At 63.9% G+C, this 212,156-nt stretch carries 170 protein-coding genes, 1 tRNA gene, 8 pseudogenes and 1 other annotated feature (1 of these 180 running past the window's edge); of the genes and pseudogenes, 105 read left to right on the forward strand and 74 right to left on the reverse strand.

All coding sequences use genetic code 11. From position 1 onward, the window contains the following. Together ACLIVD_RS42005 and ACLIVD_RS42010 are read right to left on the reverse strand one after the other, a co-directional pair. Positions 1–67, reverse strand: partial view of an NAD(P)/FAD-dependent oxidoreductase gene (locus ACLIVD_RS42005; RefSeq protein ID WP_491933678.1) — the 5' portion only. The gene continues 1,367 nt to the left of window position 1, outside the view; the window shows 67 of its 1,434 coding nt (coding positions 1–67); its start codon is at positions 65–67; the stop codon falls past the left edge of the window. Positions 68–102: 35 nt separating this feature from the next. Further along, the gene (locus ACLIVD_RS42010; protein WP_491933679.1) at positions 103–936 is read right to left on the reverse strand and encodes a mycofactocin-coupled SDR family oxidoreductase; all 834 of its coding nucleotides are present in this window, start codon (positions 934–936) and stop codon (positions 103–105) included. Between the two features lie 2,020 nt (positions 937–2,956). On the opposite strand from ACLIVD_RS42010, the gene ACLIVD_RS42015 reads away from it, so the two are divergent. From ACLIVD_RS42015 to ACLIVD_RS42030, 4 genes are all read left to right on the forward strand, one after another. Continuing rightward, the gene (locus ACLIVD_RS42015) at positions 2,957–4,270 is read left to right on the forward strand and encodes an MFS transporter (protein ID WP_491933680.1); all 1,314 of its coding nucleotides are present in this window, start codon (positions 2,957–2,959) and stop codon (positions 4,268–4,270) included. A 780-nt stretch (positions 4,271–5,050) separates the two neighbouring features. Beyond that, positions 5,051–6,868, forward strand: a complete 1,818-nt coding sequence (locus ACLIVD_RS42020; RefSeq protein WP_491933683.1) for a flavin-containing monooxygenase — start codon at positions 5,051–5,053, stop codon at positions 6,866–6,868. A gap of 726 nt (positions 6,869–7,594) precedes the next feature. Then, positions 7,595–8,593 carry an enoyl-CoA hydratase/isomerase family protein gene (locus ACLIVD_RS42025; protein WP_491933839.1) on the forward strand — a complete coding sequence of 333 codons (999 nt, stop codon included), beginning with the start codon at positions 7,595–7,597 and terminating at the stop codon, positions 8,591–8,593. Between the two features lie 359 nt (positions 8,594–8,952). Next, on the forward strand, positions 8,953–9,921 hold the full coding sequence (locus ACLIVD_RS42030; RefSeq protein WP_491933684.1) for an NADP-dependent oxidoreductase: 969 nt from the start codon (positions 8,953–8,955) through the stop codon (positions 9,919–9,921). 773 nt (positions 9,922–10,694) lie between these two features. Here ACLIVD_RS42030 and ACLIVD_RS42035 read toward each other — a convergent pair. The 4 genes from ACLIVD_RS42035 to ACLIVD_RS42050 are packed head-to-tail and all read right to left on the reverse strand — an operon-like array spanning position 10,695 to position 13,693. After that, positions 10,695–11,228, reverse strand: coding sequence for a DoxX family protein (locus ACLIVD_RS42035; RefSeq protein WP_491933685.1), 534 nt, complete (start codon positions 11,226–11,228; stop codon positions 10,695–10,697). Further along, on the reverse strand, positions 11,225–12,043 hold the full coding sequence (locus tag ACLIVD_RS42040) for a mycofactocin-coupled SDR family oxidoreductase (RefSeq protein ID WP_491933686.1): 819 nt from the start codon (positions 12,041–12,043) through the stop codon (positions 11,225–11,227). Before ACLIVD_RS42040 ends, ACLIVD_RS42035 begins: the two co-directional genes overlap by 4 nt. Continuing rightward, positions 12,030–12,491, reverse strand: a complete 462-nt coding sequence (locus ACLIVD_RS42045) for a Zn-ribbon domain-containing OB-fold protein (protein WP_491933840.1) — start codon at positions 12,489–12,491, stop codon at positions 12,030–12,032. The genes ACLIVD_RS42040 and ACLIVD_RS42045 overlap by 14 nt, the downstream gene beginning before the upstream one ends. Beyond that, a complete protein-coding gene (locus ACLIVD_RS42050) occupies positions 12,491–13,693 on the reverse strand; it encodes a thiolase C-terminal domain-containing protein (RefSeq protein WP_491933687.1) in 1,203 nt (400 codons plus the stop codon). The genes ACLIVD_RS42045 and ACLIVD_RS42050 overlap by 1 nt, the downstream gene beginning before the upstream one ends. Positions 13,694–14,035: 342 nt before the next feature. Here ACLIVD_RS42050 and ACLIVD_RS42055 point away from each other — a divergent pair, with 342 nt between their 5' ends. From ACLIVD_RS42055 to ACLIVD_RS42065, 3 genes are all read left to right on the forward strand, one after another. Further along, on the forward strand, positions 14,036–15,211 hold the full coding sequence (locus ACLIVD_RS42055; RefSeq protein WP_491933688.1) for an amidohydrolase family protein: 1,176 nt from the start codon (positions 14,036–14,038) through the stop codon (positions 15,209–15,211). Positions 15,212–15,336: 125 nt separating this feature from the next. Continuing rightward, entirely contained in the window at positions 15,337–15,507 is a 171-nt protein-coding gene (locus ACLIVD_RS42060; protein WP_491933689.1) for a hypothetical protein, read from the forward strand. Positions 15,508–15,835: 328 nt separating this feature from the next. Beyond that, positions 15,836–17,224: an MFS transporter gene (locus ACLIVD_RS42065; protein WP_491933841.1), complete on the forward strand. Its 1,389-nt coding sequence runs from the start codon at positions 15,836–15,838 to the stop codon at positions 17,222–17,224. 846 nt (positions 17,225–18,070) lie between these two features. Here ACLIVD_RS42065 and ACLIVD_RS42070 read toward each other — a convergent pair. Next, positions 18,071–18,422, reverse strand: a pseudogene (locus ACLIVD_RS42070) (thioesterase family protein); the annotation flags it as partial. 134 nt (positions 18,423–18,556) lie between these two features. Here ACLIVD_RS42070 and ACLIVD_RS42075 point away from each other — a divergent pair. Then, positions 18,557–19,351, forward strand: a complete 795-nt coding sequence (locus ACLIVD_RS42075) for an enoyl-CoA hydratase/isomerase family protein (RefSeq protein ID WP_491933690.1) — start codon at positions 18,557–18,559, stop codon at positions 19,349–19,351. A 159-nt stretch (positions 19,352–19,510) separates the two neighbouring features. Here ACLIVD_RS42075 and ACLIVD_RS42080 read toward each other — a convergent pair whose 3' ends face one another. Next, a complete protein-coding gene (locus ACLIVD_RS42080) occupies positions 19,511–19,720 on the reverse strand; it encodes a hypothetical protein (protein ID WP_491933691.1) in 210 nt (69 codons plus the stop codon). 472 nt (positions 19,721–20,192) lie between these two features. Between ACLIVD_RS42080 and ACLIVD_RS42085 the strand changes: the two genes are divergently transcribed. Continuing rightward, complete coding sequence (locus ACLIVD_RS42085) at positions 20,193–23,504, forward strand: protein kinase domain-containing protein (protein ID WP_491933692.1); 3,312 nt, start codon at positions 20,193–20,195, stop codon at positions 23,502–23,504. Positions 23,505–24,533: 1,029 nt separating this feature from the next. On the opposite strand, the gene ACLIVD_RS42090 is transcribed toward ACLIVD_RS42085, so the two are convergent. The 4 genes from ACLIVD_RS42090 to ACLIVD_RS42105 all read right to left on the reverse strand — a co-directional run bounded on the left by ACLIVD_RS42090 (position 24,534) and on the right by ACLIVD_RS42105 (position 29,118). After that, on the reverse strand, positions 24,534–25,502 hold the full coding sequence (locus ACLIVD_RS42090; RefSeq protein WP_491933693.1) for a zinc-binding dehydrogenase: 969 nt from the start codon (positions 25,500–25,502) through the stop codon (positions 24,534–24,536). A gap of 316 nt (positions 25,503–25,818) precedes the next feature. Further along, positions 25,819–27,330: a class I adenylate-forming enzyme family protein gene (locus ACLIVD_RS42095; RefSeq protein ID WP_491933694.1), complete on the reverse strand. Its 1,512-nt coding sequence runs from the start codon at positions 27,328–27,330 to the stop codon at positions 25,819–25,821. A gap of 52 nt (positions 27,331–27,382) precedes the next feature. Further along, positions 27,383–27,691 carry a hypothetical protein gene (locus ACLIVD_RS42100; RefSeq protein WP_491933695.1) on the reverse strand — a complete coding sequence of 103 codons (309 nt, stop codon included), beginning with the start codon at positions 27,689–27,691 and terminating at the stop codon, positions 27,383–27,385. Positions 27,692–28,128: 437 nt separating this feature from the next. Next, positions 28,129–29,118, reverse strand: a complete 990-nt coding sequence (locus tag ACLIVD_RS42105) for a cyclase family protein (RefSeq protein WP_491933696.1) — start codon at positions 29,116–29,118, stop codon at positions 28,129–28,131. Between the two features lie 611 nt (positions 29,119–29,729). Between ACLIVD_RS42105 and ACLIVD_RS42110 the strand changes: the two genes are divergently transcribed. Beyond that, positions 29,730–30,404 (forward strand): GntR family transcriptional regulator, encoded by a 675-nt coding sequence (locus tag ACLIVD_RS42110; protein WP_491933697.1) that lies wholly within the window; start codon positions 29,730–29,732, stop codon positions 30,402–30,404. 619 nt (positions 30,405–31,023) lie between these two features. Beyond that, on the forward strand, positions 31,024–31,272 hold the full coding sequence (locus ACLIVD_RS42115) for a hypothetical protein (protein ID WP_491933698.1): 249 nt from the start codon (positions 31,024–31,026) through the stop codon (positions 31,270–31,272). 21 nt (positions 31,273–31,293) lie between these two features. Here the strand turns inward: ACLIVD_RS42115 and ACLIVD_RS42120 are convergent, their stop codons facing one another. Continuing rightward, positions 31,294–32,007 (reverse strand): GntR family transcriptional regulator, encoded by a 714-nt coding sequence (locus tag ACLIVD_RS42120; RefSeq protein WP_491933699.1) that lies wholly within the window; start codon positions 32,005–32,007, stop codon positions 31,294–31,296. 592 nt (positions 32,008–32,599) lie between these two features. Continuing rightward, positions 32,600–32,707 (forward strand) — a sequence feature (AL1L pseudoknot). Between the two features lie 245 nt (positions 32,708–32,952). On the opposite strand from ACLIVD_RS42120, the gene ACLIVD_RS42125 reads away from it, so the two are divergent. From ACLIVD_RS42125 to ACLIVD_RS42135, 3 genes are all read left to right on the forward strand, one after another. Then, positions 32,953–33,174 carry a hypothetical protein gene (locus ACLIVD_RS42125; RefSeq protein WP_491933700.1) on the forward strand — a complete coding sequence of 74 codons (222 nt, stop codon included), beginning with the start codon at positions 32,953–32,955 and terminating at the stop codon, positions 33,172–33,174. A 285-nt stretch (positions 33,175–33,459) separates the two neighbouring features. Next, positions 33,460–34,734, forward strand: coding sequence for an MFS transporter (locus ACLIVD_RS42130; RefSeq protein WP_491933701.1), 1,275 nt, complete (start codon positions 33,460–33,462; stop codon positions 34,732–34,734). Between the two features lie 266 nt (positions 34,735–35,000). Next, positions 35,001–35,873, forward strand: coding sequence for an SMP-30/gluconolactonase/LRE family protein (locus tag ACLIVD_RS42135; RefSeq protein WP_491933702.1), 873 nt, complete (start codon positions 35,001–35,003; stop codon positions 35,871–35,873). A 657-nt stretch (positions 35,874–36,530) separates the two neighbouring features. Here the strand turns inward: ACLIVD_RS42135 and ACLIVD_RS42140 are convergent. From ACLIVD_RS42140 to ACLIVD_RS42225, 18 genes and pseudogenes are all read right to left on the reverse strand, one after another. Next, positions 36,531–36,635, reverse strand: a pseudogene (locus ACLIVD_RS42140) (universal stress protein); the annotation flags it as partial. Between the two features lie 814 nt (positions 36,636–37,449). Next, entirely contained in the window at positions 37,450–37,785 is a 336-nt protein-coding gene (locus ACLIVD_RS42145) for a hypothetical protein (protein WP_491933703.1), read from the reverse strand. Positions 37,786–37,911: 126 nt separating this feature from the next. After that, positions 37,912–38,205: a hypothetical protein gene (locus ACLIVD_RS42150; protein ID WP_491933704.1), complete on the reverse strand. Its 294-nt coding sequence runs from the start codon at positions 38,203–38,205 to the stop codon at positions 37,912–37,914. Between the two features lie 146 nt (positions 38,206–38,351). Further along, the gene (locus tag ACLIVD_RS42155) at positions 38,352–39,458 is read right to left on the reverse strand and encodes an NDMA-dependent alcohol dehydrogenase (protein ID WP_491933705.1); all 1,107 of its coding nucleotides are present in this window, start codon (positions 39,456–39,458) and stop codon (positions 38,352–38,354) included. A gap of 488 nt (positions 39,459–39,946) precedes the next feature. Beyond that, on the reverse strand, positions 39,947–41,086 hold the full coding sequence (locus ACLIVD_RS42160) for an NADH:flavin oxidoreductase (RefSeq protein WP_491933706.1): 1,140 nt from the start codon (positions 41,084–41,086) through the stop codon (positions 39,947–39,949). Between the two features lie 115 nt (positions 41,087–41,201). Then, a complete protein-coding gene (locus ACLIVD_RS42165) occupies positions 41,202–42,089 on the reverse strand; it encodes an oxidoreductase (protein ID WP_491933708.1) in 888 nt (295 codons plus the stop codon). Positions 42,090–42,097: 8 nt separating this feature from the next. Beyond that, on the reverse strand, positions 42,098–43,549 hold the full coding sequence (locus ACLIVD_RS42170; RefSeq protein ID WP_491933709.1) for an aldehyde dehydrogenase family protein: 1,452 nt from the start codon (positions 43,547–43,549) through the stop codon (positions 42,098–42,100). 1,526 nt (positions 43,550–45,075) lie between these two features. Continuing rightward, entirely contained in the window at positions 45,076–45,615 is a 540-nt protein-coding gene (locus ACLIVD_RS42175; RefSeq protein ID WP_491933710.1) for a zinc ribbon domain-containing protein, read from the reverse strand. A 279-nt stretch (positions 45,616–45,894) separates the two neighbouring features. Beyond that, complete coding sequence (locus ACLIVD_RS42180; RefSeq protein ID WP_491933711.1) at positions 45,895–47,007, reverse strand: acyl-CoA dehydrogenase family protein; 1,113 nt, start codon at positions 47,005–47,007, stop codon at positions 45,895–45,897. 15 nt (positions 47,008–47,022) lie between these two features. Next, positions 47,023–48,234, reverse strand: a complete 1,212-nt coding sequence (locus ACLIVD_RS42185) for an acyl-CoA dehydrogenase family protein (RefSeq protein ID WP_491933712.1) — start codon at positions 48,232–48,234, stop codon at positions 47,023–47,025. After that, positions 48,231–49,424: an FAS1-like dehydratase domain-containing protein gene (locus ACLIVD_RS42190; RefSeq protein WP_491933714.1), complete on the reverse strand. Its 1,194-nt coding sequence runs from the start codon at positions 49,422–49,424 to the stop codon at positions 48,231–48,233. The genes ACLIVD_RS42185 and ACLIVD_RS42190 overlap by 4 nt, the downstream gene beginning before the upstream one ends. 52 nt (positions 49,425–49,476) lie before the next feature. Then, positions 49,477–50,349: a MaoC/PaaZ C-terminal domain-containing protein gene (locus ACLIVD_RS42195; RefSeq protein ID WP_491933715.1), complete on the reverse strand. Its 873-nt coding sequence runs from the start codon at positions 50,347–50,349 to the stop codon at positions 49,477–49,479. Positions 50,350–50,663: 314 nt separating this feature from the next. Continuing rightward, on the reverse strand, positions 50,664–51,869 hold the full coding sequence (locus tag ACLIVD_RS42200; RefSeq protein ID WP_491933716.1) for a thiolase C-terminal domain-containing protein: 1,206 nt from the start codon (positions 51,867–51,869) through the stop codon (positions 50,664–50,666). Continuing rightward, positions 51,866–52,288, reverse strand: coding sequence for a Zn-ribbon domain-containing OB-fold protein (locus ACLIVD_RS42205; protein ID WP_491933717.1), 423 nt, complete (start codon positions 52,286–52,288; stop codon positions 51,866–51,868). The genes ACLIVD_RS42200 and ACLIVD_RS42205 overlap by 4 nt, the downstream gene beginning before the upstream one ends. 11 nt (positions 52,289–52,299) lie before the next feature. After that, the gene (locus ACLIVD_RS42210; RefSeq protein ID WP_491933718.1) at positions 52,300–53,061 is read right to left on the reverse strand and encodes an SDR family oxidoreductase; all 762 of its coding nucleotides are present in this window, start codon (positions 53,059–53,061) and stop codon (positions 52,300–52,302) included. Between the two features lie 49 nt (positions 53,062–53,110). Beyond that, entirely contained in the window at positions 53,111–54,259 is a 1,149-nt protein-coding gene (locus ACLIVD_RS42215) for a thiolase family protein (RefSeq protein WP_491933719.1), read from the reverse strand. A 30-nt stretch (positions 54,260–54,289) separates the two neighbouring features. Further along, the gene (locus ACLIVD_RS42220; protein WP_491933720.1) at positions 54,290–55,402 is read right to left on the reverse strand and encodes an acyl-CoA dehydrogenase family protein; all 1,113 of its coding nucleotides are present in this window, start codon (positions 55,400–55,402) and stop codon (positions 54,290–54,292) included. Continuing rightward, positions 55,399–56,592, reverse strand: coding sequence for an acyl-CoA dehydrogenase family protein (locus ACLIVD_RS42225; RefSeq protein ID WP_491933721.1), 1,194 nt, complete (start codon positions 56,590–56,592; stop codon positions 55,399–55,401). Before ACLIVD_RS42225 ends, ACLIVD_RS42220 begins: the two co-directional genes overlap by 4 nt. A gap of 127 nt (positions 56,593–56,719) precedes the next feature. On the opposite strand from ACLIVD_RS42225, the gene ACLIVD_RS42230 reads away from it, so the two are divergent. Beyond that, positions 56,720–57,781 carry an LLM class flavin-dependent oxidoreductase gene (locus ACLIVD_RS42230; protein WP_491933722.1) on the forward strand — a complete coding sequence of 354 codons (1,062 nt, stop codon included), beginning with the start codon at positions 56,720–56,722 and terminating at the stop codon, positions 57,779–57,781. Positions 57,782–57,922: 141 nt separating this feature from the next. After that, positions 57,923–58,390, forward strand: a complete 468-nt coding sequence (locus ACLIVD_RS42235) for a MarR family winged helix-turn-helix transcriptional regulator (RefSeq protein ID WP_491933723.1) — start codon at positions 57,923–57,925, stop codon at positions 58,388–58,390. A gap of 716 nt (positions 58,391–59,106) precedes the next feature. Here the strand turns inward: ACLIVD_RS42235 and ACLIVD_RS42240 are convergent. The 3 genes from ACLIVD_RS42240 to ACLIVD_RS42250 are packed head-to-tail and all read right to left on the reverse strand — an operon-like array spanning position 59,107 to position 62,346. Further along, complete coding sequence (locus ACLIVD_RS42240; protein ID WP_491933724.1) at positions 59,107–60,345, reverse strand: CaiB/BaiF CoA transferase family protein; 1,239 nt, start codon at positions 60,343–60,345, stop codon at positions 59,107–59,109. A 17-nt stretch (positions 60,346–60,362) separates the two neighbouring features. Then, positions 60,363–61,154 carry an enoyl-CoA hydratase/isomerase family protein gene (locus ACLIVD_RS42245; protein WP_491933725.1) on the reverse strand — a complete coding sequence of 264 codons (792 nt, stop codon included), beginning with the start codon at positions 61,152–61,154 and terminating at the stop codon, positions 60,363–60,365. After that, positions 61,141–62,346 carry a CaiB/BaiF CoA transferase family protein gene (locus ACLIVD_RS42250; protein ID WP_491933726.1) on the reverse strand — a complete coding sequence of 402 codons (1,206 nt, stop codon included), beginning with the start codon at positions 62,344–62,346 and terminating at the stop codon, positions 61,141–61,143. The genes ACLIVD_RS42245 and ACLIVD_RS42250 overlap by 14 nt, the downstream gene beginning before the upstream one ends. 120 nt (positions 62,347–62,466) lie before the next feature. Between ACLIVD_RS42250 and ACLIVD_RS42255 the strand changes: the two genes are divergently transcribed. From ACLIVD_RS42255 to ACLIVD_RS42330, 16 genes are all read left to right on the forward strand, one after another. Then, entirely contained in the window at positions 62,467–63,561 is a 1,095-nt protein-coding gene (locus ACLIVD_RS42255; RefSeq protein ID WP_491933727.1) for a CaiB/BaiF CoA transferase family protein, read from the forward strand. Further along, entirely contained in the window at positions 63,558–64,421 is an 864-nt protein-coding gene (locus ACLIVD_RS42260; protein ID WP_491933728.1) for an enoyl-CoA hydratase-related protein, read from the forward strand. Before ACLIVD_RS42255 ends, ACLIVD_RS42260 begins: the two co-directional genes overlap by 4 nt. Next, positions 64,421–65,482, forward strand: coding sequence for an LLM class flavin-dependent oxidoreductase (locus ACLIVD_RS42265; protein ID WP_491933729.1), 1,062 nt, complete (start codon positions 64,421–64,423; stop codon positions 65,480–65,482). Before ACLIVD_RS42260 ends, ACLIVD_RS42265 begins: the two co-directional genes overlap by 1 nt. 62 nt (positions 65,483–65,544) lie before the next feature. After that, positions 65,545–66,318: an enoyl-CoA hydratase/isomerase family protein gene (locus ACLIVD_RS42270; protein ID WP_491933730.1), complete on the forward strand. Its 774-nt coding sequence runs from the start codon at positions 65,545–65,547 to the stop codon at positions 66,316–66,318. Continuing rightward, entirely contained in the window at positions 66,315–66,728 is a 414-nt protein-coding gene (locus ACLIVD_RS42275) for a Zn-ribbon domain-containing OB-fold protein (protein WP_491933731.1), read from the forward strand. The genes ACLIVD_RS42270 and ACLIVD_RS42275 overlap by 4 nt, the downstream gene beginning before the upstream one ends. Beyond that, positions 66,721–67,851, forward strand: coding sequence for a thiolase family protein (locus tag ACLIVD_RS42280; protein WP_491933732.1), 1,131 nt, complete (start codon positions 66,721–66,723; stop codon positions 67,849–67,851). Before ACLIVD_RS42275 ends, ACLIVD_RS42280 begins: the two co-directional genes overlap by 8 nt. A gap of 18 nt (positions 67,852–67,869) precedes the next feature. Continuing rightward, positions 67,870–69,024 (forward strand): acyl-CoA dehydrogenase family protein, encoded by a 1,155-nt coding sequence (locus tag ACLIVD_RS42285; RefSeq protein ID WP_491933733.1) that lies wholly within the window; start codon positions 67,870–67,872, stop codon positions 69,022–69,024. A gap of 32 nt (positions 69,025–69,056) precedes the next feature. Beyond that, positions 69,057–70,691 carry an AMP-binding protein gene (locus ACLIVD_RS42290; protein ID WP_491933734.1) on the forward strand — a complete coding sequence of 545 codons (1,635 nt, stop codon included), beginning with the start codon at positions 69,057–69,059 and terminating at the stop codon, positions 70,689–70,691. Beyond that, positions 70,688–71,449, forward strand: a complete 762-nt coding sequence (locus ACLIVD_RS42295; RefSeq protein ID WP_491933735.1) for an SDR family NAD(P)-dependent oxidoreductase — start codon at positions 70,688–70,690, stop codon at positions 71,447–71,449. The genes ACLIVD_RS42290 and ACLIVD_RS42295 overlap by 4 nt, the downstream gene beginning before the upstream one ends. A gap of 10 nt (positions 71,450–71,459) precedes the next feature. After that, positions 71,460–72,707 carry a CaiB/BaiF CoA transferase family protein gene (locus ACLIVD_RS42300; RefSeq protein ID WP_491933737.1) on the forward strand — a complete coding sequence of 416 codons (1,248 nt, stop codon included), beginning with the start codon at positions 71,460–71,462 and terminating at the stop codon, positions 72,705–72,707. Then, complete coding sequence (locus tag ACLIVD_RS42305; protein ID WP_491933738.1) at positions 72,704–73,777, forward strand: MBL fold metallo-hydrolase; 1,074 nt, start codon at positions 72,704–72,706, stop codon at positions 73,775–73,777. The genes ACLIVD_RS42300 and ACLIVD_RS42305 overlap by 4 nt, the downstream gene beginning before the upstream one ends. Positions 73,778–74,000: 223 nt before the next feature. Next, positions 74,001–74,999, forward strand: a complete 999-nt coding sequence (locus ACLIVD_RS42310) for an NAD(P)H-dependent flavin oxidoreductase (RefSeq protein ID WP_491933739.1) — start codon at positions 74,001–74,003, stop codon at positions 74,997–74,999. A gap of 758 nt (positions 75,000–75,757) precedes the next feature. Then, a complete protein-coding gene (locus ACLIVD_RS42315; protein WP_491933740.1) occupies positions 75,758–77,473 on the forward strand; it encodes an ABC transporter permease in 1,716 nt (571 codons plus the stop codon). Positions 77,474–77,508: 35 nt separating this feature from the next. After that, the gene (locus ACLIVD_RS42320) at positions 77,509–78,639 is read left to right on the forward strand and encodes an ABC transporter ATP-binding protein (RefSeq protein ID WP_491933741.1); all 1,131 of its coding nucleotides are present in this window, start codon (positions 77,509–77,511) and stop codon (positions 78,637–78,639) included. A gap of 173 nt (positions 78,640–78,812) precedes the next feature. Beyond that, positions 78,813–79,835 (forward strand): ABC transporter substrate-binding protein, encoded by a 1,023-nt coding sequence (locus ACLIVD_RS42325; protein ID WP_491933742.1) that lies wholly within the window; start codon positions 78,813–78,815, stop codon positions 79,833–79,835. A gap of 1,231 nt (positions 79,836–81,066) precedes the next feature. Then, the gene (locus ACLIVD_RS42330) at positions 81,067–81,762 is read left to right on the forward strand and encodes a DUF8020 domain-containing protein (RefSeq protein WP_491933743.1); all 696 of its coding nucleotides are present in this window, start codon (positions 81,067–81,069) and stop codon (positions 81,760–81,762) included. Between the two features lie 537 nt (positions 81,763–82,299). Here the strand turns inward: ACLIVD_RS42330 and fgd (ACLIVD_RS42335) are convergent. Genes fgd (ACLIVD_RS42335) through tal form a run of 4 tightly spaced genes read right to left on the reverse strand, consistent with a single transcriptional unit; the run spans position 82,300 to position 87,098 of the window. Next, positions 82,300–83,307, reverse strand: a complete 1,008-nt coding sequence (gene fgd, locus ACLIVD_RS42335) for a glucose-6-phosphate dehydrogenase (coenzyme-F420) (RefSeq protein ID WP_491933744.1) — start codon at positions 83,305–83,307, stop codon at positions 82,300–82,302. Then, on the reverse strand, positions 83,304–84,941 hold the full coding sequence (pgi, locus tag ACLIVD_RS42340) for a glucose-6-phosphate isomerase (RefSeq protein ID WP_491933745.1): 1,638 nt from the start codon (positions 84,939–84,941) through the stop codon (positions 83,304–83,306). The genes fgd (ACLIVD_RS42335) and pgi (ACLIVD_RS42340) overlap by 4 nt, the downstream gene beginning before the upstream one ends. Next, positions 84,938–85,957 (reverse strand): phosphogluconate dehydrogenase (NAD(+)-dependent, decarboxylating), encoded by a 1,020-nt coding sequence (gene gnd, locus ACLIVD_RS42345; protein WP_491933746.1) that lies wholly within the window; start codon positions 85,955–85,957, stop codon positions 84,938–84,940. The genes pgi (ACLIVD_RS42340) and gnd (ACLIVD_RS42345) overlap by 4 nt, the downstream gene beginning before the upstream one ends. Before the next feature lies 1 nt (position 85,958). Beyond that, positions 85,959–87,098, reverse strand: coding sequence for a transaldolase (gene tal, locus ACLIVD_RS42350; protein WP_491933748.1), 1,140 nt, complete (start codon positions 87,096–87,098; stop codon positions 85,959–85,961). Between the two features lie 2,361 nt (positions 87,099–89,459). Here tal and ACLIVD_RS42355 point away from each other — a divergent pair. Beyond that, positions 89,460–92,789 carry a protein kinase domain-containing protein gene (locus ACLIVD_RS42355; protein ID WP_491933749.1) on the forward strand — a complete coding sequence of 1,110 codons (3,330 nt, stop codon included), beginning with the start codon at positions 89,460–89,462 and terminating at the stop codon, positions 92,787–92,789. Between the two features lie 792 nt (positions 92,790–93,581). On the opposite strand, the gene ACLIVD_RS42360 is transcribed toward ACLIVD_RS42355, so the two are convergent. Next, positions 93,582–94,028, reverse strand: a complete 447-nt coding sequence (locus tag ACLIVD_RS42360) for a universal stress protein (protein ID WP_491933750.1) — start codon at positions 94,026–94,028, stop codon at positions 93,582–93,584. Between the two features lie 1,021 nt (positions 94,029–95,049). Here ACLIVD_RS42360 and ACLIVD_RS42365 point away from each other — a divergent pair. After that, positions 95,050–96,260 (forward strand): annotated as a pseudogene (locus ACLIVD_RS42365) (CoA transferase). Continuing rightward, positions 96,257–97,660 carry an amidohydrolase family protein gene (locus ACLIVD_RS42370; protein WP_491933751.1) on the forward strand — a complete coding sequence of 468 codons (1,404 nt, stop codon included), beginning with the start codon at positions 96,257–96,259 and terminating at the stop codon, positions 97,658–97,660. Before ACLIVD_RS42365 ends, ACLIVD_RS42370 begins: the two are co-directional and overlap by 4 nt. Positions 97,661–97,787: 127 nt before the next feature. On the opposite strand, the pseudogene ACLIVD_RS42375 reads toward ACLIVD_RS42370, so the two are convergent. From ACLIVD_RS42375 to ACLIVD_RS42385, 3 genes and pseudogenes are all read right to left on the reverse strand, one after another. Next, a pseudogene (locus ACLIVD_RS42375) lies at positions 97,788–97,868 on the reverse strand (IS6 family transposase); the annotation flags it as partial. Further along, positions 97,832–98,421, reverse strand: a pseudogene (locus ACLIVD_RS42380) (acyl-CoA dehydrogenase family protein); the annotation flags it as partial. The pseudogenes ACLIVD_RS42380 and ACLIVD_RS42375, both read right to left, overlap by 37 nt. Positions 98,422–100,012: 1,591 nt before the next feature. Continuing rightward, complete coding sequence (locus ACLIVD_RS42385; protein WP_491933753.1) at positions 100,013–100,237, reverse strand: hypothetical protein; 225 nt, start codon at positions 100,235–100,237, stop codon at positions 100,013–100,015. A 313-nt stretch (positions 100,238–100,550) separates the two neighbouring features. Between ACLIVD_RS42385 and ACLIVD_RS42390 the strand changes: the two genes are divergently transcribed. Further along, positions 100,551–100,871 (forward strand): hypothetical protein, encoded by a 321-nt coding sequence (locus ACLIVD_RS42390; protein ID WP_491933755.1) that lies wholly within the window; start codon positions 100,551–100,553, stop codon positions 100,869–100,871. A 358-nt stretch (positions 100,872–101,229) separates the two neighbouring features. On the opposite strand, the pseudogene ACLIVD_RS42395 reads toward ACLIVD_RS42390, so the two are convergent. Together ACLIVD_RS42395 and ACLIVD_RS42400 are read right to left on the reverse strand one after the other, a co-directional pair. Then, positions 101,230–102,425, reverse strand: a pseudogene (locus tag ACLIVD_RS42395) (IS110 family RNA-guided transposase). A 1,684-nt stretch (positions 102,426–104,109) separates the two neighbouring features. Next, positions 104,110–104,892: a DeoR/GlpR family DNA-binding transcription regulator gene (locus tag ACLIVD_RS42400; protein ID WP_491933843.1), complete on the reverse strand. Its 783-nt coding sequence runs from the start codon at positions 104,890–104,892 to the stop codon at positions 104,110–104,112. A 191-nt stretch (positions 104,893–105,083) separates the two neighbouring features. Between ACLIVD_RS42400 and gnd (ACLIVD_RS42405) the strand changes: the two genes are divergently transcribed. The 7 genes and pseudogenes from gnd (ACLIVD_RS42405) (at position 105,084) to ACLIVD_RS42435 (ending at position 111,064) form a co-directional block, all read left to right on the forward strand. Next, complete coding sequence (gene gnd / locus ACLIVD_RS42405; RefSeq protein ID WP_491933756.1) at positions 105,084–105,980, forward strand: phosphogluconate dehydrogenase (NAD(+)-dependent, decarboxylating); 897 nt, start codon at positions 105,084–105,086, stop codon at positions 105,978–105,980. Then, a complete protein-coding gene (gene fgd / locus ACLIVD_RS42410) occupies positions 105,977–106,978 on the forward strand; it encodes a glucose-6-phosphate dehydrogenase (coenzyme-F420) (RefSeq protein WP_491933757.1) in 1,002 nt (333 codons plus the stop codon). Before gnd (ACLIVD_RS42405) ends, fgd (ACLIVD_RS42410) begins: the two co-directional genes overlap by 4 nt. Then, positions 106,978–108,639: a glucose-6-phosphate isomerase gene (gene pgi / locus ACLIVD_RS42415; protein WP_491933758.1), complete on the forward strand. Its 1,662-nt coding sequence runs from the start codon at positions 106,978–106,980 to the stop codon at positions 108,637–108,639. The genes fgd (ACLIVD_RS42410) and pgi (ACLIVD_RS42415) overlap by 1 nt, the downstream gene beginning before the upstream one ends. Continuing rightward, positions 108,639–109,121: a WhiB family transcriptional regulator gene (locus ACLIVD_RS42420; protein WP_491933844.1), complete on the forward strand. Its 483-nt coding sequence runs from the start codon at positions 108,639–108,641 to the stop codon at positions 109,119–109,121. The genes pgi (ACLIVD_RS42415) and ACLIVD_RS42420 overlap by 1 nt, the downstream gene beginning before the upstream one ends. Further along, positions 109,060–110,480 (forward strand): IS3 family transposase gene (locus ACLIVD_RS42425; protein ID WP_491933846.1). Its coding sequence is split into 2 segments (ribosomal slippage): positions 109,060–109,407 and positions 109,410–110,480, totalling 1,419 coding nucleotides; the frame shifts between segments, so codons are not numbered across the junction. The genes ACLIVD_RS42420 and ACLIVD_RS42425 overlap by 62 nt, the downstream gene beginning before the upstream one ends. 249 nt (positions 110,481–110,729) lie before the next feature. Beyond that, a pseudogene (locus ACLIVD_RS42430) lies at positions 110,730–110,849 on the forward strand (transposase); the annotation flags it as partial. Positions 110,850–110,878: 29 nt separating this feature from the next. Beyond that, the gene (locus tag ACLIVD_RS42435) at positions 110,879–111,064 is read left to right on the forward strand and encodes a hypothetical protein (RefSeq protein ID WP_491933759.1); all 186 of its coding nucleotides are present in this window, start codon (positions 110,879–110,881) and stop codon (positions 111,062–111,064) included. Positions 111,065–111,108: 44 nt separating this feature from the next. Here the strand turns inward: ACLIVD_RS42435 and ACLIVD_RS42440 are convergent, their stop codons facing one another. Beyond that, the gene (locus ACLIVD_RS42440) at positions 111,109–112,506 is read right to left on the reverse strand and encodes an amidohydrolase family protein (RefSeq protein ID WP_491933760.1); all 1,398 of its coding nucleotides are present in this window, start codon (positions 112,504–112,506) and stop codon (positions 111,109–111,111) included. Beyond that, entirely contained in the window at positions 112,503–113,759 is a 1,257-nt protein-coding gene (locus ACLIVD_RS42445; protein ID WP_491933761.1) for a CoA transferase, read from the reverse strand. Before ACLIVD_RS42445 ends, ACLIVD_RS42440 begins: the two co-directional genes overlap by 4 nt. 31 nt (positions 113,760–113,790) lie before the next feature. Between ACLIVD_RS42445 and ACLIVD_RS42450 the strand changes: the two genes are divergently transcribed. From ACLIVD_RS42450 to ACLIVD_RS42560, 23 genes and pseudogenes are all read left to right on the forward strand, one after another. Continuing rightward, a complete protein-coding gene (locus tag ACLIVD_RS42450) occupies positions 113,791–114,861 on the forward strand; it encodes an enoyl-CoA hydratase/isomerase family protein (RefSeq protein WP_491933763.1) in 1,071 nt (356 codons plus the stop codon). Positions 114,862–115,025: 164 nt separating this feature from the next. Continuing rightward, on the forward strand, positions 115,026–115,847 hold the full coding sequence (locus ACLIVD_RS42455) for a FadR/GntR family transcriptional regulator (protein ID WP_167119990.1): 822 nt from the start codon (positions 115,026–115,028) through the stop codon (positions 115,845–115,847). 562 nt (positions 115,848–116,409) lie between these two features. Further along, entirely contained in the window at positions 116,410–117,243 is an 834-nt protein-coding gene (locus ACLIVD_RS42460) for a mycofactocin-coupled SDR family oxidoreductase (RefSeq protein ID WP_491933764.1), read from the forward strand. Between the two features lie 31 nt (positions 117,244–117,274). Continuing rightward, a complete protein-coding gene (locus ACLIVD_RS42465; protein WP_491933765.1) occupies positions 117,275–117,466 on the forward strand; it encodes a ferredoxin in 192 nt (63 codons plus the stop codon). A 16-nt stretch (positions 117,467–117,482) separates the two neighbouring features. Continuing rightward, on the forward strand, positions 117,483–118,712 hold the full coding sequence (locus ACLIVD_RS42470) for a cytochrome P450 (protein ID WP_491933766.1): 1,230 nt from the start codon (positions 117,483–117,485) through the stop codon (positions 118,710–118,712). Positions 118,713–118,762: 50 nt separating this feature from the next. Next, positions 118,763–119,149, forward strand: a complete 387-nt coding sequence (locus ACLIVD_RS42475; protein ID WP_009476052.1) for an ester cyclase — start codon at positions 118,763–118,765, stop codon at positions 119,147–119,149. A 78-nt stretch (positions 119,150–119,227) separates the two neighbouring features. Continuing rightward, positions 119,228–120,169, forward strand: a complete 942-nt coding sequence (locus ACLIVD_RS42480; protein ID WP_491933767.1) for a PDR/VanB family oxidoreductase — start codon at positions 119,228–119,230, stop codon at positions 120,167–120,169. 79 nt (positions 120,170–120,248) lie between these two features. Next, positions 120,249–121,037, forward strand: a complete 789-nt coding sequence (locus ACLIVD_RS42485; RefSeq protein WP_491933768.1) for an SDR family NAD(P)-dependent oxidoreductase — start codon at positions 120,249–120,251, stop codon at positions 121,035–121,037. Positions 121,038–121,095: 58 nt separating this feature from the next. Next, entirely contained in the window at positions 121,096–122,331 is a 1,236-nt protein-coding gene (locus ACLIVD_RS42490; protein ID WP_491933769.1) for an acyl-CoA dehydrogenase family protein, read from the forward strand. Between the two features lie 15 nt (positions 122,332–122,346). Next, a complete protein-coding gene (locus ACLIVD_RS42495) occupies positions 122,347–123,111 on the forward strand; it encodes an SDR family NAD(P)-dependent oxidoreductase (RefSeq protein WP_491933770.1) in 765 nt (254 codons plus the stop codon). 260 nt (positions 123,112–123,371) lie between these two features. Continuing rightward, the gene (locus tag ACLIVD_RS42500; RefSeq protein ID WP_491933771.1) at positions 123,372–124,697 is read left to right on the forward strand and encodes a CaiB/BaiF CoA transferase family protein; all 1,326 of its coding nucleotides are present in this window, start codon (positions 123,372–123,374) and stop codon (positions 124,695–124,697) included. Further along, on the forward strand, positions 124,697–125,872 hold the full coding sequence (locus ACLIVD_RS42505; protein WP_491933772.1) for a CaiB/BaiF CoA transferase family protein: 1,176 nt from the start codon (positions 124,697–124,699) through the stop codon (positions 125,870–125,872). Before ACLIVD_RS42500 ends, ACLIVD_RS42505 begins: the two co-directional genes overlap by 1 nt. Then, positions 125,865–127,046, forward strand: coding sequence for a thiolase C-terminal domain-containing protein (locus ACLIVD_RS42510; RefSeq protein WP_491933773.1), 1,182 nt, complete (start codon positions 125,865–125,867; stop codon positions 127,044–127,046). Before ACLIVD_RS42505 ends, ACLIVD_RS42510 begins: the two co-directional genes overlap by 8 nt. Beyond that, positions 127,043–127,486: a Zn-ribbon domain-containing OB-fold protein gene (locus ACLIVD_RS42515; RefSeq protein ID WP_095870554.1), complete on the forward strand. Its 444-nt coding sequence runs from the start codon at positions 127,043–127,045 to the stop codon at positions 127,484–127,486. Before ACLIVD_RS42510 ends, ACLIVD_RS42515 begins: the two co-directional genes overlap by 4 nt. 1,213 nt (positions 127,487–128,699) lie before the next feature. After that, a pseudogene (locus ACLIVD_RS42520) lies at positions 128,700–128,849 on the forward strand (zinc ribbon domain-containing protein); the annotation flags it as partial. A gap of 9 nt (positions 128,850–128,858) precedes the next feature. Further along, complete coding sequence (locus ACLIVD_RS42525; protein ID WP_491933847.1) at positions 128,859–129,146, forward strand: Zn-ribbon domain-containing OB-fold protein; 288 nt, start codon at positions 128,859–128,861, stop codon at positions 129,144–129,146. Further along, positions 129,143–130,285, forward strand: a complete 1,143-nt coding sequence (locus tag ACLIVD_RS42530; RefSeq protein ID WP_491933774.1) for a thiolase family protein — start codon at positions 129,143–129,145, stop codon at positions 130,283–130,285. Before ACLIVD_RS42525 ends, ACLIVD_RS42530 begins: the two co-directional genes overlap by 4 nt. Before the next feature lie 43 nt (positions 130,286–130,328). Further along, complete coding sequence (locus tag ACLIVD_RS42535) at positions 130,329–131,621, forward strand: acyl-CoA dehydrogenase family protein (protein WP_491933849.1); 1,293 nt, start codon at positions 130,329–130,331, stop codon at positions 131,619–131,621. Continuing rightward, the gene (locus ACLIVD_RS42540) at positions 131,618–132,706 is read left to right on the forward strand and encodes a phosphotransferase family protein (RefSeq protein ID WP_491933775.1); all 1,089 of its coding nucleotides are present in this window, start codon (positions 131,618–131,620) and stop codon (positions 132,704–132,706) included. The genes ACLIVD_RS42535 and ACLIVD_RS42540 overlap by 4 nt, the downstream gene beginning before the upstream one ends. Before the next feature lie 37 nt (positions 132,707–132,743). Further along, entirely contained in the window at positions 132,744–133,046 is a 303-nt protein-coding gene (locus tag ACLIVD_RS42545) for a hypothetical protein (RefSeq protein ID WP_491933776.1), read from the forward strand. Positions 133,047–133,057: 11 nt separating this feature from the next. Further along, on the forward strand, positions 133,058–134,566 hold the full coding sequence (locus ACLIVD_RS42550) for a class I adenylate-forming enzyme family protein (protein ID WP_491933777.1): 1,509 nt from the start codon (positions 133,058–133,060) through the stop codon (positions 134,564–134,566). Next, positions 134,563–135,696 (forward strand): acyl-CoA dehydrogenase family protein, encoded by a 1,134-nt coding sequence (locus ACLIVD_RS42555; protein WP_491933778.1) that lies wholly within the window; start codon positions 134,563–134,565, stop codon positions 135,694–135,696. The genes ACLIVD_RS42550 and ACLIVD_RS42555 overlap by 4 nt, the downstream gene beginning before the upstream one ends. A 67-nt stretch (positions 135,697–135,763) precedes the next feature. Continuing rightward, complete coding sequence (locus ACLIVD_RS42560; protein WP_491933779.1) at positions 135,764–136,645, forward strand: TIGR03619 family F420-dependent LLM class oxidoreductase; 882 nt, start codon at positions 135,764–135,766, stop codon at positions 136,643–136,645. Between the two features lie 461 nt (positions 136,646–137,106). Here the strand turns inward: ACLIVD_RS42560 and ACLIVD_RS42565 are convergent, their stop codons facing one another. Continuing rightward, entirely contained in the window at positions 137,107–137,433 is a 327-nt protein-coding gene (locus tag ACLIVD_RS42565; protein WP_491933780.1) for a hypothetical protein, read from the reverse strand. A 548-nt stretch (positions 137,434–137,981) separates the two neighbouring features. Between ACLIVD_RS42565 and ACLIVD_RS42570 the strand changes: the two genes are divergently transcribed. Then, entirely contained in the window at positions 137,982–138,578 is a 597-nt protein-coding gene (locus ACLIVD_RS42570; RefSeq protein WP_491933781.1) for a hypothetical protein, read from the forward strand. 6 nt (positions 138,579–138,584) lie between these two features. Next, positions 138,585–139,208 (forward strand): RES family NAD+ phosphorylase, encoded by a 624-nt coding sequence (locus ACLIVD_RS42575; protein WP_491933782.1) that lies wholly within the window; start codon positions 138,585–138,587, stop codon positions 139,206–139,208. Positions 139,209–139,417: 209 nt separating this feature from the next. On the opposite strand, the gene ACLIVD_RS42580 is transcribed toward ACLIVD_RS42575, so the two are convergent. After that, the gene (locus tag ACLIVD_RS42580) at positions 139,418–139,603 is read right to left on the reverse strand and encodes a hypothetical protein (RefSeq protein WP_491933783.1); all 186 of its coding nucleotides are present in this window, start codon (positions 139,601–139,603) and stop codon (positions 139,418–139,420) included. Positions 139,604–140,773: 1,170 nt separating this feature from the next. Here ACLIVD_RS42580 and ACLIVD_RS42585 point away from each other — a divergent pair. The 7 genes from ACLIVD_RS42585 to ACLIVD_RS42615 all read left to right on the forward strand — a co-directional run bounded on the left by ACLIVD_RS42585 (position 140,774) and on the right by ACLIVD_RS42615 (position 145,202). Continuing rightward, a complete protein-coding gene (locus ACLIVD_RS42585; protein ID WP_491933784.1) occupies positions 140,774–140,914 on the forward strand; it encodes a hypothetical protein in 141 nt (46 codons plus the stop codon). Between the two features lie 161 nt (positions 140,915–141,075). Next, on the forward strand, positions 141,076–141,357 hold the full coding sequence (locus ACLIVD_RS42590; protein WP_491933785.1) for a hypothetical protein: 282 nt from the start codon (positions 141,076–141,078) through the stop codon (positions 141,355–141,357). Positions 141,358–142,140: 783 nt separating this feature from the next. Beyond that, positions 142,141–142,332 carry a hypothetical protein gene (locus ACLIVD_RS42595; protein ID WP_491933786.1) on the forward strand — a complete coding sequence of 64 codons (192 nt, stop codon included), beginning with the start codon at positions 142,141–142,143 and terminating at the stop codon, positions 142,330–142,332. A 224-nt stretch (positions 142,333–142,556) separates the two neighbouring features. Beyond that, positions 142,557–143,222 carry a ScbR family autoregulator-binding transcription factor gene (locus tag ACLIVD_RS42600; protein ID WP_491933787.1) on the forward strand — a complete coding sequence of 222 codons (666 nt, stop codon included), beginning with the start codon at positions 142,557–142,559 and terminating at the stop codon, positions 143,220–143,222. 99 nt (positions 143,223–143,321) lie between these two features. Further along, positions 143,322–143,777, forward strand: a complete 456-nt coding sequence (locus ACLIVD_RS42605; protein ID WP_491933788.1) for a ribbon-helix-helix domain-containing protein — start codon at positions 143,322–143,324, stop codon at positions 143,775–143,777. Beyond that, the gene (locus ACLIVD_RS42610) at positions 143,765–143,917 is read left to right on the forward strand and encodes a helix-turn-helix domain-containing protein (protein ID WP_241031775.1); all 153 of its coding nucleotides are present in this window, start codon (positions 143,765–143,767) and stop codon (positions 143,915–143,917) included. The genes ACLIVD_RS42605 and ACLIVD_RS42610 overlap by 13 nt, the downstream gene beginning before the upstream one ends. A gap of 502 nt (positions 143,918–144,419) precedes the next feature. Beyond that, positions 144,420–145,202 (forward strand): TetR/AcrR family transcriptional regulator, encoded by a 783-nt coding sequence (locus ACLIVD_RS42615; RefSeq protein WP_206016501.1) that lies wholly within the window; start codon positions 144,420–144,422, stop codon positions 145,200–145,202. 431 nt (positions 145,203–145,633) lie between these two features. Here the strand turns inward: ACLIVD_RS42615 and ACLIVD_RS42620 are convergent, their stop codons facing one another. Together ACLIVD_RS42620 and ACLIVD_RS42625 are read right to left on the reverse strand one after the other, a co-directional pair. Beyond that, positions 145,634–145,912 carry a DUF3263 domain-containing protein gene (locus tag ACLIVD_RS42620; protein WP_206016500.1) on the reverse strand — a complete coding sequence of 93 codons (279 nt, stop codon included), beginning with the start codon at positions 145,910–145,912 and terminating at the stop codon, positions 145,634–145,636. A 404-nt stretch (positions 145,913–146,316) separates the two neighbouring features. Beyond that, entirely contained in the window at positions 146,317–147,441 is a 1,125-nt protein-coding gene (locus ACLIVD_RS42625) for an NDMA-dependent alcohol dehydrogenase (protein WP_491933789.1), read from the reverse strand. Between the two features lie 395 nt (positions 147,442–147,836). Here ACLIVD_RS42625 and ACLIVD_RS42630 point away from each other — a divergent pair, with 395 nt between their 5' ends. Further along, entirely contained in the window at positions 147,837–148,730 is an 894-nt protein-coding gene (locus ACLIVD_RS42630) for an HpcH/HpaI aldolase/citrate lyase family protein (protein WP_491933790.1), read from the forward strand. Positions 148,731–149,499: 769 nt separating this feature from the next. Here the strand turns inward: ACLIVD_RS42630 and ACLIVD_RS42635 are convergent. The 6 genes from ACLIVD_RS42635 to ACLIVD_RS42660 all read right to left on the reverse strand — a co-directional run bounded on the left by ACLIVD_RS42635 (position 149,500) and on the right by ACLIVD_RS42660 (position 155,802). Beyond that, positions 149,500–150,855, reverse strand: coding sequence for an MFS transporter (locus ACLIVD_RS42635; protein ID WP_491933791.1), 1,356 nt, complete (start codon positions 150,853–150,855; stop codon positions 149,500–149,502). A 432-nt stretch (positions 150,856–151,287) separates the two neighbouring features. Further along, positions 151,288–152,631 carry an MmgE/PrpD family protein gene (locus ACLIVD_RS42640; protein ID WP_491933793.1) on the reverse strand — a complete coding sequence of 448 codons (1,344 nt, stop codon included), beginning with the start codon at positions 152,629–152,631 and terminating at the stop codon, positions 151,288–151,290. After that, on the reverse strand, positions 152,628–153,131 hold the full coding sequence (locus ACLIVD_RS42645; RefSeq protein WP_491933794.1) for a MaoC family dehydratase: 504 nt from the start codon (positions 153,129–153,131) through the stop codon (positions 152,628–152,630). Before ACLIVD_RS42645 ends, ACLIVD_RS42640 begins: the two co-directional genes overlap by 4 nt. Then, complete coding sequence (locus ACLIVD_RS42650) at positions 153,124–154,359, reverse strand: CaiB/BaiF CoA transferase family protein (protein WP_491933796.1); 1,236 nt, start codon at positions 154,357–154,359, stop codon at positions 153,124–153,126. The genes ACLIVD_RS42645 and ACLIVD_RS42650 overlap by 8 nt, the downstream gene beginning before the upstream one ends. Then, entirely contained in the window at positions 154,356–155,279 is a 924-nt protein-coding gene (locus ACLIVD_RS42655) for an HpcH/HpaI aldolase/citrate lyase family protein (RefSeq protein WP_283334479.1), read from the reverse strand. The genes ACLIVD_RS42650 and ACLIVD_RS42655 overlap by 4 nt, the downstream gene beginning before the upstream one ends. Then, positions 155,269–155,802 (reverse strand): MaoC family dehydratase, encoded by a 534-nt coding sequence (locus ACLIVD_RS42660; protein WP_491933797.1) that lies wholly within the window; start codon positions 155,800–155,802, stop codon positions 155,269–155,271. The genes ACLIVD_RS42655 and ACLIVD_RS42660 overlap by 11 nt, the downstream gene beginning before the upstream one ends. 319 nt (positions 155,803–156,121) lie before the next feature. Between ACLIVD_RS42660 and ACLIVD_RS42665 the strand changes: the two genes are divergently transcribed. The 5 genes from ACLIVD_RS42665 to ACLIVD_RS42685 all read left to right on the forward strand — a co-directional run bounded on the left by ACLIVD_RS42665 (position 156,122) and on the right by ACLIVD_RS42685 (position 162,921). Then, on the forward strand, positions 156,122–157,318 hold the full coding sequence (locus ACLIVD_RS42665; protein ID WP_477922303.1) for a thiolase C-terminal domain-containing protein: 1,197 nt from the start codon (positions 156,122–156,124) through the stop codon (positions 157,316–157,318). 1 nt (position 157,319) lies between these two features. Continuing rightward, entirely contained in the window at positions 157,320–157,820 is a 501-nt protein-coding gene (locus tag ACLIVD_RS42670; RefSeq protein ID WP_491933799.1) for a Zn-ribbon domain-containing OB-fold protein, read from the forward strand. Further along, positions 157,821–158,564, forward strand: coding sequence for an SDR family NAD(P)-dependent oxidoreductase (locus tag ACLIVD_RS42675; RefSeq protein WP_283334475.1), 744 nt, complete (start codon positions 157,821–157,823; stop codon positions 158,562–158,564). A gap of 195 nt (positions 158,565–158,759) precedes the next feature. Further along, positions 158,760–160,847 carry a hydantoinase/oxoprolinase family protein gene (locus ACLIVD_RS42680; protein ID WP_491933800.1) on the forward strand — a complete coding sequence of 696 codons (2,088 nt, stop codon included), beginning with the start codon at positions 158,760–158,762 and terminating at the stop codon, positions 160,845–160,847. Then, entirely contained in the window at positions 160,837–162,921 is a 2,085-nt protein-coding gene (locus ACLIVD_RS42685) for a hydantoinase B/oxoprolinase family protein (RefSeq protein ID WP_491933801.1), read from the forward strand. The genes ACLIVD_RS42680 and ACLIVD_RS42685 overlap by 11 nt, the downstream gene beginning before the upstream one ends. Positions 162,922–163,058: 137 nt before the next feature. On the opposite strand, the gene ACLIVD_RS42690 is transcribed toward ACLIVD_RS42685, so the two are convergent. Both ACLIVD_RS42690 and ACLIVD_RS42695 read right to left on the reverse strand, forming a co-directional pair. Further along, positions 163,059–164,072 (reverse strand): acyl-CoA dehydrogenase family protein, encoded by a 1,014-nt coding sequence (locus ACLIVD_RS42690; RefSeq protein ID WP_283334473.1) that lies wholly within the window; start codon positions 164,070–164,072, stop codon positions 163,059–163,061. A gap of 7 nt (positions 164,073–164,079) precedes the next feature. Next, positions 164,080–165,291, reverse strand: coding sequence for an acyl-CoA dehydrogenase family protein (locus tag ACLIVD_RS42695; RefSeq protein WP_206016485.1), 1,212 nt, complete (start codon positions 165,289–165,291; stop codon positions 164,080–164,082). Positions 165,292–165,476: 185 nt separating this feature from the next. On the opposite strand from ACLIVD_RS42695, the gene ACLIVD_RS42700 reads away from it, so the two are divergent. The 11 genes from ACLIVD_RS42700 (at position 165,477) to ACLIVD_RS42750 (ending at position 176,429) form a co-directional block, all read left to right on the forward strand. Beyond that, positions 165,477–166,925: an aldehyde dehydrogenase family protein gene (locus ACLIVD_RS42700; protein ID WP_491933803.1), complete on the forward strand. Its 1,449-nt coding sequence runs from the start codon at positions 165,477–165,479 to the stop codon at positions 166,923–166,925. After that, the gene (locus ACLIVD_RS42705) at positions 166,922–168,076 is read left to right on the forward strand and encodes an acyl-CoA dehydrogenase family protein (protein WP_491933804.1); all 1,155 of its coding nucleotides are present in this window, start codon (positions 166,922–166,924) and stop codon (positions 168,074–168,076) included. Before ACLIVD_RS42700 ends, ACLIVD_RS42705 begins: the two co-directional genes overlap by 4 nt. Then, positions 168,073–168,876 carry an amidohydrolase family protein gene (locus tag ACLIVD_RS42710; protein ID WP_283334469.1) on the forward strand — a complete coding sequence of 268 codons (804 nt, stop codon included), beginning with the start codon at positions 168,073–168,075 and terminating at the stop codon, positions 168,874–168,876. Before ACLIVD_RS42705 ends, ACLIVD_RS42710 begins: the two co-directional genes overlap by 4 nt. A 113-nt stretch (positions 168,877–168,989) precedes the next feature. Next, on the forward strand, positions 168,990–169,775 hold the full coding sequence (locus ACLIVD_RS42715) for a crotonase/enoyl-CoA hydratase family protein (protein WP_477922314.1): 786 nt from the start codon (positions 168,990–168,992) through the stop codon (positions 169,773–169,775). Between the two features lie 37 nt (positions 169,776–169,812). Continuing rightward, entirely contained in the window at positions 169,813–170,568 is a 756-nt protein-coding gene (locus ACLIVD_RS42720) for an SDR family NAD(P)-dependent oxidoreductase (RefSeq protein ID WP_206016944.1), read from the forward strand. A 93-nt stretch (positions 170,569–170,661) separates the two neighbouring features. Continuing rightward, positions 170,662–171,792: a thiolase family protein gene (locus ACLIVD_RS42725; protein ID WP_491933805.1), complete on the forward strand. Its 1,131-nt coding sequence runs from the start codon at positions 170,662–170,664 to the stop codon at positions 171,790–171,792. 60 nt (positions 171,793–171,852) lie between these two features. Further along, entirely contained in the window at positions 171,853–172,617 is a 765-nt protein-coding gene (locus ACLIVD_RS42730) for an SDR family NAD(P)-dependent oxidoreductase (RefSeq protein WP_283334465.1), read from the forward strand. Between the two features lie 9 nt (positions 172,618–172,626). Beyond that, on the forward strand, positions 172,627–173,409 hold the full coding sequence (locus ACLIVD_RS42735; RefSeq protein WP_491933806.1) for an enoyl-CoA hydratase/isomerase family protein: 783 nt from the start codon (positions 172,627–172,629) through the stop codon (positions 173,407–173,409). A gap of 5 nt (positions 173,410–173,414) precedes the next feature. Beyond that, the gene (locus ACLIVD_RS42740; RefSeq protein ID WP_283334463.1) at positions 173,415–174,206 is read left to right on the forward strand and encodes an enoyl-CoA hydratase/isomerase family protein; all 792 of its coding nucleotides are present in this window, start codon (positions 173,415–173,417) and stop codon (positions 174,204–174,206) included. 31 nt (positions 174,207–174,237) lie between these two features. Further along, on the forward strand, positions 174,238–175,389 hold the full coding sequence (locus tag ACLIVD_RS42745; protein WP_206016477.1) for an acyl-CoA dehydrogenase family protein: 1,152 nt from the start codon (positions 174,238–174,240) through the stop codon (positions 175,387–175,389). Continuing rightward, positions 175,386–176,429, forward strand: a complete 1,044-nt coding sequence (locus ACLIVD_RS42750) for an acyl-CoA dehydrogenase family protein (RefSeq protein ID WP_206016476.1) — start codon at positions 175,386–175,388, stop codon at positions 176,427–176,429. The genes ACLIVD_RS42745 and ACLIVD_RS42750 overlap by 4 nt, the downstream gene beginning before the upstream one ends. Positions 176,430–176,522: 93 nt before the next feature. Here ACLIVD_RS42750 and ACLIVD_RS42755 read toward each other — a convergent pair whose 3' ends face one another. The 3 genes from ACLIVD_RS42755 to ACLIVD_RS42765 all read right to left on the reverse strand — a co-directional run bounded on the left by ACLIVD_RS42755 (position 176,523) and on the right by ACLIVD_RS42765 (position 179,685). Beyond that, complete coding sequence (locus ACLIVD_RS42755; protein ID WP_206016475.1) at positions 176,523–177,629, reverse strand: CaiB/BaiF CoA transferase family protein; 1,107 nt, start codon at positions 177,627–177,629, stop codon at positions 176,523–176,525. 94 nt (positions 177,630–177,723) lie between these two features. Continuing rightward, a complete protein-coding gene (locus ACLIVD_RS42760) occupies positions 177,724–178,380 on the reverse strand; it encodes a TetR/AcrR family transcriptional regulator (RefSeq protein WP_283334459.1) in 657 nt (218 codons plus the stop codon). A gap of 93 nt (positions 178,381–178,473) precedes the next feature. Further along, positions 178,474–179,685, reverse strand: a complete 1,212-nt coding sequence (locus ACLIVD_RS42765; protein ID WP_491933808.1) for an acyl-CoA dehydrogenase family protein — start codon at positions 179,683–179,685, stop codon at positions 178,474–178,476. Positions 179,686–179,820: 135 nt separating this feature from the next. Here ACLIVD_RS42765 and ACLIVD_RS42770 point away from each other — a divergent pair, with 135 nt between their 5' ends. After that, positions 179,821–180,897, forward strand: a complete 1,077-nt coding sequence (locus tag ACLIVD_RS42770) for an LLM class flavin-dependent oxidoreductase (protein WP_206016472.1) — start codon at positions 179,821–179,823, stop codon at positions 180,895–180,897. 95 nt (positions 180,898–180,992) lie between these two features. Here the strand turns inward: ACLIVD_RS42770 and ACLIVD_RS42775 are convergent, their stop codons facing one another. Next, on the reverse strand, positions 180,993–181,550 hold the full coding sequence (locus ACLIVD_RS42775) for a nuclear transport factor 2 family protein (RefSeq protein ID WP_477922328.1): 558 nt from the start codon (positions 181,548–181,550) through the stop codon (positions 180,993–180,995). A gap of 517 nt (positions 181,551–182,067) precedes the next feature. Here ACLIVD_RS42775 and ACLIVD_RS42780 point away from each other — a divergent pair. The 3 genes from ACLIVD_RS42780 (at position 182,068) to ACLIVD_RS42790 (ending at position 186,234) form a co-directional block, all read left to right on the forward strand. Next, a complete protein-coding gene (locus ACLIVD_RS42780; protein WP_491933810.1) occupies positions 182,068–183,459 on the forward strand; it encodes an MFS transporter in 1,392 nt (463 codons plus the stop codon). Between the two features lie 33 nt (positions 183,460–183,492). Further along, a complete protein-coding gene (locus tag ACLIVD_RS42785; protein WP_491933812.1) occupies positions 183,493–184,929 on the forward strand; it encodes an MFS transporter in 1,437 nt (478 codons plus the stop codon). Between the two features lie 243 nt (positions 184,930–185,172). After that, positions 185,173–186,234, forward strand: coding sequence for a zinc-binding dehydrogenase (locus tag ACLIVD_RS42790; RefSeq protein WP_491933813.1), 1,062 nt, complete (start codon positions 185,173–185,175; stop codon positions 186,232–186,234). A gap of 176 nt (positions 186,235–186,410) precedes the next feature. Here ACLIVD_RS42790 and ACLIVD_RS42795 read toward each other — a convergent pair whose 3' ends face one another. The 6 genes from ACLIVD_RS42795 to ACLIVD_RS42820 all read right to left on the reverse strand — a co-directional run bounded on the left by ACLIVD_RS42795 (position 186,411) and on the right by ACLIVD_RS42820 (position 194,880). After that, positions 186,411–187,538, reverse strand: coding sequence for an oxidoreductase (locus tag ACLIVD_RS42795; protein WP_491933814.1), 1,128 nt, complete (start codon positions 187,536–187,538; stop codon positions 186,411–186,413). 145 nt (positions 187,539–187,683) lie between these two features. Further along, the gene (locus ACLIVD_RS42800; RefSeq protein ID WP_491933815.1) at positions 187,684–188,712 is read right to left on the reverse strand and encodes an NADPH-dependent F420 reductase; all 1,029 of its coding nucleotides are present in this window, start codon (positions 188,710–188,712) and stop codon (positions 187,684–187,686) included. A 120-nt stretch (positions 188,713–188,832) separates the two neighbouring features. Next, positions 188,833–190,299: an aldehyde dehydrogenase family protein gene (locus tag ACLIVD_RS42805; protein ID WP_477926150.1), complete on the reverse strand. Its 1,467-nt coding sequence runs from the start codon at positions 190,297–190,299 to the stop codon at positions 188,833–188,835. Between the two features lie 719 nt (positions 190,300–191,018). Beyond that, positions 191,019–191,765, reverse strand: coding sequence for an NADPH-dependent F420 reductase (locus tag ACLIVD_RS42810; protein ID WP_283334450.1), 747 nt, complete (start codon positions 191,763–191,765; stop codon positions 191,019–191,021). 280 nt (positions 191,766–192,045) lie between these two features. Further along, on the reverse strand, positions 192,046–193,506 hold the full coding sequence (locus ACLIVD_RS42815; RefSeq protein ID WP_491933816.1) for a DHA2 family efflux MFS transporter permease subunit: 1,461 nt from the start codon (positions 193,504–193,506) through the stop codon (positions 192,046–192,048). A 42-nt stretch (positions 193,507–193,548) separates the two neighbouring features. Then, the gene (locus ACLIVD_RS42820; protein WP_491933817.1) at positions 193,549–194,880 is read right to left on the reverse strand and encodes an NtaA/DmoA family FMN-dependent monooxygenase; all 1,332 of its coding nucleotides are present in this window, start codon (positions 194,878–194,880) and stop codon (positions 193,549–193,551) included. Positions 194,881–195,179: 299 nt separating this feature from the next. Here ACLIVD_RS42820 and ACLIVD_RS42825 point away from each other — a divergent pair, with 299 nt between their 5' ends. Next, complete coding sequence (locus tag ACLIVD_RS42825; RefSeq protein WP_283334447.1) at positions 195,180–195,770, forward strand: TetR/AcrR family transcriptional regulator; 591 nt, start codon at positions 195,180–195,182, stop codon at positions 195,768–195,770. Positions 195,771–195,868: 98 nt separating this feature from the next. Next, complete coding sequence (locus ACLIVD_RS42830; RefSeq protein WP_491933818.1) at positions 195,869–199,150, forward strand: protein kinase domain-containing protein; 3,282 nt, start codon at positions 195,869–195,871, stop codon at positions 199,148–199,150. Between the two features lie 568 nt (positions 199,151–199,718). Here the strand turns inward: ACLIVD_RS42830 and ACLIVD_RS42835 are convergent. Continuing rightward, entirely contained in the window at positions 199,719–200,045 is a 327-nt protein-coding gene (locus tag ACLIVD_RS42835) for a hypothetical protein (RefSeq protein WP_477924212.1), read from the reverse strand. Positions 200,046–200,354: 309 nt separating this feature from the next. Continuing rightward, on the reverse strand, positions 200,355–200,969 hold the full coding sequence (locus tag ACLIVD_RS42840) for an Rv1733c family protein (protein ID WP_477924226.1): 615 nt from the start codon (positions 200,967–200,969) through the stop codon (positions 200,355–200,357). Between the two features lie 701 nt (positions 200,970–201,670). Here ACLIVD_RS42840 and ACLIVD_RS42845 point away from each other — a divergent pair. The 3 genes from ACLIVD_RS42845 (at position 201,671) to ACLIVD_RS42855 (ending at position 202,740) form a co-directional block, all read left to right on the forward strand. Further along, entirely contained in the window at positions 201,671–201,988 is a 318-nt protein-coding gene (locus tag ACLIVD_RS42845) for a hypothetical protein (protein ID WP_491933819.1), read from the forward strand. 252 nt (positions 201,989–202,240) lie between these two features. Continuing rightward, positions 202,241–202,588: a hypothetical protein gene (locus ACLIVD_RS42850; RefSeq protein WP_491933820.1), complete on the forward strand. Its 348-nt coding sequence runs from the start codon at positions 202,241–202,243 to the stop codon at positions 202,586–202,588. Positions 202,589–202,666: 78 nt separating this feature from the next. Further along, positions 202,667–202,740 (forward strand) — tRNA-Ile (locus ACLIVD_RS42855). Between the two features lie 139 nt (positions 202,741–202,879). Here the strand turns inward: ACLIVD_RS42855 and ACLIVD_RS42860 are convergent. Further along, positions 202,880–203,173, reverse strand: coding sequence for a DUF4193 domain-containing protein (locus tag ACLIVD_RS42860; protein ID WP_491933821.1), 294 nt, complete (start codon positions 203,171–203,173; stop codon positions 202,880–202,882). A 789-nt stretch (positions 203,174–203,962) separates the two neighbouring features. On the opposite strand from ACLIVD_RS42860, the gene ACLIVD_RS42865 reads away from it, so the two are divergent. The 3 genes from ACLIVD_RS42865 (at position 203,963) to ACLIVD_RS42875 (ending at position 205,880) form a co-directional block, all read left to right on the forward strand. Next, positions 203,963–204,724 (forward strand): DUF2510 domain-containing protein, encoded by a 762-nt coding sequence (locus ACLIVD_RS42865; RefSeq protein ID WP_491933822.1) that lies wholly within the window; start codon positions 203,963–203,965, stop codon positions 204,722–204,724. Positions 204,725–204,878: 154 nt separating this feature from the next. Then, positions 204,879–205,322 carry an antitoxin Xre/MbcA/ParS toxin-binding domain-containing protein gene (locus ACLIVD_RS42870; RefSeq protein WP_491933823.1) on the forward strand — a complete coding sequence of 148 codons (444 nt, stop codon included), beginning with the start codon at positions 204,879–204,881 and terminating at the stop codon, positions 205,320–205,322. Next, positions 205,323–205,880: an RES domain-containing protein gene (locus ACLIVD_RS42875; RefSeq protein ID WP_491933824.1), complete on the forward strand. Its 558-nt coding sequence runs from the start codon at positions 205,323–205,325 to the stop codon at positions 205,878–205,880. A 299-nt stretch (positions 205,881–206,179) separates the two neighbouring features. Here the strand turns inward: ACLIVD_RS42875 and ACLIVD_RS42880 are convergent, their stop codons facing one another. Together ACLIVD_RS42880 and ACLIVD_RS42885 are read right to left on the reverse strand one after the other, a co-directional pair. Next, complete coding sequence (locus ACLIVD_RS42880) at positions 206,180–208,684, reverse strand: DEAD/DEAH box helicase (protein WP_491933825.1); 2,505 nt, start codon at positions 208,682–208,684, stop codon at positions 206,180–206,182. Between the two features lie 161 nt (positions 208,685–208,845). Next, a complete protein-coding gene (locus tag ACLIVD_RS42885; protein ID WP_491933827.1) occupies positions 208,846–209,712 on the reverse strand; it encodes a hypothetical protein in 867 nt (288 codons plus the stop codon). Positions 209,713–210,098: 386 nt separating this feature from the next. On the opposite strand from ACLIVD_RS42885, the gene ACLIVD_RS42890 reads away from it, so the two are divergent. After that, complete coding sequence (locus ACLIVD_RS42890; RefSeq protein ID WP_491933850.1) at positions 210,099–210,488, forward strand: DUF6308 family protein; 390 nt, start codon at positions 210,099–210,101, stop codon at positions 210,486–210,488. Between the two features lie 374 nt (positions 210,489–210,862). Here the strand turns inward: ACLIVD_RS42890 and ACLIVD_RS42895 are convergent, their stop codons facing one another. Beyond that, positions 210,863–211,450, reverse strand: a complete 588-nt coding sequence (locus tag ACLIVD_RS42895; RefSeq protein WP_491933829.1) for a Clp protease N-terminal domain-containing protein — start codon at positions 211,448–211,450, stop codon at positions 210,863–210,865. Positions 211,451–212,156: the final 706 nt, after the last annotated feature.

Genomic DNA, 212,156 nt, shown 5'->3' on the forward strand with positions numbered 1-212,156 from the left:
CGACGGCACGACGCCGCGGACCGGTAGCCGTGCGGTTGGATTGTGGAGACGATGCTTGTTCAGGCATGAGTCCGCCCTTCTGAGTCTGACGAGGAGTTCCGATTACTTGACACTGGCTCCGAGATCGACGGGCAGACTTATTCCTGTGACGTACCGGGCCTCGTCCGAGGCAAGCCAGAGCACGGCATTGGAAATATCGATTGGCTCCACCCAAGGCATTGGCCAGATATTCATGGAACTGTAGCCATCTTTGGCGTCCTCGAATGTCGGGTTCTCCAAATCAGGCCGGAATATCCGATACATGCCCTCGTTGTCGAGCATTGGAGTATGCACGTTTGTTGGATGTACCGTGTTGGCCCTAATCTTGTGTGGTGCCAATTCATGCGCAAGCACCTGTGCGATGCCGACGACGCCGAACTTGGCCGCAGAGTAGCTCACACAATTGGGAAATCCTTTAAGCCCGACGAGGGAGCTGGTAATCACGATAGATCCACCGTTACCGGCCTCAATCATGGCGGGAATGGCCGCCTTGGCGGTGTGCCACACGCCCTTGAGATTGACATCGATCATGGTGTCCCATTGCAACTCGGTCTGTTCTACGACGGAGCCGTGGGTGGCGATGCCGGCATTGGCGATGACGATGTCGAGTCGGCCGAGCTCGGCGACTCCGCTGCGGACCGCAGTCTGAAGGGCGTCGATGTCACGCACATCGGCCTGGGTGGCAATGATGCGGCGGCCGAGCTTCTCGACGAGCTTTACAGTATCGGCGAGGTCGTCGAGCGTCGGCGCGGGATAGTCCACCGTCTCGATCGGGGCGCAAGCATCGATAGCGATAATGTCTGCGCCTTCCTCGGCGAGGCGGACCGCATGCGAACGACCTTGGCCGCGTGCTGCGCCAGTGATCAGGGCTACTTTGCCCTCCACGCGTCCTGACATTATTTCTCCCTTTCCAAAAGGTGGATCACAGGATTACGCACTTCGACTTCAGTCTTATTTTGCGCAATACCGGAATTCGGTTGAATTTGTAGGTCATTCGGACGTTTCACCATGTGACCGAAATCTATCGGGGGTGCACGAATTGCGGATGCGTCTCGACTCATGACAATTCCGACCAAGGTGTGCTCGCACTTGTGGACGCGGTCATCTGTCGAGGTCGAAATCATCGACGCCATTACATGCGCGGCCCTGGAGTTGAGGATGGGTGATTTGGAGCTGCGACCTCGTCTGGTCATATGGTCACCTTGTTGGTGAGACCTCCTCTACGGCCATGCGTGGGTCGATGTTGGCTCCACCCGATTGGATCGCACGGCCGCACCGCGGCGAGGCCGCTCCAGGGGTCGACGTGAGCTCTTCAGAACCCCACCTCCTTTGGCCGAGCTGAGCTCTCTCGAGGCTAGGACAAGTTGCATATAAGTGTCAACTAGCCTATGTGTGCCATTTTTTGGTGGCAGTGCCACGGGAATCGCCTGGTTGTGCAGGCGGGCGCCGCCGTCAGGTTGCACAGGCGGGGCGCCGGTGCTGGTGTGGTGACCGATTCTGATGCGATGTCCACAGTCTGATCTCGCCCCATTGCGTGTGGGCTGGCCGTGTATGCGGTGAGTCATCGCGGAAGGTTGTTCGCCTCGAGCGATACAGATGCACCCATTGGTGCTGTTGTGTCACAAACGGACTCGGGGTTGATCATGGCGAGTATCCGCGAAGGATGCGGGTAATTCTCGGGAGTCCTGATGCCTCACGGGGTGCAAGGGGGCGGTAGGTAGACGGTGGGGCGGATGCGTGGAGGAGCTCTCATGCGAGAGCCGCGCATTTTGCGGGGCATTCGTCATGCCCGGGGCGGCGCCAGGCGGTGGAACCGAGCATATGCGGCGCGGGAGTGGACCCGCCGGATCGTCTTCTTTGTTGAAATATACAGTGCAGCAACTATGTTTAGTCCTTGTGCTGTGTATTGAATGCGTCCAGCCCCCTTCCGGTGGTACCAAGCGTTGCCGGCATCGCTTGGTCGAGTCGGGGAGTGGGTGAGCGTGAGCGCCGTGGCCGACTCGATGTGTCAGGCGCGACTTGCGGACGAGAACGGGGCGGTACGGAGGGTTAGTCAAGCAGAGCGAGCGGCGCCGAGTTTGAAGGATCGGCCCACGTCTTGCTGCTACGTGAATTCACGGCTACTGGGGGAGTTGTAAACAGGGTGGTGGTGCCCCAACTTCCCGCCGAAGAGGACAAAACCGGCTGATGGCGATAGTGCGTCGGCGTCTGCTCGCTGCGGAAGTGGACGCGATCAAATCGCCCCAGCCACCGTCTTGCAGGTCGCGGCCGCAGGCCGTGACCTGCTATGCGGAATTCCACGCCGGAAGAAAAGTGGCATCTATAGGCTACTTGACGCGCATGTGCACCTGGCCTAACCTCCAGGGAGCTTACTCGAGAGGGTGGTGTAGTGGGGCTGTTTCAGTTCTGTGCCTGCTCCGCTCCACAAGTATTCGGGTCAGCTCGGAATGTGGCGTGGCGAAGTTTCGGATTGCGGGTCGATAGTGCAGGCGGTGTCATTTTGTTGATCGGCAGGGCGGCCGCCGCAGCACCTCGGTGCCGACGTCGCGAACCATCATGACGTCTACTCCGAATGTTCTGTACAACAGCGAACCCCGGAACGTGCGAGAGGTGAGCAGCAGTGTTCGTTCTCGAAAGAAGGCATCTACTTGACACGTCCGGCTGATATGGGAAACGGGCGAAACACAACGTTCCCATTCCAGCTGGACGGCGCACCGGTGGCAGCCTGCACCTGTGAAGGTCGCTTTGAGAACGCCAGGGTTCTTTCCTACGCGTCCGCGGGACCCACCACGCCTAGGTCGTGCTACCCGAAAACGACGGGCCAACTCAGACATCCAACTCACGGCTTTACTGCACGCTGGGTCCGAACGCCCGCGACACGGGCTTGAGTGCCCCGCATTAAGGAATCCGAGGCGCCATGATGCAACCACACGCAACCACTATCCCGGAGCTGGCGCCACGCCGCTGGTACGTGATCATTCCACTGCTTGGTATGGGGATGTTCATGCTGAACCTGGACCGGACGAACATCTCGCTGCTGCTTCGCCCGATCTCGAAGGACCTCGGCCTCACCCTCTCCGATGCGGGCCTGATTAGTAGCATCATCTTTATCGGTGCTGTCGTCTTCCAGATCCCGCTCGTCATTCTTGTCTCTCGGTTCGGGGGGCGATGGGTCCTGGCCACATGCCTTCTTGTCTGGGGCGCGGCTTCGTCCCTGGGCGGCTTCGCGACCAGTGAGGGACAGTTGCTCATAGCGAGGTTCATAGTTGGTATGGGGGAGTCCGCATTCCATCCGCTCATGTACGTGCTGATCGCCCGCTGGTTCCTCGAGCGTGAGCGTGGTCGGGCGAATACGCGCTTCTTCGTTTTCAGCTTCGCCGCGAGCGTTCTAACCGCACCCATAACCGGGCTGATGCTCCAATTTATGTCGTGGCGAACAGTGCTGCTAATTCAGGGCTTGCCAGCCGTGGTCCTGGGAGTGCTCTGGCTGCTGTTCTACAACGACCGACCCAGTAAGGTCTTTTGGCTGCCCACACGGCAGGGCAATGAATTCGAGAAGGCGCTCACCGCGGAACGGAACCGCAACCCTGTTGACGAACCAGTGAGCTTCATGCGGGCCTTGTTCAACCGCCGGATCCTGTTGCTGATGCTTATCTATGGTCTGGTTGGTGGTGGAACCAGCGCGATCCCGCTCTGGCTCCCGACCGTCGTTCAGAGCTTCGATGCTCGGAACGGCCCTCTAGTGGTGGGCCTACTGTCCAGCATCCCCTTCGTCGTCGGCGGGATTGCCGGGGTGATTCTGGGGGGTCTCGCCGATCGCACTGGTAGATTTCGCACGCTCTTGGTCATACTACTGGCCGTCGCGGCTCTCGCACTCTTGGTCGGCCCGGTCGCTACTGGACGACCCGCTGCCCAGTTGATCCTGCTCTGTATCGTTGTCGCCGGCGCGCAGAGTGCCGTCCCGCTCTTCTACGCGTTCCCAAGCTGGATGGTCGCGGCGTCCGTGCTGACGGTTGGCATCGGGTTCATCAATATGACCGGCGCACTGTCCGGGTTCTTCGCGACCTATGTGGTCGGCTGGATCAGCGACCTCACAAGCCCGGAGATCGGATTCTCCTGCCTAGGCCTCATGCTTGGTGTAGCCGCGGTTATAGCGGCTGTCGTGCTCCAGGATCCCCCTGCCAAGGTGAGCTCGTCGAAAGTTGATTCACGGCAACTTGATTCGGCATGACCCTGTGGCGCGTCTCTTGTAGCGACCGGCCCAGCATTGGGTTGGGTGTATCCGCAGCGATCCTCTGAATCCCCTCCCGCGGCCCTCTGCATGGATCGGCCGCTCGGTGGTTCAACTCTGCGTGCATTTTCGGGAACCGGAGACGCCGTAGTTCTCGGCGTGCACGCGTTGAATCTCGTGATGCGGTTTCCGTCTCGCGGACCCGCCTCCGGGAGGTTGGGGTTGGGAGTTGGCGGGGTAGTAGGTCGACGGGGCGATCTACACCTCGGCCCGAACGGGACCAGGAGACCGGGTCCCGTAATCGAGGTCGTGTTCGTCGATGCGGACGACTTCACCGCAGTTTGCACTCGAGCTCTGCTGCTTCGTAGATCGTCTACGCCGTCTTCAGGGCTCGATTTGACTGCTTGGGGTCGGTGCGTCGGTGTCATTTCTGAGACGACGCGTGGATCCGATTTCCTCGAAATGCCTTTGCGGACCCCTCATCTTGAGTGCCCGCGGAGGTTGACTCTTGCGGGTCGGCATCCTGGATGCAAGAATCATGGAGACGCCCGTCACATCGCGTGCGAAGCCGTTCAAGGGTCTCAGCAGGCGGCGCGCCACCGGTCGTGGAGGGCTGCGGTCGATTCGCGGATCAACCTGATCGTCCCGGCGTAGCAGGGCTCCATGCCAACTACACGCCCCGGCCGGCGGTTCGGTGTCGTCCGCGTAAAGCGAGTTGCCTCAAAGACGTCGCCAACTCGGAGCAGTCTGCCATTCGTAGTTGAAAGAAAGGGCATATGGATGACCAACAAAGAGGAAATCGCTCAGAAGTACGCCGAGGAGCGTGCCAAGCGGATCCGTGCGGAGGGCATGGCCCAGTATCTTCGAGTCGAGATCGGGTCAGACCTTGAGGCGGACCCATTCGTCCACGAGGTAACACCGCGCGACCCGATCACGACGGAGACCGAGGTCGCCATTATTGGTGCGGGGTGGTCGGGGCAACTAACGGCCGTTCGCCTGCGTCAGGAGGGCGTCGACGATTTCGCGATTATCGACAAGGCCTCGGACTTCGGGGGCACGTGGTACTGGAACCGTTATCCCGGGGTCGCCTGCGACACCGAGTCCTATGTGTACATGCCTCTCCTGGAAGAGACGGGCTACATGCCGTCGATTCGGTACGCGCCGGGTGAGGAAATCCTCGACTACGCCCGATCGATCGGCAAGCGCTGGAATCTCTACGAGAAAGCCATCTTCCAGACCATCGTCAAGGACGTGACCTGGAATGAGGAGGAACTGCGCTGGATCGTCACGACCAACCGCGGTGACGAGATCCGTGCTCGCTTCGTCGTCCTCGGGGCCGGTGGAGTTCTACACCGACCCAAGCTGCCGGGCATTCCAGGGATCGAGAAGTTCGAAGGTCACTGGTTCCACTCGAGCCGCTGGGACTACGACTACACGGGCGGCGACTCCAAGGGTAATCTCGCCAATCTCAACGACAAGCGCGTTGCGCTCATCGGAACTGGACCGACGGCTTTGCAGGCCTTCCCGCACCTGGCTGAGAGTTCCGCTGAGACCTTTCTTTTCCAACGCACTCCAACGATCGTCGGGCCGCGTGGCAACGGGCCGACGGACGAGGAGTGGTATACCCGCCAGGAACCAGGTTGGCAGCAGCGCCGCGCTGACAACTTTGAAGCCCAGTTGATGGGCCTCCCGGTCGAGAAGATCGTCAAGGACGCCTGGACCGAGGTCTGGAGTATCCCGCCGTTGGAGAAGCCCGACGACGGATCCACCCCCGACATGGCCGCCTATAGGGCTAAGGTCGAGGACAACGACATCGTGCAAATGGAGCGCATCCGGGCTCGCGTCGACGAGCTGGTGGAGGACAGCGAGCTGGCAGATGCGCTGAAGCCGTGGTACGCCACGCACTGTAAGCGTCCAGGTTTCCACGATGCATATCTGCAGTCGTTCAACAAGCCGAATGTGCATCTGGTCGACACGCAGGGCCGCGGAGTGGACGAGGTGACCGCCAACGGCCTGGTCTTCGACGGCAAGGAATATGAAGTCGACCTGATCATCTACGCGACCGGCTTCGAGACAGGTGTCTCGCCCGGCCAGTCGGGCGGCTTCGACGTAACCGGTGTTGGCGGTGTGACCCTGGCCGAGGCATGGGCTGGGCGAGTCCGCACCGTGCACGGTATGCAGGCCCACGGCTTCCCGAACATGTATGTCGTCGGGGCGCTGCGGCAATCCGCAATTTCGGTTAACCTGCTCAACGTCTACGGCGACCAGGCCAAGCACGCCGCCAAAAACATCAAGCAATTGCTCGATGACGATGTCATCAAACTCGATATCACTGAGGCCGCGGTGCAGGAGTGGTGCGACGAGATGGATGCCACCAACGACCTCGTATACAACGTCGAGGCGGTCAACGCCTGCACGCCTGGCTATTTCAATAACGAAGGCGACATCGACACCGAAGGCAAGTATGAGAACGGCCGGCCAATCTGGGCCGACGCGTATGGCCGCGGGCCGTTCGAGTACCGGCAGTTGCTCGAGAAGTGGCGTGAGTCCAAGGAATACGAGAATAAGGCAATCATCGTGCGGGGTGGAAACCAGTAAGGCGAGACGGCAGCTGCGGGGCCGTCGCTGGTCCGTAGGAAACCGGCCCAGTGCTGCCGCGCTTTGGGCTCGGGGCTGTTCCGCGACCGGACCGTGACTCCACCGCAGTAGAGCGTGATTGTGGTGGAACCGGCTCAGGGGCCGGCAAGCTCGGAGAGATATGGGAGATGCGGTGATCAGCCGTTACGACAGCCATTGGGACGCGTGCGCGACTACCCGGATCGGCGTTGCCGCGGTCTCCCAAAAGACCAGGCACAGTATCCCTCCGCCGGTCGAGGAGGCCAGCGACTCCGATATCGCCGACGTCGGCCTCGCGCACCCGACAACCGACTCGGTGAGACGGGTGGACCACGACACGGTGCAGCATGTCGACGTCCGACCTTGGCAAGGCTCGACCGGTTCGAAGTCCTGCGACATGAATCTGACCGCGGGCTCAGTGCTCGTCGGGCCAAATCGAGCAGGTGGAGGCGGCCATCATGTCCGGTCGAACGACGTTCTCGTCGAGCATGCACTGAACGGCCGGCCCGGGCTGCGCGTCGGCCAGGAGATGGCGATCCATCGCGCGGCCGGCGCGCGGCTTCGGAGGGAACGACACGCATGTCGAGGTCGTCTTTCCACACGGCGTGATGGCGCCGGCACCCGGCCAGCTCCACCCGACGAGCGCCTGTCCACACGCGATCGACTACGGCATCGCGTCGGACCATCAGGGTGTCTGTCGTGAAAAATATGGTTACTCAACGTATATGGTTGCCATCGCTGGACGCCGGCGGCAGGATAGCCGAGCCGGTCGAAGTCGTCGAACTCGACCGTGCGAGTTCTGTCCTTCCGCCGGCCGACCGGGTGCGGATTGGCGTCGCCACCCGGCCGCTCGGTGTGACTGCACGTGAACTCTCCGCAGTCCTGGACATCACGTTCGTCCCTCTGGACGCCGCCGGCGACCGATGGCTCGCGGGTTCTGCGGATCCGATGGCCGACTCGGGGCAGCTGTGCGCGGCCACGCAGGCCAATCCGCAAGCGGCGCTGGTGCTAGCACAGCTACTGCGCATTCCGGCCATGGACGTTGCACCTGCTCTCGACGTCGAGTCGTTCGCCTACTCATCACTGTTGGGCGGAGCAGAATTCGCACGCTGGCTAGACATGCGCGGCCCACGCGCGCTGCCACCGCCGCCGCCGGAGCCGCCGGTGCTCGTGGAACGTACAGGGGACGAGCTGCTGCTGACGCTGAACCGGCCGGAGCGGCGCAACGCCTACGGCCGTGAGGTGCGCGACGAGCTGGTGGAGGCGCTTCGGATCGCCGCCGCCGATGAGACGATCGCGCGCGTGGTGCTGTCCGGGGCGGGACCCTCGTTCTGCGCCGGCGGAGATCTCGCTGAATTCGGCACGGCATCGGACCTCACGACCGCACACTTCGTCCGCACGTTGGCGGGCGCCGGACGGCTGCTGCACCAGCTCGAATCCCGAGTGGTCGTCCGCGCGCACGGCGCGTGTATCGGCGCGGGTATCGAACTGTCCGCCTTCGCGGGGACGGTGATCGCCGCACCAGGCACGGTGTTCCGGCTCCCCGAGGTGCGGATGGGGTTGATTCCAGGCGCGGGCGGCACGGTCAGCATCCGGCGCCGCATCGGCCGTTGGCGGACATTCCTGCTCGCACTATCGGGCAAGGCGCTAGACGCGCCGACCGCACTCGAGTGGGGGCTTCTCGACGCAATCGGGCCGGACGTATGAACGTGGCTTGCCGACCATACCGGTGTCGGTCCACCTCGGTGGCCGCATGATGTGGCAGGACCCACCTGTGTTGGTGGCGATGGTCAACCGCATCGCCAACCAGTCTTGCCATTACGGCACCACATTCGAGACGGCGCAAGCGCTGGACGTGGCATCGCATGCGGTCGATGAGTGCGTAGATCTGCTGAACGACACATCCGCGCGCGAGCGCGGGGGCATCAGGAAGGCTGGTCGCGGTGCGTCCCCGCAGACGCTTCCGCACGGTTCAGCTACCCGCTCTGATCAACAACGTGGATCTAGCGAATTCCCTACCTCACCAGCAAATCGCTCGTAGACACGACTAAGGGAGCAAGTGAATCATGAAGGCTATCGGAGTAATTGAGTTTGGTGGACCCGAGGTGCTGGAGGTTCTGGATCTCCCGGAACCGCAGGCCGGCCCCGGTGAGGTAAGGATCCGGGTGCATGCGGCAGCCGTAAATCCGAGCGATACGCTGCTCCGTTCCGGCAGGAGACAGACTGGGAGCCGCCGGCCCCCGTACGTGCCGGGAATGGACGCCGCGGGAGTGATCGACGCACTCGGCCCTGACGTTGACGACCGGCTCCACATCGGTCAACGCGTCGTAGCCCTGGTGGTGCCGGAATGGATCGTTCCGAACGGGTCGCACGGCGCCTACGCCGAGCAGGTCGTGGTGCCCGCTGCGTCGGTCGTGCCCGCGCCCGCCGGTATTGACTTTCCCATAGCGTCCACCCTGCTGATGAACGCTATGACGGCTCGCCTCGCCCTTGACGCGCTTGCACTGTCCGGAAGCGACACGGTAGCCGTGACCGGCGCCGCAGGAGTCGTCGGCGGCTACGTAATCCAGTTGGCCAAGGCCGACGGGCTTCGCGTAATCGCCGATGCCAAATCCGCAGATGCGGACCTGGTACGTGCATTCGGGGCTGACGACATAGTGGAGCGTGGAAGTGACGTCGCCGAACGCATCCGGGAACTCGTGCCGGACGGTGTTCCCGGCCTGGTCGATGGTGCGCTGCTGAACGAGCGCATCGTCGATGCAATCGCCGACGGCGGCAGGTTGGCAACGGTTCGGGGCTGGAACGGTCCCGCCGAGCGTGGAATCAAGGTCCATCCGATTTTAGTGCGGCATGGCGCCACCGACACAGCGGGGCTGGATCGACTGGCGCGCCAGGCCGAGAGCGGTGTCCTCACCCCACGTGTCGCGTCAGTCTTGCCGGCCGAGCAGGCGGCCGAAGCGCATCGGCTGCTGGAAGCCGGCGGTGTGCGTGGTCGAGTGGTACTCGACTTCAGTGGGCAGCAGACAGGCATGTAATCGATTACGTCGGAGGGCTATTGAATCCTGCTGTCAGTGGCAGCGTCCATGCTGACGGCGTATCGAGAAACCGGGTCGGGGTCACATCTTTTGAATTGCCCGCCCCGGCTACCGGTGGGTCATCGATGTCGACCTCATATGCAGTCCGCGCTCGTGTCCCAGCGGAGCACGACCTGCGCTGGCATCCTGCCGTACCTGGTCCTCCACGGCTTCGCGGTGCACGGCAGTCCCGCGGCATCGTCAGGTCCGCGGTCCAGTCTCGGCCTGCATGGTCTTGGGCGTCGTTCCGTTTGAGGTTGTTTGGTGATCTGCCGTCACAATCCACATCCGAAAGTTCGCTGGGTGGGTGTTGCCGCGTTCGTCTCCGGCGTGTTCTCTCGGCGGGTCGGCGGTGGCAGTTGTCCACGAAGCTGCCGACCGATCTCGGTTCGCGGTCTCCAGTATCGGGCGGTCCGCTACACCCAACGCCTCGCGGACGCCGGAGTCGCCGCCTCGTTTGGCAGCGGCGGCGACTCCTACCAAATTCCCCGGCCGAGGCCTTGAATTCGCTGGTCAGGACCGAAGTGATCCAGAACAAAGGGTCACGGAAGTCGATCGAGGACCTCGAGTTCGCTGTCGCCGAGTACATCGCTCGGGTCAATCGCCGACTCAAACGGTCAGATCGAGATGGATCCCACCCACCCAACCCGGACTGGCCCACTACCACTGACACAACCCCGCTGGAACCAACGATCGGGTCATTGCGACCCTCTACTGAAGTCGGAGTGCAACAGTTAATCGGCCGCCGAACTCTGCGGTCGCCGCCAGAACACGCTGAGCTGAAACGCTGCTGCGGCCAGGCCTAACCCGGCAGCGAGTGCGGCCGCGCCCGACCCACGCGAGCATTTGGTGAAACCTAAGGCTCGATCCACGCTGAGTGGGCCGGCGCCGAGCCCAGCGAGGGCCACTGAGGCGGCGGCCAGATTCACCACGTACTCCCAACCCTCTGCGGTGATGAAGAAGCCGTTGGGCTGGTGCACGGACCGGGCCGCGACCGCCATCGTCCCCACCGCAGCTGCGGCGGCAAGCGGCGTGCCAGCGCCGGCGATCAGGGCAGTGCCCGCACCGATCTCGACCACGGCGCTGGCTCGCGCCTGGAGCCTCGGCTTGTGGAATCCAATGGATCGAAACCAGGTTGCGGTTCCATCGAGAGACCGGCCATGCTTAACACCATGCGCAACCAGAGTCCCACCGACAGCCGCGCGCAGCAGCAGCTGAGCAACCGCCGATCCTCTTATGTTGCGACGCCGTTCCCTCAGTTGTTTCATTTGTTGCACATACCCGCGTCGACCGGCAGCGTTATGCCGGTGACGTAGCGAGCGGCGTCCGAAACGAGCCAAGCGATCGCATTGCTCACGTCGAGCGGCTCGATTCGCGCGACCGGCATCGGGTTGCCGAGCCCCTCGGTCAGTGCAGGGTTCGCAGCAGCAGCAGACTGATCGAAGCCGACCAGCATCGGGGTGTCCACACCCGTCGGATGCACGGTATTGACCCGGATACTCTGCGGCGCAAGATAATTTGCGTACATCCGCATCAACCCGACGACGCCGTGCTTGGCTGCAGCGTAGCCGAAGTTGCCACCGTTCGTGCCGGCGACCATCCCCTTGAGCCCGTTCACCGAACTGGTGATGACGATGGCCCCACCGTCGCCCTGCTCAAGCAGAGTCGGTAGCGACGCTTGGATCGTGTTCCACACTCCGACGAGCATCACATCGACCGCGTCCCGGAATGCCTCGTCGTCTCGGCCTGCAGCCAATCCCTGGAACATGATGCCAGCATTGGCCAACACGATGTCGAGCCGTCCGAGTGACTCCACACCCTCCGCGACAGCGGCCTTGAGCGCGCCAGCATCGCGCACATCGACGACGTGGGAGTCCATCCGCCGACCAAGCTTCTCAACCATCGCGACAGTTTCTGCGAGATCCTCGCGTGTCGCCATTGGGTAAGTGACGGTTCCAATCTGATCACATATGTCGACGCCGATTATATCTGCGCCCTCTTCGGCGAGCCGGATCGCGTGCGACCGCCCCTGCCCTCGGGCCGCTCCCGTGATCAATGCGACCTTACCGTCAAGCGTTCCCATGAGATTCTCCTTCGATTGCTCTTCGGGAATTGGACGCGTTGCCATTCTCGTCCTGTTCCCACTGCGGAATAGTGACACCGGGCTCGATGTCTTCGAACCTGACCCGCATCGGCATCCCTGCGTACAACTCGGGGGCTCCGTCGAGGTGCCCAACGAACCGCACAGCAGGGTCCTCGTCCAGCTGTACAAGGACCACTGTGCACGGCGCGGGGAACGCTTGATGGATCGAGTGATGGAGGACCGTCCACGTGACGAGGGAACCGGTTGGCTCCACGTCGCGCCAGCGAACGTCCCATGATCCACAGGTATGGCAGTACGACTTTGGCAGGTGCAGGTTCGCCGAGCACACGTTACAGGTGCGCACGACGAGTCGGTGCTGAGCCGCCGCTTGCCAGAACCCGCCGGTTTCTTCGTCGTCGGTGACCGGTAGCGGCCGTCCCGTCACCATCACGCTGCCCTCAATATGAGCGCACTGGTCAGAGTGGGGGCTCCGGATGTCACTAGACAGATCTGCGCGCCCTCGACCTGCGACGTTGACTGTCCCCGCATCTGGCGCACTCCTTCAAGCACATGTGTCATACCGTGGATGTATCCCTCGGACAGGTTGCCACCTGCCGTGTTGATCGGAACGGAACCATCGATGTCGATCGCGCCGCTGGATGCGAACGCACCGCCCTCGCCCTGTCCGCAGAAGCCGTAGTCCTCCAACTGGAGCAGCACTGTGATGGTGAAGGCGTCGTAGATCTGGGCAACGTCGACGTCGTGGGGCCCCAACCCGGCGCGGCGGTAGAGTTCATCGGCGACGTACTTCGAGGGGTTTGTCAACAGGGACGGTCGCATGAGAGCCGGAAATACCTTGCCGCCCTGCATTTCCGGCACGGTTCCCTGTGCCACTGCCCTGATCAGCACGGCAGGGTGCGGGCTGTCAGCCGCACGATCCGCTGCGGTGACTACGACGGCGCACGCGCCGTCGGTCTCGAGGCAGTAGTCCAGAAGCCGCAGGGGATCGGCGATCATGCGTGACTCGAAGTAGTCCGACAACGACATCGTCCGGGAATACATCAGCGAAGCCGGGTTGGCGTTCGCCCGGTTGCGGATGGTCATCGCGATATTTGCCAGGTCATCCGGCGTGGACCCATAGTCGATCATGTGACGGCGCGCGTACATGGCGTAGAGCTGCCCGGGCGCCATGAGCCCGTAGGGCAGGAAGAACTCGTCGAGCGTGCCGCCGCCCCCGACGTAGTGGGCTTGTCCCGACTGCTGGATCGCGGTGCCTTTCCCGAATCGAAGCCCGGAGCGGCCATTGAGTGCCCGATAGACCAGCACATTTGTCGCCTGACCGGACATGATCGCTGCGACGGCCTGGCCAATCATTCCGCAGGGCGCCGATCCCGCGGTGCCAGTCATACCCCAGTACGTCAGGTTCTCCAGGCCCAGCCAGTGGCCGATGTCATTGTGGTGCACCGTATCGTAATCCGAGCGCACCACACCATCGATATCCGCCGGTGTCAGGCCCGCGTCGGCGATTGCGGCCAGACTCGCTTCAGCGGCGAGTGAAGCCACGCTCCGCCCGGACTTTCGAGAGTATTCGGTCGCACCGATGCCGACGATCGCGCATGTATCTCTATGCTGTTGTTTGGCGGTTTTCACGTCGCTCTCTCCGAATATTCACGATCCGCAATCTCACGATTGACCCGGGATTGGCACGCACTGATGCGTTGCGCTTCCGCCGAGTCTTGCATCCAGGATTCTTCCTGCGCAAGCCCCCGCCTCGGCTCACTTGCCATGTTTCGGCGGTTTAGCTGGGGCAAGCCCGTCTTTCGCGCCGGGTTGCGGTCGGAAGATTGCGCGAGCCCGGTAATTTCAGATGCAGTAACGTGTTGGCGTGCGCTGGATCACGTTGTATCCTGGATGCAATGGATCGCGTTGTGCCGTCGAGGCATAACGGACGACCGCTCAGGGTTTGACAGCCGCATCGGGAGTGATGAAATAATGCCATTGACAGACGACATGCAGCTCATTTCGGTGGACGACCACCTGGTCGAGCGGCCAACGGTGTGGTCTGACCGACTGCCGAAAAGACTTGTCGAGCAAGGTCCCCGCGTCATCGAAGCAACCGGCGAGGAGACTGACCAGTACGGATTCGGCCAGAAGGCACCCAAGGGCAGCCAGGTCTGGGTGCTCGAAGGGGTGGTGTACGCCCAGCTGGGACTCAACGCCGTAGCGGGTAAGCCCCGAGAAGAGATCGGCACTGAGCCGCTGCGCTTCGACGACATGATCCCCGGTTGCTATGACCCATCCGCACGAGTCGAGGATATGGACATCGACGGCGTACAGGCCGAGCTTCTGTTCCCTTCCTTTCCGAAGTTCGCCGGGACAATGTTCCAAAATGTCAAGGACCCCGAGCTCGCACTTCTGTGCACCAAGGCCTGGAACGACTACGTCCACGAGGAGTGGGTGACGCCCTACCAGGACCGGTTCATTCCGGTCGGCATCCTGCCATACTGGGACATTGACGCTGCCATCGTGGAGCTGCGCCGTCTGACCGATCGCGGAGTTCGCGCGATCTCGTTCCCGGAGAACCCCGTCCCGCTGGGGCACCCGTCCTTCCACACCGAACATTGGGACCGTTTGTTCGACGTCTTCGAGGAGACCGAGGCCGTAATCTGCACACACTTCGGTACCAGTGGCCAGGTTCGCCTCACCGCCCCCGACGCTCCGATGGCCGTGATGACCACCCTCATGGGAACCAACTCCATGAACGCGGTATGCGATCTGCTGTTCTCTCCAGTCTTCCACCGCCATCCGAAGCTCAAAGTCTCTGTCGCTGAAGGAGGTATCGGATGGATGCCGTGGCTGCTAGAAAGGGCTGACTACACGTGGGAACGCCATCGCTTTTACCAGAACATCCACCAGACGGTGCGTCCCTCAGAGCTGTTCGCCAAGCACATTTGGGGCTGCTTTATCACCGACCAGTACGGCATCGACAACCGCCACCGGATCGGCATCGACCGCATCACGTGGGAGGCGGACTACCCGCACTCCGACTCCTACTGGCCCAATAGCCGTAAGGTCGCGACGGAAGCGTTCGTCGACGTACCCGACGACGAGGTCCGCCAAATCGTCGAGACGAACGCCCGCACCCTCTACCGCTTTCCTCGGGCCTGAGTCACCTGCGGGACTACAACGTGAACAGGTGGGTTCCTAGGTGTCACACTGTAACTGAAGTGATTCCAACGAGGTGCGAGGGACTGTCCGTTCCGATAGTTGGTTGATCTGGTTCTGGCCGACACGTGAATGAGAGCGCAATCGAGGCAATCGATCCCATCGATCAATCGAAGATCGTTCACCAGGAGTTGGCGCAACGACTATTGGCGCAGGCCAACGCCGACAGTGTCGAGCTGGTCGGACCGACGGGGCTCTTGAATCAGCTGACCGCACCGGTGCTCGGATCCACTCTTTAGAAGGCAGAGATGGACGAGTGCCTGGATACGAAAATATAGGGTGGCGGACCGCAACGGTGGGACTTCACGCAACGGTCGGCGTTAGAAACGTGTTCGCCGAGTCCCAGCGCCTACTGCGAGTTAGCCAAGCGTCCCCGTCGCCCTCCGCTGTTCCAGTACGTACCCGGGCTTGAGCTTCGGCTGGTATCCGGCGTTCGCTCCGGATGCACGCATCCGACAGGGCTTGTTGAGTCAAGGCAGCTTCCTGCGGGTGACGGGTGCCACCGTACTCTTCGGAGGAAAGGCGGCAGTTCATATGCATACTAATTCCCCTACCGAAGAGGTGTCGATGTCCTCCGAAGCTGTTGCCGCATCCCCGGCGGTGGAAAGAGCAGTGGCTAAGATCTTCAAACGCGTTGTGCCGCTGTTCGTCGTGATGTTGGTCTGCAACCAGCTGAACCGATCGAACATCGGCTACGCGCAGACTCACCTCGAGGCGGATGTGGGTATCGGCGCCGCGGCGTACGGCTTCGGTGCGGGTGTCTTCTTCATCGCCTATGCGATCTTCGAACTGCCGTCGAACGTGCTCATGGAGAAGTTCGGCGCCAAGGTGTGGCTCACCCGCATCATGATCTCGTGGGGCCTCGTGTCCGCGGCGATGGCGTTCGTCAACGGCCCGGAGATGTTCTACGCCCTGCGGTTCCTCCTCGGTGTCGCCGAGGCCGGCTTCTTCCCGGCCATCATCTTCTACTTCACCCGCTGGCTGCCGAACAACCACCGCAGCCGCGCGACCGCACTGTTCATCGCCGGATCCTCGATCGCCGCCGCGATCTCCGGACCGCTGTCCGGACCGCTGCTGTCCCTCGACGGACTCGGCGGACATCACGGCTGGCAGTGGATGTTCGCGCTGGAAGGCCTGCTGTCCGTCGTCGTCGGGTGCATCGCCTACCGCCTGCTCGACTCGAAGATCGACGACGCGAAGTGGCTGACGTCCGACGAGAAGCGTGGCCTGCAGGCAACAATCGCACTCGAAGACGGGCTGCGCGTCGCCCGTTCTGATCCCAAGAAGGCTGGAACATCGCGCTGGAGGCTCCTCCTCGAACCTCGAATCTTAGTGTGCTCCGGTATCGTGTTTGTCATTTCGATGGCGATCTACGCCAACACTTTCTGGCTGCCGTCCATAGTCCGTGGTATTTCCGGCACCACAGATGTGACCGTCGGCCTGCTTTCCTCCTTACCCTGGATATTCGCGGTCATTGCGATGTACATCTGTACTCGGTCCGCCGACCGCACCGGACGTCACAAGCCCTACCTCGTGATCACGCTGATCGTTGGAGCTATCGGAACCATGCTCGCAGCGTTCGCCAGCCCATGGCTCGCGCTGCCGTTGCTCTGTGTTGCAACCATGGGTTTCAAGAGCGCAGCCCCGCTACTTTGGTCCATCCCGCAGCGGACATTGCACCCTGTTGTCCTTGCACCGGCCATCGCCGTCATCAACTCTCTGGCTAACCTTGGCGGTTTCGTTGCCCCGTTCGGCTTCGGCATCATCAAGGAGCAGACAGGCTCGGTTGCGATGGGACTCGTAATTCTTTCAGTGTTCGGCCTCGTTGCGGCAGCGTCGGTGGCCTACTTCCGCCGCGACGCACTGGATTCCGAACTTATTGTCGCAAAGGGAATTGTCCGGAAGGACACCGGGTCCGACGACGGAAACGTCACTACCGCCGAACGGTCGCGATGACTACTTCGTGTCTCCATCGTGGACTGGTGCAATCCTGTTTAGTCAGAACACTCGCGGCGTTGGTCGTGTGAAGCATCTGCACTGGCCGATCTAGAGATCACCTCTACTCAGAGGTGGCCGAATTCGCATCGACTCAGGCGAATGTCGGAGCCTGATTGTCTGCGCGCCAACGGATATCCGGACTTGTCAGCCCGGACGCACAACATCTGTCGAAGGGTGGTGGCAAATGGTTACGCATAACCCCGGGGGAGATCAGGGTGCGGGATCCGCCCGTGCACAAGGTTCGGATCCGACGAACAATGAGGCAACGGATGCCGAATGGGTGAGCCGGAGCCATCGGGGGTGGCCAGGGCGCAGAAAGGACGCCGCACTGGGACGGACCGGGCAACCCCGTGCAACCAAGAAGGACGCGGACGAGATCATTGACTACGCCCGTGTGTGGGCCGCGTTCGGTGGCCTGCCGGCGGAGGAGACGTTCGTCAGGTTCGGGATGTCAAGGACGAGATTCGTAGAACAACTCTGGCATGTCATCGACGAGTTCGGCTGTGACGCGGACACGGCTCGCCGATTCAGAAAGGCTTTTTCCAGCTACGGTTCTCGCCCGTTTTCAGACTAAGTGCCTGTTTGCCAACCGGGAGGCAATGGTGCTGGGGCGGTCAGCGTGGTGAAAGCCCAGCGAGCTGGCCAACTATGACTCCAGGTTGGCAAACAGCCACTTGGCGACCCACCAGGCATAGACAAGGAATCGAGTTGGTCGCCGATGCCATACGCCTGGGTGTGCCACTGATCATGTTCGATAGGGGAGCTGCAGTTGGACGACGACACCCCGCCGCGGCTCGGAAGTCTCTACGGCTGATGTTCTCGTTGTGGGCGGATGGTGAGGATCTGTTGGGCGCTTCCGATGGGTCCTCGGGTGTCATGCAGGACGGTGGTGGTCAGGCCCTGTCCTACGTGATCGAAGACGACGCTGGTGTCCAGGCCGGTCCACAGGTCCAGGTTGGGGAACATCCATTGGTGGGTTCTTGCCGGACGGCGATACCGTTGGCGGTGTCGACCAGGGCGATATAGGACGTGAGGGCACTCGCACGTTCCCCCGCCACCAGGTCCCGCGGTGTCGAGATCCACGCGGCGGTGCGTCCGGGTTGGGGCATTCCGGCGGGCGGGTGTGGCGGGAGGTGACGTATCCGCCAGGCCATACGCCCCGCGAGTGCTGACCTGCGGGGTGGGCATACCTGACGGAATCTCAGACGCGAATCTACAGGTCAGGTCCTCAGCATCAGCGGCGGCCAAGACCATGGCTGCCGACCAGCACATCACGAAAGGCGACAACCTTTGTCCGAGATACTGAACGAACGCGTGGAATGGACGCTGGCGAACCGCGTCGCCCGCATCACCCTGATCCGTGAAACCGGTAACGCACTGGATATGGCCGCGGCGCACGCGATCCGGGAAGCCGCTGAACGGACCGCCCGAGGGGCCGCTGAAGACACCATCCGGGTAGCCGTGATCGCTGCCCGCGGCACAACCTTCTGCGTGGGCGGCGACCTGCGAGACTTCACCGAAGCCGCCGACCCCGGACCGCACATGGCGGCGGTCGCGGCCGAACTGCATCAGGCGATCCTGACCTTGCGTGAGGTGCCGATCCCCGTCGTGAGCATCGTGCACGGCACCGTGGCCGGCGGCGGCATCGGACTCGCGCTCGCCGCGGACATCGTGCTCATGGCGTCTGAAGCGGCCATGCGCCTGGCTTATACCGCGGTCGGGATCTCCCCGGACTGCGGGGCCACTTGGACGCTTTCGCGCCGCCTCGGTGCCGCGCGCGCCCTGGACCTCGCGCTGACCAACCGCCCCCTGACCGGAACTGAAGCCGCCGAATGGGGCCTGATCAGCCGAGCCATCCCGGCGGAGAATCTCACCCAAACAGCCGATGACATGATCGCCGAATTGGCGAAGGGGTCAGCCCCCGCCTACGCCGATACCAAACGGCTCATCACTGAAGCCGTCGCCCGTGACCTCGCCGCCCAACTCGAGGACGAAGCGGCAACAATCGCGAAACTCTTCGCCGGCCCAGATGGAGCCGAGGGCACAACCGCGTTCCTCAACAAGCGAACCCCGGCCTTCCGATGATCCGACTGGTGTACTCAATCCCCGCACCCCACCTGAGCACTCCGGAACGTCTACGTAAATCTCATTCATACTCCGGCAGCCACTCATAGTGGCGCACCGTGCGACGGGCGTGTGACAACCACGCCAAGCTGCGCTCGACGGCCCAGCGCCGAGGCAAGATCACGAACCCTCGGGCACCCCGGCGGTCTGGAGACGACTTCGATCCGGAACCGCAGCTGCTGCGCCGCCCATGGCACCAGGGCCGCGGTAGGCGCCATCGGCCCAGATCGTCGGCAGCACCGGATGCTCGGCGCGCAGTCGGGCCAGCAGCTCTCGGGCGATGTCGCGGTCCTGGGCGCTGGCACCGGTGACCAGCGTAGTCAGCAGCATTCCGCCGATCCACTGCGATGCTGTGCTTGCGGCTGTTGACCCTTCTTCGCCGCGTGGTCTGTGCGAAGTATGGCAAGTGACGGGCATTGCCCGCAGACTTCCCGCCGTGGCGGACCGTATACGGGTTGTTCGCCCGTTGGCATCGTGCTGGTGTGCTAGCTCGGATCCGTGACGAGTTGCTGCGCATGGTCCGGGTGGTGGCTGAATACTGCCCGTTGCCGGTGGCCGCGGTGATCGACTCCCAGACCGTGCGTGCAGCGGAGACGGTGTCGCGGTCCTCGCGCGGATGCGAACCTGGTCTTCAACCGCCCGCCGATCAGCGGTCGGGAAGCGCGTCTGATATCTGTGACTGCCCCGAAGCCGTCGTTGTTATGTCGGGCTTCGGCTGGCGGTCGGCGATACCCTTGGGGTACACGCTCGAAAGGTGGGCGTGTGCAGTTTCGGCACTGGACCCGGTGAATCGATGTAGCCCGTGAACGACGATCCATTCGCGACACAACGCGACGTGTCCGGTTCGGTCGCGTCGGAGCTGGCTGCGGTCGGATTCAGGGACGCTCAGGAGATCGGCCATGGCGGTTTCGGCGTCGTCTACCGCTGCACGCAGGTGTGGTTGGACCGTGTGGTGGCGGTCAAGGTTCTCACCGCCGACCTCGACGAGGAAAACCAGGCTCGGTTCCTTCGCGAGGAGCGCGCGGCGGGCAGGCTGACCGGGCACCCCAATATCGTCAATGTCCTTCACGTCGACGTCACCGATAACGGTCGACCTTTCATTGTCATGCCGTACCACGCCCAGGGTTCCCTCGACGCGTGGATCCGCCGCCACGGGCCCCTCCCGCTGGACGAGACGCTGCGGCTGGGGGTGAAGATTGCTGGCGCCTTGGAAACCGCGCACCGTCGGGGGATTCTTCATCGCGACGTCAAGCCGGGGAACATCCTCCTGACCGACTACGGCGAGCCGGCACTGTCGGATTTCGGTATCGCCCACATCACCGGCGGGTTCGAGACCACCGCCGGGATCCTGACGGGCTCGCCGGCATACACCGCCCCCGAGATTATCGCTGGCAACCCTGCGAGTCCCGCTGCGGATGTCTACGGACTGGGGGCGACGTTGTTCGCTGTGATCACTGGGCACGCCGCGTTCGAACGCCGCAGCGGCGAGCAGCTGGTGGCCCAGTTCCTGAGGATCAGTGCTGAGCCTGCTCCGAACCCGCGTGAGCACGGCATTCCGGAAGATGTCAGTGCCATCGTCGAAGGTTCCATGGCCAGCGACCCGGAGAGCCGTCCCACAGTCGCAGAACTGGGCCGACAACTCCGCAAATCCCAGCTTCACCATGGATTCCCGGTCGCCGAAATGGCCCTATACACAGAACCGGGAGCGACGGAGAAGCACGGAGGCACGCCCGCCGTGCGCGCGACTTCTTCCTTCGGACGTGCGTCGGACGGTCGCCGGCCGTCAGGGCGACCGTTGGATGGCGGGCGAACGGGTGGTCTTCCGCTGGAGCTAACCAGTTTCGTCGGCCGACACACGGAGCTGGCCGAGGCGAAAAACTTGCTGTCGAGCTCACGGCTGGTGACCTTGACCGGGATCGGCGGGGTCGGCAAGACCCGCCTAGCACTGCGGGTCGCTACCAAAGTGCAACGCCAGTATCCCGACGGTGTGACGCTGGTCGAGCTGGGCGAGCTGCGGCGCGAGTCGCTATTGGCGGGTGTGGTGGCGGGTGCGCTGGGGTTACGAGACCACTCGGCGAGACCCCTGCACGAGGTGCTCGTCGAGTTCCTCGCCGACCGCGAACTGCTCCTGGTGCTGGACAATTGCGAGCAGATGGTCGATGCGGTCGCCAAGCTCGCTGAAACACTGCTGCACGGATGCGCTCAGCTGCGGATTCTCGCGACAAGTCGCGAACCACTCGATGTCGGTGGGGAAGCGATGCTGCTTGTTCCCCCACTAGAGGTCCCCGATCCCGATCGCCTACCGAAGGGGCGGCCCCACAACGACGCGATGGCATTGTTCGTCGAACGGGGCGCCGCCGCCGTCCAGGGGTTCGAGCTCACCGAGGACAACAAGGTCACCATCGCTCGGATCTGCCACCGGCTTGACGGGTTGCCGTTACCGATCGAGTTGGCGGCGTCCCGGCTGCGGGCGATGTCACCCGAACAGATCCTGCAGCGGCTGACCGACCGCTACGCCCTGCTGACCCGCGGCAACAGGGACCTACCGTCGCGGCAGCAGACGTTGCGAATGTGCATCGACTGGAGCCACGAGCTGTGCACACCGCAGGAACAACAGCTATGGGCTCAACTGTCGTTGTTCGCCGGCAGCTTCGAACTCGATGCCGCAGAAAAGGTCTGCGACCTGACCCCGGAAGACCTACTCGATACCGTGGCCTTCCTCATCGACAAGTCAATCCTCACCCGAGAAGCCTCGGGTGCCGCGGTGCGGTTCCGCATGCTCGAGACCTTGCGCGACTACGGCCGACAGAAGGCACAGGAGACCGGCCAGTATCCCGAGCTTCGCCGCCGCCACTGTGACTGGTACGAGCAGTTGGCGCTCGAGGCGGAAGCCGACTGGATCAGTTCCCGGCAGCTCGAGTGGATCGCCAGACTCGAGCGGGAGCAGCCGAATCTGCGACAGGCGTTAGAATTCTGCGTGTCCGACAGTCCCGAAGTCGGACTTCGGATCGGCGCCGCCCTCTTCCCATTCTGGCTCTCCGGGGGTTTGCTCAGCGAAGGGCGTCGTTGGCTCGACCGCTTCTTGACCTGTCAGACCGGCCCGCTTACCGTTCATCGGGCCAAGGCGCTCTACGCAAGCAGCATCCTGGCCGGACTGCAGGGCGACCTTCGAGTATCGGCCGCCCTGGTGGAGGAGGGACGCGCGCTCGCGGGCCAGACGACCGACCCGGTTATGCGTGCACACATCGACCACGCTGCCGGATATCTGGCACTGTTCGAGGAGAATCTTCCCGACGCACGGTCGCATCTTGAGAATTCCGTCCAGGTGTACACCGCGCGCGGCGATCTACTATTCCAGGTCGTAGCTCTCGTGGGTCTCGGCATGACCGATGACCTGCTGGGCGATGCGGAGCGGGCCATCGAATGCCATAAGCGGGTACTCACGATCACCGAGGCTCGGGGCGAATCCGTATATCGGTCGTATTCGCTGTGGGCGCTTGCTGTTGCGGTGTGGCGGCAAGGTAATCGCAGGCAGGCGGTGCGGCTGCTCGGGCAAGCGCTGCAGGTAGGCCGCAGGGTGAACGACCGCCTGAACGCCAGCATCTGTCTGCAAGCACTGGCTTGGATCGCCGCCGAGGAGCGGAACGCCAAGCGCGCGGTCGTATTGATGGGGGCTGCGGAGGAGCTGAGCCGATCGGTGGGGAGTTCAACGGTGTTGGTGCCCGAGCTACTGGTGTGCCAGGAGGAGTGCGAACGCGAGACTCGACAGGCGCTGAGTGAGAAGGCCTTTGCCGCGGCCCGACGGGAGGGCGGTGCGCTCAGCTTCGGCGCAGCCGTTGCCTACGCGCTGGGCGAGCAAGCCTCGCCTCCGCCGGCACCTGCTGCTGGCTCGTCGGCGAACCTGACCAAGCGCGAGCATGAGGTCGCCGAACTGATCGCAGTGGGGATGACCAGCAAGGAGATCGCCGCTCGCCTGGTGATCTCGCCACGCACCGTGCACGGACACGTCGAACACCTCCTGGCCAAGCTGGGGTTCACCTCACGCGCACAGATTGCGGCGTGGGTCGTGACATCGCGGAACATGCGTTCCTCAGACGCTGACCTCAATTCCTGATATCGGTGTAGAAAGACATACGTGACAAAGAGGAAAAATGCTAGTACACAATGGCCTTCGGCTTGTTGTCCTGGTATGTCGCCGAGCGCTGGACTGGTCCACGGTCGAGGCAATCTCGAAGAGCCACTGCTGAACTATCTCGGCAAGACCAAGGTCGACCATGTAGGCCCTCGAGATGATCGCAGACCCGTGAGGATCCCGCCGGAGATGACCCCCGCGGATCGGAGTCTTCGACAGGCGACCTTTGTGCGGTGATGAATTGGGACACTGCGGAACGCCGATCTCCGCAGCATCACCGCCGGAACCTCAAATCGCGGCATAGGTCCCGCTGTTGATCACGCTTCGGGTCGGTGCGGTGACATCACCAGTGCCGGTGTGGCATCCTGCGACGGGTCGTCACCCGAGAGCGTCACCGGCGCCCGAAAGTGGTGAACCTACGATCCATGATTCGCATCTGCGTAGGACGAACACCCCGAACGGCTCTCAGACTGACGCCGGAGCTCACAGTCGTTGTGTTGGCGAGGTAGCCGAGTTCGGTTTCCAGATCGGCAGGCCGGGGTTCCAGCAACAACGCTTGCCGTGGATAGGCGTGCAACGCCGGACGGCGCAACGGCGTTCGGTATTTGTGCTGGGCTGGATTCGCAGCTGCGCGAATCGACATCGATGTCGGTGCTGCTGCAGACCCCGCGCTCTTGCAATTGCTCCGGAGCAGCGCGGGGTGTGAGCATTTCGAGTTGGCGTGGGCGAGCGACAATGCCAACTTGGGTGGTCCGTAGCACCTGCATCGCCTTCGCGGTCGCTGCGACAACGCAGTTGCATGAGATGTCGCAGCGACAAGGAGTATCGCACGGTTGACCTCGACCACCCCGCTCCGGTACCCAGCAGAGGCTGCGGTGGTTATCGCTGACGAGCTGTATCCGGGTGCCGTTGGCGTGAAGTTTCACCGTGGTAGGAATACGTGCCCGGCGTAAGAGCTGTGGAACATGGTCATGAGCGGGTAGCCATGCCCAGTATGGGAAGGATCGCTTGTCATGGCGCTATCAGAACGATCTTGCCAGCTGTTTCCCCGCTGGTCATCGACGCGAAAGCCTCCCGGGCGCGGTCCATCGGAAGTTCCTGGCCGATCTGTGGCTCGATACCAGCGCTTGCGACGAAGGCCAGCAAGTCGATGAGCTCCTGGCGAGTGCCCATGGTTGAGCCCTCTACCCGAATCTGTAAGTAGAACAATCGCTGGAGGTCTGCGCCGGGGTTGGGGCCGCTGGTCGAGCCGCAGCAGATGATGGCGCCGCCTGGGCGCAATGCACGCATGGAGTGGCTCCACGTGGCGTCTCCAACTGACTCGAACACTGCGTCGACCTTGTCGGGGAGTCTCGCGCCGGACTCGAAGACTGCGTGCGCCCCGAGCTTCGCGGCGAGGTTGCGCTTCTCCTCGGTCCGGCCCGTGGCCCAGACCGTCATTCCAGCTGCACGGCCGAGTTGGACCAGCGCCGTCGATACGCCGCCGGATGCGCCCTGCACCAGCATGGTTTGACCGGGTCGAAGGCCCGACTTGGTAAACAGCATCCGGTAGGCGGTGAGCCAGGCGGTGCTCATGACGGAGGCGCTGACGGGGGAAATCCCGTCGGGCAGCGGGATGGCGTTGTGGGTCGGAACCACGACTTGCTCGGCGAAGGTCCCCGGATACTTCTCGGTGAGCAGTGTGCGGCGCGGATCGAGAGTCTCATCGCCGGACCAGGTTGGGTCGCCGACAATTGGATAGATGACCACGGGAGTCCCATCGTCGAGCGTGCCAGCCGCATCGCTGCCGAGGATCATCGGGTACTGGTCCGGCTTCAGCCCGACCCCGCGCAGCGTCCACAGGTCGTGCATGTTCAGGCCCGCGGCTGTGGGATGCACGGACACCCAGCCCTCGGGCACCTCTGGCTCGGGGCGCTCACCGACGACCAGCCCGTCCAACGGGGCGTCGGGCTTTGGTTCGGAGGCATACACGGCGAACATTGGTGCTCCCTTCTGAAACCGCTCTTCCGGTCTCGATAATCGATGCTCGAGCCGTCATGGACGACTTATGCCGGAACGGCAATTGCTCGGTCGGCCTGTTGATTCCGTTTGTTGTCGGTGCTGTGCTCGGGGCACTTATCCGATCGCGGTGGTGATCATGTGCTGAAGATATGCTCGGGCTCGGGCACATGCACCCCGATGCTGCCGCCCGAGACGAGACTGTCAATTGGCCGGACGCTGAATACGTTGGCCGATAGGCTCGCCTCGCGATTCCGAACAGGGCTAAAGGATGGCTCTCGCGCGGCGTCCATCGGTATCATCTTTCACCGATGTCAGCGAACTGGTCACGCAGCCTGCGGCGTACGAGTTTTCCGTTGTCGTTATACGGCAGCGTCTCGACAACCTGCACCATGGACGGGGCCTTGCTTGAGCGGAGGTGCGAGCGTACCCAGTCCTGGAGCGACACCGGATCGGGCCTGCAGCCGGGTGCCGCGACAACTGCTGCCGCGATACGTTCGCCCCAGTCGTCGTCCGGAAGGCCGACCACACCAGCGTCTGCGACATCCGGATGGGTGAGCAGTACGTCCTCAACTTCTCCGGGGGAGACATTCTCTCCACCACGGACAATGACGTCGTCGAGGCGGCCCTCGAGGAAGACGAACCCCTCCTTGTCAATGCGAGCGGCGTCTTTCGTGCGGAACCACCCACGATCGTCCCGCTCGGAGTCGATCCCGACGTAGCGGCCAGAGACCTGCTCTCCACGCACCCACAGCTCGCCCATCTTTCCCATGGCGACTGGCTCACCCTGAGTGTCGCGCACAGACAGCTCGACGGTGGGCAGGGGCCGACCGACGGAACCGAGCCTGGCCCGGACCGCAGGATCCTGCGAGGCCGCCGCCGCCCGGTGGTCGTCCGGGCCGAGCACCGTGATGCTTGAGCTGGTCTCGGTGAGTCCATACCCGTTAACGAACCCAACCTCGGGCAGCAACCGCATGGCCTCCTCGAGCACGGGCAGCGGCATCCGACCACCGCCGTAGGAGAGATGGCGCAAGCTCGACAACTTGCCCACCGGGTCCTGAGCCAGGAGGGTGACGATCCGGGCAAGCATGGTTGGAACAACCGTGGCGTGGGTGACCTTCTGCGTACTGACGGTTTCGATCCACTCCGCCGGGTCAAACGCCTCCATCTGCACGATCCGCCGCCCGCTGTACAACGTGCTTAGCAGGTTCGCGATACCGCCGATGTGATACGGAGGCAGGCTGAGGAGTTGCGTTTCGGAGTTCTGCGCAGACATCAGCTCGACGGTTCCGAGGATGTAAGAGGCAAGGTTCACGTGCTCTAGAACAGCGATCTTGGGCGCGCCCGATGTACCACTGGTGAAAAGAAGCACCGCCGGCCGCTCCGGCGGAGCTCCCGTTGCCTCGACGGGTTCGCTAGCGTCGACTTCCGCCAGGAAGCGGTCACGTCCGATGACCTCAATTCCGTCCTCATAAACCAAATCCGCGAAGCGAGGCAAGATCTCGTCGTCGACAATGACTACAACCGAGCCGAGCCTGCGGATCGCGGCATCAAGATCGGTAACAGTCCACCGGTAGTTCAGTGGGCTAAACGAGCGATCGGCGAGCGCCGCGCCGAACAGCGCGGTGGGCAACAGCGGCGAGTTCACGCCCACCATTGCGACGTTGTCAACCATGTGTCCGCCAAGCCAGCCCGCGGCTCGGCGCGCCCGGTCCCACAGGCTCATGTAGGTGTCGCCATCGGCGTCGCCGAAGGCGACACCCTCCCCGCCCGCTTCAGCGGCGATCTCGGCGATCATCGCGATATTCATTGCGGTGCAGCCTCCACTTCCTGTGCATCCACTTCTGTCGGTCGGCTCATGGTCAGTCCGATGCAGGCAACGGTTTCGCCGACTTGAGCGGCAGCGGTTCGTCGCCGAGGTACAGGCTCGCGGAACCGGCTTTGGTGCAGAGCAACTCAAGGCCCGAAGCGGGGTCAGCGTATCGCTTCCCTATCAGGGTTCCCCCGTTGCGCCCGGGGAGCATCGTGAGTTCGGTTTCGGGATCCGCGTCGACAGGTACCAGTGCGTGTCCGCCGCAGGTGACGTCTAGGTCACCCTCTGACGCCCGGATCACCACGACCTGGGTATCGTCCACCGCGCTTCGCAGCCGCAAGCCCACCGTGAACCGCATAAGAATCCCTCCAAAGCTAGTAAACGAACCTCTCTGCATCCAGGATACAATGCCTCCGACTGGCAGTCTAGCCGCCGGCAATCGCCTCAGTAAGTCCTCGAGTCAGGACACCGAATGTCTTGTCGTGCGGCGCGCACGACAGCACGCCCGGTGAATCACTCGAGAACTCGGCCCATCCACCGGTCGGCCGGGCTGAGTACCGGCGGCCGGGGAACATTACGTCCGTGCAGAAACAGACCCGGCAGCGAAAACTCTGGGGCGCATCGGAACACGGCGCAGTGTTGGCGCCACGGTCAGTGACAATGCCCCGGCCGGCCGGCCGGTACGCAAATCTCGTTTGCGCACGGGTCAGACCATCTAGTCGACGTCGCACCCACGGCTGGCATGGGGCTAGGACGGGCCAGGAATCCGGCCCTGCGGATACGCGACCACAGCTGCTACTTAAGGACGATCGGGTTGACAGGAGACCCCACAGCGCCTGTGACCCGCAGGGGCGGTGCAATCACCTGAAACTCGTAAACGCCGTCCTCGGCGCAGTCGTCGGCGAGCTCGGCGAGATCCCAAAATTCGCCGAGCATCATGCCCATGTCGCGCAGGCACAGGGCGTGTAGCGGCATGAACATGCCCTCGACCTCGGACTCGAAGTCCTCAACCATGACGTTGTCTGCGGCGACGGCCGCAACCTCGAGGTCGTGCAACCACCGCGCGCAGCTCCAATGCAACCCCGCAACCGGTTCCATCCCGTTTCCAGTCTCCCGAAACTTCGTCCACCAGCCCGTTCGTATGAGGACGATGTCGCCGCGCCCAATCGCCACCTTCTGGACGCGTGCCACCTCGTCGAGTTCCTCCGGGGTGATCTGTCCTTCCGGCGCAAGGTATTTGTCGGCCCCACGGTGTCGGACGACATCGAGAAGGACACCCCGGGATGTGATGCCCTTCCCATCGACCTTGTCGATACCGCAATGGAACGCTCCAGCGCTCGTGACCGACGAGGCCGGAAATCCGTTGTACAGCTTGTCGTCGTAGTACACATGAGAAAGCGCGTCCCACTGCGTCGCCGCCTGCAGCGGCATGATGATCATGTCATCGTTGAACCGAGTCGGGCTCATGTCGAATGATTTGCCGAGCTGCTGCGCGAGCGGATTGGCCGGCCACTTCCGAGCGTAATCCGCGAGCTGGTGAGCATCGCCGCCATCGACGGTCATGATGTGAAGCGGATTGCCCCGGAAATGGAAGTAGCCCTGCGGGCCGTTCGACCCGAAATCGACGCCGAGAGGGAACACGCGTCCCTTTCTGACGAGGGCGGCGGCTTGCCTGACTTTCTCCTCGGTAATGAGGTTGAGCGTGCCCAACTCGTCCGCGTCGCTCCAGCGACCCCAGTTCCGCACATCGTCCGCCACGCGCCGGAACTCATTCATCGTGCTCATGATGATCTATCCCTCTTCAATCGAAATAGAGAACGAAATGGCGCGGTCACGAGTCGACGACGCGCTGTCACCGCGAGCTAGTTTCGCATCCAGGATGCAGATTCACAACAGTTCTTCCTTCAGCTTTTAAGCGGTGGAGGCCGGACGGCGCCGCTGTGGCGAGCCGAACCACGTGGCCCCCGGCCGGAGGGTCGTACTCGGTAGTGGCAAAACGCCGCATCTCACGTGATCTCCGGCGGGTGGCGGTCCTCGAAAGCTTGAAGAACGCCCCCACTGATGTCTCGGGCTCCACTGGTGGGTGACGGCAGCGCCTGGGCCCGCACGCCCTATGAGTAATCCTCGTCTCCACGTTGGGGTGGAGCGGTCAAAAGGGGTCTCGCCCGGCCAAATGGCCAGCGAGAATCGTTTGCTGACGATTAACGGCATACGCGGTTGGCTCGCGGGCCGCGAGTAAGGCCGTCACCGCGATCCCAAATGATCCAGGATCGACATTAGGCGTGACTGTAACGATGGCTGGAGTACCTTATCCTGGATGCATGTCAGCCACGCAGGGCGCGCGTTCCCGTTCGAGTACTAAAACGTCGAGGAAGCAAACCCCCTCTGGGCGACTTGTGGACGACGTCACACAAGAGTTGCGCGAGATGATCCTCAAGCGCGAGATTGCACCAGGCACGGTCATGCTCCAGACCGAGTGGGCGGAGCGCCTGAAAATCAGTCGGACACCGCTGCGGGAGGCATTTCGGATCCTGGAGCAGCAGGGTCTCGTGCGGGTTTCCAACGGCAACCGGACTGTCCGGGTAGCGCAGTTCTCGGGTGACGAGTTGCGCGATCTCTTCGAGGTCCGCGAAGTAATTGATGGCCTCGCCGCGCGACTGCTGGCTAGCCGTGGTCTACCGGAAGAGCTCGGCGAGGAGCTTGCCGCGCTACTTGCGGTGATGGACGAGTCGTCTCACCCATTTAGGCCGACCGTTTGGTTTCCGGCGCATATGGATTATCACTCACGGATTGCGGAGGCATGCGGGAATGGACGCCTTCGTCAGCAACTGGACTTGATCCAAATTACGAGTTTGTGCCTGCATGACCGTCTCGCGGAACTGTCCGAGGAGGAACAGCATCAGGTTTTGGAGGTGGCGGGGAGGCAGCATCACGCCATCTACGACGCGCTACGCAGCGGCAGTGGCGACCTCGCGGAGATGGCAGCCTGTATGCATATTCGAACGACGCTCCGATCCGGCTCCGGCATCGTCGCAGCCGCCACGGAGGACAGCAGTGGGCGGGTTGGATGATTTCGTTTGTCGTGGCACTGTCATCGGCAAGTTCTACTTCAGCTAGCTGAAGGTTCGGCGGCGCCGGCGTCCGTGACCTCCGAGAGGTAGTGGTCGCCCGTCGATGGTTGAGCCGCCTCGAGTCACGATGCCTTCCTGGAGCCGGACCAGTATGGGGAGTTGCTGTAGTTTGCCGTCGGCGCAATTGGCTATGCCGACTGCGAGCCTCGGTTTAAAAGGGGAACATGCACTCCGGATGTCGGAGTGCACCCGAGACCTACCGATGCACGCGCCAGTGTCGCTCGGCTGACCAGCGTTGGAACGCGCCCCCCGCCCGAGTCGAGGCGCGAGCCTCCGGGCCTCACCCATCCGGCCCGGCGGACGCCGATGACCCGCAAAGTGCTGCCCTTCTACGACGGCTTGCAGCAACGTAATTCGGGGGAAGGCGACAAGGCTGCCGAATGGATGAGTGTCCACAAGCAAACAGAGGCACGGCCAACGGTGCCCACCAAGAAGGGGATGGGCATGAGAAAGAATCCGGGATACATTGTAGTCGGCTCTATAGCAAAGATTCTTCGACTGGGCTGAGTCTCGGTAGTTCGCTCGGAGTTGGCCGGCCAATGGACAAGGAGTACGAGGGATGAGTGAATTTCGCTACCTGGGGGAGTCGGACTGGGAAGACGAGGACCTCCTGACGCACGAGGAGGCGGGGACGCGGCTCCGGGAGGAGGTTGACGCGGAGCTTGCGGTCATCGAGGCGGTCGAGAGAGAGGGAGCGTCGGCCGCTATGCACCGGACACGACTTGCGGCCATGCGCCGACGCCTCGAACACATCGATTCCGAGCTCCAGAGAGGGGTCGGAACGGTGCGCAGGCTCGGCACTGGATGATCCGCCGGCGCACTCCGCACGTCATCCGAAGTGTGGCAGCAGGCGTAGGGTGCGCTGGATGTGGCGCCGCGCGGCCCCTTCCGCATCGTCAGGGTCGTGCGACACGATTGCCTTGAGGATCTCTCGGTGCTGAACGTGGGCTTGATCGAGGACATCCTTGTAGGAACTACCGGGGATCGCGGTAACCACGCTGGCGGCCGCGCTCTCGCGCCTGGGCGGGAGATACAAGATTGCGGAGCTGGTGCGGATTAGCGGGATGAACGAGCGTACCTTCGCGTTGTTCGAGGCGCGGGCAATCAGCTCGTGGAACTCCGCGTGCGCGCGATGCCGCTGGACCGGGTCGTACGGCTCTGACGATTCGGCCATCTCGTCCAGCAGTTCCCACGCGCGCTCCTCGTCAGCGTCGGTGAGCCCCTTCTTGGCGGCAAGCCGCGCGGCAAGACCATCGATCACCTCACGGAGCTGGTACATGTCACGCAGGTCCTCCGCACTGATGGGGACGACCTCAACAGTCCGGTTGCCGGCCGTGCGTAGAAGTCCTTCCTCCTCCAGCACGCGCAGTGCCTCGCGCAGTGGAGTGCGGCTCACGCCAAGCTCTTCGGCGAGTGCGGTCTGAAGGAGGGGGGTCCCCGCTGGCAAGCCTCCGTCGACGATGCTGTCCCGTAGCCGAGACACGACCTCGTCGACTAGACGCGGCATTCGCGGAAGGAACTGTCCCTGGGGTCGCTCCATCATCGTTTAACCTCCTAGATATCCGGCACTCATGCCGCGGTGGCACAACAGAGCCAGTCGCCACGATCATAACCGCGCGTACGACCCCGGCCTCGCACAGCTGGGACCAACCACCTTGCGACGAGGACAGTTTCTGATCGTCTGATTCTCCATCGCTCAGCGCCGAATCGCCATGCTGACACTGCCTGAGCGCTTGCGTTGGTCGAGGAGTGACCTCGCATCGGACCGCTCGGGGTTTCCGAAGAATTTGATGTGCCCTGGGTCCGGTGGAGTCGCGAAATTGGGGTTCTGGCTACGATCTCGTCCGAAGGAGGCGGATCTGTGCCGAATAGGTACCCGCCGGAGCTGTGTGAGCGGGCAGTTGCGGATGGTCGCCGAGATCCGTCACGAACACGGCTCGGAATGGGCTGCGATCGGCTCCGTCGCGGACAAACTCAGCATCGGGACTGCTCAGACGCTGCACAACTGGATCCGCAAAGCCCAAGTTGATTCGGGGCGGCGCCGGTGTGACAACCGACGCCGCCGCCGAGCTACGCACGTTGAGGGCGGAGAATGGAGAACTAAAGCGGGCCAACGAAAGTCTGAAGTCTGCGCCGACTTTCTTCGTGGCGGAGCTCGACCGCCCACGCAAGCGATGGTCGACTACATCGACAACCACAAGGAGGAGTTCGGCGTCGAGCCGATCTGCAGTGTGCTCGCTCAGCACGGCTGCAAGGTCTCGTCGAGCCCTAGTACGACGCCCCCACCAGACGGCCGTCGAGACGCGCGGTTCGGGACGAAGAGCTGAAATCGGAGATCGCCAGGTGCACAGGGCGAACTACTCCGTCTACGGCGCCCGGAAGGTGTGTCGCTGCAATGCCGCCGTGAGGGCATCGAGGTGGCCGCCGTCGAGCTGCTGGATGGGTGTACTCGGTCTCGAGGGCGCGCGACGCGGCAAGAGGACCACTGTTGCTGATCCGCAATCCGATCGTGCGGCGGATTTGGTGCAGCGTCATCCGCTGGCGCATCGAACACTACAACCACAAGCTGAAAATTGTTCTCGGACTAGTGCCGGCCGACGATTCGCCCGATCTGCAGCAACGCAAGACCGGTCCCGCGCGCAGGTCCGAGCCACCCTGGTTACCGCCGCTCACCTGTTCCTCACCACCCTGCGGCTGGCCGGCTCAATAGCGACTGGGCAGGACTGACCCTCTACGGAATCGTGCGCGAACTCCAATGCGCACTTACCCGTTGGATCGGTTCCAGCTCACTGTGCCACCGCGCCTTCCTCACCTAGCAAAGTCCTACTAGGGAGCGTAGGCCTCTGCAGCGTCCATGGTGCATTTGCATTTCGCTCACCAAAGTGTGATCTCCGTCGCATTGCATCATTGAATGTGTGCTGCGCCACGTAGTTTCAGTCTCGCGCCGACACAACATGTGCAGAGAACACGCCGACCTTTGAGCGAGAGGGACCTGATGAGCGGGAGAACGGAATGGACGTCGCGGGTGGGAATGCGCCCGTACCAAATTGCGACCGTGTTCTTCTGCATGTTCGTGAACATGCTGGACGGCTACGACCTCCTGGTGATGGGGTTTGCGATGCCGCACCTGCCGGAAGGCTTCGCTACGAATCCTCAAAAGGGCTACCTGGTCAGCGCCGCGCTCGCTGGAATGGCGGTGGGCGCGATCGGCCTCGCCCGCTTCGCGGACGTCTTCGGCAGGCGCGGCGTCCTCTTGGCCGGCCTCGCGGTCAACACCCTCGGATTGGCTGCCTCGGCGCTCTCGGCGGACTTCGAGACGCTCCTCGTGACCCGCTTCGTCACGGGCATCGCGATCGGGACCATCACCGTCGTCATCGTCGTCCTAGGTCAGGAGGCCGCCCCGGTCCATCGGCGAAGTGTGGCGCTCGGACTGGTCTTGATCGGTTATCCGCTCGGCACGATGCTTGCCGGTTTCGCCAGTGCGGGGCTCGTCTCCATGGTGGGTGGGGCATGGCAGGGCATGTTCTGGATCGGCGCCGCGTTGGGGGTCCTGTCGTTCGTCGTGACCGCAGCCTTCCTCCGCGAATCTGGCGACTACCTCGCGCGCAAAGACGCGAATGACGGGCTTGACCAGGTGGTGGCCGATCCGCAGGTCGAAACCCGACTCCTCAGCCGTGAATTGCGTGCTCGCACATTCCTCCTGGCGTTCGGATTCTCGATGCTCACCGCCGCGTTCTACTTCGTGAGCACCTGGACACCGCAGCTCATCAAGGATTCCAGCGATGACGCGGGGAACGGCGCGCTCGCGGGCATCATGATCAGCTTCGGTGCGGTGGTCGGGGGAAGCCTCTTCGGCGTCTTCGGACTGAGGTTCCCGGCGGCGCGGATCGCGGTCGTTACATCTCTCGTGTCGGCCGTGGCGATCGCAGCTTTCGCGGTCACCCTCCAGGGCCCGTTCGCGATGGCAATGGCCGCAGTGATCGGCGGCGGTACCTTCGCGGCGCTCTCCGGGTACACCTCGACCTCGACTGCCGTGTACCCGGTGCTCGCGCGGGCTAAAGGGTACGGCGCCATGATGGGCGTCGCGCGGGGTGGAGCGATCCTGTCGCCGATCATCGCGGGATACGCGCTCAATGTGATGACACCGCGCGCGATGTATCTAGCGGTCGTCGTGCCCCTCGTACTCGCCGCGCTCGCGGCGATCGCGCTCGTGCGCATCACCATGCCGGCCGCGGCGGTGGCGCAACAGAGCCAATCGACACGATCGTAACCGCGCGCACGACCCCGGCCTCGCATAGCTGGGACCAACTACCCTGCAACGAGGACAGTTTCTGATCGTCTGCGGCTCCCCATCGCTCAGCGCCGAATCGCCATGCAGAAACTACCTGAGCGCTTGCGCGGGTAGACGAGTGACCTCGCACAGCCTGGTGGCAAAGTGCAAAATTCAAGCTCCACCGAAATGCGTCAGTAGGTCGACACCGGGGGGATCGGTCCTATGGCTCACGAAATCTCATCATCACGACAGAGGAGGGAAGAATGAAGACACACGCAATGACCACTTTTTCCAGCGGACACCAGTTTCTCGAAGCGCCCCGCTGGCATGACGGACATCTATGGGCAAGCGATTTCCTCGCCAAACACGTACTCCGATTCAACAGCACCGGCGAACACGAGGTTGTCGCCGAGATCGGAGGTGTGCCCGCGGGACTTGGATTCCTGTCCGACGGATCCGCGCTTGTCGTTTCGCAAGTAGACGCGAAGGTGCTCCGTATCTCACCAACTGGACGGGTTACCGAATACGCCGACTTCAGCGCCATTGCGACCGGATTAGGCAACGACATGGTCGTCTCGCCAACCGGACACGCATACGTTGGTAACCATGGCTTCGTCATCGGCGCCGAGGAACCCAAGCCCACCAATCTCGCCCACATCAGTCCATCCGGCAAGGTTCAGCGAGTTCGGGGGGATGTCGCCTTCCCCAATGGCGGAGCGCTCACACCCGACGGCAAGCTCCTGCTGGCCGAGACCTTCGCCCACCGCATCAGTGTCTTTGACATCAAAGATGATGGCTCCCTTGAAAACCTCCGCACCTGGGCAGAGCTGCCCGACTCTTACCATCCAGATGGCATTGCGCTCGATAGCGACGGAGGTGTGTGGTTCGGAAACGTGTTGACGACCGGTGACGACAACGGGTTCTACCGCGTGGTGGAAGGCGGTGAGATCACCGACAAAGTGTCCGTTCAAGGCGCATGGTCGATTGCTTGCGCCTTCGGAGGCCCACGTCTCGACACACTGTATCTCGCATGCAACACCACCACGATCGAGGACTTCTACGAGGGCCAATCGGCGGGGTTCATCGCGGTTGCGTCGGTTGGACGTAGTGGCGATCCCTCGCAGGCGATCTCCTGAAGCAGGACTACCAGATTTCGGTCGGAACAATCGCATCGGCGACAGGGGCATTCTCGGTTGTACGACGGCGGGAGCGTATTTCCCGGGCAATGACCTGCTGGCTGCCCGCTAGCTCGAGCGCTATCTGGCGTAGACGGGTTGCCGTTTCGGGGTGCTTCTCGGGCCGACGCCGGTGGTTGTGCTCACGCGGAAACGAGCTCTGTCCGATGTGGGGATTAACTCACCCGGAATTGATCCAGAGGACGACAAACCGATACCGCCGGTCTTGCGCCGCATGTCGAAAATGTGGCGCTAAAGATGTTGTTACACAGTAGATGGCATGATGCGATAGTACCGCTGTGAGCGTGTATGTCCCAAGCGATGCCACTGTGCCGTCGGGATGCGGTGGTGACGCTTTCGTCACATTGCCCAATTTCCAAGGTTCGTGGAGATACTCGAGCCACGCTTCCGTCGAATTGATCACGTCGCGGATCGGTGCCAGGCCGAACAAGAGGGCCGTGGATCGTTGAGCGTTCTGCGGCCACTACCTTCGGTATTCTCCCGTCTTTTAGTGTTGTGAGATAGAGACTTCCAAACGGAGTGGCTGACGTCGATCGGGGCCCAGGCCTTGTATGGGTGGTGATGCGGAGAAGAGGCGATGGGACGGGTATTGCCGATTCACGGGACAACGGTGACGGGCCGCCGGCCGACCTTGACCAGGCGTACGGCGACCGAGCCGTAGATACGGCGTCCGACGCTGATCGACGCGACGACGACGGTGTTGCGTTTCGCGCCCTGATCGATCTGGAGAAGGAGCTGACCTGCCCCTGCCGACTTTCAGCAGCATTGCCGTGTGCCTAAATCTGGAACGGTCGGACGTGCCTTTGCACGGACTCAGCGTTGAGATAGGGGGGGTACCAGTGAGGGACAAGGACAGGTTCCGGTCGCGCCTACGTGCATTCGGGCTCTTCATTGCGATCACCTCCGGGTGTGGCGTTGTCATCGGTCTTGCGCACAATGAGTCGCCACTTGTCGTGGCCACGATGACTTCTCTGGTGGTCGTGATCGGCGCTCACCTAGTCATGACATCGGGAAGAGACAAACCTGGCGATGATCGCTAGGCCGTGTTGATCAATTGGTTTCAGCGTCGGGTCGGTGAGTCTTGAGGGATGTCGCGTCGCGAGGTCTCTGACGAGGTGTGGGCCGGAGCCGCTGATGCCGACGGTGACGGTGACGGGGCGGTCTCGGCCGTGGACGGATCATCGTCTCGCGATTGAGGGCATGGCATGGAAGTTCCGCAGCGACGCGCCGTGGCGGGATGTCCCGGACGGTTCGGGAAGTGGAACTCGATCTACAAGCGGCTCAACCGGTGGGCGGAGGACGGCACTGGGAGAAGCTGGGCGAGGTGCAGTAGCAGGTCAACGCGGTCGGCAGGATCGACTGGGTCAAGTCGATTGACTCGACGATCGCACGCGTGCATCAGCACGGAGCCACCCTTGCCAGGGACAGAGGGGGCTCTGCCGAATCACGAGAACCCGCAGGCCGAGCCGCCTGATCACGCGATCGGCCGCGGCCATCATCGTGGTGTTGTTCACGTTCACTCTGGTGATGACCGTGCCCTGGAAGATCCGGTCACACCCAGTGACGTGCGGGCCGCCGACTCGGGGGGAGGGTATACGCTCGCTAAAATGCGTATCTCGTCTTGGGCGCAGTTCGATTCAGGGATGACCTGCCACAATCGCTCGATGAACCGGCGCATTGTCATTCCGAAGTGCACAAGGATTTCCTCCTCGGTAGCGCCCCCGAATGGTGCCCACTTTCTGGCGAACTCAATGAGGAGCTCCGCCTCGGTGTCAGGATGGTTCCGATTGCGGCTGGCTTCGATCCAGGCCCGGCGCCTTTGGCGCCACTGGCGATACTCACGAGAGTTCATGGGAATTCACACATCCAATAGTCGGGACAGCCGTAGCCTTGGAAGGTTTGAGACCCTCGCCGCAGCGAGGGAAATGCGCAGAGTTCCAGTCGCTCTCGACTATCAGATTACTTATGCCACGCCGCACTAGTTCAAAGCTGTGATCACATCGCGGATGTGGCCGCGCTGCTCGGCGTTGAGATGACGAACCCGGGCGTCTTGGGTGATCCCGAGAATGACCGTTACCCCGGATGGGCCAATTTTCGAGCCGCGCATGTACACGGCGAGCACGTCCTCGACGCGGAGGTCTCCGGCGACCCGATCGCGGGTGCGGCCGAACAGCGCAGCGATGGGAAACTTGCCTGAGAGCAGGTCATCAGCTCGCTTGCGGCGAGCCGCGTCCAAGCTGATGACCTGTGGATTGGATTTGTGCGTCGACATAATTCTCCTCTCTGTCTGCGGGTGCCAGATGACGCACCGGCACTGGCGGTGGGGATCAACCGTGAGATCGGCCATCGCAACAGCCACGAGCGAAACCGCGGATCCCGGCCGCCATCGGGATCCGCGGCGTACTAACGGATGTGGACTCAGAAGCGGATGACCCCGCGCAGGTTCTTGCCTGAGTGCATATCCGCGTAACCCTGGTTGATTTCCTCGAGGTCGTATTCCTGGGTAATCATGGAGGTGACATCGATCTCACCGGCACGGACGAGGTTGAGCAGGCGGCCGATGTCGGCGCGTGTGCACTGGCCGTAGATGTTCCCGACCAGCGACTTCCCGGACAGCAGAAAGGCGTTCAATGGGAGCGTGACGGTGTTCTCGGCGAAGTGAGCGACCGAGGTGAGCACAATCCTTCCTGCCTTGGCGGTGATGGAGTCAGCTTCTCCGACGAGTTCTCCGGTCAACACACCGACCGTAACGATCACCGCGTCGGCCATCACCCCCCTGGTGAGGTCGGCGACGAGAGAGCGCGCGGCATCGATCGATTCGGCGGTATGGGTGGCTCCGAACTTAAGCGCGGCGTCCCGCTTCATCTCGACTGGGTCGACCGCCACGATCGTCGATGCCCCCGCGTGCCGTGCCCCCTGTACCGCGCTCATTCCCACGCCGCCGGTGCCAACAACGACGATGGTGTCACCAGAGCGGACTTCGGCGCATTTGACCGCAGCACCCCAGCCGGTGATCACCCCGCAACTGATCAGTGCAGCGACCGCCGGGGTGATGGACTCGTCGAAGGGCACCAACTGCGTCTGATTGATCAAGGCATACTCGGAAAAGGTTCCCAGCTGGGCGAACGTACCCACACCGCGTCCGTCCTCGGCGTGCAAGCGGGCCGTTCCATCGGGGCGCCTGCCGGCCATTACGTGGGCGTTCGCATCACACACCCAGCCGCGGCCGTCGAGACAGAATTGGCACACCCCGCATGCCGGGGCGGCGGTGACGAAGACTGAGTCGCTGACGCGGACACGGTCGACTCCGTCTCCGACTGCGATGACCGTCCCAGCCCCTTCGTGACCGCCCACCACAGGCAGAGCTGGGGGAAAGTCCCCGGTGATTGCGTGATCATCCGAGTGGCACAATCCCGCGTACTGAAGCTTGATCAGTGCCTCTCCCGGTTCGGGTTCGGACAGCTCGAGATCCTCAATAGCCCATGGTTTTTGGGACTCCCAGCAGACTGCGGCTTGAGTTTTCATGCTTCTCCTCCTCGGTGGTGATACCGGACCCGCCGAAGGCGGGATGTACTCGCATCGGTGATGCACGTAAGACTCCGAATCCGAAACGACCCTTTCGTGACCGCATCCGCTCGACGCGATGGAAATGAACGGGCTGTCGCAGTACTGAGTTCGTGTTGACTCCGATCCGCCCTGTGCCGGGTCGTCCACCACCTGGATGCGGGTGGAAGAGTCCGGTTGCGTGGGCGTAGGCGGCCGGTCCTTCCGCGGGCCTGGTCGGGAGAACCATGGATCGTCGATAGGGAGGTGAGGCGATGCGCCTCTTGTCGTCTAGATTCGCCACCTGCGCTTGAACTTCAGCGTTCCGCTGTCCGGTCCGCGGTCGGAGTCAGCACCCTCAGTGAGCTGGTGATCGACCTGATTGTCCGGACCGGTAAGAACGTCATGGAATCCGACTTGTCGTTTTGTCTGGCTGTTTTGTGGGTGTTTCGGTGCTATCTGTGTTCTGGTTAGGCGAGGGTGGTGAGGTCGGCGGGGGTGAAGTGGGTCAGTTCGTCGAGGTGTCCGGTGCGGATTTTCTCGGTCCATTCTGGGTCTGAGATCAAGGCTCGGCCGATGGCGATGAGGTCGAACTCGTCGTTGCCGAGTCGGTCGAGGAGTTGGTCGATGCCGGTGGGTGAGGGCGTTTCACCAGCGAAGCTGGCAATGAATTCGCCGTCGAGGCCGACTGATCCGACGGAGATGCTGGGGCGGCCGGTGATTTTCTTGGTCCATCCGGCCAGGTTCAGCGTGGAGCCTTCGAATTCGGGCTGCCAGTAGCGGCGTGTGGAGGCGTGGAAGGCGTCGACGCCTGCTTCAGCGAGTGGTGTGAGGATGGCTTCGAGTTCGTGGGGGGTTTCGGCGAGGCGGGCGTCGTAGGCGTCGGACTTCCACTGTGACATGCGGAGCAGGATGGGGAAGTCTGGGCTGGTGGCTCGGCGGACGGCGGTGATGATTTCCTGGGCTAGTCGTGTTCGGGCGACGATGTCGCCGCCGTAGGCGTCGGTGCGCCGATTGGTGTTGGCCCATAGGAAGCTGTCGATGAGGAAGCCGTGTGCGCCGTGAAGTTCGATGCCGTCGAAGCCGAGGCGTTGAGCGGCAGCCGCGGCGTCGGCGAACGATTCGATGATGCCGAGCAGGTCGCGTTCGGTGGGAATGGGGCCCGATTCGCCGAGCGGGGTGCCGTCGAGGGCGAGTCCGGACGGTGAGATGACGGGTGCGTCAGGGAAGGGTTGGTTTCCGGGCTGGCGGGTGGGGCCGGCATGCCACAACTGGGGCATGATTCGTCCGCCGGCTGCGTGCACCGTCTCGACGACGTGTGCCCACCCGGCCAGGGCGTCTTCACCGTAGAAGTGTGGGACGCGGGCGAGGCCGGCGGCGCTGGGATGGCCGACGAATGTGCCTTCGGTGATGATCAGCCCGACACCGCCCGCCGCGCGGCGCGCGTAATACTCTGCGACGTCGGGCCCGGGAATGCCACCGGGGGAGAACTGGCGGGTCATCGGTGCCATGACGACGCGGTTGGGCACGGTCACGGGACCGATATCGAAGGGGCGGAAGAGCGGTGCGGCGAAAGTGTCGGTGTCAATCTGGGTGGGGGTGATGGTCATAGCGAATTCTCTGATCCTGTATCGAATGGGACTTCGGGCGCGCCTCCGGCGAGTTCGTCGACGAACCCATCGGGCTGTCAGTGGCCGCTCCCTGTCAGCGCGGCTGTCTTCGCAGCTATCGAGTGGGTGATGTCCCGGCTTGTTGAGGCAGCAGTGCGCCGTCCGGAAAGCTAACTCCGGTGAGGCGCTCGGAGACCGACCACAGCTTCTTCGCCACAACCAGGTTGCCGGCCTCGGCGGAGCGGCCGACGCGTGTGGGGTAGCCGCGCATCTCGTTGTATCCATCCGGTCCGACGTAGCTGTTGCCGGGTAGGTCTTTGCTTGCCGCGAACAGGATGGTGCGTGCGCCCGCCTCGGCGTCCTGCGACATCGGATTGCTGCCGATCTGCGGGTTGGTCGCGGCCCAGCCCGGATGGGCGCTCAATGCGCGGACTGGGGATCCGGTCTCGTCGAATCGCCGCTGTAGTTCGAGGCTGAACAACAGGCTGGCGAGTTTGGATTGGCCGTAGGCTGCCAGCGGGTCGTAGCTGCGCAACTCCCAGTTGAGGTCGTCAAAGTTGATCGTGCCCCGGTAGTGCGCCAGCGAGGACAGTGACACGACACGGTCGGTGATGTGCGGCAGCAGTAGGTTTGTCAGCAGGAAGTGACCGAGATGGTTTGTGCCGATCTGGGTCTCGAAACCATCCCGGGTGCGGCCCTCGGGAGCCACCATCACCCCGGCGTTGTTGACAAGGATATCGAGGCTGCCGTCCCAGTCGCCGGCGAAGCGGCGTACGGAGGTCAGGTCGGCGAGATCGAGCGCGCGCACCTCGGTGTCGCCGGTGATCGTGGTGGCAACCTCGGCGCCGCGCCGAACATCGCGAACGGCCAGCACCACGCGGGCGCCTACGCGGGCGAGTTCGCGGGCGGTCACCAGGCCGAGGCCGCGGCTGGCGCCGGTGACGACCACAGTCTTACCTTCGAACGAGGGAAGGTCCGCGGAAGTCCATTCAGAGTTCGTCATGCGAAGGACTAATCGGCCGAAGTAGGCTGCAACGCTGTGTGCACGGGCTGTTTGTCTACGTAGACGACCTGCCGATCGAAGAATGTGCGCAGACCCTCTGGCCCGTTCTCGACGCCGAGCCCGCTCCACTTCGAGCCGCTGAACGGCTGATCATGACCACCGACGGCGTGGGTGTTGATCCAGACGTTGCCAGATTCGAGCCGCGACGCAACCTTACGCGCCCGGTCGAGATCGCTTGACCACACCGAGCCACCGAGGCCATACATCGTGGCGTTTGCTTGCGCGAGTACCTCCTCGGTGTCGCGGAACGACATGACGGGCAGGGCCGGACCGAACTGTTCCTCGTCGACCAGGCGCATGCCGGGCTCGACCCCAGTCATGATGGTCGGTTCGTAGAAGTAGCCGGCCCGGTCAATAGGTTTGCCACCGGCGACGGGCCGGGCACCACGACTGACCGCTTCAGAGACCAGCGCGCTCACTCGATCGAACTGTGCCCGGTTCTGCAACGGACCCAGTTGCGTGGTCGGCAACATACCGTCGCCCACAACGGTGGAGCGCGCTATCTCTGCCAGGGCATCGACAAGGTCGGAGAAGATGTTCTCATGGACGTACAGTCGCTTGACCAGTGCGCAGATCTGCCCGTTGTTCCGGAATGCTGACCAGAACAGCCTCGGGGCCACCTCCGCGACATCGACGTCATCGTAGACGATGCATGCGTCATTGCCTCCTAGTTCGAGGGTGACCCTCTTGAGGTCCGCGGCGCCTGACACATTGACGCTCTTGCCCCCATTGATGGACCCGGTGAACGAGAGCTTTCGGGGGATGTCGTGGCGACTGACCCACCGCCCGAGATCGTCACCTCCGCTGAGCATATTGAGAACACCGGACGGGAAGACGTCCCCAAGTGTCTGACCAATCTGAAGCATCGCCAGGGGAGTGAGCGGAGAGGGTTTCACTACAACCGTGTCGCCGGCGAGCAGAGCGGGAGCGATCTTCCAAGTCGACAGCAGAACTGGGACGTTCCATGGGCTGATCGCTCCGACGACTCCGAGCGGCCTCCAGCCCTGCACCACCAGCCGGTTGTCGTCCTCACGGATAGTCTCGGGTGTTGGTAGGTCAAGCTCTGAGTAGTAGTCGAAAACATCTGCAGACAACAGGATTTCGCGTCGTGCATCCACCAGCGGTTTGCCCTGCTCGGCGGTCAGTGTAGGCGCGACTTCGTCCACCGTGGACCGCAACGCATCGGCGGCCTGCTGCAAGGCCGAACGTCGTGCCGACTCGTCCTGTCGCCACTGCTGAAAGGCCACGGCAGCTGATTGCATCGCAGTGTCGAGCTGGTCCTTGGTGCATTCTGGCGCCTGGGCAAAGACTTCTCCCGTCGCCGGATTGACTACGTCAAACACTCCATCCGAGGAACAGCCCTTTCCGTCGATCGTCATCGTCCAGTCCGTGATGTTCACAGTCTCTCCCTTGCGTCGAAAAATGACGTGGCCGAACCCGTTCGACAGTCGTGCCCTGGCCCCGCTGATTGGATACAGTTCTGTGCTCGCGGGCGTTTACCAACGAGGTCGCTACTCGTCGGCAAACGCAAACCGAACCCCGTTGCAGGATCCCGCGGAGCCCGGGCACCTCAAATGCACGGTTGTCACCTGAACTGGGTCCTCTCGTCCTACCGGATACGCTACCCCAAATACTCTATTTAGCAACTATCTATAAATAGATCTCTTCCCGGATGGCCTCCATCCCGCTGCATCAGCCGCTATCTCGGCACGCCTCAGATTTGCAACGTGCTCCAGCACTCCCGTAGTCCGTTCCGGTATCCCGTTCGCGATGATCACACCAGTCGACGGACAGTGGAGCAGACACGCGATCCTCTGGCCTGTTCACGTCGCCGCGGCATCGTGGTCGTACATTTTCCATCGACCCGGATCGGTGGCCAAAAATACAAGTGGCACTGCTCAGCAATGTCTTTCGAGTGTCCTGTCGGGAGTGCTGCCGCTAGCAGGCCCGGGCGAGGTTGTCTTTGGGGATTGAGCGACGATTGCCTGAAGGGCACGACAGTGTCGATTCGTGACCGAGCGGCAATCGTGGGGGTGTTGTCGTGGATTGATGGCGGAGCGACTTGCGCAGCCGATTCCGCTCCCGCCGCATCAGGGGATCGTTGGTATCAGGCTCGGCTGGTGATCGGCACCCCTGTTGAACAATTGGTTTGACAGTTGCTGACCGGCGACGAGCCCCTTGTGGGTCCGCCGCAATGTCCTGTAGGAAATCGACGGACCGATCTGAGCGGCTGACCTAATGTGTCGAGCTGTTCTCGTCGACGAGTTCGTCGTGCAGGTAACGACGGCTGGGGGGATCTTGTTGTGCGCTCGCTACCATGGCTAACCACCTTGCGTTGGCTCGTGCGACGGCGATGTTCGTGAGGATTTGTTGGATCGACGTGGAGGCGCGGCGGAGTGGAATCAGACTGGCGCACGCAGTCGCAGCGCGAAGGATGAGCACCGGCAGGAGGATGAGCAGTGGCAAGGAAGACCTCCTAGGTCTGGGATGAGGGCCCAGCCGGGGCATCGGTGACTTCGTGAACGGAGGATTTGAGGGCCGCGCCCTGAATCCGGCCAGGCCGTCAGAAGACCTTTAGCAATGGCTGCCAGGACGCTGCATGGCTGCAGACGGGTTCTGGTTGCAGCGGCCACGACCTCCCCCGCCCTAGCGTGAGGGTCCGGTGCAATCCGAGCGCGTGTGATTGCGCCGGTGCTCGGTCTGTGAACGGCTGCATCTGGCGTGATGCGATCGCCCAGTCCGTACGCCATTGGTCGATGACGATGGTAGTCGGCGCGAACGTTGGCTCCGCTGGTGCACGTCACGACCGCCGATTCGAACAGGGAATGAGCGAGCAGTTGCTCGTACTCGATGAATGGTGTCGTCACGAGTGCAGCTTGGTCGTGCGGTTGCGCCGCTCGTTCTGAAGGTATTCGTCGGTAGGACATCACTGGCCGCTCGTTTGCTCATCTGTGAGGACGATAAACACAGACAAATGTGAATCTATTGTCAGTGCCGGGGTGTACATGACCCGGACCGCCCCGTCCGATGTTGTGGGCACCTCGCCTGCGATCCAAGAGTAGAGCCAAGGGCCATCGTCGAGCGCGATGATGGCAATGGAGCACGATCCGAATTGTCCTGCATAGGAACCACTGTCAGGTTCCACTACTTTGGAGGACACAATCGAGCCGATACCGCTTGAGAGGGTAGGCATGAGGCTGTTCTCGTGGCATTCAGAACACACATGAATCAATGGTGCGTGTAGTGCTCCACAGGTTGTGCACCGTTGAATCATCAATGTGCGTGTCGCATCGGATATGGCGGGCTCGTCACTCGGTGACTGCTCGGGCGGTGCTGCGCGGGATGCTCCCGTTGCCGTTCTTCGTTGGTGTTCGGCTGTCGTATTCGGTGGGAAGAATGGTGACCGTGGCTGCAGGTGGGACTGTTCGCGTGGGGTGGTGGTGCGTGTGCTCGTAATTAAGGACATCGAACTGCCTATGTGTGACGAGGTCAGTCGAGGGGAAACGAATCCACAAGGGCAGCAAGGAGCAACGAACGGGGAACGTCACGTCTAGTCGAGTGACCGCGATGAAATTTGACCCGGGGGAGGGCGTTCACCTGTGGTTGGGTGGTGGAGGCCAGTTAGAGGCAGGAAAGGGGGGTCGGCCGCTCTCCTGAGGTGTGCCGTGAACTCGGGCACAGCGAGTGTGTTCTGTCCTTTGCGTCCGTGTCTGATTTTTGGTCTCGTGGTTCCTTCCGTGGGTTGTCAGGCGCCGATTGCCTCGGCCACCGAAAGCCTCAGGGCGGCGGGGCCGCCGGAAAGCTCGAGGTTTGACCAGGAGCGTCGGTAGTACAGGTGGGCGTCGTGCTCCCAGGTGAAGCCGAGGCCTCCGAGAATGTGAATGGCGGTCTCTGTCACCTCGCGGTAGGCGAGTCCGTTGCGCAACGCAGCGACGCGGAGCGACGCGTCGGAGTCGCGCTGGTCCGAGGTCGCGGCGGCCGCGGCGTATCGGGACGCTGCATGCGCGAAGTTGGCGTCACGGAGCATGTCGACACACGCGTGTGCGACCGCCTGGAAAGTCCCGATCGGATGGGAGAACTGTTTACGTGTCTTTGCGTGTTCCACACAGGTATCGAGGCACCATCGCAGGCCGCCACTCGCCTCGGCGGCCATGGCGAGCAGGAAGGAACGTCGAACGGCGGTCGATGGTGAGGGCTCGTCATCCCGGGGTGACAGCACCCAGGCGGGCGCTTGGTCGAGAGTGATTCGTGAGATGCGACGGGTGAGATCCAGTCCGTTCAGAGTTTGGGGGTGGATGGTGTCCTGCTGTCGTTCGACGAGGAACAGCTCGTTGCCGTCTGTGGTGGACGCAGGAATCATCAGGACGTCGGCGACGTCGCCGTAGGGAACGTAGGGAGCATGTCCGGTGAGCCGCCAGCTGCCGTCGCGTCGTTCTGCGCGAACCGTGGGGCCTTGCGCTGCGTGGCGAGGGGTGAGGGCGACCGTGCCCAAAGCCTCACCGGACGCGATCGCTGCGAGCCAGCTGGCGCGTTGGTCTGACGGCGCGGCCGAGACTAGCGCCGACGTCGCTAAGTGTGCTCCGAGGGCGGGACCGGAATAGAGCACTCGGCCGAGCTCTTCGTGGGCCGCTGCCCAGTCCGATTCGGTGAGGCCCAGTCCGCCGTACTCTTCGGGGACGCTGATCGCGGCCAGGCCCAGTCCTGCGGCCAGGGTTTTCCAGACCGCGGTGTCGAAGCCGGTATCGAATTCGACCGACTTGCGGCGCGCGTCGCGGTCGTAGACGTCGCCGAGCAGGTCGCGAAGACCGTTCTGCAGGTCACGTCGTTCGGCGGTGATTGCTAGGGGATCAGTGGGCATTGTCTCTCAGTCCTTTCACATCGCCCGGGGAAGGCCGAGGACGCGCTGGGCGATGGTGTTCTTCAACACCTCGTCGGTCCCTCCTCCCAGGCGGTAGCCAGGGGCGCCGAGTACGACCGAGGTCCAGGCGAAGGTTCCCCATTCGTCGGTGTCGACAACGAGGGAGGGGCCGAGTACGTCGGCGACGAAGTCGCCTAGTCGCTTCATGTTGTCCGACAGTGCAATTTTGTTCAGGGCGGCCTCGGGGCCGGGGACATTGCCGGCGCGGGCGTCGGCAGCCATCACGTCCTGCATGTACTTTGCGACGCGGAGGTGGGAGATCAGCTCACCGATGGACTCGCGGACGTGGGTGTCCTCGGTCGCGCCGCTGGCGGCGACGAGTGCGAGCAACCGTTCTGTCGACAGGATTCCGGCTCCGCCGAAGGAGCTGTGGCCCATGGCCGTGCGTTCGAAACCGAGGGTCGACAGCGCGACGTTCCATCCACCGCCCACATCACCGAGGACTTGATCATCCTGCACGACGACGTCGTCGAGGAACACCTCGTTGAAGGCGGCGCCGCCGGTCATCTGTCGAAGTGGTCGCACGGTGACCCCGGGGGCGTGCATGTCGACGAGAAAGGCGGTGAGATTCTTGTGCCGTGGTCCATCGGAGGTGCGGCAGATGATTTCGCCGATATCGGCCAAGTGCGCGCCGGACGTCCAGACCTTTTGACCCGAGATTCGCCACGCCTGGCCATCGTGGACGGCGCGCGTTGAGACCGATGCCAGATCCGATCCCGCGTCCGGTTCACTGAAAAGTTGGCAGGCGATCTTCTGCCCGCTGAACATCCGGGGTAACCAGTGCTTCTTTTGCGGCTCGGATCCGTGCCGAAGAATGGTTGGTGCGATCATGCCTAGGCTGATGGTTAGCGCCGAATCTCCAGCGACATCGTACTCTCGGGCCAACCGCTCGAACGCACGTTGGTAGCTGGTGGGCAACCCGGCCCCGCCGTATTCTGCCGGTCCGGCGATCCAGCCGTATCCGCTGTCCCAGAGCTGTTGTCGCCACTGACGGATGGCTGGCAACGCATCGGCTTCCTCGACCGGATCCGGTTCTTGGAACACGCGCACTTCATCGCTGCCCACGCCCCACTCAAATCTCTTGCGTTCGGCTTGCACGCGGCGCGGATAGCGCGAGTCCAGCCAGTTCCGTGCACCTTCGAGGAAGGAGTCGAGGTCGGTGGTCATGATCGTGAGCGGCTGCGTCGCGCGGCCGGCGACTCGCCGTGGGTGTGGGAGGGGACGGCTACCACTGCGGAACCTGGCATGACGATCTCGCCTCGCTGGTTGACCGCCTTGGTTTCGATATCGACGACATGTTCACCGTCTGCGTCGATGCGCTTGTCCACGACTTCCCCGCGAAGCTGGACGACGTCGGAGAGGTACACAAACTTGCGGTACTGGGCCCGAACCTCCTTGATCCATGCGTGATCGCCCGCCCAGTGGGTGAGGTGATGGATCTGCCAGCATTGCCGCTGGAAGCCGACGTCGTACTGGAATGCGACGCCCATCGCTCGTGCGGCTTGGTAGTTGTAGTGGACGGAGTAGATGGGTTCCTGTGCGCCGGTCGTCGGGTCACGAAATGCCCAGGCGGGGTGCGCCTGGTAGTCGTGTAGTGCCGCGGCATGCGCCTTGAGACGAGGGATCGGAGTGCCCCCGCCGGCGACGAAAGCAATTTCGTCGGTGAGTCCGATCGGCCCCTTCGTGACTACGTCGAGTGCATCGCCAACGTGAATGTCTTCCCACCAACGCTGCTGTGGGCCGCGCGGGCGTTCGGCGAGAATGCCGGTTTCGATCTCTTTCAGTTCCTGTTCATCCCAGCGGTGTGGCACCTCAAGCTTGGTTTCCTGAGACTTGCGTCTGGACAACGCATTTGCGCGCTCGTAATTGATGACGTCCCACTCGATGGTGGCGATCGACTCGTCGCGCTGGTTGGTGTAGCTGTTCGAGAAATGGTCGGTGACTGACCGGCCGGCGAAACTGCTGGGAGCGGGGCCGTCGAAGCCCCGGTAGAGGCACGACGACTCCACGGTGTCGCCCCGGTACACCGGCCTCTCGAAGGTGATGTGCGACTGGGAGTGGAAAGCTCCGAGACCTGGCCATCCGAACTGAATTCCGGAGAAACAACCGATTACGAAGGACGGAGGCGCCACGGCGGCTCCGTACGGTGACGTGGTGGCATACTCCGTATCGGTCCAGAGTGGATTGATGTCGCCGATCCCGCCGCAGAAGCGCGCTACGGCAAGCCGTGAGGCCACCTCATTGTTGATCGAGTGGTCGATTCTCAGCTGAGTACCGACCTTCTTCTGCATCCCGGCGATCATGTCTTCGTCGATGACCACTTGCGGCATGACAGCTTCGCGTTCTTCTGTCTTCATGGCTACAACTCTATTACTAAATAGTCGAATAGTCGAGTATTGATTTCTAGAGTTAGCTTGAGTGGTCCACTCGAGCGATGCCGCGGTCGAGAACAGTGTGTTCCCCGACCCGAGCCCGGAATGTCAGCGCCTCGTTGTCCTGCCAGATCTCCACGCTCAGTTCATCACCGGGGAATACTGGGCGACTGAATCTCGCCGACATCGATCGCAGGTTGGCGCGTTCTGCGCCACCGGATGCGTCGAGCAATGCACGAGCGACCACCCCATAGCTGCACAGACCGTGCAGGATCGGCCGTTCGAAGCCGGCCCGCCGGGCGAAGGACGGATCCGAGTGGAGCGGGTTACGGTCTCCGCTCAGCCGGTAAATCAACGCCTGCTCGGGTCGTGTCGGCATGACCCGGACATGGTCGGGGTTGCGTTGCGGCAACGACCATTCAACTGTCGACGGACGTGTTTGCCCGAGCCCGCCCATGCCACGGACGAACAGCGACGAGGTCGCCGTGGCAAGTATTTCGCCGGTGTCGGTGTCGTGGGCGGTGCCTTCAGCGACGATGAGGGCACCAGAGCCGCGATCGTAGACGCCGACGATCCGGGACCGGGTCTGCGCCGACCCTGCGACCGGAAGGTCTCGGTGCAGCTCGATCTGCTGCTCGGCATGGACGACCTTGGTCGTGTCGACGCCCTTGAGAGAGTTCAGGACGGTCGGCCACGCGACGAGTACGGCGAAGGTGGGAACCACGCGCTGGTCGACTCCGCGCGAATTTTCGGTGGTAAAGGCGAGTTCCGACGCAGGATCCCCCAGACCAGCTCCCACTCCCAAGGCGTACAAGAGGCAGTCTTTCGAGCTCCAGGAGAACTGGCCGGCTGTCTCGGCGGAGAGAAGCTCCTCCACCACGTCCGCCGTCGACGACGCGATATCGGTCATTGGGTTACCTCCGTGTGCTGGTTGGGTGAGAAGCTCGTTGAAGGCTTCAGCCCGAGGGTTTCGACGAGCGCTCGTGACGCGCTCGCAGGTGTTCGTCCGGTTGGTGAGCGTTGCCGTCTGCGCCATGTCATGGAATCGGCATCGCCGACAATCCGGACGAAACATCCTCGTTCAGTGCGGTCGTGCCATGTGCCTGGAGTCGGGCCGTCGCTGCTGATACGGCAACAAGCTCAGGTCGGTGGGGTGACAGGCGAAGCCCTGATCATTGCGGAAACGCCCCACCGAGTGTCCGTTCGGACGCCGCCGCAACGATCTCACGGACGACGTTCCAGGATGTGCACGCCGCAGGCCGACCCGAGCCCGATGACGTGTGCGAGGCCGACCCGGGCACCGTCGATCTGACGGTCGCCGGCCTCGTCCCGCAGATGAGTGACCACCTCGAACACCCCAGCGACTCCGGTCGCCCCGATCGGGTGCCCTTTGGATATGAGTCCTCCAGAGACGTTCACCGGTGTGCTCCCGTCTCGCCAGGGCGCACGCCGGTCGATGAACTCCCCGGCCCCACCTTCTTCGCACAGACGGAGGTTGTCGTAGTGAACGAGTTCCGCGGTGGCGAAACAGTCGTGAAGCTCCACCAGGTCTAAGTCCTCGGGGCCAACGCCTGCACTTGCATATGCCTCGTCGGCTGCTCGGCGGGTCAGGGTGTTGATGTCGGGCTGGGCCGCCCCGGTGGGGGTCCAGGGGTCAGTGGTGAGGACCGACGCCGACATCTTCACACCGCGGCGGCGCTGGTCGGGATCGAGTTTGCGGAATCCGGCCTCTGACGCCAGCACGAGTGCAGCAGCCCCGTCGCTGGTGGGCGTGCACATGAGGACAGTGTTCGGGTAGCCGATCATCTCGGCTTCCATCACTTCCTCGAGGGTGAACTCTTTGCGATACTGGGCAAGGGGATTGAGCGTCGAGTGGGCGTGATTCTTCACCGCGATCTTGGCGAACTGCTCGAAGCCGACGCCCTCATGTTGCGCGGCATACTCGGTGCCAGCGGTGGCGAACACGCCCGGCATCAGGCCCGTGCCTAACACGCCCTCGGTGCTCATCACGGAGCCGTAGCGCCCGCTCGGCGTGAACGTACGGCGAGAATCCTTGTTCTTCGCCGCGCTTCCGAGCAGTCCCTGCTTGCCCATCTTTTCGACACCGACGACGAGCGCGAAGTCCGCCTCGCCGGCCTTGATAGCCATCACCGCGGTTCGGACGGCAGTCGCCCCAGTGGCGCAGGCGTTAGCGACGTTATAGATGGGGACGCCGGTCTGACCGATCTGCTTGACCAGTCGCTGGCCGATGTTGTTGTTGACGTCCTGGGCGCTGCCGACGGCAACCACATTGATCCGGTTCATGGGTACCTGGGCGTCCGCAAGGGCATCCAACGCGGCGCCGGCGGCCAGGTCGACGACGTCCATCTCCGCAAAGCGGCCGAACCTCGTCATCGACGCCCCGATTACCCAGGGGTTGTCGGTGCTCATTGGTCCTCCTCGGGTTTGAAAGCGAATGCGATGGCTCGCGTGCCGTCGTCGTCGACCCCCGCGACGTGGGTGACCATGGCGACGCGCAGGTTCGGGGTGATTCGAGAGGGGTCGTTGTCGACGCCGAGTAGGTTGGCCTTGACCGTTCCCCCGCCGTCGAGATCGACGACTACCGATGTGTACGGGCTGGGAACGCCCCGAGCGCCACGGTGGATCACCGTGAACGCGCGGACCACACCCGTGGTTGCCAGCTCCCGCTGCTGGAAGGACTGCCCGCCACAGGAAGCGCAGGCGTTGCGTCGGTCGAAGAACAGTGCGGAGCAGACGCTGCACTGGCTGGCCGTGAGCCTGGGCTCGGGTGTCAGTCGTAGATAGTCGACGATCGGTAGTTGCGTCGCGGTGTCGGCCTGAGCGTGCACGGCGGTGTCCATTAGTTGACCGGTCCGCCGGCGACGTAGAGGACCTGACCGGAGACGAATCCGGCACCGTCGCTGACGAAGTAGGAGACGGCGTTCGCGATGTCGGTGACCTGGCCAACTCGGCGGACGGCCAGCTTACGCGCCGCGGCTGCCTGGTAATCCTCGAACGACATCCCGACCCGCTCGGCGGTGGCAGCAGTCATGTCGGTGGCGATGAAGCCTGGAGCGACGGTATTTGCGGTGACTCCGAACTTGCCGAGTTCGAGGGCGACGGCTTTGGTGAAACCCTGCAGACCTGCTTTGGCGGCGGAGTAATTGGCCTGGCCGCGGTTTCCGAGGGCGGACTGGGAAGAGATGTTGACGACTCGACCCCAACCCGCTTCGGTCATGTATTTCTGCGCTGCTCGCGTGACGAGGAAGGCGCCCTTGAGGTGGACGTTCATCACCAGATCCCAGTCCTGCTCAGGCATTTTGAACAACAGGTTGTCGCGTGTGATCCCGGCGTTGTTGACGACCACGACCGGGGGACCGAGCTCGTCGGCGACGCGGTCGACAGCGGCGGCGACAGCGTCGGCGTCGGAGACGTCGGCCGCGACCCCGACCGATCGGCCCCCGCCCCGGTTGATCCCGTCGGCGGTCTCCTTCGCGCCGCGTTCGTCGATGTCGAGGATGGCCACCGCGAATCCGTCCTCGGCCAGCCGGTGGGCTGTAGCGGCACCGAGGCCCCGTGCCGCGCCGGTCACGATCGCGACCTTCTTGTTGTCGTTGGTCATGGCTTCCTTCTCTCGTTGAGGTATCGATGGGTTGTTCGTGAGGGGTTACTCAGAGGAGTTCGAAGATGGTCGCGTTGGCCATGCCGCCGCCTTCGCACATGGTCTGCAAGCCGTACCGGATCTCGTTGTCGCGCATGTGATTGATCAGTCGTGTGGTCAGGACAGCCCCGGATGCTCCGAGCGGGTGCCCGACGGCGATAGCGCCGCCCAAAGGATTGACGAGTGTGTCATCGGCGCCGGTCTCGCGCAGCCAGGCGAGAGTCACTGCGGCGAATGCCTCGTTCACCTCGAACGCTCCGATGTCCGAGATCGACAGGCCCGCCTTCTTCAGTACCTGGGCGGTCGCCGGGATCGGACCGGTCAACATGATGACAGGATCCGATCCGACGACGACCGACGTGTGCACGCGCACCAGGGGTCGAAGACCGAGCTGTGCGGCGCGCTCGGAGGTGGTCACCAGGAGCGCGGCTGCTCCATCGGAGATCTGCGACGAATTCCCGGCTGTGACCATGCCCTCCTCGGCAAACGAAGGGCGCAGTGCCGACAGCTTCTCCAGCGACGAGTCCCGGCGCACAGCTTCGTCGGTCACGACCTGGGCACCGTTGACCTCCACAGCGGTGATCTGGGAGTCGAGGACGCCCGCGTCGATCGCCGCTGCCGCCCGCGCGTGTGATCGCAGAGCGTGCTCGTCCAGCTGAGTCCTGGACAGATTCCATTGCGCCGCGATCATCTCCGCACCCCGGCCCTGATTGAACCGGGCGCCGTCGTACCGAGCGGCTAGAAGAGGTGACGCCGGACGTCCCGGGCCCGCCTTGATGGGGGAGCCCATCGGCACACGCGACATCGATTCGACACCGCCCGCGACTGACAGCTCGGAAAACCCGGCGAGCACACCGCCCGCTGCGACATGGAGGGCTTGCTGGGCGGAGCCGCATTGCCGGTCGACCGTGGTACCGGGCACCGACTCCGGCCAGCCGGCGGCCAACACGCAGTGGCGCGCGATGTTGGCCGATTGTTCGCCGATCTGGCTTACGCATCCCCAGACCACGTCATCGACCTCCGCCGCGTCAACGCCAGCCCGAGTTACGAGCTCACGCAGGACATGGGCACCGAGATCGACCGGGTGGATCTCGCTCAGTCCGCCGTTGCGGCGCCCCACAGGGGTCCGGACGGCTTCGACGATGACTGCGTCTCTCACGAGTAACACTCCTAAGCTGTTAGGTGGGGCTCAGAGGCCGAGGTGCTCTTTGAGCCGGTCGGACTGCAGCGCGGTCGGCCCGAACATGAGCTGGGCCGTCTTCGCGCGCTTGTAATACAGGTGGCTGGTGTGCTCCCAGGTGAAGCCGATCCCCCCGTGAAGCAGCAGTGCCCTTTGGGCGAGTTCGGCGAAGTGTTCACCCACGAAGACTTCTGCGGTCGCTGCGGCGACCGCAGCTTCGTCCGGGTCGTTGTCGATAGACCAGTTGGCGTGACGGACCAGCGGCTCGGCCTGCTCGATCAGGATGTACAGCTCCGCGAGCTGGTGTTTGACAGCCTGGAACGACCCGACCACGCGACCGAACTGCACGCGCACCTTGAGGTAGTCGACCAGTTGGGTGAAGCACGCCCGCATTCCTCCGAGCTGCTCTGCCGCGAGCGCACTTACTGCGCGCACCAGCAGCTGCTCCAGCGCGTCGGCCACGGAGTCGGTGCGCACCTGCGTGGCGGGAGTCTCGTCGAACACGATCGTCGACTGCGATCGGGTGAGATCGATCGCAGCGAGTGGGGTGCGGGTAACTCCCTTCGGTTGGTCCACGACGAACAGCCCTAGACCGTCCGTCGTGCGCGCCACGACGACGAAGACCGTCGCTTCCTCGCCCGACAGGACTCGGAAGGCGGTTCCGCTCAGGGTGACTGCGCCGTCGCTCTGAGCGGCGATGACGCCGGTTGCGGCGGGATTCCACGCTCCCGTCGCGGTCTGAGCCCCGGCGAGGGCGCCCACGGCGGCACCGGTCGACAACGTGGGCAGGAAGCGATCTCTCACCTCCTCGTCATCGGCCAAGAGCAACAGCGAGGACGCAAGCACCACCGAGGAGAAGAACGGAACCGGTGTCAGGGCCGCGCCCAGCTCCTCACAGGCAAGAGCGACCTCGACCTGGCCCAGCCCCAAACCCCCGAACCGCTCGGGTACGGCCAACCCAGCCAGACCGAGCTGATTATTGAGCTGCTGCCATGGCGTCCGCCAGACATCGCGGTCGGTTCCCAGAACCGTGGGGAGCTCGTTGACTGGCGCGAGTGTTTGGAGGGCGTCGCGAAGCGTCGACGCAATGGCTTCCTGCTCGGAATCCCATATCAGCGTCATCGCAGGCTCCCCGCCGGTTCGTTCTGGGCAACGTCGTTGAACGCGACTGCGCGATCGATCGATGTCTCGCGCGGAAGGCCGAGGACCCGTTCGCTGATGATGTTCAGCATGATCTCGTTCGTGCCGCCACCGAGAGACATCGCAGGGGCGAACATCCACGACGAGGCGCGCCGTCGGGCGTCGATGCTGTCGACGTAGGCAGTGACGTCGCCCCGCAGTTCGGCCATGACGTCGCTGCGGAACAGGGTCAGTCTGGCGTTGAGGATTTTGGCCACCGAGGCACTCGCTCCCAGTTGTCGCCCTGCTCGTGTCAGCTCGAGCTGGCGTGAGTTGAGCAGCGCCAGTGCGCGCTCCTTCACGTACAGCTGGGCGAGTAGGTCGGTCACGCCGGGATCTCTGAGCTCTCCGTTCGAGCGGACGTTTTCGGTGAGGGCACTGAACGACGCCGGATTGTGCGCCTGGGCGCTCCCCTGCCCGATGGAGCTGCGCTCATACCCGAGCATGATCTGAGCTACTGCCCATCCCTTGCCCAGCCCGCCGACGACAGCATCTTCGGCAACTTCGGCGGAATCGAAGAACACTTCGTTGAAGTGCGCCATTCCCGTCATGTCGCGAAGTGGGCGCACCTGGACTCCCGGCTGGGCCATGTCGATGACGAACATGGTCAATCCCTGGTGCTTGGGCACTGTGGAATCGGTCCGGGCCAAGAGCAGACCCAGGTCGGCGTCGTGGGCTCCGGAGGTCCAGACCTTCTGCCCGTTGATGAGCCAGCGTTGCCCGTCGTGTGTGGCCCTGGTCTGCAGGCCCGCGACATCGGAGCCTGCGCCGGGCTCCGAAAAGAGCTGGCACCAGATTTCCTCGCCGCGAAGAATGGGACCGATGTAGCGGTGCTTCTGGTCTTCGGTTCCGGCGGCGAGTAGTGTCGGTCCGCACATCCCGACGCCGACCGAGAATCGGGCCGTCGGCAGGTCGAAGTTCTTTGCGAGCCGGGAGAACTCCCGTTCCTCCGCTACGGATCGGCCCTGGCCGCCGTATTCAGTTGGCCAGGAAATTCCCGAGTAGCCGGCGTTGTAGAGCTTGGCCATAAACGCCCGCGCACGGTCGGTTGCGCTCCCCGCTTCTCCCTCGCGACCGAGTACCGGTTTGTTGTGTGACAGCCATGAGTTGGCCGCGCGTATGAACTCATCCATAGGACGCCCGTCTTCCGAGACACTGAGATAGTCTAGCGCTATACTATTGAATACTAGATAGAACCGTCAAACGGTGAGGATTGATTGATCCCCTTCCTCCCTCTAGAACTCGCAGAATGGACCGGCAATGCAGGTTTGGGTGCGCAATACATCTCTCGCCTGGGAGGTGCCCGATGTCGCCGTGCGACTCGAAGATCTCGGCTTCCAGGGGATCGGCTACGTCGATACGCAGAATCTGAGAGGCGACTATGTGGCGGCGTTGGCGGCAGCCGCGGAACGAACGACCACCCTCGGACTCGGGCCCGCGGTGACGAATCCGGTCACCCGCCACCCGGCGGTGACCGCCGCCGCCGCGGTCACATTGCAGAACTTGAGTGGCGGACGCATGAACCTGGCGATCGGAAGGGGTGACTCGGCGTTGGCTCTCATTGGCAAGGCGCCGGCCGCGGTGGCTGTCTTCGACCGCTACGTTGCTGCCCTGCAGGCGTACCTGCGGGGGGAGGCCGTCCCGTTCGAGGCGCTGCCGCAGATCGGAGGCAGGCCGGTCAGCGACCTGGATCTCGGCGGCGAACACGCCCAGAGCGAAATGGAGTTCATGAAGCTCAGCACGGCGCCCAAGGTGCCGGTCGAAATCGCCGCAAGCGGTACCCAGGTCATCGAACTCGCAGCCCGACGAGCCGATCGAATTCTCTTCTCCGTCGGAGCGCATCCCGAGCGCATCCGGTGGGCGATCGAGCATGCTGAGGCTGCCCGCACCGCGGCCGGCCGAACAACCGGCGAGCTCACGTTTGGTGCCGTGGTCAATGTGATTGTGGACGACGACGTGGATCGTGCGGTCCGGCTGGGTCGCGGCAGTCTCGCGACGCAGTCGCGCTTCAGTGTGTTGCATGGGAGGCTGTCAGGGCCGGTCAGCGAGTCCGACGGTCAGGCACTTCGGCGGCTCGCGCAGACATATGACATGCGTTCGCACGGCGCCGCCGCGGCACCTCACGCCCTCCTCAGCCCCGATTTCGTTGCCAGGCACGGAATCTTCGGTCCGGCCGGCCATTGCATCGACCGTTTGGCACAGCTCGAAGAACTAGGGGTTTCGAAGATCCTTCTCTGCGGGCCCTCAACCGATGTGGACGTTTCCATCCGGCGCGCGGCTGAAGAGCAGTTCGCTCGTGAGGTACTGCCGTCTCTGGGCTGAGGAGCCGGAACCTGCGTCGCTGCGATGTCAGTCCGAGGGTCGTACTACACTCTAATTGGTTGGAGAATAGATAGTCGATGATGAGACTTTCAATTTTGAGGGAGAACCGTGACAGGACCTTCACCAGATTCGATCCAGTGGATGCGTGACAAGTGGGAAAGCGGTGGGGAATTGCGCCCGGCTCAGTTCGCGGCCGCCATGTCGGTGCTTCGCACGAGCGCACTGGTGTCGATCGAAATGGACAAACTACTGAAGCAGTTCGAGCTCAATCGGACCGCCTACCTGGTGCTGGTCACGCTGCAGATGTCCCCTGAGCGCACCCGCCCACTGGGGCAGTTGAGCAAGTCGCTCATCGTGCACCCCACAACGGTCACCGTGGTGGTCGACTCACTCGACGAGGCGGGTTTCGTCGAGCGGAAGCGGCACGCCACCGACCGGCGCACCGTCCTGGCGCGGCTCACCGAGGAAGGTATGGCACTCGTCAAGAAGGTGAACATTGCCATGTCCGAGATCGGCTACGGGCTCGGAAGCACCAGTGACACGGACGCCGAGAAAATCACAGAAGCCTCCAGAGAAGCCCGTAAGAACATCAGGCACCTGTCGAACTGAGCCTGGATGTACCCAGGTAAGCGCCGACCCCAGCCCGCGACTGCGAAAATGGGCAGATCGCGCAGAAGGTGGAGTGATCAGACCGGCCAATGACCAGGGAGTCGGCTGGCTCTTGACGATGCGTCTGCGACGACGGTGACCGTGCCGCGGACCGCCGAGTTGTTGAATTGACCGTGCCGCGCGGCAACTGGCGTGAACGATTCGTGCTGGCCGAACCAGGCATTCTGCTGGAACCGTGACCGCCGCTATTGCTATTCGGTTGGCGCGCGCCCGGACCAGCGGTCACCTACGGCCGGGTGAGAGGTCTAGCTCGTCCATCTGTTCGGCAGTCAAATTCGATGCCGTCGGCGGCGACGGTCGCTCGGCGCGCGATTCGATTTGGTGCCCGAGATCGGCGCAATGTCGCCGCCTGTCGTAACTAGCAGGGCCGATGCGACCTCCTCCGGTCGCACCATGCTGGGAGGGCGATGGCCGCTACCTCGTCGGCGATGTGCAGGTTGCACTGGCAGTTTTCGCCGGTGAAGCGTGGGTTGGTCTTGGGCCAGTCGTCGTCGGCGAACTGCTCGGTATAGCGGATCGTCAGTCGTGGAAGACGGCTTGGCCGCGACGTCCGCCGCGGCCAAGCCGGTCCCCCCGATCACCGCGCTGCAGTCGGAGTACTCCCTGCGGAGTCCAACTTGCTGCCGGTGACGCGGGAACTTCAGCATCCCGACCGGTCAAGCGAGCCGGATGGTGCCTTGAGTGTCGAGTTGCTGCAGCCTCTGATTTGTCAGCCCCAACTCGTTGGAGAGAACAGACGCTGTGTCTTGGCCGAGTGAGGGGAGGCTGTCGGCCATCGGGCCGTTCTGTCCACCGAACTTGATCGGGGTTCCGGCGACCAGCGCCGGCGGCCCTTCTTGCCGGGCGACGTGGACGAACATTTCGTGGCTGGATACGTGTTCGTCGTCGACGAGGTCATCCATCGTATTGACAGGGCCGGCGGGGACTCCAGCAGCGCTAAGGATGCGAACGACTTCTGCGCGCGTTTTGTCGCGTGCCCATGCCTCCACGCCAGGCCGGATGATGTCAGGGCACCGCGCTTCCCAATCTGTGCGGGACGCGAGCCTGGCGTCACCGACCCATTCCGGATGTCCGACGACTTCAGCGAGAGGGTGAAATTGGTGCTCGCGAGGTGCGGCGACGACGAAGAATCCGTCCTTGGCGGCGAACGCGGTGAAGAGGCCGACGCCGCGGCCGGTCGCGAGACGTGTTGGCGCGCCCATTGAATGCAGGGTTGCGTACGCCTCGTTTAGTGCGAGCGCGCTGTCAAACAGCGAGACGTCAACCAACTCTCCGTGGCCCGTCACGTCACGACGACGCAGCGCGGCCAGCGCCCCGACAACGGCGTAGAACCCGGCGAACAGATCTGCGATGAACGTCGTCTGTCCTACCTCGGGGCGCTCGCCCGGCTCGGCGCCCAGCGAGTAGAGGCCGGCCATCGCCTCGACGACCGGACCGTACGCGGGACGGTCGAGGTAGGGGCTGGGGAGGGTGTGCCCGAAGCCGGACACGGCGACATAGACCAATTGAGCGTTCACAGCACTGAGTTCTTCGTAACCGAGACCCAGGCGTTTCATCGCGCCGCCGCGCATGTTCTCGACGACAAGGTCGAAATTGGGAACGAGGTCGAGTACGAGTTGGCGGCCCTCAGGAGTCTTCAAATCGATAGCGACGCTGGATTTTCCGAGACTGTTGCGTGCAAAGGTCCACGAGACATCGTGTCCGCGGGCGTCGGTGAACACCGGTTGCGCGAACCTTCCGAGCTCACCGGTGAGCGGTTCGATCTTGACTACTTCGGCTCCCATCCGTTGCAGGAGCTGGGTGGCAAACGGTGCGGCGAGTACCTGCTCGAGGGCGAGGACACGGACGCCACGCAGTGGCTGGGTGGACGATGGGGTCGGGGTGTCGGTGCGCATCGCTGCTTCCTGTCGGGTTACTTGGCTCGGAAATCGGGTGGGCGCCGTTGGGACATCGCTTTCACACCCTCACGGAAATCGTTCGTGCTCATCAACCGCTCCTGCTCGGCCCTCTCGCGCCGGAGAATCCGCTCGACTTCATCTGGGAGCGTTCCGCGCAGGGTGGTGCGGATGCTGCGGACGGCGAGGGGGGCCGACTGTGCGATCTCCCGGGCCATCTCGAGGGCGACGGCATCGAGGTCGTCGTCTGGCGCGATCCGGTCGATGAGGCCGATGGAGTGTGCGTGTTCGCCGTCGATTCGAGTCCCGGCGTAGAGCAGAGCTGCCGCGTGCTGGAGTCCCACGACGAGGGGCAGGGTGTGACTGATACCAAAGCCTGGGTGGAAACCGAGTCGCGCGAAGTTCGCGGCGAATCGACTCCCGGGGGAGCCGACGCGAAAGTCGGCGGCAAGAGCCAAACCCAGTCCGCCTCCGATCGTGCTGCCCTGGCAGACCGCGACGATGGGAGTTGCCGTGTGGAAGATGCGGAGGGCTTCGTCGTAGATGTGACCGGGCGGTTCGGCCTCGGCTCGCCGGTCGAGGCGTGCGCCAGCGCAGAAGTTCTTACCCTCCGACCTCAGCACGACCGCACGGCATCTGGTCGGGTCGTCGAGATACTCCAGGGCGTCGGCCACCGATGCGAGTAGCGCACGGTCGAAGTAATTGTCCGGGGGGCGACCCAAGGTGACCCTGGCGACGTGATCGGATGTCCAATCGACTGTGACGTCGCCGAAATGTTGTTGGGATTGGCCTTGCTCAGCAGATGCCACGATTACGCAACTCCTGGATCGTGTTCGATTGGTATCCGAGTTCTGCGAGGACCTCGACGGTGTGTTCGCCCAGGGTCGCGGGGGTTCGCCGCATGCGCAGCGGTGTCTGTGTCAGACGGACGGCCGGGTGGGGCACGCGGGTAGTGGGTGGGACGCCTGGGTATCGAAGCTCTGGAAGCATGTCGGTGGCGGTGACGTGCATGTCGTCGAGGACCTGACGAGGCGAGTAGACCGGGGCGCACGGGATGCCGGCCTTCCGCAATTGCTCCAAAGCCTCGTCGGTCGTTTTCTCCGTGCACCACGAAGTGAGGCGCTCGGCCAGCATTTCGGCATGTTCGAGCCGGGACGCCTCGGTGGCGAACCGTGGATCGTCGAGCCACTCGACGTCACCCATCAGCTGGACCCACCGTCTGAAGAGGGAGTCACCGGCCAATTGGACAATTATCGCGCCGTCTCTCGTGTTGCAGACATCGGCGAGTGCGGCGACGTGAGTTCGGTTCCCGATCGGTTCCCAGTCGGACTGGTGCGCGGACTGCTCGACGAGAAGTCCGCCGGTCGCTGTGATCGCTGACGCCAACAACGAGGCGTGGACGTGCTGTCCTTGGCCGGTCATATCCTTCCACCGCAGCGCGGTCATGGTCGCGAACGCCGCATGGGTGGCAGTGAGATAGTCAACCCACGGCGACGCGGATTTGGCGGGATGACCGTTGGACCCGGACATGTAGGCCGCCCCGGACATTGCCTGGGCGATCCCGTCGAAGCCGACGTTGTTGCTGTAGGGCCCGCCGGGTCCGAACGTGTCGCAGGTGGTGAGAATGACGTCTGGTTTGAGCTTGCATAGTGACTCATAGTCCAACCCGAGCTTCTCGAGGACCGGCAACGGCATGTTCGCGACCACGACGTCGGCGGTGGCAACGAGCTGGTGCAGCACCTCGAGGCCGTCCGGGGTGGAGAAATTCAGGGTGAGGTTGCGCTTGTTTCGGTTCACGGCGAGATACGTGGATCCCGAGCCGTCGTCGGATACCGGACCAAGAAGCCGGTCGTCTCCGCCGTCGATGCGCTCGACCCGGACGACATCTGCGCCCAGGTCTGCGAGCAACGTCGCGCAATAGGGACCTGCAACGTAACGGCCCAGGTCGATCACCCGGATCGAAGACAGTGCCTCCTGGGCACAATTGACATGCGACGACATGACCCTCCCTGATTATGTGACGGAAAAATGAGCTGCGTCACTCTGACGCACCGATGATACTCTTGTCACCAACAATCTAAAAGTAGATTAAATCAGCCGCGGCATTCGAAGGAGCCAACGGTGGAGTACACACAGAACGATGAGCAGTCGGCCGGACCGTTGGCCGGTGTTCGGGTGGTCGATTTCAGCGAAAACCTGCCTGGCCCGTTCGCCAGCCTGATGCTGCACCAGCTTGGTGCGGAGGTAATAAAGATCGAAAAGCCTGGGGGTGACCCGGGCCGCAGGCACCCGCTCTTTCCCTTTCTGACGGCGGGCAAACGGAGTGTCGAACTCGACTTGAAAGCCGCTGAGGGGGTTGCTCTCGCCCGGGAACTGATCGAGCTCGCGGATGTGGTCATCGAAGGATTCCGGCCCGGCGTGGCCGCACGGCTGGGTATCGGATTCTCCGACGCAAGCACGATCAACCACTCGTTGGTCTACTGTTCCCTGTCGGGCTACGGGCAGCACGGGACGGCGACCGCCCGCGCCGGGCACGACCTGAACTATCTGGCCGCGGGGGGATTGCTCTTCGAAAACCGCGATCTGAACGGTGCACAGATCATGGCTCCGCCACCTGGCCACGTCGCGGACTACACCGCCGGACTCCTTGCCGCAGTCGCGATACTCGGCCATCTCCAGCCACGCGACGAGCGGCGGGCGGTGCACCTCGATCTCGCTCTCGCCGACGCCGCGGCTCTACCGACGCTTGCGTCGATCGCGCACGTCGTGGGCGGACTGAAGGAATCGGTCGGTGCACGGGCCTACCCGCACTACCGCCTCTACGAGACCGCGGACAATCGGCATATCGCACTCGGTATCACCCCGTTCGAGCAGAGCTTCTGGGATACCCTCGCGCGAGCACTGGAGCTGAACGATCTGATAGGTCTCGACGAGCGGCAACGCAAGCGCGACGGCGAGGCAATTGCAGAAGCGTTGTCCGACGTCTTCAGTACTCGTTCGCTGGCGGAATGGCGTGAGGTCCTCGACGACGTCGATGTGCCGTGGTCGGCGGTCCTGCGGCCCGATGAGGTCGTCGATGCAATGCGTATCGCGGACCGGCCTGTCGTGAATGTCGACTCGCTCAGCCTGGACTTCCTGCACACCGGTCGAGCCGGGGCGGTGCCCGCATTGGGTGAGGCAAACGACCACGTGCGACTGTTGGCCGGTGCGCAGTGAGCGAGGTGACGCAACCGACCGCGGAACCGGTCGATGTCCAGGTCGTCGACTCCGTGGGCCTGGTTACGTTGAACCGCCCTCAGGTGCTCAATGCCATGAACATGGAAATGGTCAGGGCCCTCGACGAGGCCCTGCGCCAGCTCGATGCCGACGACACCGTCCGCGTAATCGTGATCACCGGGAACGGAAAGGCGTTCTGTGCGGGAGCCGACCTCGCCAAACGTGAGCCAAACCAGAATGAGCCCTACAGCGGTAGCAGGCTGGCGATGCGTGTGTTCGAAAGCCGCAAGATCGTCATCGGTGCGATCAACGGCGCAGCCGTTGGCATCGGCGCGACCCTGACGCTGCCCATGGACATCAGGATCGTCGGCGAGACAGCCAAGTTCGGGTTCTTGTTCGCCAGAAGAGGTCTCATCCCCGATGGCGCTTCGAGTTGGTTCCTGCCACGAGTGGTCGGGATCTCGAAAGCCATGGAATGGTGTGCACGCGGTACACCGATCAGCGCAGCCGAGGCCGCTGATGCGGGACTGGTCTCCGCAGTTCATGACGACGCCGAGCTTCTGCCGGCCGCGATGAATCTTGCCTCCGAGATCGCGTCGAACTCCTCGATGGTCTCACTCGCCCTGACGCGCCAGCTGATGTGGCGCGGGCTCGGCGAAAGCGACCCCTACCGGGCCTTACACCTCGAACTGGAACTAGGTGACGAGGTCAGGCGCTCGCCGGACGCACGCGAGGGCATCCGCGCCTTCCTGCGTAAGCGTCCACCGGTCTTCACGGGAACGCTGAGCGCCGATCTACCGACGGACTTTCCCTGGTGGGAAACCGGTTCGGTTCTTGCCAACGACGACAGGAGAAAGTAATGAGCAACATCGAGTCCCTGGTCCTACAGAGTCCGTGGCCGTGGAAAATGTCAGAGATCGCCCCCCTTATCGAGGATATGGGTTTCAGCGGCCTGGTGATGAGCGACTCGCAGAACATGCGAGGCGAGGTTATCGTCGCGATGACCGCCGCAGTCATGTCTACGAGCACGCTGCGGGTCGGTACCGGCGTTACCAACCCTTACACCCGACACCCGGCCGTCCTGGCGGCCGCGTTCGCCAGCCTGCAGCAACTGTCAGGCGGACGGATGACTTTGCAGATCGGACGCGGTGATTCCGCGCTGGCGTACCTCGGCCTGGCACCGGCGCCGCCCGCGAAGCTCAACGTTGTCCTCGACGCTCTGCAGAAGTACCTTCGCGGCGAGGAGGTGCCGTTCGAGCTGCTTCCCGACGCCACAGTTCCGTCGATGGACACGCTCGCGATCGGTGAAACACCCGCGGCAAGCCGGTTGAAGTGGCTTCGCGATGACGTCCCCAAGGTCCCGGTCGGCGTCGCAGCTTCGGGACCGAAGGTGATCTCGGGCGCAGCAGTCCGCGCTGACCAGATCAACTTCGGTATCGGTGCGGACCCAACCAGATTGGCATGGGGCATCGGAGTGGCCCGGCAAGCCCGCATCGACGCCGGCCTGGACCCCGACGGCATCGAATTCGGTGCATGGGTGAATGTCGTGGTCAACGAGGACCGTGACGCCGCCCGCCGCATCGGCGGCGGCCGCCTGTCCGGGGCGATTCGCTTCGGCAACCTCCACGGTAAGGCCAACGGTCCTGCCAGCGAAGCCGACCGTAAGGTGATGGAGGCAGTTCCGCGGTCGTACTCGATGAGTCGCCACACGGAAGCGGGAACCGCCGCCGACGCCGCAGTCACCGACGATTTCGCGCACAAGTTCGGCATCTTCGGGCCCGCGAGCTATTGCGCCGACCGGCTGCACGAGCTCGCTGAACTCGGGCTCAACCGCTTCGTCCTGATTCCTCCGGGCGACGACGCCGACCCCGATGGCTCCGAACTGCGCGCCATCGGTCAGATGGTCCAAAAATATCTGTAGATCCAATTATTGATTACTAGAGTAATTCTCGGTAGGGTGAGTGTCGTGAAGAAGTCAAGCCGATGAGCGTTCGTGTTGAAGTAGACGGCCGCGTCATGTACGTGACGCTCGACCGTCCTGAGGTCCGTAACGCCTTGGACTGGGATGCCTGGGGCACGCTCAGCGAGGCCTGGCAACGGCTGGACAAGGACGACTCGCTGTGGCTGGGTGTAGTGACAGGTACCGGCGATCAATCCTTCTGTGCCGGAGCGGATCTGAAGACCTTGCCAGCGGAGATGAAGCGCCGACGGGAGGCTAACCTCCCGTCGGATCCGCCACGCGCCTTCATCGACGACTACTGCCGCAAACCCGTGCTCTGCGCGGTCAATGGACATGCACTCGGGCTAGGCCTGGAGATTGCGCTCGCGTGCGATGTGCGCATCGCTGCGGATCACGCAACGTTCGGACTGCCTGAGAGCACATTCGGAGGACTGCCCGGGGCGGGTGGCACACAGCGACTGCCCCGTGTGGTCGGGCCCGGTCGCGCCCTCGAGCTGATGCTGACCAACCGGACGCTCTCGGCCCACGAAGCTCTGCAGATCGGGCTCGTGTCCTCGGTGGTGCCCGCGGCCGACCTCACGGAGGAGATTCAGCGTTACGTGGGCCGCATGACTGCAATCGCGCCGCTGTCCGCGCAGGCGATCAAGCGCGCAGTGGCCGACGGACTGGAAGTCTCACTCGCCGAAGGAATTCGGTTGGAGAAGTCGCTGTCGGCGACATTGAAGGCAAGCGAGGACCAGGTGGCCGGACTCGCCGCTCGAAAGAACAAGCAGCCTATTGTTTGGAGGGGCCGATGAGCCAGAAATCCCTGCCTGCCAGCTTCGACTCACGCATCCTGGTCGTCCACGACCAGGAAGTGCGACTGGTGTGCTCCCGTTGCGTCGCCTGTGGTCGACGATCCTTCCCACCGAACGTCGAATGTCCATACTGCGGTGGGGATGTCGACGCGGCAGAGCTCCCCGCGGTCGGCGCGGTGTTCTCACACACGACACTGCTCGCACAGCTCACGGTGCATCCGGTTCCGACCACCATCGTTCAGGTAGAGCTGGCGGATGGTGTCCTCGCAACAGGGCCGCTCCTGGAGGGAGAGCCCGAGATCGGATCGTTCGCACGGCTTGTGCCGAACGTCATAGACCAGGCAGATGACGAACGAGGTCCGTACACGGGCTTTGCCTGGGTGAGAGAAGGTGCCACCACCAATGCGTGAAGTCTTTGTCGTCGGGGTTGGAATGACCCGAATCGGAAAATACCCGGACAAGGCGGGGTACGAGCTCGGAGCCGAGGCGCTCCGTGAGGCCATCGCCGATGCACAGATTCCGTGGCAGCGGATCCAAAACCTCGTCGTCGGCCACACCGACTCCGGCGGACACTCCGCCTTGAACCTCCTGCATGAATTCTCCTGGACCGGAATCCCGGTGCACACGGTCTCCAACCAGTCCGCGACCGGAACTCAGGCCTTTGTCAACGCCTACCAGTCGGTGGCCTCCGGCCAGGTCGATGTCGCGGCGGCGGTCGGGCTCGAGCGATCCCTTTCCGGCGGAATTGCCAAGCAGTTGATGCAGCAGGAACGCCGCAATCTCGTAGAGGCCAGCGGATATACGCCACTGACGATCTTCGGCTTGCTCAAGACTCGACGCATGCATGACTACGGTGACCCGCCGGAAGCGTTCGCCGAGGTGGTAGTCAAGAACTATGCCAACGGCTACCTCAACCCGAAGGCGCAGCGTCAGAAGCTCGTCACGGTGGACGACGTACTGAATTCGCCGATGGTTGCAGCGCCGATCCATCGACTGGAGAGCTGCCCGGTAGGCGACGGCGGCGCCGCGGTCATCGTGTGCTCGCGTGAGGCACTGGGCGAGGCGGCAAGCCGAGCGGTCCGTGTGGCCGCGAGCGTAAGCCTCTCCGACAGCTATCATCCGCGCGCCCGGTTCGGCGTCGACTACGAGAATTCGACACGGCGTGCTGCGACAGCGGCATACGAGCAGGCCGGCGTGTCGCCCGAGGACCTCGATGTCGTAGAGACCCATGATGCGTTCGCCGTCGAAGAACTCATCTATTACGAGGAATTGGGTCTGTGTCCGCGCGGCGATGCCGCCAAACTCGTTGCCGAGGGAACGACCCGGATCGGCGGAAAGGTCGCCGTGAGCCCAAGCGGTGGGCTGATCGCCCGTGGTCATCCGATGGGACCGACAGGAACGGCGCAGATCGTGGAGTTGACCCAGCAGCTGCGAGGGGAGGCCGGCGCGCGCCAGCAACCGGACGCGAAGGTCGGACTGGCACACATGCTGGGAGGCCAAGGCATGTGGTTCGTCAACATCTTTACCCGCTGATTTCACAGGAGAGCGCAAATGCACGTCGACTACTCACCCACCCATCGCGCCTGGCTTGAAGCGGTCCAGGATTGGTCCAAGAAGGTACTCGTCCCCAAGCTTGCCGAGATCGATCTCGAGTCCGTCCCCTCGCGCGAGCAGTGGGACGACTTCGAGAAAAAGTTGCTCGGTTACGGAATCGTGGACGAGTACCCGAGGACCGATGAGGGCGAGCCCGACCTCATGGCATTCGGGATCCTCACCGAAGAGCTGGCCCGGGCTCATGGATCGTTGCCCTGGTACTTCTGGCACCGGTTGCAGAACGGTTTGTTCTTCGGCGAGGGGTTCACCGAGGAACAGAAGGGCCGCTACGCTCACCTGCTCGACGGGTCAGCACACATCTGCGCCTGCGTAAGTGAACCGGGCGCGGGATCGGATCCCTCCGCCATCCGCACCACCGCGCGGCGCGTCGGGGACGGCTACGTCATCAACGGGCACAAGATTTGGACCTCGGGCGGCACACACGCCGACGTTCTTCTCGTCTTCTGCAAGGTTGTCAACAAAGACGGCACCCCCGACGGCTTCGGACTCTTCCTCGTCGAAAAGGGCCAGGGCTTCACGGCCAAAGAGATCTCGACGATGGGATTGAAAGGACATGCCCTGTGCGAGGTGCTGTTCGAGGACGTCGAGGTTGAAGAGGTGGCCCGACTCGGCGGCAGCAGTGCGCAGGGAGAGATCTACAGCAACATCGGTCGCGCGCGCATCATGACGTCTCTGGTGGCCGTGGGCATTGCCCAGTCGGCACTCGACCTGGCTGTTCCCTACACCACCGTGCGCGAACAGTTCGGCAAGCCAATCGGCGGTTTCCAGCTGGTCCAGCAGATGCTCGCAGAAATGGCCACAGGAGTGCTGGCCAGCAGGCTCATGGCATACCGCGCGCTCACAACCCTTGTGACGCGAGGAGACCGAGCTGCTCGCATGGAAGCGTCGATGGCCAAGGCGTTCTGTACCGAGACCGCCGTCAAGGTCGCCTCCCTCGGCATCCAGGTGCACGGGGGGATCGGAGTGACCACCGAGCTGGCCGCCGAGCGCATCTTCCGGGACGCACGGATGCTGACCATCCCAGACGGCACGACACAGATTCAGCAGCTCATCATCGGCCGCGAGTTGACCGGAATTTCGGCGCTGCGATGACGGAAACGGCGGAACCACGAGGAGACGACACGATGGCGACGGGTAGCAACCTGCAGACCGAGACGAACCAGGAATGGGTTGAACCCACGATCGCGCAGATCCTGGACGAACTCGACCTCCCCAATGGCCCCTCGTACCCGGAACTGCTGCGACGGCTTCGATCGTTCGATCCGGCGGGAGTCGCGGTCGAGTTCGAGGACGAGGTCATCGACCGACGTGAGCTGCTCAGCCGCGTGGCCGGGGCTGCGACCTGGCTCGAGCAGCATGGGGTGACGCGCGGCACGCACGTCGCCTACATGTTCCTGGGGCATCCGCAGGCATTGGTGACGCAACTCGCGGTACATCTGGTCGGCGCCATCCTCGTCCCGGTCTATCCCGAGTTCACCGGCTCGGTCCTGCGCGGTGTTCTGACCCGGCTGGACGTCAGCTACATCGTGGTGCACCCGGAGCGGTTGAACGCCGTGCGCGAGGCGGCGGGCGACGTGTCCGGCCTGACAATCGTCGAAGGAATCGACTCGGAGTACGACAAGGCGGCGCTGGCCGGCGCGGACATCGACCCCTTCCTTGCGCGCAACTACCCGACCGCCGACGACGACGCGTTGATCATGTCCACCTCCGGTACCACCGGCCTGCCGAAGGGCGTGCTTCTCAAACACTCCTTCGCTGCCGGCGGATACATCAATGCCCGCAAACTGCAGATCCCGCTTCCGGTCAAGGATTACCTGGCCAGCTCGTGGGGCCACGGCGGACCTCTGGTGCAGTCGTCGATGTCGTTCTGGTCCGGCGGCTCGGTGGTGATAGCCCGCAAATTCAGCGCGTCACACTTCTGGGACGACATTCGTCGATATCGCTGCACCCACTTCAACCTCTTCGGCACCATGCCCCAGATGCTGCTCGCGCAGCCACCGCGGGACAACGATCGTGAGCACCACGTCGAAGACGCGACCGTCGCCGGAATGTCGCAGGAGGTGTGGTCGGCATTCAGCGAACGGTTCGGCGTGCGTGTCTGCGTGCCCCTCAGCGCAATTGACTCCGGAGGTATGTACGTCGGCAACCCCGGCCGTTACCCGGTCGGGTCGTGTGGACGGCCCTGGGTGGACTTCGACGCGCGGCTGATCGACGACAACGGCAACGATGTGCCCGTCGGCACGCCCGGCGAGCTCCTCATGCGCCCGAAAAACGGTGCCCCAGTAGTCCGCTACTACAACGATCCCGAGTCCTCCGCGGAGAAGACTCGGGGTGGCTGGACACATTTCGGTGACGTGCTCAAGCAGGACGACGACGGCAACTTCTGGTTTGTCGACCGCAAGCGCGACGTCATCCGCCGCCGAGGGGTCAACATTGCGCCCGCAGCCATCGAGGAGGCGCTCAAGTCGATCGACGCGGTCGAGGAGGCGGCGGCCGTGGCCGTGCCCTCCGAACTGGGGGAGGACGACGTCAAAATCGTCGTCGTGCTGGCCGCCGACCATGCCGCCGAGCCCCACGACATCGTCACTGCCGGCCTGGACGTGCTGCCGCCGCACATGCGGCCACGCTACGTCGAGCTGGCGGCCTCCCTGCCGAAGACGCCGACCGCGCGGGTCAAGCGATACGAGCTGCGTACGGGGTGGCGCACCGCCGCCACCTGGGACAGCCAGACCGAGGAATTCTTGAAGGAGCAGCTATGAGTTCACAGCGCACCGCGCTTGTCACCGGAGCAGGAGCGGGGATCGGCCGTGAGATCGCGATCCGGCTGGTGCGCGATGAGCGGGTAGGCCGGGTGGTGATCAACGACCTCGACCAGTCCCGGGCCGACGTCGTCGCGGACGAGATCCGGGCGCTCGGGGCGGAGGCCATTGGCGTCGCGGCCGACATCTCCGACTGGGACTCTGTGGCCCGCATGTTCGCTTCCCTCGGCGACTGGAATGTGGACATCGTCGTCAACAACGCCGGCCTGCCACTGAGCGCCCGTCGCCGTCTCAAGTTTCACGAGACCGAACACGCCGACTGGGCCCCATGGCTGGCGATCAATGTCACCGGTGTCATGAACGTAACCCGAGCCGCGCTGGACGGAATGATCGAGCGCGAATGGGGGAGGGTCCTGGTGATCTCATCGGATGCCGGGCGCAGCGGAGAGGCCGGATCCGTTGCCTACAGCGCCAGCAAAGCAGGTGGACTCGGCTTCATGCGGGCACTCGGCAAAGAGGTCGGCAAGTTCGGCATCACCTCTAACGCGGTGTCCCTCGGGGCCATGCAGCACGGCGTCACAGCCGCGGCGGCCAAGGTCACGGAGGAGCAGATCGCCAAGATCGCCCGCGCCTACCCGATGCGGCGTCTGGGGGAGAACTCCGACGCCGCCGCCGCGGTGAGCTTCTTGGCGAGCGACGACGCGTCGTGGATCACCAGCCAGACGATCTCCGTCAACGGCGGATACCTCTCGAGCTAGGAGACGAGCCATGAACACACAGAATGGATCAACAGCAGGGGAGCACCCGGGAGACACGGTCGGCGGTCCCTTGCACGGTGTCCGTGTGGTCGACCTGACCAGTGTCATCATGGGACCGCTCGCCACCCAGGTCCTGGGTGACCTGGGCGCTGACGTGATCACGTTCGAGGCGGCGGGCGGCGAGACGAACCGCTTCATGAGCGCGGGCCCGCATCCGCAGTTGTCGGGCATCGCGCTCAACATCCTGCGGAACAAGCGGAATGTGAGCGTCAACCTGAAGGACCCCGCCGGCCGGGAGGTTCTGCTCCGGATCGCCAGTACAGCAGACGTTTTCGTGACGAACCTGCGGCCCGGCCCCCTCCAGCGGCTCGGGCTCGACTACGAGGCGCTGCGCGCCGTGCGCCCCGACATCGTCTTCTGCCGGGCCGCGGGCTACCCGTCGGACTCGCCGGAGGCGGAGGAGCCCGCCTATGACGACGTGATCCAGGCGGCCACCGGCATCGCCGACGCGGCGCGCCTCCAGACCGGAGCGCCGACGCTGGCGCCCACGATCCTTGCGGACAAGGTCTGTGGCTACGTGATGGCCTACTCGATCATCGCCGCACTCTTCGCCCGTGAACGCACCGGCCAGGGGCAGCAGATCGAGCTGCCGATGGTGGACGCGATGTCGGCATTCACCCTGGTCGAGCACGGCGCTGCCGCGATCTCCGAGACCACTCGCGGTCCGGCGGGCTACCCGCGAATCCTGACCCCCAACCGGCGCCCACAGCGCACAGCGGACGGCTGGATCCACATCCTGCCCTATTCAGAGCGCCACTACGACGACCTGTTCAACTACGGCGGGCGCAGTGAACTCGTCGGCGACCCACGTTATCGCGACGGGCGGAGCCGGATTGCCAACGCGGACTTCCTCTATGCGGAGGTCCATGCGATGGCGCCCAACCGGACGACAGCCGAGTGGCTACAACTCTGCCGTGAGCACAAGATCCCCGCGACCGAGGTGGCGACCTTGGACGACCTGGTCCAACGCCTGCCCGTCGACGAGCATCCGGTTGCCGGAAAATACCGGAGCATCCCGTCGCCAGCCCGGTTCTCCGGCACGCCGACGAGCGTGCGACGACAGGCGCCGATGATGGGCGAGCACAACACCGAGGTGCTCCGCGAGGCCGGCTACACCATCGACGAGATCGAATCCTTGGAGGCCAGCGGCACACTCCGTGGGAAGTACGGCGTCTCCGCGCAGGAGGTGGGGGCGTGACGCACAAACAGTGTGTACCGCAATACGACGCTCCCAGCCTGCTCGACGCCGACCGCTCACGCTGGTCTCAGGCTGGACCTGAAGAAGTCTCATCCGGTATCTGGCGGGTTCCCCTCCCGATGCCGAGTGACGGACTCGTGGCGGTCAACGTCTACCTCATCGACACCCCGAATGGGCTGACGATGGTCGACGGTGGCTGGGCGGTCGACGAGGCGCGGACGGCATTGGACGCCGCGCTCCACGAGTTGGACGGCTCCGTCGCAGATGTCAGCCAGATCCTGGTCACGCACGCGCACCGGGACCATTACACCGGGGCCGTCACACTGCGCCGCGACAACCAGGCTCGCGTGTACCTCGGCGAGAACGAGCGCGCCACACTTCATTGGGCGGCAAAACCCGCCTCGCGCTCCTTCGAGAACTACGTACCTCTGATGGAACAGCACGGCGCCTCGCGCCTGGCACGCGAGGTGGCCGCTATAGATGACGACGGCCGAGATTCGACGGTCTGGGAAGATCCGGACGTCTGGCTGGTCGACGAGACGACCATCGAAGTGGGCGACCGTGCCTTGACTGCCGTCCCCACGCCCGGCCACACCAGCGGGCACTTCGTATTCGTGGACGAAGCATCTGACCTACTCTTCTCCGGCGATCACGTCCTTCCGTTCATCACTCCCTCGATCGGGTTCGAGCCCGACCCACCCGTGAACCCGCTGCGGGAATACCTTGCATCGTTGAAGCTACTGAGGGAGCGCCCGGATCGGTTGCTCCTCCCCGCGCATGGACCGGTGACGGCGAGCGCGCATGCACGCATCGATGAGCTGCTCGAGCATCATGCCACCAGGTTGAACCAGACTCTCGAAGCGGCGGGGAAGCGAGGGACCCGCGCGTTCGAGATCGCGGACAAGCTGCGGTGGACCCGACACGAGAAGCACCTCGATCAGCTCGACACCTTCAGCCAGATGCTCGCGGTCGCGGAGACGGTCGCCCACCTAAACCTGCTCGTCGAGCAAGGAGATGCGACCTGCCACTCGGCGAACGGGGGGGCGCAGCTGACCTACGCCGCTCGATAACCGAGCAGCGTGGCCAACGAAGTCCCGGCAAAGGAAGCAACAAATCCAACGAGTTGGACTATGGCTGGTCGTTTTCGACTACAAGCGGGGCTGTACGACAACTCGGAGGTAGCTCACCTCTCTCGAGGCGAACGTCGCGGGCAGCGGCTTTCTCCGCGGCGAAGTCTCTAACGATCAACCCAAAGCGCCGTCGCTGATCGCGCGGTGCGGTAGGAGCAGGCACATGCGCACACGTATCACGGAGCTTTTCGGTATCGACCATCCCGTTGTACAAGGAGGGATGCAGTGGGTCGGTCGAGCCCCCCTCGTCGCGGCGGTCGCGAATGCAGGCGGATTGGGATTCATCACAGCGCTGACACAGCCGACCCCTGAGGACCTACGGGCGGAGATCCGACGGTGCCGGCAGATGACGGACAAGCCGTTCGGCGTCAATCTGACTATTCTGCCGACCATTGAGCCGCCGCCCTATGCCGAGTACCGGCAGGTCATCATTGACGAGGATGTCCCGTTCGTCGAAACGGCTGGTGCGAACCCGGTGGAACACCTCGAGCATTTCCACGCACACGGCATCAAGGTGATCCACAAATGCACCAGCGTCCGGCATGGCCTCAAGGCGCAGGAGCTGGGTGTCGACGCGCTGAGCATCGACGGCTTCGAATGTGCCGGCCACCCGGGTGAAGACGACATCCCGGGTCTCGTTCTCCTCCCCGCAGCGGCAGACGCTATCGATATTCCGTTTCTTGCCTCCGGCGGATTCGCTGACGCTCGCGGTCTCGTTGCTGCGCTGGCACTCGGAGCGGAGGGCATCAACATGGGCACGAGGTTCATGTGCACCGTGGAGTCTGAGATTCATCAGAACGTCAAGGAGCGGATCGTCGCGGCGGGGGAGAGGGACACGCAGCTGATCTTCCGTCAGCTCCGCAACACGGCGAGAGTTGCGGACAACGCGGTGTCGCGACAGGTCGTGTCGCAGCTTTCCCAAGGCGCCGCTTTCGCCGATATCAAGGACCTTGTGTCCGGAGCGCGCGGTGTCAAGGTCTACGAGACCGGCGACCTCGACTACGGCATTTGGTCGGTTGGCATGGTGCAGGGCCTCATTCGCGATATCCCGACCTGTGAAGCGTTGATTGCGCGGATCGTGCGCGAGGCCGAAGAGATCGTTACCAGTCGACTTGTGGGGTCCTTCGACTCTCGAATCCCGTCGGCGGTCGGCGAGCACTGACCCTCATGCCCGGCGCGGGAGTGGCGTCGACGCATCCGACGGACCGTTCCACCATCCGAAGTTGGTCGTCGTGCGCTCCAATTGTATTGGAACTAATCGAGAACGCGGGAACAAATGTCCGACCAGGATTACCGCGTAATCGTGCGGTGATGTCCCCTCGGATCGTCGTGAGCGCGTGGATCCGAGGGTTGGCCTCCGTCGCTCGAATAGCTCTTTCCAGATCGAGCGCCGGCAGAGCGGGCTATGGCAGTTCCTTGTTCCCCAACGTGACTCCGCCGAATACCGCATCGGAAGTGCCCAATCCGAGATTTCTGGTGTCCGTGAGGTGGCTGGGACAGCCCGTGAATCTGGTGTGTGAGAATCCCGCATCGTTCAAATTGCTGGAGGGAGCGCCCGGATCGGTTGCTCCCTTCAGCGCACGGACGGTGACGTCGAGTTCGCAAGCACGATGACGTGCTCGCCCATGATGCCATCCTGTTGCACCCGTCTGTCGGGCGATCGGCCGAGAGACTCGTGAGCTTTCAGTCAGAGGCTCGGGGACGCGGAAGGGTTGCCCACCTGGACTTGCCCGTCGAGGAAGCAGGCGCTTAGGCGCTCGACGCGGGGACGGACCTGATGTTTACCCGCTCGGAGCTGAGCGCGAATACCTACTCCGAGGCCAACCAGTCACAAATCCAAAAATCAATAGTTGTGTTCTAGATAGTTTATCTCTAGAGTCTGTCGTGTCATACATCACACCTTGCAGTAAGGAACACAGGATGGCCACGGCAGTTTCCACAACGCGAGAAACGCCACGACGCGGCGTCGCCTTGCGAAGCAGTACCCGCGCGCAGTTGCCCGGCGTGGCCCTCACGGTCGTGGTGCTGGCTCTCGTTCTCGCGCCATTGCTTCCGCTCGAGTATCAGGCTCTCGGCAATGGAGCCGCGGGCCTACGCGAACTCATGGTCTACGACCGATCCGCCGAAATATTCATGCACACCGCGATTTTGGGTATCGGATCAGTCGCAACCGCGCTGCTGTGCGGCACCGTGTTGGCGTTGTGTGTCCACTCGATGTCTCCGCGCTGGGCCCGGATAGCGTCTATCGCGCCCATGCTGCCGATGCTGATTCCCGGCGTCGCCCACGTCGTCGGATTCATATTCTTGTTCTCGCCCGAGAACGGCTACGTCAACCGGTTGCTACGCGAAACCCCTCTCTTCGACCAGCTGCAATCCGGACCGATCAACGTGTACACCGGTCTGTGGATTGTGGTCTACACCGGACTCCACCTCACCTCGTTCGTGTTCCTCTTTGTGCTGACCGGCCTTCGAGACATGGGCAGCGACTACGCGTTGGCTTCCCGTGTGAATGGCGCCGGTCCGATCAGGACCCTGCTGAGAGTGACTCTGCCGCAGTTGAAGCCAACCTTCTTGTATGCCGGCGCAGTCGTGCTCCTCTTGGCGCTAGGCCAGTTCACCGGGCCACTCATGCTCGGCCGCCGCGAGGGCTGGGACGTGATGACCACCGACATATATGCCCTCGTCAACGAGCCGCCGGTCAACTTCCCCCTAGGCGCCGCATTCGGACTGCCTCTGCTGGTTCTCGCGGTCGTACTCGTCTGGGGTCAGCGACGTGTGCTCAACAACAAGCACAAATTCGTCGGGCGCGGAAACTCAAGCCTTCTGGCGCCACAACGAAGCATGTCAGCGAACCTGGCAGCGGGTTCTGTCGTCGCGGTCTTCACGATCATCTCAGCCGTCCTGCCTCTCCTCGCTCTTATACATGTGGGGATGTCGAAGTACTGGACCGGTGAGTTGTCGTTCGACGGACTCAGCACCGCAAACTTCACCACCGTGCTGCAGGACCCGAATGTTGAACAGGCCATTTGGACAAGCCTGACGATTTCGATCGCGGCGGTGGTCATCGTGACGGTGATCGGAATGCTAGTCGCCTATACGCTATCCAACCGCGACGCGGTCCACCCATGGATCGCGGCAATCCTCGATCTCGCGTCGAGCCTGCCGCTGAGCGTCCCAGCAGCTCTGTTCGGGTTCGGCTTCCTTTTCGCCTACGCCAAGATTCCCGGACTCTACGGATCCCCGCTCGGGCTGGTAGCGGCATACGTAACCATCATGATCCCCTTCGCCCTGCGGTACCAACTCGCCAGCCTGGTCGCATGCGGAAACGAATCCATCGAGGCATCCAGAGCAAACGGTGGAGGCGTGATACGGACCTTCGCTCAAGTAATTCTGCCGCTCACTCGACGGGGAATCGTTGCGGGAGTCGCGATCGTGTTCGTTCTACTGATCCACGAGTTCGGCGCCTCCCTCATGCTGCGAGCACCGGGAACCACGGTGATGTCGGTCGCCCTGTTCGACTACTTCACGGGCGGACTCTATCCCGCCGTCGCGGTCATGGGCCTGGTGATGACTGCGATCACGGCCATCGGGGTGATCGTGGCCCTCGCATTCGGCGGCAGCAAGGCAATCAAGTGACCACAGCACTACAGCCACGAAAGATAGGCATTCCGATGAGCGCATCCGCGGCCCGGCCGCAGGTCTCGATCAAGAACGTGACGAAAACTTTCAAACGACGGCGTCGCGAAACAGTGCATGCCTTGCGCGAGGTCAACCTCGACGTCGAACAAGGTGAGCTGCTGGTACTGCTCGGGCCTAGCGGCTGCGGCAAGACCACCCTCTTGCGCACCATAGTCGGCCTCGAGCAACCCACGACGGGGCAGATCACCCTAACCGGTGAGGTGGTTAGCAACGCCGCGGAGAGAATCTTCGTACAACCAAACCGCCGCGACGTCGGCATGGTGTTCCAGAACTACGCGCTATGGCCGCACATGACGGTGCGTAACAACGTCGCCTACCCGTTACGCGCCCGCAGACGCTCCGCTGAGATCGCATCGGGCCGCGTCGAAGATGTGCTCGAAATCGTCCAGTGCGGACACCTCGCCGACCGGTATCCGCCGGAACTGAGTGGCGGCCAGCAGCAGCGTGTCTCACTGGCGCGAGCCATGGCCGCCAAGCCCGCGCTGATGCTGCTGGACGAGCCGCTGAGCAACCTCGACGCCCTGCTACGCGTCGATCTTCGGGCGCAACTCAGGCTGATGCACCGCGAGATCGGCTTCACCGGAATCTACGTCACCCACGACCAGGAGGAGGCGCTGACACTTGGCAGCCGGATCGCCGTCATGGAAGCCGGCCGAATCAGCCAACTCGGTACGCCACAAGAGATCTACGACTATCCGGCCAACGAATACGTTGCCCAATTCCTCGGTGTCCGTAACAGACTCGAGATCGAGGTCGATCGCGAAGGTCACGTCGTCCTCGACGGTGCAGTGCTGCACGGCTTCAGCGCTAAGGGCGCCGCAGGACAGTATGCCTTGCGGGCCCGCCCCAATGGTCTGCGGATTCGACGCCCTTCGGCCGAGAATCCGGCAGACGGGCTCGCCTGGGTCGCCGGCGCAAAGGTAGTCGAGGTACTCCCTGGTGGAGACACTCTCGAGTACATGATCCAACTCGCTAGCACGGTCATCTACGTACAGATGCCGAGAGACGTCCGCCCCCTGTCTCCCGGCGAACACGTGGACCTCGGGATTGATCCCCGATCGGCGGTACTTTACGACCAGGCCGGGCTCCGAGTGCCGCGCTGAGGGAATCGAAAGTCCGCAGCTCAGCAACATTCGACTCCAATAAAGTTGTATTACCAACTTTATTAAACGCGACTATGCAATACCAGACCAACTAGCGCTTGCCCGGACAAGCTCAGGCACGCAAGCAGATAGGAGACATCATGTCGAGCTCGAGGAAGAGAGTCGGAAGGGGGGTGCTCGCCATTGTCCTGACCGCCGTCGGATTGGCGGCCTGCGGTGGCAACCCAGGAACCGGCACCGGCACCGGCCCGGTCACCGGTAGCTGGGATCAGGTTGTCGACGCTGCCAACCAAGAGGGCTCTGTCAACATCTATCACGTGGCTGCTCCTCAACAGATGGAGGCCGTGATCAAGGAGTTCAACAAGGAGTACCCCAACATCAGGGTCGTCCAGACGCGTGGTGGGGCAGAGCTGTACGCCAGGATGGAGTCCGAGATCAAGGGTGGCCTCAACGGAGGTGATGTGTTCATACGGCCCGAGTCCCAATGGTTCGAGACGTACGCAGACAAATGGGCAACCATCGATGGACCTAACACCACGAAGGTGACGGGCGACCTTCCTCCGATCGACAACAAGGCCTTCGCCGCGACGGTCGCGCCCCAGGGTTCAATCGTATGGAATACAAACACCTTTCCCAAAGGCTTCACCACCTGGACCGATATCCCGAAGGCCGCGAAATCCGGCGAATACGGAATCCGCGACACGGGCAAGATGACCGTGTCCACGGCTGGTTACTACGCTTTTCTCAAGGACAAATTCGGCGAGGGACTTCTGAAGGACCTCGGAGATCTGGAGCCGAAGTTCTATCCCTCGTCCATCCCGACGGTCCAGGCCATCGCATCCGGCGAGATCGGAGTCGCCGACGGATTGTCTCCATCCCAGGCAGACGAGCTGATTGCACAGGGCGCCCCGATCAAGTACGTGAGCCCCCCCGGTGGCTACGCCTCAGCGTTCTACGCCTCAGCAGTCAAGAATTCGCAGCGCGTCAACGCCGCCCGGGTATTCATGGACTTTCTCATGTCGCCGACCGGGCAGATCGCCATGAACGGACACGGTCTGGCGGGGAGCGCCTTGGGGGCACAGATCGGTGGAGGTGTACTGGACCTCACCGGCTACACCATGTTCGATTCGTCACGATTCCCGCCCGACGTAGTTGCCGAGTGGGACGCGACATTCTCGAAGTATTTCCGCCGATGAAGAACTCGACGGAGCGACGCCAACCCTGAGAACACGCATGGGTGCGAACGGATGGCGGTCCCATCGTGTCCGCGGGTGAGAATTGCATGAAATGGCTCCGAGCCGGAGTCGGATCTACGAGCAACCATTAGCTCATCGGGCTCGGCGCAACATACCTGATCGACCGGCCGCCGGAGCCGATCTCGCGAGACGCTCCGGTCGATCGGGTGTTATCCATTACACGCCGTTCAACGCCCTGTTCTCCAGAGCGGGCAGGCATGCCCGCCGGTCCAATACCCAAGAAGAGCAAAAAGCGGTGGCGACACACACAATGTCAAGAATAAAGCAGCGCAGATTGTTCACGATATGCAGCGGCAACCGATGACCGAAGGGTGGAGACCGCTGGAAATGTATGTACCTGCCCAACTATCCCGCAGCTCCACCGACGCGTACATCCGCGAGGCCGTCGCGCTCCGGGCCAATGACGCGGGCGACTTCGTAGGGGAGGTGCAGATAGTTAAGGTCAAGTGGCACTCCGAACGCTGGAACCACGTATCTGTGGCGTACCTGCCGGGACCTCCGGGAGCGCCGGTCGCAACGGCTGGAATCTGACCCGGATCGGAACCGGAGGCAGACTCTTCGTCACGAGCTCAACTGTGAACTGTGAGCGTGAGACAACGGGCCGGTGTGGCCGAACGAATCTTGATCGGTGGAGCGCGGTATGGCAGTCGATAGTTCAAGCTCGAGCTTCCCGGGCGATCAGGCCACGAGCGTGTTCAATGCCGGAAGCAATCACTGCTCGAGCGAATGCCATCGGAGTGTTTCGGGGACCACGTCCTGCTCGCCACGGTCACCGCCGACGCGATCAAGTTCGCGATCGACTACTCCGACCGTCGACGTCCAAGGCAGACCGAGGATTCGACTGGAGGGACCTGTCCGACATGGACCAACGAAGAGCCACTATAACGCAGAGCACTCTGCGACCCCGAGGCTGGTGAAGTAGCGAGGCCCGCCAGCGCGCAGTGCACTTCCCTCAATGTTCGCATCAAACCGTGCCGAATCAGACACCTACCGAACCGTGACAATCGCCCCGTGAGATGCGCGGGCAATTGCAGGGCTTCATCAACAAGGAGTCTGAAACGACTTATCGGAACACCCTGAGCCAGTTCCGAGATCTCGATCCGCGGTCACGTAGATGCTCTCGCCAAGCCATACTCCTGTTCTACACTTCCAGAAACGAGTCAGTCCCAACATGACAATTCGCAAACCCGCCGTCACCGCTATTCTTGCGATCGCGGCACTTAGCGTCACTGCGAACACTGCCCAAGCCACACCCATGGCAATCGATGCTCCCGCGAGCATCCAAACTGTCCAGCAAGGGGTGGGCTGGACCGTCAACCGCGACGGAAACCGCGTTATCGTCCAGACCGCCTCCGGAAGATTGGCCGCCGAAGGCAACCACCTCGTCGTCCGCAACAACCAAGGAGACATACTCGAAACCGTACCGCTGGCACTCGCCGTCGACGGCACGGCCCACCCCGTCTCAGCGCAGGTCTCCGGCAACACCGCGGTCCTGACCACAAACACCGATCCTGCCGCCGCGACACCGGTGCCCAACTACCGTGGCCTCCACGACGTCGACCTTCCCGCCGCAGTCGGCGCCGTGCAACCACCCATCATGTTGACCTCCGCGATCGGGGGCTTCCTCGGTGCCGCAGCAGGTCTCGTCGGTGGCTGCGTGCTCGGAGCCATCGCCGGTGGTATCGTCTCCGCACCGGCAGCCATGCTCTTCGGAGCAGGCCCGATCGCCGGGTGCATCGGCGGCGCGCTCCTCCTCGGCGCGGGCACCGGGCTGGCCGGCACCGCAATCGGAGGACTTGGATCCGCTCTGGCGAATGCGCCGCAGTTCATGCAGCTGCTGAACGCGCCGCCGGCGCCCAAGAAGTAGCACATCACCGACCCCAGAAGTCAATGGCCCGTCGCCAGAAAGGCACGGGCCATTGGCATGTCGTCATTCGGCTTGACGGACAACCGCCATTTCAGACGGATGACTGCTATGTCGGCTAATCGGCGGCGACGTACGATCCCAGAGGTGCTCATCAAGGAGTGGCGGCTACGAAGGTAGCCGACAACCCGCTAATGGATTGCATCACTCCGCAATCACATCAGCGACCATCGACTGCCAGCAGGGCAGTGCCGTTGCCGTGGGCGGGGAAGCGAAACTCGAATGACCACCAATCTTGAGTTCTCGTCCGGAGAATGACGAGAAGTGCCAGGTTCTCCACTCTATCCCTTGGCCCGACCCTGAACCAGAACGGGGACGCCCGTCGACAACCAGGCCATGCCGAAACACTTAGTACAGTCGGTAAACACAATGGCGGGGAATCGGATGCGTCTCAGGCCGCCCAGCACGATCGAGTGCGCCGAGTGTTTTCACTCGATCGTGCTGTGATTATTCGGTGTATCCCGATTCCCCGGCGGAGGGCTACGCCAGGGCACGCAGCCGCGGTGCGAGGTCGCGCTCAAACAGAGTGAGAAATCGCCGCTGGTCATGGCCGGGCGCATGAAACACTAGGTGGTTCAGCCCAGCGTCGACATACGCCTTGACCTGCGCCACGGCCTCATCCGGATCCGAGGCGACGATCCAGCGCTTGGCGATTTGCTCTATCGGCAACTCATCCGCGGCGCGTTCCATCTCGATCGGATCGTCGATTGAGTGCTTCTGCTCGGCCGTAAGTGACAGCGGCGCCCAGAACCGGGTGTTTTCCAGGGCCTGCTCCGGATCGGTGTCGTACGAAATTTTGATCTCGATCATCTTGTCGATTTGGTTCACATCCCGCCCGGCCTTCGCTGCACCCTCGGCTACTGCCGGCATCAGCTTCTCGGTGTAGAGGTCCATGCCCTTGCCGGAGGTGCAGATAAACCCGTCCCCGGCCCGGCCCGCATACCGCGCCACCACCGGACCGCCGGCTGCGATGTATACCGGGATGCCGTCGGCGGGCACGTCGTAGATCGATGCGCCAACGGTTCGGTAGTACTCGCCCTCGAAGTCGGTTCGCTCGCCACTCCACAAAGCGCGTATCAGTTGCACCGCCTCGCGCAACCTAGCGAAACGCTCCTTGAAATCCGGCCAGCTGCCGCGGTATCCGGTGGCGATCTCGTTGAGGGCTTCACCGGTTCCGACGCCCAGCATGATCCGGCCCGGGTAGAGCTGGCCCATCGTCGCGAACGCCTGGGCGATTACCGCGGGACTGTATCGGAACGTCGGGGTCATCACTGACGTTCCCAACTGCAGCGTGGTGGTGCGCTCGCCGACTGCGGTCATCCACGCCAACGAGAACGGCGCGTGCCCACCCGTGTGTCGCCACGGTTGAAAATGGTCGCTGACCGTGGCGGAGTCCATCCCGTGCGCCTCTGCCAGCACCGCTAATTCCACTAACTCCCGCGGGCCGAACTGCTCAGCTGAGGCCTTGTAGCCCAACCTGATACTCATGCGTGGAGTCCCTCTCGTCTGAACTGGCGGTAGCGTGACATCAGCGTGCTAGTCGAGCTATCCAACCCTGGGTCAACGGCCGCGGTGGTAGAACGCAATTGATCGAAAATCTGGCTGGCCAGGGTTTTACCTAGTTCGACGCCCCACTGATCGAACGAGTCGATACCCCAGATCCAGCCCTGAGTGAAGACCTTGTGTTCGTACAAAGCGATCATCTGGCCCAGTGCATAGGGTGTGAGCCGCTCGATCAGGATCGTAGAGGATGGACGATTGCCGGGAAACGTTCGGTGAGGAACCTGTTCGCGAGCGACACCGTCGTGACAAGTTTGCTCTGCTGTTTTGCCGAAGGCCAGCGCTTGTGTTTGTGCAAAGAGATTCGCCATCAAGAGATCCTGGTGGGTATCTAAATCATGTGCAGGTTCGAGTGTTCCAATGAAGTCGCACGGAACGAGGGTGGTGCCCTGGTGCAAGAGTTGGAAGAACGCGTGTTGGCCGTTGGTGCCGGGCGCACCCCACACGATGGGTGCTGTGTCGACGGGAACCGGTTTGCCGTATCCGTCGACCGACTTTCCGTTACTTTCCATTTCCAGCTGCTGGAGGTAAGCGGGGAACGTGGCCAGCCGGTGATCGTAGGGCAATACTGCGTGAGTCTGCGCCCCGAGGAAATTTCGGTTCCAAATGCCCAACAAGCCTAGGAGGGCTGGCAGGTTGTTGCGAATCGGAGTACTACGGAAGTGCCGATCCATGGAATGCGCACCAGCGAGCATGTCGCGGAAGTGCTGCGGGCCAATCGCGACCATCAATGACAGCCCTATCGAGGAATGAACGGAAAAGCGCCCGCCGACCCAGTCCCAGAACTCGAACATGTTCTCTCTGGCGATTCCGAATGCCTCTACCGCGGCTGCATTGGTAGATACCGCCACGAAGTGGTCACGGACCGCAGAGGAGTCGCTCAACGATTCAAGCAGCCAGCGACGGGCGGTCTCCGCATTGGTGAGCGTCTCGATCGTGCTGAACGTCTTCGACGAGACGACGAACAGCGTTTCCTGGGGGTCGAGCCCGCGCAACGCGGTCGTGATGTCAGCTCCGTCGACATTCGATATGAACCGCACCTCGAGGCGAGGATCGGCGACGTGACGGAGGGCACTACAGGCCATGGCGGGTCCGAGATCGGAACCTCCGATACCGATGTTGATCACGGTGCGAATGCGGTGGCCGGTAAATCCGCGCCAGTCTCCGAGCCGCACTTGCTGTGCGAACACGCTCATCCGGTCGAGGACCGCGTGCACCCCCGGTATCACGTCATGCCCGTCGACGGGGAGGAAGGAACCGGCCGGGCTACGCAGCGCAGTGTGCAAGACCGGCCGACGTTCGGTGACGTTGATCGATTTGCCGGCGAACATCGCGTCGATCGCCTCGCCGAGCCCAGCTGCATCTGCCAGCCTCGCCAGTAGATTCAGGGTCTCGGGGGTGATCCGCTGTTTCGAGTAGTCGAGGTAGAGACCGTCGTGCTCGGCGCTGAGTTTCGTCCCCCGCTGGGAATCGGCGTCAAACAGTTCACGCAGGTGCACCGTGTCGATCGAACGATGATGCTCCTGAAGCGCCCGCCATTCCGGCGTCGACGTGAGCATCATCGGCTGGTCGCTTTCTCCTGATGGCCGCCGAACGCATGGCGCATCGCGGAAAGTGCCCTGTCGCCGTACTCGCCCTCGCGACGCGAGCTGAACCGCTCGTACAGTGCAGCGGTGAGCACATAGGCAGGTACGCCTTCGTCGACGGCAGCCTGGACGACCCAGCGTCCCTCACCGGAATCGGAGACTCGACCGGAGTACCCGGACAGCTCGGGATCAGTTCGGAGCGCGGCGGCGGTGAGATCCAGCAACCAGGAACCGATTACGCTGCCGCGGCGCCACAGCTCGGCGATCTCTGCGACGTTTAGGTCGTATCGGTAGGCCGCGGCGTCGGCCAGAGGCGCGGTCTCCGCATCGGCCTCCCTCGATACAGCCCCGATGTTGGCACCGCGCAGAATCGCGAGCCCCTCCGCCAGCGCTGCCATCTGACCGTACTCAATTCCATTGTGCACCATCTTCACGAAGTGCCCCGCGCCTGCCGGCCCGCAATGCAGGTAGCCGCATTCGGCTGCACTCGTCATGCCCTCCGCACCCAGCGTCCGCGTCGCCGCATCGACGCCAGGCGCAAGCGCCTGAAAGACCGGGTCCAGACGCTTAACCGCGATCTCGTCGCCGCCGATCATCAGACAGTAGCCGCGCTCAAGGCCGTGCACTCCGCCACTGGTACCCACGTCCAGAAAGTGGATGCCCCGTTCGGCGAGCGCGCCGGCCTGCAGCACACCATCGCGGTAGTGGGAATTCCCACCATCGACGATCACGTCGTCGACATCCATTGCGGCCGCGACCTCATCGACCACGGACCCGGTCGCCGCCGCGGGCACCATCACCCACACGGCGCGCGGCGGCTCGAGCCGGGCAATCAAATCCATGAGCGACCTCGCGGTGACCGAGCCCTCGGTCTCCAAGTTCGCAACCGCAGCTCGATCGCTGTCGTACATCACAACCTGGTGCCCGGCACGCAGCAACCTGCGGGCCAGATTTGCGCCCATCCTGCCTGCCCCAACCATCCCGAGCTGCATGTCAGAGTTCCTCTCCATCGCAATATAATTCGTGACCACGGAGCGGCGTGAGTATGCTTCTGACCTCATCGAGCAGGGCACGCCATGAGTCTTGAAATTTCGTGATTCCCTCGCGCTCGAGAACGGTGACCACGTCGGTGTATTCGACCCCTATTGAGGCCAGCTCCTTGAAGACCCGACGTGCCTCGGCGTACGTGCCGCTCACTCGGTTCCCACGAACCTCCCCGTGGTCAGCAACGGCCTTCAGCGTCGCCTCGGGCATGGTGTTCACAGTGCCCGGCGCCACAAGGTCGGTTACGTACCGTGTGTCGTCATAGGAAGGATCCTTCACACCGGTCGATGCCCACAGGGGCCGCTGAGGCCTTGCTCCGGCCTCGGACAGCATTTGCCATCGCTGCGAGGAGAACATCCGCTCGTGACGCTCGTAGGCCAGGCGCGCGTTCGCGATCGCGGCGTGACCGCGGAGCGCGCGCGCCTTCTTCGTGCCCAGCAAATCCAGGCGCTGATCGACCTCGCCGTCCACCCGGCTGATGAAGAACGACGCCACCGACGCGATTTCATGGAGATCGAGTCCGGCGTTACGGGCCTGTTCGATGCCGTCGATGTATGCCTGCATCACCGCCTCGTACCGCTCCACCGAAAAGATCAAGGTCACGTTGACGCTGATCCCCTCCGCTAGGCACGCAGTGACGGCTGGCAAACATTCCACGGTGCCTGGGATCTTGATCATCACATTTGGTCGATCGACCATCCACCTCAGTAGACGCGCCTCCGCCGCACTACCCACTGCGTCATACGCCAGACGCGGATCCACCTCGATCGACACCCAACCATCGAGCCCGTCAGATTCGTCGTGAACCCGCCGCAACACGTCGCACGCCGCCCGCACGTCCTGGCACGTGATCAGCCGCACCGCTTCCGTCGGAAGCATTCGGAATCGAGTCAGCTCGGCAAGAAGATCGTCATACGAAGCTCCGCCGGTAATTGCCGAGTGAAAGATCGATGGATTGGTGGTCACCCCTCGCACACCCTGGCCGCGCACCAACTCCGCGAGGTTGCCCGACTCCAACCGCGACCGACTTAAGTCGTCCAACCATACGGCGACACCCTCATCGGCCAGCTGCTGTAGCGAGTTATTCATAGAATCCTTTCCAATTTGCGGAAGGGTGGAAGTCGCGAAGCCGCAACACGTTGCATGCAATGCTGCATCTCCGATCCGTTGATATCCACGCCAGCAACAGCTTTGTGGTCTCATCTGATTTCGCCCCCTTCATGTGTGGCTTGCGTGTGGGCACGGATTCACACCAGGAGACCGGACGCGCGCGTTCGACTGAACGACGGCACGATGCGCTAGGTAAGTGCGGCCAGATCGGCGTCGACATCTGACCGTGTCGCTGCAGTCCGGACGCCTTGAAGGCGCTGGGAAATTCACTGCACCTATGGCTGCAAGGTAGCCCCGTAGCCGCACGGATTCTGGCGTCCAGGCGAACACAATCGGCGCTTACCGCAACGGGGCAGGGATGAGAAGACGACATGGTCGCCAGGTTCAAGCCGAGGTGTGTCCGGACCGCCATTCTTCATCTCAGCGCCCTCGTGCCCGCCGAGCTAGGGGAAAGGCAGCCCGCTACCAAATCCTGTTCTGCATGATGGTCAGAGTGGCATGGCCCCGACGTGGCCATCTTCACGAGCAATTTGCCCCGTCGGGGATCGTCGACGGCAAGCCCAACGACGTCGTATCGACCTGGCGCCTCGGATAGTACCGCTCGTGTGCGCATCAATCCTCTCCGCTTCCAGCAGCTGTCTGCATATCGAGCCTTTTCGCGTAGTGAATCTTGTTTTGTTCGCGGTCGCAGGCAGGGGGCCGCGGGATGCACTACTGGCAAGTTAGTCTAAAGAGCAAATATCGGATGGTCAACTACTGCGCGTGGTGCGCAGGGGAGGCCCGAGGGGTGGATACGGTTTGTGCGGGCTGTGTGCCGCAGGCGTTGACTACGCACGAGCGAGTTCGTCGTCGATGTCGAGTCCGTTCAACGCCCGGGCGGATCGACCCTGTTCGCGGGATACCGCCGGCGGCCGAAGTATGCGCCTCAGTCACACTCTTCGTGACTAATTCTCTTCTGCACCTTAGTGTAAGGCGGTGCTTGCTCAGCTTTGAGTCCGCGCGTGCATGGCGATGGGTGTGAGGCTGGCCGTCGTTGCATCATCTCCGTCATGCCGTATCCTGGATGGGATGCGGCCGATTGCGGCTGCCTCCCGTCCTCGTGGTGACGAGGCTTCGCGTGTTGACGGTTTGTCGGTGCCCGCGGCCATCGTCCGTTTCGTCCCAATTCTGCACCCAAAAAAACGCCGTATAGACTATTGATTGTTAGACTATTGGTGGCATTTTAGGGTGTCGTAACGTCGTGTAACCGAGGAAGGTAGTAAGGCTTTGGCTGTCGGTTCCCGTAGGCAGTTGTCCGGTTACGTTCGTGGCCCTGTCACATAGTGGTCCTTGAGTGCCGACGTGAACGAGCGACGCGGTGCCCGCGGATTTCGTTTCGGTGGATTCAAGCAATTTTGGCGGGGCGCGAGTGGGCGGCCGGGGGAGGTCTCCCTCCGTACCTGGATCCGGAGGTGGGTGACTCCTGGTGAATCCGGACCCTAACGGGAGGCTGCCGTTCGCGTGATGGTCGGTCGGATTTATCAGCGACGAGCAGCGGACAACCGTGATTCGGCGATGCGAGACGATTGGGGCGGACACGGGTAGATGAGCCCGTCGAACTGGTTTCTACACGCGGGCCGAAAGCCACGCATCGCCAGTTCTTTGCCGACAGTCCGGCAGCGTGCTGTAGAGCGCAGGATGATCCGGAGCGGAGTGCGGTAGCGGGCTTGAGACCGCCATGGCTGAAACTGATCAGTTGGTAACGGGGCCCGGCGCTCTCTGCGGACCCGCGGTGGCGCTGTCGCCCTCGTTCACGGTCTCGCCCAGACTGCCTGTCGTAGGTGCCGCCTGGGTTCGAGTTGGGATCGTCGACAAGCTCCGCCGTCAGGTACTTGAATGACTCGATAGACGGCGGGAGTTGGACTGGTTACCAGCGATCCCCGACGTGGGCGCGCTTGCGAAAGCGGATCGCTGGCAGTGCTGAGTCCTGGTCGACCCGCCAACGGCATCTGGGCCTTGGCTGCTTCAGGCGGGCGGGATTGTGATACTTGGACCTGGCGCCATACTGTGGTCCGTCCTTCATGTGCCGTCGAGACTGCAGCAAGCAGTGGGCGGAGATCTATCGCCTCTCGGAGGCGAGCGGCATCCCTCTGGTTGCCCGGTCTCCGCCGGCCAACGGTGGCGTCTTCGCTGTCGGGATTACCGTCGACTCCGCGTTTGGTCGGCCGACCGGACGTCGATCGGATTGGCGACATCGCTTGTACGTACTTTCGGGTGACCAGCGATACTCTGGAAGTCATGACGGGAGGGCAGCGGATGTAGCAACAGTCGGGGAGGCGGAGCGGAGATAGCGCATAACTGATGGCAGGCAGTGATCCACTAGAGACGCAGCAGGATGTAACCCGCGAGATCACGGCAGAGCTGAGAGCGGTCGGATTCGATGACGCTAGCGAGATCGGTCGTGGCGGTTTCGGGGTCGTCTTCCGCTGCTTGCAGACCTCCTTGGACCGCCAGGTTGCCGTCAAGGTGCTTACCTCAGACCTGGATGAGGACAACACCGCTCGCTTCATTCGTGAACAAAGGGCAATGGGCCGACTGACTGGACACCCGAATATCGTCGGTGTCCTCCACGCCGGTACCACCGCAACCGGCCGTCCATACATTGTGATGCAATATCACGCCAAGGGCTCCTTGGATGCCCGAATCCGCCGCCAGGGTCCGCTCGCGTTGGACGAGGTATTTCGACTCGGTATCAAAGTGTCGGGTGCACTCGAGACCGCACACAACATCGGTATCGTGCATCGCGACGTCAAACCTGCCAACATCCTATTCACCGATTACGGCGAGCCAGCGATAACCGACTTCGGTATCGCGCACATCTCCGGAGGATTTGAGACAGCCACTGGCACGATCACCGGTTCACCAGCCTTCACCGCCCCGGAGGTACTGCAAGGTCAGGAAACCAGTGTCGCGTCGGACATGTACGGTCTCGGCGCGACGCTGTTCTGCGCACTCACTGGCCACGCCGCCTTCGAACGCCACAGCGGTGAACGTCTCGTTGCGCAGTTCGTCCGAATCACCACTCAATCAGTTCCCGACCTGCGCGAAACAGGACTACCCGACGACCTCTGCACGATCGTCGAACGAACGATGTCCAGGAACCCGGAAGACCGCCCCAACAGTGCGGCTGCGTTAGGCGCTGAACTCCGGCGACTTGAGCTTCTGCACGGTCTCCCCGTCGACGAAATGGCTCTGCACGTACACGACGGCGGTGCGCGAGCCTCCTCTGATCCGCCCCGGTCGGAAGAATTCGTGCCAAGTGGACCGCACCGACCAGCGGCTCGCGCACCACGAGGCCCCAAGGGAAATCTTCCCATAGAACTCACCAGCTTCGTCGGGCGCCGAACAGAACTCACCGAAGCGAAGAGTCGACTGTCCACCTCGCGGCTGGTGACCTTGACTGGAATCGGTGGTGTCGGCAAGACGCGTCTGGCTTGTCGGGTCGCCAACAGCGTGCGGAAGGCATTCAGAGACGGAGTGTGGCTGGTCGAGCTGGGTGACCTACGCGATGAAGCGCTACTGGCGGACGTGGTGGCCACCGGCCTGGGGCTACGGACCCAGTCCGTCAGACCCACACCCGATTTACTGGTGGAGTTCCTTGCCGCAAGTCGACTTCTGTTGGTGCTCGACAACTGTGAGCACGTGGTTGATGCGGCTGCCAAACTGGCCGAGACACTATTGCAAACCTGCCCAGAACTACGGATTCTGACCACGAGCCGGGAACCTCTCAATATCGGCGGGGAGGCAGTGCTGCGCGTTCCCCCGTTGGCGGTCCCTGACCCGGACCGCCAACTGCCGATCGAGGGGATGCCTCGCTATGACGCGGTCACATTGTTCGCGCAGCGAGCTGCCGAGGCCGTTCCTACATTCGATATCACGGAGGCGAACCAGGTCGCGGTTGCTCGGATCTGTCACCGACTCGAAGGCTTGCCACTTCCGATCGAACTGGCGGCGGCGCGGCTCCGGGCGATGTCAGCCGAGCAGGTCCTGCAGCGTTTGACCGATCGCTACCGACTCCTGACCCATGGCAGTAGGGTCGCGCCGACCAGGCAGCAGACCCTCCAGTTTTGCATCGACTGGAGCTATGAGCTGTGCACTCCGAAGGAACAACAGGTGTGGGGCCTTCTGTCGGTTTTCGCGGGGACGTTCGAAATCGATGCAGCAGAGTGCATCTGCGACCCAGACCTTGTTCCCGATCTGTCCGACATCGTGGAATCGCTGGTTGACAAATCGATACTGATCCGCGAGGAACCCGGCACTGTTGTGCGTTTCCGGCTGCTTGAAACATTGCGTGAGTACGGGCGGGACAAGATTCAACAGGCTGGTCAGTACTCGAAACTGCGCCGCCAGCATCGAGATTGGTATCAGGCTCTGGCGCTTGAGGCAGAAGCTGAGTGGATCAGCCCACGCCAGCTGGAGTTGATCGCACGTCTGGAGCGCGAGCTACCCAACTTTCGTGAGGCGATGGGTTTCAGCCTGACTGAACCGGATGATTCCGATGTCGGGGTTGGACTCGAAATCGCGACGGCGCTCTTTCCATTCTGGCATTCGCGAGGTCTGTACCGCGAGGGTCGGCGTTGGCTCGACCGGCTCCTGGCGCGTCCCACGGATCAGCCCACTCGAGTTCTGGTCCGAGCCCTATATGCCGACAGCGTGCTGGCCGGAAGGCAAGGTGATGCTTCGGCGGGCATTGCCCTTATGGAGCAAGGGCGCTTGATCGCCGACGAACGGGGAAGTAGTTTCGAACGTGCACTTATCGCATACGCAGACGGGTACATGGCTCTATACAGCGATAACCCTGCTCGGGCAGTCGACGTTCTGCCGCGGGCACTCGAGGTTTTCCATCACGAGGGCGCCCTCATGGAGCAAATCGCAACGCTCCATGGGCTCGGGCTGGCCAGCGAACTTCTCGGTAGAACAACGCAGGCCGTTGGCTACCACGAGCAAGCAATCCGTATCGCGAAGCAGCACGGTGATTCGGTCTATCAAGGACGATCATCACTGACGCTGGGCCTGGCATTATGGCGTCAGGGTGACGGGACCCGTGCGGTGCCGCTTCTGCATGACGGACTTCGCTTGGCACGGAAAGCGGACGATCCAGTTGGATCCGCCTGGTGTCTGGAAATACTGGCCTGGACCGCTGCTGAGAATCGGAACCATCACCGCGCCGCTGTATTGATGGGTGCGGCAGCGGTACTACGCCAAAGGGTCGGAAACCTGGTTGTGCATATCCCCGGGTTGAAGGCTTATCACGACGAATGTGAGCGAGTCACGCGCCGCTCACTTGGTGAACGAGAGTTCGGGAAGGCCCGCAATCAAGGTGAGAACTCCGATCTCCACGAGATCGTTCGATACGCCTTGGGTGAAACGCCAAAAGGTGGGACGTCAACTACCGATTCCCCTAGGGCCCTCTCTAAACGCCCACCAGGGGGCCTCACTAGACGCGAGAGACAGGTCGCTGACCTCGTTGCGGAGGGCATGACCAACAAGGCGATCGCAAATCGGCTCGTGATCTCACAACGCACCGCACAGGGACATGTCGAGCATATTCTTGTGAAACTCGGATTCACATCGCGGGCACAGATCGCAGCCTGGGTCGCCGAGGGTGCTCAGGAAGGGATGCAGGAGTGATCGGTATTGGGCGTCGCTGTTCATAGGACGGATCAGTTGCCGCCGCGCAGAGCTTGGTCGTTGCCGCTGCTGAGAACTGGCTCCGGAGGCATGTGTACGAGGTATGTATCAGGTAGTCCGGGCTGATGCGGCGACTGCTCTATCGAGCCTGCCCGGAACGTCTAACACAGTGGGCCGACTCTGCTGGGTGGTTCTCTTGTCAGACACCGAGGAGGACGAGTACGAACGTGGAATGCGCGAATGCCGCGGCGTGGGCGCCCCGTTGCCGAACGTTGAGGCGGCGACGGCGCATCTCTCCGGCGCGCCGAACAGCTTGGATGCGCTTGGCAGTTCAGGGGGCTGGGCCTTTCGCTGCTAATTCTTGAAAACAGGTGAGGCGTAGTTACCAGGTTCAACCGGTGGAAGCAACACCTCGATCATGGAGGTGGGGGATAGGACGACCACCAGGGTGGGCGGCAGCATCGACTGGCGCGTGCGGTGATGCGGTCAGCAGGACGTCCTCCGGTGCGCATGGACTTCGAGGCGATATTTCACCACACCCCGTGGGTCCTGAAGAGATGACAGCCGGAGATGCTTGAGCCGCGTCTTCCGTCGAGATCACGTCGCGGATCGGCGCCGGGCCGAACAAGAGGGCCGTGAAGCGTTGAGCGATTTGCAGCCGCTACCTTCGGTATTCTCTATTATTTCATGTTGTGGGATAAAGCCTTCCACACGGATTGGCTGACGTCGACGGGGCCCTGGCTTTGTATTGGTGCTAATTCGGAGAAACGTCGACGGGATGGTATTGCAGATTCACGGGACAACGGTGACGGGCCGCCGGCTGACCTTGACCAGGCGTACGGCGACCGAACCATAGATACGACGTCTGGCGCTCGTGGAGGCGCCCACCACGATGGCGTCGGCCCGCAGCTCGTCGGCCACGTTGATCAAACCGTTGGCCGGGTCACCGCGGAAGGTGCGGAATTCCCACTGAACCTGCTCCCTTTCTCCAAGACTTGCGGTGGATCGTCGAATGTATGAGAGCAGTTCTCCGGCGACCTCCTCGCCCGCATCGAAGATCGCTCCACCCATGTCGGCGAAGGTCGAGGGGATGGGCTGGACATAGACAGCGACCAGCAGTGATCGCTGCCTGCGGGCGAGACCTGCGGCGTATGCGGCGGCGCGCCAGGATGAATCCGAACCATCGACACCCACGACGATGAGTGTGGAGCCGTCCATTTCGTGATCGAGCCGGTCCATGTGCGCTGAGTCCTCCACGAGCCGGGCGTAGACGGGCGGCGAAGGTTCACGGATCGCGGCCGGATTCGCTTCGCGGCGGGCAGGGGCATTGTCTGGGACGAACCTATGTTGAGTCGAGATAAATGGTGCATCGATACGCAAAACGTCGAGGCCGGACGGAAAGAGCTGTCCGCGAATGACAAAGGGTGTATACCGTTTCTGGTCGAGTTGAACAAGGGTCCAGTGTGAGGCGGCGGAAAACCGCCACCCGTCGGCACGGACAGCGGGTCCCCAATCGACGGTCCCGAGTCGGGTCAGTCGGACCGCCGAAGCATGGAAGACCCCGTCAGCCACTGGGGGTTTGGCTGCCGGGGTCGGAGCACCAACCCACGCCGAAATGGGCAGCGAGCAGGTGCGTGGCCAATTCTATGGCGCAAGGCACGTTGGTCCAGATATTGTGATGCAGCAAACACACGGACGTTCGTTGGGCGTTCACAAGTCGGGCAGCTGTAAGGCAACTGCCGCTCGTGGCCGCCGAAAATCATTCACGCAAACGACAGAAGCCCAACCCAGAATCTCTCATCCATGTGCCAATCGTCGGATCGTCTGGCATAGACGCCGACGAGGGCGCCCAGGCCGGCGATGGCGACGGGCGCAATCCAGGGCAATGCTTCGCGAGTGCGGATCATTGGCCCCAGGCGTTCTGCACGTATGGTCCGTGCGTTCGTCGATAGGAAAACCCGCCAGCCCCTACTGGGACGTGAGGGCTGGCGGATCCCACCTCCTTGTGCCAGGAATCCTCCAACCGTCATCGATGGAGATACCCCGAGCTGGAGGCCCAGCAACTACATCATGTGGTACGCACGTACCACAAGAGGCTTCTGCAAATTTGTTCGTCGCGAACAGCGGGGTATCGGCGGCACCTTCTGGGAGGTCCGGCGGGCTGATGATGGGGTGCGGGGTATCCACGGGATACAGGTTGCCAGCATAGGATCGACCGGTGCCGTTTCTTCCCGCGTTCTCGCGCCTCGCACCGGATCCGGTGCGGGACTGGGCCGAAAGCGGAGTGGTCGCCCTGACCGGTCGCGCCGACGGGCCGCCGGTCGTACCGCCCGGCCGGGCGGCCACCGTCGCGCGCGTGATGTCGTCGTGGATCTCGGATGTCAGTGTCCTCGGCGGTCGGCGCATCGACGTCGATGGTGCCCGGTTGCTCTCCGAGCGTGCCGCCTTCACCGGTTCCAGTCGGGGCGGCGACGTGTCGCCTGGCGGCAGTTGCCGCCTGCTCCCCACTGCAGACGGGTGGGCGGCCGTGTCCTGCGCCCGCGCCGACGACCCGGCGCTGCTGGGGGCGTTGGTGAGTGAGGCTGTCGACGAGGACGACCCCTGGCCTGTCGTCGCCGACTGGCTTCACCACCACAGGGGATCCGAGTTGGCCGCGCGGGCGGCGCTGCTCGGCGTCGCCGCCGGCCCGGTGTCGCGGGTGAGCACACCCCCGGCCGTTCCGGTGCCGCTGTATCCCCGGCCTGTCGACGGGCTCCTCGTCGTCGACTTCAGCGCGCTCTGGGCCGGCCCGCTGTGCGCCCATCTCCTCGGGCTCGCGGGCGCGCGCGTGGTGAAGGTCGAAACGCCCGATCGCCCCGACGGCGCCCGGCGCGGCAATCCGGACTTTTACGGGCTCCTGCACGGCGGTCACGAATCGGTGGTCCTCGACCCCACGACCACCGGGGGCCGAAGGGCGCTGGCCGCGCTCGTCGACGCCGCCGACATCGTCATCGAGGCCTCCCGCCCGCGCGCTCTCGTGCGCTTCGGGCTCGACGCCGGGGCCGCCGTCGCCCGCGGTGCCACCTGGGTGTCGATCACCGCGGCGGGACGCTCCTGCGACCGCATCGGCTTCGGCGACGACCTCGCCGCCGCGGCCGGACTCATCGCGAACGACTCCGACGCACACCCCTCTTCGTGGGGGACGCCCTCGCCGATCCGCTCACCGGGGTCACCGCCGCGGCCCTCGCGATGTCCGCGCCCGCCGACAGGTCCGGACACCTATGGGATCTGTCGATGTCGGACCTCGTCGCGTCGACCCTCACCAGCGAGCCGGTGCCGCACGTCTTCCGGCGCGGCGGCTGGGTGGTCGAGACCGCGTCCGGCGTCGTTCCCGTCGCCGAGCCATGGCCCCGCGTTCCGACAGGACGCGTCGCCGCATCCGGTGCGGACACCGCAGCCGTGCTGCGGTCGCTGGGGATCGCAGTCCCGTGACCGATCTCGTGATCCGCGGCGCGGAGGTCGACGGCGTCCCCGGTATCGACGTGGCGATCTCCGGGGGACGGATCACTGCGGTCGGGCCGAACCTGGTTGCGCCGACCGCCGAGGTGATCGACGCCGAAGGCGGTGCCCTGATCCCAGGTCTGCACGATCATCACCTGCACCTGCACGCGATGGCCGCCGATGCCGCCTCGGTACGCTGCGGGCCACCCGCCGTCCGCGACCCCGCAGCCCTCGCAGACGCGCTCGGCAGCGCCGCCGGCGACGACAACGGGTGGGTCCGCGGCGTCGGCTACATCGAGACCGTCGCAGGCGACCTCGACGCCCACGCCCTCGACCGCCTGCACTCGGCGCGCCCGGTCCGGATCCAGCACCGCAGCGGCGCGATGTGGATCCTCAACGGGGCGGCCGTCGCCGCCGCACGCCTGACCGACGCATCCCATCCGGGGGTCGAACGCGGCCCGGACGGCCACCCGACCGGACGAGTGTGGCGCGCCGACACCTGGCTCCGCGACCGGCTCCCGCCATCCCGGCCGCCGCGCCTCGACAAGGTCGGCGCCGCGCTCACCCGCTTCGGCGTCACCGGAGTCACCGACGCCACCCCCGACCTCACCCCGCAGTCACAGGCCGCGATCGCCGCAGCGATGTCCAGCGGCGAGTTGCCACAACGCGTGCATCTGCTCGGCGCGCATCCCGACGAATCCGCGTCTCCTACCGCACGTCTGACCATCGGCCCGTACAAGATCGTGCTCGCCGACTCCGGCCTCCCCGACCTCGACGACCTGGCAGGCCGGATCCGCAAGGTCCACAGCCAAGGACGGGCGGTCGCCGTGCACTGCGTCACCCGCGAGGCGCTGCTGATCCTGCTCGCGGTGCTCGACGAAGTCGGGATCCTGCCAGGCGACCGCGTCGAGCACGGCGCGATCATCCCCCGCGAGACCATCGACGGCCTCCACCGGCGCGGCCTCACAGTTGTCACCCAGCCCGGCTTCCTCGCCGACCGAGGCGACGACTACCTCCGCGACGTCGACGAGCGAGACCTACCCGACCTGTACCGGTGCCGGTCGCTGATCGACGCGCACGTCCCGGTCGCGTTGTCGAGTGACGCCCCGTACGGGCCACTCGACCCGTGGGCGGTGATGGCGACCGCAATGTCGCGACGCGCGCCGAACGGCAAGGTCGTGGGGCCCGGCGAACGCATCACCGCCGCACAGGCATTGGCGGCATATTTCGCGCCTCCGGACGCCCCTGGAGGACGCCCACGGACGGTCTCCGTAGGAGCGATCGCCGACCTCATTCTGTTGCACGCACCGTTGAACGACGTCTTCGCTGAACCTTTCTCAAATCCCGTCCACTTCACGATCATCGGCGGAGAAATGATGACGAGGCGCTGAGTGTGCTTGGTCTTGACCGAGGGGATCCACGCTGAGAGGACACATGGAGCGCGACTGCGTCGGGGTGAGCCGCTCGAGGCCGCCGACGCAGCTGGTTGGCGTATGCCTGCCCGAACTTGGCGCACTACCGCCGGATCGTCTCGTAGCTGGCCAGGACACCGCGTTCGAGCATCATCTCCTCGACTTCACGGAAGCTGAGCGGGAACCGGCGTTGGTGCCCTCGCCGACGATCATCAGCGGCGCGTCGCGGAAGTAACGCTCGACGTCGTACTCGGTGGAATAGCCGTAACCACCGTGGATGTGGACGGCATTGAGTGCGATGTCCATCGCCACCTCCGACCCGTACAGCTTCGCCATACCCGCCTCCATGTCGCACCGGTCGCCGCTGTCGTACTGCTCCGCCTCGTGCCAGGTCAGCTGGCGGGCCGCTGTCAGCTTGGTCGCCATGTCTGCCAGGTAGTTGCCGATCGACTGGTGCTTCCAGATCGGCTGACCGAAGCTCTCCCGTTGCTGGGCGTAGGCGAGGGAATCCTCGAGCGCCGCCGTGGCCGACGCCGAGTCGCCCGGCAGGCCACCTGGATGCGCCCGGTCGCGAGGCCCCTCATCATCTGACCGAACCCCTTGCCTGGGGTGCCCCCGAGGATCGCCGTGGCGGGGGTGCGGTAACCGTCGAACCACAGCTCGCACGTCTCGACGCCCCTGTCGCCGAGCTTGGGCAGATCCCGTGACACCGTCAGACCGGGACTATGTTCGACCAGGACGTACTCGTTGGCGTGCTCCACCGCCTGCACCATCTCGACCAGGTGCGACTCTTCCTCGCTCAGCCTGCCCATATGGCCCACCTTTCGAGTGATTACCAAGCTGGGTCCGCAAGCTGAATTCAGCGGGGATCTGCATATCTCCCAATGACGATGCACTCGGTTCGTTCACGTCACTGCCCTCGGCCTCGGTCGGTCTGGCGGAGAAGGCGATCACCGGCAGGATGGCGGTGCTGCTCGAGGGTGTGCCGACGCTGACGGACGGTCAGTTGGTCGCGTAGTGGTCTACGCCGACGAGTTCGGTTCGCGTCAGATGCCCTCGGGCGACGAGTACGTCCAAATGCGCGGCGATCTCAAGGATCGCGGTCATGCGGTGGATTTCGCTGCGATCTGTGAGTGTGTGTTCGTGTCGGGTCCAGATGAGCTTCTACGTCCGCCAGTGCGAATCCCAGGTCCGAGAGCGCCTCGGCGAGGGCTCGTTCGGTGGTGGTCGAGGCCCAGCCCGGATCCACGAGGGTCACGGAGTTGCCCGAAACCAGGGCGTAACAGTTGACGGACTTCAGGTCCCGCAGAGGCAAAGTGAGAGGGATTCGGTGCACACCCTCGGCTACGCGGTAGGTGCCCAGTGTGCTCCAGTCGTGGGACTTCTCGTCGAGTGTGGTCACGGTGTCGCAACCTCTTCCGCCGCGATGGCCACCCCGGGTAATGAGGTCATCCGCCTCGTCGGAACCCCAGTTCTTCAGCACCTCCCGCGACGCGCTCGCCAACCACCAACTTGGTCAAATCAATACCTGCGCAGCAGGTGTGGATGTCGACAATGAAGGCGCTTCGCCGATCGACACGGCCTTACGGATTGCGGCAATGATCTCGTTGCGGTGGTCGAGCTGGACAAGTGGTGGCCGATGGTCGAACCCCTTGTGTCAGCAACAGCACCCAGAACCCGGGACTGGGTCGTGGACAGGTCTATTGGTACCTCATGTCACCAATAGGCTCGACGCCACTATTGAACGGTCGTGCTCAATGAATGCCGTCGGCAGGTCGCCGCGGCCGACAAGGTGATCACCCGTGCTAACGGCCCTCCCGAACGTGCGTATCCGGATGACGAGATGTTGGATCTTCTCGGCCGTTACGTGTCGCCGCGTTCACGGGTTCGAGCTCTTGGGAATGGACCTTCTATGGACCGGGGGCAGCCGGTGGAGCTAGCGAGGGTGGTGGGCCGCCCGGTCGCCCTCCTTGGGAGACGACAACAGCGGGATTCTCAGTCCGGTCACGTTGCCGTAGACGTGTTACCGGGGCCATCCCGGGTGGATCACCAATCCCACACCCGACACATCCTCCTCGAGTGGGTGGGGCTCGGAGACGAACCGGCCGGCTTCGTTGTGGGGTACTGTCCCAACGTCGGTCCGGCGGTTGGGGCGGTGACCCGTGGTCGGCCTGACGGAGATCTCCGAGGGGCAGTGCGAACTCCGGAAAGCGCGTATCCAGCGCGGCGAGCGTCCGACCGCCGGCGAGGGATGCCGGCCGGGCTGATCCCGCCGCAGGTTCGCAGCGATGTCGTGGGCGGAGCACGTAGGGGACGCGCCGTTCCCACAGTTCACAGTGTGTACTGGACGCGTGGCAGTTCGGAGGCTCCAGAGTCGGAGCGGAGCGGCGCGGTCCGATAGGTGAGGGAGGCGACGCGGTGGTCGGTGTGCAGTTGGGGATTGAGGTGTCCGAGGTCGGCGAGCCGTGCCTGTGCGTCGGGCACCGCGATGGGGTCGAGGTCGATGTGGGGATCGCGATCGGGCCGGAGTCCACGGCCGCGGGCGGGTAGATCCATTCGTTGTGGGCGGTGACCTAGAGCAGGAGAAACCGGTGGAATTGCGTCGGATGCAACATTGCGCGCCAATCGGGTCCAGAGATCTGCGCTGCTCGAGGGAGCGTAGCGCGGTTCGGTACGAAGTGGGTCTGAGCGTTGAGCAGCGCGAATTCAGGTACGCATCATTGATGCATCTGATACAACAGACTGGTGAACGTGCCACTTGCGCCATCAACTTCTTGAGCTGGCTCGCCGATGAGGGGGCCTCAATCGGCACCCTGGGCCAGCACCACGTCGATACCTACATCGACACCGGCCCTCCAACACCAGAGCGTTGGGCACCTTCCTGGCCTGGATACAGGCACGGCACCTGATCACGGGGATCGAAGTTCCTCGCGAGAAGGACGGCCTCCCAAAGAGGTTCCAGGACCACGATGACCATGCCGAGCAACTACGGCGGTGCCTGACCGACGACGGACTGCCGCTCGAGGTTCGCATCGTCGGCACTCTGGTCCGGCTCTACGCCATACCGGTGGCCCGCATCGTCGAGCTGACCACTGACCGATTTCACCGCAACGACACCCACGCCTATCTGGTAATCGAGCAGAACCCGGTCGTCCTTCCCCCTCGCTGGCTGCCCTGGTCGAGGAACTGATCAGGGTGAGGCGATCCAGCGAGCGGGCGGCCTCGGGACCGGGAGTGCCGGCCTTCATGTTTCCCGGCAAGCCACCGAGTCGGCCCCGCAACCTCGGTGATCGCTCAGTCTAGTCGTGCCCGCGAATTTGTGACGCCACAACCCCGCGACTGAAAACTGAGCAGGCAACCCCGAAAGACGCGGAAGCCCTCTCATCCGAAGCGAGACATCGCCTCTGTCCCTGAATAGCGCACGAACTGAATACCTACGCTCCGCCAGCCGTCAGTCCGCTGGAGCCGTCGAGGGCCGCGGCCGCCGGGGAGGTCGAGGCGTAACCGTTCGAGCTGGCACTTTGGGGGGGGTGTCCCTATGGTTTTCGTCAAGCCGCTGAGGGGGTTGGATTCCGGTAGAGTTCCTTGTTCTTGAGCATGGCGTAGAGGACGTCGCAGCGGCGTCGGGCGAGGCAGATCAGGGCCGCGTTGTGTTTCTTCTTCTCGTCCCGTTTCTTGTCGTAGTAGGCGCGACTGGTGGGGTCGTGGAGGGCGGCGAAGGCGGACAGGAACAGGGCGCGTCCCAAGTTTCTTGTTGCCGGAGCGGGCGGGGTGCTCGCCACGGATGGAGGATCCCGATTTTCGGGTGACCGGTGCGATGCCGGCATAGGCCGCCAGGTGGGCGGCGGAGGGGAAGGCGGAGCCGTCGCCGACCTCGATCAGGATCCGAGCTGCTGCCGAAGACGCCGATGCCGGGCATCGAGGTCAGGACTGGGGAAAGAGGGTGGTCATCGAGGGCCCTCTCCACGTCCGCGGCGACCGCTTTGCGTTGTAACAGGGTCTCTTTCAGTGAATCCGCGAGTTTGGGGAGAACGGTTTCGGCGGCCGCGGTGCCGGGCACCACCACGGCCTGCTCGTCGAGGGCGGCAAGGATGTCGGTGGCCAACCTGGCGCCCATTCGGGGTGCGTGCTTGACCGCGATCGCGGTGAGCTTGCGCTTGCCGGCCTGCCGGATTCCGGCCGGCCCGCCGCAGCGGGAGAGGATCTCGAGCACCGCCGGATGGGTTATGCGGGGGCCGAGGACCCGCTCAAGGGCAGGGTGGATGGAGGTGAGCAGGCCTCGGATGCGGTTGCTGACCCGGGTGGCCTCACCGGCAAGGTCGTCGTCGAATCCGACGAGGACCTCAAGCTCGGCGAGGGCCTCGTCGCCGGTATCGACCCGGCGCAGGGTGTGCGGCATGGTGCGGGCAGTATCGGCGATGATGAACGCGTCTCGGGCGTCTGTTTTCGCCTGTCCGGGGTACAGGTCGGCGATGCGGCGCATCGCCAGTCCGGGCAGGTAGCCGACCTCGTGGCCGCCTACGCGGGCCACGGTGACCGGCAGGGCGCCGATCGTATTGGGTTGGTCGACGACCACCAGCACCGATCCGTGGCTGGCCAGGCGGTCGAAGACCGCCCGCAGCTTCGCTTCGTCGTTCGGCAACGCCTTGTCGTAGATCTTCTTTCCGGCGGCGGTCAGTCCGACGGCGTGGTGTTCGCCTTTGCCGACGTCGATGCCGCAGTACACCGCATAGTTCGAGTCCATTCAGGGGTCGTCCCTTGTGTCTCGGTCGGCCGGTCGCCGATCCGGCATCGACGCCCGGCACCCACGTTACAAAGAGACCTACCCAATTTCGGTTGGCCGTGTCCCTATCAGCGGTCCGTCGACGCCACCACACCCGGCGACACCACCCCCGGATCATGCGAGAGACAGGGGCAAGGAGTCATACCGGGTCTGGCGACCGTAGCCCTTCTGTGAAGGACCGTGAATAAGGTAACGGGGGGGTCGATCTGGTGGAAGCGGCGCGGCGGCACGTTCGTGTGCCTCTGCGGTACCGGTCGGGTAGTTGATGTTGTGCCAGAAGGACATTCGGCTTGCCTGGGTGGGGAGGAAATCGGGTTCGGAGCGCATTCGGCCGCCGATCCCGGGTAGGGGTACAGCTCGGCGATCTGCCAGATGGCAGTGGCGTTGTCGATGAAGACTTCCCGTCGATGGGAAATGCAAGAAGAACGTCCCATCAACGCAATGTGATGTGCGTCACGCACGCTTTCTTGTGTTGCAACCTGTCGAATCACCGGGTCACTTGAGTACGCTGACCGGAATCCCCACGACGGATCAAACGTGTTTGTCGGCAACGGCAGTCACTTCACCTCGGCTGTCTAGGCGAATGTAAAAATGCTCTCGGGCGCGGGACTCATGCAATCAGGCCTCGACTGAGCGGCTTTGAACGGCCGTAACAGGGTACCGGCGTCGTCGCTCGTGACACAAAAACATCAGCAGATGCGCGCTAACCCGCCCCTAAACCCACCGAAATCGGCCAACAGCGCATACGCCAGACTAGATGCCTGGGCGCACGTAACGCGATCCACCGGAATCGGGCTCGACCAAGGTAGTCACGATGTACCACCGATCCCCTCTGTACCCAAAAGGGTATCTCTACGACACCGTTCGAAATTGCGGTCGCACGCTCACGCTTCTGCCTATGAACCATCGACCACCCCCCGATTCGCTGGCGGCACGTCATTGCCAGCGGTCAATGCGTCACCTATGGCGTCGCCGGCGCTGGGCCCTGCGACGACTTTCGTGCACGGTTGGGGTCAACCCGCAGCTATCGGAGCGCGTTGTCCCGTTTAACCCACAATGGCATGAGCGTGTACGCGCCTCGTCTACCGAGACGCTCGACGGACCAGCCGCCTGGATCCATCAAGAGTCGCAATCGCGGACAGCACCGTCACGGAGTGTCAGGCAAGGTCGCTCGTCGGGGCAGAGATGTGCGTCGCATTGTCAAGGTGTGAACAGGATGTCGCGAGCAGGCGGCGACGCCTACGGCCACGGTGAGAAGAGGAATCTTCCAGTTCGTCTCGTCAGCTTCGCAGGCCTGCTCGGTCCACACCGCAATCGCAAGGGCATAGCTGAGTTTGGTGGTGGCAGCTGGTGGCGAGGTCTCCGAGAGGGCGGGTCCGTGAAGACGCGAAGAATCCGAAGACCGCGGTACGGCAACCACGAGCGATAGAACTACAGCGCACAGACGCTGAGCTGCTCGTTCAGCTGCTACCTCGCTCAGGTCAGGCGGCCGTAGCGCGGACTTTCTGCCGGACGCGGCACTGGCGGGGGCAGTCGCTGCTATGTGGTGTTCGCGCGAATCCGAGAATCATTCGGATGAATGACACTGAGGTCCAGGCTGGCTGACACATCACGTGGTCGGGGGTGTCTCCATTCGGGCGATCGCTTAGCTCGTTTGATGCTGTCCGCGTGCCACACTCGCGCGGACTACTTTGTCGCCGTATAGCTCGGCCTGATCAGTCTCGAGTCCGGAGTCGGTGAGTATCGTGTCGACCTCGTCGATCGCTGCAACCTTTGCAAGGGCACGGTGTCCGAACTTCGAACTATCCGCGACGACGGCAGTGCGGGTCGCCGCCGAGATGATTGCCCGTTTGAGTGGAACCTCGAGGGTGTTGGTGTTGGTGATGCCAGCAGTGGGGTCGATTGCGTCTGCGCCGAGAAAGGCCCAGTCTGCTGAATAGTCGGAGAGGAAGTCCACGGCGCGTTCACCAACGAGTGTGAAGACGGATCCGAGTAGTTCGCCACCGGTGACCAGTAGGCGTACGGCGGGGATGGTGGCCACATATTTTCCGATTCGAAGGTCGTTGGTGATGATTGTCAGATCCGACCTGTGACGGAGCTCCACCGCGACCTGGTATGTGGTTGAGCCGCTATCGAGAATGACGGTTTGCCCGTCCAGGACCTGCTGTGCCGCACGGTGTGCGATCGCGACCTTTTCTTGTCGGCGCTCGGTTTCCTTCACCGCATAGGGGATCTCGAATGCTGCACCGGTGATGGGACGGGCACCTCCGTGGGTCCGTTCGGCCCTGCCGGACCGAACCAATGAGTCGAGATCGCGGCGAATCGTGGATGCGTCGACGCCGAGTTCGCGCGACAAGACCTTGGCCTCGACGTAACCGTCGGCATGGATGCGGTGGAGTATCTCGTCCCGTCTTTCCTTTGCGGACAAGACGTCCTCCTCGGCGCTCGGCGGGTGAGACCCGGGTTGGCCTCGCGCGGATACTAGCTTCCTTTGCGCGGTTATTGACAATTTCGACACGAGAGCTGCATGATTGCATGCACGTGTGCGCGAAAACGTGCAGATGTTTCCCCGGAATCTGTGCCCGCGCCGATCGCAGCAGAATCTCAAGGAGTTTCCCGATGCAAATGGGTTTGGTAGGTCTGGGCCGGATGGGTGGGAACATGCGAGAGCGTGTTCGGGCTGCGGGCCACGAAGTCGTCGGATTCGATTCCGACCCGACTGTTCGGGATGTCGGATCGCTGGTTGAGCTGATAGCTCGGCTCAGTCGTCCAAGGGTGGTCTGGGTGATGGTTCCCGCCGGTAAGCCGACCCGCACCGTGATCGGGGAACTGAGTGAACTGCTTGCAGGCGGGGACCTCGTGATCGAGGGCGGCAACTCCCGCTTCTCCGATGACGAGTTGCACTCAGATGTCCTTCGGGAACGTGGAATCGGCTACTTGGACTGCGGCGTCTCCGGTGGAATCTGGGGACTGACGGAAGGCTACGGACTGATGGTAGGGGGTGAGGACGCGGATGTTGCCCGGGCGATGCCGCTCTTCGACGCGCTCAGACCTTCAGGAAAGCGGGATGAGAGCTTCGTTCATGCGGGCCCGGTCGGTGCCGGCCATTACGCGAAGATGGTGCACAACGGTATCGAGTACGGGTTGATGCAGGCGTACGCGGAGGGTTACGAACTCTTGGCCGCCGAACCCCGGATAACCGCCCCCGAGTCTGTGATGAGGGCGTGGCAGAAGGGCACCGTGGTGCGCTCCTGGCTGCTCGAACTCCTCGTCTCGGCGCTGCGGGAGGATCCGGGTTTGAGCTCGATCTCCGGGTTTACTGAGGACTCGGGTGAGGGCCGCTGGACCGTGGAGGAGGCCATCGCGCATGCGGTGCCGGTTCCTGTGATCTCGGCAGCTTTGTTCGCGCGATTTTCCTCTCGGCAACTGGATTCGCCGACGATGAAGGCGGTATCGGCGCTGCGTCAGCAGTTCGGGGGACATCAGGTCCGGACCATGGAAGCGGTGCAGTCGTGATCAGGCTCGGTTACAAGGCGTCCGCGGAGCAGTTCGGTCCGCGGGAGTTGGTGGAGCTGGGTGTCCTGGCGGAGGCGCACGGGATGGATTCGGCGACCGTGTCGGATCATTTCCAGCCGTGGCGGCACGAGGGCGGTCATGCACCGTTCTCGTTGGCGTGGATGACGGCGGTCGGGGAGCGCACGGAGCGGCTGCAGTTGGGGACGTCGGTGATGACGCCGACGTTCCGGTACAACCCGGCGGTGGTGGCGCAGGCGTTCGCGACGATGGGGTGTCTGTACCCGGGGCGGATCATGCTCGGCGTGGGTACCGGTGAGGCGCTCAACGAGATCGCGACAGGCTTTGCGGGGGAGTGGCCGGAGTTCAAGGAGCGGTTCGCGCGGCTGCGGGAGGCGGTCCGGTTGATGCGTGAGCTGTGGCTCGGCGACCGGGTCGACTTCGAGGGTGAGTACTTCAACACGAAGGGCGCGTCGATCTACGACGTGCCCGAGGGTGGGATTCCGGTGTACATCGCCGCCGGTGGTCCGGTGGTTGCCCGGTATGCCGGTCGGAGCGGCGACGGGTTCATCTGCACGTCCGGTAAGGGCATGGAGTTGTACACGGAGAAGTTGATGCCTGCGGTCGCGGAGGGGGCCGAGAAGGCGAACCGTGATGTGGCGGAGATCGACAAGATGATCGAGATCAAGATTTCGTACGACACGGATCCGGAGTTGGCGCTGGAGAACACGCGGTTCTGGGCGCCGTTGTCGTTGACGCCGGAGCAGAAGCATTCGATCGATGATCCGATCGAGATGGAGAAGGCGGCGGATGCGTTGCCGATCGAGCAGGTGGCGAAGCGGTGGATCGTGGCGTCGGATCCGGATGAGGCGGTGGCGCAGATCCGCCCGTATCTCGATGCCGGGTTGAACCACCTGGTGTTCCACGCTCCGGGCCACGATCAGAAGCGGTTCCTGGAACTCTTCGAGCGGGATCTTGCCCCGCGGCTGCGGGCGCTGTGATGCCCACATCCACCGACGTCACCCGAAACCCGCTGTGGCAGAAACTGTCCGATCACCAACAGGCGATCGCCGCCCTGCATCTGCGGGAGCTGTTCGACACCGATCCAGGCCGCGGCACTGACCTCACCGTCACCGCTGCCGACCTGTTCATCGACTACAGCAAACACCGGGTGACCCGCGAAACACTCGGACTCCTTCTCGATCTCGCACGCGCCGCCGGCGTGGAGGAACAGCGGGACGCGATGTTCGCCGGTGCCCACATCAACGTGTCCGAAGACCGCGCGGTACTACACACGGCGCTGCGTGAACGCCGGGATTCCACCCTGGTCGTGGACGGCCAGGACGTCATCGGCGATGTCCATCATGTCCTTGAGCGTATGGGTGCGTTTACCGATCGGATCCGATCCGGAGACTGGCGCGGAGCCACCGACGAACGCATCCGAACCGTGGTCAATATCGGCATCGGTGGCTCGGACCTTGGTCCTGCGATGGTCTACCGTGCCCTGCGCCACTACGTCGACGGACCCGAGGTGCGGTTCGTGTCGAATGTCGACCCCGCGGACCTGCTGTCTGTCTTGTCGGACCTCGATCCCGCCAGCACACTGTTCGTCGTTGTCTCCAAGACGTTCTCGACGCTGGAAACCATGACCAACGCGGCAGCGGCCCGCAGGTGGGTCACCGAGGCGCTCGGCGAAGAATCGGTCCCGCAGCACTTCGTCGCTGTCTCGACCGACGCCGATCGGGTTGCTGAGTTCAGCATCGACCCGGCGAACACCTTCGGATTCTGGGACTGGGTCGGGGGACGGTACTCGGTGGGATCGGCTGTCGGACTCGCGGTGATGGCCGCCATCGGACGAGAACGCTTTGCCGAATTCCTCGACGGATTCCACAGGATCGACGAGCATTTCCGCACGGCTCCTCTCGCGGAGAACGCGCCTGTCCTGCTGGGCCTGATGGGCGTCTGGTACGCCAGCTTCTTCGGCGCCGACTCACGCGCTGTGCTGCCCTACTCGAACGATCTCATACGGTTCCCGGCCTACCTGCAGCAGCTGACGATGGAATCGAACGGCAAGTCGATACGGGCAGACGGAAACCCCGTCGAAACCGCCACCGGCGAAGTCTTCTGGGGTGAACCCGGCACGAACGGTCAGCACGCCTTCCATCAACTCCTGCACCAGGGCACCCGGTTGATTCCCGTGGACTTCCTGGGGTTCGCGCAACCGATTGAAGACCTCCCGACACTCGATGGCGCGGGATCGATGCACGGTGTGCTGACGGCGAACATGCTCGCCCAGTCCAAGGTGCTGGCATTCGGAAAAACCGCTACCGAGGTCGTCGCAGACGGGACACCGCCCGAACTCGTACCGCACAAGGTGATGCCGGGAAACAGGCCGTCGACCACGATCCTTGGCACGAAGCTCACACCGTCGACCCTTGGGCAGCTGATCGCCCTGTACGAACACCAAGTATTCGTACAAGGAATCGTATGGGGCATCGACTCGTTCGACCAGTGGGGAGTCGAACTGGGCAAGACATCGGCTCTGGAACTGGGCCCTGCCCTCTGGGACGCAGACGGCGCCGCTTACGTTGGGGATAGCTCCACCGCCGGGTTGGTTCGCGTCTACCGGCTGGCGAGAGGGGAACGCAGTTGCCTGCATTAATGTTGCAGCTTCCGTCGCCGATCGCCGAGTCGTGGGATTGGCAATTGTCTGCCGCGTGCCGGGATGCCGACCCGTCGGTGTTCTTCTATGCCGACAACGAACGAGGTGATCCCCGTTCGGGTCGTGTCCGTGCTGCCAAACAGGTCTGCCGGGGGTGTCCCGTACGCGCACAGTGCCTCGACCACGCCCTGGAGGCACGCGAGAGTCACGGAATCTGGGGCGGTTACACCGAGGATGAGCGCAGGAGGCTCCCACGAATGCCGGACGTGGGAAGCCCACCAGCTTCCATCCGGCCGGGGAACCCTGGGTGTCAGGGTGAGTTGAGTCCAGTGGTTCACAGCAAACCCGCCTGCAGGGCGAGATACGGATCAACCCGCGATGACGATTTCCCCCACGGTTCTGGTCGAGGACAATGTCCGGATGGACCCCTCGCACCCACGCGCCGACGGCCCGCAGCGACGACGCGCCTTCAGCGCCGCTGACAAGCTCGCCCACCTGACCGCCTATGAACAGGCCTGCGAGAGCAACAGCGGAGGCGCGTACCTGCGCCGCGAAGGCCTGTACTCGTCCCTGATCAGCGAGTGGCGCAAACAACGCGATGCCGGCGTCCTCGACGGAAAGAAGCCCGGCGACAAGATCGGCAAACTCACCACCGAGCAGGCCGAGATCGCACGCCTCAAACGCGAGTTGGAGAGAGCGAACAAGCGACTGGCCACCACCGAGACTGCGCTGGAAATCATGGGAAAAGCACATTCGCTCTTGGAGCAACTCTCCGAGAGCGCGGATGTGGACGAGCAGCGCAAGAAACGTTGATGCGCACCCACCACGAACTCACCGATTCCGGTGTAACAACAAGGGATGCAACCAGACTGACGGGGATCATTCGATCCACCGCAGCACGAGACAAGGCCCGGCCCGCGGCACCGGATTCGACCGCCGCCGCAGTCACGCGCACCCCGGAGAACAAGCTCACCGACGCCGAACGCCGGACTGTCCTCGACGTTCTCGACAGTGACCGGTTCGTCGACCGAGCCCCGGCCGAGGTCTATGCCCAACTCCTCGACGAGGGCATCTACCTTTGCTCGGTCTCGACGATGTATCGGATACTGCGCGAAAACGCGCAGGTCACCGACCGTCGACGGCAGGCCCGCCACCCCGCCCGGGCCTGTCCGGAACTGGTGGCGATCGCACCGCGGGAGGTGTACTCGTGGGACATCACTAAACTTCCGGGCCCAGTCAAGGGCACGTATTTCGACGCGTACGTGATGATCGACATCTTCTCCCGCTACATCGTCGGCGCCCACGTCCAGACCCACGAGTCGGGGCTACTCGCTGCCGAGATGATGACCGAAACCTTTGCTGTGCACGGAATACCGAACGTCGTGCACGCTGACCGGGGAACCTCGATGACCAGCAAGACCGTCGCCACCCTGCTCGCCGATCTCGAGGTCACCCGCTCGCATTCTCGGCCGCGAGTATCCAACGACAACCCCTATTCGGAGTCACTGTTCAAGACCCTCAAGTACGGCCCGGCGTTCCCAGAGCGGTTCGGGTCCATCCGCGACGCACGAGAGTTCATGGACTCGTTCGTCCATTGGTACAACCACGAACATCGCCATACCGGCATAGGCCTGCACACCCCCGCCGACGTGCACTTCGGACTGGCCGCGCACAAGGCCGACGAACGCGCTGCGGTGCTTGCTGCGGCCCGGCTCGCGCATCCCGAGCGGTTCGGCACAACCGGTACCCCGAAGATCCTCGACCTGCCGACCGACGTCTGGATCAACCAGCCCGTCGCCGAGTCCGAGGCCGAACCCGACGCGGATCAGCCCGCCGCGTAACACCCGTTGGACTCAAACACCTTGACAAGTTCCGGAATGAAGACCGTGACCGGACGTTGCGGTCATCTGTGTGTGCAGGCACTTCTGCAACCCGGTAGCGATACCAGCCGGGGTGTGTGCGACTGAAGCAAGAGGGTCCCCTGTCATGAATGTGGATCGGCTGCCGTGTGATATGGGAGGGGGCTTCCCCCTTGAGTGAGGACATCCTGGACACTGGGTCGTGAAGACCCAGAGGAAGAGATGTCACTGATGGTGATGAAGTCGTACTCGGCGGAATTCAAGGCCGATGCCGTCGCGCAGTACCTGGCCGACCCGAGCCACACCTTCGACGGCATCGGCAACGACCTGGGAGTCAACCGCGAGACCCTCGACGCGCTCATCGCCCAATCGGAGACCTCATGAGCGAGAGCACCCTGGTCGGAGTCGAGCGGGTCTGCGCCGAACTCGCCACCACGGGACAGCCGATCACCTTCACCGCCGTAGCCGAACGGGCGCAGATCGGCCGGGCGACACTCTACTGCGATCAGCAACTGCGCGCCGTCGTCGACGAATATCGGACCCGACAAACCGGCACCGCTCCCTGAGCGGTCTTGCGACCGAAGTCGCGCACCCGTGCACCGTAGTCCCTTTAGGCCCAACGTCCACCGATCAGGGTGGCGTGTACCGCGTCGGCGGAGGGCGCAGCGAGTATGTCGGCGAGGGGCGCGCCGAGGAGGACTATGTCGGCGGTTGCACCCACGCGGATGTGGCGTTGGGTTCCGCCCGGTTTGTCAGCGGGAGTGAGGTATCGCGTCAATGCCTTTGCGGCGGTGATGCGTTCGCTGCTCCCCACGATCTCGCCGCTCGCGGCGCGGCGGTTCACTGCGGCGATGATCACCGCCCAGGGGTCGAGGGGACCGTAGGGGGCGTCGCTCGACAACGCGACCGCGACGCGCGCGTTGATCAGCGACCGGCACCGGTACAGGTCGGGTAGGTCTCGCTCATCAACGTCGCGGAGGTAGTCGTCGCCGCGGTCGGCGAGAAAGCCGGGCTGGGTGACAACTGTGAGTCCGCGCCGGTGGAGGCCGTCGATGGTCTCGCGGGGGATGATCGCGCCGTGCTCGACGCGGTCGCCGGGCAGGGTCCCGACTTCGTCGAGCACCGCGAGCAGGATCAGCAGCGCCTCGCGGGTGACGCAGTGCACGGCCACCGCCCGTCCTTGGTTGTGGACCTCGCGGATCCGGTCTGCCAGGTCGTCGAGGGCGGGGAGGCCGGAGTCTGCGAGCACGATCTTGTACGGGCCGATGGTCAGACGTGCGGTGGGAAACGGGGATTCGTCGGGCTGCGCGCCGAGCAGATGCACGCGCTGCGGCAACTCGCCGCTGGACATCGCCGCGGCGATCGCGGCCTGTGACTGCGGGCTGAGGTCGGGGGTGGCGTCGGTGACTCCGGTGACGCCGAAACGGGTGAGCGCGGCACCGACCGTGTCGAGGCGCGGCGGTCGGGATGGCGGAAGCCGGTCGCGGAGCCAGGAGTCGGCGCGCCACACCCGTCCGGTCGGGTGGCCGTCCGGGCCGCGTTCGACCCCCGGATGGGATGCGTCGGTCAGGCGTGCGGCGGCGACGGCCGCCGCGTTGAGGATCCACATGGCGCCGCTGCGGTGCTGAATGCGGACAGGCCGGGCCGAGTGCAGGCGGTCGAGACGGTCGGCGTCGAGATCACCTGCGACGGTTTCGATGTAGCCGACGCCGCGGACCCAGCCGTTGTCGTCACCGGCCGCTTTGCCGAGTGCGGTCGCGAGGGCGGCGGCGTCGCGGACGTGCGGTGGCCCGCAGCGCACCGAGGCGGCGTCGGCGGCCATCGCGTGCAGATGCAGGTGGTGATCGTGCAGACCGGGGATGAGGGCGCCGCCGTCGGCGTCGATCACCGCGGCAGTCGATGGTGCAACCAGGTTCGGCCCGACTGCCGTGATCCGGCCGCCGGTGATCGCCACGTCGACACCGGGAACGCCGTCGACCTCCGCGTCGCGGATCAGGAGGTCGGTCACGGCGCCGCGATCCCTAGCGAGGCCAGCACGGCGGCGGTGTCCGCACCGGAGGGGGCGGCGTTTCCGGCGGGTGTTCGGGGTCGCGGCTCGGCGACGGCAGCGGCGCCCGACGAGGTCTCGACTACCCACTTGCCATCGCGCAGAAGGGGTTGCGGGACCGGCTGATCGGTGAGGGTCGACGCGACCAGGTCGGACATCGACAGGTCCCAGAGCCTTCCGGATCCGTCGGCGGGCGCGGACATCGCGAGGGCCGCGGCGGTGACCCCGGTGAGCGGATCGGCGAGGGCGTCCCCCACGAAGAGGGGTGTGCCGTCGGAGTCGTTCGCGATGAGTCCGGCCGCGGCGGCGAGATCGTCGCCGAAACCGATGCGGCCCGAGGAGCGTCCCGCCGCGGTGATCGACACCCAGGTGGTGCCGCGGGCGACGGCGGCCCCGGCGTCGAGCCCGAAGCGCGCGAGGGCGCGGGGGCGGGAGGCCTCGACGACGATGTCGGCGGCGTCGACGAGGGCCGCCAGTGCCCGTCGTCCCGCACCGGTGGCGGGGTCGAGGACGACCGACTCGTGACCACCGTGCAGAAGCCGGTAGAAGTCGGGGTTGCCGCGCCGGGCGCCGTCGGGGCGGTCGGGGGTTTCGACCTTCACCACCCGCGCGCCCGCGAGCCCGAGCAGATGGGCGCACAGCGGGCCGGCCCAGAGCGAGCTGAAGTCGACGACGAGCAGCCCGTCGACAGGCCGGGGACGCAGCGGCACCGGAACGGGCGGGGGTGTGCTCACCCGCGACACCGGGCCGGCGGCGACGCCCAGCAGTTCCGCCCGCGCGGCCAACTCGGCGCCGGTGCGGGTGCGGATCCAGTCGGCGACGGCAGGCCAGGGATCGTCCTCGTCGACAGCCTCACTCACCAACGCCCCCAGCAGCGCCGGGTCGTCGGCGCGGGCGCACGACACGGCCGCCCACCCGTCGGCGGTCGGCAGCAGACGGCAACTGCCGCCCACCGACACCTCGCCGCGACGCTCACGTCCGGTGAAGGCCGCGCGCTCGGAGAGCAGGCGGGCACCGTCGACGTCGATCCGCCGACCGCCGAGGGCACTGACGTCGGAGATCCACGACGACATGGCGCGCGCGAGTGTGGCGGCGCTTCCGGGTGGAATCACCGGTGGTCCGTCTGGGCGGCCGGTGAGGGCGACGACTCCGCTTTCGGCCCAGTCCCGCACCGGATCCGGCGCCGGGGAGGTGGGCGGGGGAGTAGGTGACACCGGTTGATCCTATGCTGGCAAGCTGTCTGTCGTGGATACCGCGCAGCCCCTGATCACCCCGCAGGACCTTGCCGACGGGGTCGCCGATACCCCCCTGCTCGGCGAGGGCGCCGTCGTCGACACCCCGATGCTGGTCGTGGATCTCGACGCCACCTTAGACGCCGGCACCGCGGCCAGGGCCGCGGAGCGGGCGCTGCACGCAGACCGGCTGCTGGTCGGGGTGCGCCGCACCCCCGGACCGGTCCCGGAGGCGGTCGCGGACCTGGCCGCTCCGCTGGACACCACGATCGTCGCCGACGCAGCGTTCGCCGACCGCCGGATGGTCGGAGTAACCGATCCGGATGCCGCGGTCGCCGAACTACGCGACGTCGTGGCCGCCAATGTGCACGCCGCGATGGTGCTCGGACAGGTGCTGCGGCTGTCGGAGGGGCTGCCGGTGCCGCAGGCGATCGACGTCGAGTCCTTGGCCTACTCCACGCTGCTCGGAACCCCGGGTTTCCGGCGCTGGCTGCAGCAGCGGGGTCCGCGTCCATTGCCACCGCCGGCGCCGCAGGACCCGGTGCTGGTGCGGCGGGACGGCGAGCGGCTACACATCACTCTGAATCGGCCCGAGCGGCGCAACGCGTACGGGGCCGAGGTGCGGGACGGCCTGGTCGAGGCGCTGCGGCTGGCAATCATGGACGAGACGATCACGGCGATCGTGCTCGACGGTGCGGGCCCGGTGTTCTCCGCGGGTGGCGACCTGGACGAGTTCGGCACCACCCCTGACCTCGCGACCGCGCATTTGATCCGTACCCGCGCCGGCGCGGCTCGGCTGGTTTCGCAGTTGGCCGACCGAATGGAGGTCCGGGTGCACGGCAGCTGTGTCGGGGCCGGCATCGAGGTACCAGCGTTCGCGGGTCGGATCGTGGCAGCGCCGGGCACGGTGTTCCGGTTGCCGGAGGTGTCGATGGGATTGATCCCCGGGGCGGGTGGAACGGTGGGCGTGCCTCGGCGGATCGGGCGGTGGCGGGCGTTCTGGTTGTGTGCGACGGGTGCTGCCCTCGACGCCGGCACCGCGCTGGCGTGGGGTCTTGTGGACGAGGTCAGCGCAGGTCAGTGATTGAGCGTGCCTTTACGACCGCGAGGGGGAGACTCCCGTGTCGGAGCACGTAACAAAACATCATGATAATATCCGGTGTGATGTCCAGCACGTCCGCGTTCTAGGGTGCACCGCACGCCGTGAACGGTTGGTGCGTGGGTCCGGTACTCGAAGAGGATGGCGCGATGGTCGTACGCAGCGAAGGAACGCGCAAGCGCGAGACGCGCAAGCGCGAGACGAACGGTGACCGCCCGATTCCGATCGCGGCCGGCGGATCCTCGCTGCTCCGACCGCTCAAAGCGGCAGAAGTCATCGCACGAAACATTGTGGGCGACATCCGTGCCCAGAACCTCCGGCCGGGCGATGGACTGCCGTCGGAAGCGGCCATGCTGACGCAGTACGGTGTGAGCCGAGAATCGCTGAGGGAGGGACTGCGCCTACTCGAGGTGCAGGGAATGATCGCGATTCGACGCGGCCCCGGAGGCGGTCCCGTGGTCGGGTCTGTGGGCGCAGCACACCTCGGACGAGTCTCCGCGTTGTTCTTTCACATGTCGGGTGCCACCTACCAGGAACTTTTCGAGGCGTGGGTGTGGGGACAGGGAGAGCTGGCCGAGCGTGCGGCTCGGCATCCCGACGCCGACACGCGCGCCTCCACCATGGCGCCGTTCATGGACGGGCACCACCACGAATCCGACGAGCTCCTCGAGGGCTACCTCGAGGAGCATGCCGGGTTTCACGGGGCGGTTGCCTCGTTGGTTCGCAATCGGGTCCTCGAGTTGAGTCTCGAATCCTACGGCCAGATCGTCGCGCACCACGTCGCTATGGTCGACGACCCGCGCACTCTCCGAAGCGTTCTCGTCGATGATCATCACAAGATTGCCAGGGCGGTCGCTGCTGGGCAGCCCAAGCGCGCCCGCGATCTCATGGAAGAGCACTTGCGTGGCGTGGTCGACTATTGCCGGGATCGCTTGGGAGGATCGCTCGATTCTGCGATCGAGTGGTTGTGAGCTGACACCGAACTGGATACGCGCGCAACCGGCGCGCCCGGGTTGAGCCGAACACCGAACGCCGACTTCATGATGGAGGTCGGCGTGTTTCTCTGCGGCTGACATGCGCCGCAGCCACCGGGGAACTTATCTGCCCGAAATCTGTCGTACCCGAATCGAATTCGGGCGGCTGTGCACGATCCGCGGGCGCTTGTCTGTCCTGTCCTCTCTTTGTTGGTTCGCCGAGTCTCGAACGGCTCGAAATCGCGCTTGTGCTTTGCCGGGGTCTCGACACTATTCCTTAGGCTGTGGGCGGACACGTTGAACGTGCTGGTCAAGCCAATTTTGTCAAGCCGTAGAGGTGGTGCAGCGCAAAGTGAGACCACCCCTTGACATCGGAGTTCCTCATGAGCAATATTGATCTCATGTTGTCCGGGGTGTGACTGGATTAACAAGGCCCTACGAACCGGAGCTCGACAGCTTGCTGTGATGCGCTCCCGACATCTCTTCTTCTGCTTGGCGTCGCCGTTTATTCAAGTACCTGGCGTAACCGTCGAGACAGCTGCCAATAGGAGGCAATCAAGTGACACGGCTGGATGGCAAGATCGCGTTCATCACTGGTGCTGCACGCGGACAGGGGCGTACCCACGCCGTCCGGCTTGCGCAGGAAGGCGCCGACATCGTTGCGGTCGATCTGTGCAGGCAGCAGGCCAACCTCGATTACACGTCCGGCACTCCCGAGGATCTCGAGGAGACGGCGCGCCTGGTCGAAAAGGAAGGCCGCCGGATCATCGCGCGTGCCGCCGATGTGCGGGACCAGGCATCTTTGGATGTGGTTGTCGAAGAGGCGCTCCGTGAGTTCGGTGGGATCGACATCCTCGTCTCCAACGCAGGCATCTCGAACCAGGGATCTGTGGTCGGGCTCACCGACCAGCAGTGGGAAGACATTCTCGGTACTAACCTGGTCGGAGCCTGGCATTCGTGCCGCGCAGTTCTGCCCTCGATGATCGAGCGCGGCGCGGGTGGGTCCGTCATCTTCGTCAGCTCAACGGTCGGGTTGCGCGGTGCGCCCGGGCAGGCGCACTACAGCGCTTCCAAGCACGGCATGCAGGGTCTGATGCTGTCGCTGGCGAACGAGGTGGGTCAACACAACATCCGGGTCAACTCGGTCAATCCCGGCGCCGTCAACACCGAAATGGCGATCAACGAGAGCCTGCTGAAGATGTTCCTTCCCGATATCGAGAACCCGACTCCCGCGGACGCGGCAGACCTTTTCAGCAACCTCACGCTTCTCCCGATCCCGTGGGTAGAGCCCGAGGATGTGAGCAACGCGGTGCTGTGGCTCGCCTCGGATGAGGCCCGATTCGTCACTGGCGCAGCGATTCCCGTCGACGGCGGACAACTCGCCCGCGCCTGAGGTGCACCGGATGACATCGATTGGAGTCGAAATGACGAACAAGGTATCGGTAGATCAGGAATTCTGCCAGGCGCACGGTAGGTGCTACGCAATGTTCCCTGATCTGTTCGAACCCGACGACGAGGGCCGCGCACAGGTGAAGAACGACGGCGCGGTGCCGGAGTCGAACACGGTAGACGAGATCCTGGCCGTGTGCCCCGAAGCCGCTATTACCTCCGTGTGAGAGACAGGATTTGGAAATGACTGAACAGTTGCAGTCGGAGACGACCACGACCGGTCGATGCCCCGTCGATATGTGGTCGTCGGAGTTCAACGACAATTTCTGGCCCGAGATCAATCGCATGCAGAAACTCGACGAGCTCAGCGTCCATACCCAGGGCGATACCCCCTGCTACGTGGCCACCCGCTACGAGGACGTCTTCAAGATCCTGCGTGACTGGAAGCGCTTCTCCTCGGAAGGGGGCGTCGCGATTCTCGGCCATGACAACCGGGCGGCGCCTCCGAAGAACGAGGGCCGGTTCCTGCCCGAGGATCTCGATCCGCCGGCACAGACGGACTGGCGTAAAATTCTCAATCCTGAACTGACGGAAGAGAAGATGAGAGTCTTCGCGCCGTCGATCACCGCCGAGATCGATACGCTCCTTGGCGCGGGGATCGAGCGTGGCCGGTTCAGCGTCATGGAAGACTTCCTGCGCCCGCTGCAGCTGCGGGCGGTCTTCAGCAATCTGCTCCAACTCGAGGGCGACAAGATCGACGACTGGATGCAGTGGGCTCACGATATCTTCGTCGGCGAGACGGCGGAGGCGTCGGAGAATGCGTTCGTCAGCCTGTACGCCGCCATCGAGGCCCTGGTGAAGGCGCGTATGGCCGATCCGATCGAGGACGACCTGGTCAGCCTGGTGTGCCAGGTCAAAGAGATCGACGGCCGCGAGCCCACCCTGTCCGAGCGCATTGCCGTCGTACTCCCGCTGTCGATCGCCGGCCTGGAATCGACCGGAACCATCCTCGGCGGCATCGTTCACCACCTCGCCACTCATCCCGACGACCTGACCGAACTGGTGGAGAACCCGGATCTGGTTCCCAACGCCGTCGAAGAAGGCCTTCGCATGTTCGCGAATGTCACTGCACTCCAGCGGACCACCACATGCCCCGTCACAGTCGGCCAGACCGATCTCGACGAGGGTGCCAAGGTATGGACGTCCTACAACGGGGCCAACCGTGACGAAACGAAGTTCCCGAACCCGCACCAGTGGGACCTGCACCGCAAGGACAAGAACCACATCGCCTTCAGCATCGGCCCGCACCGGTGCCTCGGATCCAACTTCGCGCGCGTGATGATGATTCTCGTACTCGAGCGGATCGTCACCAAGATGCCGAAGTTCACACTGGTGGAGGGACAGACCATCGGGTACCACTCGATGCCCACCCGCGGAATCCACGAGTTCGACATCGAAGTACTCACCGACTGACGACCCCCCACCCCATCCCTGGCCATCTCACCTAGAAGGACTGATTACACATGACCAACCCGGCTCCGGAAGAACTGTTGGCGCAGGCCCACAAGGTCGTCGATGCGTGGAACAACCTCGAACTCGACGTGCTCCACGACCTCGTGGACGAGAACATCGTGGTGGTGCATCAGAATCGGGGCGTCGCGGCAACCGGTCGCGACCTCATGATCGAGACGGTAAAACAGATGAAGCAGGTGTTCCCCGACCGCTCGATCGGTGAGACCACCCGCTGGGCAGTGACCGGCAACTCGGTCCTGCGCGAGACCACGTGGCAGGGCACCGCGACAGCGGATGTTCCCGGGTTCGGCAAGGCCGGCGAGTTCTGCAAGCTCAACGTCCTGTCGATCATGACGTTCGAGAATGGTCGGTTGACCGAGTGGTGCGATTACGGATAGGCCGCGGCGTTCCCTCGAAGCGGGTTGGTCCTGCTTCGAGGGAGTCGGCACCTTTCGACAAACTTCTGGGAAGTGAACATGAACCTCGATCTTCGCGTCGTCGAACGACGCACGGTCGCCGACGGCATCGTCGAACTGGCACTCGAAGCCGACAGCGGTGACGCACTTCCGCGCTGGGAACCCGGATCCCACATCGATCTTCACGTGGGCAATGGATTGATTCGCCAGTATTCGCTGACGGGTTTCGGCGTCGCCGACACCCGGTGGGTCATCTCGGTGCTCCGGGAGCCGAACAGTCGCGGCGGTTCGGTGTCCGTTCACGACTCGCTCGCGGAGCAGTCGTCGGTCACAGTCAGCACGCCCCGCAATCATTTCCCTCTCGCCGGTGGCGTCGCGGTTCAGTTCGTGGCCGGTGGGATCGGCATCACCCCCCTCATCCCCATGATCATGCAGCTCGAGCGTGAAGGCCGGGATTGGAAGTTGTTCTACGCCGGACGATCGCGGGCCAGCATGGCATACCTCCACGAGTTGGCCCAGTTCGGTGATCGGGTCCAGATCTGGCCGGACGACGAACGGGGGATGCCCGACATCGACGGGCTCGTCACCGCCACAGATCCGCAGACCATCATCTACTCCTGCGGTCCCGAAGGGCTGCTGGCCAAGTTGGAAGATCTCTGCACGGCCGGGCCGGTGAAGCGGACCCTGCGCACCGAGCGTTTTGTGGCAAAAGAGATCGAACTGGACGGACCCGATCACGACATCGACGTCGAGTTCGCGCAATCCGGTATCACGGTCACCGTTCCCGCAGATCGAACGATCCTGTCCGTGGCCGAGGAGAACGGAATCGACATTCTCTCTTCGTGCAACGAGGGAACCTGCGGAACCTGTGAAACTCCCGTCCTCGAGGGCATTCCAGACCACCGGGATTCGGTGTTGACCGACGATGAGCGTGAATGCGGTCAGACCATGATGCTGTGCGTGTCACGCGCGCGCTCGGTCTCACTGCGTCTCGACGCGTGATACATCCGTTGATTCGGACATCGGTAGTGGCGCTGAACCCGCAGTCGCGCAGCGGACAGAACACAAGGAGAGCGGTGTCGTGAGTCGAGAGAGCGTAAACCAGGGTGTGCTGGCCGGGCAGTACGTGCTCGTCACCGGTGCCAGCGAAGGCATCGGGCTCGGCATCGCGAAGGGAATGGTGGAAGCCGGCGCCGCCGTGATGATCGCGGCCCGTCGGCGACCACAACTGGAGCTGGCCCGTAAGGAACTGCTCGAGCTGGCCGCGCCCGGTCAGCAGGTCGAGATCGCGGAAGTGGACATCCGTGACCCCGAATCGGTCGGCGCGATGTTCGAACTCGCGGACCGCACCTTCCCTACGCTCAACATCTTCGTCGCCAACGCGGGCAGCGGGTCGATGGTCCCGTTCCTGGAGATGACGGAACAGGTGTGGACCAACACGATCGACTTGAATCTTACGGGCACCTTCCGCTGCTGTCACCAGGCCGCGACGCGGATGGCGGCACGTGAGGACAAGAGCGAGAACGCGGCGATTCTCGTGCTCTCGTCGGTCCGCGCACTGGGGACGCGGCCAGGCACGATCCACTACGCGACCACCAAGGCGGGACTCAATCAGTTCGTGCGCGTGGCAGCCTATGAGCTGGCCGAGCAGGGCGTCCGCGTCAACGCCCTCTCGCCCGGTATCACCGCAACCCCGATGGCGTTGGAGCGGAACCCGGAGGTCTTCGAGAGGATGGCCGCCACGGTTCCCTTGGGTCGAGCCGGCAGCGTCGAAGACATGGCCGCGGCCGCGGTGTTCGTGTGCAGTCCGAGCGCGAAGTTCATCACCGGCACCAACCAGATCGTCGACGGCGGAGAGTCGTTGTACTGAGCGCCGGCGCTTCCCGGCTGGCCGGGGCGCCTTTCGCCGCACAAATTTCGGAGGTTGTATGACCCTGTCAGAGTTTCGTGAACAGGCCGGGCAATGGCTGCGCGAGAACGTCGGCGCCGTCGCGGGCACCACGGAGCGGGACCCGTTCGATGTGGCGGTATTCCATTCACTGCCATTCGAGGCGGAACAGGCATTGCTCGAGGAACACAAGCGATGGCAGCGTATCAAGTTCGATGCCGGCTACGGTGCCCTCGACTGGCCGATCGAGGACGGCGGCGCCGGCTTGAGCGTCGAGCACGCCGATGTGTTCGCGAGGGAGGAGTCGACGCTGTTGCCGTTGGCGCCACACGAGTTGTTCTCGGTCACGATGCACTTGATCGCCCCGACCATTCGGATCCTCGGGACGCCGAGACAGAAAGAGACCTTCCTGCCCTCGATGCTCCGCGGCGAACTCCTGGCCTGCCAGTTGTTCTCCGAGCCCGGTGCCGGCTCGGACCTCGCCTCCCTCGGCACCCGCGCCGTCCGCCGCGGCGACGAATGGGTGATCAACGGACAGAAGGTGTGGACCTCGGGCGCGCAATTCGCCGAGTGGGGCGAACTCATCGCACGCACCGATCCCGACGTACCGAAACATGCGGGAATGACCGCGTTCCTCGTGCCGCTCGACGCACCGGGTGTGGAGGTACGCCAGATCCGGCAAATGTCCGGAGGTACCAGTTTCAACGAGGTCTTCTTCACCGACGTCCGTGTCCCGGATCGTCTGCGACTGGGCGAGGTGGGGGCAGGCTGGAATGTCGCGTTGACGACCCTGGCATTCGAACGAGGCGGAAACTCCAACACAGCGGGAGTCGGCGGACAGTTCAGCCAGCTCGTTGCCTCCGCACGCGCTGCCGGACGGATCGGTGATCCACAGATTCGGCAGCAGCTGGCCGAGGTCTACCTTCGCCAGACTCTGGCCGAGATCGACCTCCTCCGCGATCGCCAGGCACGGGCGGCGGGAGGCGCCCCCGGCGCGGTGGGATCGGTGCGCAAGGTCCAGTGGGTGGACAAGCTGAAGTTGGTGTCCGACACCGCCACTGCAATACTCGGACGGACGCTACTGGCCGACACGGGGCGACCGGGAACATACGCGTGGAACGAGCACGTTCTCGGGGCGCCCGGTTACCGCATTGCGGGCGGCTCCGACGAGATCCAGCGCAACATCATCGCCGAACGACTGCTGGGGCTCCCCGCAGAAGCGCGGGCCGACAAGGGCAAGTCGTGGCGTGAATCGACGTCGCGCTCGCGCGCCTGAACGAATCGAGGAACCATGAGTACCGATCGACACAATCTCGCCGGCAAGGTAGCCCTGATCACCGGCGGCAGCAGGGGTCTGGGAGCCTCGATGGCCTGGGCGTTCGCCGAAGAGGGCGCACACGTGGTCATCGCCAGCCGCAAGGTCGAGCCGTGCCGGGCACTCGCTGCGGACATCGAGGCCAAGACCGGGGTCAAGGCGCTCGGCGTGGCAGCGCACGTGGGGGACTGGGCGACTCTACCGACCCTGATCGACGAGGTGTACTCGACCTTCGGCAAGTTGGACGTGCTGGTCAACAATGCCGGCATCGCACCGCTCTATCCGAGTATCGAAGAAGTGAGCGAGGAACTGTTCGACAAGATCGTCGACGTGAACCTCAAGGGTCCCTTCCGGCTGAGCGCCCTCGCCGCGACGCGAATGACCGCAGCGGGCGGCGGATCGATCATCAACATCAGTAGCAACGCGTCCGAGCGGCCGGCCCCCGCCTACATCCCGTACGGCGCAGCCAAAGCCGGTCTCAACTCGCTGACCAAGGGACTCGCTTCCGCCTACGGACCCGGGGTCCGCGTCAACTGCGTGATGGCCGGCTCCTTCTTCACCGACATCAGCAAGGGGTGGGACATGGACGAATTCGACGATCTCGCTGGGGCCTGGCCCATCTCGCGTGGTGGCAGGCCGGAGGAGATCGTCGGAGCGGTGCTGTACTTCGCCGGCGATTCCTCGAGTTACACCACGGGGACGATCCTGCCGGTCGACGGTGGGCGAATGGCCGTCGGATAATCCGTTGCCGGTCCCCTGGCAGATCTCGCCTACTTGATTGGCTGCTGCGAACTTTCAGCGCCAATCCCGTCGAACCCCGCGCATTGCCCCCGGTGCGCGGGGTTCGCAGCTTGTGCGGGTATTTCCCTGCATCAAGCTCCTTGCCATATTTCCTCATGATAATTATGCTCGGTGCAGCGGGAGTGACCCGAGGCACACGAACTGCCGGTGAGTGAGCTGCCCGGCTGAAACCCCGACAACACGACGAGGATGGGAGGCACGTGGTGACGGCAATAGAGCACACGCGGCCAACGCAGACACACCTGGACAGTGGGCGCCTGCCCCAACAGCGCACGGGACCGCTTGCCGGTGTGCGGATCGCAGACTTCTGCTGGATGGGTGTCGGTGCTGTCGCCACCCGCCTGCTGGCAGATTTCGGCGCCGAGGTCATCAAGATCGAGGCACGTGATCGCCTGGACATGCCCAGGCGCCTGCCCATCTACAAGAATGAACTGCGTTCGTACGGAGACGAAGATCCGAATCCGGATCCGAACAAGGGCGGGCTGTTCAACAATTACAGCCGCAACAAGCTCGGCATCACCGTCAACATGAAAACCGAACGCGGCCAGCAGTTGGTGCGGCAGCTCATCGCCGCCAGTTCGGTCGTGACAGAAAACTTCGCACCCGGTGTCATGGAGAAGTGGGGACTGACCTACGACGACCTGCGTGAGATCAATCCCGAGATCATCTTCGCGCGGATGAGCGGATTCGGACACAGCGGGCCACACCACCGATTCAAGAGCTACGGCCCGGTGATCCAAGCGGTGTGCGGCCTGTCCTTCATCTCCGGTCTGCCGGATCGGGAGCCGTCCGGCTGGGGACTGTCCTACATGGACAACCAAGCCGCCTACTACAACTCGGTGGCCCTGTTGATGGCAATCATGCAGCGCAACGCCACCGGCAAGGGGCAGGAGATCGATGTTTCTGCCGTCGAGGCCGGCATCAATCTGATCGGCCCGGACCTGCTCGACGTGTCCGTGAACAAGGCCACCACCCGCAGACCCGGATACCCGAACGGAAACCGCCTGAACAACCCGCAGGCGGCCCCGCACGGTGTCTATCCAGCCGCGGGCGAGGACAAATGGCTCGCAATCGCGGTGTTCGACGACGCGGACTGGTCCCGGTTCGTCACAGCACTCGGCAATCCCGAATGGGCGTCATCACCGGAATTCGCGAATCAATCCTCGCGCTTCGCCCACCACGACCAGCTCGACGAACACATCTCCCGCTGGTCCGCCAGTCGGCCCGCACACGAGTCCATGGAGTTGCTGCAGACTGCCGGCGTGGCGGCCGGCGCCGTACGGAACTCGCAAGACCTCACCGAATCGGACCCCCAGATCGACCTACGCGGAACATTCTTCGAGTTGGATCACCCGGTCATCGGTACGGCGAAATTCGAAGGATCACCCATGCAGTTTTCCCGCACCGTCCAGGACAATTGGCGCAGCGCACCACTACTCGGAGAAGACAATCAGTATGTGTTCGGGGACATCCTCGGACTCGGCGCGGATGAGATTGCGACGCTTACCGCAGAGGGCGTGATCTGATGGAACTCGCATACAGTGGACTCATCGTCGTCGAACTCGCCGACGATCCGGCCGGCGAATATACCGGCAAGCTCCTTGCCGATCAGGGCGCCGACGTCATCAAGGTCGAGCCCCCCGGTGGCGCTGCGAGCCGACATATCGGACCCTACGCGGGTGGTGCTGTCGATCCGGACAAGAGCCTGAACTTCTGGACGTACAACACCTCGAAGCGTTCGGTCACCGCGGACACCGATCGCGAGGAGGGACGCGCTGCACTTGCCGATCTCATCGCCGGCGCGGACATTCTTCTGACCACCGGCCGGCCTGTGGATCTCGAGGCGCAGGGAGTGGACCTCGAACGGCTGTGCGCGGAGCAACCTCGGCTGATTGCACTGTCGGTCTCCCCGTTCGGATTGACCGGCCCGTGGGCGAACTACCGCAGCTCCGACCTGGTCGGTCTCGCGATGGGCGGGCTGCTCACCACGTGCGGGTACGACGATCATTCGATTCCGCCGATCCGTCCCGGCGGAAATCAGGGCTACATGACCGCCGCGAGCTTCGCGCTGTGCGGACTTCTTCTTGCACTCATCGAGCGCCAGAACACCGGACAGGGGCAATTGGTCGACGTGTCCATGCACGAATCGATCGCGGTCACGGGTGAGTTGGCAAACCCCTACTGGTTCTACCCGAAGGCGCTGGTGCAGAGGCAGACCTGCCGCCACGCCCAGCCGGAGCCGACGCAGCCGGCGTTGTTCCAGTGCGCGGACGGGGTGTGGGTGTACTTCGCTCTCATTCTCGCTGACCAGCATGCATGGAAGGCACTGACCTCGTGGATGGAATCGGCCGGCGTCGCGGCGGACCTCGTCGACGACGAGTACCTGTCGCTGGCGTATCGGCAGGAAAATTTCTCGCACATCCAGGAACTGCTCGAGGTCTTCTTCCTCATTCAGGATTCGGGAACCGTCTACCGCGAGGGCCAGGGGCGTGGTCTGCCGATCGGACCTCTGCGGGCCCCGGAAGAGTTGTTCGACGACGAGCACCTCGCCGAACGCGGGTTCTTCGTCCCCGTCGAGATGCACGACGGCTCCAGTGCGCTCTTTCCCGGCACCCCGTACCGATTCTCCGGTGGTGACGGCGCGCCGACCCGTCCACCACGACTCGGTGAGCACACGGAAGAGGTTCTGGCACATGACTGATCGATGGCAACGCGACGTCTGCGCAATCGCTGGGGTCGGGCAGAGCGCCTTCTCGAAGAACTCCGGTGTGAGCGTGACAGATCTGGCGGCGGACGCGGCGCTCGCTGCGCTGGCAGACGCAGGCATAGAGCCCGCCGATGTCGACGGCATCGTTCGCAACGACATGGATCTCGTGTCCTGCGCGGCTCTCGGCGATGCGATCGGCGCACGCAATCTGACCTACTACGGTGAGGCGGGTCCCGGTGGGTCGGGTCCCTGCGCGATGGTGGCACAGGCCGTCGCGGCGATCATGAGTGGACAGGCGGACACCGTGGTGGTCTTCCGCTCCCTCAACGGTCGCTCCGGCAACCGGTTCGGGCTCTCCGCCGAGCTGGATCTCGTCATCGGCGGCGCCGAGTCGTTCACAGAGTTCTTCGGCCCGTACGGGTTGCTCTCTCCGGGTATGTTCTTCGCGCTCATCGCGCAGCAGTACATGAACGAGACTGGGCTGAAGTCCGAGCAACTCGCGAACATCGCACTTGTTGCGCGCAAGCACGCCAACAACAATCCGGCGGCGCAAATGCATCACCGTCCGATGACGTTGGACGACTACATGGGCTCGCGCATGCTGTCCACACCATTGCGTCTCTTCGACTACTGCCTCGAAACCGATGGTGCCGCCGCGGTTGTCGTCACCACGACCGAACGCGCGAAGGACCTGCGGCAACCCCCCGTCGTGATCCGTGCCGCGGCCATGGCGAGCGGGCCTCGCCCGCAGCCGGGGCAGATGTATCCGGCACTGATGCGCGAGGATCCATTATCGATGCCGTCGCGGCAGTGCGCGGAGACGCTCTATGCGCGTGCAGGTCTCGGGCCCGAGGACATCGACTCCGCGCAGCTCTACGACTGCTTCTCCATCACTGCGCTGCTGCAGATCGAAGATTACGGCTTCTGCGCCCGAGGCGAGGCCGGCGCCTTCATCGAATCCGGTGAACTCGAGGTCGGCGGGGCGATGCCGTTCAACACGAGTGGAGGTCATATGTCCGAGGGTTACATCCACGGAATGAACCATGTCGTCGAAGGTGTTCGGCAGATTCGCGGACAGTCGTCGAACCAGGTGCAGGGGGCGTCGGTGTCCCTCGTGACGTCGGCACCACCGCCGTCCACCGCGGCGCTTATCCTGGTGTCGGCATGAGCGCCCGGCTGGCACCGCGGGTCGACGATCCGGCGAGTCGCGGTTTCTTCGAGTTGGCGGCGGAAGGAAAACTCGGTGTCCTCACCTGCACGGACTGCGGAGCCCGGGTCCATCTGCCCAGGCCCCGGTGTGTGGGATGCGGCGGAAACAATCTCGAATGGTCCGCCGTCGCCGGCCGCGGCCGGGCGAAGTCGTGGACCGTCGTGGAACACCAGGTCCATCCACTCTTTCCGGTGCCGTACACGGTGGTCCTGATCGACGTCCACGGCGAACAGAACGTCCGGATGATCGGCCATCTACCCGGCAGGGTGGACGTCGACGAGACCACCGAATTCGTCGTCGAATTCGAGGATCTCGGACCCGACCGTGAGGGCAACGCCAGGGTGCTTCCCAAATGGACCATTGCGAAGGAACGTGTGGGGGACAACCGCAGGATCTGACCTGGTCCAGGTCGCCCGCACAAAGGCGAGTTCGAGGCACGCCTCCACCGCTACATGAAAGGTGGGTTTGCAATTGCCGACAGGAGTTATCACCTGGCTGCCCTGGCAGTCCAGGGTATCTCGGAATCGCCGAGCAGTTGGATGGACGGAAACCGTCATCTACCGAACGCATACCGAGCCGCAGTGAGGCAGATTCGCAATTCCACTGGCCTGCCAGGCCCGAATAGATGTGTTGAATACCATGAACCCTGCAGAATATCGCCAATGGCGTCAAAGGCGTCGTGCCACGTGGATCAAAGTCAACCGCAAGCGTAAACATCCTGACAACGATGCGGAGCTCCTCATCGACTTCGCCAGGAGGTGGGCACCATACGGGGGCCCCACCGGGGAGGAGCTCCTTGTGAACTTCGGAATGACAACGCGCCGGTTCGTCGAGCGTCTGTGGCAGGTCATTCCTGAATCGAACTGCGACCAGGAAGAGATACGCATTCTGACGTGCGTGTATCCACAACCACCTGCGTCCGAGCGGTTCCTGACCCATTCGGTAAGTCACTCGCCGTTCGCGGATGGCCAGGCCACTGGCGGTCCGACAGCTCCTGAGAACTTCCACAAGCATTCGCAGTAAACTACTCAATCAGAAATATATGTCGGCCGGCGAATAGCTCGCTGCTCCAGTGCGTCACCCGATACCCGTCGGCGGCGAAGCCAGCATTGCGGTCACGATCGGGGCGTGGACGGCCGTCCGGAGCTGTCCTGATCTCAGTTCGCCCTCGAGCTCGGCGATCCCAACCTGATCGCGGCCAGAACGCTACAGGATCACCGTCACTGCGCGCGTGGATGATCGGACGACGAGGTGGATGGACGATCTTGCCGGCGCTCGGTCATCTCGGGCGTGGCCAAATTCGGAATGGTTCTCTGTACTTCCGCGGTGACGAGCCGAAGATACGTCTCGGGGCTCATTCTGCCGGTCCGTGACAGCCGGCCGGCCGCAGGGTTCCCTCCACTTCTCCTGGCTCGTGAAAACCGTATTGCGAAAGTTCCTCATGATAATTATGCTCGGCGTATCGGGAGTGACGCGAGGCACAGGACTGGTCGGTGGCGAGATACCTGACCGCGACCCGGGCGAAGAAAATCGGAGGTACGTCATGACTGCTGTCGAGCACATGCGATCGATCGGCGGGGGCCTCGAGGCACACGAGTCAGGAGTTCGAGAATGACGCCGACGCAGGCATCGTTGCCAGGTAAATCGATCGATAGCGAGGTGCTCCGGATCGATGATCGGGGCGTGGTTCTACTCGGCGGGCGGTGCGGCGACTGTGGGACCGTCACCTTTCCGGTGCAGGATACGTGTCCGCGATGCAGCGCCTCCTCGATGGTCAGCGTCGAACTTCCATCGGCCGGAACGTTGTGGTCGTACACCGTGCAGTCGTTCCGGCCGAAACGCCCGTTCCTCGGTCCGGAGGACTTCGTCCCGTTCGGTGTCGGATATATCGACCTGGGTCCGGTCATCGTGGAGGCCCGATTGACGGTCAATGACCCGGACCAACTCGAGATCGGCGATTCGATGACATTGACGACGATGGTCAACCACCGGGACGCCGACGGTTCCGAGGTCCTGACCTACGCGTTCGGCCCGAGCAGCACTGAGGAGACGAAATGAAGGTCGCGATCGTCGGAGTAGGCATCCACCAATTCGGGCGGACCGAGGGTGTGAGCGGCCGCGCTCAGGCCGTCTATGCCGCGCGACAGGCGCTCGAGGACGCCGGTGTCGAATGGTCCGATATTCAATTTGCTTACGGTGGCAGTGATTCCGCCGGAAACGCCGACACCCTCGTCTCCGAACTCGGACTGACCGGCCTGCCGTTCATCAACGTGTCCAATGGTTGCGCAACGGGCGGTAGCGCGTTGACGTCCGCGGTGAACACGATCGCGTCGGGCAAGCACGACCTGGGGATCGCCATCGGGTTCGACAAGCATCCCAAGGGCGCCTTCAATGCCGATCCCAAGGCGAATGGGCTGGGGCAGTGGTACGGCGAGACGGGCATGATGGTGACCACCCAGTTCTTCGCGATGAAGATTCAGCGGTACATGGCCGAACACGGTATCAGCGAGAACACACTCGCAAAGGTCGCGGTGAAGGCGTTCGGTAACGGGTCCCTGGCTCCTCATGCGTGGCGCCGGACTCCGATGACCGAGGAGCAGGTCTTGTCGTCGACGATGGTCAGTCATCCGTTGACGCAGTTCATGTTCTGCTCTCCCGCAGAGGGTGCCGTGGCGTTGATTCTTGCGCGTGCCGATCGGGCGAAGAAGTACACCGATACCCCGGTGTTTCTCGAGGCCGCGGAGTTGCGTTCACGTCAGTTCGGCTCGTTCGAGGTGTTCAGTCCGTGGGTCTCGCCCGAACGCGCCGACGGGCCCACGGTGACAGCTGCGCGCGCGGTCTTCGAGGCTGCTGGCGTGGACCCGGCCGATATCGACGTCGCGCAGATCCAGGACACCGAATCGGGTGCCGAAATCATGCATATGGCCGAGACCGGGCTCTGCAAACACGGGGAGCAGCAGGCGTTGATCGCGGCGGGGGAGACCGCCATCGGCGGGCGGATCCCGATCAATACCGACGGCGGCTGCATCGCGAATGGTGAACCGATCGGCGCGACGGGGCTTCGGCAGGTGTACGAGAACGTGGTGCAGTTGCGCGGCGCTGCCGGTGCCCGGCAGGTGCCGGGTGATCCGAAGCTGGCCTTCAGCCATGTCTACGGGGCACCGGGCATCAGCGCATGCACCGTGTTGTCCCGATAGCCCACGAACTTTCCTCTTTCACTACATATTCAAGGAGCATCCGATGAGCTGGGACTTTGAAACCGATCCCGAATTCCAGGCCCAGTTGGAGTGGGTGGAGGACTTCGTCCGCACCGAGGTCGAACCACTCGACCGGCTGATCGAGCACGCCTGGGACGTGACGGATCCGAAGCGTAACGAGCTCATCCGCCCGCTGCAGCAGCAGGTCCGTGAGCGGAACCTGTGGGCTTGCCATCTCACGCCCGACCTCGGTGGGCGAGGTTACGGACAGCTCAAGCTTGCCCTTCTCAACGAGATCCTCGGGCGAACCCACAGTGGTCCGGTGGTGTTCGGTTGTCAGGCGCCGGATTCGGGCAACGCGGAGGTGCTGGCGCATTTCGGCAGTGCCGATCTCAAGAGGCGCTACATGGAGCCGCTGATCGACGGTGACATCATGTCGGCCTACTCGATGACCGAGCCGGCCGGTGGTTCCGACCCGACGGGATTCATCACTCGTGCGGTACGAGACGGCGACGAGTACGTCATCAGCGGAGAGAAGTGGTTCTCGTCGCACGCCCGGTTCGCGACGTTCCTCATCGTCATGGCGGTCACCGACCCGGAGGCGGAACCGCACAAGCGAGCATCCATGTTCCTCGTACCGATCGACACCCCGGGTGTACAGATCGTCCGCAACGTCGGTGTGTCCGGCCATGAGGACCATGAGGCCACTCACGCCTACATGCGGTACACGAACGTGCGAATTCCCGCGGGCAACCGCCTCGGGGACGAGGGCCAGGGCTTCGAGGTCGCGCAAACCCGACTCGGAGGCGGCCGTATCCACCACGCGATGCGGACCGTCGGTCTAGTGAAGGCGTCGCTGGACATGATGCTCGAGCGCGCGGTGTCCCGCCATACGCGCGGGCAGCGGCTAGCGGACCTGCAAATGGTGCAGGCCATGATCGCCGAATCGTGGATTCAGTTGCAGCAGTTCCGTCTTCTGGTGCTGCAAACCGCGTGGAAGATCGACAAGTACAACGACTACAAGCGGGTCCTGGTCGATATTTCGGCGGTCAAGGCCGCGATGCCCAAGGTTCTCCTCGACGTGACCTCACGCGCAGCCCAGATCCACGGATCACTGGGCATTTCGACGGAATTGCCGTTCGGGCGCTGGATCATGGAGAGCTACCACATGGGGCTCGCCGACGGTGCCACCGAGTTGCACCTGCAGACCGTGGCAAAGCAATTGCTGCGCGGCGCAACCCCGGCACCGGGACTGTTTCCGACCCGCCATCTTCCTGCCCTGGAGGCGGCGGCACAGGAAAAGTATGCGCATCTCGATCTGGCAACACTGTCATGAGTACCGAGGTCAACGACGATCAGGCCGAGCTCGCACCGGTTCGTGCCGGTGAGGTACTCGACTGGGACCGGCTGGAAAGCTATCTGCGCGAGCAGCTCCCGGACCTCGAGGGCGACTTCTCGGTTCTGCAATTCCCCCGCGGATCAGCGAACCTGACATATCAGGTCACGTTCGGTGATCGGCAATTGGTGGTTCGCCGACCACCCTTCGGCACGATCGCCGCAGGCGCCCACGACATGGCCCGCGAGTACAAGGTTCTCTCACAGCTGCACACCGAGTTTCCCCGTGCGCCGCGCGCTCTATTGCACTGCGCCGACCAGTCGGTCATCGGCGCGGAGTTTTTCGTCAACGAGTACCGTGAGGGCATCGTCGTCTGGGACCGGGTACCTGACTCGATGTCCGGCTTCGACAATGCTGGCGAACGTATCGGGCTGGCAGTGATCGATGCCCTGGCGGACTTGCACGCGGTGGATCCGGGGAAGGCGGGGCTGTCCGACTTGGGCCGGCCCGAGGGCTACCTCGACCGCCAGCTCCGTGGTTGGCAACGGCGCTGGGCAGCTGTGGAACCGGAGGTCGACTCGCCGGAGACTGCGGCCGTCGTGCGGGAGGTCGCTGTCCGGCTCGTGAAGGGCCAGCCGCGAAGCCAGCGCAGTGGGATCGTGCACAACGACTACAAGATCGACAACTGCCAGTTCAGGCCGGGTGACCCGGACCGCGTGACGGCGGTTTTCGATTGGGACATGGCGACCACCGGTGACACGCTGTCGGATCTGGGTACGTTGTTGAATTACTGGCCGGACAGCACCCTCGATCCCGACTCGGATGCGGCGTTCATCGCGGTTCCGGGAATGCACGGACTCGGCCTGCCGTCCCGTGCCGCTGTCATCGACCGATACGGCAGGAGCAGCAGTCTCGATCTGTCCGACATCGCCTGGTACGAGGCACTCGGATGCTGGAAGACGTCGGTGATTCTCCAACAGCTCTACGCCCGCTTTGTTCGAGGTCAGACCACCGATGCCCGGATGGGGGAGCGTGGTGCACTGATTCCGCCGCTCGCTCGTCGCGCCCTCGGGTTGCTGTCCTGATATCGAAGTCCGCGATGAAATCACTGAGGAGTATGTAATGAAAACTGGTGCCAAAATGCGCAGCGCGGTCTGCAGCACCGAAGTCATGGTCATTCGCGCCGGTACCGGAGACGTCACCTTGTGCTGCGGTGGTGCACCGATGCTGGCACCGGACGAGTCGACCGAGGCGGTCGGCGCCCCTGCGGCCGGCTTCGATGCGGGCACCGTGCTGGGGAAAAGGTACATCGACACGGAGTCCGGCGTGGAAGTCCTGTGCGTCAAGCCGGGTGCCGGTTCCGTATCGGCCGATGACCGGCCACTCGAGTTGTCGGTGCCCAAGGCCCTTCCTTCCTCGGACTGATGGGTACGACCATGAATCTTTCGATGCTGTTGGAAATGGCCGCAGACGCGGACGGTGACCGAATCGCCGTCGGTACCCGAGGCGACGGACTGACCTACCGCGAACTGCTCGAACTGAGCCGTGGTTACGGTTCCCAGATCGGCAGGCTCGACGCGCAGGCGTTGGCGTATCTCGACCTGAACTCGCCGACGTGCATTGCGCTGCTGTTCGGGTGCAGCTACGCGGGTGTGCCGTTCGCTCCCATCAACTACCGGTGGACCGACCAGCAGGTCGGCCGCGCGCTCGAACGACTCGCACCGGTCGCGGTGGTCGCCGGCGCCGACTTCACCGCCCGAGTCGAGTCCAGCAACAGCGCCAGCGCCAGCGTGAGCATGCTCGATCTGTCGACATCGGACACCGGCGCCGACGAAGCAGTCGCGGCGCGGAACGAACACTCGCCAGCGGTGCTGCTTTTCACCAGCGGCACCAGTGGTGATCCGAAGGCCGCCGTTCTGCGAAGCAGCAATCTCGTGCCGTACGTGGTCAGTACCGTCGAGTTCTTCAATGCGGGTCCCGAGGAAGCGATCCTGGTTTCGGTCCCGCCGTACCACATTGCCTCGGTGAGCTCGGCGCTCACGTCGGTGTATTCGGGACGTCGTATTGTTCAGCTTCCTGCGTTCGACCCGGAATCCTGGGTGGATCTTGCCGCGGATGAGGACATCACGCATGCCATGGTGGTTCCGACGATGCTGGGGCGGATTCTCGATGTGCTCGAACGACGTGGCAAGCGGCTCGACGCGCTGCGGCATCTGTCGTACGGGGGTGGCCGGATGCCGGTGGAGACGGTCGAGCGTGCGCTCGCATTGCTACCCGGAGTGGATCTGGTCAATGCCTATGGGCTCACCGAGACCAGTTCGACCATCGCGGTTCTGGGGCCCGACGATCATCGGATCGCGGCGGCGAGCGAGGACCCGTCGGTTCGCGCGCGGCTCGGGTCCGTGGGCCGGCCGATCCCCTCTATCGAACTCGAGGTGCGGTCCGATGATGGATCAGTGCTACCGGCCGGTGCGGCGGGTGAAGTTTGGGTGCGCGGCGAACAAGTGTCAGGGGAGTACCTTTCGCACTCGGCAGTGGGGGAGGGAGGGTGGTACCCCACCCGCGATCATGGTCACCTCGACGCCGACGGTTACCTCTTCCTCCACGGCCGCGCGGACGATGTGATCGTCCGGGGGGGCGAGAACATCGCACCGGCGGAGATCGAGGACTGCTTGCGCAGCCATGAAGCCGTGGCCGACGTCGCTGTGGTCGGTGTGCCGGACGCGGAGTGGGGTGAGCGGGTCGAAGCTGTGATCGTGCTCGCTGCCGGCAAAGCCGCAGGCATCGAGGAACTGCAGGAATTGGTCCGTGTGACCCTGCGCTCGACCCGGGTTCCCGCCCTGATCCATTATCGTGACGAGTTGCCCTACAACGAGCTCGGGAAGCTGTTGCGTCGTGAGGTACGTACCGAACTGGCCGCCCCTCTCGAAGGAGCGCCTGCATGATCCTCGAATACTCCGAAGCCACCGAAGATCGTATACTGCTTCGCGAATCGATCATCGCGATGGTCCGCAAGGTCAATCCACCCGAAAATCTCCTCGAACGGGCCGAGAAGGCGTCGGCGGGCGGCACCGACACGGAGCTGTGGTCGGCACTCAGTGGAGATTTCGCGGCGCCTGCCCTGGCCGTTCCCGAGGCCCTGGGCGGGGTGGGGGCGACCTTCGCGGAGGCCGCTGTGGTCCTCGAGGAACTCGGAGCGACGTTGGCCACTGTGCCCTACCTGAGTACCTTCGTCGCCACCGAAGTTCTTCTCGCTGCAGCCGGTTGCGACATCTCGGACAAGTGGGTTCCCCGGCTTGCCGTGGGAGAGGCCACCGCCACCGTGATCTTCGATCCGGTCCTCATCGGTGACCACGCATTCGCCGAACAGTCCGCTCCCTTCACCGCCCAACAGACGCCCGACGGGTACACCCTGTCGGGGACAGCAGAGTTCGTGATCGACGGAGCAACAGCAGATCTCATTCTGATACCGGTCCGGGACGCCTCGGGGTGCACCCTCTTCGCCGTCGAAGGCAAACACCTGCGGCGGGACTCCATGCATACACTCGATCCGACGCGGCCGCTGGCCGTGATCACGGCCGAAAGTGTTCCTGCGGAGGTGGTCGGTACGCTCGGCGACGCCGGGCAGTTGACGTCCCGTGCCCGTGATCTCGCGTTGCTGGCGATCGGATGCGAACAGCTAGGACAGTCGAAGACTGTTCTGAATATGGCTGTCGAGTACGCACGTGAACGCATACAGTTCGGTAGGCCCATTGGTTCCTTCCAAGCGATCAAGCACAAGCTCGCCGAGGTGGCGGTCGCCGTGCAAAGCGCCGAGTCTGCAGTCGAGCACGGCATCTGGGCGGCCGCGAAGGGCACCGCCGACGAACTGTCGCGCGCGGCCGCGATGGCGGCAATGGCATGCGCTCCCGCCGCAGTTCTCGCTGCGGGCGAGTGTATTCAGGTCCACGGCGGTATCGGATTCACCTGGGAGCACCCTGCTCATCTCTATTATCGGCGGGCCCTGAGCAGTGAGGGGTTGCTGGGCAAGCCGCAGCATCATGCCGAGCGCCTTCTCGAACTCGCACTGAGTTGACGCATGGGGTCGGAACGCCCAGATGCCTCGGGAGATCACGAAAGGAAGGCCAGTGACGTCACTTGGATTGTCCGCGTTCGGCATGACAGGTCGCGACCTGTTGGAGTTGGCGATATCAGCGGACCAACTGGGATTCGATGCGCTATGGCTCGGTGAACACATCTTCCATCCGATCGGGTACGGAAGTGATCATCCGACCGACGGGACGCAGGCGCACAGTCACCATGCCGGCCCGATCGTGGACACCAACACCGAATTGACCGACCCCTGGGCGGTGCATGCGGCGATCGCCGCCTCGACGACACGGATCCGACTGGGTACCGCCGTGTACCTGGCCCCACTGCGCCATCCGTTGCTCACCGCGCGCACCACTATCACAGTTCAGGAACTGAGCGGGGGCCGAGTGTTACTCGGCGTCGGTGCCGGATGGTTGGAGGAAGAGTTCGCTGCACTCGGAGTGCCCTACAAGACGCGGACGTCGCGAACAGAGGAGTGCATCGAGGTGCTGAGGGCGGCGTGGTCCGGGAAACCGTTCGTGCACAATGGCAAACACTTCGACATCGGCTCGGTCCAGATGCATTCGCGAAAGGTGGACATCCCCGTCATACTGGGAGGAAACGGGCCCAAGGCACTGGCCCGCGCGGCGAGGCTCGGAGACGGCTGGTTCACGTCAGGCACGCCCTCGTTCGAGGGATCGCTGGAACTGGTCACTGAGATAGCACGGTGTCGTGAAAAGTACGGTAAAACAGGCGAATTCGTTTGCTATGTTCGTGTCGACGCAACGAGCGTGACCCAGCTACAGCGGTACCACGATCACGGCATGACCAACCTGGTCGTGTGGGCGGACTCGATCTGGAAGGGTGCGACCGTCGAAGAGCGGCGCGCCAATCTGGCGAAGGCCGCCGACGATCTGGGCGTGCGGCCGGCCGATCGCATTGCCGCGGGGTAAATCAGGCGTCTGAACATTTGTTCGGCACCATGGACGTCACAATCGAGAAGCTGGCGGATCTGCTCGAACGCCAAATCCCCTCCCGTGAACCGGATGCTGCGCCCCCCTGACGGCCTTCACGTTCGTCGATCGTCGCAGTGTGATTCCCGCCCACTCAAGGCAGGATGAGACCGTGGGCGATCGAACAGCAGTAGACCTCGCGTGTGAACTCGCCAACGTTCGCGACTGTTTCCGCGCGTCGGAGGACGAGGATTCCGCATCCCGACGACCACGTTCGACGTGGCTCTCCATGAGCTGAACAGTGTCGAACTATCACCATGTGATCCCACGTGATCTCCGGCGGTGCAGCACCCCGAGATGTGTTGGTCGCGATGGTGTCGCCCTTGGTCAGGGACGGTGGTGCCGGGGTGGTGTGGGTCAGGCAGGATGATGACCGCAAATGTGTGGGCCGAGTTCGCGGTTCACAGGTGCGCCAGCATGGGGAACAGGGCGATCGCGGAAACGGTGATACCCGCGGCGCCGGCAACGACGCCCAGCAGGGCTCGCAACGATGCCGCCTCGTCGTCGGCTACCGCGGACCGCGAGGTGGCGACGGCGCCGCAGACCACCGCGGCCACCCCAAAGAGGAAGCCGAGTCCGACCACCCAGAACGACGCCACGGACAGCGCCCCGAGGGCGATCGACACGGCGGGCAACCGCGACCCGTGCTGTTTCCGTATCTCGGTGTCGTCGAGGGAGGAACACATGCGGTGGTCGGCGCCGGGGCTGTGGGGGACGGCGGCGGGCATGATCCTCCTTCTCACGGTTGACGAGTCGGGTCGACGGGACGAATGGGTTTGGCGAGACCGGAAGCGTCGTCAAGAACTGTTCGGGCGCAACGGGAACGGTGTGCTCGAGGCCGTTTCGGTGGTCGAGGGTTGCGACTCGGTCGAGGGTCTGTCGCTTGTGACGTAGACCCCACACGAATTTAGCACTCGTATCACGTGAGTGCTAACTCTTTTTGCTAAGTAATTTCATGCGCGCATGCCGGTCGCTGAAGTGCATCGACCGCCGGACTCCGTGGCCGTGGATATTCGCCGAGGCCCGAAGGACGGACGGTGCTGACCTCGGCTATCGAGCGAAGGTTCGTTGTTGTCTGCGGGGCCGAGGCGGTTCGCGCGATGTCGGTGAGTGCGAATGCCGATCCATGCCGGCACGGCAGGGCGGGGCGCATGTTGCGGACCGACTGAGGGGCGCAGTATCGGCGAGAGGGCATCCGTGTCGAGTCCGTCCGGCCCGTCTTTCGTGACACGCATGGTACGCGGTACACTATTGGCACAACGTGGAGGTGGTGGACATGCTCGTCGACCGTGATCGTGCCCGCGACTCGATCCATGCCCTGTCGGATCCGGACCTCGTCGAGCTGCTGGTCGAGGAGTTCTCCCGCCGGCCGGCCCTGCGTCCTGTCCGTGACGATGTGACGGCGTTGCTGTCGATGAGCCCCGCGCTGGCACGGCAGCAGGAGCGGGCGGTCGCCAACCCGGCCGCGGCGGCGGTGGCCCGCACGCGGATCGTCGCGTCGGTGCTGAACTCGATCGTCGAGCAGCACGAGATGCTCGACTCCACCGCCGTCAGCCGTGTCCTGGGGAAGGCGGCTACCAGCCGGAACACCGCCAGCCGGTTGTCGGCGGCCGGCACGGTGATCGCGCTGCCGGTGTCGGGGCACAAGCTGTATCCCGCGTTCCAGTTCGACGCCGACCGTCGGCAGGTCCGCCCGATCGTCGCCGAGATCAACCGGGCCCTTGGCGCGAAGGGCGACCCGTGGGGGGTGGCGTCCTGGTGGCTCAGCCCGACCGACTTCGCCGACGACCCACGATCCCCGGCCGCCCTGGCCGCTGCGGGCGGTCACGAGCAGGATCTGCGGGACATGGCCGACGACCTGACGCAGGACTGAACCCGCGTGACCTACCCGGATCCACCCACACCGTTGCCCGCTGCCCTGATCACCACCATTCCCGCCGATACCTCGCTGTGGCGCATCCACAGCGCCACCCGCGGCGCCGCGGAGTTGAACCCCACCGCCCGGCCGAGGGCCCGGGTCGGGGGCCGGTTCGACAGTCTCGACGGCTCCTACGCGTACCTGTACCTCGGTGACAGTCCGGCCGCGGCGGTCGCCGAGACGCTCTGCCGCAACCTTCCTGTCGACCAGTCCCCGCGGCTGATCCCGCGGGCGAAGATCGCCGGCCGGGTCCTGAGTGAACTGGGGACCACCCGCACGGTGAAGGTCGTGGATCTGACCGGGACCGGGGCGTCCCGGATCAACGCCGGCGCCGACCCCTCCGGGTATCTGCACACCCGCCGGTGGGTCGCCGCGATCCTCGCCGCGAACCCCGATGTCGATGGCGTGCAATACCGGCCGCGGCACGACGAGAACACTCTCGCCTGGATGCTGGCCGACGACCCGGCCGCGCACACCCACCCCGCCGTCGCCGCCGTCGGAGGCGTAATCGCGCTCGACTCCGCCGACGGGCACTACCTGCTGGGTGCGATTCTCACCCCGCACAACGCCGCGCTCGGACCCTGATCCCGCGTGCCGGCAGGTAGCGGCACACCGAGGTCGCGACAGCGATGGAGCTGATTCGGGGCGGAGCGAAAGTGAGGTAGAGGCCGGCGACGCGGCCGCGTCAAAGAAGTACCTTCGAGTCGGGTTGTGCTGGGCGGCCGCCTGGTTCGGGCCGGCAGCAAAGGATCGTCGCATGCGTGATCGCCGGGCGGTGGGTGATCGCAGGGTGGTCAGTGCCGGTCGTTCTCGTCGACCCAGTAGGTGAAAGTGTACCGGCTGATCCCGGGCGAATCGGTGGTCAGGATCGTCTGCAGGGACAGATCGGACCAGGCGCGGCCGCCCTGGGCCCGCAACCATGCGACCGCCTCTTTCTCCGCGTCGTCACGGGCCGCGCCGGCCGGCAACTCCAGTGACATTCGTTCGATTCCCACCGGCAACACACTATGGCAGCGATCTGCGCGCACGTTCCTCGCCCGCCCCCCGCAGAACTGCATACACGCTGCGGCGCCGTGTGGGGATGTCAGTCGTGGGACTGGTTGTCGGTGTCAGCTCTGCGACGTGACAACCCGTAACGGGCCGACTAAGACTGGTGGACAACAGGGTTCGTCTACCAGTCGGAAGCGGTCTGCCGAGTTCAGGTTTCGTCGGTGGTCTGCGTCATACCCTCTCGGTAGAAGAGGCGGGGGAGGATGCGTGCACCGAAGTAGGCAAACGAGATGACAGCCAGGGGTGACTCCTTCGAGGAGACGTCAGCGTCGCCGCGTCGGAGGTGCCCGTGAGGGCGGCGTCCCGTCGGTTGATGTGTTGTGGCGCAGCCAAGCGCAGCCCCCGCCAACGATGTTTATCAGCTGGCAGGGGCGCTACACGGACAACCTGCACGTAGTAACGAGCAGCGCATCAATGATTTTCATGAGCCGGAGCAGGAAAGTCCATAGAGTGTGATCCAGGCCATTGTGCTATTTTCGCACCTCTGAATTACCGACCAGTAAGCTTCATTTGAAGCTGCTTACGCTGGGTGCGACCGGTGGCACTCTCACGGTCCAGGGTCGGCGCGAGCCTGCGACAGGGCCTGGTACTTGCCGGACCCGATGAGTTCTGCTTCGCCACAACAGTGCCGGCGGATTTCGGCATCGAGTGATCGAGCGACAAGCTTGTATCGTCCACTGGTTGTTCTGTGCTGCAGCGTGTCCGGCCGTATCCGTAGCTGTCTGTGCAATGCAATGGAGTATGTGCGGCGAACCGCTCACTTGCCGTTGACGCTGACGATCAACGGTCCGGTCGGTTCCCTTCAGGTGGGCTGGTTAGCGAACCTCGCACGATTTGTGCCGGTGTCGCGAAATGTTTGGGCGGACAGGGCCCGAACACGGGTGTGTGATGTAGAACACAGCTGAATTTGTGGGAGAAGCCTGGTGCTCGGGGGCGTTCGGTTGCAACGCTAGGTCGAGACCCAAAGCTCCAGACCCAATTTCGGGTATGGGTGTAGGTATTTCGGCCAATGTGCAGGTATCGAAGACGGTCCACAATGGCTGGAACGCGTCATCGACGCGGCAGCCGAGAGAATATCTGCACGTGAGAGAAGAGTTGTCATGGCACGGAACGCCGAAAACGTGGGTTTGAATCTGCTGAATATGTTGCGGGTCGGTGTGGTTGGCACTGTTCTGTATGCCGGTCTGATCATGGGCGTGGTTGTGGTGGCGGTGTGGAAGTTCCCGATGCCCGGCGTGTAGGCCCGCGGCGCCTCATAGTTCTGCGCCGATGCCGGTGAGTGAAACATCAGGGGGCAGTTCGGCGATAGAGCTGACAGGGGCGTGGTTGTGCCCGTGGCTCCGCGTGGCCGGTGATCAACGGGCGGCACCCGTGACGGGCCCTGTTTGCTGTGGAAGGGACGATGATGTTCGGGACGGGCGTAGGTCTCATGGTTGCTCTGCTGGTGGTGACGCTTTTGGTGGTGCCCGTCTCGTTCGGTGTGGCGGCGCGCGCGGACGCGAAGGTCCGCCGCCTTGCGCAGTCCCGGGCGTCCCATCCGAATCCGGTGGGCTCGGTCGCTGTCGCGGATGTGGACGAGCGGTGCGATCGGTGGCGGCAGCTGGCAACGCGGGCGTGGCTGATCTGCGGCGCCGCCTCGCTGGTCGCAGTAGCGGTCGTGGGCGTCCTGATCTGTGTCGGGTGAAAGCGACGAGGTAAGCCGCCGGGAGTGCGCGGGCGTCGGTACGGGACCAGCTGAGTCCAAGGCGTCGAGCCCGCGACTGCACTATCAATGGAAGCTGAAACCATCTCGGCCGCTCTGACCTACGCGCCAGAGGCTGCCCGAGACACGGTGAAGCCCTGGGTGAGCCGAAGCGGCCCGGTCGGAGTGGAGTCCCCTCCGGCCAGGCCTCGCCGGGACGTACAACTGGTACCCGCCGCGTCAAGCCTGACCTCGCAACGCTAGGCGGTGCGGCTCCGCGCTGGTGCGCCTGGGTGGTCGGCGTCGCTGATGGCACCTCGGATGCGCTGCGTGTGAAATTATCGACCGATCGACGGAATTCGGCGAGCGGTGTGTGCACCAATCGCCGCTGGCCAGTACAGGTTTGGCGTGCGTATTTGGTTTGGCGACCTGCTCCTTCGTGCTCCGGTGCGAGGAAATGGTAGATCCGCCGCCCGCCCCGATCGCCGAAGTGTGACCGAGGCCACATGACTTTCTCGGTGGGCTGTAATTGCGGACGGCGGCCGTCGGTGCAAGCTCGCCCGCGTCGGCGTCGCGCATTCGAGTGCGAGTGTTGTTTGTGCCGAGGTGGATTCGATGCCGGACCGATCGACTCGGCCGGTACCGATCCTCCCGAATTCCGCCCGCCCGGGCAAGGAGATCGCCGGTATGTGGTGTACAGCGCCCGGTGGTGGGTGCGGGTGTTCGAGGTCGGACTGGCCGGTCTGTTCCTCGTGTCAGTGCGGTGTGTTGCGGTTGAATGGGGACGTGGGGTCGCCGGTGGGTGAGCAGTTGTGGCAGACGTTGTCCGATTCCGGGTTGGCGTTGGTGTGCGTCCGCGGGCCGCAGTGCCGGTGGGCGGATCTGCACTTTCCTGGGGATGGGTCGGTGGGGGAGCTGACCTGGCTGGCGCGGGATGCCGACGAGCTCGCCGAGCAATATCGTCGCGACCACCGATAGCGACACACCGGAGCCGCGACGGCGCTGGCTGACCGGGCGGACCCACCCGAAGAAGCGGCACCGTGGTCTGTTTTCGGGTGAGCAGGTGACGGCGGCTGTGCAGGTGGACGCGGGTTTTATTCGGGGGTGAGGCGCACCGGTGCCAGTGGTAGCGTCGCGCAGGCTGCAAAGGGTGCGACCGAAAGTCACCGTGCTGCAGCGCGAAGGCATGGAAGGTGCGGTAGATGGTGCAACAGCAACGGGCGGCGGTGACCCGGGCGCAGATCGTCCGCGGGGCAGCGGAAATGTTCGACAAGTCCGGGTTCGAGGGCGCCAGTCTCGTCGAGATCCTGGAGGCGGCGGGCATGACGAAGGGGGCGTTGTATTTTCATTTCCGGTCCAAGGAGGATCTGGCCCGGCACATCATCGCCGAGCAGCACCGGATCTCCATCTCCGCGGTGCAGGCCATCGCCGCGCAGGAGGCGTCGGCGATCGAGCAGATCGTGATGCTCTGCCACGAGATGGCCCGGCAGATCGTGCAGGACCCGATCGTGCGGGCCGGGATCCGCATCACCCTCGAGCTCAGCGCCGACGACCGTGGCCCCGCGGGCCCCTATCTGGATTGGATCACCGCATGTCAGGCGTTGGCGGCCCGTGCGGTCGCCGAGGGTGATCTTGTCGAGAGCATCGACCCGCCGAGTTTCGCGCGGTTTGTCATCGGTGCGTTCACCGGGGTTCAGACCGTGTCTCAGGTTCTGACCCATCGCACCGATCTCGAGCAGCGCGTGGACGAGATGTGGGGGTTCCTGTTGCCGGGGATCATGCCGACCACCCGGCATCCCGGCATGATGCGGATCCGGGCGGCCCGCACCGATGTTCCCGTCACCGGATCGCCCGGCGGTCGGGATTAGTGCGCTCAGCGCGCCGACACACGACCTGTACATGCTCGCCGCAGACCGATAAGTGCGCCACCCGCACGACGCGGCGACCGAGATCGGAACAACAGCGGCATGAGTACGCCGGTGACCGGACCTGCTCCAGCGCGCACCGACCTGACCCCGGAAACCCTCGGCCCGCGCACGAACGTGCACTTCGACGACGACCTGCGCGGCCAGCTCGACGCCCTCGCCGGTCGGCTGGACTCCGACCGCGCCGAACTCATGCGGTTGGCCGCCCGCCAGCTCCTGGCGAACCCGCGCGACCTCGATCAGGCGGTGACCGAGGAGATCTACCGCGGGGACGCCATCCGGGACCTGCTGATCGCCCGGAACACCCGTCGGCAGACCGCGGCCGCCAACCAGGCCACCCACCCGCCTGCCGCTAGAAGGGTGCCGAGTCCGCAGGGGAACCCGTTCGGGAAACGGCATGTCTTCCGGCTCGATGAGGACACCAAACGCCGCCTGGAGGAGTTGGCGGACGAGTACGCGGATCTTCTCGGGGTGAGCCGGCCGACGTGCGCCGGTTGATCGATGTGGGGGAGTTGCCGGGGGAGAAGGTCGGCACCCGGCACCGGTTGTTGTTGCGGGATGTGCTCGAGTATCAGCAGCAGCGCCGGGCTCGTCAGGACGAGGCGCTCGCGCAGCCCGCGGTTCCGATCGACGACTAGGACGATCCGGCGGGGGTCGCGGAGCAGTTGAAGATCGCGCGGAAGGCGGTCGCGGAGCGGCGACGAGCCCGCAGCGGCAGCAGGTAAGGTTCCGACCGGGTGGGCGATAGACTGTCCGGATGTTCGCGGCGGTGCTCGACACGTGTCCTCTGGCCGAGCCCGCAACCCGCTCAGTGTCTGGGTTTAACACCGACACAGCCTGAAGGTCGAACCGGATTGAAGGCCGGCCGCGCAAGAGACGTGTGGAAGTCCTCAGCTTGGCCGGTTAGAACCTGGGCCCGCGCCCTTGACTTCTGTTGGAAGCATTCGGCCCGACCCGCGGCCCCGGGATCCGAGATGCTCGGCCAACCTCAACGCGGCCCCAGCCGGCATGGCTCGGACCGGGCGAGTTAATGCACGAGGCAGCCCATAGTCACCTCGCTGGCCCGCCGATCCGGCACAGCGTGTGAGTGTCTCCTGGTTCAGGGGAAGCCTGTTCTTGTCAATCAACTATAATTGACTCGTGGCGAATCCAAATGAGCCGAACGGCCATCAAGTCCGATCCGAGCGCTCGACGCGCCTGCTCATCCGTGCGGCCGGCGATCTCGTGGTCGAGTGCGGTTATCAGATGATGACATTGGCCGCTGTTGGTGAACGGGCCGGTTATAGCCGGAGTCTCGCGACGGCCAGATTTGGATCGAAGCCCAAACTCCTCGAAGTGCTCGTTGACGAGATTGAAGAGCACTGGAGTCTCGATACGGAGTTGTCGGACACGGACGGGCTGCACGGGCTCGAGACTCTACGGGTCCTACTCACAAAAATCCGGGATGCCTATGAACGCGACCCATGGTCACTGGCGGTTATGTACGCCCTGATGTTCGAGGCGCTCAGGCCGGTCCCGGACCTACGCGCGAGGTTCGAAAATTTCCACCGCGATTTCCGGTCTCAACTTGCATCGATTATCAGGACCGGAATCGAGGACGGTTCGATCGAGCCGGGAGTAGACCCTGAGCAGCAAGCAACGGCGATCATCGCGCACCTGCGCGGAGTCGGTTACTTGTGGCAGCTCGATCCTGAGGGCACCGACCCGATCGCCTTACTCACGCTTTTCATTGAGCAGTGCATGCAGCATCTCGGCCGCGGTCGTCGACGGAAGACACCGTCGAGCACAGGACAGCGGAAGACACCGTCGAGCGCAGGACAGCGGAAGACACCGTCGAGCGCAGGACAGCGGAAGACACCGTCGAGCGCAGGACAGCGGAAGACACCGTCGAGCGCAGGACAGCGGAAAAACCGTCCAGCGTAGGAGGTCAGGGATGGCGCACTGATTAAACTGCTCACGACGGAGTGGCCTTCCCTCGGAGCGGCTGCGTCGCCTCCTGGATATTGGGCTCGGCTTTCTCTGGTGCCTGTCAATAGCCGCCCAGCCAGCCAGCGAGACGGCCAATACTCGGTCCACGTTGCTTGTCAACGGGGGTATTGGCCCTGAAGAATTTGGTCAGCGTGCCGACGTACCGGGCGCATGCATCGGTTCCTCCGTAGACGATCGACCGAGGCCGTCCAAGCCCGAGCCCGGTCCAGGTCCGTAAATGCACCACATCTGGTAGCGGTGGCGCAGGCCGGTGCGCCTTTTCAAAGGGCAAGCTCGTCGGAACGCCCCGTCGAGATCACCTCGGAACCGCGCACCGGACACCCGTGACCGAGGTCGCCTGACGACCCTCGATCCACAGCATTTGGTTATCTCTCGTCGCCAGGGTGACCCGCCTCGTCGTGATGTCGGGCTCGTTCGGTGTCGAGGCGGCTGGCGCAGATCGCATTGAGTTCTGAGATCACACTCATATCGAGATCTGTGGGGCTTCGGAGAATCCTGAGCAGTCGCATGAAGTACTGCATGGGGGAGAGGCCGAAGTTTACGTAGATTTCCTCGTTGGAACCACCGCCGTATTGTTGCCATTGGAGCGCGAAACTGAGCATTCGCGTCTTTTCGGTGGGTCGAACGTTGTTCGTGCCGGGCATATTGTGTGTTCTCCCTACGTGGCCGGTGGGGTTCGTCCGATACGAGAACTAGACGGACGGTGCTGCGTTCGGCCCCGGTTGTTCGGCGACGAACCGGCGGCCACATACTGTCGGCCCCAGTGTTAGGTGTGGATAACGGATTAGTGCGCTCAGGAGCGCTTGCGATAGACGATCCTCCAGGGTTCTCGATCGTGATGGTGCGGCGATAGCGCAGCGCCTCGTGTCGCGATCGAGAGGCCACCCACTGCGAGTCCGAGGACGAAGAGCGCACTGATCAAGTCTTCGCTGGACAGAAATTATGGCAGACCAGCGCTCCACCCAGGGATGAGATCCTAGCGCGGGCTGGACCACATGTCCGTTCGCATGGTCGAGGTGCTCCCTCGATGAGAGTGCGTATCGCACGTCTACTGAGCGAAGTGGATGACGCCGCGGATGTTGCGCCCGCGACGCATGTCGTCGAAGCCTTGATTGATCTGGTCGAGGGTATAGGTGGCGGTGACCAGATCGTCGAGGATGAGCTTGCCGGCGCGGTACATGTCCAACAGCATCGGCATCGCCTGGCGCGGCGACTTCATGCCATACAGGGCGCCCTGGATGCGCTTCTGCGGCAGTGCCAGAGCGTTAGCGTTGAGACCTGGGATGACCGCCTCCTCGGATTCGCGGCCAATGCCCGTCACTACCAGGGTGCCGGCTTTGCGGACGGCCTCGTAACTCTCGCCGAGAAGGGCGTTGGTCACCACGCCCGGACAGAGAATCACGACATCCGCGCCCTGGCCGTTGGTCAGGTGCCAGATGCGCTCCATCGAGGCGGTGATGGAGTCATGTGACTCGGTCGCACCAAACTCGAGGGCCCATCGCTTCTTCTGCGCAACGGGATCCGCGGCGATAATGTGTGCTGCGCCGGCCGCGCGTGCGCCCTGAACCGCGTTCATTCCGATGCCACCGACTCCGACGACGAGAACCGTGTCGCCCGGCCTCACGGCACCCGCCTCCGAAGCGGATCCGAAACCAGTTTGGACACCACATGCCACAAGGCAGGCGATCTCGAGTGCAATATCCTTCTCGATCTTGATCACGGACTGCTGGTCGAAGACCTGGAACTCGGCAAAGGTGCCGAGTAACCCTGCCGTTCCGATGTCCCGGCCGTCGGAGGTGTGCATGCGGAAGGTTCCATCGAGCTGATGTCCCTGCATGATGAGCGCCCCACGATCGCACAGATTCTGCATTCCGCCGGCGCACCAACGGCATTGGCCGCACGCCGGGATGAAGGATGTCAGCACGTGGTCGCCGATCTCGAGCCCCTTCACTTCCGGTCCCAGTTCCCTGACGATGCCGGCACCCTCGTGTCCTGCCACGATCGGCAGATGAGTGGCCGGCATATCGCCCGTAGCGATGTGGTCGTCGCTGTGACACAAGCCGGTCGCCACCATTTCGACGAGGATCTCGCCTTCTTGCGGAGCATCGAGCAATACCTCCTCGACACTCCATGAGCCGGGTGATTCGTGCAGCACGGCTGCGCGTGTCCTCATAAGCGTGAGCCTCCCGTGGGCGTAGATGGACGGCGGCTGGGACTCCCATTCGCGCGTCAATATTGCTCGGAGCCAGCGGCACTGGCGAGATGCTGCCTACCCCAAGCCTCTTGGGGAGTGATTCCAGCCACGGGTATCAGTGTGTAGAAAGTTCGTAGATTGTCAAGCAACTATGATTTACCGCAGCATGTTCGTCGAGGTGAGGACGTAGCTGTGGCACGCCTGGATGCCTGGGAGCGGGCAGTTGACATTAATTGCTAGTTGAATAACAATAAAACCGCCTTCCGCCGCCCTAGTAGGTAGGTCGCACCCGCTCATCTCGGGCGAGCGCCTTCGAGGACGCTGGGTGCCGAGGTCACGCAACCCGAACTGCCGGTCGAGAGGAAACAAATCTGATGATCCCCGAGATTCGCCCCCGTCGTACTGCTCTTTATGTACCAGGCAATAACGCTCGCGCGCTGGATAAAGCTGCAGGTCTGGCTACCGACGTACTGATTCTCGATCTCGAAGACGCGGTGAACGATGACGCCAAGGTCGCTTCACGCGAGCGGGTGTGCGCAGCGGTCGACTCGGGCGTGTATCAACCGAGAGAAATCGTGGTGCGAATCAATGGTATAGGGTCCGAATGGCACCGGAGCGATGTCGCCGCAGTGGCGCAGACCGAGGCCGACGGGATCCTCGTGCCGAAAGTCGAATCGGCCGAGGAGGTTCGAATGCTGTCCGCCGATCTCGAAGCGGCAGGCGCATCACCCAGGTTGAAGCTGTGGGTCATGATCGAGACGCCGGCAGCCTTCCTACGAGCCGAAGAGATCGCTGCGGCCAGCGACCGCCTTGCCGTTCTCATCGTCGGTACGAATGACTTGATCAACGACTTGCATGCGATCAGCCGCCCCGGTCGCGCACCGGTGTCGACTGCGTTGTCTCTTGCTGTATTGGGTGCGCGGGCGGCAGGTAAAGTGATCTTGGACGGTGTTTTCAACGACATCGGCGACAAGGTGGGCTTTGCGGCCGAATCTCAACAGGGCCGCGATATGGGGTTCGATGGTAAGACCGTCGTTCATCCCTCCCAGATCGAGCCATCGAACGACGTATTCGGCCCCTCCGCGGCGGAAGTCGAGCATGCACACGTGGTGGTGTCGGCGTACGAACAGGCACTGGCCGCAGGCGAAAGTGTCATTGTCGTGGATGGGAAGATGATCGAGAGCTTGCACGTACGCGATGCTCAGCGAATTCTTGTGCTCGATGCGGCAATCCGCGATCTGAGCGATCCGAGTCTCGCTCGAACGTGAACCACGGCTACCGCCCCAGGTTGGGGAGACGGCGTTAATTGCGCGGTGGACGGCGTGTCGACTGCGGCCGAGGACCGGGGGGTGCGGGTGCTCGGGCAGAGGATCCAACGCCGACCGCATGATCGAATCACGGGTCACCGGAATGTTCGCGGCGGGGACAATCGCCGACCCCGCCCGGACTTGACACGGGCGAATGGGGACACTGTTCACCACCGCCGTCACCATTCGCGGCACAGTCGTCTCGGTGGCGGGGGAGTTGCATCCTGTTCGGAATCGGTCGCAAGGGCCAGTCCCGTCTTCGTATCTGGGCGATGCGGGTTTCGTCAGGCGCGCGGACCCCGGTCGATCGCTCGACCGCCGGACGCCGGTGGCCTCGACCTTCAATTCAGAGCGACCCGCGCCGGGACAATCGAACGGTCCTCGGCAGTCGTCCGGTCGAGCACCCACGGAAGTCCTCGGCGGCGTCGTGGGAGCTGATTGATTCGGCTGCTCCGATTCCGTGACTGATAGATCGGATTCTCTGTGCTGCAGTAAATGCCGTATCGGCGATGATTTACGGTCATGGGCTTCTCGGTGGTGACGGCGCTCGTGGGTTACAGGGGCTTCGAAACGGTGAATCATCATCCAAGACACGCCGTGCAGGACCATGGCAAGGGTCACCCTCGTGTCCGCCTGTTGGCGGAAGTTGATTCGAAGGGTGACCCTTGTGCCTCTTGCCACAGCTGAAATCAACGGATGCAGTTGACAACTTCATGGCCCCGCGCGTCCATCAAACTGCGCTGACGGTGTCTCGATCTGTTGAGGACTGTGTCCGGTCGGATGAATTTGTCGAACCGCGGGGTCCGGTCAGGCCGAAAATGAGGATGGCTAGCGCCCCGAGGGCCAAGGCCCCCGCGCCGGCGATCGTCGCCCAGAAGTAGCTGCCCGTCGAATCCCGGATAAAGCTGAATACGTAGGGATATGACACGCCTGCTATCCCGCTGAACGCCAGTGCGGTTGCGTACAACGACCCGAAATTGGTGCGGCCATATTCTTTCAAGAGGAAATACGCACCGAAGTCTGCCTCTGCCCCGGAACTTGCTGCAACCAACATGACTCCGATCGCAGTTATGGCAATTGGGACGGAGCCGGCGACAGTCATCGAAAGGGCGCCTAGAGCGGCGACGAGCAGAATCGTGACAGCTACCGCTACCTTGTGCTTGGGGAAGATGTCGAGCAACGCACCGCCGCCTAGACGGCCGATGACCATACCGACGCTGAACAGGGTTGTCACGGTTGTTGCTACCGCCAGGCTTACGCCCCCATCGAGGAGCATCGGCTGTAGGTTTGCGATGAACGCCGTTGTTGCCGCTGTCACCGCGACAATGCTGGACGAGAATACCCAGTAGCGAGGCGTGCGGAGTACCGCCTTCACGCTGAGGGGAGTGGACAGGTCCGCCGCGGACTCCGATCCGCGACTGACGGGGACGTCTTCTCCCTGATGAGGCCGCTCTTTTATTCCGAAGAGCACAGCCGGCATCGAAATCAGCAGCGCGAAACCCGCAAGAATCAAATACCCTGCCTGCCAGCCGATGTTATAAATTGCGAGCGTCACGAGCGGTATTGCGAGCAGTGGTGTGACAGCCGAACCCACTCCGACGAGGCCGAAGGCTTTTCCTGCGCCCTTATCGAACCAGGAGGCCACCGCGCGATTGAACGGGACCATATATGCAAATGACCCGACGATGCCGATTGCTACGGCCAGCCCATAGAAGGTGAATTTATTGATGGGCAATGTCGCGAAAAGCACCAGCATGACGATGTACGGGACGAGGCCGGTCACGATGGTGCGACGGGCGCCCCACTGGTCTGCTATACGTCCCGCAAGCGGCCCGCAGGCCGTCAACAGCAAGATGGCTATCGGCGAGACCAGGACTTCACTTGTGCTCCACCCTGTTGCTTGCATGGTGGGTTTGACGAATACGCTAGCGGTGAGGACGAAAAGTACTGCTGCGGATCCGTATCCGATAGCACTGAATAGGACTGTTCGTCCGCCTCTTCTCCATTCCGTACTCTCGCGGTCATCATCGGCAACGGTTTTCTTGACTGGGGACATGATCAACGACCAATCGTTGTAGAAGCGCAATGGTTCAGGTCTGCTATCTACGTTTCAGGGCACCACTCCATTTGCCTGGCGCTTCGGCCGGATCGGCTGCGCGTGTCTTCGTGTGGGGGTCTTTTGTTCGCACGCGGGCGTCATGGTGCTTCCCGACGCGGGATTCCTGGCGTGACGGCGTGGACGTGACGCTCTCCTCGACGTTATGTGCGTCACAACATTGTTTGCCGCTCAGTTAGGATTGTCAAGGTGTTCCGGCGCGTCAACGGAAGCGAAGTGGGATCTCGAATATCAAGCTGCCAAACAGCTCTCGCAAAGTAGGAGGTAGTTCCGTTTCATTGTGGTGACGAGAGGGATCATGCTGTGGTGCGTGCTGCGCAGCGATCGATCGGCTGTGTATCGGCCGAGCGGGTGTGGTGCACAACGCTTTACATGAGAGCGTGCGAGAACCTGCCCACCGAATTACCGAGGGGTTTGAGTGTGCGGTGACAACGCGGCCGCCAAGGGTCCGACAGTCTCCGCGTCGGCCAGATTTGACACTTCGGTCACGATGCGATGGGCAGCGTCAGCGCCGAGAGCCGGATCGACGAGCGAGTGGAATTTCGCGACCAACGAGTCCCAGCGTCCGCCCAGCCGATCCGCGGGAACAGGCCGATTGACGTCGACCTCGACGGCCTGTTCGCGACCCTCAACGTCGGTGAGCCGGACGACGGTGGATCGGCTCTCGTCGCTGCGGGCCTTGACGGTGACGCGGTTACGAAGGGTGACGACACGAGGGTCGGTCAACGTGGCGGGCGAGAAGGCTTGCTCGCTCAGGTCGCCGGTCGCAAGCGCCATGGCGGTAGTGAATCGCAAGCTGAACTTGCCCTCGAGCGGCGTCGTCGGCTCCTCGATGTTGCACACACTCAGGTGGCCGCTCGGGACCAGGAGTTCGATGGTCTCGACCTGCTCCGGCCGCACCCCGGCGTCTCGGAGCGCCAGTGCGCCCTCAATCGCCGAGTGCGTGAGGTAACACGCCGCGTGGTACTTGAACAGAACATCCGAAATGGCGAATCCCGTCCAGTCCCATGCCGCCGGCGTACCAGTCGCGTCCGATTGGGTGTCGAGGAAGCCCTGGCTTGTCCCGAGGACGTCCGGGTGCGCTGTCAGCCCGCGGGCAGCGAGCGTTGCGGCCCGCATACCGTTCTCCGCCGCCGCGCCGACCTGCAGCGGCTTCGTCATGGAGCCGAACATGGACTTGAGGCCGGCGGCTCGCGCACCCGCGATTCCGAACGCATGGGACCACTCGCCGGTATCGAGCCCGAGGGCGTGCGCGACCGCCGCCGCCGCACCGAAGGTGCCGACGGTGGCGGTCGCGTGGAAACCGCGAGCGTAGTGGGAGGGTTTCATCAGTTGGCCGACGAGGGCCTCGGTTTCGAAACCGGCGACGAAGGCCTCGATGAAGGCACGACCGCTGAGGGCGCTGTTCTCGGCTGTCGCCAACAGCGCGGGCAGCAGCGGGGCAGAGGGATGGCCGTCCATCCGAGAAACGACATCGTCGAAATCGATCGCGTGTGCTGCGGTGCCGTTGACCAGGGCCGCCTGGCTGCGAGAGACCCGCTCGCCGGTACCCCACAACGTTGCCAGCGGCCGACCGCCCTCCTCGAGCGCCTCGGCCCTAACGTGTATGGTCACGGGCTCGTGGATACCGCCAATCGCGACCCCGAGCGTGTCGAGAATGCAATGGCGAGCGCCGGCGACGACGTCGTCGGAGAGATGTCCGATGGTCCGGACCCTCGAGATGACCTCGTCAGTCAGGGTCGTCATACGGCAGCGGGCTGGGAAGCTCGACGCCGCATCAATGTCGACCGCTCGCCCTGGAAGACGACGTCGCCATTCTGGTTGCGCCCCCAGTGGCGGAACACGACTGTGCCCGGCGCGTCGGGTGCATCGCCCGGAGTGACTGACTGGACTTCGGTGAAGGCGCTGATCGTGTCGCCGTGGTGGACGGGTGCGCGAAACCGTAGTTGCGACCAGCCGAGCTCGGCGACGGCGTGCTCGGCCGTGTCCTGGGAGGCCAGTCCGTACACCAGGGACGCCGTTGCGAGGCCGAACACGAGGCGCTCGTCACCCATCGGCGACCCCTTCAAGAAATGATCGTTGAAATGCGCTTGCGCCGTGTTCATCACCTGTTTCGCCGGCCCGCTGCCCTCGAGCTCGCCGACGGTCGCCGCGCGTGAGTGCCGCATCTTCTGGCCGGGCCAGAAGTCCTCGAACCAGCCTTGGGCGCCGAGTATCGCGCTGTCCGCGTTGTGGTGCTCAGTCATGGCTTTCGTCTCCCTTTGTCGCCGACACCGACCCGTCCTGATAAGTCGCGGTCCATTCGGCGAGAACGGCGTCGGGTTTCTGCTCGCCCAACTTGGGGCCGCGACCCCGGACCGATGCCGGTGTCGAGCTGAACTTGAGTGGGCTGCCGGCAATCGTCACCGGCGTGGTGGACCCGGGCTGCTCGACCTCGACCAGCATCTTCCGGGTCCGAACGTGTTCGTCGGCGAAGATGTCGGCTGCAGTGTTGACTGGTCCGATCGGAACGCGACCACCGAGTGCGGCGACCACGTCCGCGGTCGGCCGTTCGGCGAGCCACTCGCCGAGGATCTTTCGCACCGCGACGACGTTGACCACGCGGGCGGTGTTGTCGGCGAACTGGGGGTCGTCGGCGAGTTCCGGGCATCCCATGGTTTCGGTGAGGATTCGCCAGTGCTTGTCGCTGGGTGCGGCGACCGCGATCCATCCGTCCTGCGTCGGCATGATGTCGAACGGTGCCAACAAGGGATGGCCGTTGCCCATGGGCTTCGGGTTTTCTCCGAGGTAGGAGTGCTGGTAGACGATGCGCTCGCAGAGGGCGAGGACGGCGTCATACATCGCGATATCCACGAATTGCCCCTCGCCGGTATGTTCTGCATGCCGGACGGCCGCCACGACGCCCAGCGCGAGCAGCGTGCCGGGGAAGATGTCCCCGATTCCCGGTCCGGCCTTGAGCGGCGCACCGTCCACGAGGCCGGTGATTCCGGCGAAGCCGCCCATGGCCTGTGCGACGACATCGAACGCCGGCCACGAGTCGTAAATGCTCTCACCGGAGCGGGCGTCGCCGAATCCGCGCAGCGCCGCGTAGACGATCCGGGGATTCACCTCGGCGAGGGCCTCGTATCCCAGACCCATCCGCTCCATGACGCCGGAGGAGAAGTTTTCGACGACCACATCGGCGACCCGGACCAGGTCGCGGAACCGCTCCGCTCCCTCGCTGCTCTTCAAATCGAGAACGATGCTGCGCTTCCCGCGGTTGACGGACTGGAAGTATCCGCCTAGTGCTTGTGCGGGATCGTCCTCTTCACGGAACGGTCCCACGCCGCGTGTCCGGTCACCGGTCAGCGGCTCGACTTTGACGACGTCGGCACCGAGGTCGGCGAGCAGCATCGTCGTGAACGGGCCGGCGAGCATCGAGGTGAGGTCGAGTACCTTGATCCCGCGCAGTGGACCGGTCGCGGCGGCAGTCATGCGACACCGCATTGCCGGGCCCGCTCCAGGACCGCAACGAAGATCCGAGTGGTCGCGGCGTCGATCATCATGCCCTCGAACGCTGCAGCGCCGAGTCCGGCTTGTTCGGCTTCTTCGACGGCGCGTACGGCCGCTGTGGCACGTTTGATTTCGGTGGGGGTGGGTGCGAACACCTGGTTCGCGATGGCAATCTGGCTGGGGTGGATGGCCCATTTGCCGACGCTGCCGAGGGTTGCGGCCCATGTGGCTTCGCGCTCGTAGCCGTCGGGGTTGGAGATCGCGCCGTAGGGGCCGTCGACGGCGTCGAGCCCGTGGGCACGTGCGGCGCCGATCATGCGGTTGCGGGCGTAGTGCCACACGTCGCCGGGGTAGCCGTACACGCCCTCGGCGGCGGCTCCGATGTGACCGAGCCGGATGCCTTGACTGGCGGACAGGTCGCCGACGCCGAGGATGAGGGCCTCGAGGCGAGGGGAGCAGGCAGCGATCTCCTCGACGCGGGAGAGGGCCTCGGTCTCCTCGATGAGGACCTCGAGTTTGATCCGTCCGACCTCGAGGCCGAGATGGGTCTCGAGTTGCGTCAGAAGGTCTTCGACGAACCAGACATCTCGGGGACCGAAGACCTTCGGGATGATGATGACGTCGAGATTGTTGCCGGCTGCGGTGACGATGTCGACGATGTCGCCGTGGCACCAGGGGGTGCTGACGGGATTGATGCGGACGGCGCGGGTTTTGGAACCCCAGTCGAGGGTGGTGAGACCTTCGATGATGTTCTGCCGCGACTCGATCTTCTTGGCGGCAACGACAGAATCCTCCAGGTCGAGGAAAACGAGGTCGGCGTCGCTCGCAGCGGCTTTGGCGATCATCTTGGGGCTGTGTCCGGGAGTGGACAGTTCGCTGCGGCGGAGTCGGCTAGTGGGCATGGTTTTCTCCTGCTTTCGAAGTCGGTGTTGTTGTCGGTGGCTTGGCGCGGGAGGCAACGAGGTTGGTGCGGACGAACTCCACGACGGGCTGGCCGTGCTGGTTCGTCGCGGTCGTGTGCCAGGTAACGATGCCGACGCCAGGCTTGCTGGCGGACGTGCGCATTCTCAACACCTGCGAACTCGCCGTGATGGTGTCACCCGGATACACGGGACTGCCGAAGACGCAGTCGTCGATACCGAGAAACGGGCCTCCACTCTCGCTGAGATCTTCCACGGACAGCCCGACCGCAGTGCACAGCACAAGCATCGGGTTCAGGACCGTGTCGGGATGACCCTGCGCCCGAGCATATTCGACGTTCAGATGCACCGGCAGCCACGCGCAGATCGCGGTCGAAAATGACACGTTGTCGGCCTGGGTCAGTGTCCTTCCCCAGTGGTGGGTCATCGACCGACCCACCTCGAAATCCTCGTACTTGTTTCCCTTGGGTACGAGCGGGAAGGAATCGAAGTCGGGGTCGCCCACGTCGTGCGATATGCGTGAGTCTGCCGACTCACCGGCGACGGTGGGAGACGGACCGGAAGTCCCGTTGGATGTCGAGTACATGGGTCAATCATGACGTGAAATTGAAGTTTGTCAACGAACAAGTTTTCTGCGGATCGAGTCCGGTCAGATAGTGGCGGCCTGGTGGGCGCGTGGCGAATGATGCAGCAGGGGCGAGTGGGACGGCCCAGGAAAAAGACTAGTTTGCTGATCAGTTATTTCTGTTATCGTCGTCGGAGTGGCGCCGATCACGCGGCCCATCGGGCACGGCAACCCGTGCACAGGAGAGGAGCTTGGTTTCGTGAAGTTGGATGCGTGTGTGGTCGGCGTGGGAACGAGCGAGTCCATCGGCAGACCGGGGCGAAGTGCCTTGCACCTGGAGTTCGAGTCGTTCCGAGCCGCGTTGGCGGATGCGAATCTGAAGAAGTCGGATGTCACGGGCATGGTCACCAATTGGGGCACCCCGCGTGGCGTGGACTACGACGAGTTCGCCGTGGCCGCCGGCCTGGACCTGACGTGGGTTTCGCAGCTGTGGACCCATGGCCGGTGGGCGGCCACGGCGGTCCAGCAGGCAGCCATGGCAGTGACGATGGGGCTGGCGGACGTGGTTGCCGTGATCAACAGTGCCGTCACGGCGACGGGGTATGCCCTCGAACTGCCTCCGATGAGTTCACCGCTCGGCGGCGTCGATGAGTCGTTCCGAGACGGAGGCGGGCCCTACGGCAACTGGACACTCCACGGCTCGCCCGGGGCCGGGGCCGGCGCCGCGCTGGTCATCGAGCAGTACATGGATCGGTACGGTGCGACATCTGCGGACATGGCGGCAATTCCCGTCACCATGCGCGCTTTCGGCCACCTCAACCCCATGGCCGTACGGCGCGAGGAACCACTCACGGTCGAGCAGTATCTGGAGGAGCCCGAGCTCATGGGCCATATGCGGTCCTCCGATATGTGTCTCGCGGTCGACGGCGCTACATGTCTGCTGGTGACCTCGACGCAGCGGGCGCGGGAGTTGGGTCGACCCATCGTGCATATCGCAGGGATGCAGGGGGTTCCGGCCACTCGGAACAGCTACGACTTCTTTTCCCGGCCGGGCATGGGATCAGGAGTGAGCCCGCGCTACGACTACGTGGCCCCGAAAACCTTCCCCGTGCTGGAGATGGCGGGTGTGGGACGCGACGACCTTGACGGCTTCTTCACCTACGACCCTTTCTCCCCCCTAGTGTTGATGGCGTTGGAGCGGTGGGGCTTCTGCGCAGCGGGCGAGGCCGCCGCGTATTGCCGCGACCAGGGCATCGGACTGGACTCGCCGCTCCCCATGAACACGCACGGCGGGAGCCTGGCGGAGGGGCACCTGTACGGCTACGGGCACATGATCGAAATGGTCCGCCAGCTTCGCGGTGAGGCCGGGAAGCGTCAGATCGACGATGCGAAGTCACTGCTGTGGGGCACTCCGTGGGGCGACGCCCTGGTCCTGACGAACGAGAAGGTGGCCTGACATGGCGGCAAGCCAGAGAAAAGGTGAAGTGGTCGAATTGGAGCGCGTGGACGCTGCACCGGGCCCTGCCCAGCACCAGCACCCCGACAACGCGGGTTTCTGGGAGTCTCTTCACGATGGGCACCTGTCCCTCCAGCGATGTGGCGAGTGTGAAACGTTGCGTTTCCCGATCGCAACGCACTGCTACGAGTGCCTGAGCGGTGAATATGCCTGGGAGTCAATCGATCCGCACGGAACTGTGGATGTGGCGATCCGTATTCACGAAGCCGCCGCAGAGCTTCCCGCGAGCGGCGCCAGCCTCCCCGAGCCGTGGCGAAGCATAGCGCCGTACCTGACGGGAGCGGTCGACCTGAAAGCCGGAGTGCGCCTGCCCGGTCGGATCATCTGCACCTGCGGCGAAGCGCTGACGCGCGGTACGCCCGTGCGCGCGGTACTGCTGCCGGCATCCGGCGGAGCGACCGTCTACGGGTTTGCTCACACCTGCGTCGGAACGGAGAAGTAAGTGGACAAGAAGGTAATAGTCGTCGGCGGCGCGAGCGGCGTAGGAGCGGCCTGTGTGCGTTCCCTCGCGAAGGAGGGTGCCTCCGTGGTCTCGCTTGACCGTTCGGAGGAACAAGGCCTCGGCGTCGCCGAACAGGCGGGACAACGTTTCCTCACGTGCGACGTCACCGATCGGGATCAGGTCTTCTCGGTGATCGACGAGGCGGCCGATCTTTTGGGTGGGGTGGACTCCCTGGTTCACGCCGCGGGGATCCTGCTGCAGGGTCCGGCCGAAGATGTCAACGACGAGGACTGGGCCCGCGTCATGGACATCAATGCGCGGGGGCCGATGCTGACGAACCAGGCAGCGCTGCCGCACCTGAAGAAGGGTGACAGAAGCAGCATCGCCAATTTCGCGTCCTCCTCAGCGCTGACCGCATATCCGAACGGCGCGGCCTACGCGGCGTCCAAGGGCGCCGTGACGGCGTGGACTCGGACGATCGCCGTCGAATGGGCTCGATACGGCATCCGGGCCAACGTCATTCACCCGTCGGCGAGGACTGCGATGCTCGAGGATCATCTCGCAAAGATGAACGACGAGGAACTTGCTGCGTACAAGGAGCTGCTTCTGCAGAAGGTGCCGCTCGGTGGTGAGTTCGGGGATCCGGATCGAGACATCGCGCCGGTCATCACGTTCCTGGTCAGCGACGGCGCTCGGTTCATGACGGGGCAGAACATCGCCGTGAACGGCGGCTACTACATCTAGAGCGGAATCCATTTCCTCGGAACGCAGGTGCAATCCCTGCGGCTGACAAAATACTAGTTGGTTGAACACTTATTAAATGTTATGATTCAGGTCACGCCGGCGCCGACTTACTCCGCCATCTGGGCGGACGCCGCCCGGATGGCGGACCCTCTGCGGATTGCGCCCATGACTGCATCGAACTGACAAGGAGAACTGATGGACGTCAAAGAGGTGCCGAACCAGGCACCAGGAGGTTTCTCGATCGGAATTGACGTCGGGGGAACCTTCACCGACCTCGCCTGTGGCAACGGGCAGTCGCTGTGGCGCGCCAAATCGCCGACCGACCGAAACAACTTCGGACGGGGAGTGCTCGGAGCTTGTCAGCTCGTCGCTGATCAAGTCGGCCTCGATCTCGAAACATTTCTCGGGAGGGTCGAACGCTTCGGACTGGGTACGACCGCGGTGACAAACGCGCTCGTCGAGAAGCACGGCGTTAGGGCCGGACTGCTCACCACGGCCGGTTTCGAGGACACCATTTCCATGGCCCGCTCGCGGCGCGTCTCGGAGGAGGGATTCCTCGTTCCGCCATGGAGCCCCATCGATCGATCGGCTGTCGTCGGTGTCGACGAACGCGTCGACCGCGACGGAAAGGTGCTGCAGGCCGTCGATATCGCGGCGGTTCGTTCGGCAGTGGCAAACCTGATCGAGACGCACCAGATCGAGGCACTCGCCGTCTCGTTCCTCTGGTCTTTCAAGAACGACGAGAACGAACTGGCCGTGGTCGAGTTCGTGCGGCAAGAGTTTCCCGACCTGCCCGTCTTCAGCGGCGTCGAGTTGCACCCCAGTATCCGCGAGTACGAGCGCACCCTGGTTGCGGCCGTGAATGCTGTCCTGTGTACCGCTCTCGACGGTATCGAGGCCCTCGCGCAGGAGCTCGCCGACACCGGCCTTCGAGTTCCGCTGCTGCTGCTCCAGACCAGCGGTGGAACCGTCACCCTCGCCGAGGCACGCCGCTCGCCGGTGATCCTGGTGGCGTCGGGCCCGGCTGCCGGCGTCATGGCTGCGGCCGAGGTGTGCTCGGACGAGGGGATTTCCGACGCGATCTGCGGCGACATGGGCGGTACGAGCTTCGACTTGGCGGTCATCGCCGATTCGCTCCCGCAGCGGTCCGAGCGAGGCGAGCTGCACGGGATGATCCTTGCTCAGCCGCGAATCGACACGCTCTCGATCGGCTCCGGCGGCGGCTCCATTGCCTGGGTCGACGCGCGCGGACTGCTGCGCGTGGGGCCGCGCTCCGCCCGGGCGTGGCCCGGACCGGCCTGCTACGGCAACGGCGGGACGGATGCAACGATCACCGACGCCCTGGTGGTCCTCGGCTACATCGACCCGGCCAGCTTCGTAGGCGGCACGCTTGACCGAGAAGCCTCCGTGCGGGTGTGTGCCACGCTGGGCGAGTCTCTCGGCCTCTCGGCCGAGGAGGCCGCGTGGGGAATTCGCGAGATTGCGCTCGCCGAGATGACCAAAGCGACTCGCCTGCACGCGGGCGCGAGTGGGCTCGACCCGCGCACCCTCACCCTGATCTCCTACGGCGGCAGCGGCGGACTGTTCACGGCGAGCATCGCGGCCGAGGCGAACATCCCCCGCGTTGTCGTGCCCCCCGCTGCGTCGGTGCTGTCCGCCTTCGGGGCGGCATCGGCCGATGTGCGGCGGCAACGGATCAAGTCGGCTGACGTGCTGCTCGATCGGGCCGACGCGGGCGCGATCGGAGCCGATCTCGAGCGGCTCGGCTCCGAGGTGGCACGGGCGGTCGGTAACGATGGGGTCCCTGAGCAGGCCCTGACTGTGAACTACGACGTCGGGGTTCGTTTCTTCAGGCAGACGTCCGAGGTGTCGATTGCGCTGCAGACCCCGGTCTTCGATGCCGAAGCAATCCGTGCGGCCTTCCTCGAACAGTACGCAGCCCGCTACGGGGTGGGTGCCGTCGGTCAGAAGGCACAGCTGGAGGTGACGTTCCTCCGCGCCGTCGCCATCGGCCGGCTTCCCCGAGCGACGTTCGCGATCGACACGTCCACGCGCACAGGGGGTGTGGTCGAACCGTCTTCCCACCGGGACGTGTATCTGACCCGGGCCGGCAGTGAGCAGGTTCCGTGCTACCGGACCCCCGACCTGGTCCCCGGAGACCGCATCGACGGGCCGGCTCTGGCCGACGACGTCGACACCACCGTCTTCGTCCCCCGCGGCGCCACGCTGGTGGTCGGCGAGCGCCGCTCTCTCCGATTGGATGTGAATTCCGATGCAGCTTGACAATATCGCGGTCGAGGTTCTGCGACACCAGTTCGAAGCGTTCTGTGGCGAGGGCGCCGCGACGATCAAACGCACTGCGGTGAGCCCGCTCGTGGTCGAGGGTGGTGACTACTCGTGCACCCTTCTCGACGCCAAGGGGAACCTGGTGACAGGTGGCGGTCATATCGCCTACCACTTCTACGCGGCGACCAACGCGATCGCGGGTGTGTTCATTGAGCACGGTGACGACATCCAGGACGGCGATGTCTTCCTGGCGAACGACCCGCACCGGGGCGGTGGCCTGCACGCGCAGGACATCTTCGTCATGAAGCCGGTGTTCGCCAGGAATGTCTTGGTGGGGTGGTTCGCAAATTCGTCGCATCTGGTGGACGTGGGCGGTATGCAGCCGGGGTCGTTCGCTCCCGAAGCGACCGACTGCTTCCAAGAGGCGGTCCGACTGCCCGCAGTGAAGATCATGAGGGCCGGCGTCGACCAGCGGGACCTCTGGAACATCTTGCTCAACAACGTCCGCATGGCCCACCTGGTCGAGATGGACATCCGTGGCCTGATGGCAGGCGTCGATGTCGGTGCTGCCAAGCTCCGGGAACTCGCTGAGCGGATCGGCCCGGACGCCTTGCAGAACGGGTTCGACGAGCTCAACCGACGGACCGAGGAAGCTGTCCGCGCCGAGATCGCGCTGCTCGAGGACGGCGTCTACCGGTCCACGAGTTGGACCGAGTGGAACGAGGAGAAGTTTCGGGTCCCCTGCACGACCACCGTCGAGGGCGATTCGATTCGTTTCGACTTCTCCGGGGCGGCACCACAGACGCAGCACTTCTTCAACACGAAGGAGTACATCGTCAAGGGCAAGATCGGTGTCGAGTTGCAGCGTCTGATCGGGCAGGACCTGCCCCTCAACCAGGGGTACTACGACGCGATTGCGGTGTACTGCCCGGTGGGCAGCATGCTCAACTGCACTCATCCAGCACCCGTCGGGGCTGCGCATCTCGCGGCGTCGCACGACGCCAGCGAGGCCGCGTTGCGCACTTTCCATCAGGCGGTGGCGGCTTCGCCCGACAGCGTCAGCCGTCCCTTCCTGTCGAGTTCGCAGACGATGTCCGGGAATTGCGTGGTCACTTTCTCGGGTAGGGGTCTGTCCGGCGCGACGGACTCGTGGATCATGATCGACGGCACCGCCCTCGGTTCGCCGGCCGGCAACGATCGCGACGGCACGGACTTCAACTTCTACCTGGTGGGGCGTCAGGCGGCCATTCAGACGAACGATGTGGAAGTCACCGAGTCCTGGTACCCGCTTCGCTTCAACTACCGGCGTCGGTCGCGTGACGCGTCGGGTGCGGGTCAGTTCCGCGGGGGACGCGGCGTCGACTTCGAATTCACCGTCGACGGCTCTCCGCTGTTGACCGGCAACAGCATCGGAGGGCACGGGCAGATTCCGATGCCCGGGTCGGCCGGCGCCGACCCGGGTCGGCCGAATGCGATCGAACTGCGTGACCCCGACGGCGGGTCGACGCCGATCGGGGTTCTGGCCCAGGGATTCACTCTCCCCGAAGGACACAGCTACGCCATTCGGGCTGCGGGCGGCGGGGGCTGGGGCGATCCTCTCGATCGTGATGTGGCAGCCGTGCTCGCCGATTTCCAGGACGGCCTCATTACCGCTGAGGACGCGAGTGATGTATACGGCGTTGATGTCTCCGACGGCACCACGACGAGCCGGAGCGAGTTGCTGCAGCAGCGTCTCGAGCGCGCCGACCCGGCTTTGATCGAACCGGTTCAGGTCGAGGTGAGCGAGACCGACTCGAGTCGAGCGTTGCCGATTGCGCCCGGTGTCGAGCAGCGCGGCGGGTTCGCGGTGAGCGTTCGCTCGGGTGCGGTCCTCGCGCAGGCCCCCGGACATTGGACCGATGGCTGCCCGGTTCTGGTCGAGCAGTTGGCCGGCGGGGTGGAGACGCGCAGATACCTCGATCCCGGCACCGGGCACGTCCTGCACACCGAGGTGGCGGTGACCGGTGAGCCCAGGACCTTCGAGTCCAGCCCCGCGCGTTGGTCCGCGTGGACGGGTGAACGGATCGGCTGAGCGGCGACGAGCAGCACCGATGAGGTGGTGCCGGGAATCCTTCCCGGCACCGCCTTTTTCGTTCCCAGTGACCTGAAGACCGAACTCGCGCAGATGACCAGGCCACCGTTCGGTGGCCTGGTCATCGAGCAGGGGTCCTACATCGGGAGGGTGTCGCTACTTTCCGCGTGCGCCGCGATGCTTCGTAGAGCCACCTCGGCAAGGTGTTCGCTCTCCTCGCCCAGCAGTAATCGATCGACCTTGGCGCGTCGCCAATACAGGTGCGCGTCGTGTTCCCAGGTGAAACCGAGCCCTCCGAGCACATGAACGAGCGTCTCGCACGCCGTCTCGAAGCTCGGGGCGCAGTACGCCTTCGCAGCAGACGAGGCAATCGGAAGCTGCTCCGGGGCGTTGTCGGCTGCCCACGCCGCCCACCACACCAGGGAGCGCAGTTGATTGACGGCGACCCAGTCGTCCACCAGGCGATGCTTGATCGCTTGGAACGAACCGATCTGCCGACCGAATGCCGTGCGGTCTCTGGCGTGCTCGATGCCGAGCTCGACCACACGCTCCGCGGCGCCCAGACCTTCGGCAGCAAGAACGACACAGGCGACCTGCCGGGCGCGGTCCCACAGGGCACGTGCGTCCCGGCGAATCACCTCAGACGACGTCAACGTGACGTAACCGAGACCGCGGGTGGCGTCGATCGGGTCGCCGGGCCTGACCTCACCGCTACCCAGGACGAGGTCATCGCCGTTCAGTGCGAGGAAGTGCGAGGCGCCGATAACGTCCATCGACGGGCTGTCCCCGGTGAGCGAGCCGTCGAGCACCGCGAGGGCCAGAGTTCCGTCGCTCAGCGCCTGGAGCCGGTCCGTGTCCCCTTCCAGGAGTACAGCACATCGGGCCGCGGTGGCGAGGGAAGGCCCGGCAAGTTGGCGGCCGGCCTGTTCGGCGACGATGGCCATGTCGAGCAGGCTGGCGCCTACACCGCCCGCCTCTTCGGGGATGGTGAGCGAGGAGAAACCCAGCTCGGCGAGAACCTCACGGCCGGGCACGATCCCGCCCGCGGTATCGAGGCTCTTGCGCGCGTATTCGGGTCCGGCCTGATCGGCAAAGAAGGAGCGAGCGTGGTCGGCGAAGTTCCGCTGGTCGTCATTGATGTCGAACTCCATGAGTTCCCTACCTGCTCTCGGATGCTGTGGGCTTGGGCGCGCGGTCCGACGGGAGCCCGAGGACTCGCTCGCCGAGAATGTTGCGGAGGATCTCGTCGGCTCCGCCGGCCAGGGCGACGCCAGGGGTGGATGCCGCCGAATTCGCCCAGCGCCAGTCTCCGTCCCGCGAGCGCGCCAGGACGGCGTCGTCGCCGAGCAGGCGTTGGCCGAGGTCCGCGGTGGCGTGCGCGACGCGAACCGCCGTGAGCTTTCCCGCGCTGGCCTCGGGTCCCGGGCGCTTACCGCGTTCCATGCTCGTCTGCATCCGGTATCCCGTGTAGCGGGCCGCGAGCGAATCGACCAGCACCTTCCCGAGCTCGTGTGTGGCCAGCACACGCTGGTTCGCAGCGAGCCGCGGAAGCCGTTCCGCGGCATGTGCGATCAAGGCATCACTCCGGACACCGAGTTCGCCGCCGCCCCCGCCGACTGCCATTCGCTCGTTCATCAGTGTGGTCAGGGCGACCTGCCATCCATCGTTGACGTCGCCGAGACGCTCGGAGTCGTCGATGACGACGTCGTCGAGGAAGACCTCATTGAAGCTCTGGTGCCCGTTCATCTGCCGCAGGGGTCGGACCGTGACGCCGGGTGCGTGCATATCGATCACGAACATCGTCAGCCCGCGATGCTTGGAGGCGTCAGGATCGGTGCGACACAGCACAATCCCGTACCGGCAGTGCTGTGCAAGTGTGGTCCACACCTTCTGTCCCTGCACGTGCCAGCCGTCGTCGTGGCGCACGGCCCGGGTGCGCAGTGCGGCGAGATCGCTGCCGCTGCCGGGCTCGCTGAAGAGCTGGCACCACAAATCGTCTCCGCGAAGCAGCCTCCGGATGTAGCGTTGCTTCTGGTCCTCGCTTCCGTGGCCCAATACCGTGGGTCCGCACATTCCGAGGCCGACGTGTCCGATCGGTCCCGCGATCCGTGCGCGGTGCAGCTCCTCGTTGACGACGGCCTGTTGGGCGTTCGTTCCGGCGCCGCCACCGTATTCCGTCGGCCAGGTCAAGCCGATCATCCCGGCGTCGAACAAGGTGGCCTGGGTCCGGCGGAGGGCTTGAACCCGGTCCGTGCCGGGCTCTTCCAGATAGGGGCCGTCTGCGTGCTCGAGTTCGTCCGCATGCTCGTCGAGGAACTGGCGCGTCTTACCCCGCAGGTGTGCTTGGTCGGGAGTGTCGTCGAAGTCCATGGGTGGCCTCTCGTTGGTTGGGCGTGGGCGAATGGCCGACCGCGGCGTCTGTGGCGACACCTCAGCCACGCCGGGCCGGGCGTCAACAAAAAATAGTCGGTGAACAAATCTTAGCGGAAGGAGTGTCTGGGGAGAAGACAATCCTTGTTGGTTGACAAATTAAGGTTATGAGGCATGCTGTTGTTATGAGCATCACTCGTTCGGAGTCAATCCCACCACCTCAGGGTCTCGTGAAGGCATACGGTCAGTGGATCGACGGCGCGGAGCGGTACACGCCCGGGGGCAAGCGCCTCACCACCAACTCCCGATGGACAGGTGGCGCAGTTGCCGAGATCGCCGCTGGGGGTCGCGCCGACGTCGAGGCGGCTGTCTCTGCCGCATCCTCCGCAGCAACCGGTTGGCGTGAACTCAAGTCGGGGGAGCGCGGCCGGTTGATGGCCGACATCGCTCACGGGATCCGCGCCGAACGGGAGCTCCTTGCCGAACTCGAGGGCGCCGAGGCCGGTAAGCCCGGTCCACAGGCATTGCGCGAAGTCGATTCCGCCGCAGATTATTTCGACTTCTACGCGGGGCTCGCCAACATCCCTTCGGGTGAGGTGATCGACCTCGGACCGGGTCGGCACGGCTACACGACCAACGAGCCGTACGGCGTCATCGGCGTGATCACCCCCTGGAACGCGCCGCTCAATCAAGCGGCCAGAGCGATTGCTCCAGCGATCCTCGCAGGGAACACAGCGGTGGTGAAGCCGTCCGAATTTACTTCCGCGACCACCCTCGAGCTTGCCCGCATCGCCACCGAAGCCGGCCTCCCCAACGGTGTTCTGAACGTCGTGACGGGCACCGGCGCGGCGGTGGGCCAACCACTGATCGAGCACGCAGACGTGCGGAAGGTGGCCTTCACCGGCTCGGTGCAGACCGGCCGTGCCATCGGACGGACAGCGGCGGACCGAGTGCTGCCGCTCACCCTCGAACTGGGTGGAAAGTCCGCGAATATTGTTTTCTCGGACGCGAACCTGCGGGCAGCCGCGGAAGGCGCGGTACGTGCCTTCACCGGCAATGCGGGTCAGATCTGCAGTGCCGGCACTCGCCTTCTCGTGGCCGACGAAATCTACGACGAATTCGTCTCTCTCCTTCTCGATCAGGTGCGCACGGTGAAGCCGGGTGAGTCCTATGGACACATCGTCACGGAGGAACAATTCACCAAGGTGCAGAAGTACTTCGACGTGGCCAAAGCGGACGGCGCGACCCTCGCGGCCGGCGGTGCCGCGACCGGAGACGGCTGGTTGATCGAGCCGACCGTCTACACCGACGTCACCAACCAGATGACGATCGCGCGTGAGGAAGTGTTCGGTCCTGTCCTGACCGTTCTCAGGTTCGGCACCGAGGACGAGGCTGTCGCGATCGCCAACGATTCCGAATTCGGACTCGCGGCGGGCGTGTGGACCGGAGACGTCGCGCGGGCCCACCGGGTCTCTGCCCGTCTCGAGGCCGGACAGGTCTATGTGAACGACTGGGTCGCCGGCCTCGTCGAGGGACCGTTCGGCGGAGTCAAGAACAGTGGATACGGCAGGGAGAAGGGCATGGAAGCACTACGTCATTACACTCAGACCAAGTTCGTGGTGGTGAAGCTGTGAGCGAGCGCTTCCCCATCCTCGAGCCCGAATACCGTGTGCTCCAGGCCCGTGCCCGCGACTTGGCCGATCGTTGCCTTCCACACGCCGATCGCGCGGACGAATCCGACTCCGTCGACGCCGAAGTGCTCGCCCTACTCAAGGACAGCGGCCTCGCGGCCGTGCAGGTCCCAGCCAAGTACGGCGGCGAGTTCGAGTCTCCCGACTCCCTCGCTGTGACGGTCGTCCGGGAACAACTCGCAGCGGCTTCGAGCCACGTCGACTCTCTTTTCGCCATGCAGGGCATCGGCAGCTATGCGATCGCCGTCGGCGGGACCGACGAGATCCGCGAGCAGTGGCTTCCGCGGGTGGCGCGTATGGAGGCGATCGCCGCGCTGGCTCTGACCGAACCCGAAGTCGGATCGGACCTCAAATCGCTGTCCACCACAATCGCCGAAGACGGCGACGACGTGATCATCCGTGGAACAAAGAGTTTCATCACCAACGGGGGCGACGCCGACTACTACTGCGTTCTGGGCAAGGAAGCTGTCAACGGCAGGTCCGGGTATTCCCTGGTGCTCGTGCCCGCGAACACTTCCGGTGTCAGAACCAGTCGTCCTTACCAGATCATGGCCCCCCACGTCCTGGGTGACATCGAGTTCGACAATGTCCGTGTTCCCAACACCCATCGCCTCGGTGAGCCCGGTAGGGGATTCGCGCTCGTACTGGCCACCCTGGCCACCTTCCGAGTTTCGGTCGCCGGCGCCGCCCTCGGCACCGCGCAGGCAGCGCTCGACGACGCCCTCGCGCACACCACGACCCGGAAACAATTCGACAGCCCGTTGGCGCGTCTCGGCCCGATTCCTCAGATGCTGGCGATGTCCTGGACCGAGATCGAGATGGCGCGGGCGTTCACGTACCAGGTAGCCCGCGCCGCCGCCTCCGATCCACGCGGCAGCCTGGACCTGTCGTCGATGGCGAAGATCGGCGCGACGGAGGTTACCGGTCGTGTCGTCGACCGCAGCGTGCAGATGATGGGCCGATTCGGTCTGGTCCGCGGATCCCGCATCGAACGCCTCTATCGAGCGGCCCGGCCGATGCGGGTGTACGAGGGCGCGACCGAAGTACTGCTCGACTCGTTGTCCAAGCAGCTTATCAAGGAGCACTCCCGATGATCATTGACGCACACTGTCACGTCTGGCCGGACGAGATCGCCCGCAAAGTGCTCGCCGACCGGCCCGTCGGCCTGGACCCGGTCCACGACGGCACCCTCGACGGGCTACGACGCACGATGGACAACGCCGGCATCGACATGGCAATGACTCTCGCGGTGGCAAATGCCGGTCGAACCGTCTGGCGCACAAACGAGTTCGTGGGGCGAGTCGACCGCTCCCGTTTCTTGCCGTTCGGTACGGTTCACCCCGATCTCTCGGTCGAGGACAACCTCGCCGCTCTCCGTGAGAACGGCATCATGGGCGTCAAGCTCCACCCGCTCTTCCAATCGGTCGCCTTCAGTGACACAAGGACGCGTGAGATCCTCACTGCCCTGGCCGAGAACGACGTCCCGGTGATCGCGCACGTCGGCTCCGGAGGTACCGAAGAGCAGAACGACCGGGGAGCGCCGCGCGATCTCAACGCGATGATGAAGCACATCCCCGGACTCCGGCTGATCGCCGCGCACTATGGCGGTTACCAAGTGCTGGATGAGGCCGAGCAGTGGTCGGTGGGGACCGGGGTGTACCTCGAGACCTCGTGGCCACCGAGCATGGGCACCCTCCCCGTCGAACGGATCAGGCGGATCATTCGAGAGCACGGCGCCGATCGCGTCGTGTACGGCTCGGACTGGCCGATGACCGACCCCGCAACGGAAATCGCGGCCATTCGTGCACTCGGGCTGAGCGCCGACGAGGAACGCGGCGTCCTGGGCGGCAACCTTGCCCGCCTGCTGCGACTGGAATTGCCGGCGAACACCTGACTCCTCGAACGCTGTTTCAGGAGAGGGCTACCCGGCCTGCACACCATTTACGACGCGATGTCGAACGGCGAAACCCGGCTCGACGCCGCCCCACGACTACCAGGAAGCTGACCATGACCTCCATCGACACCGCCGCAGAGGAGCCGGTGCTCGTCTCCGACGACCGCGGCGTGCGCATCATTACGTTGAATCGGCCCGCTGCGCGCAATGCGGTCAACCTCGAGATGGCCACCGCGATCGACGCGGCGCTCACCGAGTTCGACGAGCGCCGCGACCTCACGGTTGCCGTCCTGGCGGCGAACGGGCCGACCTTCTGCGCGGGCATGGACCTGAAAGGGTTTCTGCGCGGGGAGCGGCCGATCACACCGAGGCGAGGATTTGCGGGACTAGTACAGGAGCCCCCACGCAAGCCCCTCATCGCCGCGGTCGACGGTCCCGCGGTCGCGGGTGGCTTCGAAATCGTTCTGGCCTGCGACATGATCATCGCCGCGGAAAGTGCGTTCTTCGCTTTGCCCGAGGTGAAGCGGGGCCTCGTCGCCGCCGGAGGCGGCCTGCTGCGGCTGCCCGGGCGGCTGCCCTATCCATTGGCGATGGAGTTGGCACTCACCGGCAAAAATATGTCGGCACGCGAGGCCGCCGAGCGCGGCCTGGTCAACAGGATCGTCGAGCCCGGCACGGCGGTGGCCGCCGCGCTCGAACTCGCAACGGAGATTGCCGCCTGCGGTCCGCTGGCGGTCGCGGCGACCAAGCAGATCATCCAAGACAGCCCGAGCTGGCCAGCAGCCGAAGCGTTCGCACGGCAATCCGAGCTGACCGCGCCCGTGCGGTCGTCGGCAGACGCCATCGAGGGTGCGCGTGCCTTCACTGAGAAGCGTGCACCGGTGTGGACAGGCGCATGACACGCGGCGGTACGTGCGAATCGGAGAGGACGAAGATATGGATTTGAACCTGACAGGCCGCGGGGTCATTGTGACCGGGGCGAGCAAGGGGCTGGGCCGGGCTGCGGCCCGGACATTGGCGGCCGAGGGAGCGCATGTGCTCGCCGTGGCGAGGACAGAGGCCAGCTTGAACGAGTTGGCTGCGGAGCAATTCGCCGGCAAGATCGAGCCGCAGGTGTGCGATATGCGCGACCGGGAACAAGTGGCCGGTCTCGCGAAGATCGCGGTCGAGCGGCTGGGGCGTCTCGACGCGGTCGTCAACAACGCAGGCATCGCGCCCGCAGCTGACTTTCTCGAGATGGATATGTCGGTCTTCGATGAGGTCATGGAGGTCAACGTGACATCGTTGGCAGTCCTCTCGCAGGCCGCCGCGCGCCATTTCGTCGACTCGGGTTCTGGTGGCCGGATCATCAACGTGGTCTCGACATCGGGAATTCTCGGCAAGGCCACACTCGCCGCGTATTCGGCGTCGAAGGGTGCCGCTATCCAGATGACCAAGGCCCTCGCCGCCGAATGGGCCCGGCACGACATCCAGGTCAACGCCATTGCTCCCGGCGCCTTCGCCACCGAAGCGCAGTCGTATGTCACCGGCAACCCGGACGTACTGGCGAAGAGAGTGCGTAAGATCCCGGCGCGTCGTATGGCCGAGCCCGACGAGATCGGACCCCTGGTCTGCTATCTCGCGTCGGAGAGTTCGAAATTCGTGTCCGGCGCCGTCTACGTAATCGACGGCGGCGAGACTGCAAAGCAGTGACGTTCGGCCTCGACGTCTTGCGTCGAGGTAATGGCCGAGTTCCATAGGGCAAAATAGTTGTTGGCTAACAGACAATAATTCTTGGGAGTGACCATGCGAGATGCGGTAATCGTTGATGCCGTCCGTACACCGATCGGCAAGCGGAAGGGAGCGTTGGCGGACATCCACCCCGCGGTCATCTCCGCAACGGTCCTGCAAGCACTGACCGAGCGCAACAACATCGACCCGAACATCGTCGACGACGTTGTGTGGGGCTGTGTGAGCCAGGTGTCCGAGCAGGCGAGCAACGTCGGCCGAAACGCGGTGCTCACCGCGGGCTGGCCCGAGACCGTCCCGGCGACATCTGTCAACCGCGCGTGCGGATCAAGCCAGCAGGCCGTCAGCTTCGCGGCTGCTGGAATCATCGCCGGCCACTACGACTTCGCCGTGGCCGGCGGGGTCGAATCGATGACCCGAGTGCCGATGGGAAGTGCCGCCCAGGACGGTCAGCCGGCGCCCACCACTCTGCTGGAGCGCTACGGCGTCCAGGGCTTCAACCAGGGCATCGGTGCCGAGATGATCGCGGAGCGCTGGGGAATGTCCCGCGCAGCGCTCGACGAGTACTCGCTGCGGTCGCACCGGCTGGCGGCCGAGGCAACCGATGCGGGGGCATTCGCCTCACAGTTGGTACCGCTCGGCGGCCTTGACGCGGACGAGGGCATTCGCCGGGGCGGGACACTCGAGAGGCTCGCCACCCTGCCGACCCCCTTCAAGGAGGGCGGAGTGGTCTCGGCGGGAAACGCCTCACAGATTTCGGACGGCGCCGGCGCCCTGCTCCTGACGTCGTCGGAGGTTGCCGGCAGCAACGGCCTCACACCGATCGCGCGTATTCACACCGCGGTCGTGGCAGGTGACGATCCCGTGATCATGCTGACAGCCCCGATCCGGGCGACGGAACTGGCACTGAAGAAGTCCGGACTGTCGATCGACGAGATCGGTGTGTTCGAAGTCAACGAGGCGTTCGCGTCGGTCCCGCTGGCGTGGCTGGCCGAGACCGGAGCGAAGGAAGATCGGCTCAATCCTCTCGGCGGAGCCATCGCCGTCGGGCACCCGCTCGGAGGATCCGGTGCCATCCTGATGACCCGCCTCATAAATCACATGCGAGACAACGGTATTCGATATGGTCTCCAGACCATGTGTGAGGCCGGCGGCCTGGCCAACGCGACGATCCTCGAGCTGCTCTAGTCAACGAACCCACCCACGTTCGTTGAGCCCCAAAGATTTCGAAGAACAAGGAGAAGAACAATGCAGGTAAACGGATCCGTTTTCGCTATAACGGGCGGAGCGTCCGGCCTCGGGCTCGCCACTGCGAAGCGACTGCTCGACGGCGGCGCAAAGGTGGCACTCATCGACCTCCCCAATTCGGACGGCGAAACGCTGGCAAAGGAACTCGGTGACAACGCTCTTTTCGCAGCTGGAGACGTAACCGACGAGGTCTCGTTCGGCGATGCACTGGATGCAGCCGAGACTCTGGGGCCGCTCCGCGGACTGGTGCACTGCGCCGGCAGTGGTCGCCGGGTCCGAATCCTGGACAAGGAAGGCAACCCCGGGTCCCTCGCCGACTACGAGTTCGTCATCAAGCTCAACCTGATCGGCAGCTTCAACGCGCTCCGTCTGGCGGCCGCACGGATGGCCAAGCACGAGGCGATCGACGGCGAGCGCGGCGCGATCATCATGACGGCGTCCGTCGCGGCCTTCGAGGGCCAGATCGGTCAGATCAACTACTCCGCAGCGAAGGCAGGAGTCGTCGGCATGACGATCACCGGTGCACGCGATCTCGCCAGCAAGAACATTCGCGTGTGCACCATCGCCCCCGGCATCGTGGACACGCCGCTGCTGGGTCGGCTGCGCGAGGACATCCGTGACGGACTGGCGGCCAGCGTTCCCAATCCGTCCCGGCTCGGGTTGCCCGAAGAGTACGCGCACCTGGCTCTGAGCATTCTGGAGAACGGTTACCTCAACGGCGAGACGATCCGCCTCGACGGTGCTCTCCGCATGGCACCGCGCTAGGCATCGCACATGGCTGACTTGGAGTACACCGTCGAAGGCGGCGTGGGGACGATTCTGCTCAATCGCCCCCACGCGAAGAACGCCTTCACACTCGAGATGATCGACGCCTGGGCGGCTGCGCTCCGGTCGGCGCGCACGGATCCGGATGTACGGGTCGTCGTGGTCACCGGCGCCGGGGGAGCGTTCTGCTCAGGTATCGACCTGTCGGTGCTCGACGCCGTCGGTGCCGAACCGATGGCCTTAAAGACCATGCTGACAGAAGGAGTCCACCAGGTCGCCCGCGCCGCGGACGATCTGACCAAGCCTCTCATCGCCGCCGTGAACGGTGCCGCGGTGGGAGCCGGGCTGGATATGGCACTCATGTGCGATATTCGTATCCTCGCGGAGTCGGCCCGGCTGTCGGAGGCATACATCCGCGTCGGACTCGTACCAGGCGACGGCGGGTGCTACTACCTGCCGCGCCTGGTCGGCATGTCCAAAGCGCTCGAACTGTTGTGGACCGGCGACTTCGTGGACGCGGCCGAGGCCTTGCGAATCGGTCTGGCAAACGCCGTTCATCCCGACGACGAGTTCACCGACGGTTATCGGCGCTTCGCGGACAGACTCGCCGCACAACCACCGATCAACATCGCGATGATCAAACGAGCCGCCCAGCAATCCGTCCATTCCGATCTGCGGACCGCGCTCGATCTGATTTCCTCCCACCTGGCCGTCGTGCACGGGACGAGGGACTCTGCCGAGGCGCGCGCCGCGTTCGCCGAGCGGCGCACCCCCACGTTCGAAGGCAGATGATTCCGATGAACACAACGGAACCGGTAACACTCGACGCATCCGACGGCGTCACGACCATCACGCTGAACCGGCCCGAACGCAAGAACGCGATCGATACCGAGATGTGGCACACGCTCAGCGAGATGCTGCGGGAAATTCGCAACGACCCGGACACGCGTGTGGTGGTCCTGCAAGGCTCGGGCGACGCCTTCTGTGCGGGCGCAGATGTCGCCAAGAGCAAACATCAGGAGCATCCGATCCCGCGGCTGCGCCGTATCGGCGACGTAGCATCGTCGCTGTTCGAATTGCCAATGCCCGTTATCGCCAAGGTGGACGGGGTGGCAGCCGGTGCCGGGGCCAACATGGCGTTGGCCTGCGATCTCGTCGTCGCATCCAGCAGGGCGCGGTTCAGTCAGATCTTCGTGAAGCGGGGGCTCTCCCTCGACTTCGGTGGATCCTGGCTGCTCCCGCGAATCGTCGGGCTGCAGCAGGCGAAGCGCCTTGCGATGCTCGCCGAGGTGATCGACGTCGACGAGGCATACCGCCTGGGAATGGTGACCTGGGTTCGCCCGCCCGAAGAATTGGACGGCTTCGTCGCCGACCTCGCTGGACAGCTGGCAGCACTGCCTCCGATCGCCATGGCGCAGACCAAGAGCCTGCTCAACGAGGGCGTCGGGATCGACCTACCCGCCGCGATTCGGAACGAGGCCGCTGCACAGGCGGTCAATTTTGCCACCGACGACGCACCTGCCGCGTTTCGGTCGTTCCTCGACAGATCCGACCCACCGAGCTATACGGGCCGATGGTCCGTGCGGTGAGCGACACCCGCCACGCCCTGGAAGGGTACCGATGGAGTTCCTGAACCTTGCCGCCGTAAGAGAGCCCGAGCGGCTCGTCGAGTTGCGGCACCGAGTACGCGCATTTCTAGCCGACGAAATCTCGTCGGGTCGAATCACCCCACACAGCGACCAGTGGCTCGCCGGCTGGGACCCGGGTTTCAGCCGCCGGCTCGCCGAGCAGGGTTGGATCGGGATGGCCTTTCCTGCCAAGTACGGCGGGTCTGCCCAGGGCGCGCTGGCTCGTTTCGTCGTCACCGAGGAACTGCTGGCGGCAGGTGCACCGGTCGCTGCGCACTGGATCGCGGACCGTCAGTCGGGGCAGGCTCTCCTGTCATTCGGGTCCGAGGAGCAACGACAGGCGTTCCTGCCCGTCATCGCGCGGGGCGAGTGCTATTTCGCGATCGGCATGAGCGAACCGGACACCGGGTCGGATCTTGCCTCGGTGCGGACCCGCGGAGCCCGAGTGGATGGTGGCTGGAAGGTCTCAGGCACGAAGATCTGGACCAGTGGAGCGCATCATGCGCACGCGATGATCGCGTTGATCCGCACCGAGCCGCTCGGCGAGAAGCGCCACGCGGGGCTGACACAGGTCATCGTTGAGCTCCCTGATCCGAGCGTCGAAGTGCGACCGATCAAGCTGCTGACCGGAGAGCATCACTTCAACGAGGTCGTCTTCCACGACACCTTCGTGCCGGATTCGCGCGTCCTGGGCGAGCCGGGGGCGGGGTGGAAGCAAGTAACCAGTGAGCTCGCCTTCGAGCGAAGCGGTCCCGAGCGCATCCTGTCGACGTTCCCACTCCTCGTCGAGGCTCTCCGCGAGTCGAATCGGCTAGGGGAGACGGTGGATCGCGTTCGCTTGGGGGAGCTGATCTCGCGTCTGTGGGCCCTCCGACAGATGTCACTCGCGGTCGCCGGGCGACTCGAGCAAGGGGACGATCCGGCGGTCGCCGCGGCCATGGTCAAAGACCTCGGGACCACCCTCGAGGGGGACCTCATCGACAGTGTGCGGATGATGGTTGGCATCGAGCCGGACCCGGCCGCGTTGAGCCGATTGCCGCGGATGCTCGCGGAGGCGTTGCTGCACAGTCCCGGATTCACTCTGCGCGGCGGTACGAACGAAATTCTGCGCGGGGTCGTAGCGAAAGCGGTGAATGTGTCATGAGTGAGATCATCGAGGCACTGACGGAGGCGGTCGAGGACGCGTGTGTCCGGCATCCGTCGTCGGCGGGTACGAACTGGAACGCCGCACTGTGGTCGGCACTCGATCAGATCGGCATCACCCTGTTGTCGATCGACGAGGAGGAGGGCGGCTCGGGGGGTGACGTCTCCGCTGCCGCCGCTGTCCTGGAGGTCCTCGGAGAGTATTGCGCCGAGGTCCCCTTCGTGGAGACCGCGCTGCAGGGGGCATGGCTTCTCGCCTCCTGTCGTGCCGAGATCCCGGCCGGCCCGATGACTGCTGCGGTCGCAGGATCCGGCGTAACTCTGGCGGAGGAATCCGGCGCGTGGACGATCGACGGCGAGCTGACCCGAGTTCCGTGGGCTCGGATCGCAGAACACCTGGTGGTCTTGGCGGGGCGACACGTAGTGCTCCTCGGCCGCAACGACTTCGAGATCGAGGCCGGCACCAACGTGGCGGGGGAGCCGCGCGACCGGGTGACGATGCGCCGTGTGTCACTCCCGGCGAGCAGCGTCCATTCCGTTCCTGAAGACTCTGATGTGACCGAGGAGCTCTTCGTCGCACGTGGCGCCGTGGGTCGTATGGCGATGTCCTCAGGAGCGTCCCGCAGGGCACTTCGGATGTCGCTGGCGTACGCCTCGGAGCGAACACAGTTCGGGCGGCCCTTGGGTGCCTTCCAATCCGTGCAACACCAGATTGCGAGGATGGCCGGCGAGGTCATGCTCTGCAAGACGGTCTCCAAATTCTCGGCGATGGCGCTGGACGAGAAGGAGCCATCGTGGCAGTTCGAGGTCGCCGCGGCGCAGGTTTCCACGGGAGCAGCCGCGGGCACCGTTGCGAAAATCGCACACCAGGTTCATGGAGCGATCGGGTTCACCGAGGAGCACGATCTCCGGTTGTGCACCACCCGGATCTGGAGTTGGCGAGACGAATTCGGGGGTGCACGCCGGCGAGCCGAAGAAGTGGGAGCCCGCGCGCTGGACGCCGGCGCAGCCGGTCTCTGGCCATTGCTCGCTGGAAAATAGTGATCGCTGTGCGCGTCGGGTGAACGCGTCGTGACGAAACAGAACCTCCGCTCCGATCCCGGAGTGGAGGTTCTGTATTCGGGCCGGGAACGCTTAGGTGGCGTTCGCCTGGCTCCAATCCTCGAGTACGGTCGCCGCATCGATGGCGTGGGTCGGCATGGGCCGGGGAGCACCCGGTTCGGTTCGTGAGAATCGGGGGGCGGCGACGGGCTGAACGATGCCGTTCAATTCCTGCACGATGCCGCGCTGAACCATGTGATCGTGACGAGCGGCCTCGTCGAAGGAAAGCACGGGTGTCACACATGCATCGATCGAACCGAAGGCGTCGATCCAGTGCTGGCGTGGCCGGGCGCCGAAGGCCGTGGTGAGTCGCTCGCGTATCGCAGGCCACCCGGATCGGTCGTGCTGGTCCGGCAGGTCCTCTCCCTCCACGCCGACGGTTTCCAGCAGCCGCTGGTAGAACTGAGGTTCCACCGCCCCCACCGCCATGTAGCCGCCGTCGGCGCATTCGTAGGTGTCGTAGAAGGGTGCCCCGCCGTCCAAGAAGTTGGTGCCGCGTTCGGCGTTCCATGCGCCGCCGCCGTACATCGACCACAGCATGTGCGCGAGGCTGCTGGCCCCGTCGATCATGGCGGCGTCGATGACTTGGCCCGACCCGGATCTCTCGCGCTCCCACAACGCCGCCAGAACACCGACCAAAAGAAACATGGAGCCGCCACCGTAGTCGCCGATGAGGTTGAGCGGCGGCACCGGTCGTTCGCCGGTGCGGCCGACGCTGTTGAGGATGCCGGCGATGGAGAGATAATTGATGTCGTGCCCGGCCGCCTGCGCCAGCGGCCCGCTCTGCCCCCACCCGGTCATCCGGCCGTATACGAGGCGGGGGTTCACCTCGAGGCAGGCGTCGGGTCCGAGACCGAGACGTTCGGCTACACCGGGGCGATATCCCTCGATCAGTATGTCCGAGTGCTGCACCAACTCGAGGACGGTCGCGCGATCGGTAGCCGATTTGAGGTCGGCGGTAACGATCCGCCGACCGCGCAACTGCTCGTTGCGACCGTGTGTGCCCAGCCCGAACGGCGCGTCGGGACGCTCCACCCGGACCACGTCGGCACCCAGATCGGCAAGGATCATTCCAGCGTGCGGGCCTGGGCCGATGCTGGCCAGCTCGACCACTCGGATTCCTACCAGCGGTCCTGTCATGGGATGCCTCATTCCGCCCGCAGACGAAAACACGTCGCAGGTCGTTCGTATGCGTATTGAGTCCGATGTGTGCAAATGCGATGCGATCAGATAGTCAGGCCGGGCGGCGCTCCGGTCCGCCGCCGGCCGGCTCTGCGGCGAGATTGCTCATCACCTGATCGATGAAGGTGGTGAGCACGGCACCGGAATCGATTCCAGCTGTCTCCAGCTTCCACAGGTAGCCCACCCCGCGCAGTTGCGCGACGATCATCGCGGCCTGTTCATCGGGGTCGATGCCTTTGCGGATGGAACCGTCGTGCAACCCGTTCTTGATGTAGGCGGCGATCCGAGACCGCTGGTTTCGATGAAAGTCGATGAATCGCTCGCGCAATTCGGGGACCGGCCCCACCGCCTCGAAGATCAGGGCATAAAGAGTGGCCAGCGACCGCGGACTTTTCTGGTAGGCGTTCTTGATCTCGGTTAGCATGACCCGCAACGTGTCCAGACCCGTGAGGTCGTGCACCTCCGGCTCGACAGTCTCTACATCCCAGCGCACTACGATCTCTTCGACCAACGCCTCGAGGAGCTTGGCCTTCGATCCGAAGCGAGCGGTCGCGAGGCTGCGGCTGTAACCCGCCCGCTCGCCGACGGTAGCCAATGTCATCGACTGGTAGCCGCCGTCGGCGACAAGCTCTCCCGCGGCGCGGAGGAGGAGGCGGGTGGAGCGTTCCGAGCGGACCTGGTGGCCGTTGAGCGTCTGCTGGGCTCTCATAGCTAAAGATACTAGTTCAGCAACCAATTTTGTTCTACCCCCGTGAAACGCGGTGACGTCTTCTGCTCGGTAGCCGTGCAATAGCGCTCTGCGCTATCGAAAAGGTGTGGGCGGCAACAACCGATCGGAAACAAGACGCTGCATGATTTCGGAGGTACCTTCGAAGATCTTGGTGAGGCGAGCGTCCCGCCAGTAGCGTTCGATCGGGAAGTCCGTCGTGTAGCCGGCACCGCCGTGAATCTGCAGGGCCTCGGAGGTCACGCGTTCGGACATCTCGGCGGCGGCGTACTTCAGCATCGCGGCCCGCGCATCGGACGCCTCGCCGGCGTCGACATCGGCTGCCACCTCATACATCAGTGCGCGACAGAGCTCAATCTCTGTGGCCATGGTGGCGATCTTGAAACGGGTCGCCTGGAAATCGCCGATGGCGTGACCGAACTGTTCGCGTTCCTGCACGTACTTGATCGAGTCCTCGAGGGCACCGCGCGCGAGGCCGATGGAGCGTGCGGCGGTATGGATCCGCGGTGTCAACATTCCCGCAGCTACCCTCGCAAAGCCTTGGTCGGGCTTGCTCGGGTCCTGCTCGTACCCGAGCAGGGCATCCTCCGGAACGAAACAGTCGTCGAACGAGAGCTCGAACGTCTGCCACCCGTGATAGCCGATCTTCCGCACCGGTGTTCCCGTGCATCCGGCAGGGAATTCGCCGCGATTCTTGTACGTGATGAAACGGCGAATTCCCTTGTGCCGATGAGCAGCGTCGTACGGTTCCGTCCGTGCCACGACGACAATACCGTCGGACTGGTCGGCGAACGTGCACCACATCTTCTGTCCGTTGATCAACCACCCGCCGTCGACCTTGTCCGCACGGGTACGGATGGAGGCGATATCGGATCCCGCGCCGGGCTCGCTCATCGCGAACGCGCCGAGCCACTCACCGCGGGCGGCTCGGGGCAGAACTTCGGCGCGCTGGGAAGGGTCGAGTATCGCGGCGATGCCGGAGCGGGTGATGATGCTTGCAACGCTCATCCACGCACGGGCCAGCTCCTCGGTGATCAGCGCGTATTCGAATACGCCGAGACCGAGGCCACCGTTCTCTTCCGGAATCAAGATTCCGAAAAAACCGAGATCGCCCATCTTTGCGCGTAGAGAGTCGGGGATCAGGCCGTGTACGGGATCCAGCTCGTTCGCGATCGGGAGGACCTCCTGCATGGCGAAATCGCGAGCCATTTTCTGGATGGCCTGGCGCTCGTCGGTGTGATACGCGCGCGGAATGCTGGGTCGTGGATCGACAAGTGGACGGCTCATGAGATGCCCCGTTTCTTAGTTAGTTGACAAGCAATTTAGTGTACGTTAGTAGCTACCGATGCCGGCAGCAAGAGCCACCGCCGCAACGGGCGACCGGAATGGTGCCGCGCGATGACGCGCGAGACAAGGACCAACATGACGAAACGCACGGAGTTCTGGACCAATTTCACCTCGAGGGATCCACGCGAGGCCGCGACCGAAGCCGCACGACTCGAGGCCGATGGCTGGGACGGCGCGGTCATGGTCGATTCGCAGGCAATGTACCCCGAGGTGTGGACCTACCTTGCCACCTGCGCGCAGGCAACCAGTCGAATCACGTTGGCGACGGGTGTGACCAACCCGATCACGCGTCACCCTTCGGTGACTGCTGCGGCCGCGGCGTCTCTGCAGGTCATCTCGAACGGGCGTGCCGTACTGGGCATCGGTAGGGGAGACTCCGCGCTGGCCTACGTCGGTGCTTCACCCATGCCGATCGCACGCTTCGAGCACTATTTGGAGGTGTTGCAAACCTATCTGCGCGGCGAGATGGTGTCGATGGAGGACGCCGGTTCGATGCTCGTCGACGCCAGAATCGGCTTTCGTGATCTGGCCATCGAGTCGGGTCCGGCGGGCAGCAGCCTGAAGTGGTTGGCCGACTACGACGTCCCCAAGGTTCCGATCGAATCGTTCTCGACCGGCCCCAAAGCGATCGCTTCATCCGCCCGAGTCGCGGAGACCGTCGTTCTCGGGCTGGCAGCGGACATCAACCGCGTCGCCTGGGGTGTCGATCTCGCGAGAACTGCGGCCGCCGACGCAGGAAAGGAAGTCGGAGTGGGATGCGTCGTGATTGCGATGCCACAGGAGGACATCCGAATTGCGCGTGAAATCGTCAAGCCCACGGTGGCGACCATGGCCCGGTTCTCGGTGATGAACAACAAGGTAATCGGTCCGGCAACTGACGCTCAGGCGCAGATCATGCTGAAAATCGCCGAGGTGTACGACATGAACCGGCACGGCGAGCAGGCACCCCAGGCCCGGGTGGTTACCGACGAATTCGTCGACCAGTTCGCCATCGTCGGCAGCGTCGACACCTGCGTCGACCGGCTCAGCGAATTCATGGACCTGGGCCTGGCCCGCATGACTCTGGTGATGCCCTACACGCGGACTCCCGAAGTGGCGCATTCGTACAAGCTGTTGGTGAACGAGGTTCTGCCGCGCCTGCGCGCCTCCTGACGAGGAGACTCCCCGATCTGCGATGGCTTGCAAACTCGCAGACCATCAGGAACGGGGAGTCCCGCTTCCTACGCGCGTCCGTCTTCAGAGCGGAATTACCACTGTGCTTCGTAAATCGGATCGTCCGGATACAGACTACCGAACCGCGAGGTAGCCGGGATGCCACCGAACACATCCCCGAAGTCGGCGATCTCGTCGAAAACCTGCGCATAGTCGAAGACTACGGTGCGGCGCAGGACTTTCCACTCACCGTCCCGCTGTTCGCAGAAATCCCGATACCGGCCACCCATCATCTCGATACGATTCGCGGCCGGAAGCACCATCACGTACACCACCGCAGTCTCCCGCCGGGCAGTGCTGCCGTTCACGTTGATCAGCGTGTTGGTGATGTAGTGGTGGGAGCGGTGTTCGCTGCTCTTTTGACCACGGTAGGCCCATTCGCAGAACTCGTGAGCCGATCCGTCGAAGGCACCGTGGTTGTCCGTCGCTTCCGGCCAGAAGGTCGACTTCATCGTCTCGACGTCCTTTCGGTCCATGGCGCGGCAGTAGAGAGCCATGTTCTCGTACAGCTTCTGTTTATCGAGTAGATCGATGATTTCCTCGCTGGAGACCTGCCGAGCCGGGCTGGGCTCGGTGCTGATTGTGTTGTCCATCGTGCGGCCTTTCGTCGGATTCGCTTCTTCGATCGGGTTGAAGGGGAGCCAGATTGGCGCCGAGAATGCCGGTCGCTGCCAGGGCGGCGATGGCCACTCCACAGATGCGCCGCTCGATGCAGCGACAGGTTGGTGAGAAGGCTCTCGGCGAAGATGAGCAGACCACCTCGGTCTTTGTATGTCAACCAACTAACTTTGCTGGCCTCGCCGCGGCTACCGGAAGCAAGAAGCGCGACGGGAAATTCTCTAGCCGCACGGATTTGCGCGTAGGGCCCCATTCGCCGACGAACCGTCCGGCGCGGGATCTGATCCCGTCGGGGACGGTGACGGCATGGTCGACGACCGTCTCTGCAGAAAAAAATTGTGAGTTGACAAGCAAGTTAAAAAGGCAGATCGTATGTGTGACGGACAACACCATGGACACGCCGATGACGGGCGCAGCGGATCACCGCCGCCCATTCGGTGTCGATCCCCGTGTCTTCGCCTTCCGCCCACCGCCATCCACGGAGGACCACACGTGTCTCAGCGCCCCGAGCTCGACGTTCAACGAATAATCGACGACGCACCGTTCTCAACTCTCCAACGCACGTCGATAGCCATGGTGATGCTCATTTCCATGTTCATCGGGTTCGACGCACTGGTCATGGCGATCACAGCACCGTCGATCGCCGCAGACTGGGGAACCAGCACGGCCGGTCTCACGCCGGCGATCGTCGCGTCCCTGGTCGGCATGATCATCGGTAGTGCGCTGCTCGCTCCGCGAGCCGACCGGTATGGCAGGCGTCCCGTGTTGATCTGGGGAGTCGTCCTGTTCGGCATCATGACGCTTGCCGTGGTCGCCGTGAACGACCTCGAGCAGATGTTCGTATTGCGTTTCATTGCTGGTATCGGACTCGGTGCCGTGCTGCCCAGCACCTTCGCGTATGGCGCGGAGTTCGCGCCGAAACGTCGGCGCGCCACCGTCGTCACCATCGTCGGTGCCACGAGTGCCGGCGGTGGATTCCTCGGCAGCCTCCTGGCCACCGCGATCGAACCGGCGTTCGGCTGGCGATCGGTGTTCGTTCTCGGCGGAGCGCTCCCGCTCGTCCTCGTGCCGGCGTTCCTACGCTGGCTTCCGGAGACGATTCAATTCCTGACGCTCGCCGGCGAGGCAGACCGGGCGCGGACGATGTTGCGGTCCATCGATCCTCGGACAGTCAGCTCCGTAGACGGGGGACTCTTCATGAGTGATCACCGCGACGGCGGCAAGCCGTCGGTGAAACTCCTCTTCGCCAAGCAGCTCGCCCCGGTGACCGTTCTGCTCAGTATCGTCTTCTTCAGTGCAGTGTTGCTGATCCTATTCTTGATGTCCTGGATTCCGTCGGTGCTCACCGATGCCGGCATGTCGACCGGCCACGCCGTGGCAGCCTCGGCAGTCTGCAACCTGGGTGCGATGTTCGGCGGTATCACCATCGGCATGGCAGCAGATCGCAGCGAGCGCCCGTGGCGCATGTTGAGCGTCTGCTTCGCCACCGCCGCTGTCGCGATCGTGGTTACCGCGTTATCGCTCGGATCCGTTGTCGCTTTGATGATTTCCGTGTTCGTGGTGGGGGCGTTCGCCATCGGGACCCAGATCTGCGTCAACGCCGTAGCCGCGGCCTTCTACCCGAGCTGGCTGCGGGCGACCGGTATGGGTGTCCTGTCGGGATTCGACCGGGTCGGCTCCGTCGCAGGTCCCGCAATCGGCGGGGCGCTTCTCGCCGCTCACGTTCCGGCGAAGTCTATCTTCCTGTTGGCCGTCATTCCGGCGATCATCGCCTCCGTTGCCATCGGTTCGGTTGGCCTATACACCTCGCGGCGCCGCAGGCGAGAGGTCGCCGAGGTGCAGGCACCGCAACTCTCGGGCATCACCAACGGACCCACAGGGTAGCCGCTCCGCTCTCCGGCGTTCCGTCGATCTTCATTGAGCACAGAGTTGCAGACGCGCTGTTCCACTACCACCCCACCGGAGGAACCCGTGCAATCCTCACCATTGAACGTCCAACGCGTCATCGACGACGCACCGCTATCAGCACTTCAACGCAAGGCCGTCGGGGCAATCATGCTTGTGTCGCTGTTCGATGGGTTCGACGCCCTGCTCATGGCGATCACCTCCCCGTCGATCGCGCGGGAGTGGGGGGTCTCGACCGCGAGCCTCACTCCCGCAATTGTCGCGTCGCTGCTCGGCATGATCGTCGGTGGCGTCCTGCTGGCACCGCGCGCTGACCGTTACGGTCGGCGCCCCGTGCTGATCGGGGGAGTCGCACTCTTCGGCGCAATGACACTGTGTGTCGTCGTCGCGAAGAACCTCGAGCAGATGATTGCTCTGCGTTTCCTTGCCGGAATCGGACTCGGCGCAGTCCTCCCGAACACCTATGCGTACGCAGCGGAATTCGCCCCCACCCGGAAGCGCGCCACCTTCATCACAATCGCCGGTGCGAGCAGCGCCGGCGGCGGATTCCTGGGTGGGCTGTTGGCCAGCGCCATCATCCCCAACTCAGGGTGGCGATCGGTGTTCGTCATCGGTGGTCTGTTGCCGATCCTCCTGGTGCCCGCGCTGCTGCGATGGCTGCCTGAGACCGCACAGTTCCTGACGCTCTCCGGTCAGATGGACCGGGCGCGGAAAATGCTGCGGGAGATCGACCCCCGGGCCGTCAGCTCCTCGGACGTCCAACTGATCATGCTGGATGACCGTCAAGGGAGAAAGCCGTCGGTGAAGCGCCTCTTCTCCCGGCAATTGACGCCGGTAACATTGCTGTTGGGCGTGGTCTTCTTCAACGCAATCCTACTGATTCTGTTTCTGATGTCGTGGATACCGTCGGTGCTGACCGAGGCCGGTCTCCCGGAGGGCCGTGCGGTCGCCGCCTCCGCGGTATGTAATCTCGGCGCCATGCTGGGCGGTATCGGCATTGGTATGACTGCCGACCGCAGTGGGAATCCTCGCCGCTTGCTCAGTATCTGCTTTACGATCGCTGCCGTCGCAACAGTCGTGACCGCGCTCTCGATCAGTTCTACGGCCCTGTTAATGGGTTCCGTCTTCGTGGTCGGCGCATTCGCCATCGGAACGCAAATGGCCGTGAACTCCGTCGTGGCGACAATCTACCCGAGCTGGTTGCGGGCCACAGCCATGGGCGTGCTGTCGGGTGTTGGTAGAGTGGGCTCGGTTATCGGACCCGCCATCGGAGGGGTACTTCTGGCCGCGCATGTGCCGGCAAGGACGATTTTCCTGCTGGCCGTCGTCCCGGCAATCATTGCCTCGGTCGCCCTGGCCGCGGTCGGCCTGTTCGCAGCCGCCCGGCGGAACCCGTCGTCGGACGGCGAGCGCCCGACCCCGGAGCTGTCGGGCGCAGAGGGAGTATGAATGCCGTGTTCAGAGGCAGCCCACTGAGGGCACGTTTACCGAACGGCATCACGTTGCGCCGTCGTCATCGACGAAATCGATGAATATCCGTCGTGCTTCTCCGTCGATCCTCGCGAGACCTGCCGCTTCAATCGCGAGGCTCGATGCGTCGGACACGATATACCCGCAGAGTTCGACAAGAAAGGATTCGCTGTGAGAGCTGCAGTAATCAGGAAGACCGGCCAAGCGTTCACGGTTTCGGACGTGAGCGTTGCCGAGCCGATAGGACATGAAGTACTGGTCGAAGTGCGTGCGTCCGGGCTCTGCCACAGCGACATCTCCGTTGCGCAAACGGGGATGGGCGGTGACTGGCCGATGGTTCTGGGGCACGAGATCGCCGGTGTCGTCGTGGCAGTCGGGCCGTCCGCCTCGCGAATCAAAGTCGGCGATCACGTCGTCGCAGCCGCCCTTCGTCCGTGCGGTCAGTGCCGCGCGTGCCTTAAGGGCGCCGTGTGGGCGTGCTCGCAGCCCGACGCGCTGGACAGGGGCCCAGACGAGAAGCCCCGTCTCGAGGACAAGCACGGCGCCATCGGCCAGATGACAGGTTTGGGCGGCTTCGCCGAAAAGGTTCTTGTGCACGAAAATCAGTTGGTGAGTATCGATCCGGCGATGCCTTTCGAGCAGGCCTCGATAATCGGATGCGCCGTGGCAACCGGTGGCGGCGTCGTTCTGAACGTCGCCAAAGTGCAGCCCGGTGAGTCGATCGCGGTCTTTGGTTGTGGCGGCGTTGGTCTCAACGCCATTCAGGTGGCAGCGCTGGCGGGAGCTACACGGATCATCGGTGTCGACATTCAGACCGACAAACTCGAGCTTGCGCAGAAGTTCGGTGCCACGGATGTCATCGATTCGACGAAGGTCGACGCAGTCGAGGCCATTCAGAAGCTGACCGAATCCGAAGGCGTCGATCATGCCTTCGTCATGGTGGGTGTCCCGCAGGTTACCCAAACTGCCCTCCAGATCCTCGGCCAGTCCGGCACGGTCTACCTCGTCGGCGGAATGTCTCCGGGTGCCGAGGTGCATCTGCACCCGTCTCCTGGAGACAGCTTGTTGCTTCCTTTTCAGCAAGGCATCAGAGGCACTTGGCTCGGTTCGTCGAACTTCTATCACGACATTCCGATGTACGTGGATCTTTACCTGCAGGGGCGGCTCAACCTCGATGACCTTGTCTCACAGACAATCTCCATCGACGACATCGACAAGGCCTACGAGGAACTGGAGCGCGGCGGAATCGCGCGCAGTGTGATCACATTCCCGGCTCAGTCTTGATCTTCGTCCGCATGTAGCGAGGAAAATGCCGTCGCGGACGGCATGCCCAGCGCGTTTCTGAGCGGGCGAGGACTCCGTCCGGTACCCGTCGCCAGCTGCGCTGGGCACAATCGCTCAAAAGAAACCTGGCCGTCGGAGATGGCGATTCCGACGGCCAGGAATTCTCGGTGGTTTTCCTACTTCTTGAAATGAACGATCTGGTCGGTCTTGCCGGTGTGGGTCTTGTTCACCCATTCAGGATCAGCAAGTAATGGGCGTCCGAGTGCAAGTAGGTCGAACTCGTCGCGTTCGAACTTTTCCACCACCAAGCGCAGCTTCTCGTCTCGGTCCTGGTCGTCGGCGGGGTCGTCCCCGACGAATGGGTGGTCTACTGCTACCGACCCGACCATGATCGCAGGTAGGCCCGTGATCTTCTTGGCCCATCCGGACAGTCCCATGTGCTGGTCGGCGGAGTTTTCCGAGGGGAAAGCAGGTAACCAGTGTCGACGTGTCGACAGGTGGAACATGTCGACACCCGCATCAGCAAGCGGGCACAGTATCTGCTCGAGTTCCGTGGGAGTCGACGCGACAGCCGCGTCGTACTGTCCCACTTTCCACTGCGAGAATCGATAAATGATCGGAAAGCCAGGTCCAAGCGCTTCCCGTACGGCGGAAATAGTCTCTATGGGGAACCTGACGCGGTTCCGGAGCGTGCCGCCGTATTCGTCTTCACGTCGATTCGTTTGTTCCCATATGAACGTATCGAGCACCATTCCGTGTCCTCCGTGGATTTCGACTCCGTCGAAGCCGAGGTCGGAAGCCAGCTTCGCTGATTCGACGTACGCGTCTTTGATTGCGTCCATGTCAGCACGAGTGAGGGCTCGTCCAAGGGGCTCACCGTCTACTCCGATGCCGGATGGTCCGACGGTGGGAACGTCCGGTTCGAATTCTGGTTCGCCGCCGCGCATCACGCCCATATGCATCAGTTGACTGACGATCGCCACATCTTCACCGTGAACAGCTTCCACGACCGAACGCCATCCCGCGGCGCTGTCCTTGCCGTACATGTGCGGCATACTCGCGCTGCTTCCGGCTGCGGGAGCTCGAACCAATGTTCCCTCGGTGATGATCATTCCGACCCCACCGGCCGCCCGCTTACGGTAATACTCCACATTGTCGTGGGTCGGAATGCCCCTCGGTGAGTTTTCCCTCGTCATGGGAGCCATCACGAAGCGATTGCGCAGCTTCAGCGATGACACCGAGAATTCGCTGTACAAAGGCTCCAACGCTGCGCTGTGTACTGGGGGGTTGTTCTGCTCGCCCATGGCGTTCTCGAATCCTTCTTGTCGTTGAACTTCGACAGTTGTGGGAGCGCCTGAACGCCAGGAGAACCCACTTACTAGTTTGGTCATAATCAGATCGCGTAGGCGCGACGTCAGAACCGGAATTGCCCTCGCTGAAGTCGTGCGATTACCCGCGGAGTTCGTCGTCCTCGGACGTCAAGTTGTACATGCGACGCCCCAGCGTCAGAATGTCCTCGTCGGTGTACTGGTCTCGCGCAGCGAATACCTTGTCAGCAACCAGGTCGCGCTTCTTGGTTGCTGTTGCTCGGTCCGCTCGCTGTAATGCGAGCTCGAGGTCTGCGGCGGAGAGATCGGTGCAGTAGGCAGGATTGCCAGGCTCCTGCCGCCACGACTCGTCCAGCGAGCCGGCGTCGATTGCATCGAAACCGGTCTCGTCCACCAGTTTCATGGTCGTTGCCCTACCCGCGCTGTCGTCACCCGACACCGGCAGGGCGATGCGGTCGTCTGCACCGTTCGGCAGCCCCTTGTCGGTGAGACTGCCGGCGAGGATGCTGTTCCACGCTTTGACCACAGAGCGTCCGAGTTGGGCACTAACCCAATGGCTTTCAGTCTGACTGTCAGCGAGGCACTCGGGTGTGCCATCACGGAAGGGAAAATAGTTGGAGGTATCGATCACAATCACTGAATCGTCGATTTCGGCGAAAAGGTTCTTCAGCCGCGGTAGCGCATTGAAGGGAACGGAAACAATGACAACTTGCGACCGGCGAACGGCGTCAGCCGCGTCCACCGCGGATGCCCCGGACGCGGCCGCGATCTCTCTAATTGTCTCCGGACCACGCGAATTCGCCACCAGAACCGTATGTCCCGCAGCGCTCAATTTGCGCGCCAGCGTTAACCCGATTTTTCCGGCTCCCACAATGCCGATCTGCATGTGCGCAATCCTTCCTGTTGTCGACGCGCGTCTCGGAACGTGTCGCGCTCTGAGTGGTTGAAGGGCTCGATCTGATGTCCGACGAAGACGAGTCGTAGGCACGGCGAGGAAGGCGACCGAAACGTCATCCGATGGCGGGTGTTGCCTCCCGGGCACGGGACCAGAGTGGCCGCAGCTGGTCCGGGGGTGGTCTAGCCGCGCACACGCTGATCGAGTGCGCCGGGTGCACGTGGGCAAGAAGGCCTGAATCTCGCCTTGATCCACGCACCCCGCGACGCGCGCCTACGATGCCCGGTGGATCAGCGCATACTCAGGCAGGTAATTGATCGATGCGTGTCGTGTACGACGACGGCGCTGGCGATACGCATCTTCGCGTCCTCGTGCTCACTTGGCTTGCGGCAAGTTCACCTGCTTCGTCTCAAGGAACTCCTGGATGCCTTCGATGCCACCCTCGCGGCCGACTCCGGACATTTTATATCCACCGAAGGGCGCCGTGATGTTGGGACCGAACGAGTTGATCGCTACGGCACCGCTCTCCAGGCGGGGGGCAAGCTCGAGCGCCTTGTCGACGTCGGGCGTGAATATGCCATTGCTGAGCCCGTATTCGGTGTCGTTGACGGCTGCGACACCCGCCTCCAGATCGTCATACACTTCGACCGTGATGACCGGCCCGAATACCTCTTCACGGTTGATCTGCATGTCGGGGGTCGTCCCGGTCAGCAGGGTCGGCTCGAACCAGTAGCCTCGCTCAAACATGGATCCGCTTGGCCTCTTGCCGCCGGTCAGGACAATCGCCCCGACATTCTGCGCGGTTTCGACGAATTCCTCGACTCGATCCCGTTGTGCGCGAGAGACAAGGGGGCCGACCCCGGTGCTTTTGTCAGCTGGATCGCCGACGGTCAAGTTGCGGAACGCTGTCGTCAAGGCAGTTATCCACTCGTCGCCTCTCGACGCTGGCACCAGAATACGACTTTGGGTCGTACAGACCTGCCCGGCCTGCATAGTGCATCCATACGCCAACATCGGCGCAAAATGCGCAGGATCGGCATCGTCGAGCACGAGCGCGGCCGACTTCCCTCCGAGCTCGAGAGTCACGCGAGTCATGTGCTCGATGGCCGTAGCCATCACTTTCTTGCCCGCCGCGGTGCTTCCAGTGAACGAAATGTTCTTGATGCCGGGCCGAGAGATCAGGAATTGGCCCAGTTCACGACCCCCGGGAAGGAAGGAGATCAATCCGGCGGGCAGGTCGACCTCGGCGAGCGCTTCGGCGAAAATGAAGGATACCAGGGGAGTTTCAGGCGAAACTTTCACCACAACGGGGCATCCCGCCATCAGCGCCGGCGCGATTTTCACCGCTGCCAAGACCAATGGGGCGTTCCAGGGCACGATGGCTGCAACCGGCCCCATAGCCTCCCGGCTGACGTAAACCGGCCCGGTGAGCGTGTCTCGACGGGTCGGACCGAGATCGAGCTGTTCGGCGAGTAGAGCCGTATCGCGGAAAATCGCCGCTGCAGTTGCCGCCGTGAAACCGGCGAAAGAGGACAGGCCACCCTGATCGAGCGTATAGATTGCTTCGAACTCCGATGCGCGACGTTCGATCGCGTCGGCGATGGTGTTGAGAACCTTCGCCCGTTCGTTGAGATCGGTGGCGCGCCAGTGTCCTGCGCGGTGCAACTCGGCGGCGGCGGCAACCGCACTCTCCACATCGGCCTCGCATGCGAGCGGCACGCGACCGATTGCTTCTTGAGTAGCTGGATTTTCTACGTCCAACCACTCGCGGTCGGTGCTCACGTTCCATTCGCCCGCAATGTAGAGCGCGTCACGGAAAGTAAGGGCATTGGTAGGGTTCACTCCGCCTCCTGCGGACTAGAGCTGACGTTGCCTGCAGCAGCGAAGGCGCAACATTGTCGCATTCTGCGACGCGGTGCCTCGTCGCTCACCGGCGGCATGGTGTCCCGTCGACGCTTGTAACAGGATTCGTCGCATGGACTATCAAGCGTGACTGCGGTCGGCGCTGTTGCCCCGATCACAGCAATTACATTGTTAGACGACTAGCAATAAAAGTCAAGCGCCCTGAGATGAGGGCTCCGGTTCCGACGCCCACCGGTGGCGCAGAACGCGCTCGATGCGCGACGTCGGCGCGCTCTCGCGGGTCCGCCGCACAGTACCGCCCGAGACCGCGATCTACTCCCGCGTTGGGCTGTGGGAGTCCGTGCCGGCGGTCCAGTTCGATGCGGATACGGTGAAGTCGAGCGGTTTGAACAACCCGGATTCGTGTGTCCGTGCACCGACGGTGTAGCGGAGAAGAGACGACCATCGCGTATGCATCGAAATAGTGCCTTTGACCTTGGAGAACTTGTGAAGCCGCCCAGAGCGCCTTCACCGTTCACTCGCTCGGTAACCATCGACCATGACACCGCACGACCGTCGCGCATCATCCTGCCGTTTTCCCGCGTACGCCGAACCTCGGTGACCGGCCGGCGCGGGTGCAGCGGATTCCACCGAATGTCGACCTACTTCGTCACCTGGCGGAGTGGGTCGACATTCGGGCCGTGGTGCGGGCACCAGAGTTACATGAACAGCGCACGGCTTACGCGGACACCGAATTCCGAGTCCGGGTTCGTCTTCCCGTCGCCGACCCTTTCGGTGAAGGCGGCAACTGCCAGGTCGCGCCGCTTCGGCAATCTTGCGGACTCTGCCGCGGCCAGCGCGGCCGGCATCTCCTCGCTGGTGAGGTCAGTGCAGTAGGCGGGTGCGCCGGGTTGCTGGCGCCATGATTCCGCGAGTCTCCCCGCGTCGAACCCGTCGAACCCGGTGTCCTCGACCAATGCCATGCCTACTGCGCGTTCTCTGTCATCGTCGGCGGCGACCGGGATGGCGATACGGCCCGCGGTTCTCACCGGCGTTCCTTTCCCGGCGAGTGAGCCGGAACCGATGGCGTTCCATGCCTTGACGATCGGTCGCCGGAGTTGTTCAGCAGCCCAAAGGCTTTCGACTTGTCCGGCTTCGATGGACTCGATCGTGGAATCGCGGGCCGGATAGTAGTTCGACGTGTCGATGACGACTGTGTCGGCGGGCACGGTGGTGATTAGCGCTGCGACCTCCGGAAGACGGCTCAGTGGGATGGACAGGATCACGACGTCCACATCCTTCACCGCCTCGGCCGCGGATGCTGCACGCGCTCCCGTGGCAAGAACTTCGGCGTCGATCGTTTCCGGCCCGCGGGAGTTGGCCACCTTCACGTCGTGTCCGGCGGCGCCCAACTTCTGACTCAGGGTCTTGCCGATGTATCCGACGCCGAGAATGCCTATTTTCATGTGGAACTCCTTCTGTTATGCATCATTTCATTGGGTCAACAGGCTTCAGCGAACGTTTCGAACATGCGTCGACGGGATGCGTTGACCCGTCGGCTCGGCCTTGTCGAACGCGCAGATCGTTGCGAGAGCGTCTATCCGTATGGGAGCTGCGATCTCGCGCGGTATCGTCTGTTCGAACGGGATTCGCCGCTCGTTCGGTTGCGCGCGTGATTCGTGACGGTGCCCTCGACCGGCCCATGCGAAAGCGTCGGCTTCCGAGCGGTGTGGGCGCTGGGGTGGTTCAGTGGGCACTTGGCGCTTTGGGAACGAAAAGGACGCCGAGGACGGCGACGATGGCGAAGACTCCGGCGGTCGTGAAGGTTGCCTGGGCTGCGGACACGGACTCGGCCATGCCGAGTGCACCCGCATCCTTGGCCCCGATCGTGTAGGCCGAGATGAGCACTGCACCACCGGCGGCCCCGGCCAGTTGTTGGATGGTGGTGAAGGCTGCAGTGCCGTGCGGGTAGAGGTCGGCACGCAGGGAGGCCAATGCGGTCGTCGTCATCGGCGCCCACATGAGAGCTTGGGAAGCGGAGAGGACGAGGTAGGCCATCAGGATCGTGACCACACTGGTGTCCCCGTTCATCTGGCTGAGGAACCACAGGGACGCCGTCCAAACGACCGCGCCGGGGATCGCCAGTGGTCGTGGCCCGAAGCGGTCGTAGACCCGTCCGCCCAGCCCGGAGACGATCGCGATGAGGACCCCGCCAGGAACCAGGAAGAGGCCGATTGCGAAGGTGCTCAGTCCGACGACGTGGGTCAACACCAGGGGCAGGACGATCAGCGTGCCGAACCCGTTGAGCGCGACGATGACCATCACCAGGAGTGGCACGGTGAACGACCTTGTGCCGAAGATTCTCATGTCGAGGAATGCGTCGCGGTGGCGCTGCAGGACGACCTGTCGGTAGACGAACGCCGCGATGCCGGCCAGCCCGACGGTGATCGGGAGGTAGGGCGGGATGGGCGCGTGGCCCGACACGGACTCGCCGATCGAGGCCAGGCCGTAGACGAGCGAGCCGAACCCGACGGCGGACAGCACCAGCGACAGGATGTCGAGCGTCGCCTGCTCGGGTGTGGTGATGTTGCGGAGCTTCATCGCCCCCAGTGCCAGTGCTGCCAGGGTGATCGGCAGTACGAGAATGAAGAGCCACCGCCAGTTCAGCTGGGACAGCACGACACCGGACACTGCCGGGCCGACCGCCGGTGCCACGGCGGTCAATCCTGTGACCAGTGCCATCGTGTGGCCGCGGCGACCGGCGGGGACAAGGCGCATCGTCGTGGTCATCAGCAGCGGCATGAAGACGGCGGTCCCGGCGGCCTGGACGATTCGTCCGGCGAGCAGGACCTCGATTGCCGGCGCGAGGGCGGCGATTGCCGTCCCGACGGTGAATAGCGATAGCGCACCGAGGAAGATGGTGCGCAGGTGGAACCGTCGCATTACGTATCCGGTGGCCGGGATGAGCACCGCGAGCGTCAGCAGGTAGCCCGTCGTGACCCACTGCCCGGTGCTCGGGGTGATGCCGAAATCGACGATTAGGGTGGGGAGCGCGACCCCGAGCAGCATTTCATTGAGTAGGACGATGAATGTCGAGACCATCAGCAACCCGATGACCAGAGCGCTTCCCGGGGCGAGCCGAGCCTCAGGATCGGTCTGGGATGCGGTGGGTGTGACGTTCGCGACCGGTGTGTCCGGGATTGACATGTGCGTGCTCTCTGTCTGGAGTGGTGGGTCGGTTGTGAGGGGTCAGCTCGACGCGAGTGCTGCGCCGGCGAGGCGTGGGTCGAGTCCGTACTGAGCGGGTGCGCCGAGGTGATCGCGCAGGGTGGACCCTTCATAGTCCCGGTGGAACAGGCCGCGCTCTTGCAGCAGCGGGACGACCTGGTCGACGAAGGCGTCGATGCCGTCGTGGTAGACGTCGATGGCCAGGGAGAAACCGTCGCAGGCACCGGCCTCGAACCACTGCTGCATGTGGTCGGCCACGTCGGCGGCCGTGCCGGGCACGACCGGGTGGTAGTCGATGACCCCGTGGGCCAGGACGTCCCGGAGGGACCAGCCCTCACGTGCCACCTCCAGTGCGCGGGTCGAACGCGGGTCTCCCGGGTTGGGATTAGCATCGGCGAGCTGACGTGCGGTGAGCGGCTCATCGAGCTGACCGGGGCGCAGGTGCAGACCGATCATTGCGCCGAGGTAGGTCACGCGCTGGTCCAGGTCGACCGACTGGTCCAGCAGACGCCGCCGGTCCAGGGCAGCCCGGTGGGTGGGCGCGATGCTCGGCATGAAGCCGGCGAACAGTTTCACCTCGTCGGGGTTCCGGCCGGCGCGTTCGGCGGCGAGGCGCAGTGCCGCACGGTGCGCGCGGCCTTCCTCGATGGTGAAGGGATTGGCGTACACGCCGCTGGCGTAGCGGGCCGCCAGGTCCAGCCCGTTCCCACCGCCACCGGCCTGGAAGAGGACCGGCTGGCCCTGCTCGGACGGTGGGATCGGCAGCGGTCCACGCGCGGCGACGTGGCGGCCGTGCATGTTGATCGGCTGGATCTTGCTCATGTCGGCGAACCGCTTGCCTGCGACGTCGCGTACCCAGGCGTCCCGCTCCCAGCTGCCCCACAGCGCCTGGACCGCTTGGACGACCTCGTGGGCTCGCTCGTATTTCTCCGCACGCGGAGGAACCGAGCGGCCGAAGTTTGCCGCGGCGGCTGCGTTCGAGGTGGTGACCGCGTTCCATCCGGCCCGGCCGTGGCTGATCACGTCGAGTGCCTTGAACTGGCGGGCCAGGTTGTAGGGCTCGTTGAAGGTAGTGGAGGAGGTGGTGACCAGGCCGATCCGTTCGGTCTCCCGGGCGATCGAGGTCAGGATCAGCAGCGGGTCGATCGCGAAGTGAGGAGGCTCGTGCTCGAGATCCACGTCCAGCGCAGGCGTGTCGGCGAAGAACAGCAGTTGGATCTTGCCGCGCTCGGCAGCCTGGGCATACCGCACGAACTGGTCCATGTCGGTGTAGCTGAACAGGTTCGCCCCCGGCACCCGCCACGAGCCCGGTTGAGCTCCGTAACCGCTGGTGAGCTGCAGGCATAGGAGCATAGTGCTCGAATCATCGCCGCGGGAGTAGGGGAAAATCACTTGGGGTTCGCTCTCTGTTGACGCTTCGAGGGGTGCCACGTGCGGTGCTCGCTTTCGTGGTCGTTGTCGGTCGACGGTGCCGGTGCCGGGGTGGGATAGCCGTCGAGTAGAAATTGCACGCGGGATGGCTTTGCTCGACGGCGGGGATGCCGGGGTACGCTGATGAAGTGGGGGCTGCCCCCAGATAATAAACGGGGTGCCCCCCCGTTTAGCAAATCGGCGTCGTAACGTAGGCGTTTCTAGAGACTTTGAGGTGCGACATGGCGGGTAGCGAGACGCGACTGCGTCGATCACGGGCGGACTTCGAACGGAACCGGTCGGAAATACTGGAATCTGCCGAGAAGCGTTTCTCCAAGGAGGGAGTAGGCACCTCCTTGGAGGCGGTAGCACGCGACGCAGGGGTCGGGTCGGCCACCCTCTATCGCCACTTCCCGACCCGCGACGCACTACTCGCTGAGCTGCTGAGTCGCCGCGAGAGCCAACTCCTGTCCGAGAAGCATCGAATCGAGCAGATCGTCGACAGTGGCTCGGCACTGGAACAGTGGATGGCCGCGCTCGAAGACTTCTTCGGGGCGTTCGAGGGCCTGCCCGGGCCGCTGCGCAGCGCGTTCCTCGAGGAACACAATCCCCTTGCGGTCAGCTGCACCGGCTTTATCGAGCTGACCGGCCAGTTCCTGGGTGCGGCACAGCGAGACGGGAAGGCGCACAGCTGGCTTCGCGCGCGTGACCTCTTCCTCGCCGCGCTCGCCCTGAGCTGGGTCAGAGGCTCGTCGCTGGCAGACGAGTCGTCCCAACAACACCTCAGGGCGTTGAGCAGAGACGGCTACGCATCCACCAATGAGGCTCCCTAACCCGAAGGTCGCCCGAGGTCACGTTCGACTCAGGAGGACGCAGGAGCGGCGATATCCTGAACGTGCATGATCGAGAGGTGAGCGGCATGGGTCCGACGATGGGAGATGATCCTCTCGACACCCAGCGCGACGTGACGCCTACGGTCACGACGGAGCTGGATGCGGCCGGGTTCGCGGATGCAGAGGAGATCGGGCGTGGCGGTTTCGGTGTGGTTTACCGCTGTCGCCAGACGGAACTGGACCGCACCGTGGCGGTCAAGGTGCTCACCGCGGACCTCGATGAGGAGAACCGGGCCCGGTTCTTCCGGGAGCAGCGGGCGATGGGCAGGCTCACAGGGCATCCCAATATCGTGAACGTGCTGCAGGTCGGCGCGACCGACAGAGGGCACCCGTACATCGTGATGCCATACCACCCGCTCGATTCGCTGGATGCCCGCATCCGGGGCAGCGGGCCGCTCGGGGTGGACGAGGTACTGCGACTGGGGGTGAAACTGGCCGGGGCGCTCGAGACCGCGCACCGCGCCGGCATCGTGCATCGCGACGTCAAGCCGGCCAACGTTCTGATCACGGACTACGGCGAACCGGAGTTGACCGACTTCGGCATCGCGCACATCGCCGGCGGGTTCGAAACGGGTACGGGCACGGTGACCGGGTCACCGGCGTTCACCGCCCCGGAGGTGCTCAGCGGCGACCCTCCCAGTGCGGTCTCGGACATTTACGGGCTCGGGGCGACGCTGTTTTGCGCGCTCACCGGTCATGCGGCGTTCGAGCGGCACAGCGGTGAACAGGTGATCGCTCAGTTTCTGCGCATCACCACACAGCCGGTTCCCGATCTGCGGGAGCAGGGAATCCCGGACGACGTGTGCGCCGTCGTCGAGCGCGCGATGGCGACGGCACCCGGGGATCGGCCAGGGTCGGCCGCGGCGCTAGGCGAGGCGCTCCAGCAGATCCAAGCAGCGCGTGGTCGCGCGGTGGACGAGATGGCGCTGCACGGAACGGGTAGGGCGGCTGCGGCGGCTACCGCCGGCGTCGCGCAAGCCGGCTCCAACGTGTCGCCGCAGCCGCGGCACCGGCCCCGGCATGCTGCGGCGGGAAACCTGCCGATGGAGCTGACCAGTTTCGTGGGACGACGCCGAGAGTTGACCGAGGCCAGGGCCGCCTTGTCGGATGCTCGCCTGGTCACCCTCACGGGAATCGGCGGGGTCGGCAAGACGCGGCTGGCCCTACGGGTCGCGGCCGACGCCCGCCGCGGGTTCCCCGACGGGGTCTACTGGGTCGAGTTGGGTGAACTGACCGACGAATCCCTTCTCATCGACATCGTCGCTGCGACCCTGGGACTGCGTGACCACTCTGCACGTCCGCTAAGGGAACTCGTTGTCGAATTCCTCGCGGACCGGCGCCTGCTGCTTGTACTGGACAACTGCGAGCAGGTGGTGGACGCGGTCGCGCAGCTGTCTGAGACGCTGTTGCGAAGCTGCAGCGAACTACGTGTCCTCGCCACCAGTCGTGAATCGCTCAGTATCGGTGGGGAGGTGGTGCTGCGGGTGCCGCCGTTGACCGCGCCCGAACCGGACCGCGAGCCGACTCTGCGTGGGCTGCCCCAATTCGACGCGGTCACTCTGTTCGCCGAACGCGCCGCGGCGGCGGTGCCGGGATTCATGCTCTCCGAACAGAACAAGGACGCCATCGCTCTAATTTGTCACCGGTTGGATGGTCTGCCACTGCCGATCGAGTTGGCGGCGGCGCGACTGCGGGCGATGTCGGTCGAGCAGATCCTGCGCCGGCTGACCGACCGCTATGGGCTGCTCACCTTGGGCGACCGGGGCGCGCCCACTCGGCAACAGACCCTGCGGTTGTCCATCGCCTGGAGCTACGACCTCTGCACGACGCAGGAGCAGCAACTATGGTCGCGGCTGTCGGTGTTCGCGGGCAGTGTCGAACTCGATGGCATCGAAGGGGTCTGCGCCGACAACCCGGATACCGGAGACGCCCTCGACACGGTGACCTCTCTGGTGGACAAGTCGATTCTCATTCGAGAGGAGTCGAGTGGCGTCGTGCGGTTCCGGATGCTCGAAACCCTGCGTGACTATGGCAGAGAGAAGTTGGAGGAGGCCGGCGAATCCGAGCGAATGCGTCGACGACACCGGGACTGGTATTTGCAGCTGGCGTTGCAGGCGGACACCGAGTGGATCAGCAGTCGACAGATCGCCTGGATCGACCGCCTACGCCGAGAGCTGTCGAATCTGCGTGAGTCCCTGGAATCCTCTCTAAAGGAACCGAATTCGTTGGAGTGTCTGCGGATGGCGACGGCGCTGTTCCCGTTCTGGATGGGGCGGAGCATGTTCAGCGAGGGCCGATACTGGTTTGACCGCATCCTCGACAGCTCACCGGGAGAGCCAAGCAGCCTGCGCATCCGAGCGCTCTGCGACAATAGCGAATTGGCCGAAGCGCAGGGGGACGTGGTAGCCGGAACGGCTCTGGTTGCGGAAGGCCGGGCGCTGGCGGAGCACACGGACGACCCCACCATAGAGGCCTACATTGCCTACGCGGAAGGCGTGCTGGCACTGTTCGCCGGTGATCTTCCGCGGGCCCGTGCGCGCCTTGAGGCTGCCGCCCTGAATTCTCGATCGCGCGGCCATTCGGCGCAGCTGCTCAAGGCTCTCATGTTGCTCGGGACGGTGAATGATCTGCTCGGCGACTCGGCGCGGTCGATCGACTACTACCATCAGGTTCTCGATATCACCGGGTCGGTCGGCGAGTCGATGTACCGCGCCTACACACTGTGGGCCCTGGGCGTTGCCACGTATCGGCAGGGCGACGACACGAGCGCCCTGCGCTATCTCACCGACGGACTCACGCTGGCTCGCCGGGTGGACGCCCCGTTGACTGTGGCCACCTGCCTCGAAGCGTTCGCGTGGATCGCCGACCGGAACGGTGGCGCGGCGCGCGCCGCGGTCCTGATGGGTGCGGCGGAAGCCACGGTCGAGATGACCCGTCACTCAACGGTGTTGTACCCCAACCTTAACGGGTTGCACGAGCAGTGTGAGCGACGCATCCAGCGCATTCTCGGCGAGCGAGCATTCGAGAAGAACCGGAGCCACGGAGCGTCCCTCGACGTCGACAAAGCAGTCGCTTTCGCGCTCGGTGAGCCAGAGCCTGAGGCCGCTGTAACAACGCCTTCTACGCCGACGACACCGACCAAGCGGGAGCGGCAGGTGGCCGACCTCGTGGCCGAAGGACTCACCAACAAGGAGATCGCCGCCCGATTGCATATTTCACCGCGCACAGCGCAGGGACATGTCGAGCATCTGCTGTCCAAACTGGGCTTCAACTCCCGAGCCCAGATCGCTGCATGGGTTGTGGAGCAGGAACGCCGGTAGGCGCACTCCAGTGAAGCCCCTGACGGAGACCCTTCCAACTGGCTGACCCTTCAATCTGACTCCGGTGAGTTGCAATCCGACTCTTCCTGGTGCCGGGTGGTGCCGTCATCTCCGTAGTGTCCGCGCTCGGTGATTGGGTGTACGACCGCTTCGAGCCACGCCCGCTGGCTATTCGATCCTCGGCACGCTGGACGAAAGCAGCCGAGTGTGGGCGTATTTGGCAGCCTACCTCGCCCTGGCCGGCACAAGCGATGATGTGGGCTCCGATGACAACCATTGCCCCGTCGGCCTTGCGCGCCGCTCGCTACGCGCACGGAAGTGCGGCGCTCGACCGTCTCCGCGTGTCGGAGGGCGAAGACTATCCCGACCACTGCGCTCGACGAGGTTCTCGACGAGCTCAACAGTGTCGAGCGATCACTGTGAGATCCGAGGTGATTATCGGCGGTGCGGCACCCCGAGGTGTGGTGGTCGCGATGGCAGTCACCCTGGGTCGGGGACGGTGGTGCAGGGGTGGTTCGGTCCGATCAGGCTGGATGGCGACCGAAAATGCGATGGCCGGGTTCGTGATTCACAGGTGCGCCAGCATGGGAAACAGGGCGATCGCGGAGACGGTGATGCCCGCGGCGCCGGCCACGACGCCCAGTAGGGCCCGCAACGATGCCGCCTCGTCGTCCGCTACCGCGGACCGCGACGTGGCGATAGCGCCGCACACGACCGCGGCAACTCCCAGGATGAAGCCGAGCCCGACCACCCAGAACGAGGCCACGGACAGCGCCCCCAGGGCGATAGACACGACCGGCAACCGCGAGCCATGCTGCTTCGGTATCTCGTTGCTGTTGACGGAAGAACACATGCGGTGGTCGGCGCAGGGGTTGCGAGGGACAGCGGTGGTCATGTTCCTCCTTCTCACGGTCAGTCGGGTTCGGGCGGGCATGAATGGCTGTACAGGACCTGGAGTGTCTTCGGGACGGTTCGGTCCAAGGATGCCGGGAGCAGCGTTGCCGAGGCTGCGTCAGTGGTCGTTGGTCGCGACTCGGTCGAGGGTCCCGCTTGTGACGTAGACCCCATAGGAATTTAGCACTCATGCTTGGAGAGTGCTAACTCTTTTTGCTAAGTAATTTCATCCTCGGTGTGCCGTCCCGGACACTGCGGCCGAGTGCACCCCAGCCGCCACCGGGGTGGGGTCGCAACCAGGTGCTCGGCTCTATGTCGGTGGTGTGTCGAACTGTCTCCACTCGTGTGCCCAGCGCCGCAACCGGTTCCGGATGAACACTCTGTGTGCGAGGGCCGTAAGGAGCATGACGGCACCGGCCGTGAGTGCCCAGACCCCGCAGGCGGCGGTCACGGCGAGGACGGTGTTTTCCCGGCTGTCGGGGACGGGGCCGGTGAGGTTGCCGTCGGCGTCGACGCTGATGGTGATGGTCTGACCGGCCTTCGCGGGTGGGTCGGTGACCACGGCGGCGACGTGATCCCCGTGGGGTGTGGACCAGCGCGCCCGGGCGGTGTTCTGGGTGCCGGCGGGGAGAATCGAATATTCGGGGGTGTGGGGTGCGAGGTAGGTGTCCTCGAGCAGGACAGCAGGTACGGGGTGGACGCCGGCGCGCAGTGTGTGGGTTTGCTGTTCCAGTCGGGTGTGGGTGGCGGTGCCGAACGCGGCGGCGACGGGGATCAGCAGCAGGACCACGACCGCGGTGAGCAGGATGAGGGTGGCCTCGTAGCGGTCGCTGGGGCGCATCAGGTGGTTGCGGCTCCATGGGCGCAGCCGCCACCACCGAATCGGTGTGGCCACCGGTACCGGTGCCGGTTCCTCCCGACGCATGGTCACCTCCCGCAGGATCTCTGCTTCCCTCCCTTCGATTGTGCGACGGAATCCGCGGTGGTGTTTTCCGCACGTTGCTCGGCGAGCGCCGGAAAGGCTCACGCAGGGTGCTTCAGGCGGAGTGCATTGTGGTGTATTCGTCGATTGCCTCGTGCATGAGTCGTCGCTGGGCTTGCGGTGCTGACGCGTGAATTCGTCGAGATCGTTGCTCGGTGGCAGTGGCAGTCGGACTTGCCGTTTGGGGAGGCGCCGCTGATGCCCGCGTTCTGCGGCAGCAGGGATGGGCAACCGGCGCGGCCTTCTCGAGCAGGGCCAGGCCCGCCACGCGGCGTCGTTGCCTTGCATGGCGGTGCCGAGTCCGTCCGAGCCATGTCGTGCTCGGCCCGCGACCGGTGGGCGCACCTTCGCACTCGCCGCTCGAATGGGAAACGGGGTTTAGGGGTAGTGGGTCGCCGATCTCGTGTCCGACGACGTCACCGCGTTCGAGCGACCGACTGGCAGGCTGCGCCGGTTGCTGTCGCGCGAATGGAGCGCGTCGGTTGTGTGTTGGGCGTATCTGGGTGGCCGCCGACGGCACCGTAGGGTCGGATGCTGCAGCTGTCCGTGCGCGGGTGGTGTTCGTGCAGGTCGGGTCGCGTACCGGGCCGGTCGGTGCTTATGCTCGATCTCGGGAGTTTCGCCGAGCGAAGAGGTGCATCAATATGGCCCGAAACAGTGGCAGCCGGCCGGTCGGTGGCCCGGAGTTGACGGTCGGTGTCCGGGTGTTGGTCCGCAGGAGCGCCGGGGCCGATCTCACCGGTGAGGTTGTCGAGGATTATGCGGCGGTGACCGATCCTGGCGGTGGTGGGCATGAGTGGGCGCCGGTGCATCGGTGGGCGGTCGCGCTCGACGACGGGCGACTGGTTTTTGCCGACACCGAAGACCTGACCATCGATCCGGGCTTCCACCGCTCCGCCCCGGACCCGACCCCGGACCGGGATTCGGGCGTGCGGGCACCCGGCCGACACCGGGGAGAGTGATCGACGGCAGCCGCTTCGTGGCCGGTTCTGGTCGGCGTCACACATCGTGCACACGAATTTCGATAGCAGTCAGTCGATTACATGAATGACGTGGGTGAGGTCCCGGAGGGGGTACTTCGATCCCACCGCATGATCTGTCGGGGTATGCCTGAGTCGTAACATAGCCGCACCGGACGTGATTCGCGCTGTGGTGTTGTTCGGAACTAAGGCTTCTGGCTTACCGTGTCGGGTATGAGAGGTGATGAGGCTCGCGTGGTTCGGGACTTCGCGAGGTGGTTGTCATCTCACGGGTGGACGGTGGTGACCGATTCGGATGTCGTGGATATCGTTGCCGAGAAGGACGGTCGTCGGCTCTACGCCGAGGTCAAGGGCGCGACGACCGTGCCGGGGTTGGATGTCGATACCGCGATCGGGCAGTTGGTGAGGCGGATGCCGAGCGAGGCGGATCAGTCGGTGTCGTTTGCGTTGGTCGTGCGTGACGAGCCTGGATCGGTGGACGCGGCGGGGCGGGCACCTCAGCGGATTCTGGATCTGTTGGGGATGGCGCTGTATGCGGTCGATGAGGACGGTGGTGTGCGGCAGCTCTTCGGCCGCGCATGAAGACTGTCCTCGGTACGGGCCGGGGCTACGGCTAGCAGGGTGGCCGGTAGCATCAGCACGGCCCACGATGGTGGGGATGGGGCGGTAGCTCAGTCGGTTAGAGTCGTGGACTCATAATCCATTGGTCGCGGGTTCGAGCCCCGCCCGCCCCACCGCGTCGCCGGGCCGCCGGGAGGTCCGTGGAGGGGCGATGGCCGGCTGCCGCTCCGGCGGGGCAAGTGTGTGCGATGCAGTGACATTGGTGGACCGCTCAGCCTGGTGGTGTCCGGGTCCTCGGATGCTCCGACGTTCTCAGGCGCAGTCGCGGCAGATTTGTTGCGCAGCGTCGGCGAGGCGGCTGCGGTGGTGGACGAGGAAGCAGCTGGTGCAGGTGAATTCGTCGGCCTGTTTGGGGATGACGCGGACGGTGAGTTCTTCGCCGGACAGGTCGGCGCCGGGCAGTTCGAAGGATTCGGCGGTGTCGCTGTCTTCGACGTCCACGGCGGGGGACTGGGTGTCTTTCCTGCTGGCGGTGAGCTGTTCGAGGGACGTGTCCGCCGTGTCGTCGGATTCGGTGACTCTGGGGGCGTCGTAGTCGGTGGCCATGCCTGTTGCTTCCTCATGTTCTGGGTGTTCGGACCGCCACCCTAGAGGGTCCGGCGGCGTGACATGCTCGCGGGTCTGTCGGAGTCCACCGGGGAGCTGCTCGGCCTCTTCGTGGTAGCGCAACTCTCGGGGATCGATCAGTGGGTTCCGGGGTGGTGGTGCGCCCGCCACCGTTGTTGCGCTTTTCTACGACTTGGCCGGTCTCGTACGCGGCTCGGGACCGGTTGTGGTTGAGCGGGAGAGGGTTTCCGTTGGGTCGGGCGTTGCTGCGCCGCTCTCGTGCGGCGATCACCGCGGCGCCGTCGACGTCAAGGCCGGTCACTGTCGGGTCGTCGGGTCGTGGTTGTCTCCGGTTCGTCGATGACGAAGCGGAGACCGTGACTACCCTGCGGTCCCGGGGTGTCCGCGCACACTCCTTGGGCGAGTTGTCCGGACTCGGGGTGCGGGAAATGCGAGGGCGGTGACCGACGGAACGCGGGGAAGTGGCGACGGTCGTGGGGTGCCCCGACCCCGACGCCGCGGTCACCGGGGTGCCGCGCCGCACCACGGTCGCGGCCCGGTGGCACACGGGGTGGACTGAGTCGGTCCCCCGGCCGGGGATCCTGTCGACGCGCAGATGCCGGGAACTCGCCGTCCGCGTTGCTGGCCTTCGCCCCGCGGTCCAGGCGAACCTGGCCCTGTCGGGGGTGAGCTGTTCACTGGTTCCCCGTTCGGGGAACGTGGCAGCTGTAACGCACCGATCGCCGTGTGCGACGTTCCTGCGGACACCATCGCTGAGAACGGATCGACATGAACCCTCCCGCCGGCTGGCACCCCGATCCCTACGACCCTGCCCTCGATCGGTACTGGGACGGTCACCAGTGGACGGGGCACACCCACCCCAGGGGCAGTGACGCCCGGGCCCAGGTTTTCGCCACTGCCGGCACCGGCAACCCGAGTGAGGGCGGAACCAAACGACGGAGCTGGCCGTGGCTTCTCGGCGTGGTCGCCCTCGGTGCCGGTTTCGTGATCGTCGCGGCGGCGGCCGGGCAGGACCAGCGGCCGGACTCGGCACCGGTCGTCGCCACCGTCACCAGCTCGGCTGCTCCGACGACCACGACCAGGACAACGGTCCCGGCGCCGACGTCCCGGACGCCGTCGACGACGACCTCACCTGCACCGGCGCCGCGAGAACCGGAGGTGGCTGAGATCACGAAGGAGGTGGCTGAGGTCACCACGGAGGGGTATGTGCCGACGACGCAGGCCGCGCCGGTCCCACCTGCCCCGACTCGATCGCTGGAGTACTCGTGCAGCGATGCGGACTGGCGCGAAGCGATGGGCTCTGACGGTGACGCCCTCTGCGGATCGACCTCGCGACCGCGCAACCAGTCTCAGCCCACGACTCAGTACACGCCGCCGCCGGTCGCCACTGGTGAGCAATCATCCACCGGCACGGTGCATCCGGGTTCTTACTGCAGCACTCCCGGTACCACCGGGGTGACCACCAAGGGCACCCCGATGGTCTGCGCTCCCGGCTCCGATGGTGAGGACCGCTGGCGGTCGGCGAACTGAGCCGCTTCGCTGCAATCCGCCGGCCTTGTCGCTCGACGAGTAGATCCTTTTCTCTGATTCGCGGCATTGCGACTACCCCGGTCGAGACGGCCGCCCAGCGCGGGTGGCACGACCCCTCCTTCTGCCCAACAGAAATGTTGGGTAGAGTGAGGGTATGGCGACGGTGAAGGCACGAGACGAAGCAACGCCGGCTGCGGCGAAGAAGGCCGCGGGGCGTGCGGCGCGGGCGAGTGGTCACGGTGGTAGGTCGCCGCGGGTGGCCGCCGATGATCCGTTGTCGGTGGAGCGGGTGCGGTACCTGACCGGCGCGTTCGGTGGCACGCAGCTCGCGGCGATCGTCGGGGTGAACCGGTCGCAGCCCTCGCGGTGGATCAAGGGTGTGGAGCGGCCGGGTCCGGCCGCGGCGCCGCTGTTGATCGACCTCGAGCATGTCCTGGCCCGCGCCCGCCTGGTGTGGGGGGAGACGGCCGCCCGCACCTGGCTCGAGAGCGCCAACGCGTATCTCGATGGGGCGCGTCCGCTCGATGTGCTGCAACTGTCCGGCCCGGCTCCGGTGCTCGAAGCGTTGGATGCGCAGGCGTGGGGCGGGGCCGCCTGAGTGCTGGTCTACCGCATCTTCCCTTACCTGTCCGCGGCGGCACCGGGGGAGCCGGGGCACCCGCTGTACGAGCACCGACCGCAGCGCGGCGGCCGGATCGATCACCCGGACTATCACGTCTGGTATCTCTCCCGGCTGGCCGAGGCGGCGTGCGGGGAGAGTTTCGGGAACCTCGCCCGCTGGGAGGCGTCGATGTTGGAGTTCCCGCTACTCCCCGGGTCGCGGCGCGCGCTCGGGGTGTTTGAGTTGCCCGATGATCTGCGGGTGCTCGACCTGGACGATCCGGCCCAGTTGGTGCGGTTGGGGTTGCGCCCGACGCAGGTGGTGACCCGGAATCTGACGGTCACGCAGGGGTGGGGGCATCGGATCTGGTCGGAGACCGAACCGCACACGGGGGATCGGGCGTGGCAGGCGGTGTCGTGGTGGTCGTATCACCGCCCGCAGTGGTCGGTGCTGGCCTCCTGGCTGCGGCCCGCGCTGGTGCGGGTCGAACCCCTGGATCTGGATCATCCGGCGATCGTCGACTCGGCGAAGGCACTCCAGCGCATCGTGATGTGAGTGATCGCCGGGACGGCTTCCCGGTCCCTGCGTCCCTCCGCGATCAGGACGGAGGCAGCCGACCGAGTGCAGTGCTATCTCTGTGGCATGTCGAACTGTTTCCACGCCTGTGCATAGTGCTGCATGCGGTTTCGGCTGAACCGTGTGTGCGAAGGCGGTGGGGAGGCGGCGGCTGCGAGTGATGCTTTAGGAGAGCCCCGTCCCCGGTTCCACCGAAGCTGGAACCGGGGCGGCGTCACTCCGCGCGCGCAAGGGTCTTTCGAGACGAGGTGGGTACGAGCGTTAGCTCGTTTGAGCTCCTACTGCTTGCGCGGGGCACTGCCCCAATGTTGGGCGATCTTCTTACCGTTTAAATGCCACGTAGCCAACTGCTGACTTACCTTTTCGGGCTCACGGTACGCGTTATCGGTAGCTAAGGCGGCAGCGTACTTGGTGACGGCTTCACGAAGCTGGCTGAGCTTGGCAAAGGTAACCACTCTTGCTCCTGGGCGCGCAGAAGCGTTGCTGTGGAGCTCTGAGGTGTTGTGGATCATTACGGGAGTCTTGGTGCACGTGCTGTCGTACTTCTCGTCGAACCAGTCGATGGAGTGTGACAGCTGTTCGGCGTCGTGCCTCCAAATCGCCTCAGTTGTGGTGCCGCTCTTGCATTCGATGACCAGATATTTGAGCTCGCCTAAGGACCACAGCACGTCTGGGCCTTCGCCTGTGTCACGCTCCGGTCGTTGGGCGCCGAGTCCAAGGTGCAGCCCGAGATCGTGTGTTGCCTGTTCAAACCTGGCGACAGCGGCGTGATCGGGATCAGGGATGAGGTCGTCAAGCAACGCCGCTACTCCGACGATTAACTCATTTCCGTTGCCGTACTTCGCGGCCAGATAGTTTGAGGCTTGGCGCGCTTGGTCGGCGATGCTGTTCAGTCGGTGGTACTCGACTCCATCCCTGGGACGGAGCACCGCCTTGTTGTCTGTTTGGGCAGACTTTTGTAACTGCAATGCGGCGGCCGGATCAATCAGATGCAGGTACGCGGCTGCGCGCTGCTTGAGCCAGCCCTGATTTCGGCGATCACCGTTGGCTGCGTTAATCGCGTCGTTCATCGCGGCGCGCGCATCGCTGTACCGGCCTAGTTCGCCAAGTCGGAATGCCTCTCGCTGAGCGATCGCAACCTGGGAAATGTTGCTCGAAGTTGGGTAGGTAACTCCATCAAGCGCGTCGCGACTGGCCGTGACCCATTCGGGATCACGATCAAGGCACTGATTGATGACGCCCTCAAGGTCGCTGAAGGAAGCCTTGGCATCGTGCAACATGTCGGCGACCTGCTCCGACAGAACGAGCTGCGCCCGTGTGGCCGGACTGAACTTGACCGCCCCACCGGACTTGTGCAGTCGCTGGGTCAGTTTCGATCCGAGGAGTAGGACCACACAGTAATCATCATTCGACCGCACGCCACGACCCATACCTTGCTCGATGCGCTGGATCTGGCGAGTGATCATGGCGTCGCTTTCGTCCAGCGCGAGCGCTTCGAGACGGTCCAAGGAACCATAGGCCTCAGGGAGCCCGTCGAGAGCGAGGATGCGACAGGCATCGCCAGGTAGGTCGATACCGTCATATTTGCTGATCAAGACCACAAGCCCTACATGGCCTGCACGGAGCGCCTGGACGCCGTCATGAATCGACTCGCTGTTATGAACTGCGTCGGCCGTCTCCGCCCACCATTCCGACCGCCGTTTGGACGGCACAATGACGACAACATTATGGTGCTGGGCCTGCTCGACCAGGAAGTCGCGAACTTCTTCATCGGTAGTGCCCGGATGGGTCTCCAGCGGAGTAAGGATCATGCGGTCGCCCAGATCATCCGCAGTTTGGGGGGTGATTGGGGTCGCGATGGTTGATGGATCTGCATCGAAGTGCGTAACGAGCACGCTGTCGTCGGCCAATGTGGCGGTCAGATAGATCCGACGCTTTGCCGCCGCCAGACTCGGAATCCGGTCGATTGGAGGGCATGGAGGTTTGATCTCGATGCTCTTGTAAGAGATTGCCGCATCGCAGAGATGCAGCACTTCGTGTATGAGTGGCCACACGAACTTGAACTCGGCAGTCTCGCGATGCGGATGGAGTACGTCGAGAACCTGTTCACGGTTGTCGGCCCACGCCCAATAGGGAATGCGCAGTGCCACACCCGCGACGTTCTCAGCGAGGTCGCGGAACGCTGACGGGGATTGCTCACGTAGCGCGGAGTCGAATACGCCGGCCAGGGCGTTGTAGGCCTTATGCGCGCGCGGGATCGTAAGGGTGAACTGCTGTTCAAGAGTGTTTAGGCAGGCATGAGTGTCGTCGATCAGCACCGAGCCGATCTCCAAGTGCTGTCGTGAATCGCCCACGACCCCGAAGACCGATAGACCGTTGATCACCTTGTGGACATAGGTGACGAGGATGGCTTTGCCTGACTGGAAACGCCCCGAATGGGGGTCAGTGGTGGTCTCGAGACCCAAGGCGTCCGCTTCGGAGCGGACCTGATCGGCGAGGTAGATGTCAGGCGTGATGTAGACGGCCGGGCCGGCGCCCTCGTTAAGGCAACTCTTGAGCATCATCAAACCAACGACGGTCTTGCCGCCGCCCGTGTTCATCTTCACCAACAGATCGGACTTGTCCCGCTGCTCGTGCCAAAGGTCCCACACCTGGGTTTGGACGTCCCAGGGGCGTGCGTATTTGGAGTTCCGCGATGGCAATGCAGAGAAGATTCGCCGTGGCTCGGTTGCGGTGTCGACAACCGATCGCTTATTTAGCTTCCCAAGATCAAGTCCCGTCATTGTCTGCCTTCTGTGCGTTGGATGCCGTGCATGAGCGCTACGACTCCACAATCGTGACAGGTACTTGCGCCGCGGTGCTCAGCATTCTTCGTCTAAGTAACTCGCCGTCATTCGCATGATCTACATGGCTGACGCACCGGCTGTCGCGGGCATACTGAGGTTCATTCGGACGGCTCATCCAGACGTCTAAGCATGTTGGCGAGCATGATGACCGCGTCAGCACTGATCCCGGCTTTGGTTCTAGTCGGAGTGCTCGAGTGCTTTACCGCCTGGGCCAACTCAATGGCTGAGCGTGCGAACTTGCGCATCTCCGCGTTCTCGGAACCCGGGAGGCGTGCCTCGATGAAACGTGTGAGCCGCAGTTTGGTATTTGCGACTGCTGGTTCCTCTTCGCCGGCAGGTGTGTGGAGATCGTGGTTGTACACCTGTTGGCTGAGCCGTTCGAGGGTGTGCACGCAGTCGTTCCCAATCGCGCGATAGTCCTGGGGTGTCGTCGCGGACCTGAAGTGCCGTCGGAGCTCGCCAATCTCGGTGTCGATACTCGGCCAACCAAGCCGGGCGTGCGGGGATATTGCGTCGGAGAGTGTCGAGTCGAGTGTGCGATCCTGCCTGGCGACGAACTTGGCGTATGGCTCGTCGAAGAGATCGCTAAGTAGGTCGCGACGAGCCTGCCAAGATCCCGAGGCCTCGTTGCGGATCCACCACGCCCGCCAAGTGGTGTGATCCCTGAACGGAAGTTTGAATTCCTGGCCAGTGCGCTGAGTGCACCGGTTGAGTGCTCTGATTGCTAGTCGCATCGTGGGATCAGTGAGCGCAGCGCCTCCTCCTGTGCCAGACAGAAGCAGATCGTCGCGTACCAGATCCATCAGGGCCAGGCTGACGTCGATGTCAGTGTTCCCGACCTCTGGTTGCTGAATTAGATCTGATAGACGTTGTTCGTCGAGTTCGTCTTGGGACAAGGTCGATTTCCCGCCCCATGGGTCCTTTACAAGAACCTGGCGGAAGAAGTCAGAAGCCTGGATCGTCACGCTGTGAGGTTACGAATGTGGATCAGCGTCCAGAACTTAGGGTGCTCGAACTTCACCTCGGGTAGACAGATTGTGGTGGTTGATCAGAGCGGCGACTCGTCCTTGTTCGCCTTCTCCGCGGTACTTCGAGTCCATTTCGCCATGGTCGATGAGCACTTCATGCACGGTGACCGTGATCACGGCTGACATAGACGTACCCGGGGCCCGAGTGGTTGTCCAAACTGTTGATCGTCGAGTCAAGCCTCATGATGTACGCGTACCAAACCGGCACCTGAAGGGTGAGAGGGTGCGGGGTGTGACATTGCGGCTGCCGACGACCACCCTCGCGACGGAACTCGAACGCTGCGGCGATCGCGGCGCTGACGAAGTATTATGACCGCCCGTATCTGGGCGACGACGGCTACGTCGGCGCGCACTTCGATTCCTGGTCCAGCACCGGTAATCGGGCGGGGGAGGCGGACCGGTTCACCGCGGACAATCTGGTCGCGGCGGGTGTTCCTGTCCGTGCAGGTCCCCCCCCGAGGGCGGCGCGGGCGATCCTGGACACCGAGGCGGAGGCGCTGAACGCCCTTCTGAGTGCGGTAGGCCCGGATCGGGGCCTGGTCGTCGAACCGGACCCGCTGACCCAGGGGTGGCCTGCCTGGGACCTGGAAGCCGCCCTCCGCGGCCTGCGGGTCGTGGGCTGGACGAAGGCAACGAAGCTGATCGCCCGCAAACGCCCGCGGCTGTATCCGATCTGGGGTGCGTCCAGCAGAACACGAGAGGAGTGGCTATGAGTTCGAGGTAGTCGATCTTGTCGTGTTCGTAAGCTCGTCGTCGCTTGCCGGTGGAAGTCCGGTCCGGGTAGCTGCCAGGAGGCCCGGTAGCAGACTGGCGGCTCGGTCTGGAAACGGGTCGGGTCGGAGCCCAGTGTCGAAAGCCCTGTAATAGGGGGAGCGAAGATGCGGCCGGTGGCATGAAGCGAAACCTGCGGCGTCGTTAGGGTATCCCGCCCCTTTGGGTGGGAAAGAGGGAGTGCCGAGCCCGCTCCGTCAGGGTGAAGGCCACGGAAGGTGCCCAAGACCTGGAAATGGAGGCACCGAAGGACTCCTCGGCGTACGGGGTGTTCGAACGTATCGGTGGAGCTGTTCTTCACCCCCAACTGAGCTTGCTATTCGGGTTGTTCGAGGGCGTCGGTGATGCGGTCGTGGATCCAGGTTTCGAGGTTCTGGCCGGCGGTGCGGGCGGCAGCGTGGGCGCGGGTGTATTCGTCGGCGCTGAGCCGGATGGGGATGCGGTGGGCGGGGCCGGAAGTGGGCTGCTGCGCCAGTTCGCGTCTGAGGTGCTCACGCATTTCGCCGATGCTGAGGGTTACAAGGTCGGTGAGGATCTGAGCGCCGGTGCAGGCGGGGTCGTCGAGCAGACCCAGGAGTAGGTGGTCGGTGCCGATCTCCTCGTGCCCGAGCAGGGCGGTCTGGCGCAGGCTGCCCTCGAGGACCTTCTTCGTCTTCGGGGTGAACGGGATGTGCCCAACCGCCGGAGCGGAGCCCGCCGGTGCGCTGACACCGCCGAGCTTGCTCTCGAGGGCCGGCGCGGTGACACCCCACGAGGTCAGCGCCGCCGCTCCGGGGCCGCCGGCGTCGAAGATCCCGACCAGCAGGTGTTCGGTGCCGACGGAGTTCTGGTGGTGGGTGCGGGCGGCGCCGGCGGCGAGGACGACCACTTGACGGGCTTGATCGGAGAATCTCTCGAACACCATGACGTACTTCCTCCCCAGGCGTCGCCGCGAGCGACGCGATTCACTGCTGAATTCCCTGCTGCCCATTCTGGGCGGTGTGCAGGGGGTTGTGGGTGGGATCGACGCGACCTCGGCACTCGCGGCCGTAATGGTGCTGTGACCTGGTGTGATGACATGTCCCCGGTTTGTGATGTGGGGGCGCCGGTGACGTGTTCGGGGGAGTGTCGGCGCCGGGGTGTCGGGGTGCGCGGGTGTCTGTTTCGTCCGGTTTTGAGCGTTTTTTGAAAGTTGTTGATTTGCAATATAGTTGGGTAATCGATTGGTAAATAAGTATTTACGTGTGTTGTGCACAAAAGTAAGATTGTAAGGTTCGTAATCTGTTGTGGATCAATAGATTTGAGTGTTTCGGGATTTTCGACTGTTTTGGGTTGCGTGTGGGTGTGGTGGTATGCTGTGGGTATGACATGGAGCGGCGCGGGAAGGCGAGTGGGCGGCGGGTCGGGCGCACCCTCCCGCCTCCCCAGCCTCGTTGGGGTGTGGGGGACCGGATCGAACGTGACGAGTAAAAGTGCAGGTAAGGACCTAATCTCGGAAACTCAGAGGAGCGAAGCGACTCGATCGGCGGCAACGGGAATCGGCCCACTGCGAGCCGCGCAGCGGCTCCCTGGCGGGGAGCGAAGCGACTCGCCCCGTCTCCCGGCGCGGAGCGCCGGGAGCAGCGCCGCGG

The sequence above is a fragment of the Rhodococcus sp. G6(2025) genome (assembly GCF_058628105.1).

Coding starts and splice junctions, on each gene's coding strand:
- ACLIVD_RS42735 (WP_491933806.1), top strand. CDS start 172,627: ATGGCTGACTTGGAGTACACCGTCGAAGGCGGCGTGGGGACGATTCTG.
- ACLIVD_RS42420 (WP_491933844.1), top strand. CDS start 108,639: ATGTTGCAGCTTCCGTCGCCGATCGCCGAGTCGTGGGATTGGCAATTG.
- ACLIVD_RS42745 (WP_206016477.1), top strand. CDS start 174,238: ATGGAGTTCCTGAACCTTGCCGCCGTAAGAGAGCCCGAGCGGCTCGTC.
- ACLIVD_RS42570 (WP_491933781.1), top strand. CDS start 137,982: ATGCTCGTCGACCGTGATCGTGCCCGCGACTCGATCCATGCCCTGTCG.
- ACLIVD_RS42315 (WP_491933740.1), top strand. CDS start 75,758: ATGGCCACGGCAGTTTCCACAACGCGAGAAACGCCACGACGCGGCGTC.
- ACLIVD_RS42180 (WP_491933711.1), bottom strand. CDS start 47,007: ATGCCCACTGATCCCCTAGCAATCACCGCCGAACGACGTGACCTGCAG.
- ACLIVD_RS42740 (WP_283334463.1), top strand. CDS start 173,415: ATGAACACAACGGAACCGGTAACACTCGACGCATCCGACGGCGTCACG.
- ACLIVD_RS42275 (WP_491933731.1), top strand. CDS start 66,315: ATGAGCCAGAAATCCCTGCCTGCCAGCTTCGACTCACGCATCCTGGTC.
- ACLIVD_RS42020 (WP_491933683.1), top strand. CDS start 5,051: ATGACCAACAAAGAGGAAATCGCTCAGAAGTACGCCGAGGAGCGTGCC.
- fgd (WP_491933744.1), bottom strand. CDS start 83,307: ATGAGTATCAGGTTGGGCTACAAGGCCTCAGCTGAGCAGTTCGGCCCG.
- ACLIVD_RS42120 (WP_491933699.1), bottom strand. CDS start 32,007: ATGATGGAGCGACCCCAGGGACAGTTCCTTCCGCGAATGCCGCGTCTA.
- ACLIVD_RS42860 (WP_491933821.1), bottom strand. CDS start 203,173: ATGGCCACCGACTACGACGCCCCCAGAGTCACCGAATCCGACGACACG.
- ACLIVD_RS42175 (WP_491933710.1), bottom strand. CDS start 45,615: ATGTCCTTAATTACGAGCACACGCACCACCACCCCACGCGAACAGTCC.
- ACLIVD_RS42550 (WP_491933777.1), top strand. CDS start 133,058: ATGAATCTTTCGATGCTGTTGGAAATGGCCGCAGACGCGGACGGTGAC.
- ACLIVD_RS42270 (WP_491933730.1), top strand. CDS start 65,545: ATGAGCGTTCGTGTTGAAGTAGACGGCCGCGTCATGTACGTGACGCTC.
- ACLIVD_RS42680 (WP_491933800.1), top strand. CDS start 158,760: ATGGACGTCAAAGAGGTGCCGAACCAGGCACCAGGAGGTTTCTCGATC.
- ACLIVD_RS42035 (WP_491933685.1), bottom strand. CDS start 11,228: ATGAAACAACTGAGGGAACGGCGTCGCAACATAAGAGGATCGGCGGTT.
- gnd (WP_491933746.1), bottom strand. CDS start 85,957: ATGCAGCTCGGGATGGTTGGGGCAGGCAGGATGGGCGCAAATCTGGCC.
- ACLIVD_RS42025 (WP_491933839.1), top strand. CDS start 7,595: ATGGTTACTCAACGTATATGGTTGCCATCGCTGGACGCCGGCGGCAGG.
- ACLIVD_RS42225 (WP_491933721.1), bottom strand. CDS start 56,592: ATGGATGAGTTCATACGCGCGGCCAACTCATGGCTGTCACACAACAAA.
- ACLIVD_RS42135 (WP_491933702.1), top strand. CDS start 35,001: ATGAAGACACACGCAATGACCACTTTTTCCAGCGGACACCAGTTTCTC.
- ACLIVD_RS42505 (WP_491933772.1), top strand. CDS start 124,697: ATGGAACTCGCATACAGTGGACTCATCGTCGTCGAACTCGCCGACGAT.
- ACLIVD_RS42795 (WP_491933814.1), bottom strand. CDS start 187,538: ATGGGCGAGCAGAACAACCCCCCAGTACACAGCGCAGCGTTGGAGCCT.
- ACLIVD_RS42155 (WP_491933705.1), bottom strand. CDS start 39,458: ATGAAAACTCAAGCCGCAGTCTGCTGGGAGTCCCAAAAACCATGGGCT.
- ACLIVD_RS42150 (WP_491933704.1), bottom strand. CDS start 38,205: ATGTCGACGCACAAATCCAATCCACAGGTCATCAGCTTGGACGCGGCT.
- ACLIVD_RS42465 (WP_491933765.1), top strand. CDS start 117,275: ATGACGAACAAGGTATCGGTAGATCAGGAATTCTGCCAGGCGCACGGT.
- ACLIVD_RS42555 (WP_491933778.1), top strand. CDS start 134,563: ATGATCCTCGAATACTCCGAAGCCACCGAAGATCGTATACTGCTTCGC.
- ACLIVD_RS42640 (WP_491933793.1), bottom strand. CDS start 152,631: ATGACGACCCTGACTGACGAGGTCATCTCGAGGGTCCGGACCATCGGA.
- ACLIVD_RS42235 (WP_491933723.1), top strand. CDS start 57,923: ATGCGTGACAAGTGGGAAAGCGGTGGGGAATTGCGCCCGGCTCAGTTC.
- ACLIVD_RS42620 (WP_206016500.1), bottom strand. CDS start 145,912: ATGCCCGGCACGAACAACGTTCGACCCACCGAAAAGACGCGAATGCTC.
- ACLIVD_RS42015 (WP_491933680.1), top strand. CDS start 2,957: ATGATGCAACCACACGCAACCACTATCCCGGAGCTGGCGCCACGCCGC.
- ACLIVD_RS42895 (WP_491933829.1), bottom strand. CDS start 211,450: ATGGTGTTCGAGAGATTCTCCGATCAAGCCCGTCAAGTGGTCGTCCTC.
- ACLIVD_RS42385 (WP_491933753.1), bottom strand. CDS start 100,237: ATGGATCTACCCGCCCGCGGCCGTGGACTCCGGCCCGATCGCGATCCC.
- ACLIVD_RS42870 (WP_491933823.1), top strand. CDS start 204,879: ATGGCGACGGTGAAGGCACGAGACGAAGCAACGCCGGCTGCGGCGAAG.
- ACLIVD_RS42845 (WP_491933819.1), top strand. CDS start 201,671: ATGGCCCGAAACAGTGGCAGCCGGCCGGTCGGTGGCCCGGAGTTGACG.
- ACLIVD_RS42250 (WP_491933726.1), bottom strand. CDS start 62,346: ATGTCGTCGCATGTCAATTGTGCCCAGGAGGCACTGTCTTCGATCCGG.
- ACLIVD_RS42065 (WP_491933841.1), top strand. CDS start 15,836: ATGTCCTCCGAAGCTGTTGCCGCATCCCCGGCGGTGGAAAGAGCAGTG.
- ACLIVD_RS42820 (WP_491933817.1), bottom strand. CDS start 194,880: ATGCTCCTATGCCTGCAGCTCACCAGCGGTTACGGAGCTCAACCGGGC.
- ACLIVD_RS42865 (WP_491933822.1), top strand. CDS start 203,963: ATGAACCCTCCCGCCGGCTGGCACCCCGATCCCTACGACCCTGCCCTC.
- ACLIVD_RS42580 (WP_491933783.1), bottom strand. CDS start 139,603: ATGTCACTGGAGTTGCCGGCCGGCGCGGCCCGTGACGACGCGGAGAAA.
- ACLIVD_RS42145 (WP_491933703.1), bottom strand. CDS start 37,785: ATGAACTCTCGTGAGTATCGCCAGTGGCGCCAAAGGCGCCGGGCCTGG.
- ACLIVD_RS42220 (WP_491933720.1), bottom strand. CDS start 55,402: ATGACGCTGATATGGGATTCCGAGCAGGAAGCCATTGCGTCGACGCTT.
- ACLIVD_RS42080 (WP_491933691.1), bottom strand. CDS start 19,720: ATGCTGCTGACTACGCTGGTCACCGGTGCCAGCGCCCAGGACCGCGAC.
- ACLIVD_RS42100 (WP_491933695.1), bottom strand. CDS start 27,691: ATGCGGTTCACGGTGGGCTTGCGGCTGCGAAGCGCGGTGGACGATACC.
- ACLIVD_RS42300 (WP_491933737.1), top strand. CDS start 71,460: ATGAACACACAGAATGGATCAACAGCAGGGGAGCACCCGGGAGACACG.
- ACLIVD_RS42670 (WP_491933799.1), top strand. CDS start 157,320: ATGGCGGCAAGCCAGAGAAAAGGTGAAGTGGTCGAATTGGAGCGCGTG.
- ACLIVD_RS42840 (WP_477924226.1), bottom strand. CDS start 200,969: ATGCGTCGGGAGGAACCGGCACCGGTACCGGTGGCCACACCGATTCGG.
- ACLIVD_RS42165 (WP_491933708.1), bottom strand. CDS start 42,089: ATGACGAACTCTGAATGGACTTCCGCGGACCTTCCCTCGTTCGAAGGT.
- ACLIVD_RS42815 (WP_491933816.1), bottom strand. CDS start 193,506: ATGTCAATCCCGGACACACCGGTCGCGAACGTCACACCCACCGCATCC.
- ACLIVD_RS42650 (WP_491933796.1), bottom strand. CDS start 154,359: ATGACTGCCGCCGCGACCGGTCCACTGCGCGGGATCAAGGTACTCGAC.
- ACLIVD_RS42700 (WP_491933803.1), top strand. CDS start 165,477: ATGAGCATCACTCGTTCGGAGTCAATCCCACCACCTCAGGGTCTCGTG.
- ACLIVD_RS42695 (WP_206016485.1), bottom strand. CDS start 165,291: ATGGACTTCGACGACACTCCCGACCAAGCACACCTGCGGGGTAAGACG.
- ACLIVD_RS42490 (WP_491933769.1), top strand. CDS start 121,096: ATGACCCTGTCAGAGTTTCGTGAACAGGCCGGGCAATGGCTGCGCGAG.
- ACLIVD_RS42645 (WP_491933794.1), bottom strand. CDS start 153,131: ATGACTGAGCACCACAACGCGGACAGCGCGATACTCGGCGCCCAAGGC.
- ACLIVD_RS42095 (WP_491933694.1), bottom strand. CDS start 27,330: ATGAATATCGCGATGATCGCCGAGATCGCCGCTGAAGCGGGCGGGGAG.
- ACLIVD_RS42475 (WP_009476052.1), top strand. CDS start 118,763: ATGACCAACCCGGCTCCGGAAGAACTGTTGGCGCAGGCCCACAAGGTC.
- ACLIVD_RS42540 (WP_491933775.1), top strand. CDS start 131,618: ATGAGTACCGAGGTCAACGACGATCAGGCCGAGCTCGCACCGGTTCGT.
- ACLIVD_RS42495 (WP_491933770.1), top strand. CDS start 122,347: ATGAGTACCGATCGACACAATCTCGCCGGCAAGGTAGCCCTGATCACC.
- ACLIVD_RS42105 (WP_491933696.1), bottom strand. CDS start 29,118: ATGAGCACGATGAATGAGTTCCGGCGCGTGGCGGACGATGTGCGGAAC.
- ACLIVD_RS42730 (WP_283334465.1), top strand. CDS start 171,853: ATGCAGGTAAACGGATCCGTTTTCGCTATAACGGGCGGAGCGTCCGGC.
- ACLIVD_RS42045 (WP_491933840.1), bottom strand. CDS start 12,491: ATGGTGACGGGACGGCCGCTACCGGTCACCGACGACGAAGAAACCGGC.
- ACLIVD_RS42605 (WP_491933788.1), top strand. CDS start 143,322: ATGAGTACGCCGGTGACCGGACCTGCTCCAGCGCGCACCGACCTGACC.
- ACLIVD_RS42655 (WP_283334479.1), bottom strand. CDS start 155,279: ATGCCCACTAGCCGACTCCGCCGCAGCGAACTGTCCACTCCCGGACAC.
- ACLIVD_RS42055 (WP_491933688.1), top strand. CDS start 14,036: ATGCCATTGACAGACGACATGCAGCTCATTTCGGTGGACGACCACCTG.
- ACLIVD_RS42230 (WP_491933722.1), top strand. CDS start 56,720: ATGCAGGTTTGGGTGCGCAATACATCTCTCGCCTGGGAGGTGCCCGAT.
- ACLIVD_RS42320 (WP_491933741.1), top strand. CDS start 77,509: ATGAGCGCATCCGCGGCCCGGCCGCAGGTCTCGATCAAGAACGTGACG.
- ACLIVD_RS42160 (WP_491933706.1), bottom strand. CDS start 41,086: ATGACCATCACCCCCACCCAGATTGACACCGACACTTTCGCCGCACCG.
- ACLIVD_RS42290 (WP_491933734.1), top strand. CDS start 69,057: ATGGCGACGGGTAGCAACCTGCAGACCGAGACGAACCAGGAATGGGTT.
- ACLIVD_RS42725 (WP_491933805.1), top strand. CDS start 170,662: ATGCGAGATGCGGTAATCGTTGATGCCGTCCGTACACCGATCGGCAAG.
- ACLIVD_RS42470 (WP_491933766.1), top strand. CDS start 117,483: ATGACTGAACAGTTGCAGTCGGAGACGACCACGACCGGTCGATGCCCC.
- ACLIVD_RS42600 (WP_491933787.1), top strand. CDS start 142,557: ATGGTGCAACAGCAACGGGCGGCGGTGACCCGGGCGCAGATCGTCCGC.
- ACLIVD_RS42630 (WP_491933790.1), top strand. CDS start 147,837: ATGATCCCCGAGATTCGCCCCCGTCGTACTGCTCTTTATGTACCAGGC.
- ACLIVD_RS42285 (WP_491933733.1), top strand. CDS start 67,870: ATGCACGTCGACTACTCACCCACCCATCGCGCCTGGCTTGAAGCGGTC.
- ACLIVD_RS42040 (WP_491933686.1), bottom strand. CDS start 12,043: ATGGGAACGCTTGACGGTAAGGTCGCATTGATCACGGGAGCGGCCCGA.
- ACLIVD_RS42480 (WP_491933767.1), top strand. CDS start 119,228: ATGAACCTCGATCTTCGCGTCGTCGAACGACGCACGGTCGCCGACGGC.
- ACLIVD_RS42880 (WP_491933825.1), bottom strand. CDS start 208,684: ATGACGGGACTTGATCTTGGGAAGCTAAATAAGCGATCGGTTGTCGAC.
- ACLIVD_RS42515 (WP_095870554.1), top strand. CDS start 127,043: ATGAGCGCCCGGCTGGCACCGCGGGTCGACGATCCGGCGAGTCGCGGT.
- ACLIVD_RS42195 (WP_491933715.1), bottom strand. CDS start 50,349: ATGACCGATATCGCGTCGTCGACGGCGGACGTGGTGGAGGAGCTTCTC.
- ACLIVD_RS42010 (WP_491933679.1), bottom strand. CDS start 936: ATGTCAGGACGCGTGGAGGGCAAAGTAGCCCTGATCACTGGCGCAGCA.
- ACLIVD_RS42625 (WP_491933789.1), bottom strand. CDS start 147,441: ATGAGGACACGCGCAGCCGTGCTGCACGAATCACCCGGCTCATGGAGT.
- ACLIVD_RS42210 (WP_491933718.1), bottom strand. CDS start 53,061: ATGACCAACGACAACAAGAAGGTCGCGATCGTGACCGGCGCGGCACGG.
- ACLIVD_RS42185 (WP_491933712.1), bottom strand. CDS start 48,234: ATGACCACCGACCTCGACTCCTTCCTCGAAGGTGCACGGAACTGGCTG.
- ACLIVD_RS42240 (WP_491933724.1), bottom strand. CDS start 60,345: ATGCGCACCGACACCCCGACCCCATCGTCCACCCAGCCACTGCGTGGC.
- ACLIVD_RS42115 (WP_491933698.1), top strand. CDS start 31,024: ATGAGTGAATTTCGCTACCTGGGGGAGTCGGACTGGGAAGACGAGGAC.
- ACLIVD_RS42825 (WP_283334447.1), top strand. CDS start 195,180: ATGGCGGGTAGCGAGACGCGACTGCGTCGATCACGGGCGGACTTCGAA.
- ACLIVD_RS42565 (WP_491933780.1), bottom strand. CDS start 137,433: ATGCCCGCCGCCGTCCCCCACAGCCCCGGCGCCGACCACCGCATGTGT.
- ACLIVD_RS42760 (WP_283334459.1), bottom strand. CDS start 178,380: ATGAGAGCCCAGCAGACGCTCAACGGCCACCAGGTCCGCTCGGAACGC.
- ACLIVD_RS42295 (WP_491933735.1), top strand. CDS start 70,688: ATGAGTTCACAGCGCACCGCGCTTGTCACCGGAGCAGGAGCGGGGATC.
- ACLIVD_RS42190 (WP_491933714.1), bottom strand. CDS start 49,424: ATGAAGACAGAAGAACGCGAAGCTGTCATGCCGCAAGTGGTCATCGAC.
- ACLIVD_RS42685 (WP_491933801.1), top strand. CDS start 160,837: ATGCAGCTTGACAATATCGCGGTCGAGGTTCTGCGACACCAGTTCGAA.
- ACLIVD_RS42770 (WP_206016472.1), top strand. CDS start 179,821: ATGACGAAACGCACGGAGTTCTGGACCAATTTCACCTCGAGGGATCCA.
- gnd (WP_491933756.1), top strand. CDS start 105,084: ATGCAAATGGGTTTGGTAGGTCTGGGCCGGATGGGTGGGAACATGCGA.
- ACLIVD_RS42090 (WP_491933693.1), bottom strand. CDS start 25,502: ATGTTCGCCGTGTATGCCTCCGAACCAAAGCCCGACGCCCCGTTGGAC.
- ACLIVD_RS42530 (WP_491933774.1), top strand. CDS start 129,143: ATGAAGGTCGCGATCGTCGGAGTAGGCATCCACCAATTCGGGCGGACC.
- ACLIVD_RS42590 (WP_491933785.1), top strand. CDS start 141,076: ATGATGTTCGGGACGGGCGTAGGTCTCATGGTTGCTCTGCTGGTGGTG.
- ACLIVD_RS42525 (WP_491933847.1), top strand. CDS start 128,859: ATGGTCAGCGTCGAACTTCCATCGGCCGGAACGTTGTGGTCGTACACC.
- ACLIVD_RS42310 (WP_491933739.1), top strand. CDS start 74,001: ATGCGCACACGTATCACGGAGCTTTTCGGTATCGACCATCCCGTTGTA.
- ACLIVD_RS42030 (WP_491933684.1), top strand. CDS start 8,953: ATGAAGGCTATCGGAGTAATTGAGTTTGGTGGACCCGAGGTGCTGGAG.
- ACLIVD_RS42710 (WP_283334469.1), top strand. CDS start 168,073: ATGATCATTGACGCACACTGTCACGTCTGGCCGGACGAGATCGCCCGC.
- ACLIVD_RS42810 (WP_283334450.1), bottom strand. CDS start 191,765: ATGAAAATAGGCATTCTCGGCGTCGGATACATCGGCAAGACCCTGAGT.
- ACLIVD_RS42200 (WP_491933716.1), bottom strand. CDS start 51,869: ATGAGCACCGACAACCCCTGGGTAATCGGGGCGTCGATGACGAGGTTC.
- ACLIVD_RS42330 (WP_491933743.1), top strand. CDS start 81,067: ATGACAATTCGCAAACCCGCCGTCACCGCTATTCTTGCGATCGCGGCA.
- ACLIVD_RS42130 (WP_491933701.1), top strand. CDS start 33,460: ATGAGCGGGAGAACGGAATGGACGTCGCGGGTGGGAATGCGCCCGTAC.
- ACLIVD_RS42750 (WP_206016476.1), top strand. CDS start 175,386: ATGAGTGAGATCATCGAGGCACTGACGGAGGCGGTCGAGGACGCGTGT.
- pgi (WP_491933758.1), top strand. CDS start 106,978: ATGCCCACATCCACCGACGTCACCCGAAACCCGCTGTGGCAGAAACTG.
- ACLIVD_RS42690 (WP_283334473.1), bottom strand. CDS start 164,072: ATGGAGTTCGACATCAATGACGACCAGCGGAACTTCGCCGACCACGCT.
- ACLIVD_RS42355 (WP_491933749.1), top strand. CDS start 89,460: ATGGCAGGCAGTGATCCACTAGAGACGCAGCAGGATGTAACCCGCGAG.
- ACLIVD_RS42755 (WP_206016475.1), bottom strand. CDS start 177,629: ATGACAGGACCGCTGGTAGGAATCCGAGTGGTCGAGCTGGCCAGCATC.
- pgi (WP_491933745.1), bottom strand. CDS start 84,941: ATGATGCTCACGTCGACGCCGGAATGGCGGGCGCTTCAGGAGCATCAT.
- ACLIVD_RS42535 (WP_491933849.1), top strand. CDS start 130,329: ATGAGCTGGGACTTTGAAACCGATCCCGAATTCCAGGCCCAGTTGGAG.
- ACLIVD_RS42720 (WP_206016944.1), top strand. CDS start 169,813: ATGGATTTGAACCTGACAGGCCGCGGGGTCATTGTGACCGGGGCGAGC.
- tal (WP_491933748.1), bottom strand. CDS start 87,098: ATGAATAACTCGCTACAGCAGCTGGCCGATGAGGGTGTCGCCGTATGG.
- ACLIVD_RS42585 (WP_491933784.1), top strand. CDS start 140,774: ATGGCACGGAACGCCGAAAACGTGGGTTTGAATCTGCTGAATATGTTG.
- ACLIVD_RS42435 (WP_491933759.1), top strand. CDS start 110,879: ATGAGCGAGAGCACCCTGGTCGGAGTCGAGCGGGTCTGCGCCGAACTC.
- ACLIVD_RS42775 (WP_477922328.1), bottom strand. CDS start 181,550: ATGGACAACACAATCAGCACCGAGCCCAGCCCGGCTCGGCAGGTCTCC.
- ACLIVD_RS42510 (WP_491933773.1), top strand. CDS start 125,865: ATGACTGATCGATGGCAACGCGACGTCTGCGCAATCGCTGGGGTCGGG.
- ACLIVD_RS42280 (WP_491933732.1), top strand. CDS start 66,721: ATGCGTGAAGTCTTTGTCGTCGGGGTTGGAATGACCCGAATCGGAAAA.
- ACLIVD_RS42265 (WP_491933729.1), top strand. CDS start 64,421: ATGAGCAACATCGAGTCCCTGGTCCTACAGAGTCCGTGGCCGTGGAAA.
- ACLIVD_RS42715 (WP_477922314.1), top strand. CDS start 168,990: ATGACCTCCATCGACACCGCCGCAGAGGAGCCGGTGCTCGTCTCCGAC.
- ACLIVD_RS42765 (WP_491933808.1), bottom strand. CDS start 179,685: ATGAGCCGTCCACTTGTCGATCCACGACCCAGCATTCCGCGCGCGTAT.
- ACLIVD_RS42360 (WP_491933750.1), bottom strand. CDS start 94,028: ATGGACCGGCTCGATCACGAAATGGACGGCTCCACACTCATCGTCGTG.
- ACLIVD_RS42455 (WP_167119990.1), top strand. CDS start 115,026: ATGGTCGTACGCAGCGAAGGAACGCGCAAGCGCGAGACGCGCAAGCGC.
- ACLIVD_RS42830 (WP_491933818.1), top strand. CDS start 195,869: ATGGGAGATGATCCTCTCGACACCCAGCGCGACGTGACGCCTACGGTC.
- ACLIVD_RS42835 (WP_477924212.1), bottom strand. CDS start 200,045: ATGACCACCGCTGTCCCTCGCAACCCCTGCGCCGACCACCGCATGTGT.
- ACLIVD_RS42545 (WP_491933776.1), top strand. CDS start 132,744: ATGAAAACTGGTGCCAAAATGCGCAGCGCGGTCTGCAGCACCGAAGTC.